This window comes from Brachybacterium fresconis (assembly GCF_017876515.1).
GTDB lineage: Bacteria > Actinomycetota > Actinomycetes > Actinomycetales > Dermabacteraceae > Brachybacterium > Brachybacterium fresconis.
The window spans coordinates 1,993,573-2,224,258 of the sequence record NZ_JAGIOC010000001.1; the positions used below are offsets into that span (position 1 = coordinate 1,993,573).

The following is a 230,686-nucleotide window of genomic DNA, read 5'->3' on the forward strand; positions in this document are numbered from 1 at the left end:
CGCAGGTCGCAGCACTCGTCACCGCGCGAGCGGGTCGCACGATCGACGGTCCGGTCGTGGCAGACGCTGCTCATCAGCTGCCGAATGTGGATAACCACCCCCTGTGGAGGAAAGGCATGATCAATGATGGTGCTTGCGCACTTCGGGCACGGCAACGTGTTCATGTCCGAAGACATTGTTGAACTCCGCTCCCCCGCCACCAGCGCATTGTGGATAACGACCCTGTGTGGAGGAAGGTTCGCACTGCGTCCCCCGCGGTCTCCGCGACCCCCGCGACCTCCGCGACCGCCGCGACCTCCGCGACCCCCGCGACCCCCGATGACCGTTCTCGACGCCCCGCGTCCGCATGCGTCCGTTGATGACAGGACGCTCGACAGCGGTCGGCCCGAGCCTCGACGATGGAGTCGCGTCGCCAGCGATCGACGCATCGCTCCGTAGCTCAGCCCGGTAGAGCATCTCCCCCATAAGGAGTGGGCCGCAGGTTCGAATCCTGCCGGAGCGTCGCCGGGTGATCGGCAGTGCCCCCACGGGTCACGGGTCGTCACTCAACTCGGGCCGTTCGCCGTGCTCCGCACCAGCACCGCTCCCTGCTCGTCCCCGCATCCCGAGTCCGAGAACCCCAGGGCCTCATACAGTCGCCGCGCCCGATCGTTCTCCCTGCTCCAGCGCGCCGATGTCGTCGGTCGTCGCGTCGACCAGCGCGAGCGGGCTCACCGCGCGACCTCGGCCCGCAGCGCAGGGAGCCATTCCGCCGGGGCCACGTGCGCCGATCGTCCTTCCGGCCACGTCTCGAGCCCATCTCCTTCCCAGCGCGGGACGACGTGCAGGTGCAGATGACCCACGGACTGCCCCGCTGCCGCTCCGCTGGCATGGAGGACATTGACGCCGTGCGCTCCGAGAGCCGTCTGCATGCCTCGGGCGAGATCCTGGGCACACGAGGTGACAGCCTGCAGCACGTCGGCCGGAGCATCCTGCATCCCGACGACATGCGCCTGGGGGATCACCAGGCAGTGTCCCGGAGCCAGACTGCTGTCCGGCAGCGGAAGCAGCGCCGACGCCCGGTCCCCGTGGTGGATCCACGCAGCGGTCCCGCGCCCCTCCAGCAGCGCGCAGAACACGCAGGTTCCGCCGTCGGCCGACGGAGGGGGCTGAGAGGATCGAGGCTCCATCGTCACAGACTCGCACGCCCGACCTCCCCGAGGAGTCCCATGCGCACCCGCTCCACCACCCGTCGGCCCGTCCTCGAGCGGCTGGTGCTGCCCGAGCTGCAGGATCTCGAGGCCGACGAGCTGCGCGCCCAGGACACGTACGACGCCGTGCGGGTCTCCGGCAGGGATCTCTCCGGCCGCGATCTGACCGGGGCCACCTTCACGGAGTGCGAGCTGCTCGGCGTCACCGCCCACGAGACGGTCCTGCGGCACGCCCGGCTGATCGAGTCCCGGATCGATCGGCTGAATGCGCCGGTCCTGAACGCCACGCGCTCCACCTGGAGGGACGTGGAGCTGACCGGCTCCCGGATCGGTGCGCTGGACATCGACGACACGGAGATCCGCTCGACCCGCGTCGTCGGCAGCAAGCTCGACTGGCTGAATCTGCGCGCCTCCACCCTCGAGGACGTGCTGTTCGAGGACTGCGTGATCGAGGAGCTCGACCTCACCGGGGCGACCGCCGCCCGCGTCGCCTTCGTGAACTGCCGCGCCGGCAGCGTCTCCCTCGCCCACGCGCGGCTGGCGGACGTGGATCTGCGAGGACTCGAGATGGGAGCGATCGGCAACCTCGAGGGCATGAAAGGGGCGACGCTCGACGCCCAGCAGGTCACGGCGCTGGCTCCGGCCTTCGCGAGTCATCTCGGGATCCAGATGGAGGGGTGAACGACCTCCTCATGAGCAGTGTCTCGATCAGTGCGTGGAGGACTGCTGCTGATTCGTCGGCCGTGATCCGCAGAGGGCAGATCGTTCCACAGCTCGGCCCGGCCTCACGTACTCCGTACTACTCTGGCCCCGATCTCATACCCCGACGAAGGAGTCGCCCGATGACCGGGATCCGTGCCCTCACCCTCGTCCTTGAGGACCCGTCCGCCGCCGCGATCGCCCTGCGCGACGTCGCGGGCTGGAGCATCGAGGCCGACTTCGGCAGTTTCGCCTCGCTGACCGCACCGCGCAGCATCCCGCTGTGGCTCAACGCCCCGAGCGACGGCGAGGAGCCCTCGCGCGGGGTCGTTGTCCACATGGTGTGCGAAGACGTCGACGCGGCGTTCGATCAGGCTGTCTCCCGGGGCGCCGCTGCTGTTCGAGAGCCGACGGACATGGACTTCGGGGAGCGCTCGGCGTGCGTGCGGATCGCCGCCGCCCCCGGCATCACGATCGATTTCTCCCGCCCGCTGGAGTGACTGTCACCGCCCCCGCGCAGCAGAACGCGGGCCGAGGTGATCCCCGACCCGCGCCTGATGCGTGATCGTACGCTCAGCGGCGGCCGCTGACCCGCTGCTTCTTGGAACTGATCTCGCCGGTGTTGAAGCCCGCCAGATGCAGTCCGCCGTGGAAGCGGGCGTGCTCGATCTTCACGCAGCGGTCCATCACCACGTCCAGACCCGCACCCTCGGCGAGCGCGGCGGCCTCCTCGTTCCACGAGCCGAGCTGCAGCCACAGCGCCGCGGCGCCGACGTCCACGGCCTCCTGCGCCACGCCCGGCAGGTCGGCGTCCTTGCGGAACACGTCCACCAGGTCGGGGACCACGGGGAGGTCGGCGAGCGAGTCGTAGGCGGGCCTGCCCAGGATGGCCTCGGCCCGGGGATTGACGAAGTACACCTCGTAGGGCGAGCTGGCCAGCAGGTAGGTCGCCACGAAGTAGCTGGCCCGCGTCGGGTTCGCCGAGGCGCCGACGATCGCGATCGAGCGCGCGCGCCGCAGGATGCCGAGCCGCTCCGGGGCCGACGGGCCCTGCCAGGTCCGCTGGGTCTGCTGTGCCGTGTCCGTCATCGCTGCACTCCCGTCGCCGCCGTGATCGCCTGGTCGAGATCCCACAGGATGTCCTCGATGTCCTCGAGGCCCACCGAGATCCGGATCAGGTCCGGACGCACCCCGCCCTCGATCAGCTGCTGCTCGGAGAGCTGCTGGTGGGTGGTCGAGGCCGGGTGGATCACCAGCGTGCGGGCATCGCCGATGTTCGCCAGGTGCGAGGCCAGCTGCAGGTTCTCCATCACCGCCTCACCGGTGGCGCGGGCCGCGGCGGCCTGCTCCGTCTCGCTCGCGAACTCGCCGACCGGCTGCACCCCGAAGGCGAAGACGGCGCCGGGGCCCAGCGGCAGGTACCGCGCGGCCCGCTCATGATGCGGATGCGAGTCGAGCCCGGCCCAGGTCACGTAGGACACGCGCGGATCCGCCTCGAGCCACTGCGCCACCGCCTTCGCCCCGGCGAGGTGGGCGTCCATGCGCTGCGGGAGCGTCTCGACGCCCTGCAGCAGCTGGAAGGCGGCCTGCGCGGACAGCGAGGGGCCGATGTCGCGCAGCTGCTCGGAGCGCAGCTTGGTGAGGAAGCCGTACTCGCCGAAGTTGTCCCACCAGCGGATGTCGCCGTAGGAGGCGACCGGCTCGGTCATCGAGGGGAACTTCCCGCTGCCCCAGTCGAAGCGGCCTGACTCGACGACCACGCCGCCGAGGGTGGTGCCGTGACCGCCCAGGAACTTGGTGGCCGAGTGGATGACGATGTCCGCCCCGTGCTCGAGCGGCCGCACCAGGTAGGGGGTCGCGAGCGTCGCGTCGACCACCAGCGGCACGCCGTGCTCGTGCGCCACCGCGGCGAGGCCCTCGAGGTCGGCGATCTCGCCGGAGGGGTTGCCGATCACCTCGACGTAGAGCACCTTGGTCTCCTCGCGGAAGGCCGCGCGGAAGTCCTCCGGGTCCGAGGAGGCGACGAAGCTGGTCTCCACCCCGAACCGGCGCAGGGTCACGTCGAGCTGGGTGACGGTGCCGCCGTACAGCTGGGCCGAGGAGACCACGTGGTCTCCGGCGCCGACCAGCGCCGCGAAGGTGATGAACTCGGCGCTCATCCCCGAGGCGGTCGCGACCGCGCCGATGCCGCCCTCGAGCGAGGCGATGCGCTCCTCGAAGGCCGCGACGGTCGGGTTGCCGATGCGCGAGTAGATGTTCCCGTACTTCTGCAGCGCGAAGAGGTTCGCCGCGTCGGCCGCGTCGTCGAAGACGAAGGAGGTGGTCTGGTAGATCGGGACCGCCCGGGCACCGTGGACGGCGTCGGGGGTGCCGCCCGCGTGCAGCGCGCGGGTGCGGAAGCCGAAGCTGCGCTCCGGGGCCGACGGAGTCTGCTCGTTCATGCCGCCGCCCCTGCCTTCGCCGGGTGGTCCGCCGGCAGGGTCTCGACGGTCGCGGCCGCGGCCTCCTCGGCGCTGACGCCGGGGGCGACGGGCAGCAGCTCGGTGTTCAGCTCGGTGCCGCGGGCGCGGGCGAGGTCCGCCTCCTTCTCCCGCACGATCGGCAGCACGTCGCGGCCGAAGGCGGCGACCTCCTCCTGGAAATGGAGGTAGCAGGTCAGCATGAGGTTCACACCCACCTTCTTGTACTCGATGATGCGGTCGGCGATCTCCTCGGGGGTGCCGATGAGGCGGGTCTTGAAGCCGTCGTTGTACTGGACGAGGTCCTCGAAGGAGGAGCCGGCCCACATGCCCTTGCCGTCCTTCGTGGAGGCGCCGGCCTCCTGGACGGACTTCTGGAAGCCCTCGACGGCGGGGCGGTGCGCCTTGGCGACGATCTCGCGCAGGGTCTCCTCCGCCTCCTTCCGGGATTCGCGGGCGATGACGAAGCCGTTCAGGCCGAACCTCGGCTGCCGGCCGGCCTGCTGCGCGGAGGCCAGCACCCCCGCGACGTTCTCCTCGTAGCCCTCGAGGGTCCGACCGTTGGAGAAGTACCAGTCGGCGACGCGGCCGGCCGCGCCCTGCGCGGCGGTGGAGTTGCCGCCGAAGAAGATCTCCGGGTGCGGGCGGCCGGGGACGTCGACGGGCCCCGGGTTCAGGGTGAAGTCGTCGATCGAGTAGTAGTCGCCGTCCTGGCTGTAGCCGTTCTCGGTGAGCAGGCCGCGCAGGGCGCGGATGAACTCCTCGGTGCGCACGTAGCGCTCGTCGTGCTCCAGCCAGGGCAGGCCGAACTTGGTGAACTCGTCCTTCAGCCAGCCGGAGACGATGTTGACGGCGGCGCGACCGTCGGAGAGGTGGTCGGCGGTGATCAGCCACTTGGCGAGCACCCCGGGATGCCACATGCCGGGGTGGAAGGCGGCGATCACGCGCAGGCGCTGGGTGGCCGCGAGCAGGGCGAGGGAGAAGGCGGAGGCCTCGTGCTGCCTGTCCGCGCCGTAGCTGGCCGCGTAGCGGGTCTGGGTCAGCGCGTACTCGAAGCCGGAGTTCTCGGCGATCTGGGCGAGGCGCGAGTTGTAGGGCAGCTGCCAGTCGGTGCGCTGCTCGATGGTGGAGACGACGAGGCCGCCGGAGACGTTCGGCACCCAGTAGGCGAACTTCAGCGGGGTCTCGAAGCTCGAGGTGGGGACGGTGGTGGTCATGGGTCCTCCTGGATCGATCGGTCGGTCAGGGTCGTGCGGTGGGCTCTGTCAGCCCGGCGGGGCGACGGCGGGGTCGTGCGCCGCCAGAGCGGTGAGGGCTGCGGCGACGGCGTCGACGGCCTCGGGGTTCTGCAGGGAGGTGATGTCCCCCAGCGGCTGCGGCGCGCGGCCGGCGCGACGGTCTCGCTCGGCGTGGACCAGCTGGGCGAGCAGGCGGCGCATGATCTTGCCGGAGCGGGTCCTCGGCAGATCCGGCACCTCGATCATGTGCTTCGGCCTGGCGATCGGGCCGATCTCGCGGGCCACCCGGGCGCGCAGCGCGGCGGGATCCAGCGCCGCGGAGTCCGGCACCGTCCCGCTCCGCAGCGCCCCGTCTCCGCCGCTCGGCATGACGAACACGGCCACGGCCTGGCCGGTCAGGGCGTCGTCCACCCCGGCGGCGCCGGCTTCGGCGACCGACGGGTCCGCGACCAGGGCGGATTCGATCTCGATGGTGGACAGACGGTGCCCGGAGACGTTCACGACGTCGTCGAGGCGGCCGAGGATCCAGAAGCACCCGTCGGCGTCGACCGTCGCGGAGTCCCCGGCGACGTAGAAGCCGCCGTGCTCGCCGCGGCCGGCGTAGTCCGCCCAGTACGAGTCACGGTAGCGCTCGGGGTCGCCCCACACGGTGCGGGCCATGCCGGGCCAGGGCCGACGGGCCACCAGCGTGCCGGCCACCCCGGGGGGCTGCTCGGCACCGGTCTCGTCGACGACGGCCAGGTCGATGCCGGGCAGCGGCACGGTCGCCGATCCGGGCTTCAGCGTGGTCACGCCCGGCAGCGGGGCGAGCATGGCGGCGCCGGTCTCGGACTGCCACCAGGTGTCGATGATCGGCAGCTCGCCGCGGCCGAAGGTGCGGTGGAACCACGCCCAGGCCTCGGGGTTGATGGCCTCGCCGACGGTGCCCAGCAGCCGCAGCGAGGACAGGTCGTGCCCGGTGGGCAGCTCGTCCCCGAACCAGGACATGAAGGTGCGGATCAGGGTGGGGGCCGTGTAGTAGACGGTGACGCCGTAGCGCTCGATGATCTCCAGGTGCCGCTCGCGGGAGGGTTCGCCCGGGGTGCCCTCGTAGATCACCTGGGTGAGGCCGTTGGAGAGCGGGCCGTAGATCTCGTAGGTGTGGGCGGTGACCCAGGCGAGGTCCGCGGTGCACCAGTGGACGTCGTCGGGCTTCGCGTCGAAGTGCGCCCAGTGCGCCCAGGAGGTGTGGGCGAGGTAGCCGCCCGAGGTGTGGACCAGGCCCTTGGGCTTCCCGGTGGTGCCGGAGGTGTAGATGATGAACAGCGGGTGCTCGGCGTCGAAGGCCTCCGGCACGTGGTCCGCGGAGGCGACGCCGACGCTCTCGTGCCACCACACGTCGCGGCCCTCGGTCCAGGCGATGTCGTCCCCCGTCCGGCGCACCACCAGCACGTGCTCGAGGTGGTCGAGGCCGCAGGCGGCTGTATCGGCGGCGGACTTCACCTCCGCGGCCCGGCCCCGGCGGAACTGCCCGTCGGAGGTGACCAGGAGCTTCGCGCGGGTGTCCTGCAGACGGAAGCGCACCGCCTCGGCGCTGAAGCCGCCGAAGACCAGCGAGTGCACGGCGCCGATCCGGGCGCAGGCCAGCGTGATGACGATGGTCTCGACCAGCACCGGGAGGTAGACGACGACGCGGTCGCCGGGGCCGATCCCGAGGTCGATCAGCGCATTGGCGGCCTGGGACACGCGCCGCTGGAGGTCCGCGTAGGTGACGGACTCGCGGTCGCCTCTCTCGCCCTCGATGTGGAGAGCGACCCGGGCGCCGTTGCCGGCGCGCACGTGACGGTCCACGCAGTTCTCGGCGACGTTCAGCCGGCCGCCGACGAACCAGCGGGCGGCGGGCACGCTCAGCGCGCCGGTCGCGGCATCGGGGGTCGGCGGGTCCCACTCGTGGGCGGTGTGCCACGGGGTGCGCCACTGCAGGCGCCGCGCGGCGTCCTCCCAGAAGGCGATCGGATCGTCCGACGCCGCCCGGTAGATGCTCGCGTCCACGTTCGCCCGCGCGGTGACGGCGGGAGGCGGCGGGTAGGTGCGGGACTCGATCAGGCGGGCCTCGGGGCCGGCGGTGACGCTCATGTCCACCTCCTCAGCAGCTTCTTCTCGGCCAGGCCCAGCAGGGCGTTGCTCACCGAGCCCAGCAGGGCCAGCAGCACGATGGTCAGCAGGATCCGGTCCACGCGGCCGGTGGTCTGGGAATCGTTGAGCAGGAAGCCCAGGCCCATCGAGGAGGCGATCAGCTCGGCGGCGACCAGGAACAGCCAGGCCTGGGCCAGTGCCAGGCGCAGCCCGGAGACGACCGAGGGCACCACGGCGGGCAGCTGGATGGTGCGGAAGAGGGACCAGCCGCGCAGGCCGAAGCAGCGCCCGGCCTCCACCAGGTGGGGGTCGATGTGGCGCAGGGCGGCGGCGACGGTGGTGAACACGGGGAAGAAGGCGCCGATCGCGATCAGCGTGACCTTCGATTCCTCGCCGATCTGCAGCCACAGGATCAGCAGCGGCACCCATGCCAGCGACGGCACCGCACGCAGGGCGGACAGGGTCGGGTTCAGCAGCGCATCGCCCGCCCGCGACAGGCCCACCACCGCGGCGACCGCGAGACCGGCGACGGCCCCGGCCGCGAAGCCGATCAGCACGCGCTGGACGGAGATGGCGATGTGCAGGCCGAGCTCGCCCTGCTCGATCAGCTGCGCCCCGGCGCGGACCACGGCCAGCGGACCGGGCAGGCGGTAGGCGGGGACCAGGCCGGTGGCGGTGGAGACCTGCCAGGCGATCAGGATCAGCAGCGGCAGCACGGCCCCGGCGGCGAGGCGGGCACCGGGGCGCTCCCACACGGCGGCGCGGCGTCCGACGGCCCCGTCCGGCGCGGTGGGCCCCGCCGGTGCGGGAGTGCTCGCCGGCGTGCGGGTCACGTCGGGGTCGAGGGCGGCAGTCACTGCTGCTCCACCGCGGCGTTCGCGAAGTCGGGGTGGACGATCGAGGAGACCGCGTCGGCCAGGGCGTCGGCCCCGCCCGCGACGTCCCCGGAGTCGGCGAGCATCGGGGAGATCGCCTCGAGCACCGCCCGCTGATCGTCGCCCGGAACGCCGCTGACCTCGAGGTTGGAGCGCTGCTGGATCACGGTGGTGGCGATCTCGAGGTCGATCCCGGCCGCGTCGGCCAGCAGCTGCGCGGTGGCGTCGAGGTTCTCCAGCGCCCAGGTGCGGGCCTGCTCATAGGCGTCGACCACCACCTGGGCGACATCGGCGTGGTCCTCGATGAAGTCCTCGGTGGCGTTGAGGAACCCGTAGGTGTTGAAGTCGACGTTGCGGTAGACCAGCTGGTCGCCGGATTCCACCTCGGCGGCGGCCATGATCGGGTCCAGCCCGGCCCAGGCCTGGACGGAGCCGCCGTCCAGCGCGGCCCGTCCGTCGGCGTGCTGGAGCAGCTGGATCGTGACGTCGTCCACGGTGAGGCCGGCCTCGGCCAGGGCCTGGACCAGGAAGAAGTACGGGTCGGTGCCCTTGGTGGCGGCGACGGAGCGGCCGGCGAGGTCGGCCGGGCCGGTGATGTCGCTGTCGGGGCCGACGACCAGCGCCGACCACTCCGGCTGGGAGTAGATGTCGATGACCTTGATCGGGGAGCCGTTGGCGCGGGCCAGCAGCGCGGCCGATCCGGCCGTGGAGGCGACGTCGGCCGATCCCGAGCGCAGCAGCTCGTTGGCCTTGTTGGAGCCGGCCGACTGCACCCACGACACGGTCACCGACTCGCCCAGGGCGGTCTCGAGCAGCTGCTGGTCGCGGATCACCAGGCTGAGCGGGTTGTAGGTGGCCCAGTCGATGGTGAGCTCGCCGGTGGACCACTCCCCCGCGCTGCCGCCGGTGGTCTCGGAGCCCTCGCCGGGCACACAGGCGGCCAGGCCCATCCCGGCCGCGGCCGTCAGTCCCAGGGCGGTGGCGGTGCGGCGGCTGATCCGGTGGGTCATGAGAGGTTCTCCGTGATGGTGGCTGCGGTGGGGGTGGACGCAGTGGGGGTGGCTGCGGTGGGGGTGGACGCAGTGGGGGTGGCTGCGGTGGGGGTGGGCTGGTGGGCCTGCACGCCGAGACCGGCCAGCAGCTCGACGCGGAGGGCGGCCAGGGCGCGGTCGGCGCGGTCGCGGGGGCGGGAGCCGGGCACGTCGACGGTGCGGACGAGGGAGCCCGCGTCGGGGCCGGCCTCACGCAGGGTTCGCAGCAGCAGCACGCGGTCGGCGAGGTAGAGCGCCTCCTCCACGTCGTGGGTGACCACCACGACGGTGGTGGGCTCGGCGGCGTGGATCTCCAGCAGCAGGTCCTGCATGCGCAGGCGGGTCAGGGCGTCCAGGGCGCCGAAGGGCTCGTCCAGCAGGAGCACCTCGGGGCTGCGGGCCAGCGCCCGGGCCAGCGATGTGCGCTGGGCCATGCCGCCCGAGACCTCGCGGGGTCGTTGGGCGGCGGCGTGCTCGAGGCCGACGAGCTGCAGCAGATGCCGCACCCGCTCCCGGCCCTCGCGCTTTCCGGTGCCGCGGGGCAGGCCGAGGGCGACGTTCTGCTCGAGGGTGCGCCAGGGCAGCAGGCGCGGTTCCTGGAAGGCGACCGCGGTGCGCTCGTCGGTGCCGCGGATCGCCGTGGCGCCGATGCGGATCTCGCCGCCGCTGGGCCGGTCCAGGCCGGCGACCAGGCGCAGCAGGGTGGACTTCCCGCAACCGGAGGGGCCGACCACGGCGAGGATCTCCCCCGAGCCGAGCTCCACGTCGAGTCCGCGCAGCACGTCGTGGCGTCCCTGCGGGGAATCGAAGGAGCGGGCGACCTCGTCCAGACGCACGCCGTGCGGGCGCGGAGGCAGCCCTCCGGGGCGCTCCGGGGCGGCGGAGCGCGTGTCGGGGGCGGGCTGCGCAGACACCGTGCTGGTCATGTCGGCATCATTCTGCGGACGAGGCGCTGCACGCCAGCACACCGTCATATGCCGAAACATTCACGGCCAGAAGCACCGCTGTGGCCCGGACGAGGCGAGAGGCAGCTCACAGGAACGTGGATCGGTCCGTCGGCCCGCGGCGTCCGACGACGTGAAGCAGATCCTCCCTACGTGGCGCGGGCCATGCCGGAAGGTCAAACGAACCCCGATTCCGTGACCCACGTCCTCCCAGACGTCAATGCTCAGCAAATCCCGACGCCGGACTCGTTCAAAGCGGTCCTCAGGCCTCGGGGGCGACTCCTACGGTGGATCCCGCATCGCCCGCACCGGCCCTCGCCGCGGGATGCACGGACCACCGATCACAGCTCGATCTCCCCGCACGAGATCGAAAGGAACGATTCGCACCCATGGCACGTCTGAACACTCATCGCGCCGACGGCCGCGCCGTCACCCCCCTCGCCACCAGCCACCGCGCCGCCCGCGGTCTCGGCGGAAGCGCCGTCCTCGGCGCCGTCCTCGTCGGCACGGCCTTCACCGGCGGCTCCGCCGCGATGGCGAACGACCAGGGCCTCGCCGGCGGCGACGAGGCACCCAGCACCACCCAGTCCGCTCCCGCGCAGGAGACCTCCGACGCCGGGCAGGAGACCCTGCGCCAGGGCGACTCCGGCGAGGCCGTCGAGGCGCTGCAGGCCGCGCTCAACGCGGAGGGCGCCGATCTGCCCGAGACCGGGTACTTCGGCTCCATGACGCACGACGCGGTCACGAGCTTCCAGTCCGAGCAGGGCCTGGAGATCGACGGCGTGGTGGGAACCGAGACCCACGGCGCGCTCGACGGGGACTCCTCCGAGTCCGCCGCCCCGGGCGGGACCTCCGCACCGGGCGCGACCTCGGTGCCGACGGCCGACAGCAGCAGCTCGGTCGTCGACGCCGCCCGCTCGGCGATCGGCACCCCGTACTCCTGGGGCGGCGCCTCGATGAGCGGCATGGACTGCTCCGGCCTGGTCGCCTACGCGTACGAGGCCGCCGGCATCGACGTGCCGCGCACCTCCGGCGCACAGGCCGAGCAGGGACGCAGCATCTCCGAGGCCGAGGCCCAGCCCGGCGACCTCGTGACCTACCCGGGCCACGTCGCGATCTACGCCGGCGACGGCAAGATCATCGACGCGTCCGGCTCCCAGCAGGAGGTCGTCGAGCGCGACATCTGGGGCAGCCCGACCGGGTTCGTCACCTACCGCTGATCGATCCCGTCCGGCCCGTCGTGGCCGCACCACCGAGGCCCGGTCCCGCAGCATGCGGGGCCGGGCCTCGTCCGTGCCCGGCGCGGTGGCCACCGCGGCGGCCACCGCGCCGTCAGCCGCGCAGGCGGTGCTCCAGGGACGCCTTCACGCCCGTCCACTCGTCCGCGAGGATCGAGTAGACGACGGTGTGGCGCAGCGTCCCGTCGGGCATGATCCGATGGGCGCGCAGGATGCCGTCCTGCTGGGCGCCGAGGCGCTCCACGGCGCGGCGCGAGGCGATGTTCAGGTGATGGACCCGGAACTCCACGCCGAGGCAGGTGAGCTGTTCGAAGGCGTGGGTCAGCAGCACCAGTTTGGTCGCCGCGTTCAGCCCGGTGCCGTGGGTCGATCCGGCCATGTACGTCGTGCCCAGTTCGAGGCGCCGGTCGCGCAGGGAGAGGTTCAGGAACGTGGTGTGGCCGACGACGCGATCGCTGCCGCGGTCGATCACCGCCCAGGAGACCGTCCTGCCCGCATCGTCCGAGGCGCGCTGGGCCGCGACCGTGTCGGCGACCTGCTCGGGCGAGGGGACATGAGGCGCATAGGGGATCCGCCAGATCTCCCCGTCGGCCACGACCTCGCGCAGACCCTCGACGTGCTGCGGTCCGAGCGGCTCGAGCCGCACCCGATCGTTCTCGAGGACCAACCCGCGGGGCTGGTCCATCGCGCCGGTGGGGACGGAGGCCGTGGTGGGGATCGGGGCGGGGGACGAGGCACTGGTGCTCATCGGTGCTTCTCGATCGCCATCTCGTAGTAGCGCAGCAGATCGTCGGAGGCGTTCTCCCAGGAGAACTTCTCCGCCTCGGCGCGGGCGGCCTCGCGGATGCGTCCGCGCAGCGCGCCGTCCCCGAGCCGGGTCAGCGCCGCATCCAGGCTCGCCTCGTCCCCGGAATCGAACAGCAGCCCGTTCTCCCCATCGGTGACCTGCTCCATCGTCGGCCCCGAGCGGGCGGCGACCACCGGGAGCCCGGAGGCCATGCCCTCGAGGATCACCAGGCCCAGGGTCTCGGTGACCGAGGGGAACACGAAGGCGTCGGAGCTGGCGAAGGCGCTGGCGAGCTCCTCGCCCTCCATGAAGCCGGGGAACAGCGTCGCGGTGCCGGCGAAGTGGCGCTCGAGCTCCGCGCGGTAGGGGCCGTCGCCCACGATCGCCAGGGCCACGTCGTCACGCCGCTCCATCATCGGCCGCAGGGTGTGGATCTCCTTCTCCGCGGCCAGGCGACCCACGAAGACCAGCAGCTTCTTCTCCGGGTGCCCCTGGGTGAGGCGCTCGCGCATGGCCTCCGAGGCGAAGTGGGGGTGGAAGGTCTCGGTGTCCACCCCGCGCCGGACGACGTGCAGGTTGCGCAGCCCCTTCTCGGCGAGCTCCGCGCGCATCGTCTCGGAGGTGGCGATGTTGACGTCGGCCAGCGCGTGGTTGCGCTTGATCTGCCACCACACGGGACGCTTCCCCCAGCGGTAGGCCTTGTACAGGTCCAGGTAGCGCGGGATGTGCGTGTGATAGCTCGCCACCAGCGGGACCCGCTGCCGGTGCGCGGCGAACGCCCCCGAAGAGGCCAGCAGCAGCGGCTGGGCCGCGTGCACCACGTCCGGGTGGAAGCCGCGGACGATGCCGTCGACGGTGGGATTGGGCAGGGTGAAACGGCGATGCTTGTAGAACGGCAGCGTCACCGGACGGATGCCCACCACCCTGGCCCCGTGGTACTCGGACACGCCGAGCTCGGGGGCGATCACCATGACCTCGTGTCCGAGGTCGGTGAACCGGTCGACGGCGTGGCGCAGGCGCGTCACCACGCCGTCGACGGAGGGCACGAAGGTCTCCGTGACGATCGCGATCTTCACGGAAGGGTTCTCACTTCCAGGTGACGGTGGGCATGACCAGCTCGCGCTTGACCCGGTCGGTGTTGTTCATCGCGACCTTGAGGACCTCGGCGAGGTGCTCGTCGGTCAGCAGGTGCGGCTGCAGGCCCAGGTCCAGCAGGTTGGTGTTGACCGCGTTGTAGTAGTGGTCGTACTTCTCCACGCGCGGGTTCTCGGTGGTGGCCAGCTCGACGTCCAGGCCGAGGTCGCGGCCCACCTTCTGCACCTTCTCGGCCAGCTCCTTGACCGAGAACTGCTCGGTGAACTGGTTGTAGACGCGGAACTCGCCGCGATCGGCCGGGTTCTCGCAGGCGATCTCGATGCAGCGCACCGTGTCCTGGATGTCCAGGTAGCCGCGGGTCTGGGAGCCGTTGCCGTAGACGGTGAGGTCATGGCCGATGGCGGCCTGGATGATGAAGCGGTTCATGGCCGTGCCGAACACCGCGTCGTAGTCGAAGCGGTTGACCAGACGGGGGTCGAGTCGGGTCTCGTCGGTCTCCAGACCGTAGACGACGCCCTGGTTGAGGTCCGTGGCGCGGATGCCCCAGATCTTGCAGGCGAACATGATGTTGTCGCTGTCGTGCACCTTGGTGAGGTGGTAGAAGGACCCCGGCTGCTTGGGGAAGGGCAGGCGGTCCGTGCGCCCCTTGTGCTCGACCTCGATCCAGCCCTCCTCGATGTCGATGTTCGGCTGGCCGTACTCGCCCATGGTGCCGAGCTTGACGAGGTGGCAGTCCGGGGCGAAGTCCTTGATCGCCCACAGCACGTTCAGCGTGCCCTCGACGTTGTTGCGGTGGTTCTCGATCGCGTGCTCGCGGTCGATCATCGAGTACGGGGCGGAGCGGTGCTCGGCGAAGTGGACGTACGACTCCGGCTGGACCTCCTGGAAGACCTTCGCGACGGCGTCGTAATCGGTGAGGTCGGCGATCTCGACCGCGATGTCCTTGCCGGAGACCTCCTTCCACGCCGCGACGCGGTCCTGGAGCGAGAGGATCGGGGTCACCGAGTTGCTTCCCAGCTCCTCGTCGATCTCGCGTCGCACCAGGTTGTCCATGATGGTGACGTCATGGCCCTTCTGCGAGAGGTACAGAGCAGTGGGCCAACCGCAGAATCCATCTCCACCGGCGACGACGATCTTCATGGGGTGAGTCCTCTCGAGGGGTCCGGGTACCGGCCTGCGGAGAGTCACCGCATCCGGATCGTGTAGTTTCGTGTGCATCTCACGATAGTGCAGGTCGGGTGCCGCTCAAAGATGAGGAACGCCCGCGTGAACAGCGAAGGAACCCGCCATGACGAACGCCTACGACGACAGCTCGCCGCAGTGCTCGCTCGCGGCGGACGCCACTCTAGCCCGCACGGCTGATACCGCGGTGGCCGCCACGACCGCCGCGACCCCTCGTCCGCTGCCGGACACCGCCACGCGCGTGCTGGTGATGGGCATCGTCAACCGCACCCAGGACTCCTTCTTCGACGAAGGACGCACCTGGGCCCTGGAGACCGCCGTCACCGCAGGCCTCGAGGCCGCTGCGGCGGGCGCCGACATCATCGACGTGGGCGGCGTGAAGTTCGCCCCGGGCGCGCCGCTGCCGGCGACCGAGGAGATCGACCGCGTGGTCCCGGTGCTCCGGGCGCTGCGCCGCGAGCTGCCTGCGCACGTGCTGCTGTCGGTGGACACCTTCCATGCCTCCGTCGCCGCGGCGAGCATCGAGGTGGGGGCGGATCTGATCAACGACACCACCGGGCTGTGGGACCCCGACATGGCCTCGACCGTCGCCCGCACGGGGGCTTCGCTGGTGATCACGCACTCGCTGGCCCACCCTCGGCGGGAGTATCCCCGGCCGCGGTACGAGGACGTCGTCGAGGAGGTGCGGGACTTCCTCGCCGCCCGCCTGGAGCGGGCGCTCGAAGCCGACATCCCGCGCGAGAGGATCGTCCTGGACCCCGGACCGGACCTCAACAAGAACACGCTGCAGACTCTGGAGCTGCTGCGTGACTGGTCCGAGTACACCTCCCTCGGGCTGCCGGTGCTGGCGGCGCTGTCCCGCAAGGACGTGATCGGCGAGTCGCTGGGCCTGGCCAAGGAGGAGCGGCTGGAGGGCTCGCTCGCCGCAGCCGCCTGGGCCATGCACCAGGGCGCCCGCATCCTGCGGGTCCACGACGTCGCCGCCACCGTGCGCATGGTGCGCATGCTCGAGATCCTTGCCGGGTGGCGCGAGCCCGCCGGCCCGCTGATCCACAACATGTGAGCGGTTCAGCGGCGGGCGATGCGCAGGGTCTTGATCTCGAAGAGCCGGAAGGTCAGCCGTGCCGCGCCGTCCTCCGCGCGGCCGACGGCGGACAGGTGGTCCGGCGCGTCGTCGGCGAAGGGTCGCTCGAGCAGGTCCACCACGGTGACCTCTCCCTCGTCCAGCGCCGCATCGAGGCGGACGGTCGCGCGGGAGCGGACCCCCTGCGACTCGTACAGGCGCGCCACGAGATCGCCGGAGCGGTCCTCGGCGAGCTTCACGGTCTCCACCAGCACGCTCGGGGACTGAACGCTGACCAGCGGCTGCGCGACGGCGTCGGCGACGGCGGCGCTCACCCGCCGCTCGGGCAGGTTGATCCGGTAGCCCTCCTCGATGGCCCCGGCGATGCCGGTCCCGGGCCGCACCGCCACCCGCAGCGCGTAGCGGCCGTGGTCGGCGCCGGGGTCCGGGTACTCGGGCGCGCGCACCAGGGTCAGGCGTGTCGTGGTGGTGGTGCCGCCGTCGGACCCGCGCACGGTGCGCAGCACGTCGTGCCCGTAGGTGGAGTCGTTGGCGATCGCGATGCCGTAGCCGCCCTCGGCCAGGTGCACCCAGCGGTGCGCGCAGGTCTCGAACCGGGCGGCGTCCCAGGAGGTGTTCACGGGGATCGGGCGGTCGATGTGGCCGAACTGGATCTCGCTGCTGAGGTGGGGCGCGCGCACGTCCAGGCCGAACGCGAGCTTGAGCACCTTCTTGCGTTCGCGCCAGTCGATGTCGTGGTCGATCTCGAGGGACTCGTCGCCCGGGCGCAGCACGTAGGTCTTCACGATCGTGGACCCGGCCCCGGTGACCCCGGAGGTCGCAGCGCCCTCGTCCTGGGCGGTGGTGTAGGTGAAGGCGACCCGCACCCCGGCCCCCACCTCGCTGACCTCGACATCGGTGGGGGCGTCGAGGTCGCGCACCACGTGGCGGTAGAACTCGTCGATGTCCCAGGCGTCCCAGGCGTTGGGGGTGTCGCGGTGCAGCTGCAGCAGGGCGCCGCGGGAGCCGGGGGCGATGGCGTCGCGTCCGCTGGTGCGGTCCACCAGCGAGGTGATCGCTCCGGAGGCGTCGAGCACGGCGCGCAGCGCGGCGTTCTCGACGGTGATGGTGTCGCCCTCGCGGAACACCACCACCCCCTCGGGACCGGCGCTGACCGTGCCGCCCGCGTAGGCGGGCACCCCGCGGCGCGGCACCGGGGCGGTGTTCAGCAGCACGGGGGGATCGCAGCCGTCGGCCGCCGTCCGGCTCGTCTCCCCCGTGATCTCACCGCGGGTCTCCCCGAGCGCGGCGAGCGCCTCGGCGATGATCGCCTCGGCGCGCTCGGCGGTCGCGGCATGGCCCTGTTCGGCCTCGCGGTGCACCCAGGCGATCGAGGAGCCGGGCAGGATGTCGTGGAACTGACCCAGCAGAGCGTTGCCCCACAGGGCCTCGAGCTCCTCGTGCGGGTATTCGAGATCGGCGCGGATCGCGGCCAGGGAGGCCAGGAACTCGGCCTCGTGCAGCACGTGCTCGCTGCGTCGGTTGCCCTGCTTGGTGCCGAGCTGCGCGGAATAGGTGCCGCGGTGCAGCTCGAGGTACAGCTCGCCGTTGAACACCGGAGGGTTCTCGTACTCGTCCCGGGCCCGTTCGAAGAAGTCCTCGGCGGTGCCGAACTCGACCTTCGGGGACCCCTCGAGATCGGCGGCTCGGCGCCCGGCGGCCATCATCTCGCGGGTCGGTCCGCCGCCGCCCTCGCCCCAGCCGAACAGGTCCAGGCCGATCGAGGAGCGCCCCTTCTCCTTGAAGTTGCGCTCGAAGTGGGCCAGCTCCTCGCCCGAGAGCATCCCGTTGTAGGTGTCGGCAGGTGGGAAGTGGGTGAACACGCTGGTGCCGTCGATGCCCTCCCAGCGGAAGGTGTGGTGGGGAAAGGTGTTGACCTGGTTCCAGGAGACCTTCTGGGTCAGGAAGAACTCCTGACCGGCCAGGGCCGCGATCTGCGGCAGGGCGGCGGAGTAGCCGAAGGAATCCGGCAGCCAGGTCTCGCGCGTCTCGACCCCGAAGTTCTCCAGGAAGAACCGCTTGCCGGCGATGAACTGGCGGGCCATCGCCTCGGAGCCGGGCATGTTGGTATCGGACTCGACCCACATGCCGCCCACCGGCACGAAGCGGCCGTCGGCGACGTGGCCCCGGATCCGCTCGAACAGCTCCGGGTAGTGGTCCTTCAGCCAGGCGTACTGCTGCGCGGAGGAGGCGGAGAAGGTGACATCGGGGTCGTTCTCGATCAGCGTGGCGGCGTTGGAGAAGGTGCGGGCCACCTTGCGGACGGTCTCCCGCACCGGCCACAGCCAGGCCGAGTCGATATGGGCGTGCCCCGTGGCCAGCACGGTGAGCGCGGAGCGGTTGGCCGGGCGCTGAAGGGCCGGGCGCAGCACCTCCCGGGCGGCCTCGGCGGTGCCGGGCATGTCGTCGGGATCGGCGACGTCGCAGGCGGTCTCCAGGGCGCGCAGGATCTCGTGGCGGCGCGCGCTGGTCGCGGGCAGCTCGAGCATCAGTCCGCCCAGCGCCCGGAAATCCTCGGCGAGCTCCCAGATCCGCACGTCGCGGCGGGCGAGGTGGAGCTCCCGGATCGAGTACAGCTCCTCGTCGGGAATGGTGGCGAGATCGCCGAGCGGGGTGGGTTCGAAGGTCCATCCGCCGGCGACCAGCGGGTTCGCGGCGCATTCGAGGTAGACGTCCAGCTCCTCGCCCGGGGTGACGGGGAGATAGCGGTTGCAGGGGTTGATGGCCTTCAGCGGCACCCCGTCGGGGGTGAACACCAGCGCCTCGGCCTGGAAGCCGGGCTGGCCGGTGAAGGCGAGGTCGACCAGCAGCTCCGGGGCGGAGGACTCATCGAGCGCCCAGTCGGCGGGGACGGTGCCGGTCACGTGCAGCCAGGTGGTGGACCAGGGACGCCCCAGCGGCGCTCCCACCTCGAGCTCTGCATACTGCGCGGCGCGCTCGATGATCGCCTCCCGGGGCGGGATCGGCTCCCCGGGGACCCGGTGCGCGGTGATGCGCACCGGGGCCGTCTCCTGGTAGATCCGCGGGACCAGGTGGTCCTGGGTGAAGCGGCGGATCCGGGACTCGGTCAGTTCCCTGTCATCGAACATCTGGGCGGCTCCTCGGGCGCTCGTGGCGCGGCGTTCGTCGGACTGGTCGGGGTCGATCGGTCCGGTCGGCGGGTCGAGGCCCGACGGCTGGGTCGCAGGCGACGGATCGGCCCCGTCGTCCTGACTGTATAGAGCCGTGAGGCACTCGTCACGTCAGGACGGGGTGCACCGGGCGTGCGACTCCAGCACCGCATCGCCCAGGCGGGGCAGGACGTCGCGGTGGGCGTCGCAGAAGTCGTGGGCGCTGCCGATCACCAGGGCGAGGTCCGCTTCGGGATCGACCCAGAACGCGGTCCCGCGCATGCCGAAGTGGCCGACGGTCCCCGGGGAGTTGTGCGCCCCGGTCCAGTGCGGGGACTTGGTCCCGCGCACCTCGAACCCCAGCGCGAAGGGATTCGGGGTCTGCTTGCCGAAGCCGGGCATGATGCCCACCAGCTCGGGGAACTGGACGCTGGTCAGCTCCCGGGACCACGGCGGCCGAAGCAGCGTCGGCCGCAGCACTTCGGCGGCGAGCAGGGCGAGATCCGCGACGGGGCCGACGGCGCCGACCGATGGCGAACCGCCCCATTCCAGGCGGCTCATCCCCAGCGGGTCGGCGACCTTCTCCTGGACCCAGTCGCCGATGTCGTAGCCGGTGGCGCGCTCGAGGTGGCGGGCGGCCTCGTCGATGCCGTAGTTGGAGTAGTGGCGGCGCAGGCCGGGGGCCTGCAGAGTCCGGGAGGACTCGTAGAAGTAGCCGGAGGCGTGGGCGAGCAGGTGCCGCAGCGTGGAGCCCTCGGGGCCGGCCGGGTCGTCGAGGCCGACGCGCCCCTCCTGCAGGGCGACGGCGCTCGCGAAGCCGGTGAGGGTCTTGGTGACCGAGCGCCAGGGCCGGGGCAGGTCGACGTCCCCGCGCTGCTCGCGCACACCCTCGGGGCCCAGCACCATCGCGCAGGCCTCGAAGCCGAGCTCGTCGAGCAGCTCGAGAGCGCTCATCGCACCGAGCCGCCCACCCCGTCGCGATGGCGCTCGAGGATCGCGTCGGTGAGGCCGGGCCAGATCCGCACGTGGGTCTTCCCGAAGGGCTCGGCGCCGAGGAAGGCGGCGGTCAGCCCGGCCTCGGGGTCAACCCAGAGGAAGGAGCCGGACTGCCCGAAGTGTCCGAAGGTGCGCGGGCTCGAGCCCTGGCCGGTCCAGTGGGGCGACTTGCCGTCGCGGATCTCGAACCCGAGGCCCCAGTCGTTGGGCTGCTGGCGGCCGTAGCCGGGCAGGATGCCGTCCCGTCCCCGGAACTGCACGCTGGTCGCCTCGCGCCAGAGCTCGGAGGAGATCAGGGTGGGCTCGAGCAGCTCGCGGCCGACGGCGAGCAGGTCGCGGATGCTGCCGCGGTACCCGGCCGCCGGGGAACCGGTCACCTCGACGTCGCGCAGCGCGAGGCCCTGGACCACCGTCTGCTCCATCCAGTCCTCGAACTCGTACCCGGTGGCCTCCTCCAGATGCGCGGCGAGCACCTCGAAGCCCGTGTTGGAGTAGATGCGGCGGGCGCCGACGGCGCTGACGGGCTCCTGACCGTCGAAGGGGTACCCGGCGGTGTGCGCCAGCAGGTGGCGCACGGTGGCGCCGGCGGGGCCGGCGGGTTCGGCGAGGTCGACCAGTCCGCGGTCCACGGCGACCAGCACCCCGAGAGCGGCCAGCGGCTTGGAGACGCTGGCCAGGTCCCAGATCCGATCCGGCTCCCCCTGGATGCGCAGCGTGCGCTCGGCGTCGGAGACCCCCAGGGCATGCGCGAACGTGACGTCGACGGGGATCTCGGGCAGGGTCTCGCTCTCCACGCCGTCAAATATGGCACACGGTCCGGGGGCGGGACCACGGGGCGCCGTTCGCGGCGGCCGCGGGCGGGCGAGCAGCGGCCGTACCGGCGGGCGAGCAGCGGCCGTGCCGGCGATCCGCAGCACCCCTTGCCCCGCTCCGCAGGACCTGAGACCATTTCGTGACTTGTCCGATTTGCCCAGTGTGACCTGGGCCTTTTTGGTCTACTCACAAGAAACATACTGATCTGCGGTTTTTTCCTGTTGTTTACCATCCCTTGGGGATCGCATGATGATCGGGGCGTCCACCGCCGGGCGTCCCGGATCACCGGCTCGACCGAGCCGCCGGCACCCACGAAGGGATGAAGGACGATGGATATGACGATCACGGAGAGACCGAGGCGCCCCGACGGAGCGCAGCTGCCCGTCGCCGCACCGTCGCGGCGCACCCTGCTGCTCGGGGCAGGCACGCTGGGCACCGGCCTGGCACTCGGCACCAGCGGCGCCGACGCCGCCCCACCGAAGCTCCGCCGGGGCGACCGCGGCTCCGCGGTGACCTCGCTGCAGAAACGCCTGTCGCGATCGGCGTACTGGTGCGGCACCGCCGACGGCGTCTTCGGCCACCTGACCGAGCAGGCCGTGTTCGCCCTGCAGAAGACGGCCCGCCTCGGGCGCGACGGCGTCGTCGGCCCCGACACCTACGGGGCGCTCGACGACGACATCCAGCCCGACCGGCGGATGACCAGCAGCGTCGGCTTCGAGATCGACCTGTCGCGGCAGATACTCATCGCGACCAACCGTGGCGAGCTGGCCCACGTCTTCAACACCTCGACCGGCAGCGGGAAGCGCTACTACTCGGGAGGCCGCTGGAAGACCGCGACCACCCCCACCGGCGACTTCTCGATGTACCGCCTGTACAGCGGCGGCTGGCAGTCCGGCCCGCTGGGCAGCCTCTACCGGCCGGGCTACTACGACCGCGGGTGGGCCATCCACGGCTCGAACTCGATCCCCGCCTACCCGGCGTCCCACGGCTGCTGCCGGATCTCCGTCGCCGCCACCGACCTGCTGTGGTCGGGCCGCGGCTGGTTCGTCGAGGGACGCCGGGTGCTCATCTACTGACCCCGGACCCCGAGGGGGACGGCGGCGGACCGGCGCGTCCGCCGCCGCCTCTTCACGACCCCTGCACGAATCCCTCGCCGCCTCCCCGCCCGACCGTCCCGGGATCGACCTGCTCCCGCGATACGATCTGGGGCGAGCAGCCTCGTCGCCGAACCGTGTCCGACGGGGGCTCACGCAACCTGTCAGCCACTGCGAGAGCGAAGGACCACCGTGGGGATCTTGGATCGGATCGAGCGCGGACTCGACCGCGGCGTGACGAGCATGTTCTCGCCCGGTCGTGGTCAGCTGAAGCCGCTCGACCTCGCACAGGGGCTCAAGCGCGAATGCGATGACCAGATCCAGGTGCTGGACCGCACCCGGACCCTGGCCCCGAACGTCTACACCATCTACCTGCACTCCCAGGACCACGAGCGCTTCTCGTCCTGGCAGGACACCCTGCTCGACGAGCTCCAGCGCGTGCTCATGGAGCATGCGGAGAAGCAGCGCTACATGTTCGTCGGCGGGGTCCACGTGGACCTCGCGGCCGACGACGAGGTGCGCGCGGGCCGGTTCGAGACCGAGTCCCGCACCGAGCGCGGCAGCGTGGCCCCCGCGACGGGCGCGGCCCGCTCCGAGTCCGGCGGCAGCCCGATCGTCGAGATCGACGGCCAGCAGTACCTCCTGACCGGCCCCGTGACCGTGATCGGTCGCGGCGGCGACGCGGACATCATCCTCGAGGACACCGGGGTCTCCCGCCACCACCTCGAGCTGCGCACGGACCCCACCGGCGCCCCGTCCGGCGGCGAGCCCGCCGGACGGCTGATGGCCACCGACCTCGGCTCCACCAACGGCACCTTCGTCGACGGCGAGCGCATCACCACGCCGGTGGCCCTGCAGGACCGCTCCCTGATCAAGATCGGCCGCACCCGCCTGACCGTGCTGCTCCCCGCGGCCGGCCCGGTCAGCTGGTGAGCGCCCGATGAGCGAACTGACCCTCGTCGCGCTCCGCCTGGGATTCGTCCTGGCGCTGTGGGTGTTCGTGATCGTGGTGGTCCTGGTGCTGCGCAACGACCTGTTCGGCACCACCGTGGTCAACCGGTCCAGCAAGGACCCCCGCCGCGATCGGCGTCCCGCCTCGGGGCCGGTCGGCGGGGCCGCCGGATCGCCCGGCACCGACCCGGCCGCGCTGCGCACGGACCCCGAGGTCACCGCCACGGCGATGGTGGTCACGGCGGGCCCGCTGCGCGGCACCTCCCTGACCCTGGGCTCCACCCCGATCCTCATCGGCCGCGCCCCCGAGTGCACCCTCGTGCTCGATGACGACTACGCCTCCAACCGCCACGCGCGCGTGTTCCAGCGCGAGGGCGAGTGGATCGTCGAAGACCTCGGATCCACCAACGGCACCCTGGTGTCGGGTCGACGGATCGAGGGCGCCGTGCCGTTCCGGCCCGGCGCGCAGGTGCGGATCGGCCGCACCGAGATCGAGCTGAGACGAGGTCCGCGATGAGCATCGCCCTGCGGTACGCCGCCCGCTCCGACGTCGGCCTCGTACGGTCCAACAACCAGGACTCCGGCTACGCGGGCAGTCATCTGCTGGTCGTGGCCGACGGCATGGGCGGCCACGCCGGCGGCGACGTCGCCTCCTCCGTGGCGATCGGCCGCCTGGCGCGGCTGGACTCGGAGACCCCGGCCTCGGACATCGTCGCCACCCTCGAGGAGACGGTGCTCGACGCCAACCAGGAGATCCTGCGCCGTGCCCGCGACGAGCCCCAGCTGCGGGGCCTGGGCACCACCATCACCGCGATGCTGCGCGCAGAGGGCAAGTTCGCCCTCGCCCACATCGGGGACTCCCGCGCCTATCTGCTGCGCGAGGAGGAGACCGTCCAGGTCACCAAGGACCACACCTTCGTCCAGCGCCTGCTGGACGAAGGACGGCTGACCGAGGAGGAGGCCGAGCGCCACCCCCAGCGCTCGGTGCTGATGCGGGTGCTCGGCGACGTCGACGCCGATCCGGAGCTGGACCTCTCGCTGCGCCCCGCCCATCCGGGCGACCGGTGGATGCTGTGCTCGGACGGTCTGTCGGGCCTGGTCTCGCTGGACACCATCGACGCGACGCTGAAGACCTTCGAGGACCCCGGCGAGTGCGCCGACGAGCTGATCCAGCTGGCGTTGAAGGGCGGCGGGCCCGACAACATCACGTGCCTGATCGCCGACGTCGTCGACCTCGACGAGCTGCCCCGCGGCGAGGCGGCCCCTTCCACGACCCCGCAGATCGTGGGTTCGGCGGCCCGCTCCCGGCACCAGCCGACCTCCGCCTCCGGCCCGGCCGCGAAGGCCGCGGCGCTGACGCGCGAGGAGCCCGAGGCCCCCTACCAGGACGAGGACTTCTCCGAGGACGAGCCGCCGCGCCGCAGCCCCTGGCCCGCGCTGGTGGCCGTGGCATTGCTGGTGGCCCTGCTCGGCGGGATCCTGTGGGCCGGCTACGCCTGGTCGCAGCGCCAGTTCTTCGTCGGCACCGACGGCACCAACGTGGTGCTCTACCAGGGGCTGTCCCAGGACCTGGGCCCGATCTCGCTGTCGGAGCCGGTCGAGGTCACCGACATCTCCCTCGAGGACCTCCCCGAGGTCACCCAGCAGCAGGTGGAACGGACCATCTCCGCCGACGACCGAGAGTCCGCGGAGGCGATCATCGAGCGCCTGGACCAGGCGGCCCTGGCGAGCCGGCCCCCGGAGGCCACCGATCCGGCGCCGTCCGACGGCGGGGGCGAGCCCTCCGACGGCGGCGGGGCGGGTGCGTCCGAGCCCTCCGACGGCGGCGGCCTGTCCGAACGGCCCGAGCGCACGGCCACTCCCCCGGATGAGGGCGAGGACTCCTAGTGGCCACGATCGTCTCCTACACCGCCCGCCCGCGCCGCATCATGCAGGCGGTGCTGCTGGCGTTCGCCGTGGTCATCGGCGTGGGCGCCTATGCGCTGGTGCACCTGGGTCGCTTCGACGAGCTGCCGGAGAACCTGATGCAGTACGGCATCGGCGCGGCGGTGCTCGCCCTGGCGCTGCAGGTGGCGGTGATGTGGCGCACCCCCTATGCGGATCCGGTGATCCTCCCCCTGGTGGTGCTGCTGAACCTGCTGGGCATCGCCGTGATCGAGAGCGTGCACGCCGCGAACGAGATCTACGGGCTGCGCACCTCCGCCAGCGCGGACCGCCAGATGCTGTGGGCGATCATCGGGGCGCTGCTGTGCATCGCGGTGGTGGTGCTGCTGCGCGACCACCGCTGGCTGCGCCGCTACACCTGGATCAGCGCCGTGATCGGCGCGATCCTGCTGCTGATGCCGCTGGTGCCCGGGCTCGGCTCCGCCCGCAACGGCTCGCGGATCTGGATCTCCATCGCCGGCAACAGCTTCCAGCCCGCGGAGCTGGCGAAGATCGCCTTCGCGATCTTCTTCGCCGGGTACCTGGTCGCGCGCCGCGACACCCTGGCCCTGGCCGGCCCCAAGGTGCTCGGCATCCACCTGCCGCGCTGGTCGGACTTCGGACCCATCCTGGTGGCCTGGGGCTTCGCCATGGCGGTGCTGGTGTTCCAGACCGACCTCGGCACCTCGCTGATGTTCTTCGGCCTGTTCGTGGTGATGCTGTACGTGGCCACCGACCGGCTCAGCTGGCTGGTGATCGGGGCGGTCATGTTCCTCCCCCCGGCGGTGTTCGCGGCCACCCAGATGGGCCATGTCCGCACCCGCATCACCTGCTGGCTGGATCCGCTGTCGAGCGAGAACTTCGCCGCCTGCGGGCAGATCAACCAGGGCCTGTTCGGCCTCGCCAACGGTGGTCTGACCGGGGCGGGGCTGGGTGAGGGACGCCCGGACGTGGTGCCCCACGCGGAGTCCGACTTCATCTTCACCTCCTTCGCCGAGGAGCTCGGCATGGTGGGGGCCTTCGCCCTGCTGCTGCTGTACCTGCTGCTGGTCCAGCGCGCGGTGCGCGCGGCCGTCGGCATCTCCGACGGCTTCGGCACCCTGTTGGCGGGCGGTCTCGGCTTCGTCATCGCCCTGCAGGTGTTCGTCGTCGTCGGCGGCGTCACCCGGGTGATCCCGCTGACCGGTCTGACGCTGCCGTTCCTCGCCGCCGGCGGCAGCTCGCTGGTGTGCAACTGGATCATCGCCGGCATCCTGGTGCGGCTCTCGGACGCCGCCCGTCGGCCCGCCGCCCGGCAGGTGCCCGGCAGCGCCGCCGGTGGCGGTGGCATCGGCGGCGTGGGCGGCGGCGGCGTGGGCGGCACCGGCCGGCCGACCTCGGAGGTGACGGCATGAACAAGCCTCTGCGCCATGTGTGGCTGGTGGTCAGCGTGCTCTTCGTGCTGCTGTTCACCTCGACCACGTACTTCCAGGTCATCGCCCAGGATCGGCTCAACGCCAACAGCCAGAACCTGCGCACCACCTACAACGAGTACGGCCGCCACCGCGGACCGATCGTCGTGGACGGGGACCCGATCGCCACCTCCACCGCATCCGGAGACACCTACGGCTACCTGCGCAGCTACGATCCCGGCGCGATGTACGCACCGGTGACCGGCTACTACTCGGTGGTCTACGGGTTCTCCGGGATCGAGCGGGCGTTGAACGACACCCTCTCCGGTGAGGCCGACGCCCTGTTCTACCACCGGATCTCCGCGATCCTCTCGGGCGAGCAGGGACGGGGCGCGACCGTCGAGCTCACCCTCGACTCCGCCGCGCAGGAGGCCGCCTGGGACGCCCTGGACGGCCGCCGCGGCTCCGTCGTCGCCCTGGATCCGGACACAGGTGCGGTCCTGGCCATGGTCTCCTCCCCCAGCTACGACCCCAACCGGCTGGCCTCGCACGACACCGCTGCGGTGCAGGACGCCTGGTCGGAGCTGAACGACGATCCCGACCGTCCCCTGACCAACCGGGCGATCGGCGGGGACCTGTACCCCCCGGGTTCGGCGTTCAAGCTGGTCACGGCCGCGGCCGCGCTCGAGACCGGGGACTACACGGCCGAGACGGTCATCCCCGGCCCCGGCACCTACCAGCTGCCGAACTCCTCGGCGGTGATGAACAACCACGCCGCAGGCGGCACCGAGCCCTGCGGGCCGGACGACGAGTCCACCCTCGCCGAGGCGCTGCGCCAGTCCTGCAACACCTCCTTCGCCAAGCTCGGGGTGTCCATCGGCGAACAGCAGCTGACGCAGACCGCGCAGGAGTTCGGCTTCGGCCAGCGCCTGGAGATCCCGCTGTCGGTGACCCCGTCCTCGATCGGCAGCGATCTGGACGACGCCCAGCTGGCGACCACCTCGATCGGACAGTACGAGGACCGGGTCACGCCGCTGCAGATGGCGATGGTGGCCGGGGCGATGGCCAACGACGGCGTGGTGATGGAACCGCAGCTGGTCAGCGCGGTGCGCACCAACGATCTGTCGACGGTGGCGGAGCTGAGCCCGACCGAGCTGGGCCAGCCGCTGAGCGCCTCGAACGCAGCGCAGATGCGCGAGATGATGGTCGGCGTGGTCGAGGACGGCACCGGCACGGCCGCCGCGATCGACGGCGTCGAGGTCGGCGGGAAGACCGGCACCGCCGAGTGGGGCGAGGACCGGGCGCCGCATTCGTGGTTCGTCGGGTACGGGCAGCAGGACGACCAGAAGATCGCCGTCGCGGTCCTGGTCGAAGAGGGCGGATACGGGTCGCGCACGGCGGCTCCGATCTCCCGCGACGTCATGGAGGCGGTGTTCACGCAATGAGGACCGAGGCGGGGCTGGTGCTCGAAGGGCGCTACGAACTCACGTCCCTGATCGCCACCGGCGGCATGGGGCAGGTCTGGAAGGGCCGCGACCAGGAGCTGGAGCGCGACGTGGCCATCAAGGTGCTGCGCGAGGAGTATGCGGGCGACGAAGGCTTCCTCAAGCGGTTCCGGGCGGAGGCCCGCCATACCGCGGCCCTCTCGCACGACGCGATCGCGGCCCTGTACGACTACGGGGAGCTCGACGGGCGCGCCTACATCGTCATGGAGCTCTGCCCGGGACGCCCGCTGTCGGACATCATCGAGGAGAACACCGCCGGACTGCCCGAGAAGCGGGTCGTCTCCATCCTCATCGAGCTGGCCCGGGCGCTGGACGCCGCCCACTCCAAGGGCGTCGTCCACCGCGATGTGAAGCCGGAGAACGTGCTGGTCGACGAGGAGAACGACTGGTCCATGAAGATCACCGACTTCGGGATCGCCCGCAGCAAGGACCAGGCGCGGCTGACCAAGACCGGTCTCGTGATGGGCACGGCCCAGTACCTCTCCCCCGAGCAGGCGATGGGCAAGCAGGCGACCTCGCTGTCGGACATCTACGCGCTGGGGATCGTGGCCTACGAGATGCTGGTGGGGCACCGTCCCTTCACGGGCTCCAGCCAGGTCGAGATCGCGATGGCCCAGGTCAAGCAGCAGCCGCCGGAACTGCCGGAGACGCTCACCGCCGATCTGCGCCAGCTGGTGATGATGACTCTGGCCAAGGCGCCTGCGAACCGTCCCCGCTCGGCGGCGGCGGTGGCCCGGATCCTCGAGGCGATCCAGCGCGGCGTCGAGCCCCGCTTCACCACCGGGGCGGTCCCCCTCACGCGCGTCGAGGACCACGACTGGACCGGGGAGAACGCGGTGCGGCCCGGAGGGTCCGGCGGCTCTGCCGGGTCCAGCGGGTCCACCGGCGGGAACGAGCGCCCGGGAGCCTCCCCGACGGGGACCGGGACGGCCGCCATGCCGCTGCCGATGTCGGGCCGCGGACGGGGCGTCCGCCACCGCTCGGGCGCCTCGGCCGCCTCCGGCGGCTCGGCGCGATCGGCGCTGTCGGGCCCGTCGGCCCCCTCGGCGCGGTCGGCCGCCTCTCCGGCCCCGCCGCCCCGCTCCTCGCGCACGGCCTCCGCGGAGCACTCCGCCTCCCGTCCCGCGGCGGGGCCCCGACGCCCCGCGGACGGCGGCCCGGAGCGGTCCGCGGCACCCGGCGGACTGCGTGACGTGGACACCTCGGCCTCGACGCGCACGGTGCGCGGGACGTCGACGGGCCGCACCCTCGGCCCGTTCACCCTGCCCGGCCTGGTGCTGCTGATCCTGCTGGTGCTGGTGATCGCGGTGGCCGTGGCGGGCGGTCTGGGATGGCTGCCCCTGGGGGCGCTGGGCATCGATCACCCCGGCACGGGGGAGACGGTTCCAGCACGTACGATGATCGAATCGGTCGGTGTCGACCACGGCACGAGGACAGGTGTTCAGTGAGCGAAGAGAACGTGGTCCTGCAGGGCCGCTACACCCTGGGGAAGATCCTCGGGACCGGCGGCATGGCCGAGGTGTTCCTGGCGGAGGACACCCGCCTGCACCGCACGGTCGCCGTCAAGGTGCTGCGCTCCGACCTCGCCCGTGACGCGAACTTCCAGGAGCGGTTCCGCCGCGAGGCCCACAGCGCCGCCGCCCTGAACCATCCCTCCATCGTCGCGGTCTACGACACCGGCGAGGAGCATCAGAGGACCGTCACCGGCGCGGATGTCACGATCCCGTACATCGTCATGGAGTACGTGCACGGCACCACCCTGCGCGAGCACATCGATCCCGAGGACCCGATGGAGGCCCGCAAGGCCGGCGAGATCATGGTCGCGCTGCTGAGCGCCCTGGAGTACTCGCACCGAGCCGGGATCGTCCACCGCGACATCAAGCCCGGCAACGTGATGATCAACGACGCCGGCGCGGTCAAGGTGATGGACTTCGGCATCGCCCGGGCGATCGCGGACGCCACCAGCGCCATGACCGCCACCCAGGCCGTCATGGGCACCGCCCAGTACCTCTCCCCCGAGCAGGCCCGCGGCCAGCTGGTCGACGCCCGCTCCGACATCTACTCCGCCGCGTGCGTGATGTACGAGCTGATGACGGGACGCCCGCCGTTCACCGGCGACACCCCGGTCTCCATCGCCTACCAGCACGTGCGGGAGGAGCCGCAGCCCCCGTCGGCGTACAACCCCGCGATCACCCCGGCGCTGGACGCCGTGATCCTCACCGGGCTCGCCAAGGACCGCGAGCAGCGCTACCCGAGCGCGGTCGCCTTCTCGCGGGACATCGCCGCCGTGGTCGCCGGGCGCACCCCGGCCCTCGTCGGCGGAGCGGTCCCGGCCGGGGCCGACGGGCAGCCGACGACCGTGCTGAACCCGATGGACGACGCCACCGAGGCGCTGCCGGCCATGGCGGGCGCCGGCGCCGCGGGGGCCGGGGCGCGGGCCTCCGAGTGGTCCACCGACCCGACGCCGATCGCCTCCGGGCCGGTGTCGCCGCACTCCTCCGAAGAAGTCGGACAGGAGCCCGGGCGCAAGCGCCCCTGGTGGCTGATCATCCTGGTGATCATCGCCGCGCTGGCCCTGATCGGCACCGCACTGGCCGTCCTCCGACCCTGGGACACCGGGCCCGAGACGGTGCCGGTCCCGGAACTGGCCGGGCAGACCGAGCAGGACGCGAGCGCCTTGCTCGAGGACGCCGGCCTCGAGGGGGATTTCACCCAGGCCGAGTCGCAGGACGTCGACGAGGGCGTGGTCATCGAGTCCTCCCCCGGCGAGGGCGAGGAGGTCGAGGTCGGCTCCACCGTCGAGGTGACCGTCTCGGCCGGTCCGGAGGCGGTGACCGTCCCCGACGACCTGGTGGGCATGACCCGCGACGAGGCCGAGACGGCGCTCGGGGACGTCGGCCTGGTGATGGTCGAGGGGGATCCGGAGGACGCCCCGCAGGAGAAGGGCACCGTCACCAGCTCCTCCCCGCAGGGCGGCGCCACCGCGGAGAAGGGCGCCGAGGTCGAGGTGCGCTTCGCCTCGGGCGACGTCGAGGTCCCCAATGTCGAGGGGACCCAGATCGACAGCGCCACCGAGACCCTCGAGGACTCCGGCTTCGAAGTGCCCGAGCCCACCGAGAAGGAGACCACCGACGCCGATCCCGGCACGGTGCTCAGCCAGACCCCGACCGCCGACAGCGGCACGGCCTCCTACGGCTCCACCGTCTCCCTCGTGGTGGCGGCGGCTCCGGGCCCGGTGACCGTCCCGAACGTCACCGGACACACCCTCTCCGAGGCCCAGAAGACCCTCGGCGACGCCGGCTTCGGGCTCGACACCGAGAACGAGGCCTCCGACTCCGTGGAGAAGGGTCGCGTGATCCGCACCGAGCCCGGCGCGAACGAGAAGGCCGATCGTGGCTCGACGGTGGTGATCGTGGTCTCCAGCGGACCGGAGGAGTCCCCGACGCCGACCGAGTCGCCGAGCGATTCCCCCAGCGAGTCGCCGAGCGATTCGCCCAGTGAGTCGCCGAGCGAGAGCCCCTCGTCCAGCGAAACCCCGTCGGACGAGCCCAGTGATCCTCCCAGCGATGACGGGGGCGACGGGAACGGCAACGCGAACGCGAACAGCACGGCGAACAGCACCGCGGACGGCACCGCGAACGGCAACGCGGACGGCACGACGAACGGCAACGCGAACGGCAATGCGGACGACCGCGGGACGGGGAACGGGAATGGCTGATTCGGCGACGCCCGCTCCCGACGGGGCGAGGACGAGCATGCACGGACGCCCTGCCGCCGGCGCGCGCGTCCTGGTGATCGACAACTACGACAGCTTCGTCTACACGATCGTCGGCTACCTGCAGCAGATGGGCGCTGACACCACGGTGGTGCGCAACGACGAGGTGCCCGAGGACGGTGCTGGGGCCGTGGACCTGAGCGGGTTCGACGGGGTGCTGGTCTCCCCGGGGCCCGGCACCCCGAGCACCGCCGGTCGCTCGCTCGAAGTGATCGGTGCCTGCGCCGAGGGTGCGGTGCCGCTGCTCGGGGTGTGCCTGGGCCACCAGGCGCTCGGCCAGTTCTTCGGGGCCACGGTGGGCCATGCGCCGCAGCTCATGCATGGCCGCACCAGCGAGCTCACGCACGACGGCGCCAGCGTGTTCGCCGCCGCTCCCTCGCCGATGATCGCGACGCGCTACCACTCGCTCACGGTCGACCCGGCCACGATCCCGGCCTGCCTCGAGGTCACCGCCCGGACCGCCGACGGGATGATCATGGGGCTCGCGCACCGCGAGCTGCCGCTGCACGGCGTGCAGTTCCACCCGGAGTCGGTGCTGACGGAGAACGGTCACCTGATGCTCGCGCACTTCCTCGAGCTGTGCGACGGCCGCGACGCCGTCGAGCGCTCCGCAGGCCTCGTGCCCCTGATGACCGCAGGCTGAGCCGACCGGGCACCCCACCACCTCCACTGTTGTGCGCTGTGCTTCCCATCATGGAAGCAGGCCGCGCAATACCGCCGCCCTGGTCGCCGACCAGGCACCCCACATCCGCCGTTGTGCGCTGTGCTTCCCATCGTGGAAGCAGGGCGCGCAATACCGCCACTCTGGTCGCCGACCGGGCACCCCACATCCGCCGTTGCGCGCTGTGCTTCCCATCATGGAAGCAGGGCGCGCAATACCGCCACCCTGGTCGCCGACCAGGCACCCCACATCCGCCGTTGCGCGCTGTGCTTCCCATCGTGGAAGCAGGGCGCGCAATACCGGGAGGCGACCCCGTGCTCCGCCCCCGTCAGGGCGTCGGCGTCCCGACCTCCGAGCCGCCGACCAGGCCGTCGTTGAACGGCATCAACGGGGCGATGGCGGGGAACACCCAGCCGAACAGCACCACGACGATCGCGGCCAGCACGACCACGACCAGCAGGATCCGCGCCCACAGCGGGCCGGGCAGGTGACGGAACAGCCAGGCGTACATCAGTCCTCCTCCGTCGAGGCGAGCGCTTCGGGGATGCCGTCGGCGCGGTCCGTCCAGTAGGCGAACTCGGCGTGGACGATGTAGCGCTCGCGCGCGGAGTACATCGGATGGCAGGCGGTCAGGGTCATCATCGACTCGGTGGGCTCGACCCCGATCTGCCCGGGCGTCGGGGCGATCACCTCGACGGCGCCCGGATCCACGATCAGGGATTCGGTCACCTCGTAGACGTAGAAGGCGTCGGCCGTCTCGACGACGATCGGGTCCCCGGATTCCAGACCGGCGATGTCCTCGAACACCCGTCCGTAGGTGTTGCGGTGACCGGCCACGGAGAAGTTCCCGACCTGACCGGGCAGGGCGGTCTCGGGGTAGTGGCCGGCCCCCTTGACGTTCAGGACCTGCTCCAGGCTCACCCCTTCGGCGAGCGGGAAGCGCTCCCGGTCGAAGGCGGGCACGTGCATCGTGCCCCAGACCTTCGTGTCCCCGAACGTGTCGGGCACCGGCGGCGGCCCGTCCTGGGCGCGAGCGATCCTCTCCTCGTCCACGCTCCCCCACTCGTCCTCCAGGCCGGCGATGATGCCGGACTGCTCGCGGTCGGCCACGACGTCGGTCCACCACAGCTGCCAGAGGAGGAAGAGCAGCAGCAGGGCACCGAGAGTGATGAGCAGCTCGCCGAGGACACCGATCACCCGGCCGAGGACCGTGGCACCGCGGGAGCGGGCGCGGTGGGCGGCGCGCGCGGCCATCATCCGGCCTGCGCCGTCTCGAGGGTCAGGGAGCCCTCGAAGGCGGGAAGGGTGGTCTCCTCGAGAGTCCTGATCTGCTCGCCGAGGCCGACGTAGTCGACCCATTCGCGGTAGACCTGCACGCCGGAGGTGTCATCGAGGGCGGCGAGCATCTGCTCGGTGGGTCCGATGACGGTGATGACGAAGGGCGGGGAGTACACACGCCCCTCGAGCAGGAGGGTGTTGCCGGCGCAGCGGAAGGCGCTGCCGGCCACGACCCGCTGATCCTGCAGCATCATCGCCTCGGCCCCACCGGCCCAGAGGGCGTTGATGTAGGACTCCATGTCCTGCTGATGGACGACGAGGTCATCGGGTTCGACGTCGTCCATGGTCCCGAGCGTGCCCGCAGGGGCGTCGGTGAGGGTGATCTCCAGGGCGGGGCCGCTGACCTCGCGGAGGCCGACGGCCTCGGCGACCTGGGTGCTCCGCTCCTGGACACGGGCGTCCCCACCGGCCGCGGACAGCTCGTCGATCTGGGCGCGCTTGTCGGCCACCTCGTCGGTCAGCTGCTCGATGGTGCGCCCCCGCTCGGTCAGCACGCTGACGACGTCGCCGCTCTCATCGCGGATGGACTCTCCCCCGGAGATCCGGGCGGTGGTCGCGAACAGCACGCCGCACAGCACCATCACGAGCGCGACGCCGACCCGGCGGCGGGGACCGCGGGACTCTCCGGCGTCTTCGTCCATGCTCACTCCTCGCTTCGCGCGCTGGTCCGACGACCATTACCCTAGGCCAAGGCCCGCACCGGCGGGCCCGTGCGCCACGCCGCACGACAGGCCGCTTCGAGGGAGCACCGTTTCATGGCCAAGAGCAGGAAGAAGTCGTCGGCGCAGGCCGCGTCGAAGGCCACGGCCCAGACGACGGCCGCCCAGCCCGGGACGGACGATCTCGACGACCTCTCCCCCGACTCCGCGGCGGAGGGCTCGACACCCGCTTCCGGCAAGGATCCCGTCGCGCGGAAGAAGAGCGCCGGCAAGGACCCCGTCGCGACGAACGGCACAGACTCAGGTTCTGGAAAGCGGGCGGGCGCCGGCAAGAACTCGAAGACCACGGCGTCCGGCCGGGACGCGACCCGCACGTCGGGCAGCGAGGTCACCGAGAAGGCGAAGGATGCCACTCGCGCCGACTCCCCGAAGAAGGCCGCCGCCGCGGAATCGGCGCGCACGAGCGGCCGACGGGTCGCCGCCGAGGCACCGAACCCCGCCTGGCTCGCCCCCACCGCCGTCGTGCTCCTCATCGTGGGCCTGGTCTACCTGGTCGCCTTCTACCTCTCCGCCGGGGCGCTGCCGCTGCCGATCGGGGACTGGAACCTCGCTGCGGGCTTCGGCGTGATGCTCGTCGGCGGCGGCATGCTCATGTTCTGGAAGTAGCCGCTCGATACCTCCGCGATGGGGAGTTCTCCCCACCGCGGATTCCGTCGTGCCCAGGTACTCTGAGCCCGTCGTCGCCCGCAGTCCGGGCGCGCCGCGGTCCACACATCCTGACCTGACGGGGGAACCATGAACACCATCTCGGCCCGGCGCCGGCTCATCGCCGTACTCGTCCTGCCGTTCGTCCTGCTCCTGTCCGGGTGCGGGCGTCTCAGCGCCGACTTCGACATCAAGGACATCGACACCATCGCCCTGTCGATGGACTTCGGCCTGGACAAGAACGTGCTCGAGAAGATGGGCGAGAGCTTCGATTCCCCCGACGCGATGTGCGAAGACCTGATGGGGGACGCGAACGAGGATCTTCTGTCCGCCCCGGTCGAGGCCTACGAGGACGGCGACATCTGGGGCTGCCGCATCTCCGGCACCAGCACCCGCGCGGACTTCGGCTCGGGACTCGACCTGACCGAGCAGGACGGCGAGTACCACCTCATCCTGGATCTCGGGTCCGAGGGCATCAACCAGTCCGACCTGGACGCCCTGGGCTCCCTGTACGGCATCGACGTCTCGGCCTTCGAGTTCGAGATCTCCTTCACCTTCCCGGGCAAGGTCATCGAGTCCCAGGGCGGGACCGTCGACGGCAACACCGTCACCTACACCGATGTCACCGAGTTCTCCCAGGGCGTGGACATCACCGCGGAGGCCGACGGCTTCCCCTGGATCGTCGTGATCATCATCGTGGTGGTCGTCGGCTTCATCCTGCTGCTCGCGATCGCGGCGGTCATCTTCTTCGTGATCCGCGCCCGCCGGAACAAGGGCGGATCCGCCGGCCCCGGCGCCCCCGGCGTGAACGCCCCGGCCGCCTTCGGCGGTGCGGCCGGCGCGGCCTCGATGTCCACCGGCAACGCTCCTCCGGCCACCCCGCAGGGCGGCCAGCCGTGGGGCCCGACCACCCCGCCGCCCGCCGCGCCGCAGGGCGACCAGGGCCAGCAGGGCCAGCCGTGGAACCAGCCTCCGCAGTCCGGTCAGCAGGGCCAGCCGTGGAACCAGCCTCCGCAGCCCGGTCAGCAGGGCGACCAGGGTCAGCAGTGGGGTCAGGTGTCTCCGCCTGCCGCGCCGCAGGGCGACCAGGGACAGCCCTGGAACCAGCCGCCGCAGCCGGGTCAGGAGGACGGCGGCAGCCAGCCGCCGCAGGATCCCTGGAGCCGTCCGCCCCAGCCTCCGGGGCAGTGATCCCCGGGTCGGTGCGCCTCTCCAGGGCCGTGTGAGCAGGGTCATGACCCCTGGATTGGCGCCCACCTGGGCCGAGCATTAGACTCGATCAGGTCGGAACGCCGACGAGCGCCCGTAGCTTAACGGATAGAGCATCTGACTACGGATCAGAAGGTTGGGGGTTCGAATCCCTCCGGGCGCACTTTTGTGGATGAAGCCCCTCACAGCATCGAGTCGGTGCGGTGAGGGGCTTCGTCGTGCGTGGGAGGCGCGGGAGTACGGTCCGACGTGTCGGATGCGGGGCCCAAAGCGACCCGTCGGACGGAAGCCCGGGTGCCGCACGGACCCGGGACGAACGGCGCCGCCGCTCAGTAGCTGTGCGGGTCCCTCTCCTCGGCCGCCCCCGTGACGTGCTCGGCGTGCGAGAGGGTCTCGGTCAGCAGGCGGCGCACATGCTGGTCCGCGGCGCGGTAGTAGGCGAAGGTGCCCTCCTTGCGGCTCTCCACCAGACCCGACAGCCGCAGCTTCGCCAGGTGCTGGCTGACCGCCGCAGGCGTCGCCCCGACGATGTCGGCGAGCGCGTTGACGCTGGACTCCTCCTGGAACAGCGCCCAGAGGATCTTCACCCTCGTCGGATCCGAGAGCATGCGGAAGGTGCTCGCGGCGATCTGCGCATGCTCCTCGTCGGGAACGGCTCGTACCGGCTGCTCATGCATGGCGACATCGTACGGGGATCTTGCTATCTGCATGCTTGCGCAGATACATTGTTACGGTGAACGGCACCCCAGATACCCGCCCGGCCGCACCCGGCGACACCCATGAGCCCATGGGCTCCCCGGGACGCGCGGACGAGCATGATTCCCCGGCCCTGCACGAGCACGCGACCACGCACGAGCACGGCCACGACCACGCGCACCGAGGGTTCGGGGGTCGCCTGCGCCACGCGCTGATCCCGCACAGCCACGATCACGGCGAGGCCATCCGCACTGCCGAGGAGGCCAGTGCGATCGGCCTGCGGGCCGCCTGGATCAGCCTCGTCGGCATGGGGGCCACCGCGGCTCTGCAGATCCTCATCGTCGCGCTCAGCGGCTCCGTGGCGCTGCTCGCCGACACCCTGCACAACCTCGGCCACCTCGCCACGACGATCCCGCTGATCATCGCCTTCCGCCTGGGCCGACGAGCCCCGACCCGCCGGTACAGCTATGGCTTCCGACGGGCGGAGGACCTGGTGGGACTGCTGATCGGTGCTGTCATCGCGCTCTCGGCCGGACTGATCGTCTGGGAATCCGTGCGGGCGCTGGCCGGCACCCGCGACATGACCCATCTGGGGTGGGTGCTCGCCGCCGCCCTGATCGGAGCCGCCGGGAACGAGCTGGTGGCGATCTACCGCATCCGTGCGGGCCGACGCATCGGCTCCGCCGCCCTGATCGCCGAGGGACAGCACGCCCGCACCGACGCCCTGACCTCACTCGCCGTGGCGATCGGCGTGATCGGCGCCTGGTTCGGACTGCCGTGGATCGACCCGGTCATCGGCCTGCTGATCGCCGCGGTCGTGGTCGCCGTGCTGATCGCCTCGATGCGCACCGTCGTCGAACGGCTGATGGACGGCATCGACCCGCAGCTGCTGGATCAGATCGAGACCGCGGCCGTGACCGTCCCCGGTGTGCTCGCGGCCGACGAGATCCGGGCGCGCTGGATCGGCCACCGTCTCGACGCCGAGCTGCGGCTGCACCTTCCCGCGAACCTCCCGCTCACCGCGGCGAGCGCGATCGCGACCGAGGCCGAGGCCGCCGTGCATCGCGAGCTGCCCCCTCTGGAGCGCGTCGGCGTGCGCACCGTCGGCCGACCCGCCCCGCAGGGATCCGCGGACCCCGCGGAATCGGAGGGACGGGCCGGGTAGGCGGACCGACCGGACAGGACGGCCCGGTCGAGCAGGAGAGCCCGGAGGGGCACGCAGGAGGGACCCCCTACGATGTCCTCGACCCCGCAGCCCAGGAGGACACTGATGCCCGCCGTCACCGCGCCCGGTGAGTTCACCACCCGCCCCACCCTCCGGGGGACCTTCGGCATGGTCGCCTCCACCCACTGGCTCGCCTCCTCCTCGGCGCAGTCGGTGCTCGAGCGGGGCGGGAACGCCTTCGACGCCGCCGTGGCGGGCGCTTTCGTGCTGCACGTGGTCGAGCCCCACCTCAACGGTCCCGGCGGGGACATGACCGGTGTGTTCGCGACCGGTGAGGAGCCCGACCGACCCGTGGTGCTGATGGGGCAGGGCGCCGCCCCGGCCGGTGCCACCCTCGAGCACTACCGCGCGGAGGGACTGGACCTGGTGCCCGGGGCCGGCGCCCTGGCCGCCGCCGTGCCCGCCGCGGTCGATGCGTGGTTGCTGCTGCTGGCCGAGCATGGGACCTGGGAGGTGGCCGACGTGCTCGCCTATGCGATCGAGTACGCCGAGGACGGCCATCCGGTCCTGGAGCGGGTGTGCGATCAGATCGCGGCGGTCGCCGAGCTGTTCACCGCCCACTGGCCCACCTCGGCGGCGCGCTGGATGCCCGACGGGCGCGTGCCCCGGCCCGGGGAGCGGATCACCGCCCCCGAGTACGCCCAGGTGCTGCGGGAGCTGATCGCGGCAGGAGATCCCGTCGGCGAGGACGCCGCCGACCCGCGGGCGGCCCGGGTCGCCGCGGCTCGCACCGAGTGGCGCACGGGCCGGGTGGCGCACGAGGCCGCTGACTTCAGCGCCGCCCCGCACCGGCACTCCGACGGCACCGACCACGCCGGGGTGATCACCGCCGACGACTTCGCGGGGTCCACGGCCTCCTTCGAGGACGCCACCACCGTCACCTTCCGCGGCCACACGATCGCCAAGACCGGGCCCTGGGGGCAGGGGCCCGTGCTGCTCCAGGCCCTGAAGATCCTCGAGGGCCTGCCCGACGATCATCTCGATCCCTCCACGGAGCTCGGCGCCCACACCGTGCTGGAGGCCCTCAAGCTCGCCTGCGCCGACCGCGACACCCATTACGGCGATGCCCGGGACGTGGACCTCGCGGTGCTGCTGAGCGAGGACTACGCCGCCCGACGCCGCGCCCTGATCGGTCCCCGGGCATCTCATGAATTCCGACCCGGCCGCCTCGACGGAGCTCCCGGGTGGACCCCGACGGTGCGCACGGCCGCCGAGCAGGCGGCGCGGTCCGGGCACGACCCGGCGGCCGCCGGCGGTGGGGAGCCCACCGTCCCGGCGGCGCGCGGTGGCGGCGGAAACGATCCCGGGGCGGATGCCGCGGGCAGCGTGCACGGGGACACCTGCCACCTCGACGTCGTCGACCGGTTCGGGAACATGATCTCCGCGACGCCCTCGGGCGGCTGGCTGCAGTCCTCCCCCACCATCCCCGGCCTCGGGTTCTGCCTCGGCACCCGGCTGCAGATGACCTGGCTGGAGGAGGACTCCCCCTCGACGCTCGCCCCGGGACGTCGCCCCCGCACCACTTTGACCCCGACCCTGGTCCTGCGCGACGGCGAGCCGGTGATCGCCCTCGGCTCCCCCGGCGGGGACCAGCAGGACCAGTGGCAGCTGCTGCTGATCCTGCGCCTGCTGGTGGGCGGCCTCACCCCGCAGGCCGCGATCGACGCGCCGGCCCTGCACAGCACCGCGGTCGCCGGCTCGTTCTGGCCGCGCACCTGGGAGCCGGGCGGCGCGATGGTCGAGGACCGCCTCGGCGAGGAGGTCATCACCGCCCTCGAACGCCGTGGGCACCGCATCACCCGGGCCGGTGACTGGTCGCTGGGGCGCCTGTCCTGCGTCCTGCGCGATCCGGTCACCGGTGTGCTCGGCGCCGCCGCGAATCCCCGGGGAGCCCAGGGGTATGCGGTGGGCCGCTGACCGGGCCCCGCGGTCTCACTGCGCGGCGGCGAGCGCCTCCCGCACCGAGCTCCACGACTGCATGAGGTCACGGGCCTGTGGATCCGTCTCGGCGGCGATCGCCTCGACGCGGGCCTGTTCGAGCAGGTCGTCGATCTCGACCCGCTCGCCGCGGTCGACGGAGGCGACGGCCGCCTCGACCATGGCGAAGCTGAGCAGGTTCTCGTGGACCTCGCACATCGGCGTGCGACCCTCGCGCAGGGCGCTGACGCACTCGATGAGCGAGGCGGCGATCTGGTCCGGCTCCGGGTCCGATTCGGCGTCGACCGCGGCCTGCAGCCGAGCGGTCTCCTCCGCGTCCTCGGTGCCGAGCACCGGGGCGTTCGTGCCGTCCCAGGTGGCCGAGCCCTGCTGGGCCCCGATCCGCCACTCGCTGTTCCAGTAGGTCGGCAGACCGCGGGCGTTCCAGGTGCCGTTGTAGACGAACAGCGACCCGTCGGACATCTCGAAGGTCGCCGTGACCGTCGCGTCGTGGCTGTACACGCTCCACTCGGGCTGGGCGCCGCGGGCGGTGACCGCCACCGGGTCCGCATCCATGACGTAGCGGGCGGTGTCGAAGGCGTGGATGCCCATGTCCCGCAGCAGCGGGTGCAGCTGCGTGCGCCGATACCCCTCCATCTCGGTGAAGAGGGAGAAGAAGGCGCTGGTCAGGACCGTCGGCCCATGGGCGGCGACGAAGCTGCGCAGCTGGCGCACCTGGCGGAAGAAGCGCCGGGACTGGGAGACCATGAACGGCACCCCGGTCAGCTCGGTGTGCGCCACCAGGCTCAGCGCCTCCGGCAGCGTCTCGGTGACGGGCTTCTCCCCGAGCACCGGGATCCCCGCGTGCAGCGCCTTGAGGGTGACCGGGTGGTGGGCCACGGGCACGGTCGGGTCGATGAGCAGGTCGGCACCGAGCTCGACGGCCAGGTCGACGCCGTCGGTGCCGGCCGCGACGGCCGACGGGTCGGCGACCCCGGACTGCTCGATGACCTTCTGCGGAGCACCTTCGACGAGGTCCGCCACGCCCACCAGCTCGGCGACCTCGCTGGCGGCCACCTCGCGCGCCCACCAGCTGCCCATCCCGCCGGCGCCGACGACGACGACCCGGGCCGGGCGGTCCGTCGGCAGACGGGGGAAGTCGGTCAGGTGCGGGGCGAGCGTGGGGGCCGCGGCGGTGTCGGTCCCCTCGGCGGCCGCGAGATCGGCGGCCGTGGGATCGACGGATGCGAGGTCAGCGGTGCGACCCGCGGTGATGTCGAGATCAGATGACACGGGTGACCGCCTCCGGACCCTCGCCGCGGAACCAGTCGCGCGGGGCGTTGGCGATCTTCACGGGCTCCGCGGGCCGGTCCTCGGGGCGGGCCCAGACCACGGCGTTGGCCAGCACGCGGCGGATCTCCGTCTGACGGTAGACGGGGTACTCCTGGTCGCCGGGGCTGAAGTAGAACACCTTGCCCTTGCCGCGGCGGAAGGCGGCGCCGGAGCGGAACACCTCGCCGCCGGCGAACGAGGAGACGAACACGAGCTCGTCGGGCGCGGGGATGTCGAACATCTCGCCGTACATCTCCTGCTCGGGGATGACGATCGGGTGCGGGACGCCCCGGGCGATGGGGTGGGACCCGTTGACGGTCCACACCCGCTCCTCCTCGCCGTCGTTGCGCCACAGCAGGGAGCAGGTGGTGCCCATCAGCGCCTTGAACGGCTTCGAGTAGTGGGCCGAGTGCAACGGGATCAGGCCCATGCCCTCATGGACGCGGCGCACCACGCGATCGCTGATCTCATCGGGGACGTCGGCGTGGGCCATGTGGCCCCACCAGGTCAGCACGTCGGTCTCGGCGAGGGCCTCCTCGGACAACGACTGGTCGATGTCGTCGAGCAGGGCGATGCGCACCTCGGCGTCGACACCATCGGCGGCCAGCTGCTCGCGCAGGCCCTCGGCGATGACGGTGTGCATGCCCTCGGGATAGATCTCCTGGACCTTCGGGTCGACCTTCTCGTGCCTGTTCTCGCCGAACACGGCGATACGCAGTGTCATTGCAGTCCTTTGCTGGATGGAGGATGCGCTGCGGGCGACCCCATCAGCGCGGTCCGTCCATCGTAGAGGCGGATTCCCACGAGGGAAGTCACCACGGCACGACGCGCCGCACGCAGTTCTCGACCGCCCCGGACCCCGGCTCCCCGGCACGCCCCCGGCACCCGAGACCCGCACCCGAGACCCACCTCTGCACAATTGTTGCCACCACCGCGAGAAGCACCGCGAACGCAGCACTCGACCGGGTGGGCCCTGGCGAACCGTGACCGGCCTGTGACGTACTACTCCCCGGTAGCGGACTAGTGTCGACGGCAGGTTCCCTCAATGGCGAGGGAACCACTCAGCTCCCCGGCTCCCCCGGGGCGCGGTGTCGGAGCCCGGCACCGTCTCGCGCACCTTCCCCGCGTGCGGTTCTCGACGTGCCTGTGACCCCCGGCCTGCTGACCCGGAAGATTTCCCGCCGCTGCGCACCGTAGCCCGCTGCCCCGGATGCTCAGCCGCTGCCGCACCCGCTCGTACGCTGCCGCGCCTGCTCGTTCGCTGCCGCACCCGCTCGTACGCTGCCGCGCCTGCTCGTTCGCTGCCGCACCCGCTCGTTCGCTGCCGCGCTCAGCTGCTCGCTCATCGAGTCCACCGCGCCGGGACGAGCGGATCAGCGGCGCCTCCCGCGCACCAGATGGCCGCCCGCCGCGAGGTGCTGCTCGAGCGCGGAGCGCGTCTCCCGATGGACGCGCGCCGCTCGTGCGCGCCCGAGGGTCCCGCCCAGCGCACGGCCGTCGGCGGCGTCCCCGCCGTAGAGGACGGAGGTCGTCTCCGTGTCGTCGTCGGTGCCCGTGCCGTCGTCAGTGACCGTGTCGTCGTCGGTGACCGTGCCGTCGTCGGTGCCAGCATCACCGTCGGGACCCGCGCCACCACGCAGCATGCTCCCCCGCCCCGGGCGCAGCGCGATGCGGGCGGTGACGTGGAAGCGCCGGCCGGCGAGGGCGCCGAGCAGGAGGGTCCGTCGGCGGCTGCCCCACTCGTAGTCGACGCGGCCCGGGCCGCGATCGCGCACCCGCCAGCCCCGGTCGACGAAGAACTCCTCGACCAGCTCGCGCGCCCAGACGGTGTCCCCGCGCACGAGCAGCTCCGCACCGGCGGGCGGCTGGGCGGTACCGGCGCGGTCCTGGCCGTTCATCGACCCGGTGCCGCTGCGGTGACGGCGGTCCGGCCGGGGCCGAGCCGTCGCAGCTCGGCGTTGCCCAGGTGCGAAACGTCCCGGTGGTCGTGGGGATCCACGCCCGCCCCGACGGCCAGCGTGATCTGCAGGACGTCCCCGTGGGCGACCAGCACCACCGGAGCGCCGACGACCAGCGTGTCGGCCTCCCGCAGCACCTCCGCAATGCGCGTGGCCACGTCCTGGACCGCTTCGACCCCGTCCTCGTGGGTGCCGCGCTCCCGGTCAACGGCCCACACCTGCTCGTAGGCGCTCGCGGGTCCTTCGTCGTGGTTCCCGAAGCAGCGTTCCCGCAGCCGCGGATCCAGGCGCGGCTCCCGGGCCCCGAGAACGCTCGCGAACTCCTCGGCGGTCTGGCGAGCGCGGGCGAAGTCGCTGGAGAGGACGAGCGCGTCCGCTCCCAGGCCCTGCTCGAGCGCTCCGCGTCCCGCCTGTCGGGCCTGCTCGCGGCCACGCGGCGTGAGCCCCACCTCGGCCAGGGCGCGGGGCCCCGGCACCGAGACGATCAGCCCCTCGACGTTCGCCGTGGACTCGCCGTGCCGCAGCACCCAGATATCGCCCATCATCGCTCCCTCGTGCTGGAACGGAACCGGGAGCGCACCGCCGCGCGGCACGCTCCCGGGTCCTCGCCTCGGCCCGCCCTTCACCGGACGGTGTCCGTTCCCGGGTTCCTCAGGGGGTGGTGACCTTGCCGGGGTTCAGGTTGCGACCCGGGTCGTTGTCCGCGAGCAGGCCCTTGACCATGCGCACGCCGACCTCGCCGACGTCCTCGGTGATCCACGGCTGATGCTCGATGCCCACCGCGTGGTGGTGGGAGACCGTCGACCCCAGGTCCACGAAGGCCTGCTGCACCGCGTTCTTGGCCGCGTAGTACTGCCCCAGCGCCTGTTCGTCGGACGAGTAGGGGAAGGCGAAGGTGAAGTAGAGGCACGCGCCGGAGTGGTAGCTGTGCGACATGTGGCAGAACATGAAGCCCGGCAGCCCCTGCTCCCGCTGGACCGCGTAGAACGCGTCGTAGACCGTCGAATGGACCTCGTTGAGGTTCGACCAGGTCGCCCCGGTGTCGCAGACGTCGCCGAAGACCTGGTAGTTCAGCAGGAAGTCGCGCAGGTAGGGGGTGTCGAACTTCTTCTGGTCGTAGATCGCGCCGGGGCCCGCGCCCAGGGTGATGCCGCCGTTGCCCTTCACGATCTTCTTCACCAGCGACTTCTGCTGCTCGACCGACTCCTTGGAGCCCTCGAAGCACACGTACGAGATCGACATCTCGTTCGTGGTGTCCCAGCCCTTCGAGCGCAGATAGGAGAACAGCCCCTCCTGCACCTTCGCGGCCACCTTGGACTTGGTAGAGGTGGGCTCCTTGACCATCGACAGGCTGAACTCGGTCTCCGGACCGTCGGAGAGCCGGGTGAAGGTCGGGGTGACGTCGGTGGAGCGGGCGATGGCGTGCATGCCGCGGATGCCGTGCTCCCAGTCCGGGTACATGTAGGCGATGACCTGACGGACCGGGGAGATCCGGTGGACCTGCACGGTGACCTCGGTGATCACGCCGAGCCGTCCCTCGCTGCCCAGGATCATCTCGTGCACGGACGGGCCGGAGTCGCGGCCCGGGATCGCCTTGGTGACCGCCGTGCCGTCGGGGTGGACCATGCGCAGGCCGCGCGCGATGTCCTCGATGTCGCCGTACTTGTCCGACTGCATGCCCGAGGAACGGGTCGCGGCCCAGCCGCCGAGGGTGGAGTAGGTGAAGGAGTCCGGGAAATGGCCGACGGTCCAGCCCAGCTCGTTCAGCTGCTCCTCGAGGTCCGGTCCGTACATCCCGGCCTCGACCCGAGCCAGGCCCGCGGTGTCGTCGATCTCGAGGACATCGCGCATGCGGCCGAGGTTCATCGTCAGCACGGGGCGCTGCTCGTGGACGTCGGGCGTGACGGAGCCGGAGATGCAGGAGCCGCCGCCGTAGGGGATCAGCACCAGGTCCTGCTCCAGCACGATCCGCAGGACCGCCGCGACCTCGTCCTCGGAGCTCGGATAGACCACTGCGTCGACGAGCCGGGCGAAGTCGCCGGCGCGCACGCGGAACAGGTCCGGCAGGGAGCGGCCGAAGGAGTGCACGACGCGGTACTCGTCGTCGTCGGCCAGATTCTCCTCGCCGACGACGCCGACGAGCTGGGAGCGGATCGCGTCCGGAAGACGACCGGCCGGCACCTCGAAGTCCGACAGATCCGGTTCGACGGGCTGCTTCGAGTCCAGGTCGACACCGACCTTGTCCCGCGCCAGCACGGGGAAGGCGGGCTTGTTGTCGTAGCGGAAGGTGACGTCGTCCAGACCCCACCCCCACCACTTGTGTCGCTTGACCTCGCGGGCGCTGAGCCGATCGCTCATGCAGGTCCCTCCTCGCCCTGGACGCCGACGCCCAGGACCTCGTCGTGATGGTCGTCGTACAGGTTCTTCACGCGCTCGCGGATGCGCTGCGAGAACGCGACCGCGGATTCGTGCTCGTGGGAGATCATCGGTTCGCCGAAGACGACGGCGACCGGCGGGCGCCCCTTCTTCGGCCAGTTGCGGCCCTTCGGCATCGCCTCGTAGCCGCCGATGATGGCGGCCGGGACCACGGGCACGCCGACGCCGATGGCGAGCGCGGCCGCCCCCGGCTTGAAGTCGGCCATGGACCCCGTGGTCTGGCGGCCGCCCTCGGGGAACACCAGGATCGGGACCCCGGAGCGCAGCAGGCGCCGGGAGGTGCCCGAATGCTTGCGCGAACCGCCGCGGTCGATGGGGAAGGCGTTGAGCATCGTGCGCACGAAGATCCGTCGATGCCAGTGGTCGAACCAGTAGTCGGCGGCGGTCCCGGTGCACAGGAACCGACCCTGGGCCCAGGGCAGGCTCATCGCCAGCAGGGGGCCGTCCACGTGACTGGTGTGGTTGGCGACCAGCACGAACGGTCCGCGGATGCTCTTGACCCGACGATGCGTCTGCACCTGCGGGGTGACGGCGGAGTTCACCACGGCCCGGAAGACCACGCGCTGGAGGATGAAGCGCACGCCGGCCCGCCAGGCAGAGCGGTACTTCGCCAGCTCCCCCTGGGGCTTCTCCCAGCCCTCACCGCGGGACCGGGCGGAGAGCGAGTCGATCAGGCGCCTGCCGCGGCTGGGCTCCTTCGCCTCGGCGGGGGGCTTCGCTCCATCGGCAGGTGCCGTCGTCGCGTCGGCGGGGGACTTCGCCCCGTCGGCGGGGTCCTTCTTCGCGCCGGCGGAAGGCTTCGTTCCGTCGGCAGGATCCTGCTCGGGCTCCTGGGGGCTCATCCGGTCACTTCTCCCTGCTGCGGCGGTGGCTGAGCACAGCGCTGAGGGAGGCCACCACCCCGCGCGGCGTGGTGCGCAGCACCGCGGCGATCAGCTTCCAGCGCTTGGAGGGGATGGAGACCGGCTTGCCCCGGGCCACGTCCCGCAGGCAGTCGGCGACCAGGCGGTCGGCGTCCAGCCACAGCACCCCGGGGATCGAGGAGCCCTTGATGCCGGCGCGATTGTGGAACTCGGTGCGCACCCATCCCGGCATCAAGGCCGTGACCTGCACGCCGCTGCCGTCGAGCTGCACCCCGAGGGACTCGGAGTAGTTGCCCACCCAGGCCTTGATGGCCGAGTAGTTGTTCTGGGTGACCAGAGCGCTGACGGAGCCGACGTTGATGATCCAGCCCCGGCCGCGCCGCCCCATGCCGCGCCCGGCGGCGCCGCCCAGCTTCAGCACGGCGCGGATCATCACCTCGAAGCCGCGATCGTGCGCGGTGAGATCCTCCTCGAGCAGGCTCGCCCGCACCGAGAAGCCGGCGTTGTTCACCAGCACGTCGACCGGGTCGGCATCGGTCTCGAGGCGATCGGCCACCCGCTGCTGCGCCCCGCGTTCCGAGAGGTCCGCCACGAGGGTCTCGACCTCGACGCCGTAGGCCTCGCGCAGCTGCGCGGCGATCTCGTCCAGCCGGTCCGCGTCACGCGCGACCAGCACCAGTGCAGCTCCGCGGGCGGCGAAAGCTCGCGCGAAACCGGCCCCGATGCCCGCGGTGCCGCCGGTGATGAGGGCCCTATGCATGGCGGCTACGATACACTAGCGCCGCCCTGGCCAGCGCAGGAATGCCCCCTGGTGAGGCGGCCGTGCGGCGTCGATCGCGACCGGGGCCGAGACCTCCCCGGCTCCTGCCGCCGCCTCCATCGCCTGCCGCCGCCTCCACCGCCTGCCGTACCCGTCCACAGAGGGATCCCATGTCGCACAGCTCCACGTCCGCCGACCCGTCCGCCGCCACCGGCGGCCCCCGAGACGGGGACCGACGGATCCTGCTGACCGGCGTCACCGGATTCCTGGGGCAGGCCGTCCTGCGCTCCCTGCTGGAGACCACCGAGGGCACCCACGTCACCGCCGTGGTGCGCCCCAAGGGCTCGCTCACCGGACGCAAGCGCCTCGAGCAGCTGCTGCGCAAGCCGATCTTCTCCTCGTGGGCCGACGCGATCAGCGCCGACGGGGGCGACGGCAAGGCCGTCGTGCAGGCCGCGTTCGACGCCCGGGTCGACGTCCTCGAGGGCGATCTGACCGACATGCCCGCGATCGAGGCGCCGCTGGACGTGGTCATCCACTCGGCCTCCTCCGTCTCCTTCGACCCGCCGATCGACGACGCCTTCCGCACCAACGTCGGCGGGGCCCGGAACCTGTACGAGGCGCTGCTGGCCTCCGGGCAGGACCCGCACGTCATCCACGTGTCCACCGCCTACGTCGGCGGCATCGCCAAGGGCCTGCGGCAGGAGGGGTCGCTGCGGACCGACGTCGACTGGCGCGCCGAGTACCAGGCCGCGCTCGAGGCCCGTGCCCGCGTCGAGGCCGAGTCCCGTCGGCCGGAGACCCTGCGCTCCCAGATCCGCGGCGCGAAGCTGCGCGACGGACGCATGGGCCCCAAGGCCGTCGCCTCCGCCTCCGAGGAGGCCCGTCGCGACTGGGTGACCGAGCGCCTGGTCGACTTCGGCCGCACCCGCGCCCAGTCCGTCGGCTGGACCGACATCTACACGTTCACCAAGGCCATGGCCGAGCAGGTCGCCGAGGAGATGTGGGCCGGGGCCGGCCATCGCGTCTCCTTCGTGCGCCCCTCGATCATCGAATCCGCGGTGGAGCACCCGTACCCGGGCTGGATCGACGGCTACAAGGTCGCCGACCCGCTGATCATGGCCTACGGCCGCGGTGCCCTGCCCGAGTTCCCGGGCCTGGCGGATTCGATCCTCGACGTCATCCCCGTGGACTACGTGGTCAACGTGATCGTGGCCCTCGCCACCCAGGACGTCTCCCGCCGCGGCGACGACGCCTACTACCAGGTCGTCTCCGGCGCCTCGAACCCGCTGCCCTTCCACGAGATGTTCACCGCGGTGCGGGAGTACTTCGTCGAGCACCCGCTCGAGGACGACAAGGGCCGCCCGATCGAGGTCCCCGAGTGGACCTTCCCCGCCGTCGAGATGGTCGAGCAGCGCTTCCGCGCCAAGGAGCTCGCCGCGAAGGCAGGTTCCGCCGCGGTCGCCTTCCTGCCCGCCACGAAGCGGACGCGGCAGTGGACCTCCAGCCTCCACAAGGCGACCTCGGGGCTGACCACCCTGCGGATGTACATCGAGCTGTACCGCCAGTACACGAAGACCGAGATGGTCTTCGACGACGCCAACACCCGGGCGCTGCGCGAAGAGTTGTCGGCCGACTTCCTGGAGGACCACGACTTCGACGTCACCGGGATCAGCTGGCGCAACTACTTCACGCAGCAGCATCTGCCGGCCGTCACCGATCTGACCAAGGCCTACTCTCGGGCGAAGTCCGCCCAGCGCAAGCGCGCCTCGCGCCCCGCCCCGGCCCTGAAGCAGAACGAGAACGCGCTGGCGGTCTTCGACCTCGACGGCACCGTGCTGGCCACCAACATCGTCCAGCAGTACTTCTCCGTGGTCCGCGCGACCCGGCCGCGCCGGGCATGGCCCGCCGAGATCGGTGGCCTGCTTGCGGCCGTCCCCGGGTACCTGAGGGCCGAGCAGCGCGACCGCTCCGAGCTGATCCGCATGGTCAACCGTCGCTACAAGGGCTACCGCGGCGACGATCTGCGCTCCTTGATGCAGGGCGAGGCCGGGCGCCGGATCCGGGCCTCGATCCGTCCCGAGGCGCTCGAGGTCATCGAGCGCCATCGCGCCGCCGGCCACCGCACCGTGCTCGTCTCCGGCGCGCTCGACGTGCTGATCGAGCCGCTGGCGGACCTGTTCGACGACGTCGTCGCCACCCACATGGACGAGGACGAGACCGGCGTGATGACCGGCTACCTGGCCACTCCCCCGCTGGTCGACGAGGCCCGCGCCAACTGGCTGGCCAAGTACGCCGACGAGCACGGCGCGGACCTGGCGGCCTCCTACGGCTACGGTGACTCGCACGCCGACGCCGCCTGGCTGGACCTGGTCGGCACGCCCACCGCGATCGCCCCGGACCTGGGACTGTACGCGGTGGCGAAGAAGAAGCGCTGGCAGATCCTGGAGTGGTGAGGGGCTGCGGCTGAGCTGGGATCAGCTGACCAGGGCTGGCGCCCGGCCTGTGCTGGCTGGCGACCTGCCTGTGCTGGCTGGCGCCCTTCCTGTGCTGGCTGGCGACCTGCCTGTGCTGGCTGGCGCCCTGCCTGTGCTGGCCCACTGGGGTTGCCGCCTCCGGTCTGCGAGGGTCCGGGCCTGCTAGCTTTCGTCGCCTGGCGTGACCTGAAGGCCCTATAGGCCGTGAGGTCACGCTGAGCGACGAAAGTTCGCAGCACTCCACGGACAGAGCCACACCGACAGGCCCGTTGCCAGAGCTCCGCTGCCCACGCTGGAGATCATCTGCCCACGGCCGAAGGCGAGGGCTCTGCTGCTCGGGCTCCGTGGCCCCTCGGAGCGTCCTCCACATACCCAATGTCTCCACCATCACGCCGAGCGGGGAGAGATCGCCCCCGAGGCATCGGAACCTGGATCCATGCACCACGCGAGCGGATTGGTCCTCCCTGCATTCGCCGTCCCCTGGCCCCGCCCCGACTCTCCGCCGCGCGGCACCCTTCACCTCACCCCGGACGACGTGGGGGTCGCGAGCAGGGCCGCGTACCTGGCCGCGGGCGGGACGGACTCGGAGCTGCGGGCGGCGGTCCGGCAGGGAGCCCTTCGACGCATCGCCCCCGGCTGGTACGCCGAGGCCTCAGCTCAGCCGAAGGTCTCCCGTCCGATCCGCGAGGGATACCGGCTGACCTGCATCAGTGCCACTCGGATGCATGGAGTGTGGACACCGTACGGCGACAGCTCACCGGATCACGACGAAGACGATCCGCACCGGCTCCATGTCTACTGCGACCGCAGCGCCAAGGCGGCACCTCGCGGGATGTCCGCCCGCCATGCGCGCACCGGTCGGTGGCAGGAACCCGACCCCATTGCCTCGCTCCCCCTGGCTCTCCACCATGCAATGCGGTGCCAGAGCGGGGAGACAGCAGCCATCCTGCTCGAGTCCGCGATCGAGAGGCGGCTGCTGACACCGAACGAGGTGCAGCTGATGATGGACGATGCTTCCGCAGCGGTGAGCTCCCGGATCGGGAGCCTCTCGACCGCCAGCGACTCGGGGTCGGAAACGCGCGTCGTCCGCTGGCTGCGACGTCGCGGCTTCCACGTGGACCAGCAGCCCTTCGTCGACGGGGTCGGATACCTCGACGTCTATGCCGGCGGGCTCTTCCTCGAGATCGACGGGCGCGCACCGCATGACACCCCGGATGCCTTCACCCGGGACCGACGGCGCGACCTGATGACTTCCTCCCATGGGCTTCAAGTGCTCCGAATCAGCTACGACCAGGTCTGGTCCAGCTGGGAGGACACGCAGAAGATGATCCTGTCCGCCATCACGGCCGTCGGGCCCTTCGGCCGGAAGAAGGTCGCCGAGCTTCTGGCACGGTGACTCTGGAGAAGGCCGACTGGGGACCGGCAACGGCACTGTGACCGCGGATCGCGCAGCGGCAGGAGGCATCATCATCACCCAGGGCCCGCTAACTTTCGTCGCCTGCCGTGACCTCAATGCGGTATGAGCCGTGAGGTCATGCTGAGCGACGAAAGTTCGCAGGGCGCGCCGGGTACTGGTGGCGGGCCGCCAGTGGGCCGCTGGGCCGCCGGCCGCCCGGCATGCCTCCTCACAGCACCGAGGCGAGGAAGCCCTTCAGGCGCTCCGACCGCGGGTGCTCGATGACCTGCTCGGCGGTGCCCTGCTCGATGATCATGCCGTCGTCCATGAACACCACCTGGTCGGCGACCTCGCGGGCGAACCCCATCTCGTGGGTCACGACGATCATGGTCATCCCGCCCTCGGCGAGCTCCTTGAGCACCGCGAGCACCTCGGCGACCAGCTCCGGGTCCAGGGCGCTGGTGGGCTCGTCGAAGAGCATCAGCTCGGGATCCATCGCCAGTGCGCGGGCGATCGCCACCCGCTGCTGCTGGCCGCCGGAGAGCTCCGAGGGGTAGTGGTCGGCACGGTCGGCCAGGCCCACCCGCTCGAGCAGGGCGAGCGCCGCGTCGCGAGATTCGCTCTTGCTGCGGCCCAGCACCTGGATCGGGGCCTCCATCACGTTGGCCAGCGCCGTCATGTGGGGGAAGAGGTGGAAGCGCTGGAACACCATGCCGATGCGCGAGCGCTGATGAGCGATCTGGGCGGTGGTCAGCTTCTGCCAGCGCCCGTCGGGCAGCGGCTGCTCGGCGTAGCCCTGGGTGACGCCGGCGATGCGCACCCGCCCGGCCGTCGGCTCCTCGAGCTGGTTGATGCAGCGCAGCAGCGTGGACTTCCCGGAGCCGGAGGGGCCCACGAGCACCGTCACCTCACCGGCGGTGACCTCGAGGTCGCAGCCCTTGAGCACGTGCAGGTCGCCGAAGGCCTTGTGGACGGACTCGAGCTGGATCAGCGGGGTCGCGTCGGCCGCTGGATCAGTGGAGCCGACCGCTGGATCAGTGGAGCCGGACGCGGGGGTGGTGGAGCCGCGCGCGGCGGCGCCGTCGGACGCGGGGGTGGCGGCGTGGGTCATCAGAGCTCCACCTCCGGGAGCGAATCCTTGGGGGTCGTGCCGGCGCGGTTCACGGCGGACTGGCGGGAGCGCTTGGTGGGTCGGGCGCCGCCGGGACGGTCGTCGAAGCCGCGGCCGAAGTATCTCTCGAGGTAGTACTGACCGATCATCAGCACGCTGGTGATGGCGAGGTACCAGATCGCCGCCACGATGAGCAGCGGGATCGGGGCGTAGAGCTTGTTGGCGATCGCGTTGGTGGCGAAGGTCAGGTCGAGGGTGAACGGCACGGCGAGCACCAGCGAGGTCGTCTTCAGCATGCCGATGGTCTCGTTGCCCAGCGGCGGGACGATCACGCGCATGGCCTGCGGGATGATGATGCGCCGCAGGATGGTTCCGTTGCCCATGCCCAGGGCCTTCGACGCCTCGGTCTGCCCCTTGTCCACGGAGTTCAACCCGGAGCGGAAGATCTCGGCGAGGTAGGCGCCCTCGTTCAGTCCCAGCCCCACCACGGCCGCCCAGAAGGCCGGGAAGTAGTCGCGGGTGGAGAAGGAGAACCACTCGGGTCCGAAGGGGACCCCGAGGGCGATCTTGGGGACGATCACGGTGAACAGGCCCCAGAACACCAGCTGGGTGTACACCGGGGTGCCGCGGAAGACGAAGATGTACGCCCAGGAGACCCCGCGCAGCACGGGATTCTCGCTGCGGCGCATGATCGCCGCGGTCAGCGCCACGACCGTGCCGAGCACCATCGCGAGCACGGTGATCAGCAGCGTCCAGCCGACGCCCTGGACCACCTTGACGTCCAGGATGTAGGTCGCCACGGTCGCCCAGTCGAAGACGGGGTTGGTGATCAGGAAGTTGATCAGTCCCAGCACCAGCAGCGCGACGATGACGGCGCTGATCCAGGTGCCGGGGCGGGGGCTGGCCTTGGCCCGGATCCGATCGGGGATCGGGTCGGAGCCGGGGCGATGGCCGGCGGGGGCGGAGGTCTGTGTGCTCACTGCGGGTCCACTTCCGAGGTCTCGATCATGCCGTTCTCGTTGCCCCAGGCCGCGAGGATCTCGCGCAGGGCGCCGGAGTCGATGAGGTGCTGCACCGCCGCGCGGATCGCCTCGGCCAGCTCCGGCTGGTCCCTGGCCACGACGATGCCGTTCAGCGCGGCGTCCTCGATGTCCCCGACCTGCTCGAGGGTCTCGCGCGAGCGGGCCACGGCGTAGGCGATGACGGGCGAGTCGCCGATCAGGACGTCGGCCTTGCCTCCGGCGACGGCGGTCGCGGCGTCGGCGTTGCCGACGTAGGGCTGGTCGATGATGCCCTGGCCGCCGTCGGCCCGGCAGGCCTCATCACGCTCGACGACGACCTCGTCCATGTAGGTGCCGACCTGGTGGGCGACGCGGGTGCCGCAGAGGTCCGGCGGGGTGATGCCGTAGGGATTGCCGGTCTTGACGGCGTAGGACATCCCGGCGGCGAAGTAGGAGACCATCGAGACCTGCTCGAGGCGCTCGGGGTTGATGGTGAAGCTGGAGATGCCGACGTCGTACTTCGAGCCGATCGCCGGGATGATCTGGGCGAACACCGCGGACTCCGTGCGGGTGCCCAGGCCCAGCACACGTCCGATGGCGGCGAGGATGTCGATGTCGTAGCCGACCGCCCCGCCGTCCGAGCCGACGAACTCCCCGGGCGCGTAGTTCAGCGCCGCGCCGTTGACCAGCTCGCCGCGCTCGCGGATCTCGGCCGGGACGAGGGCTGCCAGCTCGGCGACCTCCTCGATACCGCTGACGTCGACCTCGGGGATCGCGTTCGCCTCGGCGTCCAGGCGCTCGGAGGCATGGGTGCAGGCGCCGAGCGCGGGCGCGAGCGCCGCACCGCCGAGGGCCAGCGGAAGCGCGCGCAGCAGGGTGCGCCGGCGGGGGCGGATCGAAGACACCCGTGAATACTATTCACAGCACTGCATGGAAACCAATCGTTGTCGCACGGTTCACGTGCGGCCTCTGCCCGGCGGCGTGCGACGCATCGCGGCACGGCCCGGACCGGACCGTCGGACTCCCGCCTCACGCCCCGCCGGCGATCCCGCCGGTCGTGGTGGCGACCTCGGCCTCGTCCGCGTGCCCGGCCAGCTCCTCCTCCAGCTCGATGTCCACGGCCGCCCCCTCGAACTGCGAGCGGTACAGCCGGGCGTAGGCCCCGTCGGCGGCCAGCAGCTGCTCGTGGGTGCCCTGCTCGACGATGTCCCCGGCCTCCATCACCAGGATCAGATCGGCGTCGCGGATCGTCGAGAGGCGGTGGGCGATGACGAAGGAGGTCCGCCCCGCGCGCAACCGGTTCATCGCGTTCTGGACCAGCACCTCGGTACGGGTGTCCACGCTGGAGGTGGCCTCGTCGAGGATCAGCAGGTTCGGCCGGGCCAGGAAGGCTCGGGCGATGGTCATCAGCTGCTTCTCGCCCGCGGAGAGGGCGGACTCGTCGTCGTCGACCACCGTGTCGTACCCCTCGGGCAGCTGCCGAGCGAAGTCGTCCACGTGGGTGGCGCGGGCCGCCTCGAGCACCTCCTCGTCGGACGCGTCCAAGCGGCCGTAGCGGATGTTCTCCCGCAGGGTGCCCTTGAACAGCCAGGTGTCCTGGAGGACCATCCCAGTGCGCTCGCGCAGCTGGGCACGGGTGAGGTCGCGGATGTCGATCCCGTCGATCGTGATCCGGCCGCCGTCGACCTCGTAGAAGCGCATGACGAGGTTGACCAGCGTGGTCTTGCCGGCCCCCGTCGGCCCGACGATCGCGACCGTGTGCCCGGGGTCCGCGACCAGGGACAGGTCCCGGATCAGCTCGCGCTCGGGGGTGTAGGAGAAGCGCACGTGCTCGAACTCGACGCGGCCCTCGCGGATCCCGGCGGCGGCGGTGTCGACCGTGGTCTCCGGCTCCTGCTCCTCGGCGTCCAGCAGCTCGAAGACGCGCTCGGCGCTGGCCACGCCGGATTGCAGCATGGTGGCCATCGAGGCGATCTGGGACAGCGGCTGGGTGAACTGGCGGGAGTACTGGATGAAGGCCTGCACGTCACCGAGCGTGAGCTGGCCGGAGACGATCCGCAGACCACCCACGATCGCCACCGCCACGTAGGACAGGTTCCCCACGAACATCATCAGCGGCATGATCAGCGAGGAGACGAACTGGGCGCCGAAGCTGGCCTTGTACAGGTTCTCGTTGCGCTCCTCGAAGCGCTCGGTGATCTGCTCGCGGCGACCGAAGACGGTCACCAGGGCGTGGCCGGTGTAGGCCTCCTCGACCTCGGAGTTGACGACGCCGGTGGCGTCCCACTGCTGGGCGAACAGCTTCTGCGCCTTCGAGCCCACGATGCCGGTGATCACCACCGCCACCGGGATCACGGCGAGCGCGATCAGCGACAGCTGCCAGGAGATCATCAGCATCATGACCAGCACGCCGAGCACCGTGAGGATCGCGTTCACCAACCCGGTGACCGTGTTCATCAGGGTGTTCTGGAGGTTGTCGATGTCGTTGGTGACCCGCGAGAGGATCTCGCCGCGCTTCATCCGGTCGAAGTACGCCAGCGGCAGCCGGTGCAGCTTCTCCTCGACCTCGCGGCGCAGGCGGTACACGATGCGGTAGATGACGCGGTTCAGCGCGACGCCCTGCAGCCACATCAGCAGCGCGGAGCCGATGAAGAGGCCGACGGCCAGGGCCAGGGTCTGGTGCAGCGCGGTGAAGTCGATGCCCTCGCCGGGGGTCAGGGTCATCCCCGAGAGCATCTCGGCGAACTGCTCCTGGCCGCGCGAACGGATCTGGGCGATCACCTCGTCCGGATCGGCGCCGGCGGGCAGGTTCTTGGAGATCACGCCGGTGAAGATGATGTCCGTGGCGTGACCCAGGATCCTCGGGCCGACGACGCTGAGCGCCACCGAGACCGTGCCGATGAGGACCGAGAGGACCATGAACTTGGCCTCCGGTCCGATCTCCCGGACCAGGCGCTTCGTCGAGGGCCAGAAGTTCTTGGCGCTCTGCCCGGGCCGCAGGCCGCGCTCGGCGTCCTTCTCGCTGGCGATCTCGGCGGCCGTCGAGGCCTCGTCGCCCGCCAGCTCGTGCTTCTTCGCGTCGGGAGCGTCGGGAGAAGTCATCAGGCCACCTCCTCCTCGACGCCCTGGGAGCGGACGATCTCCTGGTAGGTCTCCGAGCTCTTCAGCAGCTGCTCGTGCGTGCCCTGGTCGACGATCCGGCCGTTGTCGAGCACCAGGATCAGGTCAGCGTTCGTGATGGTGGTGACGCGCTGGGCGACGATCAGCATCAGCGCATCGCGGGTCTCGGGGGCCAGGGCCGCGCGCAGCTTCGCGTCGGTGGTGAGGTCCAGCGCGCTGAAGGAGTCGTCGAACAGGTACAGCGACGGCTTCGCCGCCAGCGCCCGGGCGATGCACAGCCGCTGCCGCTGACCACCGGAGACGTTCGTGCCGCCCTGAGCGATCGGGGACTCGAGCTCGGTCGGCATCGCGGCCACGAAGTCACGGCCCTGGGCGACGGTCAGCGCATGCCACAGCTGCTGCTCGTCGGCCGACGGATCGCCGAAACGAAGGTTCGAGGCGATGGTGCCGGAGAACAGGTAGGGCCGCTGCGGGACCAGACCCACCTGCTCCCAGAGCACGCGCGCATCGAGGTCGCGCACGTCGTGGCCGTTCAGCAGCACCCGGCCCTCGCTCGCGTCCATGAGCCGCGGCACCAGGTTGATCAGCGTGGTCTTGCCGGCCCCCGTGCCGCCGATGATCGCGACCGTCTGGCCGGCGCGGGCGGAGAAGGAGATGTTCTCCAGCACCGGACGCTCGGCGCCGGGATAGGTGAAGGAGACGTCTTCGAAGGTCAGCTCGACCGGGCCCTCGATGTCGCGGAAGCCGTCGGTGCGCTGATGGACGCTGGTCTCGGTCTCCAGCACCTTGGAGATGCGCTCGGCCGAGACCATCGCGCGGGGGATCATCATCGTCATGAAGGTCGCCATCATGACGGCGATGAGGATCTGCATCAGATAGGCGATGAACGCCGTGATCGAGCCGACCTCCATCTGCCCGGAGTCGATGCGCGGCGCGGCCACCAGCAGCACCAGCACGCTGGAGACGTTCAGGACGACCATGATGATCGGCTGGATGAGGATCATCAGCAGGCCGATGCGACGGTTCAGGTCGGTGAGCTGGTCGTTGACCACGCCGTAGCGCTCGCGCTCGCGATCCTCCCGCACGAAGGCGCGCAGCACGCGGATGCCGGTGATCTGCTCGCGCAGCACCCCGTTGATGTCGTCGATCTTCCCCTGCATCTGCTTGAACAGCGGCGCCGCGCGGAAGATCAGGGTGCCGACGGCGGCCAGCATGATCGGCACCATCACCGCGATCAGCCAGGCCATGCCCGGCTCCACCCGCAGCGCCATCACGACACCGCCGATCCCGGTCACCGGGGCCTGCACCAGCATGTTCAGCGAGAAGAAGACCAGCATCTGCACCTGCTGGACGTCATTGGTGGAGCGGGTGATCAGCGAGGGGGTGCCGAACTCGCTGAGCTCCCGGGGGGAGAACGTCCCGACCCGGGAGAAGACGCTGCTGCGCAGGTCCTTGCCCACCCGCATCGCCGAACGGGCGGCGAAGAAGTTCGCCACCACCAGCGCGATGATGTTGCCGAAGGAGATCAGCAGCATCACCAGGCCGAGGTCCCAGATCACCGAGATGTCGGCCTCGGCGACGCCGTCATTGATGATGTCCGCGTTCAGGGTGGGAAGATACAGCGCCGCCAGCACGCCGATGATCTGGAACACCACCACCAGGGCGATCCAGAGTCGGTACGGCTTCAGGGCGCTCAGCGCGAGTCGCAGCAGGGTCACGGATCTCCTTCGTCGTCGGCACGGGACAGGACCGGACAGAGCCGGACTGCGCGCCGGAAGAAGTCTAGGCCTCGGCCCGGACGATCAGCATCAGACTTCGGTCGGTCCACTGATCGGGGGATGCGGGTGCCGGGTGCGGTGGGCGCTCGAGGCGGGGGCCGGCGTGTGCTGGGTGCGTCGGTGCGGAGGTGCGGGGGCGTGCGGGGGGCGGGAGCCCAGGGGCGCGGGGGTGGCGCCGTGCCAGGAGTCCTCATCGGCACGGAATGTCGCCGGAGCCCAGGGGCGCAGAGGCACGGGGGCGCGGGGTGGCGCGTTGCGCCGCGTGCGTGTCGAGCGTGACGCCGCCGACGTCCGCTCGCCGGGGGTGGAGGTGCGTCGTCTACGGTGGGCCGCGTGAATCGACCTGTCCAACGCATCATCATCGCCGTGCTCGCGCTCGTGCTGGTGGTCCCGATCGGCGTGATCGGGCTCGGATCCGTGCTCGGACCCGGCGATGACGAGCAGCAGAAGGCGGCGGAGAGCTCGGCCGACCCGGCGAACCCGGACAACCGGCCGACGGTCGATCCCGCCGATCAGCCGCCGCGCCCTGACCTGCCCCGTCCCGACGAGCCCGCCGGGCTGACGGAGCAGACCCCAGAAGGCGCCGAGGCGACGCTGACCTATCTGTTGGAGGCCTACAGCTACATGATGAGCAGTGGGGACACCTCCGTGTGGGAAGACTCCGTGGACCCCGAGTGCCAGGTGTGCTCCACATTCCTCGACAATGCCCAGCTGTTGTCCGATCAGGGCGGCTACCTGGTCGACGGCGACTTCGAGGTGCACTCGACCAGCTTCGAGGGCACCGGGGAGCCGCCCGCCACCGGAGAGGTCGTCGCGAACTTCACGCAGGAGGCCAGCATCCTGGTCGACGATCCGAACTTCCAGGCCAGCCAGCTCCAGCCGGTCTCCGGGCAGCTGATCGCGCAGATCGCCTGGGACGGCGGCCGCTGGCGCGTGACCGACATGAGCATCGCCCCCGAGGGCGGCGGTGCCCCCTCGGACGGGGGCGGTGCTGGTGGCACCGGCGGCGGCGCTGGCGCGTCGAACTCCGGTGGCGGCGCGTCGAACTCCGGTGGCGGCGCGTCGAACTCCGGTGGCGCCTCCGACGGCGGCGGCGCGGCAGGCTGACGTCGCCCAGCCACCCTGGAACGCCGTCGATGCGCGCGGCGCGATGGCTGATCCGCTCGACGCGGGACCAAGCCCGACCCGTCTCCATCCCTCCGTGTCATTCACCGGGCTCCCGCCGCCCACCGTTGCGTTCACGGCGCTCTCCGTCGCTCATAGCGCCAACTGTGCATCGGTGGAACGAAAGAGCTGGCGCATGGCCTGACGCCCGGACCCTGCTGGATCGGCGATCGGGATTGCCGCGCTTTCGCCTCGGGCTCAACGAAACGGTCCTCTGATCTGGTCATTGTGGACAACTCTCAGCGGGTCCATGGACCGAGCCAAGCTGTCCTCATGATTCGTCGCCCCGCCGACCTTCCCTCGGCCCTTCCGTGGCCGGTCTTCACCCGCGCTGAAGCACTGCGCGCCGGCCTCTCACCGGATCGTATGCGTCGGTCGGATCTCGTTCGAGTGCGCCGAGGGATGTACGCGCTGCATGGAGTGGCGTTCAGGGAGGCGGACGTCGCCGCGGCGCTGTGCCGGAACGATCCGGACATTGTGATCGTGGGGCTCTCCGCCGCACGTCTCCTCTCCATCCCGATGCCTTTCGACCTCGAGAGGTGGAGCCGCCACACGCCTGTCCACGTCGCCACCCGTGGCGCACGAGGACGCTCCGACCCCACGGTGACCTGGCACGATCTCACCGTGACACCGGCAGAAATTCAATGCTCGACCTACCGGCTGCCCGGGGGTGGACACACATCACGGTTGTTGATGACCGCCCGGGCGCGCACCTGGCGCGATCTGGCCCGCCACCTGTCGTTGCCTGACCTGATCGCGGCCGGTGATCATCTTGTCCGCATCCCTCGCCCTGATTTCGAAGGCAGGAAGCGCCCCTGGTGCACCCCGGACACGCTGCGCTCCATGGCAACCGGCAGATATGCCCGGAAGCTCCGAGCGGCGGCCGCCGATGTCCGTATCGGTGCGGACTCTCCCAAGGAGACGATGCTGCGGCTCGCGTTCATCGCTGCCGGGCTGCCGGAGCCGCAGATCAATGTCCCCCTCATCGGTGCGGACGGGGTCGAGCGACACTCTCCCGATCTCCAGTGGCAGGACTTCGGCGTCTGCGTCGAGTACGAGGGCGAACGACACAACAACGAGGAGCAGATCCAACGAGACATCCGCCGTGCCCGAGCTGTGAAAGCGGCGGGATGCGTCGAGATCCGCCTCTACAAGAACGATCTCACCGATGAATGCGCGGAGGCAGTACGGATGGCCCGCGCAGAGCTCATCGAGCGGGGCTGGCAACCGAGGACCTGAACCGGCGTCGGGGCTGCTGCGCTACGAGGCAGTGCTCACCGTTGCGTACATGGCGTTCCAATACCCCACCGTTGCGTACATGGCGTTCCAATACCCCACCGTTGCGTACGTGGCGCTTTCAGGTGCTCAGAACGCCGTGTGCGCAACGGTGGACGATACTCGTTCGGGATCACGGGGAATCTTCCGGACTGGCCGGGCCCAGGAGCATGACGGGCTCCTTCTCATCGATAGCGCAGTCGGATCGCGGGCAAGGGAACGCCGGTTGCGGGGCTGGACGTGCCGGTCATGAAGGGACGTCCGGCGCGAAGGCCCCTCCCATGGTCACCCGGTAGAGGAACCGGTCGGTGCGGTACGGGACGCCGAGGAGGCTCCCGGGGGCGTGGCCGAGATGCTCGTGCAGGTACCAGTCGAGATTTGCGAGCACCTTCGCGCGGCGATCTTCGGAAGCGGTGATGACGTAGCTGCGGGTGCGGGCGAGGTCGATGACGTCCTGCGTGGGCATCGGGTCCTCCCACCGGTGCACGGCCCGGCCGGTGAGCTCCAGCTCGGCTCCGACGGTGGGCAGGAAGTCCTCGCGGTGGATGTCGCCGGCGTGCATGATCCGGGAGAGCCGGTGCACCCAGGGGATGGTCACATCGAGCATGTTCCACACCAGCGCCAGCACGCCGCCCGGCGCCAGCAAGCGCGTGACCTCGGCCGACGCCGCTTGCGCGTCGAACCAGTGCCAGGCCTGGGCGACGGTGATCAGCTCTGCGGAGTCGGCGGGGAGGCCGGTCGACTCGGCGGGTGCGAGGTGAGTGGTGAGAGTCGGGGCCTCTGCGGTCGAGGGTGTGTGGGTCGGGGCCGCGTGGGTCGGCGCGCCGACGACCGGGGCCGCGTGGGTCGGGGCCTCTGCGGTCGAGGGTGTGTGGGTCGGGGCCGCGTGGGTCGGCGCGCCGGCGACCGTGGCCGCGTGGGTCGGGGGGCCGGTGGCCGGAGCCCCGTCGGTCGAGGCAGAGTGCTCGCCGTCCGGTGCCGACGGGACGCGGCGCAGGGCGGTCTCGAGCATGGCGGCGCTGGTGTCCACCGCCGTGACGTCGAGGCCGCGGCCTGCGAGCGCCCAGGACAGCTTCCCGGTGCCGGCCCCGAGATCGATCGCGCGCGCCGCACCCCCGTCAGGTCCCGATGGCACCTGCTCGAGGATCGCGTCGATCACGTCATCGGGGTAGCCGGGACGCAGGCGGTCGTAGTCCTGGCCCTGCTCTTGGAAGGCATCGGCGAGCGCACCCTTGCGTGCGGCGCTGGCGAAGCGGGGTTCCGCGCGCGAGGAGATCGGGGGCACGGGAGGATGCAGGGGGTCATGGGAGGTCGACGGCTCGGGCACGGAAGAATCGTAGGCCCCGACCACCGGCATCAGCACGTCGCCCCCGGCCGTCAGTAGGTGGGCACCGGCACCTCAGTGGCGAGCAGCATCGCGAGCGTCGCGAGCAGGATCGCCGCACCGGGCAGGAGCAGCACCAGGGCGCGAGCACCGCGTCGGCGCATGAGTCCCCACCCGCCGAGCACGAGCCCGGCGAGAGCCAGGAGGAACGCGAAGCCGGAGACGGCGGTGAACGCCAAGGTGGGCGTGTTCCAGTCGTAGTGCTCCGTGGCCTCCGTGGCCCCCTCCGGCGGCGGCAGATAATAGGTGACGCGCGCGGTCAGAAGGATGAGCGCGGTGAGCAGGGCCGACCATGCGGCGCCCACCACGCCGAGCAGCACAGCCGCGACAGCGATCGACGTGCGTGCGCCGCCGTGCCCGGTCCGCGCGTCCCCGGCTCCGGCTCCCGCCCCGGCCCCGGCTCCGGCTCCCACCCCGGCTCCGGCTCCCGCTCCGGCTCCCGTCCCCGGCGCGTCCATGGGGTTCACCGCGAGGCCCGATGGGCTACCCAGGACCGGTGCAGCCCCGCGTAGATGCCGCCGTCGAGCTCGACCAGCTCGTCGTGGGTGCCGTGCTCGACCAGGTCGCCGTGGTCGAGCACCATGATGCGGTCCGCGCGCTCGGCGGTGGAGAGCCGGTGGGCGATGGTGATGGTGGTGCGGCCGCGGGCGAGGCCGTCGATGGCCTGTTGGAGCCGCACGTCGGCCGCGGGGTCCACGGCGCTGGTGGCCTCGTCGAGCACGATCACATCAGGGTCGGCGAGGTAGGCGCGGGCCAGCGCGACCAGCTGCCGCTCCCCCGCGCTGAGCGACTCGCCGCGCTGGCCGACAGGGGTGTCCAGACCCTCGGGCAGCTCGTCGGCCCAGGTGCCGAGCCCCAGCTCGTCCAGTGCCCGACGCATGTCTGCGGTCGTCGCGTCCGGCTTGCCGTAGACGAGGTTGCCGGCGACGGAGGTGTCGAAGAGGAAGCCTTCCTGCGGCACCATGATCACCCGCGAGCGCAGGGACGAGTACGGGATCAGGTGCAGCGGGATCCCGCCGATGAGCACCTCGCCGCCGGCGGGGTCCATCATGCGGGTCAGCAGCTTGGCGAAGGTGGTCTTGCCGCTGCCGGTCTCCCCCACGATCGCGATGCGACTGCGCGCGGGAAGGTCGACGCTGATGCCGTGCAAGACCTCGGGCCCGGTCGGGTAGGAGTAGCGCAGATCGCGGATCTCGATGTCCAGCAGACCGTCCGGCAGCGCTCGCGCACCGGGTACGGGCGCCGAGCGGATCCCGGTCCGGGGGTCGAGGGCGCCGCCGGGATCGGCGACGTCGGCCGGGGTGTCGAGCACGCCGAGCACGCGGCGCCAGCCCGCCACCGCGTTCTGGGCCTGCATCAGCATCTCGATGCCCATCCGCACGGGCTGGCTGAACAGGGAGACCAGGAAGACGAAGGCGATCACGCCGCCGGCGGTGAGGTCCGCCCCGGGCAGGGAGATCCCCAGCGTTCGGGTGCCCAGCAGGATTCCCATCACGACCACGACGGCGGTGGCCAGACCGTCGGCCGTCTCCGAGAGGAAGAAGGAGACCGACTGTGGTTTCAGCACGGAGAACTGGGCGTTGCGCACGTCGCGGACGCGGTCGGTCTGGGTGCGACGGGTGCGGGACTCGATGCCGTAGGCGCGCACGGTGGCGGAGCCGACCAGGGCCTCCGAGACGGCGCCGAGCATGCGGCCCACCTCGGCGCGCACCTGCTGGAAGCGCACCCGGATCCGACGCTGCAGCGTGCCCATGATCAGCAGGATCGGCAAGTAGCAGATCCACACGACGACCGCCAGCGGCCAGGAGTAGAAGACCATCACGGCGGTGGCGAGGACGAGCTGCATGCTCATCACCACCAGCATGATGCCGCCGAAGCTCATGAACTGGCTGACGGTGTCGACGTCGCTGGTCACACGGGATACGAGGGCGCCGCGCTGTTCGGTGCCCTGGGTGAGCAGGGACAGGTCGTGGATGTGGCGGAAGGCGCGCTTGCGCAGGGTGGCCAGCGACGTCTCGGCCAGGCGGAACAGTCGCCGGTTCATGACGATGTTGCACACCGCGGTGGCGAGCAGGACGAACGCGGCCAGGCCTGCGGCACCGGCGACGAAGGCGACGTCCGGCCTCTCCGGGGCGATGATGCCGCGGTCGAGGATGGCCTGCACGGCGATCGGCACCACGACCTTGCCGGCGGTGGCGATGACGGCGAGCAGGATCGTGATCCATAGACCTCGCAGGGCATCGGGGGTCAGCGCGAGCCCGCGGCGGACGGTGTGCAGGGCCGATTCGTCGGTGGTGGTCTCGCTGCCCAGGCGCGAGGAGTCGCGGGTGGCGGCGGCGGTCATCGGTCCTCCTCCCGGTCGTGGTCGGCGCGGTCGCGGCGGTGGTCGGCGCGGTCGTGGGGCCGATCATCCTCGGCCCAGCCGTCCTCGCACCCCTCGGCCGCGGCGGTGTCGTCCTCGTGGCGGAAGCGGCTGGTGCCGTGGCGCTCGACGGCGTCGGCGACGGTGCGAGCGCGTTCGGCCGGTACGGCGACCGACGGATCGGGGCCGTCGCTGGGTGGCGGGCCCGAGGACTCCAGCAGGTTGTGGCTGATCGCGGCCTCGTCGTAGGCGTCGACCAGCGAGCGGTAGCCCTCATGGCGTCCGCGCAGCTCCTCGTGAGTGCCGGCGCCGGCGACGCGACCGTGGTCGAGGAAGACGACCTGGTCGGCCAGGGAGATGGTGGATTTGCGGTAAGCGATCAGCAGCAGCGTCGAGGAGGTCATCTCGCGGCGGATCCCGTCGAGGATCGCCAGCTCCACGCTGGGGTCGCAGGCGCTGGTGGCGTCGTCGAGGATCAGCAGCCGGGGCCGACGGGCCAGCGCCCGGGCCAGGGCGATGCGCTGACGCTGCCCGCCGGAGAGGGAGCCGCCGCGCTCGCCCAGCTCGGTGTCCAGTCCCTCGGGCAGGGCGTCGACGAAAGCCTCGGCCTGGGCGATGCGCAGCGCCCAGCGCACCGTCTCCTCGTCGATGTCGTCGCCGAGGGTGACGTTCCAGCGCACCGTCTCGTCGAACACGAAGGCCTGCTGCAGCACCAGGGCGACGTCGGCGGTCAGCGCGTCGGCCGTGAGAGACCGCAGGTCCGCGCCGTCCAGGCGCACGGCGCCGGAGGCGGGATGGACGAGTCCGGCCGTGAGCAGGGCGAGCGTGGACTTCCCGGAGCCGGTGGCGCCGACGACGGCGAGCACGCGGGTGCCGGCCGTGGGGTCGGCGCGCAGGCTGACCTCGCTCAGCGACTCGGAGGTGCGCACGTGGTCCCCAGCGCCCGTGCCCTGGCCGAGGATGACCTGGGCGGGGTCGTCGCGGTAGACGAAGGTGACCTCGTCCAGGGTGAGCACGCCCGGTCCCTCGGGCAGCGGGTCGGGACCGTAGGTGCGCTCTTCGGTGACGTCGAGGATCTGCTGGACGCGGCCGCCGCCGACCACGGTGCGGGAGAGGTCACCGAGCACCCAGCCGAAGGAGCGGATCGGCAGCGCCATCAGGGTGAACAGGTAGGACACCTCGACCAGCTGCCCGGTGGTCAGGTGCCCGTCGCCGATGCGCCAGGCACCGAGCACCGCGACGGCGAGGATGCCGAGGTTGGGCAGGGCGTCGATCAGCGGGTCGAACCAGCCGCGCACGTAGCCGAAGCGGATGCCGGCCTCGCGCAGGTCGTCGGCCGCGCGGTCGAACCGCTTCTCCTCGACGTCCTCGCGGCCCAGGGACTTGACGACGTTGGCGCCGTCGAAGGACTCGTGGGCGATCTCGGCGACCTCGGCGCGCAGCTGCTGGGAGCGCACGGCGATCGGGGTCGCGAACCGCTGCAGCAGCACGTTGAGGATGATCAGCAGCACGATCAGCGCGAGCATGACCAACAGGATCACCGGATCGATGCGGGCCACGACCACCGTGGCGTACACCAGCATCACGATCGTGGACAGCGCGAAGGGGAACGGCGCCATCGCGAAGAAGGTGGCCTCGACGTCGGCGTAGACCGAGCTCAGCAGCGTGCCGGTGGACTGGCGGCGGTGCCACAGCAGCGGCACCTTGGCGTACACCGCGGCGAGGCGTTCGCGATACAGGCCGAACAGCTCGAACTGGGCGGCGGCGGCGAACACGCGGCGGGCCATCACGCTGACGGCGCGGGCCACGGCGATGCCGAGGATGGCCAGGCCGCCGGCGAGGACCAGGCCCAGCTCCGGGGTGCCGCTGGCGAAGGAGGGCACGATGACGTCCTCGGTGACGCGGCCGATGATCGAGGAGGTCGCGATCTGCAGCAGCGCGAAGCCCGTGGCGCCGACCACCGCCAGGATGAACCAGACCTTCTGCTCGGCAGCGCCTCTGAGCAGGCGCTTCAGGCCGGGAATCAGCACCGCGGGATGCTGGCGGTCCAGGTTGGAGAGGGGGCGCTCGGGGGCGGCCGACGGGGACGGGGACGGTGTGCTGGGGGCCGACGGGTCGGCCGTCGTGGTGGCGGTGGTCGCTCCGGTCCGGGCGGCGGCGGTGGTCGCGCCGGCGGCGGTGGTCCCGTCGGCGGCGTTGGTCCCGTCGGCGGCGGTGGTCGCGTCGGTGCGGGGGCTGCCGGGGCGCGGGTCCGGGGCGGTCATGCCGTGACGAAGTGGGCGACGACGGCGACCGCGAACACGATCGTGGACAGCATGGCCAGGGAGAACTCGATCAGGATTCCCAGGCCCAGCGCCTTCATGGCGATCCAGGCGGAGCTCATGCCCTTCCTCCAGTCCTTCTGCCGCAGCGCCTCGGCGATGTACAGCCCGATGACGAACCCGATCGGCAGGCCCAGGAACGGAATGACGAAGATCCCGACGATGCCGCTGGCGATCCCGACGTAGATCGGCCACATCGGCACCTCGGCGCGGTGCAGGGTGCGCCCGGTGAGGACGTAGCTCGTGGTCATGCCGATCGCGCCGAGGACCAGGATGATCCCGAACGCCACCCAGGAGGTCCAGCCGCCGATGATGATCGCCCAGATCAGCGTGGCGATGACCAGGGTGATGGTGCCGGGCAGCACGGGCACGATGATCCCGACGAGGCCGACGATGTACGCCAGACCGACCAGCACGGTCACGATGATCTGGACGGTGAGGGAGTCCACGGGTCCTCCGGGAAAAGCAGGGATGATGGCGGCGCCGCATCGCGTGATCGTTCACGACGACGGCGCAGAACGACGGCGACAGCCCGGGGCAGGGCCTCGTCCATCCTATCGGGGCCCACCGACGCGCGGTGAAGCGCTCAAGGAGTTGTGATGGGGAGCCGCCTGCTCCCGGGGATCAGATCAGATTCACCAGAGCGACGAAGGTGAGAGTGCCCAGGCCCACGCTGACCAGGGTGCGGCGGCCGCCCAGCAGATGGGCCGCGATCGTCACGGCGGTCGCCGCGACCGCGGGAACGATCCGGTCGGGCTCGGCGTCGATCGAGGTGCGCAGGGTCGAGACGGTGAGGATCGCGAGGATCCCCACCGGCATCCACACGGCCATCATGCCGACGAACCGGGAGTCCCGCAGGGGGCCGAGGATCACGAAGGGCACGGCACGCAGCGCGAAGGTGATGCCCAGTCCGATGACCATCACGGCCAGGAAGTACGAGGGCTCAGGCATTGCCGCCTCCGGCGGTGCTGTCTGCGGGATTGCTCTCTGCAGTACTGCCGTCTCCGGCCGTGCTGTCTCCGGCCGCGCTGTCTCCGGCCGCGCTGTCCCCGGCAGGGGCCGGCGCCGTCCGCGCGGTGAGCAGGCAGCGGAGCACGAGCAGGGCCACGAACCCGATCAGGCCGACGAACAGCGCCGAGTCCGGGACCAGCACCAGGGCGAGGCCGAGCGACAAACCGGCCAGCACCAGGGAGGGGACCTCGCGGCGGGACCGGCAGGCATCGAGGGTGAGGGTGATGAACAGGGCGCACAGCGCGAACTCGAGGCCCTCGATCCGGGTGGGAAGCACCGAGGCGATGGCGACGCCGACGAGACCGCCTCCCACCCAGTAGCTCTGGAAGGCCAGCTGTATCGCAACCAGGCGCGCCCCGCTCCAGGTGCCGGGGCGGGCGGCCGCGACGGCGTAGGCCTCGTCGATCAGGGCATAGACCGAGTAGAGCCGCGCCAGCGGATGGCGCACCACCCGCAGCGGGAAGGAGAAGGCGTAGAAGACGTGCCGGAAGTTCACCAGCACCGCGGTCAGGGCGATGGTCGCCAGCGGCGTCCCGACCGCCATCAGGCCCACCAGCAGCAGCTCCACGGAACCGGAGAACAAGAAGATCGACAGTCCTGGGGCGACCCACCACGGCAGACCGGTCTGGACCACGAGCAGCCCGAACGCGATGCCGATGGGGAACATGCCCAGGCCCGCCGCGAAGGAGAGGCGGATGCCGGTGGCGATCTCCTGGCGCCGCGTCGGGGCGCCCGGGGCGCCGTCGACTCCGGACGCCAGGTCAACCGACGCGGGGTCCGTCGCACCGACACCGGGCATCACGCCGACCCCCACGGCGTCCGTCGCGCCGACGCCGGGAATCACGTCGCCCGCCGCGGCATCCGTCGCACCGACGCCGGGCACCTCGTCGACCTCCGGAGCGTCCGCCGGGCACAGGTAGGCGGCGACTCCGGGGCGACTCGCGAGGCTCAGATCCGTCATGCTGCAATCATTCCAGGGTGCCGGGTGCACTGGGTTGCGAGATGGCGGGGTACGGGCGGCTACGATGCAACATATGAGCCTTGATGACATCGATCGCGCAATCATTGATCACCTGCGCGCGGATGGACGCCTGTCGAACGTCGCCCTGGCCGAGAAGGTGCACCTCACGCCGGGCCCGTGCCTGCGTCGGGTGCAGCGCCTGGAGGCCGACGGGGTGATCCTCGGCTACTCCGCCCAGGTGGACCCCGCCGCGCTGCATCAGGCCTTCGAGGTGATCCTGGATGTCGAGCTGACCGCCTACGACCGCGGCACCGTCGAGCACTTCGAGACGACGGTCGCTGCCTTCGAGGAGGTCGTCGAGCTGTACCGGCTGTTCGGCGCCCCCGACTACTTCGTGCGGGTGGCCGTGAGCGACCTCGAGGCCTACGAGCACTTCCTCACCGAGCAGATCATCACGATCGCCGGGGTCGCCAAGATCTCCTCGCGCTTCGCGATGAAGGTGCTCAAGAGTCAGCTGCCGGCTCGTGCACGTGCGTCCTCCGATCCACCATCTCGGCGCCGCTGATCAGGCCGGACAGTCCGCGCCGGTCGACCAGCAGCACCACGGCCACGGTCCCCACCGTCACCGCGGCGGCCGCAGCGCTCAGCAGCGAGGGCGCCAGCGGCACGTGTGCTCCGGAGAGGACGTCGGCGAGACCCGGCGCGATCGCGTACACGCCGGCCACCGGCAGGGCCCGCAGCAGGCGCTGTCCGCGGCTGCCTCGTCGTCCGTTCCACGCGGGCCGGATGCCGACCCACCGCTGGCCGGGCGAGGCCCCGCTGCCGTGCAGCGCCGGCAGCACCACCGTCAGCAGCGCCGCCAGCCCCAGAGCCATCGGTCGCAGCAGCTCCGCACCGGGGGCGACGAACGTCGGCAGCTCCCGCTCCCCCGTGGCGAGGATCCACGTCAGCGCCACGGCGAGGACGGTGATCATGGTCAGCATCGCGGGCATCACGGAGATCAGCGCGGCATCGATCGCCGCGCCGAGCAGGCGGCGGATCCGTGTGACCGGCTGCGGCGGGAGGGCGGCCAGGGCGGCCGGACGCGGGATCCACCCGGCCACGACCGGGGCGAGCAGCGCGCCGACCAGGGCGCCGAGGGCGTTGGTCACCAGGTCGTCGACGTCGGCGACCCGGTAGCTGCACCCGTAGATCCCCCACAGGCCCGTGTACTGCGTGGTCTCTATCAGCAGCGAGGCCGCCAGCGCGGCCAGGAGCGCGGTGGGGATGCCGCGGCCGGTCATCACCCGCACCAGCACGCCAAGCGGAATGAACAGCGCGATGTTCAGCAGCGGCTGGGCGAGCGTCGCGATCGTGAACGTGGAGGACAGGCCGTTCTCCCCGGCGATCCGGGCGATGTCGGCGATCACCGCGCCCGGCACCGCCTGGAGGGCCCGGCCGGCGCCGCCGTCGCACACGGCCGGATCCGGCAGCGGCAGCAGCGTGTACGCCACCAGCGCGACGCCGTAGACGGACAGGGCCGCCGTGCCCAGCAGTCGGGTCGGACTGAGCCGTCCGTAGGCGTAGTACTGGATGACCATGGCAGGGACCAGCACGGCCAGGAAGCTGAGGGTGCCGCCGACCAGGGCGAAGGGGATCTGCCAGGTCCACGTCTCGATCATGGCTGCAGTCTGTCGCGGCCGATGCACGGGGCGGATCCACCCGAGGTCCGATCGGCGTCATACCGTCGGCGGAACCGACCCCCGAGCGGGCTCGGGCGGTGTCCTCGCAGACGCAGGACGGTCTCGACGTCGCCCGGCTGGGACTGCCGGTCCTCAGGGGTGACGTCGCGGGCAGCGACAGTGCCCTCCCCCACATGCACGGCGGTCTCGCCCCCCGTGAGGTGGAGGGCCGACGGCGGTGATGTGACAGCCCGGTGGACGTCCTGCGCGGTCCCTTCGCCGCCTCTGGCCCCGGTCAGCAACGGCCCGTAGCGTTTCCTGCGTGAACGAGTTCCTGCGTCTGGGTGTGGTCGGGGTGGTCGGGGGCCTCGGGGTCTTCGCGATCATCCTGGCCCCCTCCGTGCTGCTGCAGCGGCACCGCTTCGGGCGGGTGCGGCCGCTGCGACTGGTCGGCGTTGCGGTCATCTGCATCTACACGATGACTATGGCCGGGCTGACCGTCGCTCCCGCCTACGAGATCGCCGAGACCTGCAGCAACCGGGCCGGAGGCGAGCTGCGGCCCTACCCCTTCAACACCCTGCTGCAGCTCCTCGAGGTCCACGCCGATGGGACCTCGCTGCCGGGCCTGCTGGTCAGCTGGCCCGTGCTGCAGCTGGCGGCGAACGTCGTGCTGTTCATGCCGCTGGGAGCGGTGCTGCGCGGCGTGTTCCGTCTGGAGGTCACGAACTCGCTGGCGATCGGGGTGATGCTGTCGGTGCTCATCGAGGCCACCCAGTACACCGGCGCGTGGGGGCTGTACCCCTGCGGGGTGCGGATCGCCGACATCGACGACGTGTTCGCCAACTCCCTCGGCGCGCTGCTGGGGGCGTTCTTCGCCCCTGTGCTGACCAGGCTTCGCGTGCCGCTGTTCGTCCACGAACGGCCGCTGGACGATGATGGCCGACGGGATCGTCCGCAGCAGGACGACTCCGATCGGGATGCGCGGCATTGAGGGGAGTCATGGCGAGGACACGGATGCGGGCGAGTTCGGCGGCGGGACCGCGCACGAGTCGACGGGCCCTGTTCCTGGCGGCGGGGGCCCTCGCGGCCGGGGCCCTCACCTCATGCGCCTCTCGCGAGGCCGACGAGCGCCTGGCGACGCAGGAGCGTCCTGTGGCCTCCCCGTCCGGCGACTTCTCCGCGGCGCTGGTGGCCGACGGGGTCGAGCTGCATCCGACGATCCGCACGGCCGACGGCACCGAGGTGTGGTCCGACGACCGCGGCCACGCGAACCGGGACGTCCCCGGGGTCGTGTGGGAGCAGGATGCCGACGTGCTGTGGGTGCTCTCGACCGATCACGGCAACGCGAGCGTACGCCGCGGCGAGGACGGGACCTGGGCGAAGACGCCAGGCAGCAAGGACATGCCGAAGGACATCGCCGAACTCGCCCGCTGAGCGCGGGGCGCGACAGGCAGGTGCCGGGAGCTGGCCGGGTGCCGGGGCCCGCGGCGGGCCGGGTGCCGGGGCGACGCGCGGTCGGCCAAGTGCTGGTGGATCCTGTCTGCCGTGTCGGTCAGGGCAACCGCACGACCTGCCCCGCATAGGAGAAACCGCCCCCGAAGCCGAGCAGCAGCGCCGTGGCGCCGGACGGGATCCGCCCGGCCTCCCGCATCCGGGAGATCGCCAGCGGGATCGTGGCCGCCGAGGTGTTCCCGGAGGTGATGACGTCATCGGCCACGACGGCGTCTTCGCGCAGTCCGAGCGATTCGGCGAGCGGCTCGATCATGCGCAGGTTCGCCTGATGCGGGATGAACACGTCGATGTCCTCCATCGTCCGGCCCGCCGCCTCCACGACCTGCTGGGCGATGCCGGGGGCCTCCCGCAGCGCCCAGCCGAGCACCTGTCGGCCGTTCTGGGCGAAGAATCCGTGGGGCGGGCTGATGGTCACGGCATCGACCAGGTCCGGGACGGTGCCCCAGACGACGGGGAAGACCCCGGGCTCGGCGGCCGCCCGCAGGACGACCGCGCCCGCGCCGTCCGCGGTGAGCACGCAGGTGGTGCGATCGGTGAAGTCGGTGACGGCGGAGAGTTTCTCCGCTCCGATCACCAGGGTGGTGGTCGAGGCGCCGGCTCGGATCCCCTGGTCGCCGACGGCCAGGGCGTGGCCGAAACCGGAGCAGGCGGCACCGATGTCGAACGCCGGCGGCCCGGAGAGGCCGAGCGCGTGGGCGACCCGCCCGGCCGCGCTCGGGGACCTCTCATCATCGGAGCACGTCGCGACGATCACCTGGGAGACCTCGGCCGGATCGATCTGCGCGTCCGCGAGGGCGGCCCGAGCGGCATGGGTCGCCATCTCGGCGACCGTCCCGGTCTGGTCCGCGATGCGGCGCTCCTGGATGCCGGTACGCCGACGGATCCAGTCGTCGCTGGTCTCGACCATCTTCTCGAGATCGTGGTTGGTGAGGACCCGCTCGGGTCGGTGATGACCGACGCCGATGATCGCGGAGCCGGACGAGGTGGGATTCACGAGGGAGCCTCCCGGGAGGTGCATCGAGGGACGGCCCGCTGGACTGCCGGGCCTCTCCCATGATCGCGCATGGGGCGCGCGGTCGGTCTCAGGCCGTGATGGTCACCCGCGAGCGGTCGTCGGCGCGCGTGTACGTGCCCCTCTTTACCTTTCCCATATCCGGAAGATATCGTCTGGTTCCGTGAAGACTACTCCTCCGCAGCTGACACCCTTCGTGCGCTCCGATGCGGTCGGGGCGATCCTTGCTGAGACACTCGGGCACCCCGACCGAGAGGTGACCCTTGCCGAGCTCGGCCGACGTGCCGGCGTCAGCGGTCCGGTGGTGCACCGTGAAGTCGGTCGGCTCGTAGACAGCGACGTTCTCCGCGATCGTCAGGAGGGACGCAACCGTCTCGTGCGTGCCAACTCCGAGCACCCGCTGTTCGCGCTCATGCGTGATCTGGTCGGCGCGACGTACGGGCCGATCCCGGTGCTCCGTGAGCTCTTCGAAGATGTGGACGGCGTCGAGAGGCTTTTGATCTATGGGTCGTGGGCCGCCCGTCGGGCGGGGGAGAGCGGCGCGTTCCCGAACGACATCGACGTTCTCGTCGTGGGCACCCCCTTGCGGCGGACTCTGACGAACATCGCTTCCGAGGCCAGCGGGCGCCTCGATATACCGGTGAACGTGACGAGGCTTCCGGTCGAAGACTGGGAGGCCGAGGACGCCTCGCCTTTCGTCGCAACGGTCCGATCGCGCCCGACGGTCGATGTGATGACGGGCGACATCGATGGGTGACGTGATCGCGGACATGCTCGCGAACCGCCGGCTGGAAAAGGTCACCGTGAACCGGGCTCATGCTGTGAGCGTGATCGACATGGCCGAGCGTCATGTCCGAACGGCGATGGTGCTCGCGAGAACTGACGATCACGTGATGGCGTTCACTGCCGCGTACGACGGTGCGCGGAAGGCTCTCGCCGCAGTCCTCGCGGTCGAGGGACTGCGAGTTCGCCCGGTAGGTGGAGCGCACCGCAATGCCGGAATGGCGGCCGCGGTGTTCGTCGACGATGGATCGCTGCACGAGTTCGATTGGATGCGCCAGGTGCGAAATGCGACGGAGTATCCCGATGTCGGCCGCCCGACGGCGACGCAGCAAGACGTCGCCGAGGCGATCATGGCGGCTTCTGCGATTGTCGAAGCCTGCGCGGGGCATGTGTATCACGAAACATGAGCGCCCACTCCGGTGCGGACGGAGGGCCTGAGATACGTCAATCGCGATCTCCCCAGAGAGGGTGGAGGCCGCGGACGGTGAATTGCGCTGCCGATCGTGTCCTCGTGCACGGAATCATGCCCCGGTATCTCCCACCCGGCGGGTCGCTTCCGTCGCCCCGCGATCCGCGTGCTCGACCTCCGCGAGTCCCCGCTCTCAGGCCGTGATGGTCACCCGCGACCGGTCGTCGGCGCCGCGGCGCACATGGATCTGCTCGGCGATCTGCGCCTTCATGTCCCCGACGTGGCTGACGATGCCGATGGTGCGGCCGTGCTCGGCGAGGCGTCCGATCTCCCGCACCACCGTCTCGAGGGTCTCGGGGTCCAGGGAGCCGAATCCCTCGTCGATGAACAGGGTCTCCATCCGCACTCCCCCGGCCTCGCCGGTGACGATGTCGGCCAGGCCGAGCGCGAGGGCGAGGGAGACGAAGAAGGTCTCCCCACCGGAGAGGGTCTCGGGCACGCGCACCTGATCGGTGCGACGGTCCATGACCAGCAGGTCGAGGCCGGTCTTGCGGGCACCGCGCTTGCCGGTGTCGCGCAGCAGCTCGAGGTCGGAGCCGGAGAACAGGGCCAGGCGCGCGTTCGCGGCCTGCACCACGGCGTCCAGCCGCCACATCAGCACATAGGTGGACAGCTGGACGCGGTCCCCGTCGGCGGAGCGGCCGGTGGCGAGGTCCGCCACGCGCACCACCACCCCGGCCTCCGCGCTGACCGTCTCGACCTGGGCTGACGCGGTGGCGAGTGCCGTGCGGGCCTCCGTCCCGCGCTCGGCGACGGCGCCCAGGCGGGCCGCGAGACCGGCGGCCTCGCGGGCGGCGGCCCGGGCAGCGGTGAGCTTCTCGGTCGCCGCGGTGCGCGCGGCATCAGCCTGCTCGCGGGCCTCGTCGCTCGCGGTCGTCCCGGCGATCCCCTCCTCGGCGAGGCCGTCGGACAGGCGGGACTCCTCCACCGCGCGGGTCTCGACCAGGCGGGCGAGGCGGCGCCGCTCGTCCTCCTCGAGCACGGCGGCGCGGGCCTGCTCGTCGGCGGCGAGGTCGTCCTCGCCCGTCGCACGGGCCTGCGTATCCGGAGCGAGATCCGCGGTGGCCAGGGCCTGCTCCGCCTCGGTGGCGAGATCGGCGGCGCGCTGTTCGGCCTCGGTCCGTCGGCGCAGCGCCTCGCGCAGGGCGGTCGCGGCGCGGGCGGTGGCGAGGTGGCCGCGGCGGCGGGCGGCGAGGGACTCGTGCTCCCCGCGGGCCTCGGTGACCTTGGCGTGGTCGGTCTCGAGGGTCTTCTCGAGCCCGGTGAGGGCGGTGCGTTCGCGTTCGACGGCCAGGGCGTCCTGCTCACGGCGCCGGGTCAGTCGCGCGCTCTCCTCGTCGTGGCGCGTGATCGTCGCGTCCAGTTCGGCGGCCTTCGCCTCCGCATCGCGGGCGGTGCGGACGTTCTGCGTCGCCGTGGTGACGGCGTGCTCGGCGGCCTCCGCGGTGAGCTCCCCGGCGGCGTCCTGCAGGCGGGTGAGCTCCTGGGCGGCGAGGGCATGGGTCTGCTCGGTGCCGGCCTGCTCGGCCTCGGCCGCCTTGCGACGCTGTTCGGCCTCCTCGACCTGCTCGGGGCTGACGGCGTCCTCGGACGGATCGGCGCGATCGGGATGCTCTCGTGCGCCGCAGACGGGGCAGGCCTCACCGTCGGTGAGGTCCGCGGCCAGTTCGGCCGCGATGCCGGCGAAGCGGCGGCGGCGCAGCTCGGCCTCGGCCGCGGCGAGGTCCTTGGCGGTGGCCAGGGCGTGCGTGGCCTTGTCCTTCGCGGTGTCGACGGCCTTCTGCTGGGCGACGGCCGCGGTGGCGGCGCGGCGCTGTTCCTCGGCGGTGCGCTGGGCGAGGCGGGCGTCCCCGAGCGCGGCCGCGGCGGTGCGCTTCTGCTCGCGGTCGGCGACGAGCTGCTCGCGCTCCGCGGGACGGGCCGCAGCCTGCTGGATGAGCGCCTCGAGGGCCGTGACCGATGCGGTCAGGGCCTCGCGGCGTTCCGCGAGATCCTTCCTCCGGGTCGGCAGTGCGGTCTCGAGAGCGACGAGGTCGGCGAGCGCGCCCGCGGCCGAGGTCGCCTCGTCCGCTGCCTCGGCCAGCTGCTGATCGGCGTCCTCGGCCGGGTGCCGCACGGCACCGCCGGCCGGCCGCGAAGCGGCGTCGTCGGCCGGGAACAGAGCGGTGTCCGCGCCGGTCGAGCCGTCCTGGTCGGGCGCGGCATCGACGGCGGGACCGGCATGTGCAGCGGGCCCGAGCAGGTCGACGAGGTCGGGATGCTTCTCGCCCGTGGTGCTCGCCTGCTGGGCGAGCTGCTCGATGGCCTCGCCCTCCTGGGTCGAGGCCTTGTCCCGGCGCTGCAGCAGCGCGACGACCGGTCGGGCGGCCTCGTCACGACGCAGGGCGGTGCGGGCGCTGTCGATCGCGGGGCGCTCGGTCTGAAGCCGGGCGGCGAGCGTGTCGAGCTCGCGGCGGCGGTCGATGCGCTTCCGGGCCGTCTCCGCCGCGTCGGCGGCGGTGCGGGCAGTCTGTTCGGCGGTGGCCGCGGTCTCGGCGTGGCCGTGCGCCTCCTGCGCGCGGGCGGTGGCGGTCTCGAGGTGCTCATCGGCGAGGGCGGCGAGCGGCTCGAGGCGCAGCGCGGCGGCAGCCTCCTGCAGGGCGGCGGCATGCTCCTCGTCGACGCCGGTCGCTTCGAGGTAGCGGGCCAGCGCCCGTCCGAGGGTCTCCGTCGCGGCATCGACCTGCCGTTTGGCGGCCTTGCGCATCTCCTCGAGCTGCTTCTCGACGTCGGCGTAGATCTCGGTGCCGAACACGCGCTGGAGCACCTGCTGGCGCTCCCCGGTGCCGGCGCGCAGGAAGCGGGCGAACTCGTTCTGGGGCAGCAGGACGGTCTGGGTGAACTGCTCGCGGGTCAGTCCCACGGCGCGCTGGATCTCCCGGCCCACCTCGTCGATGCGGGTGGCGAGCGCCTGGACGTCGGCCCCGCCGCCGGCGGTGTCCGCGATGACGGCGGGGATCAGCTGCGGGGAGCCGATCCGCCACAGCACGGCCTTGGCCTGCTCCTTCGTGGTGCCGCTGCCGCGCTTCTTGGCGCGCTGGAACTCCGGTTGCCTGCGCACGCGGTAGATGCCGGAGCCGGTCTCGAAGACGAGGTCGACGACGCTGGGTTCAGTGGGGGCGGCGAACTGGGAGCGGATGCGGTCTCCGCTGGTGACGCTGCCGGCGACCTGGCCGTACAGGGCGTAGACGATCGCGTCGAGGATCGTGGACTTGCCCGATCCCGTCGGCCCTTCGAGGAGGAACATGCCGCTGGCGCCGAGGGCGGCGAGGTCGATGTCGACGGTGTCGGCGAAGGGGCCGATGCCGGTCAGGCGCAGGTGGTGGAGCCTCATGAGGCCTCCCGCCGGCCGCGCGCCTGCGTGTAGGCGCGCTCGAGGACCTGATGTTCGCCGGCGGTGGGGTCGGCGCCGGTGGTGGCGGCGAGGAACTCGTCCATCACCTGCAGCGGGTTCTGCTCGCGGCGCACCACCGGGGAGTGCTCCGAGGCGGTGCGGCCCTCCGGCTCGTACTCGGTGACCAGCAGGTGCGGGTAGGCCTCGCGCAGCTGCTCCTGCAGGTGGGCGGGCCGGGCGGTGTCGGTGATGACGGCCTTGAGCCAGTCGGCCCCGTGCGCGTCCTGCTGCGCGAGGATCTCCTCGAGCGTGCCGCGCAGCTCGGTCAGGCGCCGCGGTCTGGGCGTCTCGATCCGCTCGACGCTCACGGCGGCGGTGCCGTCCTCGTCGCGGGCGCCGAGGTCGACCAGCAGCACGGACTTGCGGTGCCGGCGCTCGGAGAAGGAGAAGGCCAGCGGCGAGCCGCAGTACCAGGCGGGGGCGCCGACGGTGGCGGTGAGGTCCTGGCAGCCGTGGAGGTGGCCCAGCGCCAGGTAGTCGATGCCGCCGAGCACGCCGGCGGGCACCGAGTCGACGCCGCCGACGGACAGGTCGCGCTCGGAGTCGCTGGCCTGGCCCCCGGTGACGAAGGTGTGGGCGAGGACGACGGTGCGCGCCCCCGGGTGCGCGGCGGCCCGCTCGTGCACGCGGTCCAGGGCGGCGCGGGTGACGGCCTCGTGGCTGCGGGCCAGCGGCTCGGCCCCGTCGGCGGCGAGCTCGGTGCGGGCCCGGTCCGGCTCGAGGTAGGGCAGGCCGAAGAACAGCACCTCTCCGTGCTCGTCCTCGACGCTGACGGGATGCTCGATGCCCGGCACGTCGGTGAGCAGGTGGATCCCGGCGCGCATGAGCGCGCGACCGAAGCCGAGCCGCTCCGGGGAGTCGTGGTTGCCGGAGGTCAGCACCACGGTGGCCCCGGTGTCCGCCAGGCGGGCGAGGGCGTCGTCCAGCAGCGTCACGCTCGTCACGGCGGGCACGGCGCGGTCGTAGACGTCGCCGGGGATGACGACGACGTCGACCTTCTTCTCCCGCACCAGGTCGACCAGCCAGTCGAGGAAGGCGGCCTGGTGCTCGTGCAGGTCGACCTTGTGCAGGGTGCGCCCCAGGTGCCAGTCCGAGGTGTGCAGGATTCTCATGGGTCCGAGCCTACGAGCGGGGGCCGACAGTCGGTGCATGCTCACCGCTCGGCGGCGGACGCGGGGTGCGTCCGACGCGCTGAGATCACACCCGTGGGACCTGAGACCTCCCGGAGCGCTGTTCGGCGCCGTGCGATATCAGGGTTGACCTTGATCCCGCATCAACCCTGCACCCTGATACCGCAGCGTCCCGCAGAGGGCGGGACGCACCGTGGAAGAAGGAGACCGATGGTGTCGGAAATCATCGAGAAGGTCCTCGAAGCTGATCCTGTAGCGTCCGAGGACGCTCTACCGGCGAGATGCTCCGCCAACGCAGGGACCGAGGGCGCGAGGTCATGACGGCATCGACGACCGGTGCGCCGGCGATCCGGGTGCAGGGGTTAGAGAAGGCGTACGGGAAGATTTCCGTGCTGCGTGGGGTGGACTTCGAGGTCGAGCGCGGGAGCATCTTCGCCCTGCTCGGCTCCAACGGGGCGGGCAAGACCACGGCCGTGCGCATTCTGTCCACGCTGCTGACGCCCGACGCGGGCGAGGCGAGCATCAACGGCTTCGACCTCGCGACCGAACCGGCGCAGGTGCGGGAGTCGATCAGCCTCACGGGGCAGTTCGCCGCCGTGGACGAGATCCTCACCGGGCGGGAGAACCTGGTCCTCGTCGCACGTCTCCGACACCTGGAGAGCCCCGGAGCCGTCGCCGATGACCTGCTCGAACGGTTCGTGCTGACCGAGGCGGGAGACAGAAGGGCCGCGACCTACTCAGGTGGGATGCGCCGACGGCTGGACATCGCGATGAGCCTCATCGGGGATCCGCCCATCGTGTTCCTGGACGAACCGACCACCGGTTTGGACCCGGAGCGGCGCATCGAGGTGTGGAGGGCCATCGAGAAGCTCGCCGCGAGCGGGACGACGGTTCTGCTGACCACGCAGTACCTCGACGAAGCCGAGGAGCTCGCCGACCGCATCGCGATCCTCCACCAGGGCCGGATCATCGTGGCCGGATCCCTCGATGAGCTCACACGGCTGCTCCCGCCGGCGACGGTCGAGTACGTCGAGAAGCAGCCATCGCTGGAGGACATCTTCCTCACGCTCGTCGGCGACCGCGGCCCAGAGGACACCAGCGGCGCTCCCGCCGCGGAACCAGGAAAGAAGTAGAAGGCGATCATGACAACGCACTTCGTCGTCGACACCGCGACCCTCACCGGGCGGTCTCTGAAGCACATCACCCGCAGCCCGGACACGATCATCACGACGGCGTTCATGCCGATCGCGATCATGCTGTTGTTCGTCTACGTCCTCGGCGGCGCGATCGAGACCGGATCCGAGACAGGCCGCGCATACATCGACTACATGCTGCCCGGCATCCTGCTGATCACCGTGGCGATGGGTATCTCCTACACGGGGTATCGCCTGTTCACCGATCTGAGGTCCGGGATCTTCGACCGGTTCCATTCCATGCCCATCTCCCGCTCGTCCGCGCTGTGGGCGCACGTGCTGACCTCGCTGGTGGCGAACGTCATCTCGGTCGCGATCGTGGTGGGCGTCGCCCTCCTGATGGGGTTTCGGACCGGGGCGAGCCTGCTCGACTGGCTCGCCGTCGCCGGTATTCTGGCCGTGTTCGTCCTGGCTCTGACCTGGGTCGCCGTGATCGCCGGCCTGTCGGCGAGCTCGATCGAGGGCGCGACCGTGTTCTCCTATCCGCTGATCTTCCTGCCGTTCATCAGCTCCGCGTTCGTGCCGACCGAGTCCATGCCCGGGCCGGTGCGCTGGTTCGCCGAGCACCAGCCCGTGACCCCGATCGTCAACACGCTCCGTGACCTGTTCGCCCAGCAGCCTGTCGGCGACGACATCTGGGTCGCCCTGGCCTGGTGCGTCGGCATCCTGGTCGGCGCCTACCTCACCGCGATCGTCATCTATCGCCGCACGATCACCTGATGCAGGGTAGGGACATGCTCACGATCAGCCAGCTCGCCGCATACGCCGGAGTGACGGTGGCCGCTGTGCGCCACTATCACAAGATCGACCTGCTGCCCGAGCCCGAGCGTGACCGGTCCGGATACCGCAGCTATGACGCCGCCGCCGTCGTGCAGCTGATCCGGATACACATTCTCGCCAGTGCCGGAGTGCCCCTGGCCCACGTGGAGAGCCTCCTCGAGGCCGACCCGACGTCTTTCGCGGAACACGTGACGCAGATCGACGATCGATTGCTCTCCGAAGTGCGACAGCTGCAGGAAACGCGTCGGCGACTCGCCGGACTCGCCGCCGGCGAGCAGCTGGCCCTCCCTGCGAGCGTGGTGGGCTATCTCGAGCGATTGCGCGACCTCGGCGTCGACGAGAGGTACCTCGAGAAGGAACGCGACGCCTGGATCGTGGTTGCCGCCCAGGTCCCCGACCAGATCGACGCCGTCATCGCCAAGAAGCACGAAGACTTGGGGGATCCGGACGTCCTGTGGCTGTACGACCTCGTCAGCGGAGTACTCGACTGGGCCGCCGACGACCCACGGGTGGTCGAGGTCGCCGATGTGCTCGAGCGCATCGCCACCCAAGCGGCAGAAGCCGGTACCGCGGGTGATGACGGACTCGACGACCACGTGGGCGCCCTCCTGGACGCGGCTGCGGCCCAGACCTCTCCCGCCGCTGAACGGCTGCTCGCCCTCCTCCAGGGACGAGGCTGGAAAGGGCTCACTCGCTTCGAACGAGCGGCCGCCGACAACCACACTCGGGACAACGCCCGTACGCTCTCGTCCCCGGCTGTCACCCCGGCGGTGGCGAGCTCCTCCGAGCCCCGCGCCGGCATCACTACAGGTACTGATCCGCCCAGGCGCTGATGATCCGGGCGGCGCGGTCGGCCTGCCCGTCCGCGGTGAGGAAGTGATCGGAGCCTTCGAGGGCGACGAAGCTGCGGGGGTGCACGGCGGCGCGGAAGATCTCGCTCGCATTGTCGATGCCGACCGTGGCGTCGGTCGGGGAGTGCATGACCAGCAGCGGCCGCCCCAGCGTGCGCACCTGGGCGATCAGCTCGGCACGACGCACGTCCTCGACGAAGTCCCGTTTCAGCGTCATCTCGCGCCCACCGATCAGCCACGGCGCGGTCCCCTCCTCCATCACGCGGCCCACCACCGAGTCGTAGTGGCGCTCGACCTCGGCCGGCTCCGCAGGAGCGCCGATCGTCACCACGGCCTTGACGCTCGGGATCCGCTGAGCGGCGACGATCGCCGCGGCTCCGCCCCAGGAGTGGCCGATCAGGAGGGCCGGGGCGGTACCGCGCTCGGCGAGGAACTCCGCCGCGCGCACCGTGTCGTCCACCTTCACCGTGAAGGACCCGTCGCCCCACTCCCCGTCCGACTCCCCGAGCCCGAGGCAGTCGTAGCGGAGCATCCCGATGCCCTGCTCCGCCAGTCCGCGGGCGATCCGGAACGCTGCCGGGGAGTCCTTGCCCAGGGTGAATCCGTGCACCAGCACTCCCCACCCGCGGGTGCTCGCCTCGGGCGCGTCCAGCACGCCCGCGAGCTCGGGTCCCCGCGAGCTCGGGAATCGGACATCATCGGTCATCGCACAGCACCTCTCCTGTGTCCGTCCGCCCTCGCAGCACCGCGAGGGTCCGAGAATTCCTGCACCGTAGCATCGCCTCAGGAAGAGGCCCGTCCTGAACATCGGCGTCGTCTCCAATGCGGCCGCCCCCTTCGGCGGCTGGAAGATGTCCGGCCTGGGCCGCGAGGGCGGGGCCGAGGGCATTCACGAGTACCTGCAGTCGAAGTACACCCTCACCCCGTCGCCGTTCTGAGCCGGCGGGGCCGGGAGGGAGCGGGCCGGCAGACGCTGCAGCAGCATCCGCGTGCTCCTGGCTCCCACCGGTCGCCGCGGCCGCCGACCCCACCGCCGTCGCCCGCTACCCCTGGTAGGTCGCCTCGTCCAGGCCCGACATGGTCGGATCGTGGTCGAGGTGCCCCACCTGGTACATCGAGCTCATCCAGTGATAGAAGTTGTCGCCGCGTGCCCGCAGGCGTCGGTAGAGGTCGGCGAGCATCTCCGAGCGCGGCCCCTCGAGCTCCGGATCGTCGTAGCGGTTGGTGAGCTCGTCGGGATCGGTCGCCAGGTCGTAGAACTCGTTGCGGGACTCCGGGTTCACGACCAGCTTGTAGCGGCGACCGCGCAGCATTCGCTGGGCGATCGGGAAGTGGTGACCGTGGAACTCGCACAGCACGTGGTCGTCCCATTCCACCTGCTCGCCGCGCACGATCGGCAGCAGGGAGCGTGAGTCCACCGCGGGAGAGGTGTCGAGGCCCGCGAGATCGAGGAACGTCGCCGGCAGGTCCAGCAGCGTCACCAGCTCCTCCCGCACCTGGGGCGGGCACCCGGGCACCCGCAGCAGCCCGCCGGTGCGGTAGATGTCGTCGTACATCGCCGGTCCCTTGTCGTGCAGCCGGTGGGAGCCGGTGAACTCTCCGTGGTCGGAGCTGAAGGCGACGGCGGTGGTGTCGGCCAGGCCCAGCTCCTCCAGGGCGGTCAGGATGCGCCCGAACTCGTGATCGATCATGGTCACATAGCCCCAGTACACGGCGATGAGCTTGCGCGACTGCTCCTCGGTGAGGGTGTCGAAGGCCCAGTGCCGGGAGTAGTTCTCCTGCACCGGGGGCTTGTCGGCGAAGTCCTCGGCGATGGAGCGCGGCAGCTCCACGTCCGCCGGGTCGTACAGGTCGAAGTACTCGTCGGGGACCACGTAGGGCAGGTGCGGGCCGGAGAAGCTCGAGACCACGAAGAAGGGGGTCTCGCCGGTGCGGGCGCCCTCGGCGTAGCGGGTGAGCATCTCGATGGTGCGGTCGGCGAGGTAGTGCTCGAAGGTCGCCTCCATCGGCTGGTGCAGTCGTGCTGCCAGCAGATTGGAGACCTCCCCGTTGGGGAACGTGCCGCGGATGCGGTCGCTGATCTCGTAGGGCGGATGGCCGTGCTCCTCGAGCCAGGCGAGGTAGTCGGGATGGTCGACCGGGTTGTGCCAGCCCGGGTAGTGCTCCGCCTCGAAGCCGAAGTCGGCGGCGGTCCGCTCCTCCCCCACGTGCCACTTGCCCACGAGTCCGCACTCGTAGCCGTGCTCGCGCAGCGCCTCGGGCACCGTCCACTGGTCCTCGGGGAGGTCCTCGATGTAACCGACGTTGCGTTCATGGTTGGCCAGCAGCTTGTGGCGGAACGGGGCGGCACCGGTGAAGAGGGACGCGCGGGCCGGGGTGCAGATCGCCGTCGGCGTGAACCAGTTGTCGAAGCGGGTCCCGCTCGCGGCCAGGGCGTCGAGCGTCGGGGTGCGGCAGATCGTGTTGCCGTAGCAGCCCATGGTGTCGACCCGATGCTGGTCGGTCATGAGCATGAGGATGCTGCGGCGACCCTGCGGATCGGAGGCGGCGGAGCCCCTGGCGACGGGTGCGGAGGGGGTGGAGGACATGCGATGGCCTTTCCGGTCGGGGCGGCGGGTCAGGAGCGGGAGGTGGCGAGCTGGTCCATCTGCTCCAGCTCGAGGTTCTTGGTCTCGGGGACGAACTTCAGCACGAACACGATCGAGACGAGGGCGACGGCGGCGTAGAGGGCGTAGGTGGCGCCGATGGACCAGGCTGCGAGCACCGGGAAGGTCAGGGTGACGGCGAAGTTCGAGGCCCACTCCACGCCGCCGGCGACGGAGGTCGCGGCACCGCGGAGACGGTTGGGGAACATCTCACCGATCAGCACCCACATGATCGGTCCCCAGGTGCCCGCATAGGCGAACACGTACAGGCACAGCGCCACCAGGGCGAGCACACCGCGGATCGGGTTCGAGGCGAGGTCAGGGGCGAGACCGCCGCCGTCCTGGGCGACCTGCGGGGCGGTGAGCATCACGATCGCCGTGACCACGAGGGCGGTGAACATCGCGATCGAGCCCCACAGCAGCAGCGGGCGCCGCCCGACCCGGTCCACCAGCAGCATCCCGACGATGATCGCCGCGATCTTCACGGCCGTCAGGACGAGGGTCTGCTGGAGAGCGTCCTGCTCGTCGAATCCGATGGTGGAGAAGATCGTGGTCGCGTAGTAGAAGATCGCGTTGATCCCGACCAGCTGCTGCAGGGCGGCCAGGCCGATGCCGACCCAGACGATGCGCTGCAGGTTCGATCCGCTCGGGGTGAGGAGGGAGCGGAATCCGCCGCCGCCGTGTTCCCCCAGCGAGCGGCCGATCTCCTCGACGCGCTGATCGACGCCCTGCTCGCCCACGGTGCGCACGAGCACCGCCCGGGCCTCGTCGAGCCGGCCACGGGCGATGAGGAAGCGCGGCGACTCGGGCGTCATGAGCGAGGCGATCAGGTAGATCGCGCCACCGATGGCCACCGAGAGGAAGGCCCACTGCCACACCTCGAGGTCGAGGCCCAGGATCCCCAGGTGGGAGGTCGACAGCGGCGCGTCGCCGTCGGGGGCCGGGGCGGCGCCGAGCATCGCGTCTCCCAGCAGACCGCAGACGAACAGCCCGATGATCAGCATGAACTGGCGCAGGGAGACGAGCATGCCGCGCATCGAAGCGGGCGAGGTCTCGGAGACGTAGGCGGGGGCGATGGTCATCGCCGCGCCCATCGCCATCCCGGAGAAGAGGCGCCAGAACAGGAACATCGCCAGCGAGCCGCCGACGAATGCGGTGCCGACGGAGGAGACGATGAACAGGATCGCTGCGATCACCATGATCACCCGGCGCCCGACCCGGTCGGAGAGGCGTCCCGCGACGAATGCCCCGAGCACGGCGCTGAGGACGCCGAAGGCCACGGCGAAGCCGAGCAGGCCGGTGCTCGCGCCGGTGTGGAAGGCCAAGGCATTCTTGACGACGTTGAGCGCCATCGCGTCCCAGCCGAACATGAGACCGGATATCGACGCGGCCAGCGCGGCGCCCAGTGCGCGGCGGCGCGCGGCGCGCGGGACGGCGGGCCTCGCCGCCGTGGGTGAAGAGACGGTGGAAGCAGGGGTCGGGCGGGTCATGCGATCAGGTCCTTTCCTGGTCGACAGGGGCGTCGGGGCGTCTGCCCGACACGGTCGGGCGCGGGAGTCAGGCCCGCGCGGTGCCGCCTCGCGGTCAGAGCACGAAGAGGGCGGCGCCGGCGGCGCCGGCGAACGCGTCGAGGCGGCCCCGGATCAGCGGCACCAACGGGAATCTCTCCCCCACTCCCTCGGCGACGAGGGGACGGACGGCCTCGAGCAGACGATCGTCGGTGTCGAAGAGATCTCCGGTGAGGATGACCTCGTCGGGGTCCACCAGCGTGGTCGTGAGGACGAGGGCGCGCGCGATCGAGCGCGCCACACGGTCGAGGACCGGTCGCAGCGCCGTCGGGTGGGCGGCGATCGCCCCGGGCAGCTCGGACGGGGAACGCAGCACGATCCCGTGGGTCCGGAGGGCGGCGAGCACGGCAGGGGTGGAGGCGACCGTCTCCAGGCACCCGGATCGTCCGCAGCGACAGGTCATGCCGGGGTCCTCGACCGGGAGGTGGCCCACCTCCCCCGACATGCCCGTCGCGCCGAGGTCGAGAGCGCCCTCACGGACGACTGCACCGCCGACGCCCTGATAGCAGCGCACGTGCAAGGTCGTGCGTCCGTCCTCGGTGCCCGCAAGGTGCTCCGCGAACGCGGCGAAGCGGGTGGTGTTGTCCACCTGGACGGGAACGCCGTGACGCGCGGTGAGGTCGCCGACCAGGGCGTGCCAGGGGGCGCGCTCCGGACGGGTGAGGGAGACCGGGCCGGAGACGCCCAGGCCGATGCCGCGCAGGGCGGGGGTGCGCTGCGGGAGCTCGAGCCCGTCGAGCAGCTCGTGCACGATCCGGTGCCGGGGGCCGACGCCGAGGTCGTCCTCGTGGGCGCGCTCCTCCTGCCCGAGCGTCTCGCCGAGGATGTTCAGGGTGACCACGCGGACCGCGCCGTGGGCGAGGTCGATGCCGATCGCGCGCACGGCGTCGGGATCGACGGCGAGGCGCTCGGTGGGGCGACCGCGACCGTCCTGCTCGTCGTGCCCGACCACCACGATCGCGCCCTCGTCCGTCAGGCGGGTCAGGACGGCGGAGACGGTGGAACGCCCCAGCCCCGTCGTCTCGGCGATCCGGGCGCGGGTCAGCACCCCGCCTGCGTGGAAGGCCTCGATGACCTCCCTCTCGCGCGCAGAGGCGGGAACCTGATGCGACCCCGTCGTGGACATGGCGACCACGGTAGAGGGAGCGATTTCTTCCGGGCGTCAGGTGCAGAATTAGCGCCCGAATGTCGCTCACCTCACATCTGATGGCCGCCCTCGCACCGCGGCTCCGAGTGCTGATGGCTCGGCAGACCCGCGGCCGCATCACCGCTCGCAGGGCGTCTCCGGCGGCGCCGCCGACGACTGCTCTCCGTGTGCCGGCGACAGCGCCTCGTGCGCATGCCTCGCCCCGAGCGATCATGCCCACCCGCCCCGTGCCGATCCCCGGTGCAGCGGGAACCGCGCCCGCGATGCGGCTGACGTCGCGCGACGACAGGCGTAGCGTGCCCACATGGCTCCCGATGCGCAGTCCGTCCCGACCTCCACTCCCGACATCACCGCCGACGTCGTCGTCCTCGGAGCCGGCCCCGTCGGCGAGAACGCCGCCCAGTACGCGATCGAGGGCACCGAGCTGACCGCGGTGCTGGTCGAGGGCGAGCTGCTGGGCGGGGAGTGCTCCTACTACGCCTGCATCCCCTCGAAGGCCCTGCTGCGCCCGCCGTCGGTGGCCGACGCGGCCGCGCACCTGCCGGGCATCACCACCCCGACGGTGCAGCGCGAGGAGCTGCTGGCCCGGCGCGACACCTGGGTCTCCCACTACGACGACTCCGGCCAGGTGCAGTGGGCCGAAGGTGCGGGAATGCAGGTGGTGCGCGGGCACGGCCGGATCGCCGGCGAGCGCGAGGTGCTCGTCGAGCCCGGCGACGGCACGGCGCCGACCCGCGTGCGGGCCCGTCGCGCCGTGGTGCTCGCGACCGGGTCGCGGGCCGTGATCCCCGAGCCGCTGCAGGCCCTCGCCCCCTGGACCTCGCGCGATGCGACCGGGGTGCAGGAGGCCCCCGAGCAGCTGGTGATCGTCGGCGGCGGCGTGGTCGCCGTGGAGGCCGCGACCTGGATGGCCGCGCTCGGATCCCAGGTGACGATGCTGGTGCGCGGCACCGGTCTGCTGACCGGCTTCGAGCCCTTCGCCGGGAAGCACGTGCTCGACGGCCTCGAGGCGCTCGGCGTCACCGTCGAGCTGGGAACCTCGGTGGTCTCCGGCGAGCGCGCCGCGGTCCGGGAGACCGGGCTCGGGCGGATCCACGGCGGGCCGGTCCGGCTCCAGGTGGAGGACGCTCACGGCCGACGGGACGTCACCGCCGATGAGATCCTGTCCGCCACCGGTCGCCGCCCCGCGCTGGGGGACATCGGGCTCGAGCACCTCGGGCTGAGCCCCGAGGACATCACCGGCGCGCCCCGCCCCACCTCGGACGATGCGACCGGCGCACCGCTTCCCGCCTGGCTGCACACCGTGGGCGATGCCGGCGGCGAGGCACCGCTGACGCACTGGGGCAAGTACCGCTCCCGAGTGATCGGCCAGGCCATCCGCGCCGGCGCGACCGGGGAGACGCCGGAGCCGGTGCCCGAGACGGTGCCGGTGCCGCAGGTGGTGTTCACCGATCCGCAGGTCACCTCCGTCGGCCTCACCGAGACGGCGGCCCGCCGGGCCGGGCACGCGGTGGTCACCGCACAGGTCCCCTACAGCGGGGCGGCCGGGTCCGCGCTGCTGCGCGACGACGTGGCCGGCACCGCCCAGATCGTGGTCGACACCGACACGAGGACCCTGGTGGGTGCGACATTCGTCGGCCCCGACGCCTCCGAGGTGATCCACTCCGCGACGATCGCGATCACCGGCCAGGTGCCCGTGCACGTGCTGCGGCACGCAGTGCCGAGCTTCCCGACGGTCTCCGAGCTGTGGCTGCGGCTGCTGGAAGAGCTGCCGCGGGAGCTGCGGGTCGGCTGAGCCGGGCGCCGCGCGTCGGCCGAACCGGGCACCGCGCGTCGGCCGAACCGGGCACCGCGCGTCGGCCGAACCGGGCGCCGCGCGTCGACGGGACCGAGCGCCGCGCGTCGGCGACACCGGGCACCGCGCGTCGACGACACCGGGCACCGCGAGTCGACGGAACCGGGCGCTGCGGGCGGGCTGAGCCGGGCCCGCAGCTCGGCGCCTCCGCCGCTGTCTCTCGCACCTTTGGAGGAGATGACAGATCGCACTGGTCGCGAGCCGTGCCGATCCGGTGGAATGGGGATCGACAGCACCCGTCGGCCCCGTGCCGGTCGACCCTCGGAGGATCATGTTCGCCACGTCCAGACGCCGGCGCCGGCTGCGCCGTGCCCGACCCGGCGACGGCAGTGCGCTGCGCGACCTGCGCTGGTGGCACCTGCTGACCCGCACCCAGTTCTTCCTCGAGCCGTCCGAGGAGCAGGGCAGACCCGAGCGCTATGCCGTCGACGTCCGGTACCTCGCCTCGGAGCTCGAGGGCGGGAAGCTCGCCGAGGGCTCACGGCACGCTCCCGTGTCCCTGTATCGCGACGGGGTCCAGCAGCACATCGCGAATCCGCCGGTGGCCTTCGCCGTCCCCGGCGGCATGATCGAGGTGGCCACCAGCGCGTACGGCCTGACCCGCATGCACCACGTGCCCGAGGACGGCCCCGCCCGTGCCCTGCGTCCGCACCCTGGGTCGCTCGAGGGTCTGCGGGCCCGCTTCGGCCGACGGTTCCCGCGGGCCAGTGCCATGATCGGCGCCCTCGCCATCGTGGTGCTGCTGGCGGGCCTGGTGCTGATGGTCCCCCAGGCCGCGGAGCTGGTCACCGGGATGGAGGTGGTGGCCGAACGCGTCGGCACCTTCACCTCACCGATCTCGCTGCCGGTCTGGGCGAACACGACCGTTTTCATCGCGGGCATCCTGGCCGCGACCGAGCGTGCACTCACGCTGCGCAACCACTGGCTCATCGACGCCGACACCACCTGGATGGCCTTCGACTGACCAGACGCGCGACCGCGTCACCGCAGTGCGCGAGTCCTCGCGCCGGACGAAGCCCCTCGCGGCGATGCCGACATCCCATCCCGCGCCGACACCCGATCCGAGGAGCAGGAGACGATGTCCGCACAGCACGAGACGATCACCCCCACCACGATCTGGTTCGACTCCGAGGGGGTGCGCTGCGCCGGTCAGCTCTATCGACCACCGAACCCTGCCGGCGCACCTCCGCTGGTGGTGATGTGCCATGGCGTCGGCGGGACCGCTGCCCGTCTCCGCAGGCAGGCGAGCTCCCTCGCCGAGGCCGGGTTCGCAGCGCTGGCCATCGATTACCGAGGCTGGGGTGACAGCGACGGCACACCGCGTCACGTGCTGGATCTGGCAGGCCAGCGCAAGGACCTGCGCAGCGCGATCGCGTCGGCCCGCCGGCTGGAGGGCGTCGACACCGACCGGATCGCCCTGTGGGGCGTCTCACTCGGCGGCGCCCACGTCGTGCACCTCGCCTCCGAGGGCGCTGCGATCTGCGGCGTGATCGCGCAGGTGCCGTTCAACGGATTCCCGCGCAGGATCGAGGGCCGCGGCCCGCGGCAGACCGTCCGGCTCCTGGCCGCGATCACACGGGACCGGCTGCGGCGCCGCCGCGGGAAGGGTCCGCACTACATCCCGATGGTCGGCCGACCCGGCGAGCTCGCGCTGGTCACGTCCGCAGACGCGGCCCAGCACGTGGAATCGCTGGGCGCGGAGGAGGGCGCACCGAGTGTCATCGCCCCGGGCGGCGTGCTCGACATGATGCGCTATCGGCCCAGCGACCTCGCCCACCGGCTCAAGGTCCCCCTGCTGGTGTGCGTGGCCGCCTACGACACCGAGACGCCGCCCGAGCTCGCCGCGCAGATCGCCGGGCGCGCGCCGCACGGTCGGCTGCGGTCGTACCCCGCGACCCATATGGACTTCTACGGCGACCCGGATCTGTGGTCGCGCGTGGTCGGTGACCAGGTGGCGTTCCTGCGCGAATGCTTCGAGGGGTGAGGGTGTCGCCCCAGCCGCGCTCGGACGGCGCCTCGTGACCTCCTCGGGCACCGGTCCCGGGGGCACGCTGCAGTCGGGCTGCATCCAGTGGCGCTATGCCAGCAGCCACCGCCGATACGGAGGGGACCTGCTCACCGAGCGCCCGTGGATACGACGACCCCACCGGCACGACCGTCGACCCGGCACGACCGTCGACCCGGCACACCCGTCGACCCGGAACACCCGTCGACCGGAACACGCCCTCCGTCGGCTCCCCGCACGACGAGAATTCGCTCGCCGAACGAGATCGCCGCCTCCTACTCTCGACCCGTGACCTCCGAGCCCGCCACTCCCCCGCCCCGTGCCGCCCCCGATGCCCTGTACTCGGACCCGCGCCTCGCGGCCTGCTACGACACCTTCGACGGCGAGCGCGACGACCTCGACCACTACGAGGCGATCCTCGCCGAGCTGGACGCACGCTCCGTGATCGATGTCGGGTGCGGAACGGGAACGCTGGCCGTGCGGCTCGCGGCCTCGGGCCTCGACGTCACGGGGGTCGACCCCGCCGCGGCCTCCCTCGAGGTGGCGCGCAGCAAACCGTCGGCCGAGATCGTGCGTTGGATCCACGGCACCGTCGGAGACCTCCCCGAGCTCGTGGCCGATGCCGCGGTGATGACCGGGAACGTGGCGCAGGTGTTCACGACCGATGAGGCCTGGTCACACACCTTGCAGGGGATCCGTGCCGCGCTGCGTCGGGGCGGGCACCTGGTGTTCGAGTCCCGTCGGCCCGAGCGTCGCGCCTGGGAGGAGTGGCAGGCCGAGACGGCTCAGCAGGCGTGGGACGTGCCGGGCACGGGTCGGGTCATCTCCCGCCCTACTCGCTTCGAGGTCGACCTCCCTCTGGTCACCTTCGCCGATGAGTTCACCTTCCTCGACGGTGCGACGCGCACCTCGACCACCACGCTGCGCTTCCGGGAGGAGCACGAGCTGCGCTCCTCCGTGGAGGCGACGGGCTTCACCGTCGTGGAGATCCGGCAGGCCCCTGACCGCCCGGGCCGCGAGTTCGTGGTGATCGCCCGGGCGGTCTGACGAGCTCCGCGCGGGGCCCGGGCATGCACGATTCTCGCTGCGGTCAGCACGCTCTCTACCGGGCCTCAACGTATCCACTGGCGCTCTATGAGCAAGCTGGTTCCTATACGACGGAGATTGCTCGCGGAGCGCCAGTGGATACGACAGGCGCGGAGTGCCGCACCCGCGCGGCCGATCGGCCGGGCACGCTCCCTACCGGACACGCCTCCCCGCACGTCAGGCACCCCCAGGCATCCCCCCAGGTCAGGCCCCAGGTCAGCCCTGCTGGTCGGTGCCGGTGTAGAAGCCGTAGGTGGCGTCGGCGCGCTGCTGGGCGACGTCGGCGTCCTCGCCGGAGGCGGTGTGGGCCACGGCCCAGCCGTCGGCCGCGCCGCGGTAGAAGGACTTCCCCTCGTCGGTGACCGCCCAGCCCTCGGCCTCCGAGGGGGCCAGCGAGCCGTCGGTCGCCCCGAGGTGGAGGGCGAGGCCCAGCAGTCCGCCGTCCCAGCCGACGCCGGTGGCGCCGGGCCCGAAGGTCTCCCACATCTCGGCGGGGATGTCCGCGGTGCGGCTGACGTGCTCGAGCTCGAACCGGGTCTGCTCGCCCTCGGCAGCGAGCCGGACGGTCACCCACGAGACCGCGCCCATCATCTCCCAGGTGACGCGGTACTCGGCCGCGCCGTCGGCGGGCGGCTCGCAGACCAGGATCTCGCCGCCGGCGTTGCCCTCGAACTGGTAGCGGCCGCCGAGGCGGAGATCCCCGCTGATCGGCAGGAACCAGCGCGGGATGCGCTCGGCGGAGGTGACGGCGTCCCAGACGTCGTCGATCGCGGCGGGGTAGGTCTGTTCGAGGCTCTGGACGTGGGAAGGCTCGCCGTCGACCTCCTCGGTGCGGTAGCTGCGGCTGACGGATGCGAGCTGGGTGGGGACGTCGACCATGTCAGGTCTCCTTCGGTGTGGTGCCGGATGGGTGTCGTCGGTGCTGGGTGAGGACGTCGACCATGTCAGGTCTCCTTCGGTGCGGTGCCGGATGGGTGTCGTTGGTCGTGGGTGGAAGTCAGGTCCCCCTCCGCCGCGCCGCCAGCACGATGCCTCGGTAGGCGAGACCGACCGCGACCAGTCCCAGGCCTGCCACGATGGAGCGTCCGGGCAGGGCCGCGACCAGCACCAGACAGCCGACCAGGCCCACCACCTGCAGGAACCTCGGATACAGCCGCCACTGCCCCTCCTGGGTGAACGCGGCGAGGTTCGCGACCGCGTAGTACAGCAGCACCCCGAAGGCCGAGGCGGCGATCGCGACCAGCGCGTCGGAGGCCAGCAGCACCAGGGCCAGCACGGCCAGCGCGGCCACGATCTCGGCGCGCTGCGGCACCGCGTAGCGGTTGCTGGAGCGCGAGAGGTACCGGGGCAGGTCGCCCTGGCGGGCCATGGCGAGGACAGTGCGGGAGACGCCGGCGATCAGGGCCAGCAGAGCTCCGGCCGCCGCGGCCACCGCCCCGATGGTGATGATCGCGTGCCAGACCCCTCCGGCCTCGACCGACTCCAGGGCGGTCAGGAACGGGGCCGGCCCCCATCCCTGGCCTCCGGGAGCGGGGCCGACGAACACGAGCAGGATCGACAGCGTCAGGTACAGCGTGCAGACCGCGGCCAGGGCGACCAGGATCGCGCGGGGGATGGTGCGGCGGGGTTCGATGACCTCTTCGCCGAGGGTGGCCACGCGGGCGTAGCCGGCGAAGGCGAAGAACATGATCGCGGCGGCCTGGAGCACGGCGAGCGCGATCGCGACGGTGCCGCCGGAGCCGGCGCCGAGCGCCCCGGCCAGGCCGCCGTCCCATAGACCGGCGTTCTGACCGGCGAGAGGCCCGGGGATGGTCGACAGATGGGTGGCCCCGGCGTCGCCGTCGGTGGAGTCCAGCCCTTCGGTGGGGTCGATCGGCGCGCGGGCGAGGCCGACGACCAGGCGCCCTGCGGTCAGCACGAGCGCGGCGATCGCCACGGTGACCAGGACCCGGGCGAGCGCCGCGGTGCGCGTGATGCCCATGAGGTTCACCGCGGTCAGGGCGATCACGACGACGGCGGCGACCGGGCGCTGGGCCGGTTCGGGCACCAGGTAGGCGGCGACCACGAGGGCCATCGCGGCGCAGGAGGCGATCTTGCCGATCACGAAGCACCAGCCGGCGAGGAAGCCCCACCAGGGGCCGAGCTGCTGATTGGCGAAGTGGTAGGTGCCGCCGGAGGACGGGTGCTGGGCGGCCAGCTGCGCCGTCGAGGTGGCGTTGCCCAGGGCGACCACGGCGGCGATCAGCACGGCCAGCGGCGCCAAGGTGCCCACCAGGTCCTGCGCGGCGCCGAGGGAGACGAAGGCGCCGGCCCCGATCATCGAGGCGAGCCCGATGACGACCGCGTCCCCGAGACGCAGGCGACGGACGAGAGCCCCGGAGGAGGCGGGGCCGACGGAAGTGCTCATGGGTCCATTCTCAGCGAGGGATCGGGTGATGGCCACGGGGCCGGGCGTCGGGCCGTCGGTCGCGCGGGCGCTCGATCCCTCGGCCGCGGCTCAGTCCTGGCGCCCGGAGCCGTGGCCGATGCCGCTGTTGCTGCCCGGACCGGAGCCGTTGTTGTTGCCCGGGCCGCGATTGTCGTTCTCGCGGGGGCCATTCCCGTGGCCGTGGCCATGACCGTGCCCGTTTCCGTGCCCGTTTCCGTTTCCGTGCCCGTTTCCGTGCCCGTTTCCGGGATGCCCGTCGTCGTCCCCGCCGTCGTCGGGGAAGCCGGCGTCCAGGCCCACGATCATCGGATCATGATCGGAGGAGCCGAACACGCCGCCCTCATAGAGGTCGGTAGCGTTGTTGTGGAACCGCGAGTACTGGGTCATCACGGATTCGGGGCCGTTGATCTGCCAGTCGGTCGCGCCGGTGACCCGTTCGGCACCGTCCGCATCGGCGAGCAGGTGGTCCAGCGAGCCGACCATGCCGCCGTAGCTGTAGGACCAGCCCTGCGGATCGTAGGTGTCGCCGAGGTCCACGTAGCCCTGCTCGTAGAACAGCTGCAGCGGCTCCTCCTGGGTGTAGGCGTTGAAGTCGCCGCCGTGGAAGACGTCCTGGACCCCGAGCTCGTCGGCGGTGGCCTCGCTCCAGGTCAGCAGCGCTTCGGTCTGTTGCAGGCGTGAGGTGCGGGCGTTGCCCTGGACCGGATCGTCCTCGAGATCGGCATCCTCCGCGTCCTCGGATCCCTTGGACTTGAAGTGGTTGATGGTGAAGAAGAACGGCTCGCCCTCGAGCTGGTCGTCGCCGGTGCCCTGCACGGGCACGAACACCTGGCCGATCGGCTCGCGGGCGTTGTCGAACGCCTCATCACCAGCCAGGATCTGGACCTCGCCCGAGGGTTTCACCGCCGCGGGCTGGTAGATGATCGCGTTGGTGATCACGTCCTGACCGCCGTCCAGGCCCTGGGCGGCGTAGGCGTCGCCGGTGGGCACGTAGTCCCAGGTGCCCTCCCCGTCGCGCTCGTTCAGCGCGGCGACCAGGGTGGCGGTCGCCTCGTCGGGCGTCTCCCCGAGCCGGGCGGAGTTCTCGATCTCGGTCAGTCCCACCACCTCGGCGCCGGTGCCGGAGATCGCCTCGACGATCTTGGTCTGCTGACGCTCGAGGTCGTCGGCTCCCCAGGCGCCGCGCAGGTCGCAGCCGCCGCGCACGGTGGTGCCCTCGCCGTCCATGTTGGTGTAGGGCTCGCAGCCGGGGGTGTCCTCCCCCAGCGTGGTGAAGTAGTTCAGCACGTTGAAGGTGGAGATCTGCAGGTCACCGCCGACCTCGTCGGGCGCGTCCTGGCGGGTGTCCTCGAAGTCCACGCCATCGGTGTCGGCCCCGCTCCACGGGGTGGTGGTGTTCAACCGCCACTGGTCGAAGGAGTAGGAGACCACGACGGGGTCGGTGAAGGTGGCGGACGCTCCGACGCGCACCGGCTCCTTCGTAGTCAACCAGCTCATGGGCTGTTCGGGGTTCTCGGTGAAGTTCGTGGTACGGCCGTCATCCAGCAGCACCAGGTTCTGGGCCTGCTGCTCGAAATAAGCGGTGGCCTCCGCGCCGGGGGCCATGATGTCCCCGGCCTGCTGCAGGGGCTCGTCGCCGATGGCCAGACCCACCTCGCCGTACTGATTGGTGGCGTACACATCGGTGACGGTGAAGTCGCCCTCGCCGGGCAGGTACAGCATGTGCTCGAGGCTCTCGCGCCGGGTCTCGTCGGTGGGGAAATCGCCCTCGAGGGTGGTCGGCTGGACCGTCTCGAGCGGCTCGGTGAGCTGCTCCAGGCCCTCGGCGCCGACGGAGACCTGGGTGGAGCCGTGGTATTCGGAGACCTCGCCGGTCACGCGCACGGAGTCGCCGATGCTGACCTCAGTGGAGGTCTCCGGGGAGTACACGAACAGCGCGGTGGAGCCCTCGTGGGAGGAAAGGTCCACCTCTCCCCCGGTGCCGCCGGTCTGGATGACGTAGCCGTCCAGGCCGCCGTCGGCGTAGACCGCGGTGACCACGCCCTCGGTGATCACGGAGGTGCCGTCCAGCGGGCTCTCGGCGCCGGTGCCCTGGATCTCCGCGATCGTCGCGGCGGTGGGATCGGCCGGCGGGTCCTCGGGATCACCCGGGTCGCCCGGGTCCCCGGGGTCGGTCGGCTCGGCGCCTGAGGGCGTGGGGGTGGGCTCCCCGGTGACGAAGTCGGTGGAGTTCTCGCCGGTGGCCTCGACACGGGAGACCGAGGTGGCATTGGTGGTCGCGGGAGCAGGCGCTTCGCCGGAGAAGGTGACGGCCTCTCCCCAGCCGACGAGGTCCACCACGGCCGGGTCCTCGGCGCAGGTGGCGCCGTGGCACGCGAGCTCCCCCGCGGCGTTGGACAGGGCGAACACGCCGCCGGAGCCGGAGGCGTTGATGCCGCCGACGAGGTCGGCCTCGGGCAGCGGTTCACCGTTGCCGTTGCCGTCGGCGAGCTCGATGAGGAAGGTGCCGCCGGCCGAGACGGTCCCTTCCAGGGCGAGGGTGTTGTGGAAGCTGCCGGTCTTCGAGGCGTACTGCAGCGACCAGCCGTCCAGGGAGAGGTCCTCACCGCTGGTGTTGCGCAGCTCGACGAAGTCGTTCTGCACGGTGGCGCCGGAGTTGCCGCCCCCGCCGTAGACCTCGTTGATCTGCAGGTCACCGGGTGCGACCACGGCGGCCCGGGCGGAGGGGACGAGGCCGGGGGTGAGGCTGATGCCGAGGGCGAGCGCGGCGGCAGCGGACCCGACGCGGGCCAGATGCGTGCGCAGCGCGGCGCCGTGGGTGGGGGTGCTCATCGCGGGGAACTCCTGGGGGTGGGGATGGGGTGAGTCTGCTGCGGGGGTCCGACGGACGGGGCGGATATCGCTCCTGTCCGACGGGCGTCGTGCGGCCGTCGGGCGGGCGGGCGTCGGGCAGCCGTCGGGAGGTCGTGCGGTCGGGCGGCCGTCGGGAGGTCGTGCGGTCGTGCGGTCGTGCAGTCGTGCGATTCGAGTGCGACGTCCGGAACGTCTCAGCTGGGTCGAAGGGTTCCGGACGTCGCACTCTGCGGGTGGAAGGGGACTTCCCGGCGGCGGGCCGAATGCTGAGCGGCGGGCCGCTCATCGAGAACGACGTTCGGAACGGATTGACCGACGCAATGTGTTCGGAACGTCGTTCTCGATGGGTGCGCAGCACCGGATCGGGCGGGGTGGGTCAGCGGCGCATCAGGCGGTGACGCAGACCGAGCGCTCCCAGCCCGGCGAGGGTGAGGAACCCGATCACCGCGGCGAGGGGGCCGACGTCGGCGCCGGTGCGGGCGAGGCCCGCCGGGGTCTCGCCCGCCGTGGTCCCGTCCGTGGAGGCGCCGCCCGTGGTGTCGTCGACGGCCGGGGTGACGGTGCCATCGTCCTGGGGAACGTTGCCCTGGTCACCACCCTGAGCGCTGTCCTCGCCCTGGCCGTCACTGCCCTCGTCGTCGCCACCCTGAGCGCTGTCCTCGCCCTGGTCGTCACTACCCTCGTCGTCGCCACCCTGAGCGCTGTCCTCGCCCTGGCCGTCACTGCCCTGGTCGTCACCGCCCTGAGCGCTGTCGTCGCCCTGGTCGTCACCGCCCTCGTCGTCGCCACCCTGAGCGCTGTCGTCGCCGCTGTCACCGCCGTCACTCGGCGGCGGAGTGGCGTCCTCGCCGTCATCCGTGGCGCAGCCGTCGGGCGCTCCGCCGGAGGTCCAGGTGAAGGAAGGGATGTCGAAGGTGATGTCGGTGCCGGTGTCCGGGATCGCGGTGATGCTCAGCGGCACCTCGGTGCCCTCGGGCACGCACAGCCAGTCCGTCAGCGTCACGTCACCATAGGCGCGCCCCAGGTCCTCGACCATCTCGTAGGGCGCCTCGAAGCTGCCGTACTCGCCGGCGTCGACGACGACGGTCTCGATCCGGGGAGCGCCGAGGCTCAGGGACTCGAGGCCACCGATGCGCAGCACCGGGTCACGGTCCACCCCCGCCGCGGAGTCGTACTCGCCGGCGTCGAGGATCTGCAGGTCCAGCTGGCGCTGCGAGTAGTCGGGCTCGAGGTTCTGATGCGCATCGAGGTACTGGACGAAGGCGTCGCGGTCCAGCACGCCGGAGTCGCTGACGTCGGCGGCCTCGGAGAGGGTCCACATGTTGTCGCCGCCCTCGAAGAGGAAGCTGGCGGTCACGATGGTGTAGGTGCCCTCGAGGTCGATCGGCTCGTCGTCGATCCGGACCGAGGTGATGTGCTCGTCCATCCCGGCGGTCGAGTCGAAGGTGTACTCGACGTTGTTCGAGACGCTGAAGGCGAGGAACTCGCTGGTGGGTGCTCCGGACTCGTCACGCTGCCACTGCTCCTCGAGCATCTGGACGAACTGGGCGCCGGTGACCTCGCCGGTGTTCAAGGTGTTGCCGAAGGGAACCATGGTGTTGGCCTCGGCGTAGGTGACCACACCGTCGCCGTCGGCGCCGGCCGCGTCGTACCAGAGCTCGGCGCGGATGCCGCCGGGGTTCATCCAGCCGATCACCTCGTGGTCCTGTTCGGCTCCCTTGTTCTCCAGCCACCACGTCATGGAGTCGGCGAGCATGTCGCCGGCGGCGGAGTGGCGGGAGCGGTCATCGCCCTTGGTGTTGGCCTGGTCGGTGACCGGGGCCTGGGTCCGGCGGATGCCGTCCTCGTCGTATGCGGCGACGGTGGAGTCCCAGGAGGTGGTGATGTCGTCGGCGATGGTGCCGACCTCGACGGAGCCCTCCTCCTTCGCGTTCTCGACCGCTTCGGCGACGACGGTGGAGGCCTTCTCATAGGTGTCGTTGCCCGCGCAGGTGGCGGGGTCGGTGTTCTCGGTGGGAATCAGCTCGGTGCCGCTGTCGACCACGTCCCAGTCGTCGTCCCCGAGCTGCAGGGTGACCGAACCGAGGTTCGCGCCGCTGGAGCCGGTCTGGACGATCGGACGGACCTCGCCGTCCTGGCCGGGAACGGGGGCGTCGTAGGCGTAGGTCTGGTGGGAGTCGCCGTTGAAGATCGCGTCGACCTCGGCCGACGTCTCCGTGACGATCTTGTCGAAGATCGGGTCGGAGTTGGCGGGGGCCTCGCCCGGGGCCGCGTTGCCGGAAGCGCCCTCGTGGTACGAGGCGACGATGACGTCGTACTCCTCTCCGGAGCCCTCGAGCTGCTCGACGGCGGCGTTGACGGAATCGACCGGATCGCGGATCTCGAGCCCTTCGATCATGGCGGGGCTGACCTTGCCGTAGGTCTTCGTGGTCACGGCGCCGATCACGGCGACGTTCACGTCTCCTGCGTCGACGATCGTGTACGGCGTCTGGGCGTGATCGTCGGTGCCCTCGTGGAAGACGTTCGCGGCGATGTAGGGGAAGTCGGCGCTCTCGGAGATGCGGCCGTTGAGGTCGTCCTGGCCCTGGTCGTACTCGTGGTTGCCGATCGCGCTCGCGTCCACGCCGAGGGCGTTCAGGAAGTCGAGGGTCGGCTCGTCGTTCGCGACTGCGGAGACGAAGGCGCTGCCGCCGACGTTGTCCCCGGCGGACAGCAGGGCGGAATTCTCGTGCTCACCCTGCTCGGTCACGACGGTGCAGGCGAAGGCGTCGCCGGCATCGAGCGCACCATGGAAGTCGTTGAAGGTCAGCAGGGTGACCTCGTCGCCCGCTTCGGCGGCGACAGCGGCGCCGAGCGGCATGACGGCCGAGGCGGCCACCAGGGCGGCGGCGCCGAGACCCACGGACGCGCCGCGCGCAAGACGGCGTGCAGGGATGTCGAGCATGAGGAGGGCTCCTGAGGAGGGAGAGGAGGGGATGGCGGTGTGCTGCGGCTATCTCAGTCCATGCGGACCAGGACACGCCCAGGTTTCCCCGACCTGGCCGACACCTGTCATCGAATGTTCACCCTCCGGCTCGATTCGCGCTCCCGCCGTGATCGGACTGCAACAGCGGCTTTGCCGCCGCTTGACCCGGCACCTCGGCGGGCCCGCCGTCACCGACCTCCCCGCGCCTCGGCGCAGAGGGGGCGCCGCCCCGTCAGCGCCAGCGCCAGCGCCGCCCCGTCGGCGCCAGCGTCGCCCCGTCAGCGTCGCTCGGTCGGCGTCGCTCGGTTGGCGTCGGTGCCGGCGCCACCTGTCGGCGTCGGCGTCGGCGTCGGCGTCGGCGTCGGCGTCGGACCATCCCGCATCCAGCGACCTGGACCACCGGTGACCGCTTACCAGGTGTGACGCCACACCAGGTGCACCGACCATCCGGTTCCCCCACCCGTCGGAAATGAGTAGCATCGATGAGGACTTCGGACGGCCCGCCATCCCTGCGCCCGTCTCCGGCTCCGAGCCCGACCGATCTCGGGTTCGCCATCCCGGGTCGCACCCGGCACCGCCCGCAGCCCACCGCTCCTCACCCATCTCCCGCCGACGCCGGCACCCGCTCAGGGATGCCATGAGCATCCCGCGGGGAGGCCGACCACCGTCACTCCAAGGAGTCAGTCCCCATGGTCCTGCCGTTCCTCACCCCGCGCCCCACCGTCCCCGCGAAGGACGGCGCGAGCTGGCCGCACGTGATCATCCTGGGAGGCGGCTTCGCCGGTGCCCATGCCGTGGGCGCCCTGCGCGACGCCCGCGTGCGCGTCACCCTGATCGACCGCAATGTCTACAAGACGTTCCAGCCGCTGCTGTACCAGGTCGCCACCGCCGGACTGAACCCGGGCGACGTCACCATGTTCCTGCGCGGGCTGTCGCTGAAGGTCCCGAACATGCGCTACCGCCAGGGCGAGATCGAGGGCGTCGAGCCCGAGCGCAAGGTGGTCCGCCTCAACGAGGGGCAGAAGGGCGTCCAGGAGCTGACCTACGACTACCTCATCGTCGCCAACGGTGCGACGACCACCTACTTCGGCACCCCCGGCGCCGAGGAGCACGCGATGCCGATGTACACGCGCTCGCAGGCGCTGGCCATCCGCGACCGCGTCTTCTCCGAGCTGGAGCGCTCCACCCGCGAGGACGCGCCCATCCACGACAAGCTCAACGTGTGCATCGTCGGCGGCGGGCCGACGGGAGTCGAGATCGCCGGGGCGCTGGCGGACTTCCGCATGCAGGAGCTCGACATCCTCTACCCCGAGATGGACCCGGGGACCCTGCAGGTCACGGTGCTGAACCGCGGCGATGAGCTGATCAAGGAGTTCTCGCCGGAGTTCCGCCAGTACGCCGCGGACGAGCTGGAGGATCGCGGCGTGAGGCTGCGGCTGGGCCACGGCGTGAAGTCCGTCGGCTACGACCATGTGGTCCTCGACGACGACACGGTCCTCGAATCCGACATCACCATCTGGGCCGCGGGCGTCGCCATCCCCACGTCGGTCAAGGAATGGGGGCTTCCGCAGGACAAGCGCGGCCGCCTCGCGGTCGACGATTACCTGCAGGTCAAGGGCTTCCCGGGCGTATACGCCGCGGGCGACATCGCCAGCCAGGACGACCCCCTCCCCCAGCTCGCGCAGCCCGCGATCCAGACCGGCCAGGCGGCGGCGAAGAACATCGCCGCGGAGGTCGCCGGCAAGTCGCGCAAGAAGTTCTCCTACACGAACCTGGGCACCATGGCCACGATCGGCCGCCACGCCGCGATCGCGGAGATCCCCGTGATCGGCGGGCTGACCGGATCCCTCGGCTGGTCGGCCTGGCTGGGCGTGCACATCGTCAAGATGATCGGCCACCGCAACCAGCGCGCCGTCGCGATGAACCTGATCTCGCTGTACGGCGGCACCCGCGCCACCCACCAGCCCAATCCCGTCGTCGGCGAGGTGGATTCCCTGCGCGCGGCCCGGATCTTCGAGGCACAGGCCCCGCACCGCTACTTCGGCAAGGGCGCCCTCGCGGGCACGCCCCACACTCGCGAAGCGGCTCAGGAAGCCCCGGGCGCCCGCGACGTCTCCGACCCGATCAAGGACTGACAGGCGGGGCGGCGGCTGGGCAGCACCTGTCGTAACGCGCCGCGTCGGGAGTCCCGTCAGCCCTGCCGCGGATCGGGTTCCGCCGGCCCTGTCGAGCATCGCGAGTTGCCAGCCCTGCCCAGCATCGAGTTGCCAGCCCTCTGCCGAGCATCGAGTGTCGACAGCCCTGCCGCGGATCGGGTTCTGCCGGCCCTGTCGAGCATCGAGAGCGTCGTTCTGGGCGCCTCGGCCGACGTCGAGGCGCCCAGAATGACACTCTCGGCTGGCCGGTCCGGCCCCGTCACCGGGAATTGCGGATGAGTGCGATGAGCTGGTCGGCGTCCGCACGCAGCGGAGGCATGATGATCGTGCCCGTCGAGGTGCGCTGCCCGGCCGGCGCCCCGTCGTCGCTGCTCCGAGCGCCCGGACCTGTCGACCCGCCTGCTCCCGGCTCCGCCGACCGTGACGTTCGGGGCGCTTCGGCCCCCTCATTGCGCACCGAATGCAACGGTCGAGCGACCTCCGGCGGTCCTTCGGCATGCGAGACGCCGCCTGCGGCCGATGGGGCAGCACCACCAGCACCAGCACCAGCACCAGCACCAGCACCAGCAGCACCACCAGCACCAGCACCAGCACCAGCACCAGCACCAGGCTGCCCCACCCCCGGCAGCGGCGCGGCGTACAGCGCGGCCGTGTAGGCGGAGGAGATGCGGGCGGCGGTCTCGCGGTGCTCGGGCGTGACGTCGAGCTCGCCCTCGGCGATCTGGTCGAGCAGGTCCTCCAGCGCACGGGCCGGGGGCATGGTGTCGTCGAGCGCGAGGTGCTGCGGCGGGGTGCCCCAGGCCCCCGTCCACCCGAGCACGCGGATCACCCGGGCGCGCACGGTCAGCTCACCGGTCAGCTCCGACCAGGCCAGCTCACCCGCGCGCCGGCGGTCCCGTTCCGCCATGATCGCGCCGGCGCCCCCGGAGCCTCCCGAGTCCCCGCCGACCCAGCTGGCGGCGCCACCGGCACCCCCGCCGTCCACCAGGGCGTTCCAGCGCTGCTCGCGCAGGTGCACGCGATGGCGGCGGAGCAGCAGCACGGCTGCGGCGCCGGCCGCCGCGATGAGCACCCCGATGGCCAGGCCCCCGTACAGCCCGCTCTCGACGCGCTCGACGGTCTGCGGATCGGCGGCCAGCCCCCCGCCGTCCGAGGTGCCGGCGTCGGTGGTGTCCTCGGGGTCCTCCTCGGTGGTGGAGTCCTCGCTGGTCGACTCCGGGGAGGTCTCCTCCGCGGTCGGCTCCGCGCTGGTGGCCTCGGGGCTCTGCTCCGCCTCGTTGCCGCCGTCCTCCTGCGTGATGCCGGGAGCGCTGACCCCGTTGGCGGCGGCCGCGGGCGTCGGCTCGAACCGCACCCAGCCGTGCTCGGGACCGAACCACACCTCCGGCCAGGCGTGGGCGTTCTTGGAGCTGACGGACCATCCCGCCCCCTGCTGGTCGCCGGGGGTGAAGCCGATGGCCACGCGCGTGGGATAGCCCTGCGCGGTCATCATCAGCGCGAAGGTGGAGGCGAACTGCTCGCAGTAGCCGATGCGGTCGGAGAGGAACGATTCCAGCGGGTCCTCCCCCGGCGGGGAGTTCACGGTCAGCGAGTAGGCGAAGGAGGAGCGGAAGTACTCCTGATAGGCGACGGCGGTGTCGAAGGCGTTGTCGGCCCCGGCGTCCTCGGCGACCTGGGCGGCGAGGTCCTGGGCGATCTGCGGCACCTCTTCACGAGAGGTGTAGCCGGCCTCGAAGGGCTGCTCGAACGCGGCGGGGTCCACGCGGCGCAGCTCGTCGGCGGTAGCGGGGTTCTGCTCGGACAGGATCGTGTAGTCCAGGCCGGTCAGCGGCACGTTGGTGCGGCCGACGGCGATCGCCCCGTTGGAGGGCTGCAGGGCCAGGGCACGGCTGATGCGCGGCTCGGAGGTGTCGATCCCGCGGATGTTGTCGGGCACGGGCAGGCGGTCCCCGCCGAGGCTCTCGACGGAGAACTCGGTGCGGATGAGGTTCCCGGAGGAGGGGTCGACGGCGTTGCCGTCATCGCGGGCGTCGGAGAAGGAGGCCTCCCCCAGCGCCAGGTCCTCGCCGGCGGTGTCGTTGCGGTAGGTCTCGCCGTCGAAGGTGTTCAGGGTGCGCAGGCGCAGGTAGGAGGGCTCCGTGGCGGTGGTGGTGTAGCGGAGCACCTCGATGTCGTCCTGCTGCAGCAGGGAGCGGCGCACGGAGACGTCGTCGTCGATCATGACCGGGCCCAGCTGCGGCATGTCGCGGTTCTGCCAGCGGTTGATCACGTCCATGTCGAGGGCGACCTGGGTGGGGGCGAGCTGCGGCAGCGCCAGCCCCAGCGGCATGGCGAGCACGGCCACCAGCAGCAGGGAGGCGACGGCACCGCCCGCGGTGCGCAGCGGCCGGGGCAGGGGGCCCGCCTGCGGCCGGCGGTCGCCCGCGATGTAGACGGGATCGGCATGGACGGTGCGGGTGGCCAGGATCATCAGCCCCGCCGCCAGCGGACCGACCACCGTCCACCAGGGGCCGCCGGAGGGCTGCTGCAGGGCGGGGATCAGGATCGTCCCCATCAGGGCGAGTCCGGTCGGGGTGTGCCAGCCGAGGTCGATGAACACCAGATCGAGCACCAGGGCACCGAGCGCGAGCAGAGCGACGACGAGCACGGTCCCGCGAGCGCCGAGGGTCAGCGGCGCCATCCCCGAGGCCAGCTCGCTGAGCGCGCCGGGGAAGATCACCGACTGCTGGGCGAGCATCGCGAGCGGTCCGTCGCCGATGGTGAGCAGACCCTGGGCGGTCTCGACCACGAGCACCAGCACTGCGACCAGCACCAGCTGCAGCAGCGGCACCAGCATCTGACGGTTCACGAGGTGGCGCAGCACCAGGCCGCCGATGACCACCGGCGTCGCGGCGGTGAGGGTGAGGAGGAACCAGGAGGTGCCGGCCAGCAGGATGGACAGCGGCCCGGAGGCCAGCAGGATCGCCAGCAGCAGCAGCAGGGAGCGGCCGATGAGGGCATTGCCTCCCAGGGCGGGCCGGCCCATCAGGGGGCTCATGTCCACTCCTCCGCGTCGGCGGCGGAGAGCAGCTCGTCCAGGGTGTCGGCGGTGGTGCCGCGCACGAGCGTCCAGCTGCCCAGCTGCGAGCGGGTGGGGCCGACGGGCTCCTCGGCGGAGGCCCTGTCGCCGGCGGCGGAGGCCCCATCGCCGCCCGCGGAGGCCCCATCGCCGGCGGTGGCGGTGCGGTCGCCGGCAGTGGCGGTGCGGTCACCTGCCGCGGCCGCCCCCTCATCTGCGGTGCCGCCGACGGACTGCCCGGTCCGTGCCCGGGCGGCGGCGAGGTGGGCGGCATGCTCCTCGTGGGCGCGGCCGAAGTCGTCGCCGTCGGCGGGGCCGATGCGTCGTGCCCGACGCGGGCGGCGTGCGTCCTCGTCCTCGACCACCGGGCGCAGAGCGATGGCGGTGCGGTGGGCGGCGCGGCCGGCGAAACGGTCCAGCTCGAGCCCGGCGAAGGGCTCGCCGTGGTCGGGGCCCAGGGCGATCGCGAGCGCGGTCTGCCCGGCGGCGTGGTCGATGCCGATGCCGGTGGCGGCCACGTCGTCGTCGAAGTCGACGTCGGCGAGCGCGAGCAGGGAGGCGCGCTGCTGGACGGCGTCGGCCTCACTGCCCAGAGGGGAGGGGCCGGGGATGCCGCGGCGGCGTCCGCTGCGGGTGATCTCGTCGCCCCCGGCGTCCACGATGCGCACGTCCCAGCCGTTCAGGCCCAGGCTCTCCAGCACGGTGGCGGCGTGGGAGACCAGACGATCCTCGACATCCCCGTCGGCCTCGCCGATCTCCTCGTCGGCGCCGCCGCGGCGGGTGGTGTCCAGGACGATCACGGCGCTGTGCCCGGCGGAGGGCTCCTCCTCGCGGGTCATCAGCTGACCGGTGCGGGCGCTCGCGCGCCAGTTGATGCGGCGGACGTCGTCGCCGGCGACATAGGGGCGGGCGATGGGTCCGATCTCGCCGACCCCGGCGGAGACCGCGGACCCCATCGCACCGTCCCGGGTGATGCCGGTGGCGCGCTCCGAGGCGGGGGCGAGCTCGGCGATCACGGGCAGGCCGGTCAGGCGCAGGCCGTCATCGACGGTGCGGCGCAGGTGGAACAGACCGAACACGTCGCGCACGACGAGGCTGTAGGGGCCCAGCTGATGGCCGCCGCGGCGGCGGACCCGCAGCACGTGCGGCATCCGGCGCGACAGCGGCAGATCGCCCTGGCCGCCGAGCGGCTCGGGCAGGTGCTCGCGCACGGCGCCGCGGGCCAGCGGCAGGACGGTCAGCCACGGGGTGCCCACCAGCTCGAGCTGGATGCGGGCGACGGCGCCGACGGGCACGGCGTCGTCGATCACCTGGCGGCGGGCACGCAGCCCGATGCCGGCCAGGCCGATCCCGATCGCGCCGACCAGCAGGGCCAGCAGCAGCCCGGCGGCGAGGTAGCGGGCGGGCAGCACCCGGGTGAGGTCCGCGGCGACCCAGCACAGCAGGGCCAGGACGAGCACGACGATGCCGCGTGCCGTGGGCCGCAGGACCGTCCCGGGTGGCGGGGTCACGTCTGCGAGGTGCTCCGCAGCACCTGGTCGACCAGCTCGCCCGAGCTGGCGCCGCGCGAGAGGGCCTGCGGGGTCAGATGCATGCGGTGGCGCCACACCGGCATGATCACGGCGCTGATGTCCTCGGGGGCGACGAAGGTGCGGCCGACGAGAGCGGCGTGCGCCTTGGCGGCCCGCACCAGGTGCACGGCGGCGCGGGGCGAGGCTCCGAGGGTGACCTGCGGGTGGGTGCGGGTGGCGTCGGCCAGGCGCACCACGTAGTCGAGGATCAGCGGCGAGGCGTGGACCCGTCGGACGGCGCGCACGTGGGCGGCTATCCGCTCCGGGGTGGTGCGGGTGGAGACGGCGTCGAGGATCTCGCGGTCCCCGGCGCGGACGGGCCCGGCCTGGGCGGCGAGCATCCGGGCCTCGGCCGGCGCCACGGGGTAGCCCATGGAGGTCTGGGCGAGGAAGCGGTCGCGCTGCGCCTCGGGCAGGCGGTAGGTGCCCTCCATCTCGACGGGGTTGGCCGTGGCGACGACCATGAACGGCTCGGCCAGCTCGTAGGTCGCGCCGTCGACGCTGACCTGCCGCTCCTCCATCGCCTCGAGCAGGGCGGACTGGGTCTTCGGGGAGGCGCGGTTGATCTCGTCGGCCAGCAGGATCTGGGTGAACACGGCGCCGGGACGGAACTCGAACTCGCTGGTGGCCTGGTTGAAGATGCTGGCGCCGGTGACGTCGCCGGGCAGCAGGTCCGGGGTGAACTGGATGCGGTGGCGATCGGCTCCGAGGGTCGCGGCCAGGGACTTGGCCAGCATGGTCTTGCCGACGCCGGGGATGTCCTCGATGAGCAGATGGCCGCCGGCCAGCAGCACCAGCAGGGAGATCTGGGCGACCTCGCTCTTGCCCTCGACGATGGTGGCGATCTCGTCGATGACCTCCTGCGCCTCGGTCGCGATCTCCTCGGCCTCGGCCTCGGTGAGGGTCGCGAACGCGGCGGCCGGGGGCTCGGTGCGGGTGGGGGAATCAGCGGCGACGGCGACCGGTGCCTCGTCCTTGCTCATGGATGCTCCTTCACGTCGACGCCGATCAAGGCGGATTCACCAAAAGTTTGCCCGGTCGTGTAATGCATTTGGGCGCACCGCTCTGGGACCTCCCCTTAGAGTATGACGGTCGTCTGTGTCTTCCGAGGAGAGTTCCTGTGACCCGCAGTGCCCGTTCGGCCATCACCGGTATCGGTGCTGGTCTGGTGCTGGTCGCCTCCTGCACGCTCGGGGGATCGGCAGCCCTGGCCGCGCCCTCCGCAGGCGACATGGGACCGATGGCGCCCCCGGACGTGTGTGACACCGTGCACGCCACCGCGACCTCCGAGGTGGAGGTCGAGCAGGAGGCGACGATCCAGGCCGACTGCTTCGAGCCCGGCACCACGGTCACCATCCAGGTCATCCCGCTCGAGGGACAGGGTCCCGGAGGAACGATCGAGGCGCAGGTGCGCGACGACACCAGCATTCCTGAGCAGACCTATGAACCGGAGGCGGCGGGAGAGTTCAACGTCGCTGTCAAGGGCGTCCAGTACTCCACGGGCAAGACCGTCCAGGCGACGGCCAGCTTCACCGCCACCGATACCACCGAGGGCGACGGCGGGGATTCCGGTGGCGCCGGCGACGGCGGGGATTCCGGTGGCGCCGGCGACGGCGGAGATTCCGGTGGCACCGGCGACGGCGGCACGGGCGAGAACGGCGGTTCCGATGAGGGCACCGGCCAGAATGACAATCCTGCCCCATCCGATGGCGGGGGCGACGATGAACAGTCCGCCCCGTCCGACGGCGGCGGCGACGACAAGGAACTGCCCGAAGGCAGCGAGCAGCCCGCCCCCTCCGATGGCGGCGGCGACAAGGAGCCGTCCGGGGACAACGAGCAGCCCGTCCTCTCTGATGGCGGCGGAGAAGGGACAAGCGACGGCGTCGGCGACCAGGAGGCCGAGGGCGACGGCTCGAACGACCAGGGGAACGGCGACGTCACCGGCGATTCCGGCAACAGCGACGAGAACGCCGACAACGGATCGACCGGCCAGGACGCCGACGGCACGGCAGGCAGCACGGGACAGGACGGCACCGGGGGCGAGAACGCCGGCCAGGACGACGCCTCATCCCCGACGCCGGGCCAGGACGCCCCCGGTGCGGACGACGATCCCGCTCCGACGGCCGACGGCGAGCGCCCCGCCGGCCCCGAGGGCTCAGACGCCCCTGAACCGGCTGAATCCCCGGCGGATCTGACCACTTCCCAGCAGAACACCCTCTCCGAGGTGCTCCGCATGGGCGAGGCCCTGAGCGAGGCCGGCACGGCCGGTGCCGAGAACTCCTCCGACGCCAGCACCGACTCCTCCGACGACGGTGGCGACGATCTCGCCGAGACCGGCAGCGAGAGCAGCATCCCAGCCGCCCTGACGATCCTCGCGCTCGGGGCGGGGGCCCTCGCGATCGGGCTCAGCCGCCGCCTCCGCCGCTGAGCACCGGCCACCCTGGCCCCGGGGCCGCTTGGCCACGCTGGCCCCTGGCCTGGCCCTGGCCCCTGACCCCTGATCGAGGTCGTCATTGTGGGCGCCTCCGGGGCCAGGGATACGCCCACAATGACGCTCTCGATCCAGGAACCGCGCGGGCCGGACGGAGCGGATCGCTCAGCCCGAGGTCAGTGGAACGCCCAGCTCAGGCTCGTCGGCTCGCTCAGCCCGGGCCCGGCGGAACGCCCAGCTCAGGCTCGTCGGCTCGCTCAGCCCGGGCCCGGCGGAACGCCCAGCTCAGGCTCGTCGGCTCGCTCAGCCCGGGCCCGGCGGAACGCCCAGCTCAGGCTCGTCCGAACGCTCAGCTCGGGCCCGGCGGCTCGCTCAGCTCAGGCTCGTCGGCTCAGGCTGCTCATCGGCTCACGCTCGTCGGCTGCGGGCGGTCTGCATCGCCAACAGCAGGGCGATCACCAGCGCCCCGACCACCAGGGAGAGGCCGCCGACCGCGACCGCGCCGCTGACCCCGACCAGGGCGCCGAGCCCGGCCAGGGTGATGCCGTTGCCGGTGCGCATGCCGCTGGCGATCATGCCGTAGACCCCGACCACGCGTCCGCGCTGGTGCTCCGGGGCGCGCAGCTGGACGATGGCCTGGCCCACCGAGGTGGCTGCGAGGTTCGCGACGCCGCCGATCACCAGGGCCGCCACGGCGATCGCGTAGTGCGTGGTGGTGGCGACGATCAGGCTGGTCAGCCCGAACATCACGGCGGCGACCACGGCAGCGCGGACGTCGGCCTTGATGATCCCGGTGGCCTCGAGCAGGAATCCGCCGAGCAAGCCGCCGATGCCGTTGGCGAACAGCAGCAGCCCGTAGCCGAGGCCGCCCTCCTCCCCCGCACCGAGGGTGTCGGCGAAGTTCGGCATCGACACCGTCAGCGACGAGCCGACGCACACCGCGATCAGTCCGGCCAGCACGATCATCGCCACCAGCACCTTGTCGCCGCCGACGGTGCGCAGCACCTTCGACGTGTCCAGGATCGAGACCCGATCGCGCAGCGTGGAGCCGCTGCCGGTGTGCCCGGTGAACGGGGTGCGGATCATGAGCAGGGTCATCGGCAGGTAGAACAGCACGTTGGCGAAGATCCCCCCGGTGGTCCCCAGCACCAGCATCAGCGCCGAGCCCACGACGGGCCCGGCCAGCACGCCGAGGCTCTTGAAGGTCGCGTTGAGCCGGACGGCGCTGGGCAGTTCGCGGGGTTCGGCGAAGTCGTGGAGCATGAGCTGCTCGGCCGGTCCCCACAGCGCGCCGGCGCAGCCGTGCAGCACCAGCAGCACGCAGGCGCTCCACATCTCCAGCGTGCCGGTGAGGAACAGAGCACCCCAGGCCAGGGACACGAATGCGAACAGGCCCTGGGCGATCTGGATGATGCGTCGGCAGTCGTACTTCTCGGCGAGACCGCCGAACAGCACCGACAGCAGCAGGAACGGCAGCCAGTGGCTGATCACCTGGAAGCCGACCAGCCAGGGCGAGTGGAAGGTCTGCCACAGCACCCAGTAGGTGATGACGTGCTCGATGTTGTCGCCCATCATCGACAGCCCCGCGGTCATCAGATACGGGCGGGAATGCTTGTCGCGCAGGGGGCCGAAGCGTCGGGGGCGCAGCGTGGTGGTCATCCGCCCCTGTCCTCGACTCGTGGGAGCCGCTCCGGGCTCGCGGGCCGGTAAGCGCCGTCCCGCCGTCCTACGGTAGCCCGCGGGACGGGCTTCGGCACGTCCCGGCCGACAGGTGAGAGCGCTGCGAGGGCCCGCAGGAGAGCCGTCCGTGGATCGTCGGGGTCTGCGGTCACCGATGCCGCGTCGCCGCACCGCCCGCACGCCTCGCCCTGCGCCGCAGCACGGTGCCGGCCAGCAGGAGCGTCGCGGCGGCGACCGCAATCATCGCGCCAGCCATCGCACCGGTTCGAGCGAGCTCTCCGGGAGTCCCGGCGGTGCTCCCGTCCCGCGCATGATCACCCGAGCCGTCACCATCGGGGGCATCCGCGGAGCTTCCGCCGTCGGGTCCCTGACCGTCGGGACTCTGACCGTCGGGACCCTGACCGTCGGGACCCTGACCGTCGGGCGGCCCGTCCGGCCCGGTGGACAGCTCGTCCCCGGCCCCGACCGCATGGACGAGCACGCGGCCGTCCGCTCCGGAGAGGTCCGCCTCGCTCGCCGCCGCAGTGAGGGTGACCTGCACCCGGAGCCACCGCTCCTCGTCGCTCGGCATCGTCGTCAGCGCCCGGGTCCCCTCCGTTTCGGCGAGGCTGTCGAGGCCCTCTGCCGCCAGGAGCTCGTGCGCATCGGACGGGCACCGGTCCCCGACCCACGGCGTGGAGCACCCGGACACCGACACCGTCAGGGCGTCGTCGACCTCCGCGAGGTCGCCGCCCCCGGTGATCCCGAGCCGGATCTGCCCGGGATCGGGGGCCTCCGCCCAGACGCCGACGGTCCAGACGACACTCTGGCCGGGGGCGAGGTTCCGCATCTGCTCGGTGTCGCCCTCGGTCTGCATCCGCAGGTGCTCGCCGGTGATGAGCGTCGACTCCGCATGGCCGGGGCCGGGTGCGCCGAGCATCAGGGCTGCCGCGAGCGGGAGCAGGCCGATGCGCAGCACGGTCCGGCCCGAGGTGTCGTGCCCTGGTGCAGGACCCTCATCCTGGGGCGCGTCATCGTCGGGGGGTCCGTCCTCGGAGCGCCCGTCCTCGGACGGCCCATCGTGCGGCTGCTCGTCGTGCGGTTGCTCGTCGTCGGGAGGGACCTCGCGGGGCTCCTCGTCGTCCGCATCGGCCGGCCCGGATTCCTCGTCGTCGCGGGGCCAGAACGCCCAGACGACCAGCAGGCTCGCGCCGATCGTGAGGCCACCGAGCACGTAGGGGTCGCCGAGCCATTGGATGACCCGGGCCGCCCGGGGCACCGAGAAGATCACCCGCTGCACCTGCTGCGTGGTGTAGGGCTCGGGATCCACGGTGTCGTTGGCATCGCCGCGCATCTCGAACGTCACAGCCCCGGAGGACGCGTCGGCGTCATGGATCTCCACCACGCGGTGGGTCACCGGGAGCAGGTCCGTACCGCGATCCACGGTGACCACGTCGCCCACTTCCATCTCGGTCGCGGGGATCTCCCGGACGAGAGCGACCGATCCCGCCGGGATGGTGGGGCTCATCGACCCGGTGCGGAACATCATGAGGGAGACGTTGAACGCCCAGCTGAGGATCACGAGCACGATGCACACCGCCCCCGCGACGGCGAGGACGGTGAGCGCGAGATCTGCCAGCCGGCCGACGAGGCCTCGGCCGCCGGGTTCTGTGCGACGCACGCTCATCGCCCTCACCCGGTGACGGACGTGGCGTCCCACGTCCAGGTCTGCTCGGCGGTCTGTCCCTGCGCGGAGTTCGGGGCGTCCTCGGCCAACCGGACCTCGAAGCAGTACGCGACCATGCCTCCGGCGGCGCCGAGGGGTTGAGTGGCGACCGACTCCGTGGGGCCGGCCAGCGGCACCCAGGACTCCGGCGAGCCGACGACGAAGGCCGACGGATCCGCGAAGTCCCCCGGCTCGCAGCTCGGTCGCCCTCCGGCGACCGGATCCACGGTCACGACGCGGTGCTCCAGCGCGCCGGCCAGGTCCGCGCCACCGGTCGCGCCCTCCCCGGTCAGCGTCAGCTCACCGTCGACGGAGGTGTTCGGGGTGGTGCGGATCTGCACGGGGGCATGGACGACGGCTCCGGGATGCATCCCGGTGGCGTCGAAGGTCATCTGCCGGGTGTCGTTCCAGGCGCCGTCCACGCTCACCTCGATCGCGAATTCGCCGGCTTCGAACACGCCGCTGGTCTGCTCGGTGTCGGTCCACGCGGCGATGGTCGCCGAGGCGCCGATCCCGAAGGCGGGCCGAATGGTGGTGGTCGGCCGATCAGGAATCGAGAAGCCGTCCCGCCGACCCCCTCGTAAACTGGTCCCCTCATCCCGTCCGGCACGACCTGGAGGAGTGGACACCATGGCGACCACGAAGACCCCGACGACGATCACCGGCAGAGCGACGGCTCGTGCGGTCGGTGAGCGCCTGATCCTGCCGCTGCCCGCGGAGGCCAGTGCACAGCTGCCCTCCCGGGGCCAGGTCGCGATGGTCGGGTCGCTGGAGGATCACGAGACCGAGACCGTCCTGGAGCCCGACGGCCGCAAGGGCCACTGGATCTCGCTGGACGCTCAGCTCGCCGGCACTCTCGGTGCGGCCGACGGGACCAGCATCGCCTTCACTCTGACCACCGCGGCCACGTGGCCCGAGCCCGAGGTTCCCCAGGATCTAGGCACCGCGCTCGAGCAGGCGGACGACGTCGAGCACCAGTGGGACTCCATCACCCCGATGGCCCGCTGGGAATGGGTGCGCTGGGTCGGTGCCACGAAGAACGAGAGCACCCGCGCCAAGCGCGTGGATGTCTCGATCGACAAGCTCCGCAAGGGCAGCAAACGGCCCTGCTGCTTCGACCTGGCCTCCTGCACGGACCCGGAACTGGCCAAGAGCGGGAAGCTGATCGGGTTGGAGGGGGCCTACCCCCGGTTCGTGGACACGGGGGTGTTTACGCTGCGAGCGCTAGCTTAGCGGTGTAGGCGCGCTCGTAGGCGTTCGGGGACAGGTAGCGGCACCAGGAATGGCGGCGCTTGGTGTTGTAGCGGGTCAGCCAGCGGAACATCTTGCGGCGGGCGGTGAGCTCGTCGGTGAAGCACGCGGCGTCGCGGAGGACCTCGCGCTTCGTGGTCGCGTTGAACGATTCGGCCATCGCGTTGTCGGCGCTGGAGCCGACGGCTCCCATCGACTGGGTCACGCCGAGCCGCTGGCAGAGCTCGGCGTAGGCCTTGGAGGTGTAGACGGACCCGTGATCGCTGTGGAAGATCGCTCCTGCCAGAGATCCACGGGCCGCGGCGGCGGCCTTGAGCGCGTCGGCGACGAGGTCGGTGCGCATGTGATCGGCGATGGCCCAGCCCACCAGGCGGCGGCTGTAGCAGTCGATCACTGTGGCCAGATACAGGTTCCCGCCCCCGCCGGCCTCGGATAGCGGCAGGTAGGTGATGTCGCCGACGTAGCGCTGGTTCGGCGCCTCGGCGGTGAAATCCCGGCCCAGCAGGTCAGGAACGACCTGGTCGGCCGGCTCCGGCACCGTCGTGCGGTGCTTACGCTTCTTGACGTAGCCGCTGAGGCCGGCCTCTCGCATCACGCGAGCGACCCGCTTGTGGTTGACCCGGTCCTCGGGCGCGGCCGCGTCGTTGAGCTCTGCCGTGATCCGCGGGGCACCCTGTGCATCGTCCTTCGCGTGGATGATGCGGATCCGCTCCAGCAGCTCGCCATCGGAAGCGGCCCGCGCGGACCGAGCCGGGGCGCCTGTCTGCCAGGCGTAGTAGGAGGAACGCTCGATCTCGACGAGCTCGCACAGTCGCTTCACCGGGTAGGTGGTGGAGTGGTCGGCGACGAACTGGAAGCGACTCACCAGCGCGTCTCCCCGGCGAAATACTTCGCGGCCTTCTGGAGGATCTCCCGCTCCGTGGTGAGCTTCGTCGTCTCCGCTCTCAGCTGGGCGTTCTCCGCCTCCAGCCGGGCCACGCGCTGCTCGAGCGGCTCACTAGGATCCGACGTGGAAGCTGTCGGCGCGGACCGCAACGGGCTGTCGGTCAGCGTGCCGTCAGCCGCGGTCTTCTTTCCGGTCCCGTGGGTCTCCAGCCACTGCCGCAGCGTGCCCCGGACGATCCCGAGGTCCTCCGCGATACCGCGGACCGTCGCTCCCGGTGTCGATTCGTACAGGTCAACCGCCTGCTGGCGAAACTCTTCGGAGTAGTGCTTCCTGGCCATGGTTCATGATCTCGCTTCCCCAGCAAATGCTGGAATCAGCGTGTCCACGAACAAGGGTCAGGCCCCGAGTGAGGTCCGAGTGCCGTATCGCCCGGGGGACTACTCGTCAGGCGATGCGTTCCCAGCCGGCGGGATAGACCGCGGGCGAGTGGACGTTTGCATCGATGAGCGATCGGTACACCGCGCCATCGAAGGTGACTTCGTCGCCGATGTTGTAGGCGTCGTGCGCGCCTTGAGGCTGAACCCATTCCGGTGCGGTGGGGGCGAATTGGTCGGCCGCGGCAAAGTGCGTGGTGGTCTGGGTGGTGGTGGTGAAGGCCGCGTAGGCGGGGATGGTGAGGCCGACCAGCAGTGCGCTGGCGATCACGGCGGTGGCCCTGGCGCTCGCGGCCGGTGCGGTAGCCGTGCGCGACGTCGCAGTGCCCGGGCGCGACGGCACCGTGGGATCGTCGTCGGTGTCGTCGCTGCTCCCAGTTGGTATGCGGGCCAGGCCCAGCAGCGCGAGCAGGCCGAGCAGAGCCAGGGTAAGCGGGAAGAATCGACCGTGGGTGACCCAGACGGCGAGCTGGCCGACCCAGGGGATCCGTAGGGTGCCCACTCCGCGGACATGCTCGGTGGCGACCGGAGTGGAGTCGACGTCGTCATTGGCGTCTCCTCGCAGGATGAGGTCACCGGTATCGGTCGCGTGGTCGTAGCGGTGCAGGAGTGTGCGACCGTCCTGAACGGGGTCGTCGACCAAGAGCACGTGGCCGACGCGCAGCTGGTCGGTCGGGACCTGGCGGGTGACCACGACGTCTCCGGTCATGATGGCCGGCTCCATCGACCCGGTCATCACCACATTCGGCTGCCATCCCAGCGCCAGGGGCAGAACGCTCCAGGCGAGGAGGCAGACCAGGGTGATCAGCACCGTGCGTGCGCACCCCGCCAGCAGGTTGCGAACCACGACACGCACCGAGGTTGCGTTCACGGCGGGCTCCTTGCTGACGGGGGCGGACGAACGGGACGGGGTCAGTTCGAGGCGCTCTGGGCTTCCCAGATGAAGTCGACCCCCGCGGTGCCGCCCTGCGCGGAGTCCGGGGCCTCTGAGCTCAGGGTGTAGGTGAACTCGTAGGTGACCGACTCATCGCTGCCACCGGTGGCGGAGCCCAGATCGATGCCGCTGGCGTAGTCCGTGTGCGAGGACGAGAAGTCAGCCAGTGTGCCGGTGTAGACCGTGGAGGGCTCGGCGCCCGTTTCGGTCACTTCCAGCTGGATGTACTGGGCCAGATCGTTCGTCGTGGCGCTCTGGCTGCCGTAGAGCTTCGTGTTGGCATCAAGGGTGCCGCTGTAGGTCGTGGTGATGTCGTTCGTGCCGGTGTCGCCCGGGGCGAGAGCACTCGCGCTGAACATCGCCGCCCCGGCGTCGTCGTCGGTGATCTCGACCTTGCCGGCCTCCCAGTTGCTTCCGGGGTTGTCGGTGGTGTCGCTGAAGGCCGCGTAGGAGGCCTGCCAGATCAGCAGCGAGCTGAGCGCCAGACCGGCAGGGATGCTGCCCCACTTTGCGATCTGTGCCGTGCGAGAAGACGTCGAAGCCATGAAAAACCCCATCCAAGAAGTACCTGTTGGGCTCGGACCGCTCCGAGCCGGGCCCGTGTGCGTCCGTGGCCCTGGATGAAGCATCAACCATACCCGCTCGACAGTCAAGCTACTTGGCTACAAACTTTGGTAGAAGTCTGGAGACGTCGGACACACCGTCAGGTAACTCCATGTGAGACGCCTGCGAGGCGCGCGGGATGGTGCACAGCCCGGTAGTACAGTTCTCACATGCTTACCAATCAAGCGTCCGTCCCGGCAGGTCGGCATCGGCACTCGCAGGCGGTGGTCGCCTTGTGCCGGGTGGTCGAGGTGCAACGGCGCCGTGCGGCGGAGCAGCTCGGCATCAGCGAGACCGGCCTGGCCGCACTGGTGTTGATCTGCGCCGGTGACGGGATCAGTCCCAGCGATATCGCGACCGAACTCGACCTCACCTCGGGCAGCGTGTCTCCGATGCTCGATCAGCTCGCCGGCTCCGGCTACATCGAGCGGTCCCCCCATCCCCGCGATCGCCGTCGCCTGCTGATCAACGCCAAGCCCGGCGGCCACCACGCCCTGGCGTGGGCCACCGAGCAGATGGATCAGTACTTGCGCGACGTCACGGCAGGTATGTCCGAGCAGGACCATGACGCCATCGCACGATTCCTCAGCGCCGCCACCGAAGCACTCGACGGCTGAGCCTCCAAGAATGACACCGATCACTCTCGCGCCGGCGTCTCTGGCTTGATCGCACGTCCGTCCCGGTCAGGATGGGCGGCGGGGTCGCGCCCGTCCCCTACCCTGACGCCATGCCCACTGCGCAGCCCTCAACTCGCCCCGGTGCCCCCGGCACCCAGCGCATCGATCTGGTGCTCGAGGGCGGCGGGGTCAAGGGCATCGCCCTGGCCGGGGCCATCGAAGTGCTCGAGGAGCGGGGTTACCGCATCAATCGGATCGCTGGCTCCTCCGCCGGGGCGATCGCGGGGGCGCTGAGCACCGCCGGGATCTCCGGGGAGACGATGGTGAAGATCCTGCGGGCCACCGACTACGAGCGCTTCCAGGACGGGCCGTGGTACACCCGCTTCCTGCTCGGCAAGGCGCTGAGCATCCTGCTGCACAACGGCATCTACCGCGGGGACCACCTCACGCAGTGGTTGCAGGAGCAGCTGACCACCTACGGCCGTCCCGGCGGCACCGGCACGTTCGCCGATCTGCTGTACCGCGACCCGGATCCGGAGCTGGATCTGCAGGACGGCACGCAGTACCGGCTCGTGCTGACGGCGTCCGACCTCTCCGCCGGTCGGCTGCGTTTCCTGCCGGAGGATGCCTACGACTTCGGCACTCCCCCGGCGCAGCTGAGAGTGCTCGATGCCGTGCGCGCCTCGGTCTCGATCCCCGTGTTCTTCCGTCCCGTGAGGTGGAGGACGAAGAAGGGCAGACCGGCGTGGCTGGTCGATGGCGGGCTGCTGTCGAACTTCCCGGTCTCGGTGTTCGACCGCCCCGAGGGGCAGGTGCCGCGCTGGCCCACCGTCGGCATCAAGCTCTCCGCACGGCCGGAGAAGAACCTCGGCGTGGTCAACAAGATCACCGGTCCGCTGTCCTTCGCGAAGGCGGTGGTGGACACGGTCACCGGGTTCTACGACCGGATGCACATCGAGTCCTCGCATTCCCGGGCGCGCACGATCTTCGTCGACACCGAGGCGGTGCGGCCGACGGAGTTCGACCTCTCCGACGAGGACCAGGAGATGCTCTACCGCAAGGGCCGCGAGGCTGCGGCCGAGTTCCTCGACGGCGATGGGGATCGCCCGGGGTGGGACTTCCCGCGGTACGTCAGGGAGTACCGTTCGGCGTCACAGACCTGACCTGTCCGTCGGCGAGCCGATACGGCCCCCGCGGGCAGGGGCGGAGTGAGCTCACCCCTCCTCGAGCTCGACCGTCCCGGTGGAGCCGTCGATCGTGACGATCTGTCCGGTGCGCAGGCGCTCGGTGGCGCCGCGCAGGCAGATCACCGCAGGGATGCCGTATTCGCGAGCGACCGTGGGGCCGTGCGCGACGGGCGTGCCCGTCGAGGTGACGAGCCCGGCGGCGGTGAGGAACAGCGGGGTCCAGCCCGGGTCGGTGGTCGCCGCGACCAGGATCTCGCCGGGCTCGATGGCGGCGGTGCGCGGATCGGTGACGACGCGGACCGGTCCGGTGGCTCGGCCGCTCGCGGCGGGCTTCCCCACCAGCTGATGGGCGTCCTCCTCGAGGGGCGTGGCATGGGGATCGGGCGTGTCGGCGGGGATGGTGCCGTCCGACAGCAGCAGCGCCGGAACCTGGGTGCGGCGGCTCTCGCGCCGATGCTCGGCGCGGCGCTCACGAGCGCGGTCGCGCAGATCGAGGCCGGTCTCGGCGGCCTCCTGCGCCTCCTCGAGCGTCACGAAGACGATGTCCGCAGCGTCCTCGAGACTGCCCTCCTCCTGCAGCTGCTCGCCGAGCCGCAGGAGCTGACGGCGGCAGTCCAGCAGCGGGATGACCCACAGGAACTTGGGCATCTCCCGCAGCCCGGCGAGCGATCGCCAGCGCCGCAGGGTGAGGCCGGCAGCGAGCGCCCGCAGCGGGCGGGTGCGGGCGGCGCGGCCGACGACCCGGTCGAGCGTGCGCTCGGCCTCCTCGCGACCGTGGGCGAATCGCGCGTCGGGGGCGGCCTGAGGTTCGGACAGGCGCAGATAGCCGGCGAGCGCGGCGAACACGGGCGCGGGGTCCTCGCTCCAGCGCGGTCGACCGAGGTCGATCTCCTGTGCGCTGCGGTAGCCGAATCGGCTCAGGAACTCGCCGAGCCCGATCTCGGGCAGCGCACCGTCCAGGTACTGGCCGGCGAGCCGGTCGGGCGGAGTGTCGCGGAAGAGGTCCCCGTGCTCGCGGGCGCGGAGGGTGATGTCCCACAGCTCCAGATCCATGATCGTGGTGATGTTGTGGGGCATGCTGCGCCCGATCGCGTCGATCTCCTCCGTGGTCGCCGTGTCGCCCAGCAGTCGCTCGGCGATGCCCCGGGCGGAGAGCCCAAGAATGAGGGGGATGATCAGCGGCATCATCGCCCGCCCGATACCGGGGCCGAGCAGCGTGCGGATCGCGGGGATGCGCTCGGCGGCGGGGAGGCTCTCCGGCAACGGCGGCCGGTCGTACATCGACTGCAGGACCTCGAAGGCGCGTCGTGTGGTCCGTGTCGGGGCCAGCACCGCGGTGACGGCGTCCAGCACGAGTCCGGGCAGCAGGGGTCCGAGCTCGCGCACGAGCGCGCCGGCGTCCACGAGCTTCTCCTCGCGCGGGGCGAAGGCCGGGTTCTCCAGCAGCTTCTCCACATCGCGGCGGATGTCGGCGCCGTAGATGTCCATGGCGGCCGCCGTCCGCTCGCGCAGGCGGGGGTGGCGCAGCACCGCGGTGAGGTCCATGAACAGCCGCCCGCCGATGGGGGTCATCGAGTCCATGTAGGGCTTCATGCCGCGACGGCGGCCCCACCATCCGGCCACGTCGAGCAGAGCGGACATCCCCAGCGGTGTGAACGGGGCGAGGAACCCCTGCATGTGGCCCACCTCCATGTAGGCGCGCAGGTCCTCGCCCTCGTGCGGGGGCAGGGGGAAGAGGGTGGTGATCGAGCGGGACTGCAGCAGCCACAGTCCTTCCTCGTCCAGGGCGAACTCGACGTCCTGCGGCGTTCCGGCGCCGGCCTCGAGGCGGCGGCCGGCCGCGCGCAGGGCCGTCAGGTCCTGCACGGTCAGCACGCCCTGTGCGTTCGGGGGTTCCGCGTCCGTCAGCACGTAGTGGTCGCCCTCGACGGAGCCGTCGACGATGCCGTCCCCCAGGCCCGAGGTGGCGTCGATGACGAATTCGCCGCGGGTACCGGTGATCGGGTTCGCGGTGAACATCACCCCGGCGGCGCGCGGCGCGATCATCCGCTGGACGACCACGGCCATCTGCGCCTCGCCCTCCCATTCCAGGTCGTCGCGATAGGCGGTGGCGCGGTCGCTGTGCAGGGAGGCCCAGCATCGTTCGATCGCCTCGAGGAGGGCCTCCTCGCCCTCTACGTCGAGGAAGGTGTCCTGCAGGCCGGCGAAGCTGGCCTCGGGGAGGTCCTCCGCCGTGGCGCTGGAGCGCACCGCGACCGGTCCCTCGCCGAGCTCTCGGTAGGCCGCCAGCACCTCCTCGCGCGGGACGCCCCCGGTGCGAGGGGCGCGGGTGGTCACGCAGAAGCCGGGCGGGACGCGCTCCCCCGCGGCCATCATGCGGGCGAGTCCGAGGGCCTTCCCGCCGACGAGATCGAGCATCTGTGCGTCGATCCGGCCCAGCGGGATCACGGTTGCGGCGTTCCCGTCCCGCGGTGCGGTGCTGCTCACGTCACTCTGCCTCCTGATCGCGTGCGCGGATCCTCCCATACCGTCGCGGGCGTGTCAGGAGCGACGCCAGGCCCGATCAGGATCGCCCCGCGTCACCTTCCGTGCAGCCCCGCGGACGGCCGATACGGCGGGCCCGCATCAGGCGGTGATCTCCTCGGCGCGGTGGTCGGTGACCATCACCTCGATGCCGTAGAGCTTCCGCACCGCGCGCAGCTGGGAATCCGGGATGTCCGGGTCCTCGATCACCACGCGGATCGCGTCGACCCGCGCGGTCAGCGCCGCGCGGCGGGCGAGCAGGTCCAGATCGCGCCAGCCGTCCCGGGCGGCCATCACGAAGCGGGCCCGCACCCCCTCCCCCGACCCCGCGGGCTCCTGCGGGAGTCGGTCCGACGGGACGACGACGAGCTCGGCCGTCTCGGCCTGCGGGTCGATCTCGGTCGAGACGTACCGGACCTGCGTGGAGGGACGGTTGCTCGCCCCGAGCACCGCGTACTCGCGCGGCGCCTCGGCGTGGCAGGTCAGCTCCTCCGGCACCGGCACCGGGACCGGCTCCGCCCCGACCGGCGCCGGCGCACCGTCCGTCGTCGTCACCGCGGGCACCTGACCGGACCACGTCCGGGCGGTCCCGTCGAAGGCCACCACGCGGGTCAGGGCGTCGACCGGGTGCAGCGCGGGGTCCAACCGCTGCTTCAGCGTCGTCGTGCGCACCGCGGGATCGTCCTCGCTCGTGGTCAGCAGCTGCCGGAACCGGGTGGCCCCGAGGGTCCCCTCGAGATAGACGTTCGCGGCATCCTTGAGCTCCGCGACGTCCTCGAGGCGGGCCGTGAACTGAACGCCGTCCTCATACGCGGTGGCCTCGAGCTCGCGGCACGGCATCGGGTGCGGTTCGGCGTCCTCGTCCTTCCCGGCGGCGAAGGCGCGCAGCAGCGAGAGCACGGTGGGCAGGGACTTCTTGGCGACCTTCGCATGGGGAGCGTCGATGCGATGCTTCGTCAGGCCCGGCACGTCACGGGCGTACTCGATGAGCGAATAGTTCGATCCCTGGTCCGCGTCGGAGTAGAACCAGTCGATCCGCCGGCCCTCGGCGAAGTAGCGGCGCAGCAGCGTGGAGGGCTGCTCGATGTCCCACACCCGCCGGTCGCGGTACAGGCCGTCGCGCAGCACGGGCTTGGAGAAGTAGTAGGGCAGATTCATCTGCGGCACCACCAGCACCTGCCGCGCGGCGGGCAGATCGCGGGCGATCATCGCCGCGATCGAAGCCCCCTTGGAGGCCCCGAACAGCAGCACGTCGCGCTGGTCGAGCCCATGCTTCTCGAGCAGGTCGGTGATCGCGGCGGTGACCCGGTCGTGCAGGGGTCGACCGGCGTTGTCGAAGAGCATGTAGGTCCCGTCGACCCCGTAGCGGTCCTGGAAGCAGACCATGAGGGTGTCGGTCAGGTCCGCGGCGGACAGCGCCTTGAGGTAGCTGACCGCGTAGGAGACCCGTGAGGTGGCCGGCGGGAACCCGGGGAAGGTGACCAGGATCCGCGAGGGATTCGCCGTGTTCCCCCGCATCGAGTACCGCACGTCGCCGTGCTGCTCGACCTGGTAGCGCCGGTCGTAGCTGTCCTGCTCCTCGGTGGTGAACGCTCCGCGGCCGACGTGGATCCGGTGCTTCACGGGCAGGTCCACGGTGAAGTCCGACGGGTCGTCCGAGGTGACGATGATGTTGCTGTACTCCAGGTGCTGCCCCGCAGGCGGCGCGGAGATCTGGTCGCCGTAGACGACGCGGTCGCCCTGGAACAGGCGGAACACCTGCCCGTCGAACGTCCGCCCGTTCGTGATCGTCAGGCGCAGGTAGAAGGTGTCGCGCGGCAGGGTCTCCGACGCCAGGCGCTGCAGCATCGGTCCGCGCTTGCTCCGTTCGACCGCCGCGCGCACGCGGCGGGCGCGGGGACCGTGAGCGACGGCGCGGGCGAGCGCGCGAGACGGCGGGCTGTACAGGGCGTCCCGGGCGGCGGCGCGGGCCCGGGCGCGCAGGGCGGCGGCACGAGGTGGCATGCGGATCGGTCCTCTCGACGACCGCTGCATCATAACGATTCGGCAACACTCACGGTGGAGACGCAGCAGAACGGCGCTCCGCCGCGGCGAGACAGGACCGAGCTCTGCGCTGTGGTTGCCATAGCACCGGGTAGCAACGAATGCGCAGAGTTCGGTGCGCCGAGGAGGTGCGCACCGCTGGGAGACCCCCGATGACGTCAAGAACCCACTGTTTTTCAGGCGATTTCTGTCGAAACATTGACGGAAAAAATCGGCACTTCTAGCGTCCTTGGGGTCGCTGTCGCCACGGTCGGCGCGACGGCCGTCACGCAGCGTGACGGCGCCCGAGACGAAAGCAGGTCGACGATGACGTCCGCCCCTTCCCGCGCACCGGGGTCAGAATCCGCCGCGGCGACCTCCCGCCGCGCCACCTTCGCCGCCTTCACCGGTGCTTTCCTGGAGTGGTACGACTTCTGGATCTACGGCACGGCCGCCGCACTGATCCTCCCGCAGGTCTTCTTCCCCGAGGCCTCCCCCACGGTCGCGCTGCTGCAATCCTTCGGGACCTTCGCCGTCGCATTCCTGACCCGCCCGCTCGGGGCGATCATCTTCGGCCACTTCGGGGACAAGATCGGTCGCAAGCCGGTGCTGCTGATCACGGTGTTCCTCATCGGCGGCGGCACCTTCGCCATGGGCCTGCTGCCCTCGTACGCCGTCGCCGGCGGCCTCGGGGCGATCCTGCTGGTGCTGCTGCGCCTGATCCAGGGCATCGGGATCGGCGGCGAGTACGGCGGGGGCTCGCTGCTCGCGCTGGAGAACGCTCCGCGGGGCAAGCGCGGCCTGGCCGGCAGCTTCCACCAACTGGGCACGCCCGCGGCCCTGCTGGCCTCCAGCGGGATCTTCGCGCTGGTCGAGCAGCTGCCCCAGGACCAGCTGCTCAGCTGGGGGTGGCGCATCCCCTTCCTGCTCAGTGGTCCCTTCCTCGCGCTCGGGTTCTACATCCGTCGCCACCTGCCCGAGACCGCCGCCTTCGAGAAGGACGCCACCGAGGAGCGCTCCGCTCCCCTGCTGGCGCTGCTGCGCGAGCAGCCCCGCGCCGTGCTGCTGGGCATCGGCGCGCGCATGACCGACGCCGTCACCTTCAACATCATCAATGTCTTCGCGGTCTCCTGGGTGACGTCCACGCTGGGGATGGACAGCGCGATGATCCTGACGGGCTTCGTGATCTCCTCCGCGGTCCAGCTGTTCGTGCTGCCTCTGGCGGGGAGGGTCTCCGACCGGATCGGTCGGCGCCCCGTCTACCTCACCGGCATCGCGATCTGCGCGGTCGGCGGCGGTCTGCTGTACTTCCCGATCCTCTCGCTCGGCAATGCGCTGGCCACCTGGGCGATCATCATCGTGGTCCACGCCTTCGGCACCGGGTTGATGTTCAGCATCCAGAGCGCGCTGTTCGCCGAGCTGTTCGGCACTCGCGTGCGCTACACGGGCCTGGGCATCGTCTACCAGGGCTCGGCGCTGATCGGCGGCGGGCCCACGCCCGCCATCGCCGTCTTCCTCACGGCGCTCGCGGGCTCCTGGTGGCCGGCCGGTGCCTACCTCCTGCTCGCCTGCGCGATCAGCGCGCTGTGCATCTGGCGCGCCGGGGAGACCTTCCACCATGATCTCGCCGAGCCGGCGCCCGTCGGCGCGGGGCAGGATGTCGGGGTCGAACAGGGACAGGGCGCAGGCTCATGAGCGATGCCCCCGCCCCGCCGCACCAGGAGGAGGACGCGATGCAGGACATCGGGACGACGTGGTCGGGCAGCCACGCCTTCGTGGCACGGGAGCTGCGCTCCCCGCACAGCGTCGAGGAGTTGCAGGAGGTCGTCGCCGCCTCCCCGCGCCTGCGCGCGCTAGGCACCCGGCACTCCTTCAACGACATCGCCGACACCGAGGGCACGCTCGTGTCGGTCCAGGCGCTGCCCGAGCGCTTCGAGCTCGACGACGCCGCCGGCACGGTGACCGTCTCCGGCGGCAGCACCTATGGGCGCGTCGCCGCCCGGCTGGGCGAGACCCGCTGGGCCCTCGCGAACATGGGCTCGCTGCCGCACATCTCCGTCGCCGGGGCGTGTGCGACCGGCACCCACGGGTCCGGCGTGACCCACCGCAGCCTCTCCTCGGTCGTGTCGGGTCTCGAGGTGGTCACCGCCGACGGCGCAGTGCAGCGGTGGACACGAGAGGACTGCCCGGACTTCAGCGGCCGGGTGCTCGCCCTCGGAGCGCTCGGCATCGTCACCGCCGTGACGCTCGATCTGGTCCCGGACTTCGAGGTGCGCCAGGACGTCTGGTTCGACCTGCCCTGGTCGTCCCTGCTCGAGCATCTCGAGGAGATCCTGTCCTGCGCCTACAGCGTCTCGGTCATGCCCTCCTGGCACGATCCGGAGATCGCCGGGAAGGTCTGGCTGAAGTCCCGCACCGACGTCTGGGATCCGGCGCTGGACCCGTCCCGCTGGGGCGCGCGGTGGGCCCGCACGGCTGACGGGGAGAGGGCCGAGGGGCAGAATCCGAACCAGACGGAGCAGGGCGGGGTGCCGGGTCCGTGGTGGCAGCGTCTGCCCCACTTCCGGCTCGATGCGAACCCGAGCCGCGGCGACGAGATCCAGACCGAGTACTTCGTCGAGCGCCATCGCGGCCCCGAGGCGCTGCGCGCCCTGCTCGCGGTCGCCGACCGGTTCGCGGACCTGGTGCTGGTCTCCGAGCTGCGCACGGTCGCGGCCGACGGGCTCTGGCTCAGCCCGGCGTACCGACAGGAGTCCCTGGGCATCCACCTGACCTGGCGGAACGATCCCGCTGCGGTACTCGACGTGCTCCCGGTCGTCGAGGAGGCGCTGGCCCCGTTCTCCCCGCGCCCGCACTGGGGGAAGTGGTTCACGCTCCGCGGGGACCAGATCCAGGAGCAGATTGCGCGTCTCGAGGATTTCCGACGGCTCGCCGAGAGGACGGACCCGAACCGCGTCTTCCGCAATGGTTATCTGGAGCGCACCCTCGGATTGCCGACCGCACCGGCCTGACGCCTCGGAGGTTCCGGGGCGTGAGGACGCGGACCGTCGTCTCAGTCCATGCCGGGGTGCAGCAGCACCTTGGAGTAGCCCTTCTCGCGCTTGTCGAAGCGGTCGTAGGCGTCGGGCGCCTGGGACAGCGGCAGGTTCTGGGACACGACGAAGCTGGGCGTCGCCCGGCCCTCGGTGATCATGTCGCGCAGCTGGTGGGCGTACCGCTTCGCGTCGGCCTGCCCGGTGCCCATGGTCTGGCCCTTCTCGAAGAAGCGGCCGATCCGGTACAGCAGCTCCCCCTTGGCGGCGTGCTCGTTGGGCGCGCCGGGGTCCGAGGGCAGGTACAGCCCGATCACGCCGATGCCGCCGGTGTGGCGGACGGTGTCGACCAGCTGGTTGAGCACGATCGCGGGCTGCTCCTCGCCGCCCTTGGCCGTCGCCTGGTAGCCGACGGCGTCGACACCGCGGTCGGTGCCCTCGCCGCCGAGGGCGTCGGTGATCTGCTCGGCCGGGTCGCCGTCATCGAAGTTGATCGGTTCGGCGCCGATGTCCTTCGCGATGTCCAGGCGGTGGCCGATGTGGTCGACGACGAAGACGCGGCTGGCGCCGCGCAGCAGCGCGGAGTACGCGGCCATCTGGCCGACGGGCCCGGCGCCGTAGACGGCAACGGTGTCTCCGGGGCGCATGCCCGACAGCTCCACGCCGTGGTAGCCCGTGGGGAAGATGTCCGCCAGCAGCGCGAAGTCGGACTCGTGCTCCATGCCCTCCGGCAGGGGCACGCAGTTGTAGTCGGCGAAGGGCACGCGGAGGTACTCGGCCTGGCCGCCGCTGTAGGGGCCCATGCCGACGTAGCCGTAGGCGCCGCCGGCTCCGGGCGGGTTCACGGTGAGGCAGAACGCGCTCTTGCCGGCGCGGCAGTTCTTGCAGAACCCGCAGGCGACGTTGAAGGGCAGCACCACACGGTCGCCCTTCTTCACTGTGGCGACGCCGGGGCCGACCTCCTCGACGATGCCCATGTTCTCGTGGCCGAAGGTGATGCCGGGCTCCGCGGCGGTGCGCCCTTCGTACATATGCAGGTCGGAGCCGCAGATGGCCGTGGTGGTGATGCGGACGATGACGTCGGTGGGATCCTGGATCGTCGGGTCCTCGACGTCCTTGACGGTGACCTCGTAGGGGCCTTCATAGACGACGGCTTTCATGATGATCCTTCCTGTGCTGGGGCGGAGTCGGCTCCGCCGAGTTCTCCGGTGCCGGTGGTCAGGACGCGGTCGCCGTGCGGAACGCCTGCGCTCCGGCCTCGGCGACGGCCTGGTCCTGCTCGACGCTTCCGCCGCTGACTCCGATGGCGCCGACCACGGCGCCGTCCTCGAGCTGCAGCGGGATGCCGCCGGGGAAGGTGATCAGGCCGTCGTTGGAGAATTCGATGTGGTACAGCGGTGCGCCGGGCTGAGCCATGGGGCTGAGCTGCGCGGTCTCCATGTCGAAGTACCGGGCGGTGCGGGCCTTCGTGATGGCGATGTCGATGCTGCCGAGCCACGCGCCGTCCATGCGGGCGAAGGTCGTCAGGTTGCTGCCGGCGTCGACGACGGCGATGTTCATCAGCAGATCCGAGTCCCTCGCGTGGCGCAGTCCCGCCTCGAGCACGGACTGGGCGAGGTCGAGGGTGATGTCGGCCTTCTGGGCGATGCCCTTCCTCATTCCTCCTTCCCGAGCGCTGCTGTCTGCGCGCTCGCGGTGCATCCCGACCGGGCGTCCGCTGGAGGTGCAACGGGCGGGCGCCAGGCGGGGCACCCTCTCGCTCCCCACCCTGCGCCTGCGGAGGACGGTTGTACAGAGCAGAGGCGGAGATCTGCCGGACGGTAGGTCCGCGGGCGAGCGCGAGCTACGCCGCGGTCGATGCCCCTGGGATGGCGCAGGTCCGCGGGCGAGCGCGGGCTACGCCGCGGCCGATGCCCCTGGGGTGGGCAGTCGCGGCTGGTCAGCTGCGGGCTCTTACCGCCAGGTGGCGGCGCGCTCCTGGTGGGCCGACAGCTCCCGCTCCAGCGCGGCGAGGGTCTCCGGTGCCTCCGCGGCGAGGTCGACGGTCTCGGCCGGGTCCGCCTCCAGGTCGTACAGCGCCTTGCCCACGGTGGCGGGCGGGTCCATGCCCTCGCGGGCGTCGACGACGAGCTTGTGGCGGCCCCGGCGCACGGCCCACTGGCCCTGGTAGCTCCACACCAGGCTGCGCCGCGCGGCGTCCGACGGGCCGACGGCGTCGGCCGCGCCGATCCCGTCGTCGTCGGCCCCCGTGCTCGTTCCGTCCGCCGAGGCATCGCGCAGCACATCCAGCAGCGAGATCCCGTCGACGTCCGGCAGCTCGGGGGCGGCGCCGTCGGACGCGTCCAGCACGGTGGGCAGCACGTCCATCATCATTCCGGCCTGCTCGAACACAGTGCCCGCGGGCAGCTGCGCGGGCCAGGACAGGATGCCGGGTACGCGGATGCCGCCCTCGAAGACGGAGCCCTTGGAGCCGCGCAGGCCGCCGGAGGAGCCGCCGGTGTAGGAGATCTCCTCGCCGTCCAGCCAGTTGCGGCTCTCTCGGGAGGGCCCGTTGTCCGAGGAGAACATCACCAGGGTGTCTTCGCGCGTCCCGCTGCGATCGAGCGCCGCCAGGATCTCGCCGATCGCGTCGTCCATCGCCGCGATCATCGCGGCCGTCTCTCGCCGACCCTCGGGCAGGTGCGCGACCCGAGCCATGTGTTCGGCGGGGGCGTGCATCGGGTAATGCGGGGCGTTGAACGGGACGTAGCAGAAGAACGGTCCGTCCTCGGCGCTGCGGGTGATGAAGTCCGCGGCGCGCCGCCCGATCAGCGTGGTCAGGTACTCGCCGTTGCGCCAGACCTCGTCGCCGTCCTCCCACAGGTCATGGAGAGGATTGCCCTGGCCCCAGTAGAAGATGTGGGAGTAGTAGTCCACGCAGCCGGCGCGGAAGCCGAAGGTCTCATCGAACCCGTAGTGCTCCGGCGCGTAGGCCGCGTCCGCCCCGAGATGCCACTTGCCGAAGATCCCGGTGCGATAGCCGCGCTCCTTCAGCTGCGAGGCGAGGGTCGGCTGGGCGGGCAGGCCGGGGGTGTCGCGCCGGCCGCCCAGGATCGATTCCACCCCGGCGTGGCCGGGGTGCTTGCCGGTCAGCAGGGAGGCGCGCGAGGGCGAGCACACCGGGGAGTTGGAGTACCACTGCGGGAGCTTCACGCCGCCCCGGCACAGGCCATCCAGATGCGGGGTGGGGATGTCCTCGGCGCCGAAGCAGCCCAGGTCGCCCCAGCCGAGGTCGTCGGCGTAGAGGATCACGATGTTCGGGGCTCTGTGCGGGGTCGGGGCCACGGTCACTCCTTCACGGCTCCTGCGGTCATGCCGGCCACCAGCCGGCGCTGCAGGAGGGAGAACAGCACGATCGTCGGTAGGGCGGCAAGGACGGAGGCGGCCATGACGACGCCCCAGTCGGTGCCGTACTCGCCGAAGAGACCGGCGATGCCGACCTGCACGGTCTTCAGGGATTCGCTGGTGAGGAACACCTGGGCGAAGAGGAACTCGTCCCACATGGCGATGAACGCGGTCACGGCGACGGTCACGATGCCGGGCCACACCAACGGAGCGATCACGCGCGTGATGACGGTGAGGGTGGAAGCTCCGTCGATCCGGGCGGCCTCGTCCAGCGTCTTCGGCACGGAGTTCAGGAATCCGGTCATCAGCAGGGTGGCGAGTGGGGTCGTGATCGCCACGTACACGATGATCAGGCCCGCGAAGGAGTTCAGCAGTCTCAGCTCGGCGAAGAACAGGTAGACCGGGGTGATCAGCACGACGAACGGCAGCAGCTGGGTCGCGACCAGAATGATCATCACCAGGGGCTTGGCTCGGAACGAGAAGCGGGAGAGGGCGAAGCCGGCCAGCGTGGCGACGACGACGGTGATCACGGTGCCGATCCCGCAGACGATGATGCTGTTGGGCAGGTAACGCCCGAAGTTCGTCTCGTCGAACAATCGGGCGTACGAGTCCAGGCTGAGACCCGAGAACACGGTCTGCGCCGTGATGCCCTGCGAGATCTCCTGGGCGGGTCGCAAGGAGCTGTAGAACATCCACACGACGGGGAAGACGATCACGACCAGCACGAGCCCGAAGGGGATCAGGAACAGCAGATCCTGGGGTCGGCGGCGCTCCGGCGAGCGGCGGCGCCGAGTCGTGATCGCCGGGCTCGTGCCGACCTGGTGGGTCATCGTCATCACGCGTCCTCCTTGGTCGCGGTCACACGCAGGTAGAGCACGGCGAAGATCGCCATGATCACGGTCATGAGCAGGCCGATCGCCGCTCCGGTGCCGAGCTCGTTGTCGAAGAACGCCGCGGAGTACAGCTCGGTGGCCAGCACCGCCGTGTAGTTGCCCGGGCCTCCCCCGGTGGTGAGCCAGACGTAGACGAAGTTGTTGAACGTCTGGATGACCGTCACCAGGACCACGATGGTCAGCACCGGCCGGAGGTTCGGGAGAGTGACGCTGCGCAGAGAGGTCCATCGGCCGGCTCCGTCGACCGACGCCGCCTCGTACTGCTCCGACGGGATCGACTGCAGGCCGGCGACGAGGACCATGACCACGAACGGGAGCTCGCGCCAGACGATGATCGCGATGATCGACCACCAGACCGTGCTGGTCTGTGCGAGGAACGGGATCGCGCCGTCGATGATCCCGAGGGCATTCAGCGCCTGATTCAGCACCCCGGAATTGCCGTCGAGGATCCATCGCCACGCCGCGATCGCCACCACCTGGGGAACCATCCAGGGGATGAGGATGAGCGTGCGGGAGAGCCCACGCAGCTTCCACCGCCGCAGGATCGGGGACTGCAGGGCGAGGGCGAGGCCGAGGCCGGCCAGGAGTCGCAGCACGACGCTCATCGCGGTGAGCCAGAAGACGGTGTTGAACGCGGCGTTGGGCAGCTCGCCGCTGCTCCACAGGTCGCTGAAGTTCTCGAACCCTACCGATTCCGCGTCTCCGGGCGACTGGTAGGGCGACAGGCTCTGGAACGCCAGGATCACGTTGTAGATCGAGGGGACGAGGAACAGCAGCCCGATCACGAGCAGTGCTGGGGCGCTGAGCAGGTACGGCTGCAGCGAACGGAGTCGGATGGTGCCCATGCCCCTCACTCCTCGAGTCCGGTGGTCATGGTGCTGATGATCTTCCGCGCTGCGTCCGGCGGCTCGGACTGGCCGGAGTAGACGGCGGAGAACTGCTGGTTCACCAGCGCCTGGAGCGAGGCGATGGTGATCGGTGCATCGGCGTAGCGCGCGAAGGATTCGGCGTGCGGGAGCTGGTCGACGTATCCCTGCTCCGAGGGGTCGACGTCGACCTGGTCGAGGGTCGTGGCCGAGGCCGGGTACTGGGGGTAGTTCTCGAAGGTCTCCGGGCTCATCAGGAACTTCACGAACTCCCACGCCGCCTCGGGCTCCTCGCAGTTCGCGTTGATGCCCAGCGCTCGCCCTCCGAGGTGCGTGGCACCGTCCTCGAGACCCCCGGGCATCGGGGCGGTCATCAGCTCGGCCCCGACGCTCTCGCGGGCGGTGCGGAAGGCTGCCGGGGGCATGAAGGTCATGGCGCAGGTGCCGTCGTCCAGGGAGCCGATGATGCTGGGGTCCCCGTAGTCGGTGGTGGCCTGCATGGACACCGGGGTGATCCCCTCGGTGAAGTAGCTGTTGAAGTACTCCATCGTGTCCACGAGCTGCTGCTGGCTGACGCCGACGCTCCAGGTGTCCCCGTCGGCCCGGATCAGTTCGGAGTCGTGGGCCCAGAGGTAGTAGTTGATCGGGAACCACTGTGCGCTGGAGAACTGGGCACCCGCAGGAAAGACGAATCCGCTGACCTCGCCGCCGGAATCCTGGGTGATCTTCGCGGCGACCTCGGCGAGCTCCTCCCAGTCCTGCGGCGTCTCGGAGATGCCGGCCTGCTCGAGGACGTCCGGGCGGTAGACGAGGGCCATCGTGTCCGCGGTCCAGGGCACGGCCCACATCGACCCGTCGTAGGTGGTCATGTCCGTGGCGAGGAGATCGTCACCGCCCTCGGCGGGCGAGGACGCCATGAGGTCATCCAGCGGAGTGAGGATGCGTGGCTCGGCCATGAAGGAGACATCGGTGAAGGCCAGTTGCGCGATGTCGGGGCCCGAGCCGGCATTGGCCTCGCGGGCGAACTGCTGCGGGTTGTTCGGCGACAGAGTCTCCATCGCGATGCGGTAATCGGGATGCTCCGCATTCCAGGACTCGATCGTCTCGACGAGTCCGCCCACCTGATTCGCCGGGTCGAATTGCCGGAAGACGCGCTCGCCCTCTGCGCCTCGGTCGGCGCAGCCTGCCAGCGGCGCGGCCAGAAGCCCTGCTGCCAGCACCGTTCGTCGTCTCATGAGCAGGCCTCCTCGCCATTGTCATGCGAGCGTCAGTAGACATGATCAATTTGACAGTGTCAATGGGTTCCGGTGGTCGTAGCATCGAGGCATGGCATCGCGGACCACCGACCCGACGACGGAGAGATCCGCGCGGCGCGGCACGAACCTGCCGCGCGTGGCCGAGTACAACCAGGTCCTGGTGCTGGACCTGATCCGCCGGTCCCCCGGCACGAGTCGCAGCGAGCTGGTCCAGCGCACAGGGCTGACGATGCAGACGCTCTCGAACATCTGCCAGCGTCTCGTGACTGCCGGGCTGATCCGTGAATCCGGCCGGGTGCGGTCCGGAATGGGGGCACCGCGCATCATCTACGAGGTCGAGCCGACGGGCCGTTACTCCCTCGGACTGCACATCGATCCGGCGCAGCTGAGCCTCGTTCTGCTCGACCTGGCCGGCGAGAGCGTGCACAGCCTCGTCGTCCCGACCCCGGAGGCCCCCGGCCCCTCACACGTCTTCGACCTGATCGAAGAGCAGGTGGACGTCCTGCTCACCGAGGCCCACGTGACCCGCGAACTGGTCATCGGACTCGGGGTCGCGACGCCCGGCCCCCTCGACGTCGAGCACGGATCCGTGATCGGCCCTCCCCTGCTGCCGGGCTGGGGCCACGTGCACCTGCGGGTGGAGCTCGCCCAGCGCCTCGCGCTGACCGTCGTCGTCGAGAAGGACAGCACGGCGGCGGCGATCGGTGAGATCTGGCGATCCCCGCGCGATGCCGAGAACCTCGCCTTCCTCTATCTCGGCACCGGGGTCTCGGCCGGCCTCGTCCTGGACGGGGAGACGCTGCGCGGCTCCGCGGGTGCCGCGAGCCGCCTGTCCCACCTGGGGAACATCGGCCATCTGACGGCGGACCCCGACGGCGAGCGCTGCGACTGCGGCGGGCGCGGCTGCGTCTCCGTCGCCTCGCTCCCTGCCGGCATCGTGGAGAAGGCCGTCGCCCGCGGCGCGCTGCCCTCGGAGACCAGTACGAGCAACGCGCGCGCTGTCGAAACGGCCCTGCTCGAGCTCTCGCGCCGGGCGGAGGTCGACGACGACCCCGGCGCGCGCGAGATCCTCGATCACGCCGCCCGCGGGCTCGCGCGGGTCGGCATGCAGCTGGCGAACCTGCTGGACCTGGATGCCATCGTGTTCGGTGGACCTCAGTGGCCAGCCTTCGCTCCGTCCTGCCTGCGCGTCGTCCCGGAACTCGTCAACGAGCACTTCGTCGCCCGCGACGACCACCGGGTCGAGGTGCGCGGCACCGCCGTCGGAGGACACGTCGGCGCGATGGGGGCGGCCTCCCTGGCAATGTCGGTGACGATGTTCGATGCACCCGGGCACCTGTATCTGGGGTGAGCGCGGACGGACGCACGTCTGACCGACGGCGGGCAGGCGCCCGCCGGAGCACCATGATCGCCATGGGATAGTTCTGGGTGCTCGCCGACAGCGTGGAGACCGACGAGCTCGAACGGCAACACGCTGCGAAGGTCGGCCCGGCGACGTCGCGGCGATGCATCGCCCCCTTTGCGTTGAGGCGGCAACGCCGAAGTCTCAGAATGACGGCCGGACCGCGCCAGGCGTCCCCATGGCTCACGTGACTGGGCGGAGTGCCTGACCATCAACCCTGCGTTCAGAGCCCACCGTCGCGCTCGCACGACGCCGCGTCGATGGACGAGATCACCTGTTCGAACCACGCTCGCGCCGAGTCGAGGTCGTCCAGCACGAGCGAGCTGCCGCCGTTCTCCGTCTCCTCACGGGCGTCACGATAAGCAGGTTCCCAGCCGTCCATGTCACGCAGGGGCAACGGCGGCCACGCTTGCCCGCGACGGAAGTCGAACGTGCGCACGCAGGCCTCCCGCAACGAGGCCACCTCCGGGCCGGCCTCCCAGAGGAGCTGCAGATCCACCAGGTCATGGGCACGCACATCGCTGGGGTCCGTCACTGCGTAGATCTTCTGCGCGATTTGGTGCTCCAGGTCGATGAGCTCCACCGGCTGCAGCTCCCCGAATCCGAAGTGCTCCCCCAGCGCGACGAGCTCTCTGTCGACGACGCGGCGGGCATGGGCACGTGGCCCGATCTCAGGATCGGACACCTCGACGTCCAGTCCCGCCCACTCGCGCCCGAGGAAGGAGATCGTGACCCTGTAGGGATGCATGACGTACTGGGGTCGAACGAGTCCAGGGTCATGCAACCGCCGCGGTCTCAGGGTCGCGGTGAATGCCACGCGCTCCGGAGCATCAGGATCTCGGCGCAGCGCGCCCTTGGTCGCGGACACCGCACCCCACCCCTGTGCCAGTCGTGTTCGGAACACGTCCTCGAAGACTGTGCCACGTTGCCGAGTGGAGACGTCCAGATCGGCTGTGGCCCGTGTCCCGCGCTCCCCGAGTCGGAGTTTGACACCCATACCTCCCTTGACCGCGACAGCGTCCGGAAGCATCTGAGACACGATGAGCGTGCAGAGCATCCGGCGCACGCGGGCGATGGGAACCCCGAGCTCACGAGATGACTCTTCGAGCCGAGAGTTCAGCTGAGCAATGTTCAGCGGTGGGACCGCGGCGCTCATACGGTGCGCTGCTTCCCGTGACCGAGTTCGGCAGCGTCGCGTTCATCGATCATCTCGCGCTGGAGCGCCTGGTCGGCCAGCGCCTTCCAGCGCCTCGGCGGCATCCTGTCGTACAGGTCCTCCAGCGCGCGACGGACAGTGGTCGCCGGGATGCCCTCGTAGCACGTCACGTCCTCATCGGGCACGTCGTTGCGCGTCTCGAGGTCAACCCACTCGGGAAGACTCCTGCGCACCCGTCGACGGCACGCGACCCGGATGCGGCGCGGATTGACCTGCCCCAGTCCCAAGAGATCGAGCACGGCCTCGCGGTGCAGAAAGGCCCCGTCGCCGACCAGCGCAGCAGCGGCCGCGGACTGGGTCAGCTCGGTCGCAGGGACGTCTCGGTGCTGATACACGCCGTTGCCGTAGGCCAGCAGTGCTCCACGGTGCGCGAGCTTGCGCACCTCCACGGCGGGAACTCCTGCCTCCTCGGCCTCGCGGACAGTGACGATGCCGTTCTGCTCTGCAGCGATTTCCCACAGATCGCGTCGGTAGCCCATGATCCCCCTCCGATGTGTCAAAAGCGTACCATTTCCAGTACGCATTTGCCGTCCCCAGGGAGAAAGACGGACATCGAAGACCGGTCATGACGACTGGATCGCGACGAGGAAGCGGGTCCGCGTATGACGAGACAGGTGCGCGGGATCGGCTTCCGTGGCGTCGTCACGCCCTGTGGCCCAACGAATCCATCTGCGGGGTGAGCACATCCTCGGCGCCGAAGCACCCCAGGTCGCCCCAGCCGAGGTCGTCGGCGTAGAGGATCACGACGTTCGGGGGTCGGTGCCGGGTCACGCCGTCATGGCTCCCGCGAGTCGTCGGCCTGCGCGTCCTCGTCCAGTTCGAGGAGGTACGCGCTGAAGATCTCCGAGCGCAGCGACCTGACCTTCGTCGTCAGCGCCGACCGCTCCGCCCTGGTCGAGCCGGGGGCCTTCAGGAGCTGGGCGGCGTGCTCGCATCGGTCCACCTGAATCCTCCAGCCTCGTGCCCGCTCGGCCTCCTCCTCGTCGTCCGCGGACTCCTCCAGGTAGGTGACCTCGTCGCGCAGGATGCCGATGGTCTCGATCAGATCATCGGTGCTGCCGCCCCGACGCCTGACCAGGTGAGACGCCTGTTCCCGCGCGGTCTTTCGCGCCTCGGGGTTCTTCCACAGCCGCGCGGCCGCCTCAGCCGCCAGCGGGCCGACCCACTTGGCCGCGCGAACGGCGATGTCCTTCTTCGCTGGCACATTTCCCCCTTGGAATCGGTGAGCCGAGCGTACAGGGAGTGGGCGGATTGACGGGCTGTGGGAGTCATGCGGATCAGCGAGCACGAGCACGGCCCGTGGGCTCGCCCATATCGCTGGTGATCTGCCCAGACGTCCTTACGCGCCCTCCAGCTCCCGCGTCGCGCGCTCGCTGAGCAAGGGGTCGGTGCGCTTCTCGCTGTCGGGCAGGTTCATCGCAGTGGCCAGCACATCGCTCAGGCGTCGCGCAGATTCCAGCTCCGGTCCCGTCCTGGCCCAATCGTCGAAGGTGAGCCGCAGGTTCTCCTCCGCCGTGATGATGTCCAGAGCAGGACCGCTCTTGCCGCGCTCGACGAATCGCACGTAGCGGATGTCATCGAGGAGGAACTCGTCGTCGATCAGCCCCTGCTTGCGCACCGAACTCTGCCGGGAGACGAAGAAGCGGGTGGGCGTCACGCCGAGGTAGGCGTTGTCGCCGACGAAGCGGTCGAGGTTCACGTCGGCGAGCGCCAGCAGCGGCTCGTCGCCGGGGACCGCCCATCGCAGGATCCGCAGGAGGTTCTCCGGAGCGCTCTTGTGGAAGACGCGGAGGGTCGGATCCAGCTCCGCGGGCTTCGAGCAGTGCCGTTCGCGCAGCTCCGCGACGCGTTCCGCCAGGGCCCCGGCCATCGCGGCCGTGTCCTGCACGCTCCGACGCTTGGACGAGAACGGCAGGCTGAACTCACCGGGCAGCTCGACCATCAGGTTGCAGTGACGCTCGAGCGTCGCAAGCAGCCGTTCGATCTCGTCCATCGCCTGTTCGTGCTCACGCTTGGACGAGGTGACGAGCTCGGTCAGCAGGTTCTCGTTCTCGGCGGCGTTGGCTTCGTCCCGGCTGATGTGCGCGGCGCGAAGGACCTGTGCGCGGTACCAGGACCCCTCGGCCATGAGCATGCCGTGCACGTCGGCGAAGATGCGCTCGATGCTCTTCTCGATGTATGCCCGACGGTTCTGGGCGTCGGTGTCGAGGGCGGCGACATGTTCGCGGACGAAGGAGGAGAAGAGCCTCTTCTGCTTGCGCAGGTCCGCGTCCCTCGTCGCAAGGGGCGTGAAGATGTGATCGTTGACGACGCCGGTGGCCTTCGCCTCCCGCACGGCACGCATGGTGGTCTCGTACAGGCCGAGCAGCGTCGCCCACTGGTCCTGATGGATCGCCTGCAGGACGTCGCGCGTGAGCTCGATGTTCTCGTCCACGCGTCGCGAGATCGAAGCGAGCTGCACCTGCAGGGCGAGCAGCGCCCCAGCAGGGCCGAGGCTGGAGAGCACCTGCGCGCTCTGTGCTCCTGCCGCGGGTGCCCATCGGATCTGGGCCGAGATCTTGCCGTTCTCCCCGACGAGCGCGCCGAGATTCCAGCCCTCCGACATCATCGGCTTGGCCGCCTTGAGTGCTTCCAGCGTCTGCGGCGCGAGCTTCACGAGTCCTTGCGCGGCAACTGCCCCCTGCGCGCCTTGAGCGGCGACGTTCCCGAGTCCTGCAGCGAGGGCGACCTTGTCGGCGAGCGCCTTGCCGGTCTGCGCATTCATGATCCCGAAGGGGACCACGTCGAGGTCCTCCGGAATCTCATCGGCGAAGAGGACCGCCAGCCCTTCCTCGACCTCTACCAGGCTCATCGCCGGTTCGGAGGACACGGCCACGTCGCCGCCCGACATCTCAACAGAGGACTGCATGAACACTCTTCTCGCTCATCTCGAGCCGTCATCGGCATCGAGCACCCGATGGAGACTCCGTCTCCGAAAGCACAAGGACGACAGCCCATCCGGGCCACCATCAGAAAGCTAGCGGCTGCGGCCGACATTCGGAGCAGATCGCAGCACGTTGTCAGAATCGATGCGAAGCCGACACACAACCGGCGAGCCTCATCGGCGTCGACTACCTCTTCGCGCCGGACGTGCTGGTCGAGGCCACGGCGCTGCGCGTCTGAGCCGCCGGGGCAGGCTGGGCGTCGAGCTCGTCCAGCGGGAGCGCTGCAGCGGCCTCACGCAGCGCCTCGACGGCTGGGGAGCGCACGTGCGGCGGCCAGGCCAGGACGGTCGTGATCGCCGTCGCGTCGGTGACGGGGATCGCGGCATGCTGCGGCCATTGCCAGGCTCGGCTGGAGGCGGGGATGACCAGCAGTGTCAGGCCCAGCGCCACCAGCTGCGCGAGCTGGGACTGGGTGCGCACCTCCGGACCCGGCCCGTCGGGGTAGGTGCCGTCCAGCTGCGGCCAGCGTGCCATCGGCAGGTCGGGGAGGTGCGCGACCTCGGCGAGCGTCACCTGGTCGCGGGAGGCCAGGGGATGGCCGGCCGGCACGATCATCACCTGTCCTTCGGTCAGGATCTCCTGTGTCTCGAAGCCGGCGAGGTCGTCGACCGGGCGGTGCATCACCGCTGCGTCGGCCGCACCGGTGCGGAGCAGGCCCGCCTGCTCGCCCACCTCGCACAGCACCACCTCGATCGCCGGGGCGCCCGGGGCGCCGGCGGTCGCCTCGAGCAGCATCCGCAGCAGCTCGTGGGAGGCTCCGGCCTTCGTCGCGAGCCGCAGCGGCCGGGAGGGGGTCGCGGCGTGCCGGGTGCGCCGCACCGCCGCCTCGACCGCGGTGAGCGCGAGGCCGGCCTCCTCCTGCAGCACCCTCCCCGCCTCGGTGAGCGCCACTCCGCTGCGATCCCGGTCGAACAATCGCACGCCGAGGCGTCGCTCCAGCTGCTGGATCGCCCGCGACAGCGGCGGCTGGGCGATGCCCAGTCGTTCTGCCGCGCGCCCGAAGTGCAGCTCCTCGGCGACCGCCGTGAAGTACCGCAGCTCCCGCGTCTCGAGAGTCTCCACAGCGCGACCCTACGCTCTGATATCCGCGAGGTATCGACAGGCACCGGATCGGTCTTGGACAGGCCGCACCCTCGGGGCGGAGCATCGATCTCATGACAGAGAACAAGATCGCGCTGGTCACCGGCGCCAACAAGGGAATCGGCTTCGCCATCGCACGCGGGCTCGGCGCGGAAGGCTTCCGGGTCGCGGTCGGTGCGCGCGATGCCGCACGAGGGGAGACCGCGGTGCAGCAGCTGCGGAAGGAGGGGACCGACGCCTTCGGGGTCGCGCTCGACGTCACCTCCGATCAGAGCGTCATCGCCGCGACGGCCGCGCTCGAGGCAGAGGTGGGGCGGCTCGACGTCCTGGTCAACAACGCCGGGATCGCGGGCCGGGTGGAGGGCGGGGCGCAGGATCCGTCGACCCTCGACCTCGAGGTGCTGCGCACCGTGCTGGAGACGAACGTGTACGGCGCGGTGCGGGTCACCAATGCCGTGCTGCCGCTGCTGGAGAGGTCCGCCGCGCCCCGGATCGTGAACATGTCCAGCGACATGGGATCGCTCCAGCTGCACACCGGCCCGCTGATGGCGGCCTACGCTTCCTCGAAGACGATGCTCAATGCGCTCACGGTCCAGTACGCGCGCCGCTTCGAGGAGACGCCGGTCATCGTGAACTCCGCCTGCCCCGGCTACGTCGCCACCGACTTCACCGGCCATGCCGCCCCTCGCGGCCCGGGGCAGGGTGCCGCGATCGCGCTCCGGCTGGCCCTCCTGCCCGACGACGGTCCGCGGGGCGGGTTCTTCAACGAGGACGGCCCTATCCCGTGGTGACACCCATGCAGCGGGCCTACGAGAGCGGGCTCCTGCCGTGACCGGTCTGCGATGACCGCTCGCTGCTGATCAGCCCCGGTCGCCGTCGCGCCCCGCCAGCACCCGCTGAACGACCTCCTCGTACACGTCCTGCGTGTAGTGGAACGGCGCCAGGCCCCAGCGATGCTCTGGATCGGCCAGCACGCCCAGCGGCTGCAGCTCCAGGATCGGGAACCCGAGCGTGCGCAGGTGCTCGTAGTAGCGCAGGTATGCCTCGTTGGCCTCCGCCGCGGAGGTGCCCATGCTGCGCGGGGTGTGGCGGCCGTCGACGGTGACCAGTGCCCAGGGCACCTGCAGCACCAGGGTCTTCTCGAACAGGCCCAGGCTCACGAGGGTCTCGCGCAGCTGCTCGGCCCGGGGTGCCCAGAGCTCGAAGTGCTCATCGGTGCCGAACTCGATGTGGCGAGCGCCCTCGACGACACTGCTCAGCAGATCCGCGCGCACCTGCCGTGGCTCGACGAACCCGACGCGGTGTGCGAAAATCACACGATGGACAAGCAGACCTTGGGCCGACGGATCGTCAGGGCGCGCGAAGCCTCAGGGCACACCCAGACAGAGCTGGCCGGCATGCTGGGCGTCGATCGATCGGCGATCAGTCGACTCGAGAGCGGCGAGCGCAAGCTGGACGTCGCTGAGCTGATGCGCCTCTGTGAAGCTCTCGACGTCCCCCTCGCCCATCTCGTCGGCGATGAGCCGCAGACCGTCGCGAGCCGCCGACGGGATTCTGGAGCCGATGGCGGCTCCAGCTGGTCGATGGACGTCGCCCTGCAATTGATGTCGCAGGATGCTGTGACCCTGCAACGCATGAGCCTGCTCGAGACCCCGACCGGACGCCCCGAGCTGCGGGCTCCGCAATCGCATGAGGAAGCCGAGCAGGCGGCGCGCGCCGTCCGCGAGGCGCTGGGGCTCGAGGACGGGCCCGTCCACGATCTCGGCTCCGTGGCCGAATCGCTAGGGCTGTCTTGCTACGTCAGCGATGAAGGCGTGGGCGACGGAGCCTTCACGATCGTCGACTCCTCCTCCCCCGAACTGGGGGTCGCCGTGATCAGTGGCGACGCCCCGACCGGACGACGGCGCATGACGCTGGCGCACGAGATCGGGCACTGGGTGTTCGGAGACGCGTACGACAGCGGTGCCGCCTGGGATGAGCGCATGATCTTCTCCTTCGCCATTCACTTCCTGATGCCCCGAAATGCAGCCATCATCGAGTGGAACAGGCATGGCTCCTGGGACATCCGTGACCGAGCACTGCGGCTCGCAGCGGAATTTCGCCTGAGCTGGTCCGCAACTCTCAATCAGTTGATGACCATCGGCCTCATCGATGGTCCGCAGCGTGATTCCCTGGGCCGGGCGGTTCCGAAACATGGTGACTACGTTCGTCTGCGACTGCAGATCGTCGACGAGCTGGAGCCTCCGTACCTGCCACCGAACTGGCGGGCGGCCGCCGTGGAAGCGTTCGTCGACGAGCGCCTCACCCTGGACAGGACACTACGCATCCTGCGTGGAACGGTCACTGCGGACGAGCTCCCCGAGCCGCGGCCGCGCACCAGGGATGATCTGCGCGAGTCCCTCGCGGGCCATGGCGACTGAGCCCGCCCGGTGGGTGATGGACACCAGCACCTTCACGCATTTCTGGAGAGCAGGACATAGCCACGTCCTGAACGAATTGGCGCCCGATGGCATCATCCTGATTCCCTCAGAGGTGAACGTCGAGATCGAGCAGGGCCGCGCCCTGCATCCCGAGATCCCTCCGGTCAGGAAAGTCGATTGGGCAGAACTTGTCGTCTGTGACGACGACGAGCAGCTCACGATGCTCGGAGTGAAGGCCGACATGGGCGGATCTCCGACCGAGCACCTCGGGGAGTGCGCGGTGATCGCGTGCGCGTTCGGGCGTGGCGGTATCGCGATCCTGGACGAGCGGAAGGCCATCGAACAAGCGGGACTCCGCGACGTGAGCACCCACGACAGCATGTGGATCGTCGTGCACGCCTACGCTCTGCTCTTCGATCGTGACCGCGACCGCGCCGCCACCGTCATCGACGATCTCCTGGCAACAGGGATGAAGCTCCCGATCGCGTCCGGCACGAGTTTCATGCAATGGGCCTACGAGAACGGGCTCCTGCCGTGACCGGTCTGCGATGACCGCTCGCTGCTGATCAGCCCCGGTCGCCGTCGCGCCCCGCCAGCACCCGCTGGACGACCTCCTCGTACACGTCCTGCGTGTAGTGGAACGGCGCCAGGCCCCAGCGATGCTCGGGATCGGCCAGCACGCCCAGCGGCTGCAGCTCCAGGATCGGGAACCCGAGCGTGCGCAGGTGCTCGTAGTAGCGCAGGTAGGCCTCGTTGGCCTCCGCCGCGGAGGTGCCCATGCTGCGCGGGGTGTGGCGACCGTCGACGGTGACCAGCGCCCACGGCACCTGCAGCACCAGGGTCTTCTCGAACAGGCCCAGGCTCACGAGGGTCTCGCGCAGCTGCTCGGCCCGGGGTGCCCAGAGCTCGAAGTGCTCATCGGTGCCGAACTCGATGTGGCGGGCATCGTCGACGGCGGAGAGCACTTCGGGAACGCGCACCAGGTCGATGCTGCGGGTGACCACGCCGCCGTCCTCGAAGACGTGCACGCCGTGGCGCTCGTCGACGAGGTCCCACAGCAGGATGTCGGTGCGGTCCGCGACCTCGGTGAGGCGCTCGATGAGGTTGCCGGCGAAGTCTCCGGTCATCATGCGGTGCTGGAAGTCGGAGTCGATCGACGTCTCCGCGGGGAACCGTGCGGAGGCGTCGTGGTCCGGGGACAGCAGGGACTGGCGGGCGATGTAGGCGACGACGTCGAAGCGGTCGCCGCCGGCCAGGTCGACGCTGTCCCGGGCGACGCAGCTGCCATAGATGACGACGCGGGTGGGCGTCTTCTCGGCAGGCTGATCAGTCACGGTGCTCCTCGTCGCAGGGTGGTTCGAAAGCTCGAGCGGATCGGGCTGGGCGACAGAATACCCACCACCGGGCCATCGTCCCTGGTGTTCGCCGCGGGCTGTGGCGCTCCCGACAGCGCCGGAGCTCCGAGATCTCCCCGACGGACGGCACAGGGCGGGGCACGTCACCGTGGGATCATGAGGCGTCCGTCGGCTGGTTCTCCTGCCACGCTCCCCCGACCGAGAGGTGCCCATGCCCGCGCAGTCCTCGTCCCGCCTGCAGACCCTCCGCACCGGTCTGTGGCACCTGCGCAAGGGCGGGCCTGCCCAGCTGCGCACCTGGCGACGTCGCCGCCGCACCGTCACCTACGGGGTCGGCGACGGCCTGGGCAGCAAGGACGCCGAGGGGCATATCTCCTTCCCGCCCGCGAGGCTGCGCGAGCGAGCCCCGCACCTGGAAGGTCTGCGGGTGGCGGTGATCCTCGATGATTTCTCGATGCTGGCCTGGAGCTACGAGTTCGAGACGGTCGCGGTCACCCCGCACCGGTGGCGCGAGCAGCTCGCCGAGAGCCCCGTGGATCTGCTGCTGGTGGAGTCGGCCTGGCACGGCAACTCCGACGCCTGGCAGTACCAGCTGACCGGTTCCAAGGCTCCGACGCAGCCGCTGCGCGAGCTGGTGGCCCACTGCCGCGAGCAGGGGATCCCCACGGTGTTCTGGAACAAGGAGGATCCGCCGCACTTCGAGGACTTCCTGGACACGGCGAAGCTGTTCGACCAGGTCTTCACCACGGACGTGACGCTCCTGCCCCGCTACCGCGAGGAGCTGGGGCATGAGCGGGTGGCGGTGCTGCCGTTCGCGGCGCAGTCCGCGGTGCACAACCCGATCCGCCCGAAGCACGGACACCAGGCGCGGGACGTGGCCTTCGCCGGGATGTACTTCGCGCACAAGTTCCCGGAGCGCCGCGAGCAGATGGACATGCTGCTGGGCGGAGCTCTCGATGCCTCCGGGCGGATGGACACGGGCCTGGAGATCTTCTCCCGCTTCCTCGGCGACGACGAGCGATACCAGTTCCCCGGCGCCCTGGCCGATCGCGTCGTCGGCTCGCTGAGCTACGACCGGATGCTCACGGCGTACAAGGCGTACAAGGTGTTCCTCAACGTGAACTCCGTGGTCACCAGCCCGTCGATGTGCGCGCGGCGCATCTTCGAGATCACCGCGTCGGGCACCCCCGTGGTCACGGCCCCCTCCCCCGCCGTCGGGGAGTTCTTCACAGAGGAGGAGGTGCCGGTGGTCGCCGAGCGGGAGGACGCCGCCCACGTGGTGCGCGCGCTGACCCGCTCCCCCGAGCTGCGCGACCGCACCGTCCACCTCGCGCAGCGCCGCATCTGGCACGAGCACACCTACACCCACCGCGCCCGCCAGGTCCTGGATGCCGTCGGGCTCGGTGAGCGGGCCGGGACGGCGGGTCTGCCCGGCGGGGCGGGCCTGCCCAGCGTCAGCATCATGGCCGCGACCAACCGCCCCGAACAGCTCGATCACCTGGTCTCCCAGGTGGCCCGTCAGTCCGGCGTGGAGCGCCAGCTGCTGCTGATCACCCACGGCTTCACCTCCCCCACCGCAACGGCCGAGCGGGCCCGCGAGCTCGGCGTGGAGAACGTGGTGGTGCTCGAGGCGCCCGGCACCTGGAGCCTCGGGACCTGCCTGAACGCCGCGGTCGACCGTGCCGACGGGCAGGTGCTGTCGAAAATGGACGACGACGACCTCTACGGCGCTTTCTATCTGCACGACCTGCTGCGGGCGCGCGAGTTCGCCGCGGCCGACGTGGTGGGCAAGCACGCTCACTACATGCACGTCGCCGGGCCGGACGCGACCCTGCTGCGCTTCCCGTGGATGGAGCACCGCTTCACCGACCGCGTGATGGGGCCGACGATCACGGCCGGCCGCGAGGTGTTCACCGCGCACCCCTTCGCCGACGTCTCCCGCGGGGAGGACACCGGCTTCCTCGACGCCGTCGCCGAGGCCGGCGGGCGGATCTACTCCGCCGACCGCTTCAACTTCACCCAGATGCGTCGCGGCGAGACGGGCGGGCACGCCTGGTCCGCGAGCGACCGGGAGATCCTGGCGACCGGGGACGTGGCCTGGTTCGGGCTGAACGAGCAGCACGTGATGATCTGAGGCCGCTCTCCGAGATCACTGCATCGCGCGTGCCGGACCGATGGAGCCGCGACGCACGAGGTGCGCGGACAGCGCGGGCACCTCCGCCCGTGAGCGCCCCGCCATCACGCCGAGCAGCAGTCGAGCCGCGGCGGTCCCGGTCTCGAGCACGGGCTGAGAGACGACCGTCAGAGGCGGCGAGACCAGCCCCGCCCAGGGCGGATCGTCGAACACGGCAACGGACACGTCACCGGGCACGGCGACGTCGAGGGATCGCAGCTCCTCGAGCGCGGAGACGGCAATGACCGCGTCCGAGGCGAGCAGAGTGGTCACCGGGTCCTCTCCCGAGACGAGCTCGCGGACGTGACGCCGGATGTCGTCCGCACCGCGGGCTCCGACGCGCACGTCCTTCGCATGCAGGTCGAGGTCATACGCCCGCAAAGCATCGGCGACAGCGCGAAGGCGGCGCCCCACCGGGGTGTGAGCGATCTGGGGATCCTCGTTCCAGCTCGCGGCGGGACTGGAGAGGGTCGAGACGAAGCCGATCCGGTGGTGCCCGGCCTCCACCACGTCGTCGATGAGCTCGCGGGCTGCGACCTCGACGTCGACCACCACCGACGGGGCGACCAGGCCGGGCGCTTCACGGTCGAACAGCACCAGGGGGCGTCCGGAGACGACCAGTGCCTGCAGGTGCGGGTAGCTCGGTGCGAGCGCGGGGGCGATGAGGAAGCCGTCAACCCGCTTGCCATCCAGCGCCCTCACGGCGTCGACCTCCAGGTCAGGGGACTCGCCCGTGTTCATCAGGACGACGTCGTAGCCAGCCTTCCGCAGGGTGTCGGAGATTCCGCGGACGCTGAGCGCGAAGAAGGGATTCTCGATGTCTCCGACGACCACGCCAACGGATTGCGAGCGCCCGGTGGAGACGCTCCGGGCCAGACTATTGGCGCGGTAACCCAGCTGCTCCGCGGCCGCCAGCACCCGGGAGTGCACCGCCTCGGAGACCGAGCCGTACCCGCCCAGCGCCCGTGCGGTCTGTGCCCGTGAGACCCCGGCCTGGGAGGCGACATCGCCGATGGTGACATCACGGTTCACTGGGGGCATCTTTGGTTCCGATCCTTCCCTTGACGGTCTTCGTCGCTGGGCCTACAGTACCGGACACACCCAGAAAGAGACCGGTCTCATCCCGACCGTTTGAGACCGGTCTCCGAGCAGGGGCTCACCGTGCACCGACCGTGCGCGAACGGTCTCTCCGTGGCGCGGGTCCAACTCCAGGCAATGTGGCCCGGGCCCCGCCAGCCTTCCGATCTCCCCGATGAAAGGCCGATCCCCTCATGGCGACACGACGCGATGTCCTCGCCGCCTTCGCCACCGGCGCCGCAGCGCTCACCCTCCCCTCCTGCGCCTCCGGCGCGGCCGACGACTCCACGCTCACCATCTTGCACAAGTGGCCCGAGGGTGAGCACAAGAAGTATTTCGACTACGTGCGCAGAACATTCCAGGAGAGCCATCCCGGCGTGACCGTCGAAATGACCGCAATCCAGGATGATCCGTATAAACAGCGGATCCAGGTGCTGACCGCTGCGCGAACTCTGCCGGACGTCTACTTCCTGTGGCCGGGCAGCTACGGCGAGCAGTTCGCCAAGGCGGACCTCACCTATGACCTCACCGAGGTCATGTCCGACGGATGGGCCGATTCGCTCTCCTCAATAGCGGTGAATGCGTACTCCTACGAGGACCGCAACTACGCGATTCCGATCAGCATGTCCGGCAAGTACATGGTCTACAACCAGGCAATGTTCGCCGAGCACGACGTTGAGGTCCCCGAGACCTTCGAGGACCTGCTGGCCCTGTGTGACGCGCTGCGCGAGGCCGGCGTGACGACTCCGATCGCCATGGGCAATCAGGCGATGTGGCCCGGCGTGCACTACCTGACCTCGCTGGTGGCCAAGCTCGTCCCCCAGGAGGAGTTCGAGCGAGACCTGGAGCCTGCCACGGCTACGTTCTCGCACGCGGGCTATGCCCAGTCTTTCGCGAACCTGCATGAGCTCGCCGTGCGCGGCTTCACCCCGTCAGCCAACGGCATCAGCAACGACAGCGCGAAGGCAGCCTTCCTCAACAGCCAAGCGCCGATGATGTACAGCGAGTCCAATCAGTTCTCGTCCTTCCGCGAGAAGAACGGCGCTCCTCCCGAACTCGCCCAGAACTGGGATTTCTTCCCCTTCCCGTCGATCCCCGACGGGGCCGGGAACGATGAGTCCCTCACGGGTGCCCCGGACGGTTTCGCCATCAACCCCGACAGCACCAAGGTCGATCTCGCCATCGACTTCCTGCGCATGATCACCTCCCCCGAGATGGCGGCGGCGATGCTCGAGATGCGCGACCGCCCTTCGGTGGTGCTCGGCGCCGAGACGCTCGTCGACGACGTCCAGCCGCAGCTCTCCCAGGCGCTCGAGCATCTCGACAGCATCGAGCAGTTCAACGTCTGGCTGGACATGGAGGCCAAACCCCAGGTCGCTCAAGCGTGGCTCACCGCAGGACAGACGGCGATCTCCGGGGCCCGCAGTCCCGAGCAGATCGTCCAGGACCTGAAGGAGGTCTCCGATGCACTCCGTTGACCCCACAGGACTCGGCACCGGATGGAGGCACCGACGATGACGACCACTTCAAGAGTCCGCTCCCTGCTGTGGATCGCCCCGACCCTGATCCTCGTGATCGGACTGATGTACGTGCCGCTGCTGCAGAACATCCGGCTGAGCTTCTTCAACTGGTCGATCTTCGACCAGGAGATGAACTTCGTCGGCTGGGAGAACTACCGCCAGGCGCTCGTGGACCCGTTCCTGGGGACGGCGCTGCGCAACAACATCGCCTACGCCGCCGTTTCCGTCGTGGTCCAGGTCGGTTTCGGCCTGGTGCTGGCAAGCCTGCTGGACCGCTTCGCGACCGGACGCCTCCAGGGCTTCCTGCGCAGCGTCTACTTCCTGCCCGCCACGATCTCGATGACGGTCACCGGTGTGCTGTTCACCTTCGTCTACGACCCCAACGTCGGCATCCTCAACGCCGCGCTGGAGGCCGTCGGGCTGGACTTCCTGACACGGGCGTGGCTGGCTGAGCCCAGCACCGCCATGGGCGCGATCATCGCGATGAGTCAGTGGCAGTGGACCGGCTACATCACGGCGCTGCTATTGGTGGCCATCCAGCGCATCCCCGCCGACCTGTACGAGGCGGCGTCCCTGGATGGAGCGGGCCCCGTGCGTCAGTTCTTCGCGGTTACCGTGCCGCTGACACGAGAGATGGTCGCGATCCTCTCGCTGGTGACCGTATCCAACGCGCTGCTTCTGTTCAACGAGGTCGTCGTCATGACGGGCGGCGGCCCGAACAACTCCACCCAGGTTCTCGGCACGATCGTCTACCAGAACGCCTTCGTCAACGACCGCATGGGCTATGCGGCCACAATGTCGACTCTGGTGCTCGCACTGACCATGACCCTGGGGATCGTCCAGATGATCTGGACCCGTCGAAAGAGGGTGACCCTGTGAGCACCACAGCCTCCACGTCCGCCGTCCGCCCCCCGCTCCGCGACGGGGGCCACCGCAGGCCCCCTCGCGCGGCCGGCCGCGGCGCCTCCGTCTCGGGCCGTCTCGTGCGAATCGCCGTCTGGGTCCTGCTCACGCTGATGGCGATCGGCGTGCTGTACCCGCTGTTCTGGATGGTCTCCTCCTCGTTCAAGACGAGCACGGAGATCTTCTCCAGTCCGTGGGCGTTGCCGACCTCGCTGTCCCCGGAGAGCTTCGTGACCGCCTGGGAACGCGGCGTGTTCCAGTACTTCGTGAACTCAGTGATCATCACTGTCGGCTCCCTGGTGCTGGTTCTCGGTCTGGGGACGGCAGCGTCCTTCGCCCTGACCAAGTTGCGTCTGCCCTTCGCCGCGCCGATCACCCTGCTGGTCCTCGGTGGTCTGATGATCTCGCCGACGATGATCCTGGTGCCGGTGTTCCAGCTGATGATCGCGCTGCATCTTCACGACACTCTGTTCGGGATGGTGCTGGTGTACACGGCGTATCGGCTGCCATTCACGATCTTCCTGATCCGCGCCTACATGATCACGCTGCCGGACGAGGTCCTCGAGGCCTCCATGATCGACGGCGCCTCACTGCTGCAGACCTTCTGGCGGATCGTCGTCCCGTTGTGCCGGCCCGTGCTGGTCAGCGCCGGGCTGGTGTATGTGCTGTTCGCCTGGAACGAGTTCCCCTTCGCCCTGGTCCTGCTGAATGATCCCGAGCTGAAGACGCTCCCGGTCGGCCTGCTCGACTTCAAGAGCGCCCTGCAGACGAACTGGTCGGTGCTTTTTGCCGGGCTGACCTTCGCCGCCCTGCCCATGATCGCCCTGTTCGTCGCCGCGCAGCGCACCTTCGTCCGCGGCCTGGCCGATGGGATGGGCAAGTGATCCTCCTCAACAACGCATCGTCCCTCTCGAAGATACGGAGCACTCCATGACCCCCGCCACTACCCCCGCACCCACGGACACGAGACCGCTGCGCGCCGCGATCCTCGGCTACGGCGTCTCCGGTCGTTATTTCCACGGGGCGTTCCTCGGCGTGGATCCGTCCTATGTCGTCGCCCTGATCTCGACCTCGAACGCGGATCGTGCCGAGCAGGCGCGAGCGGACCATCCAGGAGTGGTCGTGGTCGAGGATCCCCGATCGGTCGCCGAACATGCGTCCGACCTCGACCTCGCCATCGTGTGCACTCCTCCCACGAGCCATGTGGAGCTCGCACAGCTCGCGTTGCGCGCAGGGCTGGACGTCGTGGTCGACAAACCCTTCGCCCCCAGCAGCGCCGAGGGCGCCGAGCTGATCGCCGAAGCCGAGTCACTTGGTCGGCGCGTGACGGTCTTCCAGAACCGCCGGTACGACGCCGACTTCCTCACCCTCCGCGGCCTGATCAACAACGGCGCTCTGGGAAATGTGCACACTCTCGAATCCCGCTTCGAGTGGTGGAAACCCTCCGGCGAGCGCAGCTGGAAGGCGAGCACGACGGTCGGCCAGGGCGGCGGGATCCTGTTCGACCTCGGCCCGCACCTCATCGACCAGGCCGTCCAGCTGTTCGGGCCGGTCACCGGGCTCTCGGCGTCCCTGCGCTCCGTTCGGACCGACGGGGCACCCCCGAGCGCCGGGGCGGAGGCTCCGGAGAACGTGGCGCATCTGATGCTCACTCACTCCGACGGCGTCGAGTCCCACCTGAGCATGTCCAGCCTCGCCGCCTTCGCAGGGCCGCGCTTCCAGGTCGCGGGAACCGCGGGTGCCTGGCGCACCTTCGGGAAGGACCCACAGGAAGCGGCCCTGCGCGCCGGGAAACTGCCGGATGCCCCCGGGTTCGGCGGCGAGAGCCCGGAACAAGCTGGCGAGCTGAGCCACGGCGTGGAGCCCGCCCGCACTGCTCCCGGCATCGGTGACTACGGCCGCTTCTACCGCGAGCTTGCCTGGGCGCTGCACTCCGGCGGGCCGGTCCCCGTGGACCCGTGGGACGCGGTCGACGTCCTGAGACTCATCGAGGCCGCTCACCGCACCGCCCACCCCACCCACGACTGAACTCCCTACGCTTCCGAACAGATTGGACATCATGACCACCCACACCCTGGCCCCCCGCACCGACCCCACCACCCCGTCCACCGCCCTGGTGCTCGGCGGCGGCGCCTTGGGCACCTCGATCGCCACCCACCTCGCCCGGTCCGGCACGCAGGTCACTCTCGCCACCTCCGGCGCGCTGTGCGACGGCGCCTCGGGACGCTCCCTGTCCTGGCTGAACTCCGCCGGTGATCGCAGCCCCGCCTACCACGCTCTGCGGGTGCTCGGCATCGACCGCTACCGGACCCTGTTCGCCGCGGACCCCTCGCGCGACTGGTTGCGCTTCCCCGGAGGCCTGTGGTGGGACGGCGAGGAGACGGCGGAGACGACCCACGCCCGGCACAATGCCGAGATCGCCCGCGGCTACGACTCCCACCTGCTCACCCCGGAGGGCGTAGCACGCGAGCTCCCGGGGGTGAACGCCGCGGCCGCGGCCGAGGAGTCGATCCGCAATCCCGGGGAGGGCTGGGTCTCCCTCCCCCACCTCGTCGAGCATCTGACCGGCGAGCTGCGAGAGCTCGGCGGGGTGGTCGAGACCGGTCTGGGGACCTGCGCGCTCCTGGTGGAGGACGGCCGGGCGGCCGGAATCCGCGATGCCTCCGGCGCCGAGCACCGGGCCGACGCGGTGGTCGTCGCCTGCGGCGCGGGCACCTCTGCCGTCATGGCCGGGGCGGGTGTGGACATCCCCGACGGGTCACCGCTGGCGATGCTGGTCACCACGGAGCCGGCCGAGGTGGAGGTGCCGGTGCTGAACACGCCGCGCGCCGCGATGCGCCCCAACCCGGGCGGCACCTTCTGCGTCGACCACGACTGGTACGTCGATCAGATCCTCGAGCACGACGACGGCACCTGCACGATCGACGAGTCGGTGGTCACGGAGCTGCTCGCCGAGGCCTCCCACCTGCTCGCAAGGGACACCACCCTGACGGCGGCGACGTGGGCGAGCGGGCGCAAACCCATCCCCGCCGACGGGGAGCCGGTGCTCGGGACCGTGGGCGATCTCCCGGGCTGCTCCGTGGCCTTCACGCATTCGGGGGCGACCCTGGCGCTGATCGCCGGCGAGACCGTGGCCCACGAGGTCATGACCGGCACGCGGCATCCGCTGCTGGCGGAGTTCTCCCCGGATCGCTTCGGGGCCTGACCACCGCCCCTCAGGCCCTCGGCGAGGGTTGCTTCGCGCGCAGCCGGCGGATCCCTTTCACCAGGTCCGTGATGCCGGAGCCGGCGGGTGTGCGGTACAGGATCTGCAGCGGCAGGACCGCCGGTGGATCCAGCGGTGCGTGGGACAGGCTCGCCGGCGCCTCCCGGGCGTAGTCTGCCGGGACCAGGGCGAAGGACTCTCCCGTGCGCAGGCGGTAGGAACGGGCCCCGGAGAGCTCCGAGGACGCCCCGACGAGCTCGGGATCCAGGCCGTGGTCGTGGCACACAGCCAGGAGCGCATCGAAGTAGACCGGGTTCTGCTCCCGCGGCCACAGCTGCAGGCTCCGCCCCGCGAGGTCATCCAGGGCCACGGGTCGATCGGGAGTGAGGACCCCGTGGGCGGAGAGGGCGTGCAGCGGGTCCTCGCCGAGGGTGGCCCGTCGGGCACCGCGGGTCGCCCGCAGATAGTGGCCGAGGCCGGCATCGGCCTCGCCCTGCGCGACGCACTCCTCGACCCCGCCGGTGGCGACCGTGAGCACCTCGATCTCCAGCGTGCCCGGCTCCCGCTCGAACTGCTCGAGGAGCTCCGGCACGAGCCGGTTGACCATGCTCGGCGTCACCGCGAGGCGGATCGTCTCCGGCGCCCCGCTCGCGGCGGTCTCGAGCCGCGCCCCGACCTCGAGCAGCTGTCGGGCGTGCGGCAGCACCGCGCGTCCCGCCTCCGTGAGCCGACTGCCGCCGCGCGAACGCGCCACCAGGGTCACGCCCAGGGCACGCTCGAACCCGCGCAGGTCGGCGCTGATCGTCGGCTGCGAGATCTTCAGGTCCTCGGCCGCCCGCCCGAAATGCTCGTGCCGGGCGATGGCGAGGAACGCCTCGACCTGCCGAATCGTGCATCGCATAGAGACACTCTATGCCTCGATCGGGTTCCGGCTGTGGTTCTCCTCACAACCCGTTCCTAGTGTCGAAGCACAGTCAGAACCGATCGAAGGAGATCTCCCATGACCCCGTTCCTCGACGTGTCCCCCGAGGTCCGCGACGCCGTCCACGACGGTCGTCCCGTCGTCGCCCTCGAGTCTACGATCTTCACCCACGGCCTGCCGCGGCCCCGCAACGTGGAGGTCGCCGAGGAGGCCGAGCAGATCGTCCGCTCCGGCGGCGCTGTCCCGGCGACCATCGGCGTCGTCCGCGGCCGGCCCACCGTCGGCCTCACCACCGAGCAGATCCTGGCGTTGAGCCACGACGACGACGTCCTCAAGGCCGGCATCCGGGAGCTGCCCATCGGCGCGGTCAACGGACGCAATGCCGGCACCACGATCGCCGCCACCTCGCAGCTGGCCCACGCCGCCGGCATCACGGTGTTCGCCACCGGAGGCCTCGGCGGGGTCCACCACGGCGCCGAGACCTCCTTCGACGAGTCGGCGGATCTGGTGGCGCTGGCCCGCAATCCGGTGGTGATGATCAGCTCAGGCGCCAAAGCGGTGCTGAACGTGCACGCCACGCTCGAACGCTTCGAGACCCTGAGCGTCCCCGTCGTCGGCTACGGCACGGATTCCTATCCCGGCTTCTACGTGCGCGAATCGGGGTTCCGTGTCGCCCATCGGCTCGATGCTCCCGAGGAGGTGGCCGGCGTGTACCGTGCCCAGCGAGCCCTCGGTCTGCCCTCGGCGCTGCTGGTCGCGAACCCGGTGCCGCAGGAGGAGCAGCTGGATCCCTCACTGCTCCAGGGCGTGATCGAGAGGGCGTGGGCCGCCGTCGACGAGGAGAAGGTGGAGGGGCAGCAGGTGACACCGTTCCTCCTGGACTTCATCCGCCGTGCTACCGGCGGCGCCAGCCTCGACGCGAACGTGGCGCTGTATCGCAGCAATGTCCGTCTCGCCACCGAGGTCGCCGGGGCGATCGCGGCCGGCGTGCCGACGAGCCTGGTCGAGGCCGCGTGATGATCGCGGTCATCGGCGACGTCGTCCAGGACGTGGTGGTCTGGCAGCAGGAACCCATGCGAGCGGCGACCGACACACAATCGGAGATCACCTACACCCGCGGGGGCTCCGCCGCGAACGTGGCTGCGTTCGCTGCGCCGCGCCACCCCACGAGGTTCATCGGCTGCGTGGGTGATGATCTGGGCGGTCACGTCGTGAGCGAGGAGCTCGCCTCCCACGGGGTCGATGTGCGCGTGCAGATCCGGGGCAGCACCGGGACGATCATCGTCCTCATCGATGCCCAGGGCGAGCGCATGATGTTCCCTTCCCGCGGGGCGTCGGGCATGCTCGAGCGGATCGCGCCCAAGGACCTGGCGGACGTGGACCTCGTGCATCTGACCGGGTACTCCCTCCAGAGCGAGCCCACCGCGACCTCGGTGCTCGATGCCGCGAAGCGGGTGAAGCGGCGCGGTGGAAAGGTCTCCTTCGACATCTCCTCGGTGGGGATGATCGACCTCTACGGTCTCGAGGCGTTCCAGCGGATGGTGCTCGACCTCGCCCCGGACGTCATCACCGCGAACGAGGACGAGGCGGCCCTGGTCGACCTGGCCGGGCCCGACGGGGCCGGGGGTTTCCTGCGCCGCCTGCCCGCCTCGACGGTGCTGCTGGCTCGCGCCGGCAGCCGCCCCACGCGGGTGTTCCGCGGCGGTGAGCTGGTCCATGTGGTTCCGGTGGAGCCCGTCCAGGACGTCCGCGACCTGACCGGGGCCGGCGACGCGTTCAACGCCGGTTTCCTCGTGTCCTGGTCGGAGCAGGGCGATCTCGTCCGTGCCGTCGACCAGGCTCACGCCCTCGCGCGGCGCGTACTGCGCTGCCCCGGGGCTTCCGAGCCCTCGCGCGGTGCCGCGGCGGCCTGACGCCGCCGGCCGACCACCCCGACTCTTCCGGGACCGCGACATCGCGGCCCTGCCCTTCCCCGGCGCCGTCGCGTCGGGTCCGTCCCACCATCATCGTCGATGGAGAGGTGACCTCCATGTCCCGTGTCCAGTCCTCCGCCCCAGCCCGGCGCACCGCCGTCATCGTCCTGATGACCGCCCTGATGAGCGCCGTGTTCGCCTTCCAGCTCAACGCCTCGATGCTCTCCCCCGCCCTGGTGACGATGGAGCACGAGCTGTCCTCGACCGCCGCGCAGATCGGCCTCACGCAGACGGCGTTCTTCGCCTCCGCGGCGCTGTTCTCGCTGTTCCTGCCTCGCTGGGGAGACCTCGTGGGTCGCCGACGGGTCATGCTCGGCATGCTGGCCGTCACGGCCGCGGGGTGCGTGCTGGCGGCCCTGGCCCCGACCGTCGGCGTGCTGGGGATCGCGCGCGTCATCCAGGGTGTCTCCGGGCCGATCATCCCGTTGGCTCTGATCATGCTGCACGCCGAGATCCCCGATCCGCGGCGCTATGCCGCCCTGATGGCCGTGCTCACCGCGGTCAACGGCGGGATCGCCGGGCTCGATGCGCTGCTGGGAGGGTGGCTCGCCGGAACCTTCGGCTTCCGCTCGGTGTTCTGGGTGATGACGGGCATGGCGATCATCGCGATGATCGCCATCGCCTTCGGCACGGCGGAGTCCCGGTCCTCGCGCAGCGTGCCGATGGACTGGCGCGGCGTGGCCGCTCTCGTCGCCGTGCTGGCCGGCCTCTACTTCGCGATCGACGAGGCGGGCCGGCTCGGGGAGGCGAACTGGGCCATCGTCGGAGGTCTCCTCGTGCTCGGAGGCGCCGCGTTCTGGATCTTCTGGCGGCTCGAGGCGCACTCGAGCCACCCGCTGGTCCCCACCGCGTACCTGCGCCAGCGCCGCACCTGGGCGCTGCTGCTGACGACGCTGCTGACGATGACCGGCGTGTTCGCCGTGATGAACGGGATCATCCCGGCGCTCGCCCAGGACCCCGCGACGGGGCCCGGGATCGGCGCCGCGAGCGTGTCCTGGTGGACGCTGACGCCGTATGCGATCGCCGGTCTGGTGATGGGGCCCATCGCCGGACAGCTCGCGGCCCGGTTCGGGTTCCGCACCGTTCTCCGCGCCGGGCTCGTGCTCTCCGTGCTCGGGCTGGGAGGTGGGACGTTCCTCGCCCAGGACGCGCTGCCGCTGCAGCTGCTCGTCCTCTCGGCCGCGCTCGGCATCACGTACGCGGGGATGTGCAACATCATGTTGAACGGGCTCGGCGTCGTGCTCAGCCCGGACGACAACCAGGGATACCTGCCGGGCCTGAACTCCGGGGCGTTCAACCTCGGGGCCGGGCTCAGCTTCGCACTGCTGGTCGGCGTGCAGTCCGCGATCGGCGGGATGAGCGGGCCCGCGGCCGGATACCAGGCGGGCATCGCGGCCGGCGGTGTGCTCCTGCTGCTGGCGCTGGCGACGTCCTTCCTGATCCCCCGCCCCGAGGAGACCGGCGATCAGCCGGGCGCTCGGTCCGACCGCACGGAGCGGCCCGACCAGAGGGTGATCACGGCCGGGTGACCCGCCGCCGTCCGGTCCGGCAACGCCGTCGCCCGCCCCGTGAGTCCCGGGTCACGATTGAGCCCCTGATCGCGGGGCGGGCCGACGCCCTCAGCCACTCTGTGGGATCCTCACTCGGGCAGCACGACGAGGGAGGACGACGCCGGTGACGCGACGCCGATGGCTGATGGTGGGGGCTGCGGCCCTGGCCGTCGTTCTCCTGCTCGTGGTCGGCACGTTGGCGCTGCGGCCGCTGCTCTCGGGGCCCGAGAGCGGTCCGGACGGCACCGCCGCCCCCACGCAGCCGCCGGACTCCGAGCGCCTGTTCCTCCCGGGATACGACAGCTCCCCCGGCGGCTTCACGATGACCGATCCGGCGGACGCTCCCGGGAAGACCACCACGGTGCGTCTCGCGCTCGAGGGCGACGCCCAGAGCACCGACCACCAGTTGGGCCTCAGCTTCGATGCCCGCGAGCTCGCGAACCCGATGTGGGATTCCGAGGCCTCGAACCTCGCCCTCACCCTCGGTGAGCTGGAGGAGCCGGCGCTGCGCTTCGGGGGCAACGGCATCGACCGCCACGTGTGGTGGACCTCGTCCGACGAGCCGGCCCCCGAATGGGCCAAGGCGACCGTCACCCCGGAGGATCTCGAGCGCGTCGCCGCGGTCGCCGAGGAGGTCGACGCGAGCGTGACGATCGATCTCGACCTCGGCCACGACGACCCGGCGCGCGCCGCCGACATGGCCGCGCACGCGAAGCAGGCCTTCGGGGACCGGCTGCTGGCGGTCGCGATCGGCAACGAGCCCAACGGCTTCTTCCACGCGAACCAGCCCCAGCTGGCGGTGCGCGACGCGACCTGGGACACCGCGGCGTACCAGCAGGCCTTGAAGGAGTACTCGGCAGCGTTGGAGAAGGCATCACCCGGCCTGCCCGTCTCCGGGCCCGGCGCCTACGACGCCACCTGGTGGCGCGCCTTCGCGGAGTCCGACATCCCGAACCAGCGGGCGCTGAGCCTGCACTGGTACCCGCTGTGGGACTGCGAGGGCCCCGCCTCCTCGATCGCGAATCCCTCCGTCGAGGACCTCACCGATCCGGCTCTGCGGGAGCGCGCCCGCACCATCGTCGGGATGGGCGCCGACGTCGCCGAGGAGCACGACCTGCCGCTGTGGATGGAGGAGACCGGCCCGACGTCCTGCCCCGGCACCAACGACACCTCCCGCACGCACGCGCAGGCGCTGTGGACCGTGGACTATGCGATGACCCTCGCCGAGCTCGGCGTGGAGCGCACGGCGTTCCACTCGACGCTGCAGGCCTGCGACGGCGGAGCCCCGATGAGTCCGATCTGTGCCCGGGGCCCCTATGAGGAGCCCGGCCAGATCGTCGAGGGCCGCACGAGCTACCTCGCCATGATGATGCTGGGCGACCTGCCGGACGGGAGGGTGCTCACGCCGACGGTGAGCGGCGACGGAAAGGTCTCCGTTCACGCGGTGCTGGGCGATGGCGGCGAGCTGACCCTGGTGATGGTCGACCTGCGCGACCCCTCGAACGAGCTGTACAAGGACCGACCGGTCGAGATCAGCGCACCGGAGGGCGCGACGTCGGTCGCCCCCGACGGCTGGGAGCTGACCCACGGGTCGCGGCTCGCCGGATCCTCGCTGGATGCCTCCGAGAGCAGTTTCGACGACCTCGTTCCCCTATCGGGCCAGTTCGCCGGGGCTCGGCTGGACCGAGCGGAGCCGCTGAGCGTCACCACCGAGCCGGGGACCGTGACGATGCTGCGCTTCTCCGTGGCCTCGGGCGCAGGTACGTCCGACGACGGCGGAGAGACACCGTGATGAGAGGGAGCCCTCCTGAAGGAGCTGCCGCCAACAGCGAAGCGGCACCCGGGACAGCGGGCCCATGGCGCATCAAGCCGATGAATCGCCGGCGAACTCCAGGAGTCCTGCGAGTGATCATTGTTCCTACTCAGCGGTCACTTCGGCGACACATGGCCAATTCATGTTGTCTGCGTGACAACCGGTGACGCCGCAGTATCCCACGGGCCAGTGAGGCGATACCGTGTCGGGCAGACTTCCGTCCTCCTCACCCCCGACCCCGCCAGGAGTGCTCGATGAGCCCGAACGTTCCCCTCGATACCGTCAGCGTGATCGGTCTCGGCTACATCGGACTGCCGACCGCCGCGGTCCTCGCGCAGGCGGGCAAGACCGTGATCGGCGTCGACGTCAAGCAGTCCAATGTCGATGCGATCAATGCCGGCACGGTGCCGTTCGTCGAGGAGGGGCTCGAAGCCGTCGTCGCCGGCTGCGTCGCCCAGGGCAAGCTCTCCGCGCAGCTGGATACCCCCGAGGCCGATGCCTACATCGTCTCGGTCCCGACGCCCTTCATGGGTGACCACGATGCGGACCTCTCCTACATCGAGGCCGCTGCTCGCGGGATCGCCCCGCAGCTCTCCGGCGGCGAGCTGATCGTGCTGGAGTCCACCGCCCCTCCCGGAGCGACCGAGCGCATGGCGGAGGTCATCCTCGAGGCACGGCCCGAGTTCACGGGCGAGGCGAACCTCCCCAACTCCCTGTACTTCTCCCACGCACCCGAGCGCGTGCTGCCCGGCCGCATCATGATCGAGATGGTCGACAACGACCGCATCATCGGCGGCATGACCCCCGAGGCGGCGGAGCTGAACCGCGAGCTGTACGCGAGCTTCTGCAAGGGTGAGCTGCTGCTGACCACGGCCCGGACCGCCGAGATGGCGAAGCTGACCGAGAACGCCTTCCGCGACGTGAACATCGCCTTCGCCAACGAGCTCTCGATCATCGCCGACCGCCAGGGCATCGACGTGTGGGAGCTCATCGAGCTGGCCAACCACCACCCTCGCGTGAACATCCTCCAGCCCGGCCCGGGTGTGGGCGGGCACTGCATCGCCGTGGACCCGTGGTTCATCGTCTCCGCCGACCGCCAGCACTCCAACCTGATCCGCACTGCGCGCGAGGTCAACGATTCCAAGCCCGAGCTCGTGATCGAGAAGGTCATGGAGAAGGCGGAGCGCTTCAAGGATCCGACGGTTGCGGCCCTCGGCATCGCCTTCAAGGCGAACATCGATGACCTGCGCGAGTCCCCCAGCCGCAATATCGCAGGCTCCCTCGCCGAGAAGCTCACCGAGGGAAAGGTGCTCGTCGTGGAGCCCAACGTCGACGAGCTCCCCCCGGAGCTCGCCGAGCGCGACAACGTCGAGCTCGCCGAGCTGGACTCGGCACTCGAGCGAGCCGACATCGTGCTGCTGATGGTGGATCACGATCCCTTCAAGGCGCTCGACCGCGACCAGCTGCAGGAGAAGATCGTCATCGACACCAAGGGGCTCTGGCGGTGAGCGAATCTCGCAACGGGCGGACCTGGTGGTCCCGCGGACAGGCTCCCTCGTCGACGGACAGTGCCGCCAGGGTCACCCGCTCCGCGGCCGCCGAGGAGCTCCTGGAGCGGGCCCGTGCCCTCGCGAAGGATCCCTCGTCGTTCGAGCAAGCTCTCGGCACCTACCGTGACGCCGTAGAAGCCTACGACTTCGACGCCACGGTGATGCTCGACTACGCCCGATTCCTGATCCGGAACTCGCGCGGCAGCACGGCCGAGGAGGTGCTCGCCCTCGCTCTCGCACGCAACGGCGCCCTCATCGATGCCCTGGAGATGTACCTCGAACTCGTCCGGGAGCTCGACCTGCCCGCCCACCGCGCGACCTGGGCCCTGAACCAGCTCCGTGCCGATATCGCCGCGAACCCCGCATCGCATCGGGCCGCGCTCGATTATGCGGTCCCGCACCGGATGGTTGACGTGCTCGACACGGTCGGCGCCGGCCCCGACCGCGTCAATCGAGCGATCGTGCAGATCAATCAGGCGTACATGGACGGATCCTTCTCCGAGGCCACCCTCGCTGCAGCGGGCGAGGGCCTGGGCGCGAATGACGTCGTCCGTGCGCATCTGACCGTTGCTCTCGCCCGCGGCAATCGCACCGTCGCGACGGAGCTGCTCAAGAACGCGGATCCCCGCGCCATCCCGCAGAACGCTCTGCGCCGCGCGATCCGTCGCGCACGGGGAGCCGGCAAGGACAAGCAGGTCATCCAGTACGTCGAGGAGTACCGGAAGCTGCTGCCGAACGACGGCTGGGCGAAGCGACTCCAGGACGAGTACCAGCGCAATGCCGTCAGCAACTACCAGCTGGGGCGGACCGGGTTCCCGTTCCCGACAATGCGTTCCAAGCCGTTGTACGAGGCGCAGAAGGACCACGTCTTCTACCTGCTGCACAACTCCCTTCCGCACAACTCCGCCGGCTACGCGACCCGTACCCACGGGCTGCTCTCGGAGCTGAACCGCATCGGCTGGAACGTGGACGGGGTGACGCGGCTGGGCTACCCCTACGACATGCCCGGCAAGGCCGAACTGCCCGACGTCCCCCTGCACGACGTGGTGGGGAACGTGGACTATCGTCGCTTGCTCACCGGGCGTCAGGTCGAGAAGAAGAATCCGCTGTTCTACTACACCGAGCGCTACTCGAAGGCGCTGCTCGAGCTCGCCAAGCAGGAGCGGCCGGCGATCATCCACGCCGCCTCGAATCACTGGAACGGCCTGACGGCGGTCAAGACCGCTCGCCAGCTCGGGATCCCGTCGATCTACGAAGTGCGCGGGCTCTGGGAGGTCACGCGCGGGTCGCGCAATCCCGAGTGGGCCCAGAGCAACATGTTCAAGTACATCGCGCGGATGGAGGCCGACGCCGCCAAGGGCGCGACCCGTGTCTTCGCGATCACCGAGGCGCTGCGCGACGAGATGATCAGCCGCGGCGTGGACGGCGACAAGATCAACATCGTCCCCAACGGTGTCGACACCTCGCGCTTCACGCCGATCCCGAAGGACGAGGAGCTCGCCTCGCAGCTGGGCGTCGCCGGCAAGACCGTGATCGGGTACGTCGGCTCGGTCCTGGACTACGAGGGCATCGAGCTGATGCTCGAGGCGGCCGAGGTCATGAACCGCACACGCGAGGACTTCCACGTCCTCATCGTCGGGGACGGCGCCGAGCTGGAACGCTTCCAGAACTACGTCGAGGAGCACGAGCTCGAGCACGTCGTCACCTTCACCGGTCGCGTGCCTCATGAGGACGTGGAACGCTACTATTCGCTCATCGACATCACCCCGTTCCCCCGGCTCTCGCTGCCGGTGTGCGAGATGGTCTCCCCGCTCAAGCCGTTCGAGGCCATGGCGATGGGCAAGGCCGTGGTCTCCTCCGACGTCGCCGCCCTGAAGGAGATCGTCACCCCCGGCGTGAACGGCTATCTTCATGAGAAGGGCAGCACTGAGTCGCTCATCGAGCAGCTCACGCGGCTGCTCGACGACCCGGAGCACACCCGACTGATCGGTGCACAGGCTCGCGACTGGGTCGTGGAGAACCGCGACTGGAAACTCCTGGCACAAGTAATCGCCAACGAATACTCGCGCGTTGCAAGATAGCCTTTGGTAGGCACATTAATCTGGGGCCGCGAACCAGAAGGCTGACACTGCGTTTCCGCCAGCGACAGGAAGGCTACATTTACTCGTGAGTGGACACGATGGCCAGATCACATCGCCCCCAGCACCAACAGGGACTGACGGGCGGTTCACCTCAGACCTCGCAAAGACAATCTTCACGGAATCAAATCGCCATCGGGCGGATCGTATCGCATTTAATACTGGAACCACGGTCGTATTCTCGAGTATTAACGCCGATTTGATAGCCGAGACGCTTCGCAACACTCCTGCCTTATACTATAAACCTCAGCAGAGAGTTGGCATGCGCTGGCGCGATGTATCGCAATACAAGTTGATCGGAAACCCTCGCAACGCGTTGGAAACAATGAGTGACGGAACCCTCCGGAACCTGACTGCGCAAACATTGTGGCGAACAGCCCACCAAAAGCCTGAACAATTTTCCGTCGCCCTAATCAAATATTTGCGGCACGCGAGTCGGCGATTCGGCAGGAATCTAGACCCGAAACAACTCAAAACAGACCTCACTACGCTACAATCGATTCACATTGACACCCTCAGCGAAGACTTAAGGTATGTGTGCGCCTCTCTAGCCTTGTACATAGAGGCGGCTGATCTAGGGCTCTCCGAAGCTGTTTCCACAGAGACCGGCGAGGAGCTACTCACGTCACTCAAGCGCACTATCATCCCAAGTGACGACCCTTCCATGGTACCGGAATCAGTAGCTAGCAATATTATTTTTGGGAAGCTATACAGTTACACCAATCGCGTGCTCGCGGCCGAACATTTCCAGCGAGCGCGCAACCTGGATTCGGGCAATTTTTTGGCTCGCTTCTATGTCGACCTGGGGGCGAGGACCTACTTTACCGAATCTGACGTTCGCGGCAACGAAGCCAATGCGCGGACCGCCGACATCCTAAAGTCCATAGAGCCCGTAAGCTCCCGGCAACCCACCAACGACACGAGTATCGTCATCTCGGTCGATGCAACCTTTTTTAGAATTTATGCGCCAACATTTTTGTATTATGCGCAACAGCTTCCAGATATTGACCACTCAATCGTCCTGTGCGCCAGCGAAGAGGAAGCTTGGGAACTTTCCGAGGACGGCAATAAACTCCTTCACGCACTAGATGCAGTAAACAACGGCGGAGTGGCTCCCAACGTGCACTATTATCGCGCACCTGTTCCAGAGTTTGCGATCGAACCAAAAACTTTCTATGCTAGCGCCCGTTTCTACGCAGCAACCCTCCTCCTCCAGCGGTACTCTTCGGTCACCCTGCTGGATGCGGATCTAACGGCGGACATTGACCCTCGCCCACACATCCGCAAAACTAAGCGTCACTCGATTGCGGCAGTTAAGAGTGGCGGTTACACTGCGCTATCCCCTTGGCGCAGATACATGGCGGGAAATGTTGTTGTTTCCTCCGGAGATAAATCACATAATGCGCTCTCCGACATGCAACGATATCTCAGTCTTGGGCTTGGCCTTACGGATAATTGGATGCTCGACCAGAACGCGCTAGCATTCACCGTTGAACGAAATCTATCCAGCTTCTATAATCTCGGTGGCGCCCCCCGGCCATACACCCAGAAACCCTTCAGGGAGACTTGGGAGAAGAATTATCGCCGCTCCATTCCCGCCGTCTAACCTGAGTTGGACATCTTTAGTGACCCACGCTCTGGCCGATGCCGAGGACGTTGGTGATCGCTCGGGCGTAGTCGGTGAGCTGGGGTTTAGCAGTGATCTGCTGGCCGGCGACGGTGATCGTGACGTCCTGGAGGGGACGCAGCGTGCGGATGATCTTGCGGATGCTGAACCCGGTCTTGTTCTGTAGGAACCGCGCTATCGCTAGCGCGGTGAATACGATGGTCAGGTGTGCTTCGATGGCGTCGCGTTGGCGATGGAACATGGACCTGGCCTGGAGGTCTGTCTTGCTCATCCGGAATGACTGCTCCACGTGCCACAGCTCGTGATAGCTCGAGAGCGCCTCTGCCGGCGGCATGAACGTGGCGGGGACGTTGGTGACGTAGCCCTTCAGCCCGACGAGTCGACGCGCCCGCTCCAGAGAGGCAGTATCCAGGGTCCGTCCCGCGGCGGTGGTCTTGACGAATCGAGTCGACTTCACAGCTGCGTCACCGTCGATGATCGCGCGGGCTCGGTTCTCCTGCGCAGTGAGGGTGTGTCCGTCTCGCGTCGCACGCTTCTTGGAGTAGGCCCATACCGCTCACCAGTGCCCCGGATACGTCTTCGGCCCCAGACCGGCTCCTTGCGGCCCCGCTTGGTCTCGGTCTTGGTGTTGCCATGACGCGGGGTGATGGTGTCGATCAGCTGGCCGTCCTCGAATGCGTCACCGTTCCAGTGGAAGTGATTGGCCAAGTCATCAGGCGCTTTGGCCTGGCTAGAGCCGACGATGAACCGCAGGCCCGCTTCAGCGGCTCTTCCCGGTTCGTGGTGATGGGGAGCGTCGCGTCGTTGGCGTAGAACGGCTCGTGGTCCTGCTGTGATGGGTGTTGTCAAGACATCCACATTCCAGAGGACCACGAGCCTGTGCACGAGAATACTGGTTCGCAGCGGGATGCTGCGAGCACGATCTTCAACCTGCCCAACTACCGCGTCATCGATGCCGTCGACCTGCCCGATGGCAGCCGGCGGGTGGTGATCGCCTCGACCGTCCCGCCGGGCTGTCCGTCCTGCGGGGCGCTCGCGACGCAGGTCCACTCCCGCCGGATGCAGCAAGTCAGGGACGTTCCCGTCGCCGGGGCGACGGTGGTGGTGTGGGCCAAGCGGCGCTGGTTCTGTCTCGAGCCGGCCTGCGCCCGGGGCACGTTCGCTGAGGCCACCGAGCAGATCCCCCGATACGCCCGCTCGACCACCAGGCTGCGCGATCAAGTCGTCTCGGCCGTGATCACCTCCGGCCGGGCAGCTTCCGAGGTCGCCCGGGCCCACGGCGTCTCGTGGTGGCTGGTCCAGGCCGCCCTCAGCGCCGCTGCCGTGGTCCTGACCGACGTCGAGAAGACGTGCGTGACCCGGCTGGGCATCGATGAGCACCGCTACCGGTCAGTGCGCTGGTTCCGCACCGATCAGGGCTCCTGGAGGCGGTTCGAGCCGTGGATGACGACACTGGTCGACCTGGCCACCGGGCAGGTCCTGGGCATCGTCGACGGCCGCGACAGCGCCACCGTCGGGGACTGGCTCGCCCAGCGCTCCGAGGCCTGGCGGGAGCGGATCGAGATCGTCGCGATCGACCCCTCGGCCGCGTTCCGCAAAGCACTACGGACCTACCTGCCCCGCGCCGCGGTCTCGGTCGACAAGTTCCACCTCGTAAAGCTCGGCAACGACATGGTCACCACCATCAGGCAGCGCCTGGCCCGCACCCACCGCGGTCGCCGGGGCCGCAAGGACGACCCGGCCTGGGCCCACCGGATGCTGCTGCTACGCGGCGGCGACACCCTCACCCCGCGAGCCTGGGAGCGGCTCGAGGACGTGTTCCGCACCGATGACCCCACCGACGAGCTCTCCGCCGCCTGGGGCATCAAGGAGCAACTCCGCCGCCTGCTGGCCACCGACACCCTCGCCCAGGCCTGGGACGAACGGATGCGGATGGGCTACTTCGCCCAGATCGCGAACATGCCCGAGGCGACAAAGCTCTACGACACCGTCGTGGCCTGGTGGGACGCGATCGAGGTCCTCATCGTCACCGGCGCGACCACCGCCCGCGTCGAGGCCGCGAACACCGGCATCAAGAACATCAAACGCACCGGCCGCGGATTCCGCAACGCGGAGAACTACCGGATGCGTATCCTGCTGACCAGCGCCGCGAGAACCGTAGCGTGAACACCCTCCACAGCAGGGTCATTCACCACGAACCGCGAAGAGCCGCTTCAGCGAAGTCGTTCAGGTTCCCAGCGGAGAGCATCCCGGCGTCGGCGACCACGACCATGTCCGCACGGTTGTGGCGGGCTTGGAACTGCTTGATGATCGGGATGATCGTGCGGGTCTCGGCCTTGTTCCCCTCGTAGCAGCCGAACTCCAAGGGGAACCCTTGTCGGTCCACCAGCAGCCCGACCACAATCTGCGGATCCACGCGGCGTTCCTTGCTGAAGCCGACCTTGCGCAGCTCGACCTCGTACTTGGCCTCGAAGTAGAGCGTAGTGACGTCGTAGAGCACCAGGGAGACATCGCCCGTGGTTGAGGCGTGGGTGAAGCAGCGCGTCGCGATCTGGCCTGAGTTGATGCATTTGCTTAGCCCCCCGGTTTCCCGGTGATTCGCTCGATAATCGTGGCGGCGTTCTCGGGGATCTGAGGCGGGATCAGCTGGGTGTGGTCCCCGCCTGAGTTGATGCATTTGCTTAGTGCCCCGATCTCCCGGTGATCTGCTCGATGATCGTGGCGGCGTTCTCGGGGATCTGGGGCGGGATCAGTTGTTTGTGATCGCCGGCTTGAAGGAGCGCGGACTGGATCGGGCGCAGCGTGGTGATGATCCGTTTCAGGCTCAGCCCGGTCTCGTTCTGCATGAACCGCGCGATGGCCAGCGCAGTGAACACGATGGTCAGGTGGGCTTCGATCGCCTCGCGTTGCCGATGGAACATGGGCCTGGCCTGGAGATCGCTCTTGCTCATCCGGAACGATTGCTCGACCTGCCAGAGGTCGTGATAGCTCGAGAGCACCTCCGCAGGCGGCATGACGTCGGCGGGGATGTTGGTGACGTAGCCCTTGAGCCCGACCAGGCCTCGTGCTCGTTCGAGGGACGCCTCATCGAGGGAGCGGCCAGCAGCGGTGGTCTTGACGAACCTGGTCGACTTCACCGCGGCGTCCCCGTCGATCACCGCGCGGGCGCGGTTCTCTTGCGCGGTCAGTGTGTGCCCGTCCCGGGTGGCACGCTTCTTCGAGAAGGCCCAGACCGCGCGCCAATGCCCGGGATGCTCCTCCGGGCCCCAGACCGGCTCCCGCCGGCGCCGCTTCCGCTCCGTCTTGGTGTTGCCGTGGCGGGGCGTGATCGTGTCGATCAGCTGCCCGTCCTCGAAAGCATCCCCGTTCCAGTGGAAGTGATTCGCGAGGTCACCGGGGGCTTTGACCTGCCTCGAGCCGACGATGAACTTCAAACCTGCTTCGTCCAGAGCGGTCAGGTTGGCGGTGGAGAGCATCCCCGCATCAGCGACGACGACCGTGTCCGCGAGATTGTGGCGGGCCTGGAACTGCTTAATGATCGGCACGATCGTCCGCGTCTCCGCATGATTCCCCTCGAAGCAGCCGATATCCAGCGGAAACCGTTCCGGTCCACCAGCAGCCCGACCACGATCCGCGGATCCACCCGGCGCTCCTTGGAGTAGCCAACCTTCCGCAGTCGGTCCTCGTACTCCGCCTCGAAGTAGAGGGTCGTGACGTCGTAGAGGACCAGCGAGACGTCACCGCTGTTGGCGGCGCGTTCAAAGCACTTCGTGGCGATCTGGTCGCGGTAGTACCGGTCCTGGGCCCGGCGGACGTGGCGATAGATCGTCGTGTGATGCGGTGGATCCACACCCAACCCCTCGAGAACGCGGATCGTATCGAGCTTCGACGTCGGCTCCACCAGCCGAGCGAGCACGACTTGCTCGAACACCTCGTCGTCGACGCTCCCGAAGCCCAGGCGCGCATACGCAGCTCTCAGCGTGGACCAGAGCACGTCGCTGGTGGTCCCCACGACGCGAACACCGCTGGGACCTGCTGCGCCGGACGGGCTCGCTGGAGGCGGAGCATCCGGGACGAGCGCGCGCTGCCGCTGCGTGGGTCGGGCAAGCGCGGTATCGGCCCCGGGCCCAACGCCGAGCTCGAGGGCTTCTTGCTCGCCCTGGAGAATCTCGCGGCCACGCTGGACCAGCAATGCGACCTCGACCGGGCTATGGCCAGAGCCGACGTGCTTGATGATCTCCAGCTTCCCGTGTCGCTTCTGGACGACCTGGACCGCAGTCGCTCCCGACCCGGTCCTCACCTTCCGCACGAACGCCACTCCGTTGGTATCCCGAATCCGCCACCTCGACCCACAAACTTCCAGGTCACAGAGTTTCGGATACTCCGATGGCATCACCGTGCATCAAGTCAGGACTGACACACTAAACTTGCGCAACCCAGAACAGAGTCACGCTCACCGGTGACAAGGCCCTTCACTCATAAAAGTCATCGATCGGTCCGACGGGAGCCTCAGTACTACATCGCAGCAAAAGTAGGGTCATAATACGCAATTATTCGCTCAATCAGTCCCGATTCCAATCGCTCATCATCTGGAAGGCCCCAAGCGGCCGCAAAGAGCTTTCGGCTATTCATTGCAGAGTGGGACGCCAGAACCACCGAGAATTCTGCATGCTGCACCGCTGTCCAAGTTCCCATTCGCTGCTCCCAATATACGAGGTCACCAAAATCGGCGTCGAACAGATTTGTGTCATAGTTCCCCCGAGCGAGGTAACTCCGTATAGCAGAACGTGTCGCAACTTCGTATGCCTTACTTGCGGTCTTTCGGACCTCGCCCGCATACAAAGCATAGGCTAGACTCTCTGGTTCTTGCGGCAAATGAGCCTTAACCCGCGAGTTGAAGGGCCCGCGCATTACCTCACCCCCAAGCCCCTTAACAAAGAGACTTCGCTTCTCGAGCAATGGGGCGATTTGCGCGGGAAGCAACGGGGTTCCCCGAGTCAAACCGGTAGCGTTTCGGGCGGCTTCCCTAATTTCATTCGCTTCCGGCGTACTGGGCCTCATGCTCATGTGGACCCACTCGTGTTCGCCACCGAGATAGTCAGCAAGTACCGGGATTCTTGCAGCCTCCTCAGCGGGCATCTTATCCCAGGTAATATATTTCGCCCTTACGCCCAGGCTGTGTAACGTGGCAATGATTGCTCTGGAATCGACTCCGCCCGTCAGCCCTATAACCGGGTTGTATCGTCCGGATAGAAACTTTGCATAGGCTGCAAAGTATTCATCCCACACCTCAATGAGATCCTCAAATGAGCTTGCACGAATCGCTTCGCGCGGCCAGTACCGAGAGGTTGCGCCCGATCGAAGGTCCAACTCATTATTCGGGATCAGATGCACAATTTCGCTGTATGCAGATAAGTCGCCTGGCAGGAAGCGGGTAACCTTCGATCGGTATTCGTCGCTCGCCATGAACCGTTTAATGTCTGGTGACGGGGAAAGAGAATCACAATCAGCTATAAGACTAGAATGTGAAGCGACAATCGGACTCGGTCCAAGCCGATAGAACACGGCTTGGGAGCCAAGCGGGTCGTGCACCACCGCTCCGTCCCTGCCACGCAGGATAAAAATGGCGAATCGTCCAGCCAGACTGTCAAGTGGAGCGCGTTCACCGCTAGCTAGCCGTGCAAGAAGAGTATCAAGTGTTTCACCGCCGTGAGCGACAAAGATATCACCGATAGCCACAATCGTGTGCCCATCAGTCCCTTCGACACGATGAATGGATGATTCGGGGTGAACGAACAATTTGAATCCAGGCGTAAGCAGCCGATTCCAACGGTGAAGAAACGACTGGTTATCCAGTTGGTGGCGGCGGGACGTTAGAATAAACCCGAGGCGGTATTCCAGCATATTCATAAGTTTTGCCTCATTGAATCGTCGATTCGTGCTCTTAGCATCCACTTTTCATACGCCTTGCTCCTTAGATGTGCGACGTCACTTCCCCCGCAATTCTGACCGAAAAATAAAGTCCGACCCCACAGAGAGCGAAATCCATTATGAAACTGGGATGCTCTGGAAGCGAATAACGTCCAGTCCGCCCCGAATAAGCAAGTGGAGTCAGAACCCTCCGAGATGCGAAGAGCAGACTACGCCCCGTCAACTGATACGCCGTCTCGAGTGGATCGGATCTTCCACACCGACTCGCCACGAGACAAATCCAGTGCTAAGTCACCCGTCATAGTGACTCTAGAATCAATTATCCCTAACGGTTGTGGCGCATTCGGGGCGATAAGCGTGGTAAGTCGGGACGCGCTCGAGTTTGATTCCGCGGTTAAACGGACGCCAGGCTTTAGCGTTTTCCACTTTACGCCTACCCACGCGTCCACTCGTTCATCGGCTGCCTCAATTGCGCGTAGTTTAGCACCACTACCCAGCCAGGTCATCGTCAAACTCGTTTTCGGGCCAAAGAGCCGGAATGCTCGATCTCGGAAGCGCACCTTGATCCCAGGCTCCACCTGCCAGTGCTGCACTATCGGCATCTTACTGTTTGACTCGGCAGAGTCAGACACGATCCAGCAGTCTGGCCCGGGTAAATACACTACTCGTCGCCGAACATTCGCCTCAGGATAACCGTGGTCAAGTAAGGTGAAGTCGTGCGCCGAGCTAGTCACGCTTCGCGAGACAAGCTCCACCGGTAGACGAGCGTCATGATGAGTGTTTTTAAGTAGCGCAACGTTGTGCGCTTCCCGGGAGGCAAGATAGGTCCTAGTCGCATCCTTCTTCTGATAACTATGGAATCCCGAGTCCGTCAACCACCGTGTGCCGGCTGCATAGATGTGGAGGCTCCCGCGATCTTGATGAGCGTGCGCATTAACGTGCACCCCATGCCGTATCAACATGTGCGATTCTTGATCAAGCGGACGTGACTCTCCCCAGCCACTCCGGGACATTACGTAGCCACCATCCAATACAAGCGTCGTTGCTGATGGTTTGCAACCTCGGATGCCACCTGAACTCAGAAACTCTGTCTCGCCGCTAATATCGGAGGAAACCCGGGATCGTGAGGAATCACCGATCTGAGGAATCTGACCATTTGGTAATGTCATATGAGCCAGCGCGAGAGCTCCGGAAGCAAGTCGCTTCTGAATATCTTCCGGTGGTTCGTGACCTTCTAGCTCGGCCCGCTTCCACGCCTGGGTCCACCAAAGAAGATTGAGCTGGTGATAGACGGTTGAGCCCTCGTCGTTACATCCTTGGTCGTCGAACGTCGTCATGAACTGCCTGCGCATCCTCGTGACGGCGGTTTCCAGGGCACCGGTGTCACGCAGTGTCGCGCTCACGACCAGCAATCCTACATGCTGATGCAATCCATGGTTCTTGCCAACGATGTGTGATTCATCGAGTAGCCAGTCTCTGTGGTACTTCAACAAGTCCACAAACCAATTGTCCGAGGATCCTACAAGTTGAGCGCCCAAGCTAAGTTGAATGGCACGGTTTCCGTCTGCCATGTCCTTCCACGAGAATATTGAACTTGCGCGGGAGGCGGGAACGTTTCGCTCCGCCCAATGTTGGACCACTTTGATCCACTCGTTGCGCGCGTTTTCGTCGCCCTCACATGCCGCCCACCTAAGTGGATTGAGCCATCTAAGCGTTTGATGTTGAAATTGCCAGTTTCGGTCTCCGAAGGGGTCTGCTGCCCAGTCAGTTCGATCGCCGTGCCAGACTGGATGGGGCGGCAATCTTAGTCCGCCACCCTTGTAGATTTCCAGTTGATCAACCTGATTGTCGGGCTTTGCGTATGATATTCCGAATGCCTGCCGGTCGGCTACGCCGTGGTCAAGATCGGAAGGCTGAACGACCATCAATTGTCCTTGCCTATTGTCGAAACTAAAGAACTTTTACTAGATTTCAAGGCACCGCCGAAACCAAGCTTGCTTGTCGCTGAGCTTACCAGTTCCGTGCTTACCCTGCGGATGCTGACGCCTTGGATCGCGGTCGAGCTTGACCGCGGGAGAGTTATCGTCGTGAGCAAGCGGAAGAAGTACACGTCAGAGTACCGGCGGGAGGTTGCGGCACTGGTGCTGGCTGCGGACCGACTGATCCCGCATACAGTCGGGGAGGTCGACGTGGGCGCGCTGCCGCTGAGACGCTGGGCCCAGCAAGATCGTGAGCGCCGGGGTCCGCCACTCGCACCGAATGCACCGTTGTTAGCTGAGGAATGGGAAGAGCTCAAGGATCTGCGGCGTCAGTCCACCAGCTGGAGGCGAGCAACGAGACCCCGGGAAGACAGTCACCTTCTTGGCTTCGAAGCCACCCGGGCGGGATGTTTTGAGCTGACGGACGCAGCGTAGGTGAGCGTCCAGGTCGGCCGAATGGCACGGTTGTTGAGCGTGGCCCGCCAAGGCCACGACGCCTGGCAGCGACGCCGCCAGAAGAGTCCCCGGCCCAGAGCTCAGCGGCGAGAAGCACTCGACCAGGCCGTCTGCGTGGCGTTTTATTCCTCCGATGACGTATTTGGCGCATCACGGATCACGTGCGAGCTTGCCGCCGAGGGCGTGGCACAGGCATGTCGATGCCGGCGACGACTCTCCATGATCCTGCCGCGAAGCGCGTCGCGGGTTGTACCTAGCGGCGGTAGGACGAGAGACGGCTCGGTGCGGTCGGAATCCCCTGAAAGTGTTCGTGGTGGCCGGACCGGACCGACGGCCGCCACGCGGTCGTTCGTTGGATCGAGAACGTCTACACACGTCGCTGGTTATACTCCAGCATCGACTGCACCAGCCCGGTCGCGTGCGAGAGGGCCGTCGTCCCCGACCGAGCCAAGACCGAAGAACACGCAGATTATGCTCAAGCAGATTGATCAGCCGTCAACGGCTTGCGGGCGAGTCCAAGGCTCGGGAGAACTGCACTGGCGGCCAGTGCAGCCAGAGCGTGGAACCGCGACGATCCCCATTACAACTTCATCTCGACTCCGACGGTCACCTGCTCCCCAGATTTCAGAACACTACCGTGGATGCATGATGAGTTGCGACCTCGGTCCGATGACGAGCGGGGCTGACGGCGGCAATGCCCCCGTCAGCCCGGGCACCAGTGAGGCCCTGGAGGACGAGACGGGCCCGACGCCCCCGCTGGATCCTTTCGACGGTGGAGTCGACCTGCATGTGGTCGACGAGGAGTACGTCTGAAGCGCTCTCGCCGGGTACTGTCGGAGGCCCGCCTTGCCCTCGGCCGGAAGACCCCCTCGCGCATGTTGCACGCCGTGCTCCGGGACCACGATGCTCGGCCAGCATCCACTGCCACTCTCCGACCTTGAAGGGCGCACCGCATGAAGATCCTTCTCGCGCCGAGCAATGTGGCCGACCAGTCGACGTCGATCGCGACGGGCCTGCGGAAGCTCGGACACGACGCGCAGATCTGGAACTACGGGCCGAGCCCGAACGGCTTCCGCGTCGATCGCGAGTTCAATCCCGAGACGGCTGAGGACTACTTCCGCGTGCTGGAAACCAGCATCGAGGAGCACTTCGACGTCTACCACTTCCATACGGCGCGCTCCCTGCTCCCCGCGCGAGGTAGCCTCCCCCAGATGTGGGACCTTCCTCTGCTCCGGGCCCTGGGCAAGCGGATCATCGTCTCCTTCCACGGGTCCGACGTCCGCAAGGCGAGCCACCATGTCGATGACGATCCCTGGAGCTTCTACCGCTTCGCCGACATCCCCTGCGACGAGGAGAAGATCGATACCCGGCTCGCGATCATCCGCACCTACGCCCAAGCGATGACGGTGTCCTCCGTCCTCGACCAGGTCTACGTCCCCGAGGCCGCCTATCTGCCCAAGAGCCTCGACCTCACGGCCTATCCGATGACAGCCCCGCCGAACGGACGGCGCCCCGTCGTCCTCCATGCGACGCGACGGCGCGCCACCAAGGGCACCGACATCATCGAGCAGGAGCTGGAGCGCCTGAGCCGTCGGTTCGATGTGGAGGTGCGGATCATCGAAGGGGCCGGGCACGACGAGCTGCTGCGGGAAATGGCCCAGGCGGACATCGTCGTGGAGAAGCTCCTCGGCGGCGACGCCGGTGTCCTCTCCCTGGAAGCGATGGCCCTGGGGAAAGTTGCTGTCGCCCGGATCCGGGGCGAGGTCCTCGAGCGCCATCCATCGATGCCGGTCGCGAACGCCGACCCCGAGACCTTCGGCGAGGTCATGGCTGACCTCCTGGCCTCGCCCGGACGTCGCGCCGTGCTCGGGGAAGCAGGGCGCGCGTACGTGGAAGCCGAGCATTCCGCCGAGTCCACCGGCCGGCTCCTGGAAGAGATCTACTCCTCTGCATCACCTCGGCCTGCGCGGCCCCATCCGGAGTGGGCGAGCGATCCGTCGCCGCGGCGCCTGGAGAAGGCTTACGCCCGCATCGATGCCTTGGAGACCACGGTCGCGAGGCTCCGACAGCGCCATTGATTCGCATGCGCTCCTGAGTCTGCGGCCGGGCTCCCCGTGGACCGGCGCGATTCCGGCAACGGCGGTCAGGGTCGCACGGGGTGTGCATCACCGCGAGAATCAGCCAGGAGCAGCTGATACGGCGACAGGGTCACCAACGAACCCTGATTCCGGAGCTCGACGATGTGGTCCAGGACGGCGGTCAGTTCCTCGACGCTCATCTTCCCGTCCCGGCCCAATCGCGAGGGATGCAGCATCAGCTGCAACCCGCGGCGCTTGCGCACCACGGCGTCGATCCTCCGGACGATCTCCTCGACCGGCCGTGCATCGAGGGTCACGTGGGCGAGACCATCCCGAACACGTCCGTCGAGCAGCCGCTGAGTCGTCCCGGAGACGTGTCCGGACGCCACCGCGTGGTGTGCGAGGATCGCGAGCCCCGGTGGCGTGGTCCAGTCCGCAGGTGTGGTCCCCTTTCCGAAGCCGCCGTAGTCCTCCCCCGGGATGCCCGGGGGATTGAAGCCCCAGACCCTGCCGGCGGCCGCCGGAAGCTGCTCTTCGATCTCACCGATCGACGCGACGATCTCGTCGTGGACATCCTCCGGGGTAGAGATCCCCTGGTGCGAGGCCGAGTGGTTCCACACCTCGACATGGCCCGCTCGGATCCAGTCATTCATCTCCTCGACCGTGACGCCCTCGTTCTCCCGGAGCTCCCAGTTCCTCGGGTTGTGGGCCTGGGAGACGGTGAGGCCTCGCTCGATGACGAGTGGGAGCACGTGCTGTGCGAAGTTCGCGAGTCCATGGTCGAAGCGGAGCGCGACGGCCGCGCGACCGCCGGTGTCGATCGGTCCACCGAAGGCGTGCTCGAACGAGGTCCGTCGGATCTCATGCTGGATCCATGCCTCGCCCGCGGAGAGCGTTCCGGCATCCGTCGTCATCAGTCCTTCTCGGGTCGGATCGGGAGTGTTCAGAGGAGGTCGCTGCGCAGCCCTCGCAGCGCCCAGTCCGGAGTCGGGTCCTGTGCGGCCTCGCGCACGTAGTCGAGATACTCGTGCGGCGGCGGGACGCGATGGCCTGGCCCCAAGTAAGGCGTGTGGGACGTCAGCCTGTCCGCGTTCTCAGAGGCGTGGAATGCCTCCTGGAACGGCAGGAAGTGGTTGGTGTAGTGCATGTCGTCGCCCGGGTTCTGGATCATCACCACGTCCTGGTCGAAGCCGATCCGTCGATACCGCTCGATGAGATCCATGCGCGGGGCCTGCACCGGGTCGTCGGAGACGGTGTCCCGCCCGAACAGGGCCCAGTGGGCCGTCGTCGCGATGCGCGGAACATACCGGTCGATCTGGATCTGCGGGTTGAACGACACCACCCGCGTTCCCTCGAGATACGCCGCCAGCTGCAAGGCGGCGAACCCGCCGCCGGAGTTCCCGACCAGAAGAACCTTCTCGATCCCCTTCTGGTGGGCATAGGACTCGACCATCCTGGCGAGCGTCCTGTGCAGATCCAGCTCCTCGTTGCCGACATACCAGGAGAGCATCATCCGGGAGTCCAGGTCGAGGCAGGGATCGGACAGGAACATGACCGGGCCGAGACCGAGCGTCGGCATCGTCCGCAGGCGCTCGTAGCGCGGCATGCTGAAGCGGGCCCGGTCCGTCGCCCCGTGGAAGTACACGGTCAGGACGTCCCCGGGAGCGTCGACGAAGTAGGCCGACGGGACGAGTTGTCCGCAGTCGACGCTCCAGACCGCGGGTTCCTCGAGCTCCTCAGGGAACTCTCCGGCGTCCAAGGTGGTATGGACAGGGACCGAATAACCCGGCTGCACCAGCTCCTCGTCGGCCCACCGGATGAGCGCGGACCTCCGGACGTTGCCCACCGCAGGATTCTCGGCGATCCGATCGGCGAGCTCGACGCCCGCGATATCAATCAGGGCGGAGGCGAAGGCATGATCCCGCAGTCCGGTGATGCGCAGATCCTCGCCGGCAGCAGTGAGGTCGTCGAGGCCCTTCTCGCGCGCGTCGAGCCCTCCGCCGGCGGAACGGATCTGCTCCTTGACACGTTCGATGGCACGCCTGGTCTCCAAACGCTGCTCCAGCGCCTCGGCCTCGGTGAGTTCGCCGGTGGCGGCGAGAGCGATGGTCCGAGCGATCGCCTCGTCCGGGTCGAGACCGGAGGGGACGATCGCCGACAGCTCAGGCGTGACCACCAAGGTCTCGTCGAGCTGCTTGTCCGCCATATCGACCGTGAACTCCTTGCCCGCGTGGGGCACCCTCCGTGCGCTGAACCGCTCGGGGTCCACCACATCGGAGATGACCGTCACGACCCGCGCACTGGTCCCGCTGAGAGGCACGCGAAGACGCCAGGCGATGCGCACCCCCTCGGAATCGGTGAGCTCCTCGACCGTTGATTCGTGGACCGAGCCGGTCGAGGCGAGCAGCGAGATCGTCTTGCCCTCGGCATGCAGGCGGAATCCGCCCGCGACCTCCTCGACGTGGACGTCCGGGGCGGCGATCCACTGCTGATGGGCCCGGAACTCCTGGGATGCGCGGACCATGTCGTCGACGACCAAGTAGTTGCCGGTCCGGGCGAAGATCGCGTGGCGCTGCCACTGCACGCCTCGGTGCAGAGTGTTCTTCACGACGAACCCGTCGAGCCGATCATCGGCGTAGTGCCGCACCAGCTCGGCCCCTCCGATCGCCCGATAGCGCACGCCCTCGACGTGGATGATCGAGTGGGCGTCCTCGCCGGCTGCTTCGGCGGACGGCGGATCGATGAGCCAGTCGCGGCCCTGGGAGTGGTACGTGATCCGCGAGGGGTCCCGGTGCGCCTCCCGGCTGCGCACCGGGCCGAGGATCATGCTGACGTGCGTCTCGTCGCGGGCGTCGCGCTCGGTCTCGCCCCACCCGCTGCGCAGCGACACGAGACCCTCCGGGTCGATGTGGCGGATCGAGACCGGCGGAGTACCCTCCTCTCCCCCGGTGACGACGTAGCGCGTCTGCGAGCTCTGCGCCCCGGGGACCGGGTCCGGGGACGCGTCACCCATGGGGACCAGAGCCCCGTCCGGGCTCATGGCCTGGATCCAGAAGTCCTCGCTGCGCAGGCGGTCGAAGATCGGGTGATCCGTCGGGATCTCGAGCGAGAGCAGTTCCTGCTCCCACTCCCGGGCCGTGTCCACGATGCCCGCGAGGTCCTTCGCGATCGCGTAGCCGTCCTCCTGGAACGTGTGCATCGCCGCGCGCACGGCGGTCTCCCGCAGCTGATCGTCGGAATCCCCGCGGCGATGCTGCAGCGCGAGGCGCACCTGCAGGACGCGCAGCCGACGCGCTGCCGGAGCCGCCTCCTGCTCCGACTTCTCGAGCATCTCCAGATGGCGTGGGATCGCCCCGATGGCCGAGCTCCCCGCGGGAGCGCCGAGAGCGATCACCACCGACCGCTGCTCGAGAGGGTTGCTCCCCCAGGCCGCGGATTCCGGGTTCGCCGCCGCGCTCGAGCGTGCCCAGGCCTCGAAGAGCGTCGACCAGGTGTCCTCCGCGCCGGGGACCTCGCCCCGTACACGGCGCAGGACATCGAGCCAGCGCAGCGACTGCAGCATGAGGACGTGGTTGCGCGCCAGGTCACCGGTGTCATCGAAGGTGCCGGGGTCGGTGATGGTGACGACGTCGTCGCCGAGCTTCAGCCGGCCCTTGCGCAGCGCCTCGGCCCGGGCGGCGTCCGTCGAGCGTGGGGCGAAGAAGCTCGTCTCCAGCCGCGAGGTGAGGTGCGTCCGGTCGATCGGGCTCATCGCGCGCGGACCTCCTGGGCTCGCCGGTTGAGGTCGTCGACGTGGGAGTCGATGCGGTCGATCCACAGGGCCCGGTTCAGCCAGGATTCGTGCACGGGCAGCGCCTCATCGGTTTCGATGATCGCCAGGAACTCCTCGATCTGGTCCTGCTTCAGGAACTCGGGCCACAGCCGCGGGGAGCGGAACACCTCGTGGAAGTACTCGGGGTCCGTGTCGTAGGTCGCGAGCTTGCGCTTCACGCTCCGCTTGGAGTCGGCGACCTCCGCCTTGTAGTAGCGGATATCGGACCACTGCGGCATCGCCCGCCGGACGATCTCGTCCGGGAAGACCTTGTTCACCTTGTCGTCGGGCTCGAGGTCGAAGCAGGCCCGGACGTAGGCCGGTCCCGACAGCATGATCGCGGCCATGGAGCCGAGCGCCTGATTGCCCCAGCGACGGAACTTCTCGGTCAGGTAGAGGTAGTCCAGCGAAGCGATGTCGGGACGCCCATGGGCCTTCGCTCGCTCGTAGTACTGGTCGAAGACGCCCTCGAGGGCACCGTGCGAGGTCTCGGTGGCCAGCTTTCCGCGGAAGGCTCTCGACGCGTAGGCGACCGGGTGCGGGAGCTTGGCGAGGCGCTCGTAGTCACCCGGGCGGTGGTAGTAGTACCCGTGCATGATCTCGCCGCCGACGCCGCCGATGCTCAGGGCCGCGGATCGGCCCGGGATCCGCGTGTTCGACTTGATGTTGGTGGGGGCGGCGTCGCCGTCCCACATGGCGAAGGCGTTGGCGAAGCGCTCCTCGAGGGACATGGTGATCCCGCCGGGGGTCGGGATCGTCACGTCGTGCCGGATCTCCTGGTCGGAGTTCTCGGAGCCCGCGAAGGTCGCCATCAGCTCCTGGGCGATCTCGGCCTCCGCCTCGAGCGTTCCGAGAGTCATGACACGCGCGCTGCTGCCACCGCTCAACCAGATCGAGGACGTCATCCGCGAGTCGCGACCGCCGCTGAGATACAACGTGGGGGTCTTGACGCTCAGGGCATCGAGGTTGCGGGCGATGATGCGGGTCTGATCGATGACGCCGTCGTAGTCCGGCCGGTCGGGGCGCTGACCGACCAGCTCGGTGAGGTCGGTGTGCTCGCGGAAGCTGACGTCGCCGCTCGGACCGATGTCGAGACAGGTGGACTCCCGCAAGCGGCGGATGCCGCGGATCGGCGAGTCGTCGAGCATGAACCATCCCGCGAGCACATACCGTCCCACCGCCTCCCGATCGACCTCGGCGGGGCCGTCCAGGAAATGCGTGAGGATGCCGATGTGGTTGGAGGCGGCCACGAAATCGTCGGTGATGACGTAGTAGCAGCGGCCCAGCCCGAGGGTATCGGCCCAGACGCGCACCGAGCCGTCGGAGCTGCGATGGACGCCGAAGTGGTTGGGCAGGAGCCGGACCATCTCACCGCGTCGGACCATCGGGGCGAGCTCGTCCCAGTAGGTCTCCGCGGAGGTGTCGTGGTCGACGGGGATGGGCGGCTGGGAGACCGCGATGATCTCCGAGCCGTCCTTGTGCCAGGTGGAGGGCTTCCAGGCGCCCTCCATCCGGTCCGCGTTGAACAGGGCGACGCGACCGTCGGAGAACTGGTGGTCCACGGCCTCGCCGAAGACGGTTCGAGCGTCCTCGACGACCGCACGGAAGAGATGGGGAAGGCGCTCGCGTGCCGCCGAGTTCCGGGCGGCACAGACGAAGTTGATATTCACGGCGAAGGGTCCTTTCGTCGCTTGGAGCAGGGGAAGCGTCGGCCCCGATCGAGGCGTTGAAGGGTGGGCTGGCCTCAGTCGAGGCGCAGGCGGGTGTCGACGGAGGCGCGGGTATCGATCGGGAAGGTGAAGCCCACCGACCAGGTCGGCTCCATGGAGCGGTCCTGGCGCGAGCGCCATCCCCGCATCGGCTCGTCCTGGCCGCGCACTGGTTCGACCAGGGTGCCCGGACCGGCGATCGAGAGCCGGACGGTCCTGCCCTCCACGGTCGAGACGAAGACGACCTCCTCGCTGGTGGAGTCGAGCTGGAAATGGCCCGCCACGTTGAACCAGAGGGTTCCCTCGCGCGTCTCCGGGGACTGCGCGAACACGGAGTCCTTGATCAGGAGCTCCTCCCCCGGCGTGTAGACCACCCGGCGGCGGTGGATGTAGTCCGCGTGGTGGACGCGGGCGGAGAGGTCGAACACGCCGTCCTCGGTCCGGAGGCATTCACCCAGGCCGCTCCCGTAGGGCTTGCGGGTCCTGCGGTCCTGATCCTGCCCGTCCATCATCAACGTGTTGTGGGCCATGGTGCCCTCGACGTACTGCCGCTCGGGAGCTGCGTAGTAGAAGCCCTCACGGCGCAGCGGGGAATCGGGCGGCAGCAGGTCGCCGTAGCCGAAGCGCCCGCCGTCGGTGAGGATCTGCTGGCCCTTGTCGTACCAGACGACGTTGAGGTCGTCGGCGTGCTTGTGGGCCCGCGAGTGGAAGGCGGCGCTGAAAGCGAGATACCCGCTGTTCGCCAAGGTTCCGGGACCGTCGGGCTGCGGGGACCGCACGAAGGCGTAGCCGCCGTCGCCGTAGGCCGCCAGCTCCTGGGTGGGGCGTTCGCCCTCGGCTCCGTCGGAGAGCAGGTACTGCGTCTGGGGGTCGATCGACTGCGACTCGTCCTTGACGATCCGGGTCTCCGGGGAGTCCCCGAACTGGACGAGAGTGCCGTCGGGCTGGATCATCCACCCGAGCACGTGCGCCGCACGCTCGACCCGACCCTTGACCTCCTCGTCGTCGATGAGACCGTCGTTGACCGCGAGCTCGAAGGAGTTCAGCAGCATCCGGTGGTAATCGGGAGAGTGCTCGAGGTGGACACCGTCCGGTGCGAACTGCGACTCGGCCATCTGCGCGAGGCGAGCTCTCCCCTCGGTCCCTGTGACCCGTGCGTCCGGGAACATCCACGCGTACTTGGCGGCGTGGACCTGCGAGACCGCCGTGTAGAAGCCGTGGTTGTTGTTGGGGTTGAAGGCACGGTCCTGGTGCAGCTCGTCCAGATGCCAGGCGACCGCCTGAGCGAGGACGACGGCATCGTCGCGCAGCTCCGGGACGCGCGCGGCGCGCAGTGTGAGGGCGAGGAGCCGCGGTGTGCGCAGGGACTGCGACATGTCGTACCACGCCATCGGGTCGTCCTCGTCCTCGGCGGCCCGGTGGATCTCGATCCAGCCGACAGCGATGCGCACCGCCTCCCGGAGCCATTGGGCGTCCCCGGACTCGTCGTACGCCCGCAGCAGCGGATCCATGAACTCCCACGCGTGCAGGTGGAAGCCCCACGAGCGGTGCTCGTTCCCGTAGTGCGCCCAGTCCTCGATGCGTGCGACGGGGACCGGCTCGAACTTCGCGAAGCGCCAACCGGTCTCGAGGATCGACTCGGGGCTCTGGCGGATGTCCTGGATGGTGAACCAGCCCTTGAGGGCGGGCAGATCAGCGGTCGAGAGCTGCTCGAGGAGCTCACCGGGGTTCATGCCGCGCTGATCGAGGGCCAGCTCGGACTCGAGGTGCAGATTCTCCGGACCGTCGTAGCCCAGTTTCTTGTAGATGCGGTAGTACTCGTTCACGTTCCTGTCCCACGATCGATGGTTCCGGACCCAGCGAGCAGCCTTCTCGCCGAGCTCCTGGCGTCGTGCGGGATCGGCGATCAGCGCAGCGATCTTGAGGGCCAGGTCGTCCGCCGAACCGGCGCGGAAGGTCTCGACCGCACCGGACTGGTCGGCGATCTCTTGGAGGGCGCCGACATCGGAGAGGATCACGGAGCGCCCCGTGGAGAAGGCCTCGAAGGGCTTGAGAGGCGTCACCAGATCCGCGACCTTGGACTCCTTCCTCGGGACCACGAACAGATCGATCAGCCCGTAGTACCGCAGGATGTCCTCGTGCGGGACCCGCCCTGTGAAGAAGACGTTCTCGATCCCCTTCCGCTCGACGTGGGCCTTGAGGGTGTCCAGATAGTCGCCGTCACCCACCAGTAGCAGGCACATGGGCGTGGCCGACTGCACCGCGGCGAGGTGGTAGCCGTCGATGAGGGTGTCGATGCCCTCGTACTCCACGATCGAGGAGATGTACCCGACCACGACGGCGTCCTCGGGCAGCCCGATCTCCGCGGCCAGCTCCCGGTCCGCGTCCTGGACGGGGAAGTTCGCGGCTTCCACGGCGTTGGGGACGATCGAGACCTCTTCGCCGGCGATGCGACCGCCCGCCGACTCGAGGATGTGGTCACGCATTACCTCGGCGAGGGTGAAGACGTGATCGGGAAGGAGCCTCGCCATCTCCTCCGCATGCTTGCGCAGCTCGTAGGCCGCCGGCATGCCGTAGATGCTGAACATCATCTCGGCACCCTGGGTCCAGCTGTTCGCGGTGACGGTGCGCGAGAGCCACGACTCCTCCCAGAATCCGCGGGACTCGTAGACCGTGGGGATCCCGTACTTCTTGCCGACCACGCTGACGATCAGCGCGTTGAAGAAGTCCGACTGCGCGTGGAGGACGCTCGGGCGCACCTGCTGGACGAGCTCGGCGAGCCCGACCATGTTCACGCGCAGCCATTCGTCGATGAGCATCTCGTTGCGCTGAGGGCCCGGCAGCAGGAAGTAGTCGATGCCCTGGTGGGTGTACTGCTCGATGTTCTCGACCGTGCGATCGGTGATCCCGGCCTGACCGACGATCGCGATCGGGAGGCCCTGACGCGCCTGGGCGAGGGCCGTGTACTGGGTGCGCAGCGTATAGCCGGTCTGCGTCTCCGGGAGCACCCGGCCGACCATGTGGAGGATCGGGCCCTGGCGGTCGTGGGCCGTACCATCGGGGAGTTCGGTGGTGACGAGCGCGGGCTGGGAGAACAGGTCGATCTCGTGCTGGATCTTCGCCACGGCGTTCGCGTCGTTCTCGCGCTGCGACTTCTCGTGCACCTTGGTCACGACCGTCGACGCGAGATCCCAGTACCCGGCCGCACGGTAGAAGCGGTAGAGCGCCCGCAGGGTGGTCAGGCTCTGCTTGTCCACCACGTCGTAGTGCTCGATCAGCGGACGGAGCTGCAGGAACTCCTCGCGCTTGAGGTAGTCGGTGAAGAGGCGCGCGGCCTGGCTCTTCGTCAGAAGCGTCCGAGGATCACGGCCGAGCTGGATCGCCGATTCGAAGGACGTGCGCAAGGCGGTCTTCGTGGTCATGCGCACCTCCTTCACGCTCGCCTCGACGGAGTCCAGGAATCCTGCCGGCACGCGTGCACGGAGGGTCCTCAGGTCCTTGCGGATCGCTTCGAGGCGGGTCTTGCCAGCATCCTGACCGGAGCGGAGGCGCCGGACATCCTTCTGGAGCTCATCGGTGACGTGCTCTCCCCGATCGAGGCGGGCTCCCACCCCGTCGAGCCCCTGGGCAGCGACCACGAGGTCGGCGCGGATCCCGTCGACGCCGCGCGAGAGACCGTAGATCCGGTTCGCACCGTCCTCGATCCGCTCGTCATGACCGGAGATCCGTTCCTCGTGCCCGGTGAACAGCCCGGTGTGCTCGTCGAGGCGGTCGGACGCTGTCCCCAGCCCGTCGTCGAGCGCGTCGGTGCGGTCTCCCAGCGCCGCGGACCGTGTCTCGAGGTTCTTCGTGCGCGTCGCCAGCCGATCGTTGGCGGACGAGAAGTGGCCGACGACCTTCAGGACGACCACGCACAGGCCCACCACGAGCGCGATGCCGAGCAGGCCCGCGATGATCGCCACGATCCACGAGCCCAGCCCGGCCGCGACCGTCATCAGCACGAGGACGAGTATCGCCCCCGCGCCCCCGAGGATGGTCGCGTTGCGCAGCTTCGACCTCATCGCTCGCCTCCTGCTTTCGGCTTCTCAGTGGTCACGGTCGTCCCTCCCGGTCAGATGTCTCAGGCCGTGTGCCCGCGGAAGTCCTCCGGCTGACCGGCCGTGCCGAACTTCCATCGGATCGCCTCCACGGTGCGGCGTGCTGCGTCCCCGTCGCCGTAGGGGTTCACCGCGTTCGCCATCGCGGAGTACGCCTCGGGGGAATCGAGCAGGAGCGAGACCTCGTCGACCAGGCGCTGGCGGTGCGTGCCGATCAGCTTGACGGTCCCGGCGACCACGGCCTCCGGCCGCTCGGTGTTCTCGCGCATCACGAGAACGGGCTTGCCGAGGCTGGGAGCCTCTTCCTGCACGCCGCCGGAGTCCGTGAGCACGATGTCGGCCAGGCTGAGAGCCCGCGTGAACTGCGCATAGGCCAAGGGCTCGATGAGCACGACGTTGTCCAGGCCCTCCACCGCAGGCTTGATGGCGGAGCGGACCTTCGGGTTCTTGTGGATCGGGAACACGATCGTCAGCGCCGGGTACTTCGCGGCGAGGTCCGCCACCGCCGTGCCGATGTCCTCCATCGCCGTGCCGAGGTTCTCCCGCCGGTGCGCCGTGACCAGCAGGACCGGGCCGATGTTCCCAGCAGCCTTCTTCTGCTGCAGCTCCTCGAGCCGCGGGTCGTCGAAGGTCACGTCCACGTTCCGGGTCGCGAAGAGCAAGGTATCGATCACGCTGTTGCCCGTGATGACGATGTCGTTCTCGCTGACGTCCTCCCGGGTCAGGTTCGCCTTGCTGGTCGAGGTCGGCGCCAGGTGCAGAGCGGCGATCTGGCTGGTGAGCTTGCGGTTCGCCTCCTCGGGGAAGGGCGAGTTGATGTCACCCGAGCGCAATCCCGCCTCGAGGTGCACCACGGGGATCTGGCGGTTGAACGACGCCACGGCCGCACCCATCACGGTGGACGTGTCGCCCTGGACGATCACGGCGTCGGGCTGTTCCTTCTCCAGGATCTCGTCGACCCCGGAGATCACCTTGGCCACGATCCCGTTCAGGCTCTGGCCGGCGCTCATGATGTCCATGTCGTGATCTGGCACGATGCCGAACATGGTGTTGACCTGGTCGAGCATCTCGCGGTGCTGGCCCGTGACGACGATGATGTTCTGGAGATCGTCGGCGTTCTCGATCGCCTTGATGATCGGGGCGACCTTGATCGCCTCGGGCCGGGTGCCATAGATCGTCATGATGTTCTTGGCCATGGGGAGCTCCATCTTCAGGGGGCAGGGGGGATTTCAGGTCGGGTCGTCCGGAAGGACCGTGGAGGGGAAGGTCTTGCGCGGCGAGAGATGCGTTCGGTCGTAGACCCGGGTGAACGGGTCCGGCTCGAACTCCAGGGCGTCGGCGGACGCGCCGCCGGCCGTGGACGCCGCCTCCTCGGAGGAGACGGGGAAGAGCCTCTCGGCCCGGCGCTGCGCCTCTCCTTCGAGGAGGGCGTCGCGGAGCAGGCCTGCGGCCTTCTCCTCCTTGCCCTGGGCCAGGTTGTGGGCGAACCAGCGGTACTTGCGTGCGACCTCGACGGCATCGCCGTCGAGCACGACCTGGCCGCGCTCCATCCAGATCGCACGGGAGCACATGTTCTCGATCGTCTGGGCCGCATGGTTGACCAGGAAAACGGTGCCCGCCTTCTCCAGCAGCCGATCCATCGCCTTCTTCGATCGCTCCGCGAAGGTGGCGTCACCGGTCGCGAGCGCTTCATCGATCATGAGGATCGACGGATCCGCCGCCAGGGAGATGGCGAACTTCAGCCGCGACCCCATGCCCGAGGAGTAGGTCTTCATGGGGAGGTCGATCGCCTCGCCCAGGGCGGAGAGCTCGACCACGTTCTCGAAGACATCCTCCGCCTGGTCCGGGGTGAGACCCATGGCCAGCGCGCCGAGCTTCACGTTCTCGGCCCCCGTGAGCTCGGGGATCATGGCGGCACTCACGCCCAGCAGCACCGGGCGGGAGGTCGTCAGGACCGTTCCCGAGCTGGGCGACTCGAGACCGGCCAGGGTGCGCAGCAAGGTCGACTTCCCGGAGCCGTTGCGCCCGATGATGCCGATGAACTCTCCCGAGCGGGCCGCGAAGGAGACCCCCCGCAACGCCGCAACGCTCACCATCTGCTTGCGCTGGAGCTTGCCGCGGAGACCGGAGCGGGGAGTGCGGTCCGTGCGCAGGACCTTGTACCGCATCCGGACGTTGTCTGCGACGACCGTCACCGGCGAGTCCGCGGGCGCCTCCCACCGCTGGTCGTCGGCCGCGATGGCGTCGTCGATCCGGGCTGCGCTCTCGTCACTGTCCGCCGCCATAGCTCGCCTCCCCTCTCCAGAAGAAGAGGAACCCGAAGAGCAGGAAGCCGAAGGCCCAACCGCTGAGGATCAGCCAGGATTCCAGCGGCGGCACCCCGCCGTCCATGAGCACCTGCCGATACATCTTGATCATCTGATAGATCGGATTGGCCTGTACGACCGCATTCACCGTCGGGTTGTCCAGGAACCGCTCGATCGGGAAGATCACGCCGGAGCTGTACATCAGGAACCGCCCCACCACGGTCATGAACTGGCTGATGTCCGGGATCAGGAAGCCCAGGCGCGAAACGACGAGGTTGATGCCCAGATTCAGGACGAACTGGAGCACATAGATGGGGATGATCAGCAACCAGCTGATCCGCGGAAGCTCATGGGGCGGGATCAGCATGATCATCACCAGCACGACGCCGATCGTGTACTGCATCTGCAGCATGTCGCGCAGCTCCGCCGAGAGCGGCAGAGATGCCCGGGGGAAGGAGAAGGCTCGGATCATCGGTCTGCCGGACTGCAAGGTGCTCGTGCCCTGGCTGACGCTCCGCATGGTCGAGCGGAACATGAGGATGCCGATCACGACGTACGCCGCGAAGTTGTCCACGCCTCGGGACATGTTCAGGACGAGACCGAAGACCACGAAGTAGAGCGCAGCATCCAGCATCGGACGCAGAACGAGCCACACGCTGCCCAGATGGTTGCGACTGTTCTGCGTCGACACCCGGTGGCGAGCATCGGTCCAGATGAAATGCCGACGCTGCCACAGCTGCGCCAGGTACTCGCCGAGGTCAGGACGGACGCCGACGGGAGTGAGGCCCTCGGCCTGGAGCCCCCGCGCCTCGAGCCGGCTCATGACCTGCTGGGCGGCCTTGGGATCATTGGCCATCCGCGTCACCTCCTCCGCGACTGTTCAGGATCTGCTCGTACACCACGCGGTATCGTCTCACCTGTTCGGACCAGGAGCGCTTTCGCGCCATCGTCCGGCCCACCGCACTCTCCGCGACGGCGTCCCCGTCGTCCAGCAGGGCGTGGGAGATCGCACGTGCCAGATCCGCCGGCGATCCCGGTTCGACGAATCGTGCGCACGCCGTGCCCTGGTCCGTCGTGAGGACCTCGCGCAGCGCCGGAAGGTCCGAGACGATCAGCGGCCGGCCCAGGGCCAGCGCTTCGATCGGCTTCTGCGGCGTGACCAGCCGCGATACCGCGAGATCCTGCCGCGGAACGATGACCGTGTCGAGTGCTTCCACCCACCGGCGCGCGCTCTCGCGCGGCACTCGCCCGGGGAGGTGGACACGGTCGCTGATGCCGAGTTCCTCAGCCAGGGAGACCAGGCCGGGACGCGCCGTGCCGTCGCCGACGAGGACGACGTGGACCCTGTCGCGCATCTCCCACGGCACCGTCTCGTCCCCCGTGAGCACCGCCACAGCCCGCAGCAGGACGTCGAAGCCTTCGTACTCCACGAGCGCGCTGGCCGCGCCGACCAGAAAGGCGTCCTCGGGGACGCCCGCGCTCCGGTCCAGCCCGACGGATGTCCTGGCCGTCGCAGGGTCGACGCCGTCCTCGAAGAGCGAGTCGTCGACCCCGTTGGGGACCAGGGTGATCTCGCGGTCGTCCACGCCCCGTGCGACGAGCTCGTCGGCCATGGTGCGCGAGAGGGTGACGACCGCGTCGGCATCGCTCGCCAGTTCGGCCTCGCGAGCCGCGATCAGGGCGGCCTTCTCGGATTTCTCGGCCGAGCGGCGACCCTCCAGCGTGCTGTGCGAGGCCACCCAGGTCTGCTCCATCAGTCCCCGGACCTCGAGCACCCAGGGCAGTCCCCTCGCCCGCGCGACGGTCTGTGCGACCAGGGCGTTGAGATAGTTCGTCGTGGCGTGGAGGACATCGGGGCGGAACTCGTCCACGAGGCGCAGCGCCACGTCGATCTCGTGCTGCAGGCGCTCGCTCTGGGTCTGCGGCAGAGCGGCGGGCAACGACCGGAGGTAGCGGATCCCGTCGACGACGTCCTCGTCCCGGGCCGCGAGCATCCCGACCATCACCGGGTAGCCCGTGCGGGTCAGGGCGATCGAGTCGACGTCGCTCTCACGCAAAGCGGTCAGGATGCGGTGGCTGCGCAGGGAGTACCCGGATTGGGTGTGCGGCAGAGAATTGGTCAGCAGGTGCAGGGCCCGCAGGGGACGGCCGCCGGGGCCCTCGGGCCGCTCCTCCGGATCGGGTGAGCGGTCCGTCGGCATCCGGAAGCCCGGCTCGAGCAGCTGCAGCTCGCTGTGCAGGCGTCGGGCGTACCGAGATCCTCCCGCACCGGAGCTCTCGAGGATGTCGACGGCCCGGTGCAGATCGCCTCGCGCCCAGGCCGCGCGTGCTCTGGTCGTCGCCGGGGTGGCCGCCGAGAGCAGGTCGGGTCGGTCCAGCAGCACCGCGACCTCACCCGAGAGCCGCGAGAGCGCTCGTGCGTCCGCATCGTCGGCCTTGTCGAGGAGGGCTTCTGCGATGTCGTGCCGCCCGGCCATCAGCGAGCCGAGCGAGCCGAGCCCGGGGAAACGGCCCGAGAGCTGCTGGAGGGCCCGTCCCAGCCCGATCCGAAGGGAGAAGGGCAAGCGGCGGCTCACCTGGATCGCGAACAGGGCCGGGTCGTCGGCGAGATGCTGGAGTCCGGCCTGCAGGAGGAGCCGGACGTTCCGCGTCAGCTCGCGGCGCCTTCCCCCGGTCAGCTGCGGAGCCGGAGGTCGCCGATGATCCGTGTTCACCGGACCGAGGGTATCTGTCACGCTGACCGTCTCCCACCACAGGGCCGTGAGCCGCGTCGCGTCGACGCGACGCGAGGCCGGCGAGACGCTCCCGCGCTCGTCGGGCCCGACGCGTCCCGGACGCGGTCGGTCACGCAGCCGCGCTCCACAGCTGGGAGCGGACTCGTTCAAGGGCTCCGACGTGGTCCGGGAGCGCGTCGAGCAGGTAGGCCTTGTTCAGGTTGGACTCGTGCATCGCATTGCCGTCCCCGGCGCCGACCGCCTTCTCGATGTCCGCCATGGCATCGTGAGTGAACCACCGCTGCCAGGCCGTGCGCTCGTGGATCAGATGCTCCATCGACCCGGGCGAGGTCTGCCATGTTCGCATGCCCTGGACGCGACCCGATCTCTTGGAGTCCTCCGGGGACGCCTTGAAGTACCGGATGCTCTCCCACTCCGGGATGAGGGCGCGCGACATCGCTTTCTGCATCACCTTGTCGAGGCGCTGTTCCGGGGTCAGGTCGATCCCTGCTCGCACGAACACCGGGTTGAGCAGGAGGACGAAGGAGGCGGAGCTGAGCTGCGCGTTGATCCAGCGGCGGAACTTCGAGTGCATCTGAAACACGTTGAGCGCGGTCGCGTCCTCGTGGCCGAGTGAGCGGGTGAAGGCCTTCTGGTTCTCGATGAACTGCAGGGTCGAGACCCGGGATTCCGGGGTGTTCACCTTCCCGGCGAAGGCTCGCCCTACCCGGTCGACCGGATGCTCCATGGCGCGGGCCGCCTCGAGCATCTTCGGCGTCGAGTAGTAGATGCCGTGCATGACCTCGCCGTTCGCCCCGCCGATCGTCAGGCGGGAGCGGGCCGGTGGGCGGTTGATGGGAGCCTTGAGATTCCCGGGGGCGAAGTCTCCGTCCCACAGGAGCAGACCCTTGGTGAGGCGGTCCTCGATCGAGAAGTTCGAGACCCGACCGGGGTTGGGGTAGGTGACGCGGTGCGTGACGCCCCGTGCCTCCAGTGCACCGTCACGATCGATCGCCGCGAGGAGTTCTTCGGCGACGTCGACCTCCCCCTGCAGCGTCCCGACCGTCTGGAGCGACGCCGGTTTGCCGCCGGCGAGCCAGGCAGCGGCCGTCACGCGGGAGTCCTGGCCTCCGGAGAGGTGGACCGTCGGCGCCTGCACGGCGATGTCGCCGATGTTCGAGGTGAGGACGGCCATCGAGGCCGCGACCGCGTCGTAGTCCGGCTGCTGCTCCCGGTAGCCGTAGAACTCCTCGTCGGAGGCATAGCGTCGACGGGAGACCTCGTCACGGATGCCGACGGCGATGACCTCGGCCGGGCCGAGGCGGCGGACCTCGGCGACCGGGGAATGGTCCTCGGGCCAGAAGCCGACCTGGGCGAGCAGATCGGCGCCGTAGACGTCCACCTCCAGAGGGCGGGAGGAGAAGAGGGAGAGCATCCCGATGTGGTTACCCACCGCGACGAAGTCCTGGTTCTGGACGACATAGGCCCGCCCGAAGCCGAACACGTCGTTCCAGGCCTCGAGCCCGCCGTCGTCCCACAGCGAGGCCCCGAAGTATCCTGGCTGCACCGTCCGTCGCCCGCGGTCCTCCCGCAGAGCGGAGCGCGCCCAGCGTTCCCATCCCGATCCCGGGATCTCCTCCGTGTAGGAGACCGGGGGCTGCGAGAGCGAGAGCACGCCGTGCTCGTCGTGGAGCCACGTCGGGGCATTCCACGTGCCCTCGACGGCGCGGGCGTTGAGCACGGCTCTGCGATCGGTCACCTCGGTCGATGCGTTGGTGACGTCGTACGCCTCGCCCCCGAGACGGCACGCCTCGTCCCAGACCCGGGGAAGCAGCCGGCGGCCCCGATCGGAGATCGCAGCTACGGCGAGGGTGATGTTCACGATCGATCAAAGGCCTTTCGTGCGGTGTCGATACCCATGTTTCACAGGTACCGGTCAGGAACAGCGAACAGTCTGCCTGAACTGTGCGGCCAGGCGGTAACTCTGCCCCCGGTTTCCCGCGCCCTCACCGCTCGATCGCCCCGGCGACCCGCTCCCGCAGCTCGATGAACTCCGGCAGGCGGCGCATCTCCTCACCCAGGGTGCGGCCGGCCTGGGCGGACAGCGTGACGTCCTGGTCGAGCACCACCCGACCGGGGCGGGCGCTCATCACCAGCACGCGGTCGCCGAGGAACACGGCCTCGTCCACGTCGTGGGTGATGAAGAAGACGGTGCGGTGCTCGGTGCGCTGCAGCTGGAGCACGTCGGCCTGCAGGCGGGAACGGGTGATCGCGTCGAGGGCCCCGAAGGGCTCGTCCATGAGGATCACGTCGGTCTCGTTGGCCAGCACGCGGGCGATCTGCGCTCGCTGCTGCATGCCGCCGGAGAGCTCATAGGGGCGGGTGTCGCCGAAGTCCCCCAGTCCCACCATCTCGAGGTACTCCTGCGCCTTCTGGCGGCGCTGCTTCTTGCCCACCTTGCGGATCCGCATGCCCAGGGCCACGTTCTCGCGCACCGTGAACCAGGGGTAGAGGTTGGGCTGCTGGAACACCACGCCGCGCTCGGAGCCGGGGCCGGTGATCTTCTGGTCGCGGTAGCGGGCCGTGCCGCCGGTGGGGTCCAGGAAGCCGGCGATGATCTTCAGCAGGGTCGTCTTGCCGCAGCCGGAGGGGCCCACCACGCACACGAACTGGCCTTCGGGGATGTGCAGGTCGGTCTCGGCCAGGGCGTGGACCACGTCCCCGGAGTCGGTGATGTAGCGCTGGGAGATGGCCTCGAGGGAGACGACGGGCTCGCTGGCGGCGGGCCCGGTCGCGGAATCGGTCGCGGTCTCGGCCTGGGTGAGGTCGGGCGCCGAGCTGTCGGTCCCGGGGGGCTGCGGGGCGGGGCTGTCGGTCACGGGGCGACCTCCTCGATCGCGTCGGCGTAGGGCATCTGCTCGTACACCTCGTCCTCGGCGAGCGCGTCGATCTCGCGCTGCTGCTCGAGGAACTCTGCGGTGCCGGCGAACGCGGTGGAGAGCCCGTCTCCGCCGAAGAACTCCTCGCCGGCGAGCTCCTCGAGGGTGGGGAACTCGTAGCCGTCCAGGAGCTTGCTCGCCTCCTCGGGGCTGATGCCGAGCTGGACGCCGATGGAGACGGCGGCGGCCTCCGGATCATCGTTCATGATCCGATTGCCCTCGGCCTGCGCCAGGGTCCACATCCGCAGGAAGTCGGGGTTGTCCTCGATGAAGGCGGTGGTGCCGGCGATCAGGTCGAAGGTGGGGGCGCCCAGGCCGGCGCTGTCCTCGCTGGAGAGGATCGGGTGGCCGGTCTCGACCAGCTGGGTGAGGGTGGGCTCCCAGACCCAGGCGGCGTCGATCTCGTCGCGCTGCCAGGCGGCGAGGATCGCGTCGGTGGCGAGGTTGATGACGCGCACCTCGCCGGTGAGCCCCGCCTCCCCCAGCGCCGTCAGCAGCGAGTAGTGGGCGGTGGAGCCGAAGGGCACGGCGATCGTCTTGCCCGAGAGGTCCTCGAGCGTCTCGACGTCGGGGTCCTTGGCGATGAGGGACTCCGCGGCGCCGATGACGTCGCTGATCCAGATCACCTTGATGTCCTTGCTCAGCGGCGGGGAGGCGGACTTCACCGCGGGGCTCGAGCCCACCTGGGAGATGTCCACGGAGTCGGAGCCGAAGGCCTGGATCACGTCTCCCCCGGAGTTCATCTTCATCCAGGTGATGTCCGCATTCGGCATGCAGGTCTCGAGCAGTTCGAGGTCCTTGACCACCAGGTCCCCGTTGGGGATGGCCTGCCAGGCGATGCGGGCCGACGTGGTGATAGAGGGGTCGGGTTCGACGGGGCAGGGGACGGAGCCCTCGAAGTTGTCGGGGTGGCTGGTGCGGCCGGACTGCACGCATCCGCTCAGGGCCAGCACCAGGCCGAGCGTGGCGGCGGCCAGGCGCAGTGCGGCCGCGCGGGGCCGGGGTGCGCTGAGGTTCGTCGTGGGGCTCATGGCGCTCAGGCCTTTCCGTACCAGGGGGTCAGACGGTTCCCGACCAGTCGGATGCAGCCGTCGAGGGCGACCGCCACCAGCCCGATGACGATGATGCACGCGATCGTGAGGTCCGTGTTCAAGCGGGTGCCGGAGATGTAGGCGAGGCCGCCGATGCCGGGGATGCCGTTGTTCAGCTCGGCGGCGACCACGGTGGTCCAGGCGAAGCCGATGGCCAGGCGCACGCCGGAGAGGATCGAGGCGGTCGCGGCCGGCAGCACCACGAAGCGGCCGATCCCCGTCGGACCGGCGCCCATGGACCGGGCGGCAAGGACGTAGTCCTCGCGCACCCCGCGCACCCCGTCGATGGTGGCGATGACGATCGGCGGGAACGCCGCCAGGAACAGCAGCAGGTACTTCGAGGTGTCGCCGATGCCGACCCACACGATGATCAGCCCGATGTAGCCCAGCGGGGGCAGGGCGCGCAGGAAGTTCAGGTACGGGGCCAGCGCCGTGTTGGCCGGTTCCCACATGCTCATGAGGAAGCCCAGCAGGATGCCGCAGACGGCACCGAGGGCGACGCCCACGCCGATGCGCTGCAGGGAGGCGACCAGGTGCTCCCACAGATAGTAGTTCTGCACGCCGCAGACGGTGCGTCCGGTGCTCTCGTCGATGACCTGGCAGCGGTTCGCGTCGACGAACGCGCCGAGCACGGCCTGGGGGCTGGGCAGGTAGAGCGGGTCGACGAGCTTGATCGCGGTGATCAGCCACCACAGGGCGATCACGCCGACCAGCACCCCGGCCTGCAGCAGACGGGCGCGCATCCTGCGGCGGGAGCGGCCGCGGCGGGCGGCCTTCGCCACCCGGTGCGAATGCGCTCGGTCGTCCTCGGACCCGGGACCGGTCGCCGCAGAGGCAGGCTCGGTCGCCGTCGCGTCGTTGCTCATGGACCGCTTCCGTTCCTCGATCGTCTCGCCGGTGCGCAGGGTGGACAGTACCGCACCGGTCCCGGCCACCCCAGGGCTCGCCGGCGCGGCCTCCCCGAGTATCCGTCGACGGACAGCGCTTTCGCCCGCGCGGACCGCTGATCGTTACCTGATAGTTCTCTCCCAGGGAGCGGGCGGGATGCGCGGGCGAAGGATCAGGCGAGTACGGTCCCCCTCGACGACGACCACAATGCGCTCCACGCCACGGCACCCCGGTGTGCCCGCGACGGGGCGGCGAGGAGATCCCGCGTGTCCGCTCTGTTCGGCCTGTCCCTCATCGGCGCCTTCTGCCTGCTCGGGATGGCGGTGCGGCGGTGGATCCCCGCCTTCCGCACCAACATGGTCCCCGCCTTCGTGATCGCCGGGTTCCTCGGCGCGATCGCCATGAACGTCGGCCTCTCCGGGGTGCTCGAGGGCGTGGACAGCGACCTGTTCGCGCAGCTGACCGCGGTGCTGTTCACCCTGTCGTTCATCTCCATCGGCCTGACCCCGCCGCCGGCGTCGACCAAGACCGACGGCGGGAAGACCCAGAAGGTGCTGCTGCGCGGCGCGTGGGCGATGGGACTGACCTGGACCTTCGTCTTCGCCGTGCAAGCGCTCGTGGGGGTGGCCGTGGTCGCCACCACCGGGCGCTTCGGCGGCATGGACACGATCTACGGCTTCATGATCCCGTTCGCCTTCGCCCAGGGCCCCGGGCAGGCCGTCACCTTCGCCGGCATCTTCGAGCAGCAGGGCTGGGAGAACGCGGTCGACGTCGGCCTCGCCTTCGCCTCCGCCGGCTTCGCCGCCGCCTTGCTGGTGGGCATCCCCCTGGCCAAGTGGGGTATGAGCCGAGGGCTCGCCACCCACTCGATGGGCATCTCCGACTCCGTGAGCAAGGGCTACTTCCGCCAGGACGAGGAGACGGAGTCGATGGGCACCGAGACCACCTTCTCGGGCAACATCGACACCCTCACCGTCCACGCCGCCATGATGGGCGCGGCCTACGTCCTCGCGCACGGGCTGGCCTGGGTCTTCAGCCATCTCCCCGGATTCATCGGCGACACCATCAGCGGCATGATGTTCATGAACGGCCTGCTCGCCGCCTACTTCATCCGCTGGGTGATGCGGAAGCTGCAGGTCGAGCACCTGCTGGACCGCCAGATGCAGGCCAAGATCACCGGCGTCACCACCGACTACGTGGTGGTCGCCTCCTTCATGGCCGTCCAGGCCGCCGTGGTCGCCGCCTGGCTGGTGCCGATCCTCGCGGCCGTCGTGCTCGTCGTCGTGGTCACGGTGGCGCTGGTGTTCTTCCTCGGCCAGCGCTACGGCAGCGACCACGACTTCGAGCGCACCATGGGCATGTTCGGCACCCTGACCGGCACCACCCCGACGGGGCTGGCTCTGGTGCGGATCCTGGACCCGCGCATGCGCACCACCACCATGGCGGAGATGGGGCTGATGAACCTGCCCGAGATGCTCTACATCCCCGCCATGCTCACGATCTCCGCCGCGTTCGCCGGGGAGGTGGGGGTGCTCGGCGCCGTCGGCATCATGGCCGCACTGACGGCTGCGTACTTCGTGATCATGCTGATCACCCGCTGCTTCGGAAAGCGCACCTGGACACTGGGCGGGACGGGCGACCAGCCCGAGGAGGAGGAAGAGCGCTCCACCTTGGAGTCGGCGGTGGAGTGAGAGACGACCCCGGCACGTGCCGGGGCGGACCGAGCTGCTCGCCCACCGCCGCTCCTGCACTCGCGCTCAACCCGCTTTTCGCGTCCCTCGCGTCCCCGAGCTCTCGGCGACACACGCCAGGCCGTCGAAGCTCTCGAACGCCGGCTGCTCGAGGAAGTAGTCGGCCATCCTCATGCGGGTGAAGCGCGCAGCGTCGGTCACCGACGGAGCTGCCCTGCGCAGGTCGGCCAGCGTCCACGGGGCATCACCGGCGAAGGCGGACTCCACGCAGTCCGGCTCCGGCCCCGGCTGCGGGGATTGCTGGAACGGGAACGCCCCGGACCCATCCAGCGCCGCCCCGTCGGTGACGGTGGTCCGCCCTCCGCGGGCCGTGAGTCCGATCGACCGGTACTCATCGCCCAGGGCGGCTGCCAGGTGGTACCCCGCCGGGTAGAGCAGCTGGCCGTCCTCGGCGCGTTCCGGCGTCTTCTTGATGTGCCAGTTGTGGGCGGCGAGGACGATCTTGGCCGACGGGTCCGACTCGAGCAGCCGCAGCACCGACTCCGCCAGGTAGACGTCACGGAAGGTGGAGGCGTTCCCCATGTCTTCGCTGAGGAATGCCCGATGCACCTGGTCGAGGAGCCACGCACCGCGCAAATGATGCATGACCTCGGCGTGCTCGGCCTGCTGGCCGGTCGCATGGTGGTGGCTGGCCATCCGTTGTGACCGCGCCACCAGCTCGCTGAGTGCACCGGTCACCGCATCACGATCGTGCTCCGGGAGGGTCGCGTAGGCGGCCAGCGCCATGGTCGCAAGCGGCAGGTCGTAGTGCGCGACGAGCTCGATCGCGCGCTCCAGTGCCGCTGCGGATCCGGGGTCCAGCTCCCGCATATACGGCGCGACGCGCTCCAGGGCGGGCATGGGAGACCCGATCGAGCCGGGCAGATCCGTTCCGACGCAGTGCACCGCGAGTTCCTCGCGCGCATTCCGTGCCCGCATCCATCGGAGGGTCTCGTGCATCTCGGGCGCATCGCCCAGCGACATCGCGATCCCCTCGGAAGCGACTCGCTCGACGTCGCCGGGACCGCCGGCGACCCAGTCGGCGACGATCTCGGCCTCCGTGAAAGGAGCTTCGAGCGCGAGCATCGTGAAGCCGCGCCGCTCGACGAGGTATCGCAGCAGGCGGTGCCGGATCCGATAGAACTCCGAGATGTGGTGGGAACTCTCGCCGAGTGCCACCACCCGCGCGTCGCCGACGAGGTCGGCGACGGGCTCGAGCTCATCGAGGGGAGCGTCGGGATCGAGGTATCTCTGGGGTGCGCCGTGCTCGGCCAGCCACTCGGACAAGTGCATCGTGGCCCCGTTCGTCATCGGCCACCTCCTCATGATCGATTCCGACGAAAAGCCGGCTCCCGGTCGCGGCCACCGGCGGGTTCCGGCACCACGTAGGCGTACGCTGTATACGTAACGTACGTTATGGCAGATCAACCCGGAGGGTCAATGCCTCGACCGAAGTCCCACACCCTCACTGACGTCACCACGGCGGCGCTGACCGTGCTCGACCAGGACGGGTACGCCGCCCTGTCGATGCGCGCCGTCGCCCGGGAGCTCGGCGTGAGCCCCATGGCGCTGTACCGCTATGTCGCCGACCGCGACGAGCTGGAACGTCTGGTCGCCGACCGGATCCTGGAGCCACTCGTGCAAGAGGTGGATGCCGGGCCCTGGCAACACCGGATCGCCGTGCTCGCCGACCGCCTTCGTGCAGCGGCCGGAGCGCACCCCGAGGCCGTTCCCCTGCTGCTTCGGCACCGACACGACACCCTGAACTCCGTGCGTTGGATCGAGACGATGCTCGCCGTCCTCGCCGAGGCGGGTTTCCACAGCGCTGGCCGCGTCCTGGCGCAGCGGGCGATCGTGCATCATGTTCTCGGTGCCATCCAGGCTCAACAGCTGAGCCCGTTGGACGGCGCGGGAACCGCGTCGCTGGCCGAGCTGCCGCCTGCAGAGTTCCCGCACCTGGCCGCGACAGCGAGCATCGCCCGCGGGATGGACCCGGACGACGAGTTCCACCGGGGACTGGCGAGTCTCTTGGAGGGCTTGCGCCGGGAAGCGGGATCGCCGACGACCCCGCCCCCTGCATGAGATGGATGGCGCACCTCGCCGTGCTGGCTCTGGTGGCCGACCGCGGGTGCCCCCTGACTCAGGTGCTCCGCAGCTGGGCACGCCCGAGGTCGCTCAGCTCGGTGATCGAGCGCGACCCCTTGGGGAAGAGCGACCCCGTCATCACCCGGTGCAGGCCGGGGAGCTTCATCGCCCGGAATCCCCAGCGCCGAAGCAGGAGGGTCCGGGTCGATCTCGGCAGGAACACCTCGATCACCCGGTCGCGGGCCGCGTCCTGGATACCCGTCGCGACCGGTCGCCACCGCCGCTCGTACTCCGCCAGGGCCTCCGGCACCAGGGCGCCCGTCGCGAGCATCTCCGTCAACAGGTGTGCTCCGGCGATCCCCAGCGACGCGCCCTGTCCGGCGACCAGCGAGACCGCATACGCCGCGTCGCCCACCAGGGCCACGCGGGAGTCGGTCCAACGCGGCATGAGGATCTGGGCGACCTGGTCGTAGTACATCTCGCGCGAGGGTGGGCATCGGGACAGGACGCGGTCCGCGAGCTCACCGAGGCCGGCGAACTCTCCGCGCACCTCCTCGCGAGCATCGTCCGGTGCGCGCTCTGCGTCGGTCCTGTGCACCGTGAAGGCGGCGACCCGACCCTCGCCGAGCCCATAGAGACCCAGCTGGCGGTCGAGCGACTCCGTGAGCACGAACTGTCCGCGGACCTGCTCGAAGACCTCCTGGTCCTCGACCACGAACGCGCTGGTGTGCATCCCCAGGTCACGCAAGTAGTCCGACTCCGGACCGAACACCTGGGAGCGGATGCGCGAGTGGATGCCGTCGGCGCCGACGATCAGATCGACCTCGATCACCGTGCCGTCCGAGAGCACCGCGGCGTCGTCGATGATCTGTTCGACGCTGAGCCCGTAACGCAAGTCCACCCCGGCGCCGAGCGCCTCCCGCAGCAGCTCCTCCAGCGCCGGGCGCATGATGCTCACGATCTGCCCCTCGAGAGCTTTCACGAAGATCTCGTAGTCGAGGCTGACCGTCGTGCGCCCCCGGTCATCGATGTACCGGAACTCGCGCACCGGGCTCGCCAGTCGCCGCAGCTGCGGCTCCAGTCCCATGGCCGTGACGGCGTCGAACCCGGGGCCGGAGAAGTCGATCATGTAGCCGTGGCGGCGCGGCCCGGGGGCGCGTTCGACGAGGGTGACGTCCCAGCCGTGGTGGTTCAGGCGTCCGGCGAGGGCCAGGCCCGCGATGCCGGCGCCGCAGATCAGGGCTTTCATGCGTGCCCGCCGTCCCGGTCGGGGTGGATGATCCCGCGCAGCAGCGCGAGGGCATCGTCGGTCGGGAGCTCGGGGTCCAGGCCTTTCTGGAGGGCGATGCCGTCCAGGGCGGCGAGGGTCACCAGGGCCGTCGCGCCGGGAGCGGGGTTCCCGGCTCGAGCCAGGGCCGATTCCAGCGCGCTGCGGAAGCGTGCCAGTTCCGCGACCAGCTGCTCGTTCAGCACGGGATCGCGGGTGGCGGCGAGGTAGGTCTCGACCACCAGGAGCGAGGTGGCGTCGGCGCCGTCGAAGTGGTCGAGCAGGGACAGGAGCTCCTCCGTCGGATCCCTCTGTTCGCTGAGCTGCGCGCCGGCCTCCTCGAGGAGCCGGCTCACACGCGACATCGCCGCCTGCCGCAGCAGCGCCTGGACGGACTCGAAATGGTAGTGCACCAGGCCCGAGCGGATCCCGGCGTGGTCGGCGAGACGCCGCGTGGTCACAGCGTTCCAGCCGTGCTCGGCGATCAGTTCGGCGGCAGCCTCCAGCAGCCGGGCGCGGGCCGCCCGGCCGCGCTCGGTGCTGGTCGACGGCGGCGCATCCATGGATTGGGCGTTCGCATTGGTCATACGCCCAATATGAGTGCGTGCGACTCACCTCGTCAAGGGACCGGACCCCCTTTCCCCTCCGCGCCGAGGGCCGCCCCTCGTGACGCGCGGCTCCGGGATCTCTCGACCACACCTCGGCTCACCAGGCGCGTAGCACCGGCCCCGTGACACGATCGGCGGCACCCAGTCGACGACGCGAAGGACCCTCACCGTGGAGACGCTCTACCACTCCGGCCGCATCCTGACGATGGTCGATCAGGACGACTCCCCCGAGGCGGTGATCGTCCGCGACGGACTGATTGCCTTCGTCGGCGACCTGGACCGGGCGCGCGACCTGCTCGGTGGCGGCGCCGAGGAAGTGGATCTGGCCGGGCGCGCCCTGATGCCCTCGTTCATCGATTCCCACGGGCACCTGCTCCAGCACGGGGCGCTGGCCGCGCTGGTGGACCTCGAGCACGCCACCTCCGTCGCCGAGATCATCGCCGCCTTCCGCGAGCGCCTGGCGCAGCGCGACCCGTCGGACACCTCACCGCTGATCGGCGCGAAGTACGACCCGAACCTGCTGGCCGAAGGACGCCACCCCACCCGGGACGACCTCGACCAGATCTCCACCGCGATCCCGGTGTTCGCGCTGCACCGCAGCATGCACGTCGCCGTCGGCAACTCGGTACTGGTCGATGGAGCCGGACTCATCGCCCAGACGCCCGATCCCGAGGGAGGACGCTTCGGTCGCAGTCCCGACGGCACGCCCGACGGGTACGTCGAGGAGCATCCCGCGATGGCGGCCTTCGCCGGCGTCCTCGACCCCAGCGGCAGCGGGGGCCTGCTCCCCGGCGGCGCGGCGGACCCCGCGCAGGCGGTGCAGCGGGCGGCGGAGGACTACCTGCGCCACGGGATCACCACCGCCCAGGAAGGCGCGGCCGACCCCACCACCGTGAACGGCCTGGTCGGCGCAGCGGGAGCCGGCGGGATCGCGCTCGACGTGGTCGTCTACCCGCTCGTGCAGACCGGCACCAGCGTCTTCGACGCTCACCCCGAGTTCGCGGGCGAGTACGTCGGCCGACTGCGCCTCGGCGGCTACAAGATGATCCTCGACGGCTCGCCGCAGGCCCGCTCGGCCTGGATGAGCGAGCCCTACGCGCCGGTTCCCGGTGATGAGGACCCGGGCTGCGCCTACCCGATCCACACGCCCGCGGAGGTCGAGGAGTTCACCCGCGCGGTCGCCGCGCAGGGACGCCAGCTCCTCGCGCACTGCAACGGGGACGCGGCCGCCGAGCTGTTCGTGTCCACGGCCGAGCGCGTCGGCGCCGAGCACCCCGCCCTGCTGGAGGCGCGGCCGGTGATGATCCACGCGCAGACCGTGCGTGATGACCAGCTCGAGCGCATGGCCCCGCTGGGGATGATCGCCTCGATCTTCTCCGTGCACACCTTCTTCTGGGGCGATGTGCACCTGCGCAACTTCGGCCCCGAGCGCGGCCGTCGCGTCTCCCCCGCCCGCTCCGCCCTGGACCGCGGCGTGCGCGTCACCCTGCACCAGGACTCCCCCGTCACGCCCCCGGACATGCTGCTGACGATCTGGGCGGCCGTGAACCGCATCAGCCGCGCCGGCAAGCCCGTCGGCCTCGAACAGCGCATCTCCACCTGGGAGGCGCTGCGCGCCGTCACCACCGACGCCGCCTACCAGTACGGCGAGGAGGACTCCAAGGGACAGCTCCGTGAGGGCATGCGCGCGGACCTCGTGATCCTCTCCGCCGACCCGCTGACCAGCGTGCCGCAGGAACTGCGGGACGTCGAGGTGCTCGCGACGATCAAGGACGGGGAGGTCGTGTACGAGGCGTAAGGCGAACGGGCGACGGCCGCGTCGCGGGCGATGCGGCTCATGCCCCGCGCCCCTTCGCGCCACATACCACCACAGGTATGCTCGTGATATGTCGGTCCCCCTGCAGGACGCACCCCAGATCCTCAGAGCTGCGCGCGAGGATGCTGGGATGACCCAGCGCGCACTGGCCGATGCCGTCGGCGCCCGTCAGCCACACGTTGCCGGCATCGAATCCGGGCACCGCCCCGTGTCCAGAGATCTGCTGGAACGGTTGCTCGCCGCGACCGACTACCGTCCCTCGCTGGCGCTGGCCGCGCGGCGCGATGAACTCATCGCGCTCGGTGCACGTCACGGGATCCGGAACCTCCGGGTGTTCGGCTCGGTCGCGCGCGGCTCGGATCATCACGGCTCCGACATCGACCTCCTGATCGACCTGGAGCGGACATCGGACCCCCTGGAGTTTGCAGCGTTCGTCGCGGAAGCGACTGAACTGCTCGGTTTCCCCCTGGACGTCGTCGTGGACAACCGCGACCTCCACCCGCACATCCGCCGAACGGCAGTGGCCCTGTGAACGAATCGAGCGGTCAGCACGAGCCGCCGCCCCGCTGGCAGCCGCGCCCTCGGACGACTGAACCGGCCCACGACGCCCCGCCTGCCGACGACGTCCTGCACCACGAGCTCGTGCGGATCCAGCACCGCGTCGAGGATGTGCTCGCTCAGGGCCGTGAAGCGTTCGCCGAGGGCTCCGACTCGTACGATCGGGCAACTGTCGCCATCCTCCGACTCGCCGCGCTGTTCGAGGACGAGAAGCGATATTCCCCGCACCTGAGCGTCGTCACCCTCGAGGAGCGGCGTGGGATCACGACGACGAGAAACCTCGTGGCCCACAGCGGCTACGGCGCGATGAACACCGAGATCTTCTGGCGCACCGTGACGGAGCGCCTTCCCGAGGTCATCGCGCGGATCCGCGGGACGCTCCGCCTCTGAGGCTCTCTTTGGCGCTCGTGTCCCTCACCCGGCCTCTCGCCACAGTGACTCACGAGCTCCTGGACATCGAGAAGCTTGCGACGATCACGACGAGGGGCCGTGTTCGAGAGGGACCGGTCGAAATCACGCACCATCCGATTCACGACACGATCAACTCTTCCCTCACAGCGGCCTCTCCAGGCAGAGTTAGGACATGGACAAGTCAATCCGCGACGGAATTTTCTCGACGATCCCGGGCCTGGAACATGGAGATAGTTGTTTCCTTCTCTTCGAGGACGACCACCCGATGTTGCACCTCGACCTCAACCTGCGAGAGTGGATGGACCTTGTCTCCGCCCCGACCATCAGCGGATTCACGCGATCGGGAGAACGCTTCACCGCCGAGCTCTCGGCAACGTTCGGCACGAATGGTCGCGTCACGGTCGCTCTGGATGACCTTGTCGTCGGTCCCTGGGAGGACCACTCGGCCAGGGCCGTCGAGAACGGGCAGGTGCGTGCCGTCTTCGCGTTCTTCGAACCCCGTGCCGTGGATGACCTGTTCTTCCGGAACCTGCGCCCGGTCTCCTGGAGTATCGACGGAGAGGGTCTCGCGTCGACGAACCTGGATCTGATCGATCACTACCAGCCTTCCGCAGTCCCAGGGACGCACTGGGGGCTCAGCCTCACGACGAAGTCGGCACTGTACGCGGATGCCGCCGCTTCGATCTCCCGCAGTCCGCAAGAGCGCCTGTGCCTGGTACTGCGTTACGACACTGCGGAGGAACTCGCGACGTCGCGTCGCCATGTCTCCGCTCTGCAGACGCTCATCGAAGCCGTCGGTTCCCCGCAGCCTCGATACCTTCGCGAACTCTCTCTTCTGCTCGCTGACCCCGACGGCGGATCCGATATCCCGGCCGACTGGTGGGCGAGCTCGCTACTCAGGCATCGAGGCGCACTCCATGACACCGGGCCCGAGTCCCCGCGAATCCCTCGCACGCGCGGCGACGAGCTCACAGGGATCGGACTCGATGAGCTCGGCGGGCTCTTGGCGCTCCAGCGCTGGGTCCTGCTATGTGAGACCGTCCCCCACCTGCTGTCGGTCTTGGACTCCCATCATCGTGGGCTGACCGTCGATTCGCGCGCTTCCGTCCTCTCACTCGCGGTCGGCTGGGAGCACCTCGCAGCTCGCTCGCGAGGCGCGGCCGCAGCTGCCGCATGGCGGGAGATCGCCAATCTGCTCCGCGACGGCGACGACACGAGCGGCCACACCGAGCAGATGATCGAGCTGTGTTGGAACACGTATCTCAAAATCAAGCACGTCGAGCTCTCGGGGGGCGAGAGCGATGCGCGGGCAACGATCGCCGACGACGACCGCGCCTCGCTCGACCTGGCCGCGCAATTCATGCACCACACCGTTCTCGCTGCCGCCTTCACGCTTGCCGGAATCCCGGTGCCTGGCGACCTGGAACGTCGGATCTACCTCACAGAGTTCGCGGAGGAGCAATCGCCGTGGACCCGCGTGGTCAGTACCTACCTCAATGCCTGAAGCCCCGCTGCCAGCGAGATCGATGCCCAGAGGAGGCTCAGATCAGTCGATGATCACGTCCTCACCCTTCCGCCGCAGCTCGGCGAGCCCCTCCTCCATGGCCGCCACGCTCGCGGGGCTGTGCCGCGGCCAGTCCTCGAGCTCCCGGACCACGCGGACCGGCTCCCGGGTGCGGTAGGACCGGGTGGGGTTGCCCGGGAGCTTCTTGTCGGTGACGTTGGGATCGTCCTCGAGCTCCCCCGTCGGCTCCACCACGTAGATTCGGGGCGGCGCCTCGCCCCGAGCCATCTGGGCGCCCCAGGCCGCGGCATGCAGCGTCTCGGTGACGTAGACGTGGCTCAGCACGGCGTCCTCGCGGTAGTTGGAGGGGTTCGCCGCGGTCAGGAGGTCCCCCGGGGCCAGCACGGCCTTGGTGCCGTGGAGGTAGACCCCCTCCTCGAAGACCTCGAAGGGTGCGGGTTCGGTCATCGCGCTCTCGCTTCCTGTGCGTGCTCTCCGGTGCCTGCCGGGCCAGCGTCCCGCTCAGCTGATCCTGCTGTCCACCGAATTGCCCTCCGCGATCCCGACGGGCTCCTTGTGCCGCAGCGATAGCGACCCGCCCACGACGAAGGTGACGATCACGCCCAGCAGCGGGTACCACTGCCAGGCGACCCACACCTCGCCGACGACGTACTTCTCCATCACGAAGAAGAAGGCGTTGACGGCGACGGCGAGGACGAAAGCGATATTGGCATCCAGTGCGCGGGCGCGCTTGTTGACGATGCCGAAGACGAACGCGCCGAGCAGCCCGCCGTAGGTGATGCCGGCGACGCCCAGGGCGAGGATGACGATGTTGCCCTCGTCGGAGCGGAAGATGGTCGCCGGGGCGATGAACGCCAGGCCCCAGCCGATCGTCGCCCAGCGACCGATCCGGAGGCCCTGTCGGTCGGTGATCGGGGTCTTCTTCAGCCTGCCCACCACGTCGGTGACGGTCGAGGAGGACAGCGCCGACAGGGAGGAGGACAGCGTGGACATCGCCGCAGCCAGGATGCCGGCCAGCAGCAGCCCGGACAGCCCCGGGGGCAGCGCCTCGACGATGAACAGTGGGAAGATCTCGTCGTCCCGGGTCAGCCCCAGCTCGGCCGGGGTGGCCTGCTGGTAGTAGCCCCACAGGGCGAGGCCCACGGCCAGGAAGATCGCGAACTGCACGGTGACGATCACGCCGGAGACGATGATCGCCTTCTGCGCCTCGACCTTCGAGCGGCAGGACAGCAGGCGCTGGACGACGAGCTGGTCGGAGCCGTGGGAGGCCATCGCGTACACGGCGCCGCCCAGGAGCGAGGCGATGAAGGAGTTGGGTCCGCTGATCGGATTGTCGGCGAAGACGAACATCTGCGTCTTGCCGGCTGCGGCGGCCTCGCCCAGCCAGCCGGTGCCGATCGTGGTCACCACGACGATGATCGCGAGGATGCCGCCGGCGACGTACAGCAGCATCTGGACCACGTCGACCCAGACCACGGCGGTGATGCCGCCGATGAAGGTGTACAGGATCGTCACCACCGCCAGGATCACGGTGATCGCGAAGTAGCTGAGGTCCACGCCCAGGCCGTCGAGGATCACCTTCAGCGGGATCGCGGCGGCCAGCACGCGGATCCCGTCGGCCAGCAGACGCGTGATCAGGAAGGTCACGCCCGCGGTGGTCTGGGTGCTGGAGCCGAAGCGTTTGCCCAGGTAGGCGTAGGCGGTGACCATCTCGCCGTCGTAGTAGCGCGGCAGCAGGAAGAAGGCGACGACGATGCGGCCGAGGATGTAGCCGAGTCCCAGCTGGAGGTAGGCGATATTGCCCAGGTAGCTCATCACGGGGATGCCGATGACGGTCAGGGCGCTGGTCTCGGTGGCGACCACGGACAGGCACACCGCCCACCACGGCAGGTCGCGCCCGCCCAGGAAGTAGCCCTTCACGCTGGTCTGGCGGCCGCTGAGCTTCAGCCCCAGCCAGGCGGTGGCGACCAGGTAGGCCGCGATCACCAGCAGGTCGATCGTCTGCATGTGCGCTCTCCTTCGAGGTGGTCGCTCGCCCATTGGCGCACAGATCAGGTCGCAGGATCAAGCAGGCCGGCCGTGAAGCGGCGGCCCGGAAGGGCCTCACTCCACCAGCCACTCCCCCAGCGCCGCGAACTGCTCCCGCGGCGCGAAGCCCGTCGCGTGCAGTTTTGACAGATCCAGCGCGGAGCGGGACGGGCGCGGGGCGATGCCGTCCTTGCCGGCGTAGTACGCCGTGGTGCTGACCGGGGTGACGCGCGCGGGGTCGTGCCCGGTCAGGGTGAACACCTCGGCGGCGATCCGTGCCCAGCTGACGGGCTCACCCTCATTGGTGACGTTGTAGGTGCCGGGAGCGGGGCGGGCGGTGATCAGATGCTCGATCGCAGCGGCGAGGTCCTCGGTGAAGGTGAGCCGGCCGATCTGGTCGTCGACCACGCTCGGGTCGATGCCGCGCTCGGCGAGGGAGGCCATGGTGGCCACGAAGTTGGCGCCCTGGCCGATCACCCAGGAGGTGCGCACGATGTAGTGGTCATCGAGGGTGGCCACCAGCTGGTCGCCGGCGGCCTTGGTCTGCCCGTACACGCCCAGGGGGCTCGGCGGCTCGGTCTCGTCGTGCAGGGTGCGGGTGCCGTCGAAGACGTAGTCGCTGGAGATGTGCACGAACGTGGCGCGGTGGGTGCGGGCGGCCTCGACCAGGCGGCCGACGCCGGTGACGTTCGCGGCCCACGCCTCTCGTCGGCCCTCCGCACTCTGGGCGGCATCGACCGCCGTGTACGCGGCGGCGTTGACGATCACGCCGTACCCGGAGAAGTCGAAGGCTGCGATGGACACGGGGTCGGCGATGTCGAGCCGGTCGCGGGCGACGACGTCGACGTCGGCCCGCTCGGACCAGCGGGCGGCGAGCGCGCGGCCGAGCTGTCCTCCCCCGCCGACCACCAGGGTGCGCCGCGGGGGCACCGGGACCACGTCCGCCAGACGCGGGTGGGCCTGGTCCTTGGCGGACAGCTCCGCCTGCTCCAGCGGGATCGGCCAGGGGATGGCCGCAGTCTCGTCGGCCAGGCTCAAGAACGTGTACTGCGACTGGGCCGCCTCGGACCAGTGGTCGTTCACCAGGTACGTGTACGCCGCAGGCGCCTCCAGGGTCTGGAAGGCGTTGCCCACCCCGCGGGGCACGAAGACCGCGACCTCGGGGGTGATCTCGTGCCAGAAGGCGGTGCCGAAAGTCGGCCCCTCGCGCAGGTCCACCCAGGCGCCGAACACACGCCCGGTGGCCACCGAGATGTACTTGTCCCAGGGCTCGGCGTGGATGCCGCGGGTGACGCCGACGGCCTGGTTGAAGGAGATGTTGTTCTGGACCGGGCCGAAGTCCGGCAGCCCGGCCGCGAGCAGCTTCGCCCGCTGCCAGTTCTCCTTGAACCAGCCGCGGGCATCTCCCGGCACCGGCAGGTCGATGACCAGCAGGCCCGGGATGTCGGTGGAGTGGACCTGAGGCTGGTTCATGGGCGTCCTCTCACTGCGGTGCCGGACCCCGCTCCACGCTCTGCGAGTCCGGAGCGCGCTCCGCTCCCTGCGGTGCCGGGGCGGGCCGTGCTCACTGCCCGGCCTGGGCGTACTTCGCTTCGGTGGCGGCCTTCTGCGGGCGCCACCAGGACTCGTTGTCGCGGTACCAGTCGATCGTCGCGCCCAGCCCCGTCTCGAAGTCGCGGAAGACGGGCTGCCAGCCCAGCTCGGTGCGCAGACGGGTCGCGTCGATCGCGTAGCGCAGGTCGTGGCCGGCCCGGTCGGCGACGTGGTCGTAGTCGGTTCCCTCGCGGCCCATCATCGTCAGGATCAGCTCGACGACCTGCTGATTGGACTTCTCCCCGTCGGCCCCGATCAGGTAGGTCTCCCCGATCGTCCCGCGGTCCAGGATCGCGAGCACGGCGCTGGAGTGGTCATCGACGTGGATCCAGTCGCGCACGTTCTGTCCCGCCCCGTACAGCCGGGGCCGGATCCCGTCGATCAGGTTGGTGATCTGACGGGGGATGAACTTCTCCACGTGCTGGCGCGGACCGTAGTTGTTCGAGCAGTTCGAGATCGTCGCGGCCACGCCGAAGGAGCGCACCCAGGCGCGCACCAGCAGGTCCGAGCCCGCCTTGGTCGCCGAATACGGGCTGGAGGGGTTGTAGGGCGTGGTCTCCGTGAAGCGCACCGGGTCATCCAGCGGCAGGTCGCCGTAGACCTCGTCGGTCGAGATGTGGTGGAAGCGGGTGCCGTGCTTGCGGGCGGCCTCCAGCAGCGTGAAGGTGCCGACGAGGTTTGCCTGCAGGAACGGGGTCGGATCGTGCAGCGAGTTGTCGTTGTGGGACTCGGCGGCGAAGTGGATCACCGCGTCGGCCTCGGCGACCAGCGGGCCCACCGTGGCGGCATCGGCGACGTCGGCGACCACGAGCTGCACGCGGTCCTCGAGCAGGCCCTTCAACGAGGTGCCGTCACCGGCGTAGGTGAGCTTGTCCAGCACGGTGATGGTGTCATCGGTGTGGGTCAGGACGTGGTGGACGAAGTTGGAGCCGATGAAGCCGGCTCCACCGGTGACCAGGAGGTGACGGGACATCGGGGGCTCCTTCGCAGGTGGGGCGCGGCAGTGCCGCACCGGGGTGAGGGCGTGACGATGCTGTCGCGCCGGGGTCGGTCAGACGGGACGGTCCGCACGCTCGCGGGCCAGCACGTCCAGCAGGTAGCGGCCGTAGCCGGATTTCAGCAGCGGCTCGGCGCGCTCGCGCAGCTCCTCGTCATCGAGGAAGCCCATGCGCCAGGCGACCTCCTCGGGGGCGCCGATGGACAGGCCCTGGCGCTCCTGGACGGTGCGGATGAAGTCGCCGGCGGCGTTGAGATCGGCGAAGGTTCCGGTGTCCAACCAGGCGCTTCCGCGATTGAGCACCTCGACCTGCAGCATGCCGTCCGCGAGATAGGACAGGTTCAGATCGGTGATCTCCAGCTCGCCCCGGGCGGAAGGCTGCAGCGCCTTCGCGCGCTCGACGACGGTGGCGTCGTAGAAGTACAGCCCGGGCACGGCGAGGTTCGAGCGAGGCCGGGCCGGCTTCTCCTCCAGCGAGAGGGCGATGCCGTCATCACCCATCTCGACCACGCCGTAGGCGCTGGGATCCTTCACCCAGTACCCGAACACTGCCGCTCCCTCCTGGTCGCGGAAGCGGCGCAGCTGGGTGCCCATGCCGTGGCCGTAGAAGAGGTTGTCCCCCAGCACCAGCGCGGCATGCTGACCGTCCAGGAAGTCCTCCCCGAGCACGAACGCCTGGGCGAGACCGTCCGGGCTGGGCTGCGTGACGTACTCCAGCCGGACGCCGAAGCGCCGCCCGTCGCCCAGGACCCGCTGGAAGGCGGCCTGGTCCTCGGGCGTGGTGATGATGAGGATCTCGCGGATCCCAGCGAGCATGAGGGTGCTCAGGGGGTAGTAGATCATCGGCTTGTCGTAGACAGGCATCAGCTGCTTCGAGACGCCGATGGTCAGGGGGTGCAGTCGCGAGCCGGTGCCGCCCGCCAGGATGATGCCACGCATACACCCCAGTATGTCTCATATGTCCGTTTTGCACCACAGCGTGCGCACGACATGTGCACGGCGGAGCTCCGTGCCGAGCGTTCAACGGCGCTGAGCTGGGCTCGTGCCGGGCTCGAACGCATCCACTGGCGGCATTCCAGCGGCGGGCCCCGGAGGCGCGGGAGGAGAACGCATCCATCGGCGCGATACCAGCAGGCAAGCCCTCTCCAGGGGGTGGTTGCTGGCATAGCGCCGGTGGATGCGATGCGCCGAGGTCGGCGCGGCCGATCGTGCGCTCGCCAGGCGGCGGAACGACCCGCCGCGCTCGCCAGGCGGCGGAACGACCCGCCGCGCTCACCACGCGGCGGGCCGGCCCGTCGCGGGGCAGTCGGTGGCGTCCTCGGTGATCTCGAAGCGCAGCAGCGCGGCCACGGCATCCTGGACCGACTCGTCGATCACGCCGACCTGGGCATCGATGCGAGCGCTCGCGGCGACCAGAGCGGCCTCGTCGGTCGTATGCCGCTCGCTCTCCAGCAGGAGCGTCTCCACCGCGCCGTGCTCGATCGCGCGCCGCACGGCACCGACGCCCTCGGCGGCCAGACCGTGGGCACGGCCGTGCTCGAAGCGCTCGGTCAGCTCCTGGGTGCGCTGTGCGCCGATCTCGGTGGCCGTCTCCCGCAGGGCGTCGGCCAGGGCCTGCTCGGCGCCGTCGTCGTCGGTCCCGCCGGCCTCGACCTCGGTGGTGATCTCCGACAGCGCCACCGGCAGCTCGTCCCGCAGGGCGGTGCGACCCTGGACCTCGCCGGCCAGCACCAGCACATCCGGGGTCCAGCGGCCGGCGACCTTCTCCAGGTGCTCGACGACGCCCCGGGCGTTCTGCTTCACGGCCTCATCGGCCCGACGCTGGATCTGGTTGTGGGACAGGGCGCCCTGACGGGGCTTGTGCACCGACTCGTCGGAGGAGGCGGTGACCTCCTGCTCGTCCTGCTCGGCGAGCGCGTGCTGCGCCGCGACCACGAGCTGTCGGACCACGGCGCCCTGCTGGTCGGCGATCGCGACCAGCATCCGCACCGAGAGGGAGCGCTCGCGCAGGTAGGGGCCGAGCTGGGCCTCCTGCTCCACGTGGGCGGCGTCCCCGGCGCCGAGGGCGGCATCCCACGGAGCGTCCAGCAGCAGGCCGGACGCGCCCGCGACCAGCACGCGGCCGTCGGTCATCACCTCTCCGACCTCCTCGACCAGGATCGCGTCCTCCAGCGCGGTGAGCTGGGCGTCGTCGGCCCCGGCGTCGGTGAGGCGGCGGCGCAGCTCCTCCCAGCGCAGCCGGACCTGCTGGGCGGCGTCCTCTGCCGGGGAGCGGCCCTCAAGGTACACGGTCGCGAACGGACCGTCGGCGTCGGCGATCTTGCGGATGGTGTTCAGGGGCATCGTTGTTCTCGTCATGTCTCGAGGGCATCACATCTGCGCAGGTACGCCAAGTCCCGGCGTCGGTTGAGCGCAGCGCTGAACGCGCTCAGCCGGGGATTGGTCGCCGTGGACCGTCGTCGCACCGGTGCGAACCCCGGGGCCGGCGTCCTCACCAGCGACGGGGCTCGCTCACCAGCGACGGGATCGTCGGCCGACGGACGATCAGCCCCGTGCCCACACCCCGCGAGGATCGCTCGGCCAACCGGTCGGTCGTCGGCTGCGCGGGCTCAGGACCGAGCGAACAGTCCCACCGCGTCCCAGGCCATCCAACCGCCTTCGACGAGCTCCAGCTCGAGAACGTTCTCCCCGGCGCGCAGCAGCTCTGCCGGGACGGCGTGCTCGTGGAAGGACCGCTGCAGCGTGGATCCGGGCACCGTCGCGTCCCCTTCCCGGGACCCTCTCGTGGCACCCGCGGGCAGCTCGATGTCGATCACGTGCTCCTCGTTCACGCCGACCCGCAGGATCCCACCGAGGCGGGTGGTGTCCACGAGCCAGACCGCGAGATCGTGGTCCGCGGCGGGCGCCTCGTCGAGCGTCACCGTCCAGCGGGCGCGATAGGCCGTCCGGCCCGCCCACGCGTCGCCCGGGCCCGGCAGCAGGTAGGGCCAGGCGGTGCCCGGCTCGTCGGTGCCCTGGGTGTATTCGATCAGCGCGTCCGGGAACTCCTCGGGGATGTTCGCGTATCCGCTGGGGGCATGGAGGAATTCCAGGGTGCGGCCGTCGAAGACGCCGATCGTGGCGACCTCGTCCCCGGTGGCGGTCACAGAGGGCTGCGAGGTGGCGGTCACCGGTGCGCCGGGCTTCCCGCGTCGGCCGGCGTCGGAGACGGCGAGGACGACGTAGGTCCACGTCTCCCCCGCCGGATCGAGATCGGCGTGGACGAAGCGGGGGTAGACCGTCTTGGCCAGGAGCTCGGATTCGTTCTTCCCGTCGGGTGTGGACTCGCCGCGGGCGGCATAGACCCGGTAGTGGTCGATCAGCGGGTTCCAGCCCAGCGGCTGCCAGGTCAGGGTGGTCGAGGCGAGGGCGGGCTCGGCCTCGAGGCCGGTCACGGTCTGTGGGCGGGGGCTCATGCGGGGCTCCTGTCAGGCCTGGATCAGGCCGGGATCGTCGACCGGGGTGGTGTACCGGACCGAGAGCTGCTTCGGGGCGGTGTCGTCGGCCTCGATCCAGTCCACGACGTGGAAGCTGGAGACCATCTCCTCCGGGCTCAGCCGGACGTGCAGGTAGCCGCGTCGGCCGTCGTAATGCGTCACGTACTCGTGGCGCAGCCAGTCCTCGGTGTATTTGTCGGTCTTCGCGCCGTCGCCGTCGGAGGCCACCGAGGTGCATACCAGCTCCACCCCGATCGTCGCGGACTCGGGGTCGGCGTAGTCCGCGCGGACCTCGGCGGCGACATGCTTATGGATGTCGCCGGAGACCACGACGGGGTTCGAGGCGGTGCCCATCGCCTCCAGCAGGCGTCGGCGGGCGGCCGGGTAGCCGTCCCACATGTCCACCCGGTCGTCGCTCACCGCTGCGAGGACCACGCCGCTGGCCAGGACGTTCCAGGTGGTCGGCGAGCTCTCGAGCCGCTGGCTGATCCACGCCTCCTGCTCCGTGCCGAGCATGGTGCGCTGCTCGTCCTGCCGATCCGCCTCGTCCACCGGCTCCGGGTCGCGGAACTGCCGGGTGTCCAGCAGGGAGAACCGTGCCAGGGAGCCGACGTCGAAGCCGGTGGTGATGTCGGTGTCCGGCCCGTCGGGGAGGGCCTCGACGTCCAGCGGCATGTTCTCGTAGAAGGCGCGATAGGCGACCGCGATGCGGTGGGCGAACAGGTCCTCGGGGATGCCGGTGCTGGAGCCGGTGCCGGAATAGTCGTTCTGCACCTCGTGGTCGTCCCAGATGGCGACCGCCGGCACCCGGGCGTGGAGGGCCTGCAGGTGGGGATCGGACTTGAACAGGGAGTAGCGCAGGCGGTACTGCTCGAGCGTCTCGGTCTCGACGGCGTGCGCGGCCGTGACCTCGGCGCCCTGGCGCCACAGGTTCGCCTCCGTGATGCCGTACTCGTAGATGTAGTCGCCGGCGAAGACGACCAGGTCCAGCTCCTCCTCCGCGGCCAGGTGACGGTGGGCGGTGAAGTTCCCGTGGTACCAGGCCTGGCAGGAGACCACTCCGAACGCGAAAGACTCGACCTCGGCGCCGTCTGCGGGCAGGGTGCGGAAGCGGCCGACGGGGCTGGTCTGCGGCCCCACCAGGAACCGGTAGAAGTACTCGGTGGCCGGCTCCAGGCCCTCCACCCGCGGGTGCACGGCATGGGCGAGCTCCGGCTGAGCGAGCGCCTGACCGTGCCGGAGGACCTGCGAGAACTCGGCGTCGGCGGCGACCTGCCAGCGCACGCTGACCGGGTGCGGATCGATGCCGCCGTGGCCGTCCTCGGCCAAGGGCTCCGACGCCAGGCGGGTCCAGAGCACCGCCCCGTCCGGTCGTGGAGCACCGCTGGCGATGCCGAGGCCGAAGAGGTTCTCCGCCTGCTGGGGAGGGTCGGCGACCGCGTCCGGGGCATTGATGCCCAGGGCGATCACGGCGGCGGAGGCACCGCCGGCCTGGAGCAGACGGCGACGGCTGAGGGCGGATGGGGCGGCGGACGGGGCGGCGGATGCCGGCATGGAGGAGCTCCCGGGATGGAGGGGTGGTCGTCGGCGACCCTAGTCAGTTCTGGTAGCGATCACATGAACTTCCGGAAAATCGTCGGAGCCATCGGGGCGGGACGGGGTTACCGAGCGGCGCGACCGGGGCGGGGTGACCGGGACGGGTGACTGCGCGGGGGTGGGGGCGGCATCACGCGGCCACCGCCGCTTCCCACCAGCCGGAGCCCACCCCTGCGCTCGCCGGCGACCCGCTACGGCGCCCGCGACATCACCGACTTCCCCCGAAGGGACCCGATGACCACCGAGCGCACGCCTGCTCGCAGGGGCGCGGGGGAGGCGCGGTTCCACCGCCACGCCGTATCCTGCCCGGATGCACCTCTCCCCCGCGCTCGTGCACTCCCTGCCCAAGGTCGCCCTGCACGATCACCTCGACGGCGGGCTGCGCCCGGCCACCGTGCTCGAGCTGTGCGCCGAGCTCGACATCGCCCCGCCCCCGATCGTGCCCGCCCGCGAAGCCGACGGCTCCGCCGACGTGCCCGGCGGCGCCATGGTCCCCACCTCCCAGGACGTGGCCGACTGGTTCCACGCCGCCGCGGACTCCGGCTCCCTGCCCTCCTACCTCTCCACCTTCGAGCGCACCCTCGCCCTGATGCAGACCGCACCCGCGCTGCGCCGCATCGCCCGCGAGTTCGTCGAGGACATGGTGGCCGACGGCGTCGTCTATGCCGAGACCCGCTGGGCACCGCATCAGCACACGGATGGCGGGCTCAGCCTCGACGAGGCGATCCAGGCCGTCCAGGACGGGCTCGACGAGGGCGCGGCCGACGCCGAGCGGGCCGGCAAGCGCATCGTGGTGGGCCAGCTGCTGGCCTATCTGCGCCAGAACGAGCCCACCGAGGACCTCGTCGACCTCGCGATCACCCGGCGCGGGACCGGGGTGGTGGGGCTGGATCTCGCCGGGCCCGAGGCGGGCTTCCCTGCCTCCCGGTTCCGCTCGCAGTTCGAGCGGGCGCGCCGCCACGGGGTGCACGTGACGATCCACGCCGGGGAGGCCGACGGTCCCGCCTCGATCGCGGATGCCCTGGACTGCGGGGCCGAGCGGATCGGGCACGGGGTGCGTCTGCTCGAGGACGTCGACGTCGCGGCCCGGGCGAGTGGGACGGCAGGAGCCGATGCCTCCGCGGGAGCGGATGCCGGTGGCCCGGATGCCGGTAGCGGTGCCGGAGGCGGTGGCGGTGCCGAAGCAGGCACCGCTGGTGCGGATGCCAGTACGGGAGCGGGCACCCCGTCGGGCTTCGGCCCCGTCGCCGCGCGCGTGCACCGCGAGCAGATCTGCCTGGAGGTGTGCCCGAGCTCGAACCTGCAGACCGGCGCCGCACAGGATCTCGCGACCCACGCCGCCGGAGCCCTGCGCCGCGGCGGGTTCGCCATCGCGCTGAGCAGCGATAACCGCCTCATGAGTCGCACCGGCACCTCGCGGGAGATGACGCTGGTCGCCGAGGCCTTCGATTGGGACCTCGCAGATCTCGAGCAGGTCGTGCTCACCGGGCTCGACGCGGGCTTCGCCCCGGCGGAGGCTCGGGCCGCGCTGCGCGAAGAGGTCGTCCTGCCCGCGTTCCGGGCAGCCCGGGAGAACTGACCCGCCGGCGGCCAGGTGGACTGGCCGCCGGCGGGGCCACCCCCGCTCCGCGGAGCTCTGCGCAGTTGGAGTCACCCCCACCCCGCCGAGCTCTGCACAGTTGTTGCCAAGACTGATCTTGGGGACGACAGCGCAGAGCTCGATCCGTTCTCCCACCAGCGAGCACAGCCGCCGCACGACCCGGCTCATCACCAGCCCTGTCGCCCCCAGCCGCGCCGAGTTCTGCACAGTTGTTGCCAAGCTGCCCTGTGGCAACGACTGCGCAGAGCTCGCCGTGGTGAGCGATGACCTCAGGGCCGAGCAGCGCGCAGCGACCTCCGCTCCCACGCGTCGCCGAGGTCGGTCCCGATCGGTCCGGCCTGCATCACGGCCAGAGTCGCCGTCGCGCGGGTCAGAGCGACGTAGAGCGTGGCGAGGCCCGATTCCTCGACGATGCGGTCCGGGGCGTGGACCAGCACGTGATCGAACTCGAGCCCCTTGGCGGCCTCCGGCGCGAGGACCACGAGACGGGCCCGCAGGTCGTCGGCCGATGCGTCGATCCCGGCGGCCTCGAGCACGCCGAGCATCCCCGGCACGTCGGGGGTCAGCAGCGCGCAGCGGTCGCCGCCGCGCTCGGCCCGGGCCCATGCCGTGACCTGCTCGTCCTCGTCGAAGGCCGGACCCCTGTTCTTCCCCACGCGCCCGCCGGGGCCGGCGTCGGCGCCCGAGTTCGCGCGCTGGTCGGAACCGGCGTCCCCGGCCGAGCTCGCGCTCTGGTCGGAACCGGCGTCCCCGGCCGAGCTCGCGCTCTGGTCGGGACCGCCGTCGGCGGCCGAGCCCTCGTCCCGGTCGACGCCCGTGGCCGCACTCTCCACGGCGGACCCGTCGGCGATCACCGGGCGGTTCCCCGTCGAACGCACGGCGTCCAGACGGCGTGCGTCGGGCCGCAGCTTGCGCAGCAGCGGTTCGACGGCTTCGACCAGCTCGCGCGGGGAGCGGTAGCAGATGCTCAGCTCCTCCAGGCGCGGCGTGGTGCGCAGCTCGGCGAGGCGCTCGGTCCAGGTGGTGGTGGCGAGGTCGGCGGAGGTCTGGGCGATGTCGCCGACCACGGTCATGGACTTCACGGGGCAGCGCCGGGCGAGCATCCGCCACTGCATCGGCGTGAGCTCCTGGGCCTCGTCGACGATCACGTGCCCGTACACCCAGGTGCGGTCGGCGAGCGCCCGGGTGGCGAGGTCGCGGGTGTCGGCCTCGGCGGAGCGTTCGGCGAGGTCCTCGGCGGAGACCAGCCCGGCGAGGTCCGGGGTGGAGGCGATCACCCGTCGGGCGTGGTCGACCCGTCGGCGTCGGGCGGTCTCGGCGGCCGCCGTCTCGTCGGCGTCCTCCTCCCCGAGCAGTTCGGCGGCCTCGTCCAGCAGCGGCACGTGCGCCACGGTCCAGGGCTCCTCCGCCGTGGCGGCCAGGAGCTCGCGCTGCTCGACGCTCAGCTGCGGGGCGGTCCGCTCGTCGAGCCCTTCGCGCAGCATCCAAGTGATGGCCTGCTCCGCAGTCAGGTGCGGCCACAGCTCGTCGAGCACCTCGCGAACGCCCTCGTCGGCCGCCAGCTCGGCGCGCAGCTGCGCCTCGGTGAGCGCCTCCTGGTCTGCACGATCATCCTCGTCCTGGCGCGGGCCGACGGCGTCGGGGTTCCGGTCCAGGGCGATATCCAGGCGCCCGACCTCCGCCTCGAAGCCGGTCTCGACGTCGGCGAGCAGGGTCGCGTCGGCCTCGCCGACCAGGGTGGTGAGTTCGCCGAGGAGAGTCTCGACGAAGACCTCGCGGGCGTCGTTGTGGTGCTCGTGCTGCTTCCGCGCCCGGTCGGTGGCGCGTTCGATCATCTCCCGCGGGATCTGCATCTCGTCGCCGTCCCAGACCAGGGTGCGGCCCTCTGGGGAGCTCGCCCCCTGCAGCGAGGTGAGGAAGGCGCCGACGGTCTCGGCCATGGCGGCATCCCCCAGCAGGCGGGTCACCTCCGGGGCGGCGGGGCCGACGTCGTCCAGGCCCGGCAGCAGGGACGCGATGGTGCTGGTGACGACGTTGGTCTCTCCGAGGGCGGGCAGCACGTCGCCGATGTAGTGCAGGAACCGGGCCGACGGGCCGATGACCAGCACGCCGCGGCGCAGCACCTCCGGCGCGCTGTACAGCAGGTAGGCGGCGCGGTGGAGGGCCACGACGGTCTTGCCGGTGCCGGGGGCGCCCTGGACGACCAGCACCCCGGAGCGCGGGGCGCGCACGATCGCGTCCTGCTCGGCCTGCAGAGTGGCCACGGCCTCGTGCATGCGCCCGTCGCGCGAGCGGCTCAGCGCACGCAGCAGAGCCCCCTCGCCGGCGACCCCTTCGGCGTCGGCCGCATCATCGGCGTCCCCGAAGAGGTCGTCATCGACGTGGACGACGGTGCGATCCTCGATCGAGAGGTGCCGGCGGCGCCGCAGTCCCTGCGGTGCCCGAGCGGTGGCGGTGTAGAACGGCTCGGCGGCGGGGGCACGCCAATCGATGACCAGACGCTGGTCGCCGTCGCGGATCCCGGCGGGGCCGATGTGCAGGCGCAGTCCGTCCTCCCGGTCCAGGCGCCCGAAGACCGCCGCGTGCTCGGCGTGCTGCAGGGCTGTCCGCCGGGCTCCGAGGCGGCGCACCTCGGCATCGCGCTCGTTCAGGGCGACCCCGTCGTGGGCCGGCCGGGCCAGAGCGTCCTCCTGGCGCTCGAGGAGCTGGGCGAGCTCGGCGTCCAGACGCGCATAGGCGCGGTCGACGTGCTGCTGCTCGGTGGCGGAGGGGTCGGTGTGGGCGCGGTCGGCGGCGGAGTGGTCGGTGGAGGCGTGGTCGGTGGAGGCGTGGTCGGTGGAGGCGTGGCCGGTCGTGGAGTCGCCGTTCGCGGGGTGCCCTGTGGAGGCGCCTTCGGCGACGTCGGTGCTGGCGGATTGGTCGGCGTTCGGAGGCGTGCTGATGGGGCGACCGGATTCGGGCATGCAGGGGCTCCGTCTCTGCGCGTGCTGGCGCGCGGGATCGACCGATGGTGCTGGAGGGGAGAGCGAAGGAGCTTAAGCTCCGTCAGCCCCGAACACAAGGACAATGTCCGGTGTGGATCCTGGCGACGGCGCTCCCGACCTCGCCGATCTGCCGATTCCCGCACCGGCCGACCTGCCGAGCTCTACGTTGCCGGGCCATCCCGGCCGTGAGGCAACAACACCGCAGAACTCGACCGAACCACAGGCCGGCATCACCGCCGAGCTCTACGTTGCCGGGCCATCCCGGCCGTGTGGCAACAACACCGCAGAGCTCGACCGAGCCACAGGCCGGCATCACCGCCGAGCTCTACGTTGCCGGGCCATCCCGGCTGCTTGGCAACGATTCCGCAGAGCTCGGCGGGGTGGTGGGGCCCGCGGGGTGGTGGGGCCCGCGGGGTGGTGGGGCCCGCGGGGTGGTGCGGCCCGCGGGGTGGTGGGGCAGGTCGGGACGGCGGGGACGGCCGGCCGGGGTGGTTGGCAGGCCGCGGTGGGAGGGCCGTCCAGGCAGCTCATCCCAGCGAGGCTTCGATCTCCTCCCACAATGGCTCGGCCATGAGGCGGCTGAAGTGAGTGGTGAGGTGGTGGCCGTCGCGGTAGACCAGGACGTTGCCGATGATCGGCGGACACATCGACTCGTTGCAGAGGTACGCGGTCAGGTCCACGTACCGTGCCCCGGTCGTCTCGGCCGCGGACTGTTCCGCCTCGGTCACGGCAGGATCGAAGGCCTCCCCGCGGGGGACGGCGCACTGGGCGGTGTCCTCGAGGTTCTTCGACAGGCACACGGCGGAGGTCTCGCCCTGGTCGGGGACGTCGGCGAGCACGTCGACCACGGGCCCGTCGGACGATGACCCGTCGGCCGCCCCATCGCTCGACCCGTCTCCTGAACCGTCGGCCCCCGCCCCTGAACCGTCGGCCCCCGCCTCGTCGGAGCCCGAGCCCGAGCCGTCACCGCCGGGCCCTTCGATCGCGTCGATCGTGGACTCCATCCCCTGCTGCCAGCGCGTCGCGAAGTCACCCCCGCCCTCGAGCTCGGGGCGTTCGGCGCCGTAGTTCGCCAGCAGCACCAGGTCGGGCTGCTCCTCGTTGATCCGGTCGATCACGCCCTGACGCCAGGTGTCGCACTCGGTGTACGTCACGCCCTCGAGCACCAGCGGCACGTCGACGCTGGGGCAGGAGCTCTTGGTGTTGGTGTCCAGGCGGATCTTGCCCTGCTCGGCGAGCTCGGCGAGCGCCGGGTACCAGCTGGCCGCGTGGGAGTCGCCGAACAGGAACACCAGCGGGGCGTCCTCGTTCTCCCCCACCCGACAGCCGCTGGAGTCGGTGCTGTCCTGCGGGCGGTGGCAGTCGCTGGCGTAGATGGAGGGGTTGTCCGCCTCGGCCTCCTCCAGAGGCGGGGTGAGGTTCTCCGGGACGAAGCCGGTTCCGGCCGGGTCCTTCTGCAGCTGCGTCTCCTCCCCCGCCGTCTGATTCGTGGCCGTCTCGCCCCGTGCCGAGGTCAGGTAGTAGCTGCCGCCGGCGGTCGCGATCAGCGCCGCGGAGGTGGCCAGCGCCGCCGCGCCGGTCCACAGCCGGGACCGCTTGCGCAACGTGGGCCAGGCGATGACGGGCCGCTCGACGAAGCGGAACAGCAGCCAGGCCAGCGGGATCGCCACCGCTCCGAGAGCCAGACGCAGCCACAGCGGCAGCGGGTTGTCCTCGCCGACGGCGACCTGCGGGATCACCTGCAGCGGCCAGTGCACCAGGTACAGCGAATAGGAGATCGCCCCGACGAACTGGAAGGGCCGCAGCCCGAGGATCCGGTTCGCGCTGCCTCGCCCGGGCGCGGCGCCGCCGATGATCAGCAGCACCGTGGCCAGCACCGGCAGCGCGGCGGTGTAGCCGGGGAACGGGGTCTGCTCGGTGTACACCAGGCCCACCACGGCCAGCAGCGCCAGCCCCACCCAGGACAGCGCCCCGGTCCCCGCCGCCCGCGGCCACCGGGCGCCGGAGCGCAGCAGGAACGCCACCAGCGCGCCGGCCCCCAGCTCCCAGGCCCGCGTCGGCAGGGAGAAGAACACCCAGGGCTGGGAGACGCTCATCAGCGCCACGCACAGCGCGAAGGAGACCGCCACCAGAACGGCCGACACGACCAGCAGACGGCGCTCGCTGCGCCGGCACAGCCAGAAGCCGACCGCGAGGATCGCCGGCCAGAACAGGTAGAACTGCTCCTCGACGCCGAGGGACCAGTAGTGCTGGAACACCGACGGGCTGGTCTCGGCCAGATAGTTGGTGCCCTCGACGGCGAACAGCATGTTCGGCACGTACAGCGCCACGGCCACCGCACCCTTGGCGACCTCGTTCATCAGCAGCGGCGGCATCCAGATCCAGGCGGCCAGCACGGTCGCGATGCCCACCAGCAGGGAGGCCGGCAGGATGCGTCGGGCGCGCTTGGCGTAGAAGCTGCCGAAGGAGATCCGGCCGTCGCGCTCGAGCGATTCGAGCAGGTGGGTGGTGATGAGGAATCCGGAGATGACGAAGAAGACGTCGACGCCGACGAACCCGCCGGAGAGCCAGGTCACCCCGGAGTGGTAGAGCACGACGAACAGGACCGCGATCGCGCGCAGTCCCTGCACGTCCGGGCGGAAACCGGACTTCTTGGCCGCAGGGGCGGCAGAGGTGCTCTCACCGACGGCAGTCACGTGCTCTCCTTCCCGACGGGCGGGACGTCCCGTGGAGTCTAACCAGCACGCACGAGCATCGGACGACGCATTTCGCGGCATCAATCCAGGGCGGCCACACCTATCAGGATCTCCAGGTAGCGGCGGGCCAGGACGTCGTCGTCGGCATGCTCGCCGACCCAGGCGCGGCCGCTGGCGCGCACCCCGGCCCGGTCGCGGTCGGCGGCCAGCTCGCGCCACAGTGCCGTCAGCGCGTCGACGTCGCCCGGGGGCAGCACATCGCCGGCGTCCGCGGCGCGGACCACGTCGGCCGCCTCCCCGTCCAGCAGCGCCGTGATGTGACGGCCGGTGGCGAGCATCTCGTACAGCTTGGAGGGGACGGTCCACTGGAACGGCGCCCAGTCCCGCAGCGAGACCACGACGGTGTCCGCCCAGCGGTAGTGGGCGCCGACCTCGCGATGCGGGATGCGCGGCAGCACCTCGACGGGGGCGTCGAGCTCTTCGGCCAGCGCCGCCAGGGCAGGGGCCTCGATCCCGTGGCCGATCATTTTGACCTGCACGGGGACCCCCTCCTCGTGCAGCTGCGCCGCCGCCCGCACGACGATGTCCAGGCCCTGCGAGCGCCCCATATTGCCCAGGTACAGGCAGCGCAGGGCGGTGTGGTCGCTCTCGAGGTGATCGCGCTGCGGGGTGACCTTCGCCAGGTCGGTGCCGTTGCGGACCACCTCGACCGGGGACACCCCGCGCTCCTCGAGCACGTCGGCGAAGCGGTCGGTGGTGGTGACGACGGCCTGCGCGCCGCTCTGCCAGCTGGTGACCTGCGCATGCACCTGCCCCTTCGCCAGCGCCACCGCCCAGCGCAGGCTGCGGCGCAGCGCTCCGGGCTGCGGGGCGTGCACCGCCTCGGCGGGCAGGGCGCCGACGGGGCCGACGTGCGTGACCAGATCGGGCCAGGCATCACGCATCTCCACGACCAGCGGGACGCCCCACAGGGCCGCGAGCGTGCGACCCACCAGGAGCGTGGGAATCGCGGGTGCGGTGGCGACGACGACGTCGGGTCGGGTGCCGGGACGGCTGAAGCGCCGCCGCAGCCGACGCAGGGCGTCCAGCGCCGAGACCAGGTGATCGGCGGTGCGGGAGGTGATGTCCGCGCGGTGCGGGAGGTAGGCGGTGCGCAGCACGGTCTCCCCGTGGCGTCCGCGCTCGACGGCGCCGACAGGGTGCGTGCGCAGCTGCGCGCGGGTGGGGCGTCCGCCGGGATAGTGCGGCACGGGCGTCGCGACGGTCACGCGGTGACCTGCGGCTTCGAAGCGCTCGATCAGCGCCGACCAGCGCCGCTGCGGCGCCCCGAACTCCGGGGCGTAGTAATGGGTCAGCAGCAGGATCCTCATCCGGCGGCGGCCTCCTCCGGACCGGCGGTTCCGGCTGCGATCACCCCGGGGCCGCCGTCAGCGGTCACCCGGGGGCCGCCGTCGCCGGAGGTCTCCTCGAGGCCCACGGCACGGGCGGCCTCCCGCAGCGTCTGCGGGGAGGCGTGGAGGGTGTCCGGCGGGCGCAGGCCGGCCCGGGCGGACGCGGCGTCCACGAAGAGCCACAGCGCCTGCGGGTGGGCGGGATCGGCATCGCGGTCGACGGCGGCCCGCCGATGCTGCCGATCGGACGTCCGACGCGCGGTGGCTCGACCGTCGGAGGCGTCGGAGCCGTCAGGGCTGTCGGAGCCGTCGGCCCCGTCGGGTCCCGCGCTGTCACCCCCGCGGCGCGCGGCCGCGATCTGGGCATCGGCTCGGCGGCGGCCGTCGGGTTCCTCCGGCTCCGTATGCGGCGCAGGCAGCACGGCGATCGCCGCGGTGGGGATCAGCACGCTGCGGGAGCTGAGCTGACGGCGCACGACGGTGATCCCGGCGAGCTCGCCGGTGGCGTCGTGCACGTAGATGTCCCGCACCCGCCCCACCTGTGCACCGTCGCTGCCCAGCACGGTCACGCCGGCGAGGGCCTGGAGACGTGCGCGACGGGCCAGGCGGCCTGCGTCGGACGATCCCTCTTCGGCCTCCCCGTCCGTGATGCCGTCGCCCGGGCCGGTTGCCTCGTCGGCGTCGGAGCTCACGGCCCCTGAGCCGGAAGTGCGGGCGTCCTCGGCCCCGAGCTGCGGCGTCGCGCCCGCAGAGACGGCGAAGCCGTCCCCCTCGGGATGCTCAGCGGGGGTCTCGCCCCCCGACGTCTCGGTCACGCAGACCCGATCCTCCTCAGTCGATCACGCACAGGTGCACGAAGTCTCGCACATCGCGGGTGGGGTCACCGGAGCCGTTCTGCTGCAGCTCGCGCACCGAATGCTCGCGCACCGTCAGGCTCAGCAGCAGGGAGAACAGGGTGCGGGCGACGAACGCGGGATCCGCCCCCGGGACCAGCATCCCCTTGTCCGCGAGGCCCGTGAGGACCTCGTCGAGCACGTGCTCGTGGACGAGGCGCAGCCGCGCGATGCGGTAGCGGCCCGGATGGGACGGGTTCACGATCTCGGCGGACAGGGTCGCCAGCAGAGCCATCGAGTGCTGAGTGGGATTCCACGGCCCGGACAGGGCGGCCAGCAGGGTCGCGGGGGACCCCTGCAGCGACTCGACCGAGTCCAGCAACCCCTGCGCGTGCGCCTCGAGCCGGTCGATGACCGCGCCGAGCAGGGCGTCCTTCGAGGCGAAGTGGTGCAGCATCCCCGGGTGGGAGATGCCGACCCGGCGCGAGATGTCCCGCAGGCTCGCCCCGTGGTAGCCCCGCTCGGCGAACAGCGCCGAGGCACCGTCGAGGATGGCCTCGCGCCGCGCCTGGCCCGGGCCCGTGGACTCCGGAGCCGCCGTCTCGGGGGCGACCACGGTGCGCGGCTCGTCGGAGTCCACCGCGCCGGTCGGGACGCCGGGAGCCGCCGGATCCGCCGCCGGGGCGGGCGAGGGCACGGCGGCCCCCTCCGCGGGAGCGCCGACGACGGGCGGGAGGTCGTCGCCGACCTCCGACTCGGCGGCCGCGATCGTATCCAGCGTGCGCAGCACGTTGGTCAGGGGGTCCGCGCTCATGGTCACCGAGCTCCCGTCGAAGGTCTCCTCGCCGGCTCGATCAGAGAACGAGAGGGAGAGCGGGGCGGGCCCTGTCCTCGTGCCCGGAGGGCCTCCCGTGGCGGGCAGTGTCATGGTCGTTACCTCGCGGCAATCAGTTCGGCGATCTGGATGGCGTTCAGGGCGGCGCCCTTGCGAAGATTATCCGCTACCGCGAACAGCACAAGACCCTTTCCGTCCGGAACCGACTGATCCTGTCGGATCCGGCCGACGAAGGTGCCGTCCCTGCCGGCCGCATCCAGCGGGGTCGGCAGGTCCACGACGGTGACCCCGTCGGCCGCTTCCAGCAGCTCACGCGCCTGCTCGGGGGTGATCGGCTGGTCGAACTCGGCGTGGATCGCGACCGCGTGGCCGGTCATCACCGGCACCCGCACGCAGGTGCCCGCCACCGGCAGCTGAGGCAGGTCGAGGATCTTGCGGGACTCGTGGCGGAGCTTCTGCTCCTCGTCGGTCTCGTTCGACCCGTCCTCGACGATGCTTCCGGCCATGGCCAGCACGTTGAACGCGATCGGCTTGACGTAGGTGGACGGCTCGCCGAGGTCGACCGAGGACCCGTCCAGCGCCAGCTTCTCCACCTCGTCGGCGCCCGCCCGCACCTGGCCGGCCAGCTCCGCGACCCCGGCGACGCCGGAGCCGGAGACGGCCTGGTAGGTGGCGACCTTCAGCCGCGCCAGACCGGCCGCGTCGTGCAGCGGCTTCAGCGTCGGCATCGCGGCCATGGTGGTGCAGTTGGGGTTGGCGATGATCCCGCGCGGCGGGGCGTCGATCGCCTGCGGGTTCACCTCCGAGACGACCAGCGGCACCTGGTCGTCGCGGCGGAAGGCGGAGGAGTTGTCCACGACGGTCGCGCCGGCGTCGGCGAACCGCGGGGACAGCGCCTTCGAGGTGGAGCCGCCGGCGGAGAAGATCGCGATGTCGATCGTGCTGCCCTCGGAGGTGATGTCCGCGGTCTCGGCATCCTCGACCAGCAGGGACTGGCCGGCGTACGGCACGGTCCTGCCGGCGCTGCGGGCCGACGCGAAGGCGCGCACCCCGGCGTGGGGCACGGCGCGGTCCGCGAGCAGGGCGAGCATGACCTGGCCGACCTGGCCGGTCGCGCCCACCAGGGCGATGACCGGACCGTCGGGCGTGTACCCGGGAGTGGTGGTGACGTCGAAGGCGTCCGCGCCGGGGGTGGCACCGGCGGTGCCGCTGCTGCTGGAGGTGCTGCCGCTGGGAGTGCTGCTGGGGGTGCTGCTGGTCATCGTCCGGTTCCTCCGTACACGACGGCTTCGGTCTGCTCGGCATCCAGGCCGAAGGCGCTGTGGATGACGCGCACGGCGTCATCGAGCTTGGCCTGCTCGGTGACCACCGAGATGCGGATCTCCGAGGTGGAGATTATGTCGATGTTGATGCCCGCCTCGCCGAGGGAGCGGAACAGGGTCGCCGATACGCCCGGGTGCGAGCGCATGCCGGCGCCGACGATGCTGACCTTGCCGATCTGGTCGTTGTAGCGCACCTCGGAGTAGCCGATCGCCTCGCGCGAGGCCTCGATCGCCGCCAGAGCCGCGGGGACGTCGTCCTCGGGCAGGGTCAGGGAGATCGCGACGGTGTCGTCGACGGTCGAGGAGTTCTGCACGATCATGTCGATGTTCGCGCCGGAGCCGGCGACGACGTCGAACAGCAGCGCCGCCTTGCCCGGCGTGTCCGGGACCTCGACGACGGTGATCTTGCCTTCGCTGCGGTCGTGCGCGACGCCCGAGATGATCGGCGCCTCGAGGCCGGGGTCCGAGTGGTCGTCCATGGGGAGCTCCTTGGTCGGGTCGGCGGCGTCGCGACGGGCGACGTCCGCGGTGCGGATGGTGACGTCGGGGTCGATGGGGATCACGCGATCGGGGTCGTCGGAGACGATCGTCCCCAGACGCCCGGAGTACGAGGAGCGCACGTGCAGCGGCACGCCGTAGCGGCGGGCGTACTCCACGCTGCGCACCATCAGGATCTTCGCGCCGTTGGCGGCCAGGTCCAGCATCTCCTCGCAGGAGATGTAGGGGACCCGACGGGCGGCGGGCACGACGCGCGGATCCGAGGTGAACACGCCGTCGACGTCGGAGTAGATCTCGCAGACGTCGGCCTCGAGCGCGGCGGCCAGCGCCACGGCGGTGGTGTCCGAGCCGCCGCGGCCCAGGGTGGTGATGTCCTTCGTGGACTGCGAGACGCCCTGGAAGCCGGCGACGATCGCCACCGAGCCCTCGTCGACCGCCTCCTGGACGCGGCCGGGGGTCACGCGCAGGATGTGGGCCTTGCCGTGCACCTCGTCGGTGATCAGGCCGGCCTGCGAGCCGGTGTAGGCGCGGGCGTCGATGCCGACGTCGTTCAGCGCCATCGACAGCACCGCCATCGAGATCCGCTCGCCGGCGGTCACCAGCATGTCCAGCTCGCGCGGCGGCGGGTTGGGCGAGACCTGCTCGGCGAGATCGAGAAGATCATCGGTCGTATCGCCCATCGCGGAGACCACGACGACCACCTTGTGGCCCGCCTTCGCGTACTTCGAGATCCTCTGGGCGACACGCTTGATGGAGTCGGCGTCGGCGACGGAGGATCCTCCGAACTTCTGGACGACCAGGCTCATGAGACGAGTTCCTTCACGGTTGCGGGCTGGGGACAGGGGTGTTCCTGCAGTGGGCCGTGGGTGGCGCGGGGCGGCGGCGACGGTCACGATGCCTGGTGGCGGCACGGTTCTCGCCGGCACGACGCTCCGCGGAGCCGTCCGGGGTGCCGGATGGACCAGCTCCCCGGGGACCGGATGGCCCGGCTCCCGCGGTGCCGGATGATCCAGCTCCGGGGCACCGGTTCCCGACTCCCGCGGTGCCGGTCGGCCCGGCTCCGGGGTACCGGGCACCCGACTCCCGCGGTGCCGGACGAGCCGACCCCGGGGCACCGGATGTTCCGGTTCCGGGCTCTGCCGAGCTCACGGACCCGGTCGCCAGTCTACGAGACCTGCCCCTGTAGCGCCCGTGACCTCGACATTCGAGACGAGGCCGCTGGTCATGGAACTTTGTCCACGTGTCCGACACAACAATCCCCGGCGCTGTCCTGTCGTTCCCTACCCCTCCCCTCTGCACTGTCGTTCCCTACCCCCTCCCCCTCCGCCGAGCTCTGCACTGTCGTTCCCATAGCTCGCCGTGGCAACGACAGCGCAGAGCTCGGCCGGCGTTGCTGGGGCTGGGTCGTGGCGGGGACGGTGCACGTTCTCGGACGATCGGCCCCGATGGGGAGGATGATGCCGACAGGGCGCTGAGCAGGCCGTTGTGGATCCCCGGGGGGAGGGCAGCTCACCTTCGCGCACCCTTGGCCCATGCCTCGCCTTCGCACACCTCTCGCCGATGGCCTGCTCCCTGCTGTTTTCTCCCGGGCCGAGGCAGCGGCAGCCGGTGTCACCGACGAGCGTCTCCGGGCGCCCGACATCCGCATCGTGGTGCGAGGGTTCCACGCACGGGCCGGCCCGGAGATCCTGGAGAGAGACATCGTCGCGGCCCTCACCAGGAACGATCCCCGGGTGGCCGCCTGCGGACCGACGGCATCGCGCCTGTGGGGGTTCCCCAGAAGTCCGGGGCGAGTGCCTGGACATTCAAGGACTCGGCGTCGCGGATCCACCTCACGAACTCCGTCGTGCGGCGCCGGAACACGAAGAAGCTCCGATGGCGCAATCTCGACCTGACCGCCTCGGACCTCGTCGAGGTCGGCGGTGCTCGGCTCACGTCTCGCGTGCGTACCTGGGTGGACCTCGCCGCCACACTGTCGACGGATGACCTCACGGCGATCGGTGATCACCTGGTGCGGAAGCCGCGAGGCATGTTCGAGGGCCGCGGCGCACCGCATGCGACGCCCGACCAGCTCCGGCAGGCGGCGCTCCGCCACCGCGGTCGCGGCGCCCTTCACCTTCGGCATTCGCTGGAGGACATCCGGATCGGCAGCGACTCCCCCGCCGAGACCCGCCTCCGCCTGGGCGTGCTGCGGGCGGGCCTGCCCGCGCCTGCGCTGAACACTGCCATCCGCGATGACGGAATCTGGCTCGGCGAACCGGATCTCTCGTGGCCGGAGTGGAAGGTGTGCGTCGAGCACGAAGGGCCGACCCACCTCACCAAGCAGCAGCAGGAAGAGGACATCCAACGCACCGAGCTCCGCAACGAGGAAGGCTGGATCGAGGTGCGAACGGTCGCCAAGGACCTCCGGAACTCCTGCGCCCGCGGGGTGGAGCGGATCGCCACCGCGCTGCGCCGACATGGCTGGCGAGGATGATCCGGCGCCCCGGTCCCATTCAGAACCCCGGTGCACTCAGGGTCGCCACCGTCAGGCACCCAGATCCACCTCTGCGCAATCGGTCCCAAAACCGCCGGAAGCACCACGAACGCAGAGCTCGATCGAGGCGGGCCCGACTACTGAGCCCTACCCCAGATCTACCTCTGCACAGTCGGTCCCAAAACCGGGCCGCTTCCAGTGGTGAGTGCGACTCCTGAGGAGGGAGTCGCGGATGTTGCCTGCTTCGTTTCGTGCTGGAGTCATTGAGGACGTGCTGGAAGGCGCGACGGCATGGGACGCGGCCGTGGCGGCGGGTGTCAGCGCGAGAGTGCTGACGGACTGGTTGCGAGAAGCTGGAGTCATGTTGCGCACGGGAAGGCCATCTCCAGACCAGCTGTCTTCGGTGGTCCGACCGCCACCGGCCAAGAGCTTCGGCGCGCCTGCCGGTCATGGCAGGCGACTGCAGCTTGCCGACCGGATCTGGATCGAGATGGGCATTGCCCAGGGAGATGATCCCGATCGGATCGCCTCCAGCCTCGGCGTGCACCGTTCCACGGTCTTTCGTGAGCTCTCTCGCCATAGCCTGATCGCTCACGACGGCCGCTGGAACAGGGATGACGCGCATTACAGCGCCGCCTTGGCCCAGCTGTGGGCCGACGAAGCACGCGTGCGCCCGAAGGCCTTCAAGCTCGAGACGCTGCCGCTGCTGCGCCGGATGGTCATCGACATGCTCAACCACAAGATCTCCCCGCAGCAGATCAGCGTGCGGCTGCGACGAGAGTTCCCCGACGATGAGAACATGCAGATCAGTCACGAGACCCTCTATCAGACCCTCTACGTCCAGGGTGCTGGCGCGCTGCGTCACGAGCTGAAGGTCGAAGGCGCGATCCGTTCGGGCCGCAAGACCCGCAAACCGGCCTCGAAGCTGCCGCCGCGCTCGAACCGCAGCTGGCTGGAAGGACACCGGCTCGCGGATCGCGACGACATCACCGCTGCAGAGCACGCTGGGCGGAAAATCCCTGGGCATTGGGAGGGTGACCTGGTGGTGGGGCCGAACAACTCAGGCATCATCACGCTGGTCGAGCGGGCCTCACGGTTCACGCTGCTGGGGCGCCTGCCCGGAACGCGCGACTCGACCACGGTGATCGACATGCTCGCCGAGATGGTCGAGGACCTGCCCGGCGCGGTTCAGCGCTCGATCACCTGGGACCAGGGCATGGAGATGGCTCAGCACGCGAGGTTCACCGTGGAGACCGGCTGCCCGGTGTTCTTCTGTGACCCGCACTCTCCGTGGCAGCGGCCGACGAACGAGAACCTCAACGGTCAGCTGCGCTGGGAATACCCCAAAGGCACCGACTTCAACCTCGTCACCGACGCAGAGCTCGAAGCCGTCCAAGACATGCTCAACGCCCGTCCCCGCGTGATCCTCGAAGGCGCCACCCCCAGTGAGACACTCGACGAACTGATAACCACAGTCGCACTCACCAACTGAAGCGGCCCCGCCGGAAGCACCGAGAACGCAGAACTCACCTTGATGGACAGAGCTGCCGGGCTGGGCGGGCCGCCGGGCCGGCACCGCTGATCGGCGGGACTCGGGACCGGAGCAGGGCGGCATCAGGCCGTGGTCCCGACCAGCTCCTCCAGCAGGGCGCGTCAGGCCGTGGCCCCGACCAGCTCCTTCAGCAGGGCGCGGGCGCCGTCGGTGCGCAGCACCTCCAAGGCGTGGAGGTAGGGCGCGGTGAACGCCTCGTGCTCGACCAGGTCGCCGAACAGCTCCTCGTCGCGGAGGAAGGCGAGCGGATCCTCGTCGTGCTTCGCGGCGGCGGCCATCACACGATCGTGGAGACGGTCGACGACGGGCCATTCCTCGCCGTTCTCGCCGGTGCCCTCGGCGTACCGCGCCCAGGAGGCCACGATCGCGGCAGTCGCGGTGACGGAGCGCTCGGCCTCGAGGTTCTCGCGGATCACGGGCATCATCCAGGTGGGGATGCGGTCGGAGGACTCGGCGGCGAGACGGGCCAGCGTGTCCTTGATGGCCTCGTTGGCGAAGCGCGCCATGAGCTCGTCCTTGTAAGCGGTCAGGTCGATGCCCGGCACCTCCGGGACGGTCGGAGTGCCCTCGACGTCCATGTAGAGCGTGCGGGCGAAGGGGGCGAGGTGCTCGTCCACGGCGGCCTCGTCGGCGTAGGTCAGGCCCAGCAGCAGGCCGAAGTAGGCGATGGACTGATGGGAGCAGTTCAGCAGGCGCAGCTTCATCAGCTCGTAGGGCTCGACGTCCTCGACCATCTGCACCCCGGCCTCCTCGTAGGCGGGGCGGCCGGCGGGGAACTCGTCCTCCAGGACCCACTGCACGAAGTCCTCGGCGACCACCGGCCAGGCGTCGTCGATGCCGTAGTCGGCGGAGATCATCTCGATGTCCTCGGGCACGGTGGCCGGGGTGATGCGGTCGACCATGCAGTTGGGGAAGGCGACGTGCTGCTCGATCCAGTCCGTCATCAGCTCCTGCCCGTGCAGTCCGTTCTCGTCGCGGCGCCGCGCGTAGGCGAGGATCATGCGCTGGGCCAGGTCACCGTTTCCGCGCACGTTGTCGCAGGACATGACCGTGAACGGCTCGGTTCCGGCCTCGCGGCGGCGGCGCAGCGCCTCGACCACGAAACCGAACATGGTGCGGGGATGACCCGCGCCGTGGGCGGTGTTCGCGCCGCCCCCGTCCTCTCCGGCCCGGCCGACGTCGGCGGCCCCGGCGGAATCGAAGCGGGTGGAGAGGTCCGCGGCGACGGCCTCGGTCTCGTACTGGAACTCGCCCGTGGACGGGTTGTAGTTGTATCCGCCCTCGGTGACGGTCAGCGAGACGATGCGCACCGCCGGATCGGTCATCTGGGCGAGCACGGCCTCGGGATCATCGGGCGCGAAGAGGTACTTCGCGATGGAGCCG

At 70.1% G+C, this 230,686-nt stretch carries 179 protein-coding genes, 2 tRNA genes and 4 pseudogenes (1 of these 185 cut by a window edge); 73 read left to right on the plus strand and 112 right to left on the minus strand.

What is annotated here, in order from left to right:
• Positions 1–428: 428 nt before the first annotated feature.
• Positions 429–502 (plus strand) — tRNA-Met (locus JOF44_RS09115).
• A 208-nt stretch (positions 503–710) separates the two neighbouring features.
• Here JOF44_RS09115 and JOF44_RS09120 read toward each other — a convergent pair.
• Positions 711–1,169 carry an HIT family protein gene (locus tag JOF44_RS09120; RefSeq protein ID WP_209890020.1) on the minus strand — a complete coding sequence of 153 codons (459 nt, stop codon included), beginning with the start codon at positions 1,167–1,169 and terminating at the stop codon, positions 711–713.
• 39 nt (positions 1,170–1,208) lie between these two features.
• Here JOF44_RS09120 and JOF44_RS09125 point away from each other — a divergent pair, with 39 nt between their 5' ends.
• Together JOF44_RS09125 and JOF44_RS09130 are read left to right on the plus strand one after the other, a co-directional pair.
• Complete coding sequence (locus tag JOF44_RS09125) at positions 1,209–1,871, plus strand: pentapeptide repeat-containing protein (RefSeq protein WP_209890023.1); 663 nt, start codon at positions 1,209–1,211, stop codon at positions 1,869–1,871.
• Between the two features lie 161 nt (positions 1,872–2,032).
• Positions 2,033–2,389 carry a VOC family protein gene (locus tag JOF44_RS09130; RefSeq protein ID WP_209890026.1) on the plus strand — a complete coding sequence of 119 codons (357 nt, stop codon included), beginning with the start codon at positions 2,033–2,035 and terminating at the stop codon, positions 2,387–2,389.
• 73 nt (positions 2,390–2,462) lie between these two features.
• Here the strand turns inward: JOF44_RS09130 and JOF44_RS09135 are convergent, their stop codons facing one another.
• The 7 genes from JOF44_RS09135 to JOF44_RS09165 are packed head-to-tail and all read right to left on the minus strand — an operon-like array spanning position 2,463 to position 10,533.
• On the minus strand, positions 2,463–2,978 hold the full coding sequence (locus JOF44_RS09135) for a CoA-binding protein (protein ID WP_209890029.1): 516 nt from the start codon (positions 2,976–2,978) through the stop codon (positions 2,463–2,465).
• The gene (locus JOF44_RS09140; protein ID WP_209890032.1) at positions 2,975–4,330 is read right to left on the minus strand and encodes an O-acetylhomoserine aminocarboxypropyltransferase/cysteine synthase family protein; all 1,356 of its coding nucleotides are present in this window, start codon (positions 4,328–4,330) and stop codon (positions 2,975–2,977) included. Before JOF44_RS09140 ends, JOF44_RS09135 begins: the two co-directional genes overlap by 4 nt.
• Positions 4,327–5,565 carry a dimethylsulfone monooxygenase SfnG gene (gene sfnG / locus JOF44_RS09145; protein ID WP_209890035.1) on the minus strand — a complete coding sequence of 413 codons (1,239 nt, stop codon included), beginning with the start codon at positions 5,563–5,565 and terminating at the stop codon, positions 4,327–4,329. The genes JOF44_RS09140 and sfnG overlap by 4 nt, the downstream gene beginning before the upstream one ends.
• Before the next feature lie 48 nt (positions 5,566–5,613).
• Complete coding sequence (acs, locus tag JOF44_RS09150; RefSeq protein ID WP_209890038.1) at positions 5,614–7,701, minus strand: acetate--CoA ligase; 2,088 nt, start codon at positions 7,699–7,701, stop codon at positions 5,614–5,616.
• Positions 7,698–8,558, minus strand: a complete 861-nt coding sequence (locus tag JOF44_RS09155) for an ABC transporter permease (protein WP_342591735.1) — start codon at positions 8,556–8,558, stop codon at positions 7,698–7,700. Before JOF44_RS09155 ends, acs begins: the two co-directional genes overlap by 4 nt.
• Positions 8,555–9,586, minus strand: a complete 1,032-nt coding sequence (locus JOF44_RS09160) for an aliphatic sulfonate ABC transporter substrate-binding protein (RefSeq protein ID WP_209890041.1) — start codon at positions 9,584–9,586, stop codon at positions 8,555–8,557. The genes JOF44_RS09155 and JOF44_RS09160 overlap by 4 nt, the downstream gene beginning before the upstream one ends.
• On the minus strand, positions 9,583–10,533 hold the full coding sequence (locus JOF44_RS09165) for an ABC transporter ATP-binding protein (protein ID WP_209890044.1): 951 nt from the start codon (positions 10,531–10,533) through the stop codon (positions 9,583–9,585). Before JOF44_RS09165 ends, JOF44_RS09160 begins: the two co-directional genes overlap by 4 nt.
• A gap of 407 nt (positions 10,534–10,940) precedes the next feature.
• Here JOF44_RS09165 and JOF44_RS09170 point away from each other — a divergent pair, with 407 nt between their 5' ends.
• Positions 10,941–11,771, plus strand: coding sequence for a C40 family peptidase (locus JOF44_RS09170; protein WP_209890047.1), 831 nt, complete (start codon positions 10,941–10,943; stop codon positions 11,769–11,771).
• Between the two features lie 112 nt (positions 11,772–11,883).
• Here JOF44_RS09170 and JOF44_RS09175 read toward each other — a convergent pair whose 3' ends face one another.
• Genes JOF44_RS09175 through JOF44_RS09185 form a run of 3 tightly spaced genes read right to left on the minus strand, consistent with a single transcriptional unit; the run spans position 11,884 to position 14,811 of the window.
• Positions 11,884–12,537 carry a GNAT family N-acetyltransferase gene (locus JOF44_RS09175; protein ID WP_209890050.1) on the minus strand — a complete coding sequence of 218 codons (654 nt, stop codon included), beginning with the start codon at positions 12,535–12,537 and terminating at the stop codon, positions 11,884–11,886.
• A complete protein-coding gene (locus tag JOF44_RS21135; protein WP_209890053.1) occupies positions 12,534–13,652 on the minus strand; it encodes a glycosyltransferase family 4 protein in 1,119 nt (372 codons plus the stop codon). The genes JOF44_RS09175 and JOF44_RS21135 overlap by 4 nt, the downstream gene beginning before the upstream one ends.
• A 10-nt stretch (positions 13,653–13,662) precedes the next feature.
• Positions 13,663–14,811, minus strand: a complete 1,149-nt coding sequence (locus tag JOF44_RS09185) for an NAD-dependent epimerase/dehydratase family protein (RefSeq protein WP_209890056.1) — start codon at positions 14,809–14,811, stop codon at positions 13,663–13,665.
• A 148-nt stretch (positions 14,812–14,959) separates the two neighbouring features.
• Between JOF44_RS09185 and folP the strand changes: the two genes are divergently transcribed.
• The gene (gene folP / locus JOF44_RS09190) at positions 14,960–15,916 is read left to right on the plus strand and encodes a dihydropteroate synthase (RefSeq protein WP_209890059.1); all 957 of its coding nucleotides are present in this window, start codon (positions 14,960–14,962) and stop codon (positions 15,914–15,916) included.
• 5 nt (positions 15,917–15,921) lie between these two features.
• Here folP and JOF44_RS09195 read toward each other — a convergent pair whose 3' ends face one another.
• The 3 genes from JOF44_RS09195 to JOF44_RS09205 form a co-directional block, all read right to left on the minus strand.
• A complete protein-coding gene (locus tag JOF44_RS09195) occupies positions 15,922–19,065 on the minus strand; it encodes an alpha-mannosidase (RefSeq protein ID WP_209890062.1) in 3,144 nt (1,047 codons plus the stop codon).
• A gap of 153 nt (positions 19,066–19,218) precedes the next feature.
• Entirely contained in the window at positions 19,219–20,040 is an 822-nt protein-coding gene (locus JOF44_RS09200) for a serine hydrolase domain-containing protein (RefSeq protein WP_209890065.1), read from the minus strand.
• The gene (locus JOF44_RS09205) at positions 20,037–20,876 is read right to left on the minus strand and encodes a serine hydrolase domain-containing protein (RefSeq protein ID WP_209890068.1); all 840 of its coding nucleotides are present in this window, start codon (positions 20,874–20,876) and stop codon (positions 20,037–20,039) included. The genes JOF44_RS09200 and JOF44_RS09205 overlap by 4 nt, the downstream gene beginning before the upstream one ends.
• 354 nt (positions 20,877–21,230) lie before the next feature.
• Between JOF44_RS09205 and JOF44_RS09210 the strand changes: the two genes are divergently transcribed.
• The 9 genes from JOF44_RS09210 (at position 21,231) to JOF44_RS09250 (ending at position 32,177) form a co-directional block, all read left to right on the plus strand.
• Positions 21,231–21,971 carry a L,D-transpeptidase family protein gene (locus JOF44_RS09210; protein ID WP_245348903.1) on the plus strand — a complete coding sequence of 247 codons (741 nt, stop codon included), beginning with the start codon at positions 21,231–21,233 and terminating at the stop codon, positions 21,969–21,971.
• Between the two features lie 210 nt (positions 21,972–22,181).
• Entirely contained in the window at positions 22,182–22,922 is a 741-nt protein-coding gene (locus tag JOF44_RS09215) for an FHA domain-containing protein (protein WP_209890074.1), read from the plus strand.
• A 7-nt stretch (positions 22,923–22,929) separates the two neighbouring features.
• Positions 22,930–23,457: an FHA domain-containing protein FhaB/FipA gene (locus JOF44_RS09220; RefSeq protein WP_209890077.1), complete on the plus strand. Its 528-nt coding sequence runs from the start codon at positions 22,930–22,932 to the stop codon at positions 23,455–23,457.
• A complete protein-coding gene (locus JOF44_RS09225; protein ID WP_209890080.1) occupies positions 23,454–24,827 on the plus strand; it encodes a PP2C family protein-serine/threonine phosphatase in 1,374 nt (457 codons plus the stop codon). Before JOF44_RS09220 ends, JOF44_RS09225 begins: the two co-directional genes overlap by 4 nt.
• Entirely contained in the window at positions 24,827–26,257 is a 1,431-nt protein-coding gene (locus JOF44_RS09230) for an FtsW/RodA/SpoVE family cell cycle protein (protein ID WP_209890083.1), read from the plus strand. Before JOF44_RS09225 ends, JOF44_RS09230 begins: the two co-directional genes overlap by 1 nt.
• Complete coding sequence (locus JOF44_RS09235; protein ID WP_209890086.1) at positions 26,254–27,699, plus strand: peptidoglycan D,D-transpeptidase FtsI family protein; 1,446 nt, start codon at positions 26,254–26,256, stop codon at positions 27,697–27,699. Before JOF44_RS09230 ends, JOF44_RS09235 begins: the two co-directional genes overlap by 4 nt.
• Positions 27,696–29,207 carry a serine/threonine-protein kinase gene (locus JOF44_RS09240; RefSeq protein WP_209890089.1) on the plus strand — a complete coding sequence of 504 codons (1,512 nt, stop codon included), beginning with the start codon at positions 27,696–27,698 and terminating at the stop codon, positions 29,205–29,207. Before JOF44_RS09235 ends, JOF44_RS09240 begins: the two co-directional genes overlap by 4 nt.
• The gene (gene pknB, locus JOF44_RS09245) at positions 29,204–31,477 is read left to right on the plus strand and encodes a Stk1 family PASTA domain-containing Ser/Thr kinase (RefSeq protein ID WP_209890092.1); all 2,274 of its coding nucleotides are present in this window, start codon (positions 29,204–29,206) and stop codon (positions 31,475–31,477) included. The genes JOF44_RS09240 and pknB overlap by 4 nt, the downstream gene beginning before the upstream one ends.
• A gap of 37 nt (positions 31,478–31,514) precedes the next feature.
• Positions 31,515–32,177, plus strand: a complete 663-nt coding sequence (locus JOF44_RS09250) for an anthranilate synthase component II (protein WP_209890095.1) — start codon at positions 31,515–31,517, stop codon at positions 32,175–32,177.
• Positions 32,178–32,523: 346 nt separating this feature from the next.
• Here the strand turns inward: JOF44_RS09250 and JOF44_RS09255 are convergent, their stop codons facing one another.
• The 3 genes from JOF44_RS09255 to JOF44_RS09265 are packed head-to-tail and all read right to left on the minus strand — an operon-like array spanning position 32,524 to position 34,174.
• On the minus strand, positions 32,524–32,706 hold the full coding sequence (locus JOF44_RS09255; protein ID WP_209890098.1) for a hypothetical protein: 183 nt from the start codon (positions 32,704–32,706) through the stop codon (positions 32,524–32,526).
• Positions 32,706–33,452, minus strand: coding sequence for a class E sortase (locus JOF44_RS09260; RefSeq protein WP_245348904.1), 747 nt, complete (start codon positions 33,450–33,452; stop codon positions 32,706–32,708). Before JOF44_RS09260 ends, JOF44_RS09255 begins: the two co-directional genes overlap by 1 nt.
• The gene (locus JOF44_RS09265; RefSeq protein WP_209890101.1) at positions 33,449–34,174 is read right to left on the minus strand and encodes a DUF881 domain-containing protein; all 726 of its coding nucleotides are present in this window, start codon (positions 34,172–34,174) and stop codon (positions 33,449–33,451) included. The genes JOF44_RS09260 and JOF44_RS09265 overlap by 4 nt, the downstream gene beginning before the upstream one ends.
• 114 nt (positions 34,175–34,288) lie before the next feature.
• Between JOF44_RS09265 and JOF44_RS09270 the strand changes: the two genes are divergently transcribed.
• From JOF44_RS09270 to JOF44_RS09280, 3 genes are all read left to right on the plus strand, one after another.
• Positions 34,289–34,858 carry a cell division protein CrgA gene (locus JOF44_RS09270; RefSeq protein ID WP_209890104.1) on the plus strand — a complete coding sequence of 190 codons (570 nt, stop codon included), beginning with the start codon at positions 34,289–34,291 and terminating at the stop codon, positions 34,856–34,858.
• Between the two features lie 129 nt (positions 34,859–34,987).
• Positions 34,988–36,088: an LppM family (lipo)protein gene (locus JOF44_RS09275; protein ID WP_209890107.1), complete on the plus strand. Its 1,101-nt coding sequence runs from the start codon at positions 34,988–34,990 to the stop codon at positions 36,086–36,088.
• 108 nt (positions 36,089–36,196) lie between these two features.
• Positions 36,197–36,269 (plus strand) — tRNA-Arg (locus tag JOF44_RS09280).
• 166 nt (positions 36,270–36,435) lie between these two features.
• Here the strand turns inward: JOF44_RS09280 and JOF44_RS09285 are convergent.
• Positions 36,436–36,783 (minus strand): ArsR/SmtB family transcription factor, encoded by a 348-nt coding sequence (locus JOF44_RS09285; RefSeq protein ID WP_209890113.1) that lies wholly within the window; start codon positions 36,781–36,783, stop codon positions 36,436–36,438.
• 56 nt (positions 36,784–36,839) lie between these two features.
• Here JOF44_RS09285 and JOF44_RS09290 point away from each other — a divergent pair, with 56 nt between their 5' ends.
• Positions 36,840–37,967 carry a cation diffusion facilitator family transporter gene (locus JOF44_RS09290; RefSeq protein WP_342591736.1) on the plus strand — a complete coding sequence of 376 codons (1,128 nt, stop codon included), beginning with the start codon at positions 36,840–36,842 and terminating at the stop codon, positions 37,965–37,967.
• A 105-nt stretch (positions 37,968–38,072) separates the two neighbouring features.
• Positions 38,073–39,944 (plus strand): gamma-glutamyltransferase family protein, encoded by a 1,872-nt coding sequence (locus JOF44_RS09295; protein ID WP_209890116.1) that lies wholly within the window; start codon positions 38,073–38,075, stop codon positions 39,942–39,944.
• A 15-nt stretch (positions 39,945–39,959) separates the two neighbouring features.
• Here JOF44_RS09295 and JOF44_RS09300 read toward each other — a convergent pair whose 3' ends face one another.
• The 7 genes from JOF44_RS09300 to JOF44_RS09330 form a co-directional block, all read right to left on the minus strand.
• Positions 39,960–41,237, minus strand: a complete 1,278-nt coding sequence (locus tag JOF44_RS09300) for a Gfo/Idh/MocA family protein (RefSeq protein ID WP_342591737.1) — start codon at positions 41,235–41,237, stop codon at positions 39,960–39,962.
• The gene (locus JOF44_RS09305) at positions 41,227–42,000 is read right to left on the minus strand and encodes a ThuA domain-containing protein (protein WP_209890119.1); all 774 of its coding nucleotides are present in this window, start codon (positions 41,998–42,000) and stop codon (positions 41,227–41,229) included. The genes JOF44_RS09300 and JOF44_RS09305 overlap by 11 nt, the downstream gene beginning before the upstream one ends.
• A 649-nt stretch (positions 42,001–42,649) precedes the next feature.
• Positions 42,650–43,174 (minus strand): hypothetical protein, encoded by a 525-nt coding sequence (locus tag JOF44_RS09310; RefSeq protein ID WP_209890122.1) that lies wholly within the window; start codon positions 43,172–43,174, stop codon positions 42,650–42,652.
• Positions 43,171–43,779 carry a histidine phosphatase family protein gene (locus JOF44_RS09315; RefSeq protein ID WP_245348905.1) on the minus strand — a complete coding sequence of 203 codons (609 nt, stop codon included), beginning with the start codon at positions 43,777–43,779 and terminating at the stop codon, positions 43,171–43,173. Before JOF44_RS09315 ends, JOF44_RS09310 begins: the two co-directional genes overlap by 4 nt.
• A gap of 106 nt (positions 43,780–43,885) precedes the next feature.
• Positions 43,886–45,592 (minus strand): FAD-binding oxidoreductase, encoded by a 1,707-nt coding sequence (locus tag JOF44_RS09320; RefSeq protein WP_209890125.1) that lies wholly within the window; start codon positions 45,590–45,592, stop codon positions 43,886–43,888.
• Entirely contained in the window at positions 45,589–46,512 is a 924-nt protein-coding gene (locus JOF44_RS09325) for a lysophospholipid acyltransferase family protein (protein ID WP_209890128.1), read from the minus strand. Before JOF44_RS09325 ends, JOF44_RS09320 begins: the two co-directional genes overlap by 4 nt.
• Positions 46,513–46,516: 4 nt before the next feature.
• Positions 46,517–47,293 (minus strand): SDR family NAD(P)-dependent oxidoreductase, encoded by a 777-nt coding sequence (locus JOF44_RS09330; protein ID WP_209890131.1) that lies wholly within the window; start codon positions 47,291–47,293, stop codon positions 46,517–46,519.
• A 170-nt stretch (positions 47,294–47,463) separates the two neighbouring features.
• Here JOF44_RS09330 and JOF44_RS09335 point away from each other — a divergent pair, with 170 nt between their 5' ends.
• Both JOF44_RS09335 and JOF44_RS20695 read left to right on the plus strand, forming a co-directional pair.
• Positions 47,464–49,749 carry an HAD-IB family hydrolase gene (locus JOF44_RS09335; RefSeq protein ID WP_209890134.1) on the plus strand — a complete coding sequence of 762 codons (2,286 nt, stop codon included), beginning with the start codon at positions 47,464–47,466 and terminating at the stop codon, positions 49,747–49,749.
• Positions 49,750–50,770: 1,021 nt separating this feature from the next.
• On the plus strand, positions 50,771–51,166 hold the full coding sequence (locus JOF44_RS20695) for an endonuclease domain-containing protein (RefSeq protein ID WP_245348906.1): 396 nt from the start codon (positions 50,771–50,773) through the stop codon (positions 51,164–51,166).
• A 229-nt stretch (positions 51,167–51,395) separates the two neighbouring features.
• Here JOF44_RS20695 and JOF44_RS09345 read toward each other — a convergent pair whose 3' ends face one another.
• The 5 genes from JOF44_RS09345 to JOF44_RS09365 form a co-directional block, all read right to left on the minus strand.
• Positions 51,396–52,277 (minus strand): amino acid ABC transporter ATP-binding protein, encoded by an 882-nt coding sequence (locus tag JOF44_RS09345; RefSeq protein ID WP_281067087.1) that lies wholly within the window; start codon positions 52,275–52,277, stop codon positions 51,396–51,398.
• Positions 52,277–53,257 (minus strand): amino acid ABC transporter permease, encoded by a 981-nt coding sequence (locus JOF44_RS09350; RefSeq protein ID WP_209890140.1) that lies wholly within the window; start codon positions 53,255–53,257, stop codon positions 52,277–52,279. The genes JOF44_RS09345 and JOF44_RS09350 overlap by 1 nt, the downstream gene beginning before the upstream one ends.
• Positions 53,254–54,183 (minus strand): ABC transporter substrate-binding protein, encoded by a 930-nt coding sequence (locus tag JOF44_RS09355; RefSeq protein ID WP_209890143.1) that lies wholly within the window; start codon positions 54,181–54,183, stop codon positions 53,254–53,256. The genes JOF44_RS09350 and JOF44_RS09355 overlap by 4 nt, the downstream gene beginning before the upstream one ends.
• A gap of 124 nt (positions 54,184–54,307) precedes the next feature.
• A complete protein-coding gene (locus JOF44_RS09360; protein WP_209890146.1) occupies positions 54,308–56,380 on the minus strand; it encodes an ABC transporter ATP-binding protein in 2,073 nt (690 codons plus the stop codon).
• Entirely contained in the window at positions 56,380–58,116 is a 1,737-nt protein-coding gene (locus JOF44_RS09365; protein WP_209890149.1) for an ABC transporter ATP-binding protein, read from the minus strand. The genes JOF44_RS09360 and JOF44_RS09365 overlap by 1 nt, the downstream gene beginning before the upstream one ends.
• Positions 58,117–58,509: 393 nt before the next feature.
• Between JOF44_RS09365 and JOF44_RS09370 the strand changes: the two genes are divergently transcribed.
• Positions 58,510–59,283 (plus strand): DUF6318 family protein, encoded by a 774-nt coding sequence (locus tag JOF44_RS09370; protein ID WP_342591738.1) that lies wholly within the window; start codon positions 58,510–58,512, stop codon positions 59,281–59,283.
• 660 nt (positions 59,284–59,943) lie between these two features.
• Positions 59,944–60,579, plus strand: a complete 636-nt coding sequence (locus JOF44_RS09375; RefSeq protein WP_245348907.1) for a hypothetical protein — start codon at positions 59,944–59,946, stop codon at positions 60,577–60,579.
• A 283-nt stretch (positions 60,580–60,862) separates the two neighbouring features.
• Here the strand turns inward: JOF44_RS09375 and JOF44_RS09380 are convergent, their stop codons facing one another.
• The 7 genes from JOF44_RS09380 to JOF44_RS09410 form a co-directional block, all read right to left on the minus strand.
• The gene (locus tag JOF44_RS09380) at positions 60,863–61,942 is read right to left on the minus strand and encodes a class I SAM-dependent methyltransferase (RefSeq protein WP_342591739.1); all 1,080 of its coding nucleotides are present in this window, start codon (positions 61,940–61,942) and stop codon (positions 60,863–60,865) included.
• 50 nt (positions 61,943–61,992) lie between these two features.
• On the minus strand, positions 61,993–62,457 hold the full coding sequence (locus JOF44_RS09385) for a hypothetical protein (protein ID WP_209890155.1): 465 nt from the start codon (positions 62,455–62,457) through the stop codon (positions 61,993–61,995).
• A 5-nt stretch (positions 62,458–62,462) separates the two neighbouring features.
• Positions 62,463–64,343, minus strand: coding sequence for an ABC transporter ATP-binding protein (locus JOF44_RS09390; RefSeq protein ID WP_209890158.1), 1,881 nt, complete (start codon positions 64,341–64,343; stop codon positions 62,463–62,465).
• Positions 64,340–66,625 carry an ABC transporter ATP-binding protein gene (locus tag JOF44_RS09395; RefSeq protein WP_209890161.1) on the minus strand — a complete coding sequence of 762 codons (2,286 nt, stop codon included), beginning with the start codon at positions 66,623–66,625 and terminating at the stop codon, positions 64,340–64,342. The genes JOF44_RS09390 and JOF44_RS09395 overlap by 4 nt, the downstream gene beginning before the upstream one ends.
• The gene (locus JOF44_RS09400) at positions 66,622–67,131 is read right to left on the minus strand and encodes a DUF456 domain-containing protein (RefSeq protein ID WP_209890164.1); all 510 of its coding nucleotides are present in this window, start codon (positions 67,129–67,131) and stop codon (positions 66,622–66,624) included. The genes JOF44_RS09395 and JOF44_RS09400 overlap by 4 nt, the downstream gene beginning before the upstream one ends.
• 175 nt (positions 67,132–67,306) lie before the next feature.
• The gene (locus JOF44_RS09405) at positions 67,307–67,633 is read right to left on the minus strand and encodes a branched-chain amino acid transporter permease (RefSeq protein WP_209890167.1); all 327 of its coding nucleotides are present in this window, start codon (positions 67,631–67,633) and stop codon (positions 67,307–67,309) included.
• The gene (locus JOF44_RS09410; protein WP_281067088.1) at positions 67,626–68,654 is read right to left on the minus strand and encodes an AzlC family ABC transporter permease; all 1,029 of its coding nucleotides are present in this window, start codon (positions 68,652–68,654) and stop codon (positions 67,626–67,628) included. Before JOF44_RS09410 ends, JOF44_RS09405 begins: the two co-directional genes overlap by 8 nt.
• A gap of 73 nt (positions 68,655–68,727) precedes the next feature.
• On the opposite strand from JOF44_RS09410, the gene JOF44_RS09415 reads away from it, so the two are divergent.
• Entirely contained in the window at positions 68,728–69,219 is a 492-nt protein-coding gene (locus JOF44_RS09415) for an Lrp/AsnC family transcriptional regulator (protein ID WP_209890170.1), read from the plus strand.
• Here JOF44_RS09415 and JOF44_RS09420 read toward each other — a convergent pair.
• Entirely contained in the window at positions 69,158–70,315 is a 1,158-nt protein-coding gene (locus JOF44_RS09420) for a VanZ family protein (RefSeq protein ID WP_209890173.1), read from the minus strand. The genes JOF44_RS09415 and JOF44_RS09420 overlap by 62 nt on opposite strands.
• A gap of 322 nt (positions 70,316–70,637) precedes the next feature.
• Between JOF44_RS09420 and JOF44_RS09425 the strand changes: the two genes are divergently transcribed.
• Both JOF44_RS09425 and JOF44_RS09430 read left to right on the plus strand, forming a co-directional pair.
• Positions 70,638–71,306, plus strand: coding sequence for a VanZ family protein (locus tag JOF44_RS09425; RefSeq protein ID WP_209890176.1), 669 nt, complete (start codon positions 70,638–70,640; stop codon positions 71,304–71,306).
• A gap of 8 nt (positions 71,307–71,314) precedes the next feature.
• Positions 71,315–71,749 carry a hypothetical protein gene (locus JOF44_RS09430; protein WP_209890179.1) on the plus strand — a complete coding sequence of 145 codons (435 nt, stop codon included), beginning with the start codon at positions 71,315–71,317 and terminating at the stop codon, positions 71,747–71,749.
• Between the two features lie 118 nt (positions 71,750–71,867).
• Here the strand turns inward: JOF44_RS09430 and JOF44_RS09435 are convergent, their stop codons facing one another.
• Positions 71,868–72,845: a beta-ketoacyl-ACP synthase III gene (locus JOF44_RS09435; protein WP_209890182.1), complete on the minus strand. Its 978-nt coding sequence runs from the start codon at positions 72,843–72,845 to the stop codon at positions 71,868–71,870.
• Between JOF44_RS09435 and JOF44_RS09440 the strand changes: the two genes are divergently transcribed.
• On the plus strand, positions 72,790–73,596 hold the full coding sequence (locus JOF44_RS09440; RefSeq protein WP_209896282.1) for a hypothetical protein: 807 nt from the start codon (positions 72,790–72,792) through the stop codon (positions 73,594–73,596). The two genes, JOF44_RS09435 and JOF44_RS09440, sit on opposite strands and share 56 nt — an antisense overlap.
• The gene (locus JOF44_RS09445) at positions 73,589–74,029 is read left to right on the plus strand and encodes a HEPN domain-containing protein (protein WP_209890185.1); all 441 of its coding nucleotides are present in this window, start codon (positions 73,589–73,591) and stop codon (positions 74,027–74,029) included. Before JOF44_RS09440 ends, JOF44_RS09445 begins: the two co-directional genes overlap by 8 nt.
• A gap of 195 nt (positions 74,030–74,224) precedes the next feature.
• Here the strand turns inward: JOF44_RS09445 and JOF44_RS09450 are convergent, their stop codons facing one another.
• Both JOF44_RS09450 and JOF44_RS09455 read right to left on the minus strand, forming a co-directional pair.
• Positions 74,225–77,464: an AAA family ATPase gene (locus JOF44_RS09450; RefSeq protein WP_209890188.1), complete on the minus strand. Its 3,240-nt coding sequence runs from the start codon at positions 77,462–77,464 to the stop codon at positions 74,225–74,227.
• Positions 77,461–78,636 (minus strand): exonuclease SbcCD subunit D, encoded by a 1,176-nt coding sequence (locus JOF44_RS09455; protein WP_209890191.1) that lies wholly within the window; start codon positions 78,634–78,636, stop codon positions 77,461–77,463. The genes JOF44_RS09450 and JOF44_RS09455 overlap by 4 nt, the downstream gene beginning before the upstream one ends.
• A 335-nt stretch (positions 78,637–78,971) precedes the next feature.
• On the opposite strand from JOF44_RS09455, the gene JOF44_RS09460 reads away from it, so the two are divergent.
• From JOF44_RS09460 to JOF44_RS09470, 3 genes are read left to right on the plus strand one after another with little or no spacing between them, the layout of a single operon-like run.
• Positions 78,972–79,787, plus strand: a complete 816-nt coding sequence (locus JOF44_RS09460) for an ABC transporter ATP-binding protein (RefSeq protein WP_209890202.1) — start codon at positions 78,972–78,974, stop codon at positions 79,785–79,787.
• 9 nt (positions 79,788–79,796) lie between these two features.
• Complete coding sequence (locus JOF44_RS09465) at positions 79,797–80,567, plus strand: ABC transporter permease (protein WP_209890206.1); 771 nt, start codon at positions 79,797–79,799, stop codon at positions 80,565–80,567.
• Between the two features lie 14 nt (positions 80,568–80,581).
• Entirely contained in the window at positions 80,582–81,460 is an 879-nt protein-coding gene (locus JOF44_RS09470) for a MerR family transcriptional regulator (protein WP_209890209.1), read from the plus strand.
• Here the strand turns inward: JOF44_RS09470 and JOF44_RS09475 are convergent.
• Positions 81,432–82,184: an alpha/beta hydrolase family protein gene (locus JOF44_RS09475; protein ID WP_209890212.1), complete on the minus strand. Its 753-nt coding sequence runs from the start codon at positions 82,182–82,184 to the stop codon at positions 81,432–81,434. The two genes, JOF44_RS09470 and JOF44_RS09475, sit on opposite strands and share 29 nt — an antisense overlap.
• 94 nt (positions 82,185–82,278) lie before the next feature.
• Between JOF44_RS09475 and JOF44_RS09480 the strand changes: the two are divergent.
• Positions 82,279–82,416, plus strand: a pseudogene (locus JOF44_RS09480) (aldehyde dehydrogenase family protein); the annotation flags it as partial.
• 105 nt (positions 82,417–82,521) lie between these two features.
• Here JOF44_RS09480 and JOF44_RS09485 read toward each other — a convergent pair.
• From JOF44_RS09485 to JOF44_RS09495, 3 genes are all read right to left on the minus strand, one after another.
• Positions 82,522–84,066, minus strand: a complete 1,545-nt coding sequence (locus JOF44_RS09485) for a sulfatase family protein (RefSeq protein ID WP_209890215.1) — start codon at positions 84,064–84,066, stop codon at positions 82,522–82,524.
• A 29-nt stretch (positions 84,067–84,095) separates the two neighbouring features.
• Positions 84,096–85,613 carry a sugar porter family MFS transporter gene (locus tag JOF44_RS09490; RefSeq protein WP_209890218.1) on the minus strand — a complete coding sequence of 506 codons (1,518 nt, stop codon included), beginning with the start codon at positions 85,611–85,613 and terminating at the stop codon, positions 84,096–84,098.
• Positions 85,614–85,707: 94 nt separating this feature from the next.
• The gene (locus tag JOF44_RS09495) at positions 85,708–86,817 is read right to left on the minus strand and encodes an ROK family transcriptional regulator (protein WP_209890221.1); all 1,110 of its coding nucleotides are present in this window, start codon (positions 86,815–86,817) and stop codon (positions 85,708–85,710) included.
• 325 nt (positions 86,818–87,142) lie between these two features.
• On the opposite strand from JOF44_RS09495, the gene JOF44_RS09500 reads away from it, so the two are divergent.
• The 4 genes from JOF44_RS09500 to JOF44_RS09515 all read left to right on the plus strand — a co-directional run bounded on the left by JOF44_RS09500 (position 87,143) and on the right by JOF44_RS09515 (position 91,745).
• Positions 87,143–88,633: an FAD-dependent oxidoreductase gene (locus JOF44_RS09500; protein WP_209890224.1), complete on the plus strand. Its 1,491-nt coding sequence runs from the start codon at positions 87,143–87,145 to the stop codon at positions 88,631–88,633.
• A gap of 331 nt (positions 88,634–88,964) precedes the next feature.
• Positions 88,965–89,657 carry a hypothetical protein gene (locus JOF44_RS09505; protein WP_209890227.1) on the plus strand — a complete coding sequence of 231 codons (693 nt, stop codon included), beginning with the start codon at positions 88,965–88,967 and terminating at the stop codon, positions 89,655–89,657.
• A gap of 114 nt (positions 89,658–89,771) precedes the next feature.
• Positions 89,772–90,677, plus strand: coding sequence for an alpha/beta hydrolase (locus JOF44_RS09510; protein ID WP_209890230.1), 906 nt, complete (start codon positions 89,772–89,774; stop codon positions 90,675–90,677).
• Positions 90,678–90,986: 309 nt separating this feature from the next.
• The gene (locus JOF44_RS09515) at positions 90,987–91,745 is read left to right on the plus strand and encodes a class I SAM-dependent DNA methyltransferase (protein ID WP_209890233.1); all 759 of its coding nucleotides are present in this window, start codon (positions 90,987–90,989) and stop codon (positions 91,743–91,745) included.
• A 255-nt stretch (positions 91,746–92,000) separates the two neighbouring features.
• Here JOF44_RS09515 and JOF44_RS09520 read toward each other — a convergent pair whose 3' ends face one another.
• From JOF44_RS09520 to JOF44_RS09535, 4 genes are all read right to left on the minus strand, one after another.
• Positions 92,001–92,663, minus strand: a complete 663-nt coding sequence (locus JOF44_RS09520) for an SRPBCC domain-containing protein (protein WP_209890236.1) — start codon at positions 92,661–92,663, stop codon at positions 92,001–92,003.
• A gap of 118 nt (positions 92,664–92,781) precedes the next feature.
• Positions 92,782–94,191 (minus strand): APC family permease, encoded by a 1,410-nt coding sequence (locus JOF44_RS09525; protein ID WP_209890239.1) that lies wholly within the window; start codon positions 94,189–94,191, stop codon positions 92,782–92,784.
• 90 nt (positions 94,192–94,281) lie between these two features.
• Complete coding sequence (locus JOF44_RS09530; protein ID WP_209890242.1) at positions 94,282–97,044, minus strand: ExeM/NucH family extracellular endonuclease; 2,763 nt, start codon at positions 97,042–97,044, stop codon at positions 94,282–94,284.
• Positions 97,045–97,441: 397 nt separating this feature from the next.
• Positions 97,442–100,009 carry a bifunctional metallophosphatase/5'-nucleotidase gene (locus tag JOF44_RS09535; RefSeq protein WP_209890245.1) on the minus strand — a complete coding sequence of 856 codons (2,568 nt, stop codon included), beginning with the start codon at positions 100,007–100,009 and terminating at the stop codon, positions 97,442–97,444.
• Positions 100,010–100,719: 710 nt separating this feature from the next.
• Between JOF44_RS09535 and JOF44_RS09540 the strand changes: the two genes are divergently transcribed.
• On the plus strand, positions 100,720–102,165 hold the full coding sequence (locus tag JOF44_RS09540; protein WP_209890248.1) for an NAD(P)/FAD-dependent oxidoreductase: 1,446 nt from the start codon (positions 100,720–100,722) through the stop codon (positions 102,163–102,165).
• 280 nt (positions 102,166–102,445) lie between these two features.
• Here the strand turns inward: JOF44_RS09540 and JOF44_RS09545 are convergent, their stop codons facing one another.
• The 3 genes from JOF44_RS09545 to JOF44_RS09555 are packed head-to-tail and all read right to left on the minus strand — an operon-like array spanning position 102,446 to position 107,798.
• A complete protein-coding gene (locus tag JOF44_RS09545) occupies positions 102,446–105,223 on the minus strand; it encodes a transglutaminase TgpA family protein (protein ID WP_209890251.1) in 2,778 nt (925 codons plus the stop codon).
• Positions 105,220–106,755, minus strand: a complete 1,536-nt coding sequence (locus JOF44_RS20970; protein WP_342591740.1) for a DUF58 domain-containing protein — start codon at positions 106,753–106,755, stop codon at positions 105,220–105,222. The genes JOF44_RS09545 and JOF44_RS20970 overlap by 4 nt, the downstream gene beginning before the upstream one ends.
• Positions 106,752–107,798, minus strand: a complete 1,047-nt coding sequence (locus tag JOF44_RS09555) for an AAA family ATPase (protein ID WP_209890253.1) — start codon at positions 107,796–107,798, stop codon at positions 106,752–106,754. Before JOF44_RS09555 ends, JOF44_RS20970 begins: the two co-directional genes overlap by 4 nt.
• Positions 107,799–107,935: 137 nt before the next feature.
• Here JOF44_RS09555 and JOF44_RS09560 point away from each other — a divergent pair, with 137 nt between their 5' ends.
• Positions 107,936–109,243 carry an ICP22 family protein gene (locus tag JOF44_RS09560; RefSeq protein WP_209890256.1) on the plus strand — a complete coding sequence of 436 codons (1,308 nt, stop codon included), beginning with the start codon at positions 107,936–107,938 and terminating at the stop codon, positions 109,241–109,243.
• Positions 109,244–109,654: 411 nt separating this feature from the next.
• Here JOF44_RS09560 and JOF44_RS09565 read toward each other — a convergent pair whose 3' ends face one another.
• The 3 genes from JOF44_RS09565 to JOF44_RS09575 all read right to left on the minus strand — a co-directional run bounded on the left by JOF44_RS09565 (position 109,655) and on the right by JOF44_RS09575 (position 113,260).
• On the minus strand, positions 109,655–110,905 hold the full coding sequence (locus tag JOF44_RS09565) for an MFS transporter (protein ID WP_209890259.1): 1,251 nt from the start codon (positions 110,903–110,905) through the stop codon (positions 109,655–109,657).
• A 169-nt stretch (positions 110,906–111,074) separates the two neighbouring features.
• On the minus strand, positions 111,075–112,592 hold the full coding sequence (locus tag JOF44_RS09570; protein ID WP_209890262.1) for a signal peptidase I: 1,518 nt from the start codon (positions 112,590–112,592) through the stop codon (positions 111,075–111,077).
• Positions 112,593–112,597: 5 nt separating this feature from the next.
• On the minus strand, positions 112,598–113,260 hold the full coding sequence (locus tag JOF44_RS09575) for a SipW-dependent-type signal peptide-containing protein (RefSeq protein ID WP_209890265.1): 663 nt from the start codon (positions 113,258–113,260) through the stop codon (positions 112,598–112,600).
• 1 nt (position 113,261) lies between these two features.
• Between JOF44_RS09575 and JOF44_RS09580 the strand changes: the two genes are divergently transcribed.
• A complete protein-coding gene (locus JOF44_RS09580; RefSeq protein WP_209890268.1) occupies positions 113,262–113,864 on the plus strand; it encodes a YdeI/OmpD-associated family protein in 603 nt (200 codons plus the stop codon).
• Here JOF44_RS09580 and JOF44_RS09585 read toward each other — a convergent pair.
• From JOF44_RS09585 to JOF44_RS09595, 3 genes are all read right to left on the minus strand, one after another.
• Positions 113,842–115,106 (minus strand): IS3 family transposase gene (locus tag JOF44_RS09585; protein WP_377785327.1). Its coding sequence is split into 2 segments (ribosomal slippage): positions 113,842–114,764 and positions 114,764–115,106, totalling 1,266 coding nucleotides; the frame shifts between segments, so codons are not numbered across the junction. The genes JOF44_RS09580 and JOF44_RS09585 overlap by 23 nt on opposite strands.
• Positions 115,107–115,212: 106 nt before the next feature.
• Positions 115,213–116,073 carry a signal peptidase I gene (locus JOF44_RS09590; protein WP_209890274.1) on the minus strand — a complete coding sequence of 287 codons (861 nt, stop codon included), beginning with the start codon at positions 116,071–116,073 and terminating at the stop codon, positions 115,213–115,215.
• Between the two features lie 41 nt (positions 116,074–116,114).
• The gene (locus tag JOF44_RS09595; RefSeq protein WP_209890276.1) at positions 116,115–116,681 is read right to left on the minus strand and encodes a TasA family protein; all 567 of its coding nucleotides are present in this window, start codon (positions 116,679–116,681) and stop codon (positions 116,115–116,117) included.
• A 228-nt stretch (positions 116,682–116,909) separates the two neighbouring features.
• On the opposite strand from JOF44_RS09595, the gene JOF44_RS09600 reads away from it, so the two are divergent.
• Together JOF44_RS09600 and JOF44_RS09605 are read left to right on the plus strand one after the other, a co-directional pair.
• Positions 116,910–117,356: a MarR family winged helix-turn-helix transcriptional regulator gene (locus tag JOF44_RS09600; protein WP_209890279.1), complete on the plus strand. Its 447-nt coding sequence runs from the start codon at positions 116,910–116,912 to the stop codon at positions 117,354–117,356.
• 110 nt (positions 117,357–117,466) lie between these two features.
• On the plus strand, positions 117,467–118,519 hold the full coding sequence (locus tag JOF44_RS09605; protein ID WP_209890282.1) for a patatin-like phospholipase family protein: 1,053 nt from the start codon (positions 117,467–117,469) through the stop codon (positions 118,517–118,519).
• A gap of 51 nt (positions 118,520–118,570) precedes the next feature.
• Here JOF44_RS09605 and JOF44_RS09610 read toward each other — a convergent pair whose 3' ends face one another.
• Both JOF44_RS09610 and JOF44_RS09615 read right to left on the minus strand, forming a co-directional pair.
• Positions 118,571–121,030, minus strand: a complete 2,460-nt coding sequence (locus JOF44_RS09610; protein WP_209890285.1) for a PEP/pyruvate-binding domain-containing protein — start codon at positions 121,028–121,030, stop codon at positions 118,571–118,573.
• A gap of 138 nt (positions 121,031–121,168) precedes the next feature.
• A complete protein-coding gene (locus JOF44_RS09615; RefSeq protein WP_209890288.1) occupies positions 121,169–123,070 on the minus strand; it encodes a hypothetical protein in 1,902 nt (633 codons plus the stop codon).
• A 345-nt stretch (positions 123,071–123,415) separates the two neighbouring features.
• Between JOF44_RS09615 and JOF44_RS09620 the strand changes: the two genes are divergently transcribed.
• The gene (locus JOF44_RS09620; RefSeq protein WP_209890291.1) at positions 123,416–124,783 is read left to right on the plus strand and encodes an MFS transporter; all 1,368 of its coding nucleotides are present in this window, start codon (positions 123,416–123,418) and stop codon (positions 124,781–124,783) included.
• Entirely contained in the window at positions 124,780–126,099 is a 1,320-nt protein-coding gene (locus JOF44_RS09625; protein ID WP_245348908.1) for an FAD-binding protein, read from the plus strand. Before JOF44_RS09620 ends, JOF44_RS09625 begins: the two co-directional genes overlap by 4 nt.
• A 41-nt stretch (positions 126,100–126,140) precedes the next feature.
• Here the strand turns inward: JOF44_RS09625 and JOF44_RS09630 are convergent, their stop codons facing one another.
• The 6 genes from JOF44_RS09630 to JOF44_RS09655 form a co-directional block, all read right to left on the minus strand.
• A complete protein-coding gene (locus tag JOF44_RS09630; protein WP_209890293.1) occupies positions 126,141–127,280 on the minus strand; it encodes a glutathione-independent formaldehyde dehydrogenase in 1,140 nt (379 codons plus the stop codon).
• A 58-nt stretch (positions 127,281–127,338) separates the two neighbouring features.
• Positions 127,339–127,779, minus strand: a complete 441-nt coding sequence (locus JOF44_RS09635; RefSeq protein WP_209890296.1) for a GlcG/HbpS family heme-binding protein — start codon at positions 127,777–127,779, stop codon at positions 127,339–127,341.
• A 294-nt stretch (positions 127,780–128,073) separates the two neighbouring features.
• A complete protein-coding gene (locus tag JOF44_RS09640) occupies positions 128,074–129,444 on the minus strand; it encodes a sulfatase family protein (protein WP_209890298.1) in 1,371 nt (456 codons plus the stop codon).
• 2 nt (positions 129,445–129,446) lie between these two features.
• Entirely contained in the window at positions 129,447–130,340 is an 894-nt protein-coding gene (locus JOF44_RS09645) for a carbohydrate ABC transporter permease (protein WP_209890302.1), read from the minus strand.
• Complete coding sequence (locus JOF44_RS09650; protein ID WP_209890304.1) at positions 130,340–131,242, minus strand: carbohydrate ABC transporter permease; 903 nt, start codon at positions 131,240–131,242, stop codon at positions 130,340–130,342. Before JOF44_RS09650 ends, JOF44_RS09645 begins: the two co-directional genes overlap by 1 nt.
• A gap of 5 nt (positions 131,243–131,247) precedes the next feature.
• A complete protein-coding gene (locus JOF44_RS09655) occupies positions 131,248–132,498 on the minus strand; it encodes an ABC transporter substrate-binding protein (RefSeq protein WP_209890306.1) in 1,251 nt (416 codons plus the stop codon).
• 91 nt (positions 132,499–132,589) lie between these two features.
• Here JOF44_RS09655 and JOF44_RS09660 point away from each other — a divergent pair, with 91 nt between their 5' ends.
• Positions 132,590–133,870, plus strand: coding sequence for an ROK family transcriptional regulator (locus JOF44_RS09660; RefSeq protein WP_209890308.1), 1,281 nt, complete (start codon positions 132,590–132,592; stop codon positions 133,868–133,870).
• 274 nt (positions 133,871–134,144) lie between these two features.
• Here JOF44_RS09660 and JOF44_RS09665 read toward each other — a convergent pair whose 3' ends face one another.
• The 6 genes from JOF44_RS09665 to JOF44_RS09690 form a co-directional block, all read right to left on the minus strand.
• A complete protein-coding gene (locus JOF44_RS09665) occupies positions 134,145–135,077 on the minus strand; it encodes a nucleotidyl transferase AbiEii/AbiGii toxin family protein (protein ID WP_209890310.1) in 933 nt (310 codons plus the stop codon).
• On the minus strand, positions 135,074–135,616 hold the full coding sequence (locus tag JOF44_RS09670) for a type IV toxin-antitoxin system AbiEi family antitoxin domain-containing protein (RefSeq protein ID WP_209890312.1): 543 nt from the start codon (positions 135,614–135,616) through the stop codon (positions 135,074–135,076). The genes JOF44_RS09665 and JOF44_RS09670 overlap by 4 nt, the downstream gene beginning before the upstream one ends.
• A 163-nt stretch (positions 135,617–135,779) precedes the next feature.
• Positions 135,780–135,908, minus strand: coding sequence for a sulfatase-like hydrolase/transferase (locus tag JOF44_RS09675; protein WP_209890314.1), 129 nt, complete (start codon positions 135,906–135,908; stop codon positions 135,780–135,782).
• A gap of 4 nt (positions 135,909–135,912) precedes the next feature.
• Positions 135,913–136,341 (minus strand): hypothetical protein, encoded by a 429-nt coding sequence (locus JOF44_RS09680; RefSeq protein WP_209890317.1) that lies wholly within the window; start codon positions 136,339–136,341, stop codon positions 135,913–135,915.
• Between the two features lie 135 nt (positions 136,342–136,476).
• The gene (locus JOF44_RS09685) at positions 136,477–138,045 is read right to left on the minus strand and encodes a hypothetical protein (protein WP_209890320.1); all 1,569 of its coding nucleotides are present in this window, start codon (positions 138,043–138,045) and stop codon (positions 136,477–136,479) included.
• A 202-nt stretch (positions 138,046–138,247) separates the two neighbouring features.
• Positions 138,248–139,183 (minus strand): LysR family transcriptional regulator, encoded by a 936-nt coding sequence (locus tag JOF44_RS09690; RefSeq protein WP_209890322.1) that lies wholly within the window; start codon positions 139,181–139,183, stop codon positions 138,248–138,250.
• Positions 139,184–139,275: 92 nt separating this feature from the next.
• Between JOF44_RS09690 and JOF44_RS09695 the strand changes: the two genes are divergently transcribed.
• Entirely contained in the window at positions 139,276–139,992 is a 717-nt protein-coding gene (locus JOF44_RS09695) for an SDR family oxidoreductase (protein WP_209890325.1), read from the plus strand.
• A gap of 69 nt (positions 139,993–140,061) precedes the next feature.
• On the opposite strand, the gene JOF44_RS09700 is transcribed toward JOF44_RS09695, so the two are convergent.
• Positions 140,062–140,475, minus strand: a complete 414-nt coding sequence (locus tag JOF44_RS09700) for a DUF6270 domain-containing protein (RefSeq protein WP_209890328.1) — start codon at positions 140,473–140,475, stop codon at positions 140,062–140,064.
• A 45-nt stretch (positions 140,476–140,520) separates the two neighbouring features.
• On the opposite strand from JOF44_RS09700, the gene JOF44_RS09705 reads away from it, so the two are divergent.
• Complete coding sequence (locus JOF44_RS09705) at positions 140,521–141,621, plus strand: helix-turn-helix domain-containing protein (protein WP_209890331.1); 1,101 nt, start codon at positions 140,521–140,523, stop codon at positions 141,619–141,621.
• Between the two features lie 16 nt (positions 141,622–141,637).
• Positions 141,638–142,159, plus strand: coding sequence for a PIN domain-containing protein (locus JOF44_RS09710; RefSeq protein WP_209890335.1), 522 nt, complete (start codon positions 141,638–141,640; stop codon positions 142,157–142,159).
• A 28-nt stretch (positions 142,160–142,187) separates the two neighbouring features.
• Here the strand turns inward: JOF44_RS09710 and JOF44_RS09715 are convergent, their stop codons facing one another.
• Complete coding sequence (locus JOF44_RS09715; RefSeq protein WP_209890338.1) at positions 142,188–142,955, minus strand: DUF6270 domain-containing protein; 768 nt, start codon at positions 142,953–142,955, stop codon at positions 142,188–142,190.
• A 232-nt stretch (positions 142,956–143,187) separates the two neighbouring features.
• Here JOF44_RS09715 and JOF44_RS09720 point away from each other — a divergent pair, with 232 nt between their 5' ends.
• Complete coding sequence (locus tag JOF44_RS09720; RefSeq protein ID WP_209890341.1) at positions 143,188–145,110, plus strand: glycosyltransferase family protein; 1,923 nt, start codon at positions 143,188–143,190, stop codon at positions 145,108–145,110.
• 15 nt (positions 145,111–145,125) lie between these two features.
• Here JOF44_RS09720 and JOF44_RS09725 read toward each other — a convergent pair whose 3' ends face one another.
• Positions 145,126–146,190: a LacI family DNA-binding transcriptional regulator gene (locus JOF44_RS09725; RefSeq protein WP_209890343.1), complete on the minus strand. Its 1,065-nt coding sequence runs from the start codon at positions 146,188–146,190 to the stop codon at positions 145,126–145,128.
• A gap of 230 nt (positions 146,191–146,420) precedes the next feature.
• Here JOF44_RS09725 and JOF44_RS09730 point away from each other — a divergent pair, with 230 nt between their 5' ends.
• The 5 genes from JOF44_RS09730 to JOF44_RS09750 are packed head-to-tail and all read left to right on the plus strand — an operon-like array spanning position 146,421 to position 151,854.
• On the plus strand, positions 146,421–147,704 hold the full coding sequence (locus JOF44_RS09730; protein ID WP_209890346.1) for an ABC transporter substrate-binding protein: 1,284 nt from the start codon (positions 146,421–146,423) through the stop codon (positions 147,702–147,704).
• 36 nt (positions 147,705–147,740) lie between these two features.
• On the plus strand, positions 147,741–148,625 hold the full coding sequence (locus tag JOF44_RS09735; protein WP_209890349.1) for a carbohydrate ABC transporter permease: 885 nt from the start codon (positions 147,741–147,743) through the stop codon (positions 148,623–148,625).
• Entirely contained in the window at positions 148,622–149,533 is a 912-nt protein-coding gene (locus JOF44_RS09740; protein WP_342591741.1) for a carbohydrate ABC transporter permease, read from the plus strand. The genes JOF44_RS09735 and JOF44_RS09740 overlap by 4 nt, the downstream gene beginning before the upstream one ends.
• 46 nt (positions 149,534–149,579) lie before the next feature.
• A complete protein-coding gene (locus JOF44_RS09745) occupies positions 149,580–150,677 on the plus strand; it encodes a Gfo/Idh/MocA family protein (RefSeq protein ID WP_209890352.1) in 1,098 nt (365 codons plus the stop codon).
• A 31-nt stretch (positions 150,678–150,708) separates the two neighbouring features.
• Positions 150,709–151,854 carry an NAD(P)/FAD-dependent oxidoreductase gene (locus JOF44_RS09750; RefSeq protein WP_209890354.1) on the plus strand — a complete coding sequence of 382 codons (1,146 nt, stop codon included), beginning with the start codon at positions 150,709–150,711 and terminating at the stop codon, positions 151,852–151,854.
• Between the two features lie 10 nt (positions 151,855–151,864).
• Here the strand turns inward: JOF44_RS09750 and JOF44_RS09755 are convergent, their stop codons facing one another.
• On the minus strand, positions 151,865–152,755 hold the full coding sequence (locus JOF44_RS09755; protein ID WP_209890356.1) for a LysR family transcriptional regulator: 891 nt from the start codon (positions 152,753–152,755) through the stop codon (positions 151,865–151,867).
• Between the two features lie 99 nt (positions 152,756–152,854).
• On the opposite strand from JOF44_RS09755, the gene JOF44_RS09760 reads away from it, so the two are divergent.
• The 7 genes from JOF44_RS09760 (at position 152,855) to JOF44_RS09790 (ending at position 163,406) form a co-directional block, all read left to right on the plus strand.
• Positions 152,855–153,793, plus strand: coding sequence for a pseudouridine-5'-phosphate glycosidase (locus tag JOF44_RS09760; RefSeq protein ID WP_209890358.1), 939 nt, complete (start codon positions 152,855–152,857; stop codon positions 153,791–153,793).
• On the plus strand, positions 153,793–154,689 hold the full coding sequence (locus JOF44_RS09765; protein WP_209895874.1) for a carbohydrate kinase family protein: 897 nt from the start codon (positions 153,793–153,795) through the stop codon (positions 154,687–154,689). Before JOF44_RS09760 ends, JOF44_RS09765 begins: the two co-directional genes overlap by 1 nt.
• A gap of 116 nt (positions 154,690–154,805) precedes the next feature.
• The gene (uriT, locus tag JOF44_RS09770) at positions 154,806–156,278 is read left to right on the plus strand and encodes a uridine transporter UriT (protein WP_209890360.1); all 1,473 of its coding nucleotides are present in this window, start codon (positions 154,806–154,808) and stop codon (positions 156,276–156,278) included.
• 145 nt (positions 156,279–156,423) lie between these two features.
• A complete protein-coding gene (locus tag JOF44_RS09775; RefSeq protein ID WP_342591742.1) occupies positions 156,424–158,091 on the plus strand; it encodes a hypothetical protein in 1,668 nt (555 codons plus the stop codon).
• A gap of 275 nt (positions 158,092–158,366) precedes the next feature.
• The gene (gene wecC / locus JOF44_RS09780; protein WP_209890363.1) at positions 158,367–159,620 is read left to right on the plus strand and encodes a UDP-N-acetyl-D-mannosamine dehydrogenase; all 1,254 of its coding nucleotides are present in this window, start codon (positions 158,367–158,369) and stop codon (positions 159,618–159,620) included.
• A complete protein-coding gene (locus JOF44_RS21140; RefSeq protein WP_209890365.1) occupies positions 159,617–161,743 on the plus strand; it encodes a glycosyltransferase in 2,127 nt (708 codons plus the stop codon). The genes wecC and JOF44_RS21140 overlap by 4 nt, the downstream gene beginning before the upstream one ends.
• A 784-nt stretch (positions 161,744–162,527) precedes the next feature.
• Complete coding sequence (locus JOF44_RS09790) at positions 162,528–163,406, plus strand: hypothetical protein (RefSeq protein WP_209890368.1); 879 nt, start codon at positions 162,528–162,530, stop codon at positions 163,404–163,406.
• 16 nt (positions 163,407–163,422) lie between these two features.
• On the opposite strand, the pseudogene JOF44_RS20710 reads toward JOF44_RS09790, so the two are convergent.
• A pseudogene (locus tag JOF44_RS20710) lies at positions 163,423–164,189 on the minus strand (IS1634 family transposase); the annotation flags it as partial.
• A gap of 117 nt (positions 164,190–164,306) precedes the next feature.
• Between JOF44_RS20710 and JOF44_RS09800 the strand changes: the two are divergent.
• Positions 164,307–165,593: an ISL3 family transposase gene (locus JOF44_RS09800; protein WP_209886266.1), complete on the plus strand. Its 1,287-nt coding sequence runs from the start codon at positions 164,307–164,309 to the stop codon at positions 165,591–165,593.
• 37 nt (positions 165,594–165,630) lie between these two features.
• On the opposite strand, the pseudogene JOF44_RS09805 reads toward JOF44_RS09800, so the two are convergent.
• The 4 genes and pseudogenes from JOF44_RS09805 to JOF44_RS21255 all read right to left on the minus strand — a co-directional run.
• Positions 165,631–165,978 (minus strand): annotated as a pseudogene (locus JOF44_RS09805) (IS1634 family transposase); the annotation flags it as partial.
• A gap of 130 nt (positions 165,979–166,108) precedes the next feature.
• Positions 166,109–167,745: pseudogene (locus JOF44_RS21250) on the minus strand (IS1634 family transposase).
• Positions 167,746–167,942: 197 nt separating this feature from the next.
• Positions 167,943–169,337 (minus strand): hypothetical protein, encoded by a 1,395-nt coding sequence (locus JOF44_RS09815; protein ID WP_209890374.1) that lies wholly within the window; start codon positions 169,335–169,337, stop codon positions 167,943–167,945.
• Between the two features lie 230 nt (positions 169,338–169,567).
• Entirely contained in the window at positions 169,568–171,283 is a 1,716-nt protein-coding gene (locus JOF44_RS21255) for a heparinase II/III domain-containing protein (protein WP_209890377.1), read from the minus strand.
• Between JOF44_RS21255 and JOF44_RS09825 the strand changes: the two genes are divergently transcribed.
• The 3 genes from JOF44_RS09825 (at position 171,254) to JOF44_RS09835 (ending at position 173,871) form a co-directional block, all read left to right on the plus strand.
• Positions 171,254–171,772, plus strand: a complete 519-nt coding sequence (locus JOF44_RS09825; protein ID WP_209896284.1) for a transposase — start codon at positions 171,254–171,256, stop codon at positions 171,770–171,772. The genes JOF44_RS21255 and JOF44_RS09825 overlap by 30 nt on opposite strands.
• A 666-nt stretch (positions 171,773–172,438) precedes the next feature.
• The gene (locus tag JOF44_RS09830; RefSeq protein ID WP_209890380.1) at positions 172,439–172,606 is read left to right on the plus strand and encodes a hypothetical protein; all 168 of its coding nucleotides are present in this window, start codon (positions 172,439–172,441) and stop codon (positions 172,604–172,606) included.
• Positions 172,607–172,746: 140 nt separating this feature from the next.
• The gene (locus tag JOF44_RS09835; RefSeq protein ID WP_209890383.1) at positions 172,747–173,871 is read left to right on the plus strand and encodes a glycosyltransferase family 4 protein; all 1,125 of its coding nucleotides are present in this window, start codon (positions 172,747–172,749) and stop codon (positions 173,869–173,871) included.
• 65 nt (positions 173,872–173,936) lie between these two features.
• Here the strand turns inward: JOF44_RS09835 and JOF44_RS09840 are convergent, their stop codons facing one another.
• The 12 genes from JOF44_RS09840 to JOF44_RS09895 all read right to left on the minus strand — a co-directional run bounded on the left by JOF44_RS09840 (position 173,937) and on the right by JOF44_RS09895 (position 193,404).
• Positions 173,937–174,785 carry a polysaccharide deacetylase family protein gene (locus tag JOF44_RS09840; protein ID WP_209890385.1) on the minus strand — a complete coding sequence of 283 codons (849 nt, stop codon included), beginning with the start codon at positions 174,783–174,785 and terminating at the stop codon, positions 173,937–173,939.
• 29 nt (positions 174,786–174,814) lie between these two features.
• Positions 174,815–177,622, minus strand: coding sequence for a hypothetical protein (locus JOF44_RS09845; RefSeq protein ID WP_209890388.1), 2,808 nt, complete (start codon positions 177,620–177,622; stop codon positions 174,815–174,817).
• The gene (locus tag JOF44_RS09850) at positions 177,619–179,352 is read right to left on the minus strand and encodes an asparagine synthetase B family protein (protein ID WP_209890391.1); all 1,734 of its coding nucleotides are present in this window, start codon (positions 179,350–179,352) and stop codon (positions 177,619–177,621) included. Before JOF44_RS09850 ends, JOF44_RS09845 begins: the two co-directional genes overlap by 4 nt.
• Positions 179,353–179,426: 74 nt before the next feature.
• Complete coding sequence (locus tag JOF44_RS09855) at positions 179,427–183,452, minus strand: glycosyltransferase (RefSeq protein WP_209890394.1); 4,026 nt, start codon at positions 183,450–183,452, stop codon at positions 179,427–179,429.
• 59 nt (positions 183,453–183,511) lie between these two features.
• A complete protein-coding gene (wecB, locus tag JOF44_RS09860) occupies positions 183,512–184,684 on the minus strand; it encodes a non-hydrolyzing UDP-N-acetylglucosamine 2-epimerase (RefSeq protein WP_209890397.1) in 1,173 nt (390 codons plus the stop codon).
• A 33-nt stretch (positions 184,685–184,717) separates the two neighbouring features.
• Positions 184,718–185,773, minus strand: a complete 1,056-nt coding sequence (locus JOF44_RS09865; RefSeq protein ID WP_209890400.1) for an ABC transporter ATP-binding protein — start codon at positions 185,771–185,773, stop codon at positions 184,718–184,720.
• A complete protein-coding gene (locus JOF44_RS09870) occupies positions 185,757–186,650 on the minus strand; it encodes an ABC transporter permease (RefSeq protein ID WP_209890403.1) in 894 nt (297 codons plus the stop codon). The genes JOF44_RS09865 and JOF44_RS09870 overlap by 17 nt, the downstream gene beginning before the upstream one ends.
• Positions 186,640–188,508 (minus strand): glycosyltransferase family 4 protein, encoded by a 1,869-nt coding sequence (locus tag JOF44_RS09875; RefSeq protein ID WP_209890405.1) that lies wholly within the window; start codon positions 188,506–188,508, stop codon positions 186,640–186,642. Before JOF44_RS09875 ends, JOF44_RS09870 begins: the two co-directional genes overlap by 11 nt.
• A gap of 130 nt (positions 188,509–188,638) precedes the next feature.
• Positions 188,639–190,390, minus strand: coding sequence for a hypothetical protein (locus tag JOF44_RS09880; RefSeq protein WP_209890408.1), 1,752 nt, complete (start codon positions 190,388–190,390; stop codon positions 188,639–188,641).
• A gap of 124 nt (positions 190,391–190,514) precedes the next feature.
• Positions 190,515–191,387: an ABC transporter ATP-binding protein gene (locus JOF44_RS09885; RefSeq protein ID WP_209890411.1), complete on the minus strand. Its 873-nt coding sequence runs from the start codon at positions 191,385–191,387 to the stop codon at positions 190,515–190,517.
• Positions 191,384–192,478, minus strand: a complete 1,095-nt coding sequence (locus JOF44_RS09890) for a taurine ABC transporter substrate-binding protein (protein WP_209890414.1) — start codon at positions 192,476–192,478, stop codon at positions 191,384–191,386. Before JOF44_RS09890 ends, JOF44_RS09885 begins: the two co-directional genes overlap by 4 nt.
• Before the next feature lie 5 nt (positions 192,479–192,483).
• Positions 192,484–193,404 (minus strand): ABC transporter permease, encoded by a 921-nt coding sequence (locus JOF44_RS09895; RefSeq protein ID WP_209890417.1) that lies wholly within the window; start codon positions 193,402–193,404, stop codon positions 192,484–192,486.
• A 288-nt stretch (positions 193,405–193,692) separates the two neighbouring features.
• On the opposite strand from JOF44_RS09895, the gene JOF44_RS09900 reads away from it, so the two are divergent.
• Complete coding sequence (locus JOF44_RS09900) at positions 193,693–195,117, plus strand: sodium/glutamate symporter family protein (protein ID WP_209890420.1); 1,425 nt, start codon at positions 193,693–193,695, stop codon at positions 195,115–195,117.
• A gap of 66 nt (positions 195,118–195,183) precedes the next feature.
• Here JOF44_RS09900 and JOF44_RS09905 read toward each other — a convergent pair whose 3' ends face one another.
• On the minus strand, positions 195,184–196,467 hold the full coding sequence (locus tag JOF44_RS09905; RefSeq protein ID WP_209890423.1) for an erythromycin esterase family protein: 1,284 nt from the start codon (positions 196,465–196,467) through the stop codon (positions 195,184–195,186).
• 129 nt (positions 196,468–196,596) lie between these two features.
• On the opposite strand from JOF44_RS09905, the gene JOF44_RS09910 reads away from it, so the two are divergent.
• Positions 196,597–197,238, plus strand: a complete 642-nt coding sequence (locus JOF44_RS09910) for a TetR/AcrR family transcriptional regulator (RefSeq protein ID WP_209890425.1) — start codon at positions 196,597–196,599, stop codon at positions 197,236–197,238.
• Positions 197,239–197,296: 58 nt separating this feature from the next.
• On the opposite strand, the gene JOF44_RS09915 is transcribed toward JOF44_RS09910, so the two are convergent.
• Together JOF44_RS09915 and JOF44_RS09920 are read right to left on the minus strand one after the other, a co-directional pair.
• Positions 197,297–198,490: an FAD-dependent monooxygenase gene (locus JOF44_RS09915; protein WP_209890429.1), complete on the minus strand. Its 1,194-nt coding sequence runs from the start codon at positions 198,488–198,490 to the stop codon at positions 197,297–197,299.
• Positions 198,487–199,095, minus strand: coding sequence for a TetR/AcrR family transcriptional regulator (locus tag JOF44_RS09920; protein WP_209890432.1), 609 nt, complete (start codon positions 199,093–199,095; stop codon positions 198,487–198,489). Before JOF44_RS09920 ends, JOF44_RS09915 begins: the two co-directional genes overlap by 4 nt.
• 190 nt (positions 199,096–199,285) lie before the next feature.
• Here JOF44_RS09920 and JOF44_RS09925 point away from each other — a divergent pair, with 190 nt between their 5' ends.
• From JOF44_RS09925 to JOF44_RS09940, 4 genes are all read left to right on the plus strand, one after another.
• Positions 199,286–200,914: an amidohydrolase gene (locus JOF44_RS09925; protein WP_209890435.1), complete on the plus strand. Its 1,629-nt coding sequence runs from the start codon at positions 199,286–199,288 to the stop codon at positions 200,912–200,914.
• Between the two features lie 88 nt (positions 200,915–201,002).
• Positions 201,003–201,464 carry an XRE family transcriptional regulator gene (locus JOF44_RS09930; protein WP_281067090.1) on the plus strand — a complete coding sequence of 154 codons (462 nt, stop codon included), beginning with the start codon at positions 201,003–201,005 and terminating at the stop codon, positions 201,462–201,464.
• On the plus strand, positions 201,461–201,880 hold the full coding sequence (locus JOF44_RS09935; RefSeq protein WP_209890441.1) for a ribonuclease HepT family protein: 420 nt from the start codon (positions 201,461–201,463) through the stop codon (positions 201,878–201,880). The genes JOF44_RS09930 and JOF44_RS09935 overlap by 4 nt, the downstream gene beginning before the upstream one ends.
• 193 nt (positions 201,881–202,073) lie before the next feature.
• Positions 202,074–203,405, plus strand: coding sequence for a hypothetical protein (locus JOF44_RS09940; protein WP_209890445.1), 1,332 nt, complete (start codon positions 202,074–202,076; stop codon positions 203,403–203,405).
• A gap of 42 nt (positions 203,406–203,447) precedes the next feature.
• On the opposite strand, the gene arr is transcribed toward JOF44_RS09940, so the two are convergent.
• The 8 genes from arr to JOF44_RS09980 all read right to left on the minus strand — a co-directional run bounded on the left by arr (position 203,448) and on the right by JOF44_RS09980 (position 213,074).
• Positions 203,448–203,873 (minus strand): NAD(+)--rifampin ADP-ribosyltransferase, encoded by a 426-nt coding sequence (gene arr / locus JOF44_RS09945; protein ID WP_209890448.1) that lies wholly within the window; start codon positions 203,871–203,873, stop codon positions 203,448–203,450.
• A gap of 54 nt (positions 203,874–203,927) precedes the next feature.
• Positions 203,928–205,433, minus strand: coding sequence for a sodium:solute symporter (locus JOF44_RS09950; protein WP_209890451.1), 1,506 nt, complete (start codon positions 205,431–205,433; stop codon positions 203,928–203,930).
• Positions 205,434–205,529: 96 nt separating this feature from the next.
• Complete coding sequence (locus JOF44_RS09955) at positions 205,530–206,927, minus strand: sugar nucleotide-binding protein (RefSeq protein ID WP_209890454.1); 1,398 nt, start codon at positions 206,925–206,927, stop codon at positions 205,530–205,532.
• 91 nt (positions 206,928–207,018) lie between these two features.
• The gene (rfbB, locus tag JOF44_RS09960; protein ID WP_209890457.1) at positions 207,019–208,020 is read right to left on the minus strand and encodes a dTDP-glucose 4,6-dehydratase; all 1,002 of its coding nucleotides are present in this window, start codon (positions 208,018–208,020) and stop codon (positions 207,019–207,021) included.
• Between the two features lie 78 nt (positions 208,021–208,098).
• Positions 208,099–208,983, minus strand: coding sequence for a glucose-1-phosphate thymidylyltransferase RfbA (rfbA, locus tag JOF44_RS09965; RefSeq protein ID WP_209890460.1), 885 nt, complete (start codon positions 208,981–208,983; stop codon positions 208,099–208,101).
• Positions 208,984–209,316: 333 nt separating this feature from the next.
• Positions 209,317–210,387: a baeRF2 domain-containing protein gene (locus JOF44_RS09970; protein WP_209890463.1), complete on the minus strand. Its 1,071-nt coding sequence runs from the start codon at positions 210,385–210,387 to the stop codon at positions 209,317–209,319.
• Positions 210,388–210,653: 266 nt separating this feature from the next.
• Entirely contained in the window at positions 210,654–211,499 is an 846-nt protein-coding gene (locus tag JOF44_RS09975; RefSeq protein WP_209890464.1) for a polysaccharide lyase family protein, read from the minus strand.
• A 12-nt stretch (positions 211,500–211,511) separates the two neighbouring features.
• Positions 211,512–213,074, minus strand: a complete 1,563-nt coding sequence (locus JOF44_RS09980; protein WP_209890467.1) for an alkaline phosphatase D family protein — start codon at positions 213,072–213,074, stop codon at positions 211,512–211,514.
• A 352-nt stretch (positions 213,075–213,426) separates the two neighbouring features.
• On the opposite strand from JOF44_RS09980, the gene JOF44_RS09985 reads away from it, so the two are divergent.
• Positions 213,427–214,695 carry an adenosine deaminase family protein gene (locus JOF44_RS09985; RefSeq protein WP_209890470.1) on the plus strand — a complete coding sequence of 423 codons (1,269 nt, stop codon included), beginning with the start codon at positions 213,427–213,429 and terminating at the stop codon, positions 214,693–214,695.
• A gap of 290 nt (positions 214,696–214,985) precedes the next feature.
• Here JOF44_RS09985 and JOF44_RS09990 read toward each other — a convergent pair whose 3' ends face one another.
• The 7 genes from JOF44_RS09990 to JOF44_RS10020 form a co-directional block, all read right to left on the minus strand.
• A complete protein-coding gene (locus JOF44_RS09990; RefSeq protein WP_209890473.1) occupies positions 214,986–217,679 on the minus strand; it encodes a HelD family protein in 2,694 nt (897 codons plus the stop codon).
• A gap of 548 nt (positions 217,680–218,227) precedes the next feature.
• A complete protein-coding gene (locus JOF44_RS09995) occupies positions 218,228–220,396 on the minus strand; it encodes an acyltransferase family protein (RefSeq protein WP_342591745.1) in 2,169 nt (722 codons plus the stop codon).
• Between the two features lie 80 nt (positions 220,397–220,476).
• Positions 220,477–221,766, minus strand: a complete 1,290-nt coding sequence (locus tag JOF44_RS10000) for a glycosyltransferase family 4 protein (RefSeq protein WP_209890476.1) — start codon at positions 221,764–221,766, stop codon at positions 220,477–220,479.
• Positions 221,763–222,602, minus strand: a complete 840-nt coding sequence (locus JOF44_RS10005) for a PRC-barrel domain-containing protein (protein WP_209890479.1) — start codon at positions 222,600–222,602, stop codon at positions 221,763–221,765. The genes JOF44_RS10000 and JOF44_RS10005 overlap by 4 nt, the downstream gene beginning before the upstream one ends.
• A 16-nt stretch (positions 222,603–222,618) precedes the next feature.
• Positions 222,619–223,434, minus strand: coding sequence for a TetR/AcrR family transcriptional regulator (locus tag JOF44_RS10010; protein WP_245348911.1), 816 nt, complete (start codon positions 223,432–223,434; stop codon positions 222,619–222,621).
• Positions 223,435–223,553: 119 nt separating this feature from the next.
• Positions 223,554–224,717, minus strand: coding sequence for an aspartate-semialdehyde dehydrogenase (locus tag JOF44_RS10015; protein ID WP_209890485.1), 1,164 nt, complete (start codon positions 224,715–224,717; stop codon positions 223,554–223,556).
• Positions 224,714–226,081 (minus strand): aspartate kinase, encoded by a 1,368-nt coding sequence (locus JOF44_RS10020; protein WP_209890488.1) that lies wholly within the window; start codon positions 226,079–226,081, stop codon positions 224,714–224,716. Before JOF44_RS10020 ends, JOF44_RS10015 begins: the two co-directional genes overlap by 4 nt.
• Positions 226,082–227,040: 959 nt before the next feature.
• On the opposite strand from JOF44_RS10020, the gene JOF44_RS10025 reads away from it, so the two are divergent.
• Together JOF44_RS10025 and JOF44_RS10030 are read left to right on the plus strand one after the other, a co-directional pair.
• Entirely contained in the window at positions 227,041–227,751 is a 711-nt protein-coding gene (locus tag JOF44_RS10025) for a 6-phosphofructokinase (RefSeq protein ID WP_209890491.1), read from the plus strand.
• A 232-nt stretch (positions 227,752–227,983) separates the two neighbouring features.
• A complete protein-coding gene (locus JOF44_RS10030; protein WP_209890494.1) occupies positions 227,984–229,243 on the plus strand; it encodes an IS30 family transposase in 1,260 nt (419 codons plus the stop codon).
• Between the two features lie 161 nt (positions 229,244–229,404).
• Here the strand turns inward: JOF44_RS10030 and JOF44_RS10035 are convergent, their stop codons facing one another.
• A protein-coding gene (locus tag JOF44_RS10035; protein WP_209890497.1) for a mannitol dehydrogenase family protein crosses the window boundary here: on the minus strand, positions 229,405–230,686 show its 3' portion. The gene runs 305 nt beyond the window's last position; the window shows 1,282 of its 1,587 coding nt (coding positions 306–1,587); the start codon falls outside the window, past its right edge; the stop codon is at positions 229,405–229,407.

Coding starts and splice junctions, on each gene's coding strand:
- JOF44_RS09250 (WP_209890095.1), top strand. CDS start 31,515: ATGCACGGACGCCCTGCCGCCGGCGCGCGCGTCCTGGTGATCGACAAC.
- JOF44_RS09225 (WP_209890080.1), top strand. CDS start 23,454: ATGAGCATCGCCCTGCGGTACGCCGCCCGCTCCGACGTCGGCCTCGTA.
- rfbA (WP_209890460.1), bottom strand. CDS start 208,983: ATGCGTGGCATCATCCTGGCGGGCGGCACCGGCTCGCGACTGCACCCC.
- JOF44_RS09665 (WP_209890310.1), bottom strand. CDS start 135,077: ATGAGCGCCGCGGTCCCACCGCTGAACATTGCTCAGCTGAACTCTCGG.
- JOF44_RS09905 (WP_209890423.1), bottom strand. CDS start 196,467: ATGACGAACGGGGCCACGATGCACTTGTCCGAGTGGCTGGCCGAGCAC.
- JOF44_RS09890 (WP_209890414.1), bottom strand. CDS start 192,478: ATGAGCCCCACGACGAACCTCAGCGCACCCCGGCCCCGCGCGGCCGCA.
- JOF44_RS21255 (WP_209890377.1), bottom strand. CDS start 171,283: ATGGTCGTTCAGCCTTCCGATCTTGACCACGGCGTAGCCGACCGGCAG.
- JOF44_RS09545 (WP_209890251.1), bottom strand. CDS start 105,223: ATGAGCCCCCTGATGGGCCGGCCCGCCCTGGGAGGCAATGCCCTCATC.
- JOF44_RS09630 (WP_209890293.1), bottom strand. CDS start 127,280: ATGAAAGCCGTCGTCTATGAAGGCCCCTACGAGGTCACCGTCAAGGAC.
- JOF44_RS09985 (WP_209890470.1), top strand. CDS start 213,427: ATGCACCTCTCCCCCGCGCTCGTGCACTCCCTGCCCAAGGTCGCCCTG.
- JOF44_RS09745 (WP_209890352.1), top strand. CDS start 149,580: ATGACCCCCGCCACTACCCCCGCACCCACGGACACGAGACCGCTGCGC.
- JOF44_RS09730 (WP_209890346.1), top strand. CDS start 146,421: ATGGCGACACGACGCGATGTCCTCGCCGCCTTCGCCACCGGCGCCGCA.
- JOF44_RS09435 (WP_209890182.1), bottom strand. CDS start 72,845: ATGCACCTCCCGGGAGGCTCCCTCGTGAATCCCACCTCGTCCGGCTCC.
- JOF44_RS09915 (WP_209890429.1), bottom strand. CDS start 198,490: ATGAAAGCCCTGATCTGCGGCGCCGGCATCGCGGGCCTGGCCCTCGCC.
- JOF44_RS09510 (WP_209890230.1), top strand. CDS start 89,772: ATGTCCGCACAGCACGAGACGATCACCCCCACCACGATCTGGTTCGAC.
- JOF44_RS09495 (WP_209890221.1), bottom strand. CDS start 86,817: ATGTCCACGACGGGGTCGCATCAGGTTCCCGCCTCTGCGCGCGAGAGG.
- JOF44_RS09160 (WP_209890041.1), bottom strand. CDS start 9,586: ATGACCCACCGGATCAGCCGCCGCACCGCCACCGCCCTGGGACTGACG.
- JOF44_RS09835 (WP_209890383.1), top strand. CDS start 172,747: ATGAAGATCCTTCTCGCGCCGAGCAATGTGGCCGACCAGTCGACGTCG.
- JOF44_RS09505 (WP_209890227.1), top strand. CDS start 88,965: ATGTTCGCCACGTCCAGACGCCGGCGCCGGCTGCGCCGTGCCCGACCC.
- JOF44_RS10015 (WP_209890485.1), bottom strand. CDS start 224,717: ATGACCAGCAGCACCCCCAGCAGCACTCCCAGCGGCAGCACCTCCAGC.
- JOF44_RS09685 (WP_209890320.1), bottom strand. CDS start 138,045: ATGCAGTCCTCTGTTGAGATGTCGGGCGGCGACGTGGCCGTGTCCTCC.
- JOF44_RS09735 (WP_209890349.1), top strand. CDS start 147,741: ATGACGACCACTTCAAGAGTCCGCTCCCTGCTGTGGATCGCCCCGACC.
- JOF44_RS09570 (WP_209890262.1), bottom strand. CDS start 112,592: ATGAGCGTGCGTCGCACAGAACCCGGCGGCCGAGGCCTCGTCGGCCGG.
- JOF44_RS09390 (WP_209890158.1), bottom strand. CDS start 64,343: ATGACCGCCGCCGCCACCCGCGACTCCTCGCGCCTGGGCAGCGAGACC.
- JOF44_RS09865 (WP_209890400.1), bottom strand. CDS start 185,773: ATGGCGGCGGACAGTGACGAGAGCGCAGCCCGGATCGACGACGCCATC.
- JOF44_RS09910 (WP_209890425.1), top strand. CDS start 196,597: ATGCCTCGACCGAAGTCCCACACCCTCACTGACGTCACCACGGCGGCG.
- JOF44_RS09255 (WP_209890098.1), bottom strand. CDS start 32,706: ATGTACGCCTGGCTGTTCCGTCACCTGCCCGGCCCGCTGTGGGCGCGG.
- JOF44_RS09455 (WP_209890191.1), bottom strand. CDS start 78,636: ATGAGAATCCTGCACACCTCGGACTGGCACCTGGGGCGCACCCTGCAC.
- JOF44_RS09330 (WP_209890131.1), bottom strand. CDS start 47,293: ATGCATAGGGCCCTCATCACCGGCGGCACCGCGGGCATCGGGGCCGGT.
- JOF44_RS09670 (WP_209890312.1), bottom strand. CDS start 135,616: ATGGGCTACCGACGCGATCTGTGGGAAATCGCTGCAGAGCAGAACGGC.
- JOF44_RS09325 (WP_209890128.1), bottom strand. CDS start 46,512: ATGAGCCCCCAGGAGCCCGAGCAGGATCCTGCCGACGGAACGAAGCCT.
- JOF44_RS09895 (WP_209890417.1), bottom strand. CDS start 193,404: ATGAGCAACGACGCGACGGCGACCGAGCCTGCCTCTGCGGCGACCGGT.
- JOF44_RS09335 (WP_209890134.1), top strand. CDS start 47,464: ATGTCGCACAGCTCCACGTCCGCCGACCCGTCCGCCGCCACCGGCGGC.
- JOF44_RS09520 (WP_209890236.1), bottom strand. CDS start 92,663: ATGGTCGACGTCCCCACCCAGCTCGCATCCGTCAGCCGCAGCTACCGC.
- JOF44_RS09220 (WP_209890077.1), top strand. CDS start 22,930: ATGAGCGAACTGACCCTCGTCGCGCTCCGCCTGGGATTCGTCCTGGCG.
- JOF44_RS09385 (WP_209890155.1), bottom strand. CDS start 62,457: ATGGACGCGCCGGGGACGGGAGCCGGAGCGGGAGCCGGAGCCGGGGTG.
- JOF44_RS09705 (WP_209890331.1), top strand. CDS start 140,521: ATGGACAAGCAGACCTTGGGCCGACGGATCGTCAGGGCGCGCGAAGCC.
- JOF44_RS09200 (WP_209890065.1), bottom strand. CDS start 20,040: ATGAGCGCTCTCGAGCTGCTCGACGAGCTCGGCTTCGAGGCCTGCGCG.
- JOF44_RS09755 (WP_209890356.1), bottom strand. CDS start 152,755: ATGCGATGCACGATTCGGCAGGTCGAGGCGTTCCTCGCCATCGCCCGG.
- JOF44_RS10030 (WP_209890494.1), top strand. CDS start 227,984: ATGTTGCCTGCTTCGTTTCGTGCTGGAGTCATTGAGGACGTGCTGGAA.
- JOF44_RS09595 (WP_209890276.1), bottom strand. CDS start 116,681: ATGGCTTCGACGTCTTCTCGCACGGCACAGATCGCAAAGTGGGGCAGC.
- JOF44_RS09660 (WP_209890308.1), top strand. CDS start 132,590: ATGGCATCGCGGACCACCGACCCGACGACGGAGAGATCCGCGCGGCGC.
- JOF44_RS09720 (WP_209890341.1), top strand. CDS start 143,188: ATGCCCGCGCAGTCCTCGTCCCGCCTGCAGACCCTCCGCACCGGTCTG.
- JOF44_RS09970 (WP_209890463.1), bottom strand. CDS start 210,387: ATGCCCCTGAACACCATCCGCAAGATCGCCGACGCCGACGGTCCGTTC.
- JOF44_RS09310 (WP_209890122.1), bottom strand. CDS start 43,174: ATGAACGGCCAGGACCGCGCCGGTACCGCCCAGCCGCCCGCCGGTGCG.
- JOF44_RS09620 (WP_209890291.1), top strand. CDS start 123,416: ATGACGTCCGCCCCTTCCCGCGCACCGGGGTCAGAATCCGCCGCGGCG.
- JOF44_RS09235 (WP_209890086.1), top strand. CDS start 26,254: ATGAACAAGCCTCTGCGCCATGTGTGGCTGGTGGTCAGCGTGCTCTTC.
- JOF44_RS09695 (WP_209890325.1), top strand. CDS start 139,276: ATGACAGAGAACAAGATCGCGCTGGTCACCGGCGCCAACAAGGGAATC.
- JOF44_RS09210 (WP_245348903.1), top strand. CDS start 21,231: ATGACGATCACGGAGAGACCGAGGCGCCCCGACGGAGCGCAGCTGCCC.
- JOF44_RS09555 (WP_209890253.1), bottom strand. CDS start 107,798: ATGAGCAAGGACGAGGCACCGGTCGCCGTCGCCGCTGATTCCCCCACC.
- JOF44_RS09470 (WP_209890209.1), top strand. CDS start 80,582: ATGCTCACGATCAGCCAGCTCGCCGCATACGCCGGAGTGACGGTGGCC.
- JOF44_RS10020 (WP_209890488.1), bottom strand. CDS start 226,081: ATGAGCCTGGTCGTCCAGAAGTTCGGAGGATCCTCCGTCGCCGACGCC.
- arr (WP_209890448.1), bottom strand. CDS start 203,873: ATGACCGAACCCGCACCCTTCGAGGTCTTCGAGGAGGGGGTCTACCTC.
- JOF44_RS09405 (WP_209890167.1), bottom strand. CDS start 67,633: ATGCCTGAGCCCTCGTACTTCCTGGCCGTGATGGTCATCGGACTGGGC.
- JOF44_RS09760 (WP_209890358.1), top strand. CDS start 152,855: ATGACCCCGTTCCTCGACGTGTCCCCCGAGGTCCGCGACGCCGTCCAC.
- wecB (WP_209890397.1), bottom strand. CDS start 184,684: ATGGCCAAGAACATCATGACGATCTATGGCACCCGGCCCGAGGCGATC.
- JOF44_RS09565 (WP_209890259.1), bottom strand. CDS start 110,905: ATGACCACCACGCTGCGCCCCCGACGCTTCGGCCCCCTGCGCGACAAG.
- JOF44_RS09410 (WP_281067088.1), bottom strand. CDS start 68,654: ATGACGGATCTGAGCCTCGCGAGTCGCCCCGGAGTCGCCGCCTACCTG.
- JOF44_RS09940 (WP_209890445.1), top strand. CDS start 202,074: ATGGACAAGTCAATCCGCGACGGAATTTTCTCGACGATCCCGGGCCTG.
- JOF44_RS09295 (WP_209890116.1), top strand. CDS start 38,073: ATGCCCGCCGTCACCGCGCCCGGTGAGTTCACCACCCGCCCCACCCTC.
- JOF44_RS09430 (WP_209890179.1), top strand. CDS start 71,315: ATGGCGAGGACACGGATGCGGGCGAGTTCGGCGGCGGGACCGCGCACG.
- JOF44_RS09950 (WP_209890451.1), bottom strand. CDS start 205,433: ATGCAGACGATCGACCTGCTGGTGATCGCGGCCTACCTGGTCGCCACC.
- JOF44_RS09870 (WP_209890403.1), bottom strand. CDS start 186,650: ATGGCCAATGATCCCAAGGCCGCCCAGCAGGTCATGAGCCGGCTCGAG.
- JOF44_RS09535 (WP_209890245.1), bottom strand. CDS start 100,009: ATGCTCGACATCCCTGCACGCCGTCTTGCGCGCGGCGCGTCCGTGGGT.
- sfnG (WP_209890035.1), bottom strand. CDS start 5,565: ATGACCACCACCGTCCCCACCTCGAGCTTCGAGACCCCGCTGAAGTTC.
- JOF44_RS09490 (WP_209890218.1), bottom strand. CDS start 85,613: ATGACCCGCCCGACCCCTGCTTCCACCGTCTCTTCACCCACGGCGGCG.
- folP (WP_209890059.1), top strand. CDS start 14,960: ATGACGAACGCCTACGACGACAGCTCGCCGCAGTGCTCGCTCGCGGCG.
- JOF44_RS09285 (WP_209890113.1), bottom strand. CDS start 36,783: ATGCATGAGCAGCCGGTACGAGCCGTTCCCGACGAGGAGCATGCGCAG.
- uriT (WP_209890360.1), top strand. CDS start 154,806: ATGTCCCGTGTCCAGTCCTCCGCCCCAGCCCGGCGCACCGCCGTCATC.
- JOF44_RS09175 (WP_209890050.1), bottom strand. CDS start 12,537: ATGAGCACCAGTGCCTCGTCCCCCGCCCCGATCCCCACCACGGCCTCC.
- JOF44_RS09360 (WP_209890146.1), bottom strand. CDS start 56,380: ATGACTTCTCCCGACGCTCCCGACGCGAAGAAGCACGAGCTGGCGGGC.
- JOF44_RS09765 (WP_209895874.1), top strand. CDS start 153,793: ATGATCGCGGTCATCGGCGACGTCGTCCAGGACGTGGTGGTCTGGCAG.
- JOF44_RS09600 (WP_209890279.1), top strand. CDS start 116,910: ATGCTTACCAATCAAGCGTCCGTCCCGGCAGGTCGGCATCGGCACTCG.
- acs (WP_209890038.1), bottom strand. CDS start 7,701: ATGAGCGTCACCGCCGGCCCCGAGGCCCGCCTGATCGAGTCCCGCACC.
- JOF44_RS09345 (WP_281067087.1), bottom strand. CDS start 52,277: ATGACCCACGCCGCCACCCCCGCGTCCGACGGCGCCGCCGCGCGCGGC.
- JOF44_RS09635 (WP_209890296.1), bottom strand. CDS start 127,779: ATGAGGAAGGGCATCGCCCAGAAGGCCGACATCACCCTCGACCTCGCC.
- JOF44_RS09530 (WP_209890242.1), bottom strand. CDS start 97,044: ATGAGCACCCCCACCCACGGCGCCGCGCTGCGCACGCATCTGGCCCGC.
- JOF44_RS09165 (WP_209890044.1), bottom strand. CDS start 10,533: ATGACCAGCACGGTGTCTGCGCAGCCCGCCCCCGACACGCGCTCCGCC.
- rfbB (WP_209890457.1), bottom strand. CDS start 208,020: ATGTCCCGTCACCTCCTGGTCACCGGTGGAGCCGGCTTCATCGGCTCC.
- JOF44_RS09580 (WP_209890268.1), top strand. CDS start 113,262: ATGGCGACCACGAAGACCCCGACGACGATCACCGGCAGAGCGACGGCT.
- JOF44_RS09525 (WP_209890239.1), bottom strand. CDS start 94,191: ATGAGCACTTCCGTCGGCCCCGCCTCCTCCGGGGCTCTCGTCCGTCGC.
- JOF44_RS09955 (WP_209890454.1), bottom strand. CDS start 206,927: ATGAACCAGCCTCAGGTCCACTCCACCGACATCCCGGGCCTGCTGGTC.
- wecC (WP_209890363.1), top strand. CDS start 158,367: ATGAGCCCGAACGTTCCCCTCGATACCGTCAGCGTGATCGGTCTCGGC.
- JOF44_RS09830 (WP_209890380.1), top strand. CDS start 172,439: ATGATGAGTTGCGACCTCGGTCCGATGACGAGCGGGGCTGACGGCGGC.
- JOF44_RS09460 (WP_209890202.1), top strand. CDS start 78,972: ATGACGGCATCGACGACCGGTGCGCCGGCGATCCGGGTGCAGGGGTTA.
- JOF44_RS09615 (WP_209890288.1), bottom strand. CDS start 123,070: ATGCCACCTCGTGCCGCCGCCCTGCGCGCCCGGGCCCGCGCCGCCGCC.
- JOF44_RS09185 (WP_209890056.1), bottom strand. CDS start 14,811: ATGAAGATCGTCGTCGCCGGTGGAGATGGATTCTGCGGTTGGCCCACT.
- JOF44_RS09135 (WP_209890029.1), bottom strand. CDS start 2,978: ATGACGGACACGGCACAGCAGACCCAGCGGACCTGGCAGGGCCCGTCG.
- JOF44_RS09625 (WP_245348908.1), top strand. CDS start 124,780: ATGAGCGATGCCCCCGCCCCGCCGCACCAGGAGGAGGACGCGATGCAG.
- JOF44_RS09465 (WP_209890206.1), top strand. CDS start 79,797: ATGACAACGCACTTCGTCGTCGACACCGCGACCCTCACCGGGCGGTCT.
- JOF44_RS09120 (WP_209890020.1), bottom strand. CDS start 1,169: ATGGAGCCTCGATCCTCTCAGCCCCCTCCGTCGGCCGACGGCGGAACC.
- JOF44_RS09395 (WP_209890161.1), bottom strand. CDS start 66,625: ATGACCGCCCCGGACCCGCGCCCCGGCAGCCCCCGCACCGACGCGACC.
- JOF44_RS09990 (WP_209890473.1), bottom strand. CDS start 217,679: ATGCCCGAATCCGGTCGCCCCATCAGCACGCCTCCGAACGCCGACCAA.
- JOF44_RS09315 (WP_245348905.1), bottom strand. CDS start 43,779: ATGATGGGCGATATCTGGGTGCTGCGGCACGGCGAGTCCACGGCGAAC.
- JOF44_RS09415 (WP_209890170.1), top strand. CDS start 68,728: ATGAGCCTTGATGACATCGATCGCGCAATCATTGATCACCTGCGCGCG.
- JOF44_RS09980 (WP_209890467.1), bottom strand. CDS start 213,074: ATGCCGGCATCCGCCGCCCCGTCCGCCGCCCCATCCGCCCTCAGCCGT.
- JOF44_RS09475 (WP_209890212.1), bottom strand. CDS start 82,184: ATGACCGATGATGTCCGATTCCCGAGCTCGCGGGGACCCGAGCTCGCG.
- JOF44_RS09920 (WP_209890432.1), bottom strand. CDS start 199,095: ATGACCAATGCGAACGCCCAATCCATGGATGCGCCGCCGTCGACCAGC.
- JOF44_RS09130 (WP_209890026.1), top strand. CDS start 2,033: ATGACCGGGATCCGTGCCCTCACCCTCGTCCTTGAGGACCCGTCCGCC.
- JOF44_RS09840 (WP_209890385.1), bottom strand. CDS start 174,785: ATGACGACGGATGCCGGAACGCTCTCCGCGGGCGAGGCATGGATCCAG.
- JOF44_RS09655 (WP_209890306.1), bottom strand. CDS start 132,498: ATGAGACGACGAACGGTGCTGGCAGCAGGGCTTCTGGCCGCGCCGCTG.
- JOF44_RS09845 (WP_209890388.1), bottom strand. CDS start 177,622: ATGAGCCCGATCGACCGGACGCACCTCACCTCGCGGCTGGAGACGAGC.
- JOF44_RS09320 (WP_209890125.1), bottom strand. CDS start 45,592: ATGAGCGATCGGCTCAGCGCCCGCGAGGTCAAGCGACACAAGTGGTGG.
- JOF44_RS10010 (WP_245348911.1), bottom strand. CDS start 223,434: ATGAGCGCGGACCCCCTGACCAACGTGCTGCGCACGCTGGATACGATC.
- JOF44_RS09195 (WP_209890062.1), bottom strand. CDS start 19,065: ATGTTCGATGACAGGGAACTGACCGAGTCCCGGATCCGCCGCTTCACC.
- JOF44_RS09140 (WP_209890032.1), bottom strand. CDS start 4,330: ATGAACGAGCAGACTCCGTCGGCCCCGGAGCGCAGCTTCGGCTTCCGC.
- JOF44_RS09170 (WP_209890047.1), top strand. CDS start 10,941: ATGGCACGTCTGAACACTCATCGCGCCGACGGCCGCGCCGTCACCCCC.
- JOF44_RS09305 (WP_209890119.1), bottom strand. CDS start 42,000: ATGACACTGCGTATCGCCGTGTTCGGCGAGAACAGGCACGAGAAGGTC.
- JOF44_RS09275 (WP_209890107.1), top strand. CDS start 34,988: ATGAACACCATCTCGGCCCGGCGCCGGCTCATCGCCGTACTCGTCCTG.
- JOF44_RS09240 (WP_209890089.1), top strand. CDS start 27,696: ATGAGGACCGAGGCGGGGCTGGTGCTCGAAGGGCGCTACGAACTCACG.
- JOF44_RS09605 (WP_209890282.1), top strand. CDS start 117,467: ATGCCCACTGCGCAGCCCTCAACTCGCCCCGGTGCCCCCGGCACCCAG.
- JOF44_RS09450 (WP_209890188.1), bottom strand. CDS start 77,464: ATGAGGCTCCACCACCTGCGCCTGACCGGCATCGGCCCCTTCGCCGAC.
- JOF44_RS09815 (WP_209890374.1), bottom strand. CDS start 169,337: ATGAATATGCTGGAATACCGCCTCGGGTTTATTCTAACGTCCCGCCGC.
- JOF44_RS09710 (WP_209890335.1), top strand. CDS start 141,638: ATGGACACCAGCACCTTCACGCATTTCTGGAGAGCAGGACATAGCCAC.
- JOF44_RS09270 (WP_209890104.1), top strand. CDS start 34,289: ATGGCCAAGAGCAGGAAGAAGTCGTCGGCGCAGGCCGCGTCGAAGGCC.
- JOF44_RS09650 (WP_209890304.1), bottom strand. CDS start 131,242: ATGGGCACCATCCGACTCCGTTCGCTGCAGCCGTACCTGCTCAGCGCC.
- JOF44_RS09420 (WP_209890173.1), bottom strand. CDS start 70,315: ATGATCGAGACGTGGACCTGGCAGATCCCCTTCGCCCTGGTCGGCGGC.
- JOF44_RS20695 (WP_245348906.1), top strand. CDS start 50,771: ATGATGGACGATGCTTCCGCAGCGGTGAGCTCCCGGATCGGGAGCCTC.
- JOF44_RS09855 (WP_209890394.1), bottom strand. CDS start 183,452: ATGAGGTCGAAGCTGCGCAACGCGACCATCCTCGGGGGCGCGGGGGCG.
- JOF44_RS09645 (WP_209890302.1), bottom strand. CDS start 130,340: ATGACGATGACCCACCAGGTCGGCACGAGCCCGGCGATCACGACTCGG.
- JOF44_RS09540 (WP_209890248.1), top strand. CDS start 100,720: ATGGTCCTGCCGTTCCTCACCCCGCGCCCCACCGTCCCCGCGAAGGAC.
- JOF44_RS09725 (WP_209890343.1), bottom strand. CDS start 146,190: ATGCCCCCAGTGAACCGTGATGTCACCATCGGCGATGTCGCCTCCCAG.
- JOF44_RS09445 (WP_209890185.1), top strand. CDS start 73,589: ATGGGTGACGTGATCGCGGACATGCTCGCGAACCGCCGGCTGGAAAAG.
- JOF44_RS09260 (WP_245348904.1), bottom strand. CDS start 33,452: ATGATGGCCGCGCGCGCCGCCCACCGCGCCCGCTCCCGCGGTGCCACG.
- JOF44_RS10000 (WP_209890476.1), bottom strand. CDS start 221,766: ATGAGGATCCTGCTGCTGACCCATTACTACGCCCCGGAGTTCGGGGCG.
- JOF44_RS09975 (WP_209890464.1), bottom strand. CDS start 211,499: ATGAGCCCCCGCCCACAGACCGTGACCGGCCTCGAGGCCGAGCCCGCC.
- JOF44_RS09440 (WP_209896282.1), top strand. CDS start 72,790: ATGATCGCGGAGCCGGACGAGGTGGGATTCACGAGGGAGCCTCCCGGG.
- JOF44_RS09485 (WP_209890215.1), bottom strand. CDS start 84,066: ATGTCCTCCACCCCCTCCGCACCCGTCGCCAGGGGCTCCGCCGCCTCC.
- JOF44_RS09750 (WP_209890354.1), top strand. CDS start 150,709: ATGACCACCCACACCCTGGCCCCCCGCACCGACCCCACCACCCCGTCC.
- JOF44_RS09125 (WP_209890023.1), top strand. CDS start 1,209: ATGCGCACCCGCTCCACCACCCGTCGGCCCGTCCTCGAGCGGCTGGTG.
- JOF44_RS09500 (WP_209890224.1), top strand. CDS start 87,143: ATGGCTCCCGATGCGCAGTCCGTCCCGACCTCCACTCCCGACATCACC.
- JOF44_RS09930 (WP_281067090.1), top strand. CDS start 201,003: ATGTCGGTCCCCCTGCAGGACGCACCCCAGATCCTCAGAGCTGCGCGC.
- JOF44_RS09265 (WP_209890101.1), bottom strand. CDS start 34,174: ATGGACGAAGACGCCGGAGAGTCCCGCGGTCCCCGCCGCCGGGTCGGC.